172 protein-coding genes, 8 tRNA genes, 3 pseudogenes and 1 riboswitch (1 of these 184 running past the window's edge) are annotated in these 171,827 nt (G+C 56.2%); of the genes and pseudogenes, 117 read left to right on the plus strand and 66 right to left on the minus strand.

The window, feature by feature from the left end; translation table 11 throughout:
- From rplV to rplQ, 22 genes are all read left to right on the plus strand, one after another.
- Positions 1-255, plus strand: the 3' portion of a protein-coding gene (rplV, locus tag ACFOSS_RS03965) for a 50S ribosomal protein L22 (protein ID WP_377150765.1). It extends 78 nt beyond the left edge of the window; 255 of the gene's 333 nt are visible here — the last part of the coding sequence; the start codon falls outside the window, past its left edge; it ends in the stop codon at positions 253-255.
- Positions 256-273: 18 nt separating this feature from the next.
- Positions 274-987, plus strand: a complete 714-nt coding sequence (gene rpsC / locus ACFOSS_RS03970) for a 30S ribosomal protein S3 (protein ID WP_377150766.1) — start codon at positions 274-276, stop codon at positions 985-987.
- 13 nt (positions 988-1,000) lie between these two features.
- A complete protein-coding gene (gene rplP / locus ACFOSS_RS03975) occupies positions 1,001-1,414 on the plus strand; it encodes a 50S ribosomal protein L16 (protein ID WP_377150767.1) in 414 nt (137 codons plus the stop codon).
- Positions 1,414-1,605, plus strand: coding sequence for a 50S ribosomal protein L29 (gene rpmC / locus ACFOSS_RS03980; RefSeq protein ID WP_377150768.1), 192 nt, complete (start codon positions 1,414-1,416; stop codon positions 1,603-1,605). Before rplP ends, rpmC begins: the two co-directional genes overlap by 1 nt.
- The gene (rpsQ, locus tag ACFOSS_RS03985; protein WP_377150769.1) at positions 1,605-1,853 is read left to right on the plus strand and encodes a 30S ribosomal protein S17; all 249 of its coding nucleotides are present in this window, start codon (positions 1,605-1,607) and stop codon (positions 1,851-1,853) included. Before rpmC ends, rpsQ begins: the two co-directional genes overlap by 1 nt.
- A gap of 151 nt (positions 1,854-2,004) precedes the next feature.
- Positions 2,005-2,373, plus strand: coding sequence for a 50S ribosomal protein L14 (gene rplN / locus ACFOSS_RS03990; protein WP_345014162.1), 369 nt, complete (start codon positions 2,005-2,007; stop codon positions 2,371-2,373).
- A gap of 11 nt (positions 2,374-2,384) precedes the next feature.
- A complete protein-coding gene (rplX, locus tag ACFOSS_RS03995) occupies positions 2,385-2,702 on the plus strand; it encodes a 50S ribosomal protein L24 (protein WP_377150770.1) in 318 nt (105 codons plus the stop codon).
- A 13-nt stretch (positions 2,703-2,715) separates the two neighbouring features.
- Positions 2,716-3,255, plus strand: a complete 540-nt coding sequence (gene rplE / locus ACFOSS_RS04000; protein WP_377150771.1) for a 50S ribosomal protein L5 — start codon at positions 2,716-2,718, stop codon at positions 3,253-3,255.
- 11 nt (positions 3,256-3,266) lie between these two features.
- The gene (gene rpsN / locus ACFOSS_RS04005) at positions 3,267-3,572 is read left to right on the plus strand and encodes a 30S ribosomal protein S14 (RefSeq protein ID WP_377150772.1); all 306 of its coding nucleotides are present in this window, start codon (positions 3,267-3,269) and stop codon (positions 3,570-3,572) included.
- 21 nt (positions 3,573-3,593) lie between these two features.
- On the plus strand, positions 3,594-3,986 hold the full coding sequence (rpsH, locus tag ACFOSS_RS04010; protein WP_377150773.1) for a 30S ribosomal protein S8: 393 nt from the start codon (positions 3,594-3,596) through the stop codon (positions 3,984-3,986).
- Between the two features lie 12 nt (positions 3,987-3,998).
- The gene (gene rplF / locus ACFOSS_RS04015) at positions 3,999-4,532 is read left to right on the plus strand and encodes a 50S ribosomal protein L6 (RefSeq protein WP_377150774.1); all 534 of its coding nucleotides are present in this window, start codon (positions 3,999-4,001) and stop codon (positions 4,530-4,532) included.
- Between the two features lie 9 nt (positions 4,533-4,541).
- Positions 4,542-4,895, plus strand: a complete 354-nt coding sequence (rplR, locus tag ACFOSS_RS04020) for a 50S ribosomal protein L18 (RefSeq protein ID WP_377150775.1) — start codon at positions 4,542-4,544, stop codon at positions 4,893-4,895.
- Positions 4,896-4,910: 15 nt separating this feature from the next.
- On the plus strand, positions 4,911-5,411 hold the full coding sequence (rpsE, locus tag ACFOSS_RS04025) for a 30S ribosomal protein S5 (protein ID WP_377150776.1): 501 nt from the start codon (positions 4,911-4,913) through the stop codon (positions 5,409-5,411).
- Between the two features lie 6 nt (positions 5,412-5,417).
- Positions 5,418-5,600, plus strand: a complete 183-nt coding sequence (gene rpmD, locus ACFOSS_RS04030; RefSeq protein ID WP_377150777.1) for a 50S ribosomal protein L30 — start codon at positions 5,418-5,420, stop codon at positions 5,598-5,600.
- 3 nt (positions 5,601-5,603) lie between these two features.
- Positions 5,604-6,038 (plus strand): 50S ribosomal protein L15, encoded by a 435-nt coding sequence (rplO, locus tag ACFOSS_RS04035; RefSeq protein WP_377150778.1) that lies wholly within the window; start codon positions 5,604-5,606, stop codon positions 6,036-6,038.
- Between the two features lie 7 nt (positions 6,039-6,045).
- Entirely contained in the window at positions 6,046-7,377 is a 1,332-nt protein-coding gene (gene secY / locus ACFOSS_RS04040; RefSeq protein ID WP_377150779.1) for a preprotein translocase subunit SecY, read from the plus strand.
- A 31-nt stretch (positions 7,378-7,408) separates the two neighbouring features.
- Positions 7,409-7,522, plus strand: coding sequence for a 50S ribosomal protein L36 (rpmJ, locus tag ACFOSS_RS04045; RefSeq protein WP_005319705.1), 114 nt, complete (start codon positions 7,409-7,411; stop codon positions 7,520-7,522).
- A gap of 143 nt (positions 7,523-7,665) precedes the next feature.
- Positions 7,666-8,022, plus strand: a complete 357-nt coding sequence (gene rpsM / locus ACFOSS_RS04050) for a 30S ribosomal protein S13 (protein WP_377150780.1) — start codon at positions 7,666-7,668, stop codon at positions 8,020-8,022.
- 17 nt (positions 8,023-8,039) lie between these two features.
- Entirely contained in the window at positions 8,040-8,429 is a 390-nt protein-coding gene (gene rpsK, locus ACFOSS_RS04055) for a 30S ribosomal protein S11 (RefSeq protein ID WP_012728351.1), read from the plus strand.
- Between the two features lie 36 nt (positions 8,430-8,465).
- Positions 8,466-9,086 (plus strand): 30S ribosomal protein S4, encoded by a 621-nt coding sequence (gene rpsD, locus ACFOSS_RS04060; protein WP_377150781.1) that lies wholly within the window; start codon positions 8,466-8,468, stop codon positions 9,084-9,086.
- Positions 9,087-9,110: 24 nt separating this feature from the next.
- Positions 9,111-10,100: a DNA-directed RNA polymerase subunit alpha gene (locus ACFOSS_RS04065; protein WP_377150782.1), complete on the plus strand. Its 990-nt coding sequence runs from the start codon at positions 9,111-9,113 to the stop codon at positions 10,098-10,100.
- Between the two features lie 43 nt (positions 10,101-10,143).
- A complete protein-coding gene (rplQ, locus tag ACFOSS_RS04070; RefSeq protein WP_377150783.1) occupies positions 10,144-10,533 on the plus strand; it encodes a 50S ribosomal protein L17 in 390 nt (129 codons plus the stop codon).
- Between the two features lie 121 nt (positions 10,534-10,654).
- On the opposite strand, the gene ACFOSS_RS04075 is transcribed toward rplQ, so the two are convergent.
- Positions 10,655-12,739, minus strand: a complete 2,085-nt coding sequence (locus tag ACFOSS_RS04075) for an alpha-amylase (RefSeq protein ID WP_377150988.1) — start codon at positions 12,737-12,739, stop codon at positions 10,655-10,657.
- A gap of 591 nt (positions 12,740-13,330) precedes the next feature.
- Between ACFOSS_RS04075 and ACFOSS_RS04080 the strand changes: the two genes are divergently transcribed.
- From ACFOSS_RS04080 to ACFOSS_RS04095, 4 genes are all read left to right on the plus strand, one after another.
- Entirely contained in the window at positions 13,331-13,747 is a 417-nt protein-coding gene (locus ACFOSS_RS04080; protein WP_377150784.1) for a hypothetical protein, read from the plus strand.
- Positions 13,748-13,976: 229 nt separating this feature from the next.
- Positions 13,977-15,338 (plus strand): molecular chaperone, encoded by a 1,362-nt coding sequence (yegD, locus tag ACFOSS_RS04085; protein ID WP_377150786.1) that lies wholly within the window; start codon positions 13,977-13,979, stop codon positions 15,336-15,338.
- Between the two features lie 81 nt (positions 15,339-15,419).
- Entirely contained in the window at positions 15,420-17,045 is a 1,626-nt protein-coding gene (locus ACFOSS_RS04090; RefSeq protein ID WP_377150787.1) for a DUF4139 domain-containing protein, read from the plus strand.
- A gap of 68 nt (positions 17,046-17,113) precedes the next feature.
- On the plus strand, positions 17,114-17,611 hold the full coding sequence (locus ACFOSS_RS04095) for a hypothetical protein (RefSeq protein ID WP_377150788.1): 498 nt from the start codon (positions 17,114-17,116) through the stop codon (positions 17,609-17,611).
- 190 nt (positions 17,612-17,801) lie between these two features.
- Here the strand turns inward: ACFOSS_RS04095 and ACFOSS_RS04100 are convergent, their stop codons facing one another.
- Positions 17,802-18,755 (minus strand): TerC family protein, encoded by a 954-nt coding sequence (locus tag ACFOSS_RS04100; RefSeq protein WP_377150989.1) that lies wholly within the window; start codon positions 18,753-18,755, stop codon positions 17,802-17,804.
- 373 nt (positions 18,756-19,128) lie between these two features.
- On the opposite strand from ACFOSS_RS04100, the gene ACFOSS_RS04105 reads away from it, so the two are divergent.
- Positions 19,129-20,445, plus strand: coding sequence for an aminotransferase class III-fold pyridoxal phosphate-dependent enzyme (locus tag ACFOSS_RS04105; protein WP_377150789.1), 1,317 nt, complete (start codon positions 19,129-19,131; stop codon positions 20,443-20,445).
- Positions 20,446-20,488: 43 nt separating this feature from the next.
- Here the strand turns inward: ACFOSS_RS04105 and ACFOSS_RS04110 are convergent, their stop codons facing one another.
- Entirely contained in the window at positions 20,489-21,067 is a 579-nt protein-coding gene (locus ACFOSS_RS04110) for a TMEM165/GDT1 family protein (RefSeq protein WP_377150790.1), read from the minus strand.
- Between the two features lies 1 nt (position 21,068).
- Positions 21,069-21,245, minus strand: a riboswitch (yybP-ykoY riboswitch).
- A 155-nt stretch (positions 21,246-21,400) separates the two neighbouring features.
- On the opposite strand from ACFOSS_RS04110, the gene ACFOSS_RS04115 reads away from it, so the two are divergent.
- The 3 genes from ACFOSS_RS04115 to ACFOSS_RS04125 all read left to right on the plus strand — a co-directional run bounded on the left by ACFOSS_RS04115 (position 21,401) and on the right by ACFOSS_RS04125 (position 25,980).
- Positions 21,401-22,714: an MFS transporter gene (locus ACFOSS_RS04115; protein WP_377150791.1), complete on the plus strand. Its 1,314-nt coding sequence runs from the start codon at positions 21,401-21,403 to the stop codon at positions 22,712-22,714.
- A gap of 97 nt (positions 22,715-22,811) precedes the next feature.
- Positions 22,812-24,461, plus strand: coding sequence for a serine hydrolase domain-containing protein (locus ACFOSS_RS04120; RefSeq protein WP_377150792.1), 1,650 nt, complete (start codon positions 22,812-22,814; stop codon positions 24,459-24,461).
- Positions 24,462-24,645: 184 nt separating this feature from the next.
- Positions 24,646-25,980 carry a (Fe-S)-binding protein gene (locus tag ACFOSS_RS04125; RefSeq protein WP_377150793.1) on the plus strand — a complete coding sequence of 445 codons (1,335 nt, stop codon included), beginning with the start codon at positions 24,646-24,648 and terminating at the stop codon, positions 25,978-25,980.
- On the opposite strand, the gene cowN is transcribed toward ACFOSS_RS04125, so the two are convergent.
- Positions 25,981-26,277 carry a N(2)-fixation sustaining protein CowN gene (gene cowN / locus ACFOSS_RS04130; protein ID WP_377150794.1) on the minus strand — a complete coding sequence of 99 codons (297 nt, stop codon included), beginning with the start codon at positions 26,275-26,277 and terminating at the stop codon, positions 25,981-25,983.
- A 219-nt stretch (positions 26,278-26,496) separates the two neighbouring features.
- Between cowN and ACFOSS_RS04135 the strand changes: the two genes are divergently transcribed.
- Positions 26,497-26,916: a hypothetical protein gene (locus tag ACFOSS_RS04135; RefSeq protein ID WP_377150795.1), complete on the plus strand. Its 420-nt coding sequence runs from the start codon at positions 26,497-26,499 to the stop codon at positions 26,914-26,916.
- 5 nt (positions 26,917-26,921) lie between these two features.
- Here the strand turns inward: ACFOSS_RS04135 and ACFOSS_RS04140 are convergent, their stop codons facing one another.
- Entirely contained in the window at positions 26,922-27,122 is a 201-nt protein-coding gene (locus tag ACFOSS_RS04140; RefSeq protein ID WP_377150796.1) for a hypothetical protein, read from the minus strand.
- Between the two features lie 129 nt (positions 27,123-27,251).
- Between ACFOSS_RS04140 and ACFOSS_RS04145 the strand changes: the two genes are divergently transcribed.
- A complete protein-coding gene (locus ACFOSS_RS04145) occupies positions 27,252-28,343 on the plus strand; it encodes a hypothetical protein (RefSeq protein ID WP_377150798.1) in 1,092 nt (363 codons plus the stop codon).
- An 18-nt stretch (positions 28,344-28,361) separates the two neighbouring features.
- Here ACFOSS_RS04145 and ACFOSS_RS04150 read toward each other — a convergent pair whose 3' ends face one another.
- Positions 28,362-29,162: an NAD(+)--dinitrogen-reductase ADP-D-ribosyltransferase gene (locus tag ACFOSS_RS04150; RefSeq protein ID WP_377150799.1), complete on the minus strand. Its 801-nt coding sequence runs from the start codon at positions 29,160-29,162 to the stop codon at positions 28,362-28,364.
- On the minus strand, positions 29,155-30,090 hold the full coding sequence (locus ACFOSS_RS04155) for an ADP-ribosylglycohydrolase family protein (RefSeq protein WP_377150801.1): 936 nt from the start codon (positions 30,088-30,090) through the stop codon (positions 29,155-29,157). The genes ACFOSS_RS04150 and ACFOSS_RS04155 overlap by 8 nt, the downstream gene beginning before the upstream one ends.
- A gap of 174 nt (positions 30,091-30,264) precedes the next feature.
- On the opposite strand from ACFOSS_RS04155, the gene ACFOSS_RS04160 reads away from it, so the two are divergent.
- Positions 30,265-30,867 (plus strand): NAD(P)H-dependent oxidoreductase, encoded by a 603-nt coding sequence (locus ACFOSS_RS04160; protein WP_377150802.1) that lies wholly within the window; start codon positions 30,265-30,267, stop codon positions 30,865-30,867.
- Positions 30,868-31,125: 258 nt separating this feature from the next.
- Here ACFOSS_RS04160 and ACFOSS_RS04165 read toward each other — a convergent pair whose 3' ends face one another.
- The 3 genes from ACFOSS_RS04165 to ACFOSS_RS04175 all read right to left on the minus strand — a co-directional run bounded on the left by ACFOSS_RS04165 (position 31,126) and on the right by ACFOSS_RS04175 (position 32,784).
- Positions 31,126-31,476 carry a DUF2956 domain-containing protein gene (locus ACFOSS_RS04165; protein WP_377150803.1) on the minus strand — a complete coding sequence of 117 codons (351 nt, stop codon included), beginning with the start codon at positions 31,474-31,476 and terminating at the stop codon, positions 31,126-31,128.
- A 68-nt stretch (positions 31,477-31,544) separates the two neighbouring features.
- Positions 31,545-32,057, minus strand: coding sequence for an acyloxyacyl hydrolase (locus ACFOSS_RS04170; RefSeq protein WP_377150804.1), 513 nt, complete (start codon positions 32,055-32,057; stop codon positions 31,545-31,547).
- 55 nt (positions 32,058-32,112) lie between these two features.
- Entirely contained in the window at positions 32,113-32,784 is a 672-nt protein-coding gene (locus ACFOSS_RS04175; RefSeq protein ID WP_377150805.1) for a fumarylacetoacetate hydrolase family protein, read from the minus strand.
- A gap of 120 nt (positions 32,785-32,904) precedes the next feature.
- Here ACFOSS_RS04175 and ACFOSS_RS04180 point away from each other — a divergent pair, with 120 nt between their 5' ends.
- The 5 genes from ACFOSS_RS04180 (at position 32,905) to ACFOSS_RS04200 (ending at position 38,773) form a co-directional block, all read left to right on the plus strand.
- The gene (locus ACFOSS_RS04180; RefSeq protein ID WP_377150806.1) at positions 32,905-34,143 is read left to right on the plus strand and encodes an HD domain-containing phosphohydrolase; all 1,239 of its coding nucleotides are present in this window, start codon (positions 32,905-32,907) and stop codon (positions 34,141-34,143) included.
- Between the two features lie 181 nt (positions 34,144-34,324).
- Entirely contained in the window at positions 34,325-34,774 is a 450-nt protein-coding gene (locus ACFOSS_RS04185) for a L,D-transpeptidase family protein (protein WP_377150990.1), read from the plus strand.
- A 90-nt stretch (positions 34,775-34,864) separates the two neighbouring features.
- Positions 34,865-37,420 (plus strand): bifunctional lysylphosphatidylglycerol flippase/synthetase MprF, encoded by a 2,556-nt coding sequence (gene mprF, locus ACFOSS_RS04190; protein ID WP_377150807.1) that lies wholly within the window; start codon positions 34,865-34,867, stop codon positions 37,418-37,420.
- A gap of 10 nt (positions 37,421-37,430) precedes the next feature.
- Positions 37,431-38,123: an AcvB/VirJ family lysyl-phosphatidylglycerol hydrolase gene (locus ACFOSS_RS04195; protein ID WP_377150808.1), complete on the plus strand. Its 693-nt coding sequence runs from the start codon at positions 37,431-37,433 to the stop codon at positions 38,121-38,123.
- A 95-nt stretch (positions 38,124-38,218) separates the two neighbouring features.
- Entirely contained in the window at positions 38,219-38,773 is a 555-nt protein-coding gene (locus ACFOSS_RS04200; RefSeq protein WP_377150809.1) for an EF-hand domain-containing protein, read from the plus strand.
- A gap of 21 nt (positions 38,774-38,794) precedes the next feature.
- Here ACFOSS_RS04200 and ACFOSS_RS04205 read toward each other — a convergent pair whose 3' ends face one another.
- The 5 genes from ACFOSS_RS04205 to mdtH all read right to left on the minus strand — a co-directional run bounded on the left by ACFOSS_RS04205 (position 38,795) and on the right by mdtH (position 43,115).
- A complete protein-coding gene (locus ACFOSS_RS04205) occupies positions 38,795-39,208 on the minus strand; it encodes a bacteriohemerythrin (RefSeq protein ID WP_377150810.1) in 414 nt (137 codons plus the stop codon).
- Positions 39,209-39,449: 241 nt separating this feature from the next.
- Positions 39,450-39,719, minus strand: a complete 270-nt coding sequence (locus ACFOSS_RS04210; protein WP_377150811.1) for a hypothetical protein — start codon at positions 39,717-39,719, stop codon at positions 39,450-39,452.
- A gap of 65 nt (positions 39,720-39,784) precedes the next feature.
- Complete coding sequence (gene rstB, locus ACFOSS_RS04215; RefSeq protein ID WP_377150812.1) at positions 39,785-41,137, minus strand: two-component system sensor histidine kinase RstB; 1,353 nt, start codon at positions 41,135-41,137, stop codon at positions 39,785-39,787.
- Between the two features lie 10 nt (positions 41,138-41,147).
- Positions 41,148-41,852, minus strand: coding sequence for a two-component system response regulator RstA (gene rstA / locus ACFOSS_RS04220; protein ID WP_377150813.1), 705 nt, complete (start codon positions 41,850-41,852; stop codon positions 41,148-41,150).
- A gap of 51 nt (positions 41,853-41,903) precedes the next feature.
- The gene (gene mdtH / locus ACFOSS_RS04225) at positions 41,904-43,115 is read right to left on the minus strand and encodes a multidrug efflux MFS transporter MdtH (protein WP_377150814.1); all 1,212 of its coding nucleotides are present in this window, start codon (positions 43,113-43,115) and stop codon (positions 41,904-41,906) included.
- A gap of 180 nt (positions 43,116-43,295) precedes the next feature.
- Between mdtH and ACFOSS_RS04230 the strand changes: the two genes are divergently transcribed.
- Positions 43,296-44,192, plus strand: a complete 897-nt coding sequence (locus ACFOSS_RS04230; RefSeq protein WP_377150816.1) for a LysR family transcriptional regulator — start codon at positions 43,296-43,298, stop codon at positions 44,190-44,192.
- 19 nt (positions 44,193-44,211) lie between these two features.
- Here ACFOSS_RS04230 and ACFOSS_RS04235 read toward each other — a convergent pair whose 3' ends face one another.
- Positions 44,212-44,535 carry an HI1450 family dsDNA-mimic protein gene (locus tag ACFOSS_RS04235; protein WP_377150817.1) on the minus strand — a complete coding sequence of 108 codons (324 nt, stop codon included), beginning with the start codon at positions 44,533-44,535 and terminating at the stop codon, positions 44,212-44,214.
- A 165-nt stretch (positions 44,536-44,700) separates the two neighbouring features.
- Here ACFOSS_RS04235 and ACFOSS_RS04240 point away from each other — a divergent pair, with 165 nt between their 5' ends.
- Positions 44,701-45,105, plus strand: a complete 405-nt coding sequence (locus tag ACFOSS_RS04240) for a bacteriohemerythrin (RefSeq protein ID WP_377150819.1) — start codon at positions 44,701-44,703, stop codon at positions 45,103-45,105.
- A 14-nt stretch (positions 45,106-45,119) separates the two neighbouring features.
- Here ACFOSS_RS04240 and ACFOSS_RS04245 read toward each other — a convergent pair whose 3' ends face one another.
- Positions 45,120-45,881 (minus strand): substrate-binding periplasmic protein, encoded by a 762-nt coding sequence (locus ACFOSS_RS04245; protein ID WP_377150821.1) that lies wholly within the window; start codon positions 45,879-45,881, stop codon positions 45,120-45,122.
- Between the two features lie 209 nt (positions 45,882-46,090).
- Here ACFOSS_RS04245 and ACFOSS_RS04250 point away from each other — a divergent pair, with 209 nt between their 5' ends.
- The 6 genes from ACFOSS_RS04250 (at position 46,091) to ACFOSS_RS04275 (ending at position 55,073) form a co-directional block, all read left to right on the plus strand.
- Entirely contained in the window at positions 46,091-46,786 is a 696-nt protein-coding gene (locus ACFOSS_RS04250) for a pirin family protein (RefSeq protein WP_377150822.1), read from the plus strand.
- 310 nt (positions 46,787-47,096) lie between these two features.
- Positions 47,097-47,870, plus strand: a complete 774-nt coding sequence (gene pdhR / locus ACFOSS_RS04255) for a pyruvate dehydrogenase complex transcriptional repressor PdhR (RefSeq protein ID WP_377150823.1) — start codon at positions 47,097-47,099, stop codon at positions 47,868-47,870.
- A gap of 54 nt (positions 47,871-47,924) precedes the next feature.
- Positions 47,925-50,600, plus strand: a complete 2,676-nt coding sequence (gene aceE / locus ACFOSS_RS04260) for a pyruvate dehydrogenase (acetyl-transferring), homodimeric type (RefSeq protein ID WP_377150824.1) — start codon at positions 47,925-47,927, stop codon at positions 50,598-50,600.
- A 10-nt stretch (positions 50,601-50,610) separates the two neighbouring features.
- Positions 50,611-52,488, plus strand: coding sequence for a pyruvate dehydrogenase complex dihydrolipoyllysine-residue acetyltransferase (aceF, locus tag ACFOSS_RS04265; RefSeq protein ID WP_377150826.1), 1,878 nt, complete (start codon positions 50,611-50,613; stop codon positions 52,486-52,488).
- Between the two features lie 112 nt (positions 52,489-52,600).
- A complete protein-coding gene (gene lpdA, locus ACFOSS_RS04270) occupies positions 52,601-54,028 on the plus strand; it encodes a dihydrolipoyl dehydrogenase (protein WP_377150827.1) in 1,428 nt (475 codons plus the stop codon).
- A gap of 265 nt (positions 54,029-54,293) precedes the next feature.
- The gene (locus tag ACFOSS_RS04275; RefSeq protein ID WP_377150828.1) at positions 54,294-55,073 is read left to right on the plus strand and encodes a heparan-alpha-glucosaminide N-acetyltransferase; all 780 of its coding nucleotides are present in this window, start codon (positions 54,294-54,296) and stop codon (positions 55,071-55,073) included.
- Positions 55,074-55,110: 37 nt separating this feature from the next.
- Here the strand turns inward: ACFOSS_RS04275 and ACFOSS_RS04280 are convergent, their stop codons facing one another.
- Complete coding sequence (locus ACFOSS_RS04280) at positions 55,111-57,027, minus strand: methyl-accepting chemotaxis protein (protein WP_377150829.1); 1,917 nt, start codon at positions 57,025-57,027, stop codon at positions 55,111-55,113.
- A 124-nt stretch (positions 57,028-57,151) separates the two neighbouring features.
- On the opposite strand from ACFOSS_RS04280, the gene ACFOSS_RS04285 reads away from it, so the two are divergent.
- The 5 genes from ACFOSS_RS04285 to ACFOSS_RS04305 all read left to right on the plus strand — a co-directional run bounded on the left by ACFOSS_RS04285 (position 57,152) and on the right by ACFOSS_RS04305 (position 64,233).
- The gene (locus tag ACFOSS_RS04285) at positions 57,152-59,368 is read left to right on the plus strand and encodes a patatin-like phospholipase family protein (protein WP_377150830.1); all 2,217 of its coding nucleotides are present in this window, start codon (positions 57,152-57,154) and stop codon (positions 59,366-59,368) included.
- 148 nt (positions 59,369-59,516) lie between these two features.
- Positions 59,517-62,114: a bifunctional aconitate hydratase 2/2-methylisocitrate dehydratase gene (gene acnB, locus ACFOSS_RS04290; protein ID WP_377150831.1), complete on the plus strand. Its 2,598-nt coding sequence runs from the start codon at positions 59,517-59,519 to the stop codon at positions 62,112-62,114.
- Positions 62,115-62,239: 125 nt separating this feature from the next.
- Positions 62,240-62,632: a YacL family protein gene (locus tag ACFOSS_RS04295; RefSeq protein ID WP_377150832.1), complete on the plus strand. Its 393-nt coding sequence runs from the start codon at positions 62,240-62,242 to the stop codon at positions 62,630-62,632.
- A gap of 171 nt (positions 62,633-62,803) precedes the next feature.
- Complete coding sequence (glnK, locus tag ACFOSS_RS04300) at positions 62,804-63,142, plus strand: P-II family nitrogen regulator (protein ID WP_377150834.1); 339 nt, start codon at positions 62,804-62,806, stop codon at positions 63,140-63,142.
- Between the two features lie 176 nt (positions 63,143-63,318).
- Entirely contained in the window at positions 63,319-64,233 is a 915-nt protein-coding gene (locus tag ACFOSS_RS04305; RefSeq protein WP_377150991.1) for a Dyp-type peroxidase, read from the plus strand.
- Between the two features lie 61 nt (positions 64,234-64,294).
- On the opposite strand, the gene ACFOSS_RS04310 is transcribed toward ACFOSS_RS04305, so the two are convergent.
- The 3 genes from ACFOSS_RS04310 to argR form a co-directional block, all read right to left on the minus strand.
- Entirely contained in the window at positions 64,295-65,644 is a 1,350-nt protein-coding gene (locus ACFOSS_RS04310) for an ABC transporter substrate-binding protein (protein ID WP_377150835.1), read from the minus strand.
- A gap of 11 nt (positions 65,645-65,655) precedes the next feature.
- Complete coding sequence (locus ACFOSS_RS04315) at positions 65,656-67,632, minus strand: methyl-accepting chemotaxis protein (RefSeq protein ID WP_377150837.1); 1,977 nt, start codon at positions 67,630-67,632, stop codon at positions 65,656-65,658.
- A gap of 434 nt (positions 67,633-68,066) precedes the next feature.
- Positions 68,067-68,537, minus strand: coding sequence for a transcriptional regulator ArgR (gene argR / locus ACFOSS_RS04320; protein ID WP_377150838.1), 471 nt, complete (start codon positions 68,535-68,537; stop codon positions 68,067-68,069).
- A 163-nt stretch (positions 68,538-68,700) separates the two neighbouring features.
- On the opposite strand from argR, the gene ACFOSS_RS04325 reads away from it, so the two are divergent.
- The 6 genes from ACFOSS_RS04325 to ACFOSS_RS04350 all read left to right on the plus strand — a co-directional run bounded on the left by ACFOSS_RS04325 (position 68,701) and on the right by ACFOSS_RS04350 (position 73,638).
- Positions 68,701-69,441, plus strand: coding sequence for an ATP-binding cassette domain-containing protein (locus ACFOSS_RS04325; protein ID WP_377150839.1), 741 nt, complete (start codon positions 68,701-68,703; stop codon positions 69,439-69,441).
- A gap of 36 nt (positions 69,442-69,477) precedes the next feature.
- Positions 69,478-70,215 carry a transporter substrate-binding domain-containing protein gene (locus ACFOSS_RS04330; protein ID WP_377150840.1) on the plus strand — a complete coding sequence of 246 codons (738 nt, stop codon included), beginning with the start codon at positions 69,478-69,480 and terminating at the stop codon, positions 70,213-70,215.
- Between the two features lie 6 nt (positions 70,216-70,221).
- A complete protein-coding gene (gene artQ / locus ACFOSS_RS04335) occupies positions 70,222-70,941 on the plus strand; it encodes an arginine ABC transporter permease ArtQ (protein ID WP_377150841.1) in 720 nt (239 codons plus the stop codon).
- Positions 70,931-71,608, plus strand: a complete 678-nt coding sequence (gene artM / locus ACFOSS_RS04340; protein ID WP_377150842.1) for an arginine ABC transporter permease ArtM — start codon at positions 70,931-70,933, stop codon at positions 71,606-71,608. Before artQ ends, artM begins: the two co-directional genes overlap by 11 nt.
- Positions 71,609-71,796: 188 nt before the next feature.
- Positions 71,797-72,738: a malate dehydrogenase gene (gene mdh, locus ACFOSS_RS04345; protein WP_377150843.1), complete on the plus strand. Its 942-nt coding sequence runs from the start codon at positions 71,797-71,799 to the stop codon at positions 72,736-72,738.
- Between the two features lie 87 nt (positions 72,739-72,825).
- Positions 72,826-73,638: a tetratricopeptide repeat protein gene (locus ACFOSS_RS04350; RefSeq protein WP_377150844.1), complete on the plus strand. Its 813-nt coding sequence runs from the start codon at positions 72,826-72,828 to the stop codon at positions 73,636-73,638.
- Here the strand turns inward: ACFOSS_RS04350 and ACFOSS_RS04355 are convergent.
- Positions 73,635-74,894 carry an HlyC/CorC family transporter gene (locus ACFOSS_RS04355; RefSeq protein WP_377150845.1) on the minus strand — a complete coding sequence of 420 codons (1,260 nt, stop codon included), beginning with the start codon at positions 74,892-74,894 and terminating at the stop codon, positions 73,635-73,637. The two genes, ACFOSS_RS04350 and ACFOSS_RS04355, sit on opposite strands and share 4 nt — an antisense overlap.
- Before the next feature lie 62 nt (positions 74,895-74,956).
- Entirely contained in the window at positions 74,957-75,748 is a 792-nt protein-coding gene (locus ACFOSS_RS04360) for a cytochrome C assembly family protein (RefSeq protein WP_377150846.1), read from the minus strand.
- Positions 75,749-75,891: 143 nt separating this feature from the next.
- Between ACFOSS_RS04360 and ffh the strand changes: the two genes are divergently transcribed.
- The 5 genes from ffh (at position 75,892) to rplS (ending at position 79,412) form a co-directional block, all read left to right on the plus strand.
- Positions 75,892-77,265, plus strand: coding sequence for a signal recognition particle protein (gene ffh, locus ACFOSS_RS04365; RefSeq protein WP_377150847.1), 1,374 nt, complete (start codon positions 75,892-75,894; stop codon positions 77,263-77,265).
- A 180-nt stretch (positions 77,266-77,445) separates the two neighbouring features.
- Positions 77,446-77,697, plus strand: a complete 252-nt coding sequence (gene rpsP / locus ACFOSS_RS04370) for a 30S ribosomal protein S16 (RefSeq protein ID WP_377150848.1) — start codon at positions 77,446-77,448, stop codon at positions 77,695-77,697.
- A gap of 26 nt (positions 77,698-77,723) precedes the next feature.
- On the plus strand, positions 77,724-78,245 hold the full coding sequence (gene rimM / locus ACFOSS_RS04375) for a ribosome maturation factor RimM (RefSeq protein WP_377150849.1): 522 nt from the start codon (positions 77,724-77,726) through the stop codon (positions 78,243-78,245).
- 37 nt (positions 78,246-78,282) lie between these two features.
- Positions 78,283-79,032 (plus strand): tRNA (guanosine(37)-N1)-methyltransferase TrmD, encoded by a 750-nt coding sequence (trmD, locus tag ACFOSS_RS04380; RefSeq protein WP_377150851.1) that lies wholly within the window; start codon positions 78,283-78,285, stop codon positions 79,030-79,032.
- A 32-nt stretch (positions 79,033-79,064) separates the two neighbouring features.
- Positions 79,065-79,412: a 50S ribosomal protein L19 gene (gene rplS, locus ACFOSS_RS04385; RefSeq protein ID WP_377150852.1), complete on the plus strand. Its 348-nt coding sequence runs from the start codon at positions 79,065-79,067 to the stop codon at positions 79,410-79,412.
- A 75-nt stretch (positions 79,413-79,487) separates the two neighbouring features.
- On the opposite strand, the gene ACFOSS_RS04390 is transcribed toward rplS, so the two are convergent.
- Positions 79,488-79,814, minus strand: coding sequence for an isoamylase early set domain-containing protein (locus tag ACFOSS_RS04390; protein ID WP_377150853.1), 327 nt, complete (start codon positions 79,812-79,814; stop codon positions 79,488-79,490).
- Between the two features lie 134 nt (positions 79,815-79,948).
- Positions 79,949-80,617 (minus strand): DNA mismatch repair endonuclease MutH, encoded by a 669-nt coding sequence (mutH, locus tag ACFOSS_RS04395; protein WP_377150992.1) that lies wholly within the window; start codon positions 80,615-80,617, stop codon positions 79,949-79,951.
- 654 nt (positions 80,618-81,271) lie between these two features.
- On the opposite strand from mutH, the gene rppH reads away from it, so the two are divergent.
- The 6 genes from rppH to ACFOSS_RS04425 all read left to right on the plus strand — a co-directional run bounded on the left by rppH (position 81,272) and on the right by ACFOSS_RS04425 (position 87,684).
- Entirely contained in the window at positions 81,272-81,790 is a 519-nt protein-coding gene (gene rppH, locus ACFOSS_RS04400; RefSeq protein WP_377150854.1) for an RNA pyrophosphohydrolase, read from the plus strand.
- A gap of 12 nt (positions 81,791-81,802) precedes the next feature.
- Positions 81,803-84,061, plus strand: a complete 2,259-nt coding sequence (gene ptsP, locus ACFOSS_RS04405; protein ID WP_377150855.1) for a phosphoenolpyruvate--protein phosphotransferase — start codon at positions 81,803-81,805, stop codon at positions 84,059-84,061.
- Positions 84,062-84,138: 77 nt separating this feature from the next.
- Positions 84,139-84,933: a thymidylate synthase gene (gene thyA / locus ACFOSS_RS04410; protein WP_377150856.1), complete on the plus strand. Its 795-nt coding sequence runs from the start codon at positions 84,139-84,141 to the stop codon at positions 84,931-84,933.
- A gap of 158 nt (positions 84,934-85,091) precedes the next feature.
- Positions 85,092-86,264, plus strand: coding sequence for a Na+/H+ antiporter NhaA (gene nhaA / locus ACFOSS_RS04415; RefSeq protein ID WP_377150857.1), 1,173 nt, complete (start codon positions 85,092-85,094; stop codon positions 86,262-86,264).
- A 136-nt stretch (positions 86,265-86,400) separates the two neighbouring features.
- A complete protein-coding gene (gene nhaR, locus ACFOSS_RS04420) occupies positions 86,401-87,333 on the plus strand; it encodes a transcriptional activator NhaR (protein ID WP_377150859.1) in 933 nt (310 codons plus the stop codon).
- Between the two features lie 45 nt (positions 87,334-87,378).
- A complete protein-coding gene (locus ACFOSS_RS04425) occupies positions 87,379-87,684 on the plus strand; it encodes an ArsR/SmtB family transcription factor (protein WP_377150860.1) in 306 nt (101 codons plus the stop codon).
- Between the two features lie 63 nt (positions 87,685-87,747).
- Here ACFOSS_RS04425 and rpsT read toward each other — a convergent pair whose 3' ends face one another.
- Positions 87,748-88,008: a 30S ribosomal protein S20 gene (gene rpsT / locus ACFOSS_RS04430; RefSeq protein WP_377150861.1), complete on the minus strand. Its 261-nt coding sequence runs from the start codon at positions 88,006-88,008 to the stop codon at positions 87,748-87,750.
- Positions 88,009-88,197: 189 nt separating this feature from the next.
- Here rpsT and murJ point away from each other — a divergent pair, with 189 nt between their 5' ends.
- The 6 genes from murJ (at position 88,198) to ACFOSS_RS04460 (ending at position 95,966) form a co-directional block, all read left to right on the plus strand.
- Positions 88,198-89,763, plus strand: coding sequence for a murein biosynthesis integral membrane protein MurJ (gene murJ, locus ACFOSS_RS04435; protein ID WP_377150862.1), 1,566 nt, complete (start codon positions 88,198-88,200; stop codon positions 89,761-89,763).
- Positions 89,764-89,825: 62 nt separating this feature from the next.
- Complete coding sequence (gene ribF, locus ACFOSS_RS04440) at positions 89,826-90,788, plus strand: bifunctional riboflavin kinase/FAD synthetase (protein ID WP_377150863.1); 963 nt, start codon at positions 89,826-89,828, stop codon at positions 90,786-90,788.
- Positions 90,788-93,616: an isoleucine--tRNA ligase gene (gene ileS, locus ACFOSS_RS04445; protein WP_377150864.1), complete on the plus strand. Its 2,829-nt coding sequence runs from the start codon at positions 90,788-90,790 to the stop codon at positions 93,614-93,616. The genes ribF and ileS overlap by 1 nt, the downstream gene beginning before the upstream one ends.
- Positions 93,616-94,128, plus strand: a complete 513-nt coding sequence (gene lspA, locus ACFOSS_RS04450; RefSeq protein WP_377150865.1) for a signal peptidase II — start codon at positions 93,616-93,618, stop codon at positions 94,126-94,128. The genes ileS and lspA overlap by 1 nt, the downstream gene beginning before the upstream one ends.
- A gap of 2 nt (positions 94,129-94,130) precedes the next feature.
- Positions 94,131-95,066 (plus strand): 4-hydroxy-3-methylbut-2-enyl diphosphate reductase, encoded by a 936-nt coding sequence (gene ispH / locus ACFOSS_RS04455; RefSeq protein WP_377150866.1) that lies wholly within the window; start codon positions 94,131-94,133, stop codon positions 95,064-95,066.
- Positions 95,067-95,168: 102 nt separating this feature from the next.
- Positions 95,169-95,966: a BPSS1780 family membrane protein gene (locus tag ACFOSS_RS04460; protein WP_377150867.1), complete on the plus strand. Its 798-nt coding sequence runs from the start codon at positions 95,169-95,171 to the stop codon at positions 95,964-95,966.
- Between the two features lie 138 nt (positions 95,967-96,104).
- Here ACFOSS_RS04460 and ACFOSS_RS04465 read toward each other — a convergent pair whose 3' ends face one another.
- The 4 genes from ACFOSS_RS04465 to pepA all read right to left on the minus strand — a co-directional run bounded on the left by ACFOSS_RS04465 (position 96,105) and on the right by pepA (position 101,709).
- Positions 96,105-96,755, minus strand: a complete 651-nt coding sequence (locus ACFOSS_RS04465) for an HAD family hydrolase (protein ID WP_377150868.1) — start codon at positions 96,753-96,755, stop codon at positions 96,105-96,107.
- Between the two features lie 112 nt (positions 96,756-96,867).
- Positions 96,868-99,726, minus strand: a complete 2,859-nt coding sequence (locus ACFOSS_RS04470) for a valine--tRNA ligase (protein ID WP_377150869.1) — start codon at positions 99,724-99,726, stop codon at positions 96,868-96,870.
- Between the two features lie 2 nt (positions 99,727-99,728).
- Positions 99,729-100,178 carry a DNA polymerase III subunit chi gene (locus ACFOSS_RS04475; protein WP_377150870.1) on the minus strand — a complete coding sequence of 150 codons (450 nt, stop codon included), beginning with the start codon at positions 100,176-100,178 and terminating at the stop codon, positions 99,729-99,731.
- A 28-nt stretch (positions 100,179-100,206) separates the two neighbouring features.
- On the minus strand, positions 100,207-101,709 hold the full coding sequence (gene pepA, locus ACFOSS_RS04480; RefSeq protein WP_377150871.1) for a leucyl aminopeptidase: 1,503 nt from the start codon (positions 101,707-101,709) through the stop codon (positions 100,207-100,209).
- Positions 101,710-101,886: 177 nt separating this feature from the next.
- On the opposite strand from pepA, the gene lptF reads away from it, so the two are divergent.
- Genes lptF through ACFOSS_RS04495 form a run of 3 tightly spaced genes read left to right on the plus strand, consistent with a single transcriptional unit; the run spans position 101,887 to position 104,569 of the window.
- The gene (gene lptF, locus ACFOSS_RS04485) at positions 101,887-102,993 is read left to right on the plus strand and encodes an LPS export ABC transporter permease LptF (protein WP_377150872.1); all 1,107 of its coding nucleotides are present in this window, start codon (positions 101,887-101,889) and stop codon (positions 102,991-102,993) included.
- Positions 102,993-104,063 (plus strand): LPS export ABC transporter permease LptG, encoded by a 1,071-nt coding sequence (lptG, locus tag ACFOSS_RS04490; RefSeq protein ID WP_377150873.1) that lies wholly within the window; start codon positions 102,993-102,995, stop codon positions 104,061-104,063. The genes lptF and lptG overlap by 1 nt, the downstream gene beginning before the upstream one ends.
- Positions 104,060-104,569 carry a GNAT family N-acetyltransferase gene (locus ACFOSS_RS04495; protein ID WP_377150874.1) on the plus strand — a complete coding sequence of 170 codons (510 nt, stop codon included), beginning with the start codon at positions 104,060-104,062 and terminating at the stop codon, positions 104,567-104,569. Before lptG ends, ACFOSS_RS04495 begins: the two co-directional genes overlap by 4 nt.
- Positions 104,570-104,653: 84 nt before the next feature.
- Here the strand turns inward: ACFOSS_RS04495 and ACFOSS_RS04500 are convergent, their stop codons facing one another.
- Entirely contained in the window at positions 104,654-105,145 is a 492-nt protein-coding gene (locus ACFOSS_RS04500; protein ID WP_377150875.1) for an RDD family protein, read from the minus strand.
- 189 nt (positions 105,146-105,334) lie between these two features.
- Between ACFOSS_RS04500 and ACFOSS_RS04505 the strand changes: the two genes are divergently transcribed.
- Positions 105,335-105,419 (plus strand) — tRNA-Leu (locus ACFOSS_RS04505).
- Positions 105,420-106,052: 633 nt separating this feature from the next.
- On the plus strand, positions 106,053-106,745 hold the full coding sequence (gene aqpZ / locus ACFOSS_RS04510; protein WP_377150877.1) for an aquaporin Z: 693 nt from the start codon (positions 106,053-106,055) through the stop codon (positions 106,743-106,745).
- Positions 106,746-106,933: 188 nt separating this feature from the next.
- Here aqpZ and ACFOSS_RS04515 read toward each other — a convergent pair whose 3' ends face one another.
- Positions 106,934-107,404: a PEP-CTERM sorting domain-containing protein gene (locus tag ACFOSS_RS04515; RefSeq protein ID WP_377150878.1), complete on the minus strand. Its 471-nt coding sequence runs from the start codon at positions 107,402-107,404 to the stop codon at positions 106,934-106,936.
- 642 nt (positions 107,405-108,046) lie between these two features.
- Between ACFOSS_RS04515 and ACFOSS_RS04520 the strand changes: the two genes are divergently transcribed.
- From ACFOSS_RS04520 to ACFOSS_RS04530, 3 genes are all read left to right on the plus strand, one after another.
- Positions 108,047-109,741 (plus strand): LytS/YhcK type 5TM receptor domain-containing protein, encoded by a 1,695-nt coding sequence (locus tag ACFOSS_RS04520; protein WP_377150880.1) that lies wholly within the window; start codon positions 108,047-108,049, stop codon positions 109,739-109,741.
- Positions 109,738-110,457 (plus strand): two-component system response regulator BtsR, encoded by a 720-nt coding sequence (gene btsR, locus ACFOSS_RS04525; RefSeq protein WP_377150882.1) that lies wholly within the window; start codon positions 109,738-109,740, stop codon positions 110,455-110,457. Before ACFOSS_RS04520 ends, btsR begins: the two co-directional genes overlap by 4 nt.
- A 161-nt stretch (positions 110,458-110,618) precedes the next feature.
- Entirely contained in the window at positions 110,619-111,449 is an 831-nt protein-coding gene (locus ACFOSS_RS04530) for a substrate-binding periplasmic protein (protein ID WP_377150884.1), read from the plus strand.
- A 10-nt stretch (positions 111,450-111,459) separates the two neighbouring features.
- On the opposite strand, the gene ACFOSS_RS04535 is transcribed toward ACFOSS_RS04530, so the two are convergent.
- The 10 genes and pseudogenes from ACFOSS_RS04535 to ACFOSS_RS04580 form a co-directional block, all read right to left on the minus strand.
- Complete coding sequence (locus ACFOSS_RS04535; protein WP_377150886.1) at positions 111,460-112,998, minus strand: MltF family protein; 1,539 nt, start codon at positions 112,996-112,998, stop codon at positions 111,460-111,462.
- 213 nt (positions 112,999-113,211) lie between these two features.
- Positions 113,212-113,880: a class I SAM-dependent methyltransferase gene (locus ACFOSS_RS04540; protein WP_377150888.1), complete on the minus strand. Its 669-nt coding sequence runs from the start codon at positions 113,878-113,880 to the stop codon at positions 113,212-113,214.
- A 178-nt stretch (positions 113,881-114,058) separates the two neighbouring features.
- Positions 114,059-114,283, minus strand: a pseudogene (locus tag ACFOSS_RS04545) (DHCW motif cupin fold protein); the annotation flags it as partial.
- A gap of 789 nt (positions 114,284-115,072) precedes the next feature.
- Entirely contained in the window at positions 115,073-116,344 is a 1,272-nt protein-coding gene (locus ACFOSS_RS04550; protein ID WP_377150890.1) for a hypothetical protein, read from the minus strand.
- 237 nt (positions 116,345-116,581) lie between these two features.
- Entirely contained in the window at positions 116,582-116,737 is a 156-nt protein-coding gene (locus ACFOSS_RS04555) for a restriction endonuclease (RefSeq protein ID WP_377150993.1), read from the minus strand.
- Entirely contained in the window at positions 116,706-117,509 is an 804-nt protein-coding gene (locus tag ACFOSS_RS04560; RefSeq protein ID WP_377150892.1) for a restriction endonuclease, read from the minus strand. The genes ACFOSS_RS04555 and ACFOSS_RS04560 overlap by 32 nt, the downstream gene beginning before the upstream one ends.
- A 177-nt stretch (positions 117,510-117,686) precedes the next feature.
- Positions 117,687-117,932, minus strand: a complete 246-nt coding sequence (locus tag ACFOSS_RS04565) for a transposase (RefSeq protein ID WP_377150894.1) — start codon at positions 117,930-117,932, stop codon at positions 117,687-117,689.
- 88 nt (positions 117,933-118,020) lie between these two features.
- Entirely contained in the window at positions 118,021-118,560 is a 540-nt protein-coding gene (locus tag ACFOSS_RS04570) for a lecithin retinol acyltransferase family protein (protein ID WP_377150896.1), read from the minus strand.
- Positions 118,561-118,626: 66 nt separating this feature from the next.
- Complete coding sequence (locus tag ACFOSS_RS04575) at positions 118,627-119,346, minus strand: hypothetical protein (RefSeq protein ID WP_377150897.1); 720 nt, start codon at positions 119,344-119,346, stop codon at positions 118,627-118,629.
- An 846-nt stretch (positions 119,347-120,192) separates the two neighbouring features.
- Positions 120,193-120,651, minus strand: coding sequence for a GNAT family N-acetyltransferase (locus ACFOSS_RS04580; protein WP_377150898.1), 459 nt, complete (start codon positions 120,649-120,651; stop codon positions 120,193-120,195).
- A gap of 263 nt (positions 120,652-120,914) precedes the next feature.
- On the opposite strand from ACFOSS_RS04580, the gene ACFOSS_RS04585 reads away from it, so the two are divergent.
- From ACFOSS_RS04585 to ACFOSS_RS04600, 4 genes are all read left to right on the plus strand, one after another.
- Positions 120,915-122,759 carry a carbon starvation CstA family protein gene (locus tag ACFOSS_RS04585; RefSeq protein WP_377150899.1) on the plus strand — a complete coding sequence of 615 codons (1,845 nt, stop codon included), beginning with the start codon at positions 120,915-120,917 and terminating at the stop codon, positions 122,757-122,759.
- A 228-nt stretch (positions 122,760-122,987) separates the two neighbouring features.
- Entirely contained in the window at positions 122,988-123,878 is an 891-nt protein-coding gene (locus tag ACFOSS_RS04590) for a hypothetical protein (RefSeq protein WP_377150901.1), read from the plus strand.
- Between the two features lie 90 nt (positions 123,879-123,968).
- On the plus strand, positions 123,969-125,312 hold the full coding sequence (gene rlmD, locus ACFOSS_RS04595) for a 23S rRNA (uracil(1939)-C(5))-methyltransferase RlmD (protein WP_377150902.1): 1,344 nt from the start codon (positions 123,969-123,971) through the stop codon (positions 125,310-125,312).
- Positions 125,313-125,492: 180 nt separating this feature from the next.
- Complete coding sequence (locus ACFOSS_RS04600) at positions 125,493-125,753, plus strand: hypothetical protein (RefSeq protein WP_377150904.1); 261 nt, start codon at positions 125,493-125,495, stop codon at positions 125,751-125,753.
- 124 nt (positions 125,754-125,877) lie between these two features.
- On the opposite strand, the gene ACFOSS_RS04605 is transcribed toward ACFOSS_RS04600, so the two are convergent.
- The 8 genes from ACFOSS_RS04605 to rsmC form a co-directional block, all read right to left on the minus strand.
- Entirely contained in the window at positions 125,878-126,162 is a 285-nt protein-coding gene (locus ACFOSS_RS04605) for a late competence development ComFB family protein (protein ID WP_377150906.1), read from the minus strand.
- Positions 126,163-126,246: 84 nt separating this feature from the next.
- Positions 126,247-126,332: transfer RNA gene (locus ACFOSS_RS04610), tRNA-Leu, on the minus strand.
- A gap of 69 nt (positions 126,333-126,401) precedes the next feature.
- Positions 126,402-126,487, minus strand: a tRNA-Leu gene (locus tag ACFOSS_RS04615).
- A gap of 60 nt (positions 126,488-126,547) precedes the next feature.
- A tRNA-Leu gene (locus tag ACFOSS_RS04620) sits at positions 126,548-126,633 on the minus strand.
- Between the two features lie 76 nt (positions 126,634-126,709).
- A tRNA-Leu gene (locus ACFOSS_RS04625) sits at positions 126,710-126,795 on the minus strand.
- A 92-nt stretch (positions 126,796-126,887) separates the two neighbouring features.
- Positions 126,888-128,345 carry a glycogen synthase GlgA gene (gene glgA / locus ACFOSS_RS04630; protein ID WP_377150908.1) on the minus strand — a complete coding sequence of 486 codons (1,458 nt, stop codon included), beginning with the start codon at positions 128,343-128,345 and terminating at the stop codon, positions 126,888-126,890.
- A gap of 3 nt (positions 128,346-128,348) precedes the next feature.
- A complete protein-coding gene (glgC, locus tag ACFOSS_RS04635; RefSeq protein ID WP_377150910.1) occupies positions 128,349-129,566 on the minus strand; it encodes a glucose-1-phosphate adenylyltransferase in 1,218 nt (405 codons plus the stop codon).
- Between the two features lie 132 nt (positions 129,567-129,698).
- Complete coding sequence (gene rsmC, locus ACFOSS_RS04640) at positions 129,699-130,736, minus strand: 16S rRNA (guanine(1207)-N(2))-methyltransferase RsmC (protein ID WP_377150911.1); 1,038 nt, start codon at positions 130,734-130,736, stop codon at positions 129,699-129,701.
- Between the two features lie 281 nt (positions 130,737-131,017).
- On the opposite strand from rsmC, the gene dapA reads away from it, so the two are divergent.
- Together dapA and ACFOSS_RS04650 are read left to right on the plus strand one after the other, a co-directional pair.
- A complete protein-coding gene (gene dapA, locus ACFOSS_RS04645; protein ID WP_377150912.1) occupies positions 131,018-131,890 on the plus strand; it encodes a 4-hydroxy-tetrahydrodipicolinate synthase in 873 nt (290 codons plus the stop codon).
- A gap of 73 nt (positions 131,891-131,963) precedes the next feature.
- Positions 131,964-132,563, plus strand: coding sequence for an HAD family hydrolase (locus tag ACFOSS_RS04650; protein WP_377150994.1), 600 nt, complete (start codon positions 131,964-131,966; stop codon positions 132,561-132,563).
- Between the two features lie 252 nt (positions 132,564-132,815).
- On the opposite strand, the gene hfq is transcribed toward ACFOSS_RS04650, so the two are convergent.
- Positions 132,816-133,175: an RNA chaperone Hfq gene (hfq, locus tag ACFOSS_RS04655; RefSeq protein WP_377150914.1), complete on the minus strand. Its 360-nt coding sequence runs from the start codon at positions 133,173-133,175 to the stop codon at positions 132,816-132,818.
- Positions 133,176-133,489: 314 nt separating this feature from the next.
- On the opposite strand from hfq, the gene ACFOSS_RS04660 reads away from it, so the two are divergent.
- From ACFOSS_RS04660 to ACFOSS_RS04735, 17 genes and pseudogenes are all read left to right on the plus strand, one after another.
- Positions 133,490-134,719 carry a methyl-accepting chemotaxis protein gene (locus tag ACFOSS_RS04660; RefSeq protein ID WP_377150915.1) on the plus strand — a complete coding sequence of 410 codons (1,230 nt, stop codon included), beginning with the start codon at positions 133,490-133,492 and terminating at the stop codon, positions 134,717-134,719.
- Positions 134,720-134,746: 27 nt separating this feature from the next.
- Complete coding sequence (locus tag ACFOSS_RS04665; RefSeq protein WP_377150916.1) at positions 134,747-135,112, plus strand: response regulator; 366 nt, start codon at positions 134,747-134,749, stop codon at positions 135,110-135,112.
- Positions 135,113-135,124: 12 nt separating this feature from the next.
- The gene (locus tag ACFOSS_RS04670; RefSeq protein ID WP_377150918.1) at positions 135,125-135,430 is read left to right on the plus strand and encodes an STAS domain-containing protein; all 306 of its coding nucleotides are present in this window, start codon (positions 135,125-135,127) and stop codon (positions 135,428-135,430) included.
- A gap of 12 nt (positions 135,431-135,442) precedes the next feature.
- Positions 135,443-137,608, plus strand: a complete 2,166-nt coding sequence (locus ACFOSS_RS04675; RefSeq protein WP_377150920.1) for a chemotaxis protein CheA — start codon at positions 135,443-135,445, stop codon at positions 137,606-137,608.
- Between the two features lie 39 nt (positions 137,609-137,647).
- Positions 137,648-138,184: pseudogene (locus tag ACFOSS_RS16760) on the plus strand (MCP four helix bundle domain-containing protein); the annotation flags it as partial.
- A 255-nt stretch (positions 138,185-138,439) separates the two neighbouring features.
- Positions 138,440-139,273: pseudogene (locus ACFOSS_RS16765) on the plus strand (methyl-accepting chemotaxis protein); the annotation flags it as partial.
- An 11-nt stretch (positions 139,274-139,284) separates the two neighbouring features.
- Positions 139,285-139,809 carry a chemotaxis protein CheW gene (locus ACFOSS_RS04685; protein ID WP_377150922.1) on the plus strand — a complete coding sequence of 175 codons (525 nt, stop codon included), beginning with the start codon at positions 139,285-139,287 and terminating at the stop codon, positions 139,807-139,809.
- Positions 139,810-139,813: 4 nt separating this feature from the next.
- Positions 139,814-140,623 carry a CheR family methyltransferase gene (locus tag ACFOSS_RS04690; protein WP_377150924.1) on the plus strand — a complete coding sequence of 270 codons (810 nt, stop codon included), beginning with the start codon at positions 139,814-139,816 and terminating at the stop codon, positions 140,621-140,623.
- Entirely contained in the window at positions 140,623-141,114 is a 492-nt protein-coding gene (locus ACFOSS_RS04695; protein WP_377150926.1) for a chemotaxis protein CheD, read from the plus strand. The genes ACFOSS_RS04690 and ACFOSS_RS04695 overlap by 1 nt, the downstream gene beginning before the upstream one ends.
- Positions 141,105-142,181 carry a protein-glutamate methylesterase/protein-glutamine glutaminase gene (locus ACFOSS_RS04700; protein WP_377150928.1) on the plus strand — a complete coding sequence of 359 codons (1,077 nt, stop codon included), beginning with the start codon at positions 141,105-141,107 and terminating at the stop codon, positions 142,179-142,181. Before ACFOSS_RS04695 ends, ACFOSS_RS04700 begins: the two co-directional genes overlap by 10 nt.
- A gap of 205 nt (positions 142,182-142,386) precedes the next feature.
- The gene (locus tag ACFOSS_RS04705) at positions 142,387-143,202 is read left to right on the plus strand and encodes a substrate-binding periplasmic protein (RefSeq protein WP_377150929.1); all 816 of its coding nucleotides are present in this window, start codon (positions 142,387-142,389) and stop codon (positions 143,200-143,202) included.
- 204 nt (positions 143,203-143,406) lie between these two features.
- Complete coding sequence (cyoA, locus tag ACFOSS_RS04710; protein WP_377150930.1) at positions 143,407-144,351, plus strand: ubiquinol oxidase subunit II; 945 nt, start codon at positions 143,407-143,409, stop codon at positions 144,349-144,351.
- A gap of 5 nt (positions 144,352-144,356) precedes the next feature.
- Positions 144,357-146,348 carry a cytochrome o ubiquinol oxidase subunit I gene (cyoB, locus tag ACFOSS_RS04715; protein ID WP_377150932.1) on the plus strand — a complete coding sequence of 664 codons (1,992 nt, stop codon included), beginning with the start codon at positions 144,357-144,359 and terminating at the stop codon, positions 146,346-146,348.
- Positions 146,338-146,973 carry a cytochrome o ubiquinol oxidase subunit III gene (gene cyoC, locus ACFOSS_RS04720; protein ID WP_377150933.1) on the plus strand — a complete coding sequence of 212 codons (636 nt, stop codon included), beginning with the start codon at positions 146,338-146,340 and terminating at the stop codon, positions 146,971-146,973. Before cyoB ends, cyoC begins: the two co-directional genes overlap by 11 nt.
- Positions 146,970-147,299, plus strand: a complete 330-nt coding sequence (locus ACFOSS_RS04725) for a cytochrome o ubiquinol oxidase subunit IV (protein WP_377150935.1) — start codon at positions 146,970-146,972, stop codon at positions 147,297-147,299. Before cyoC ends, ACFOSS_RS04725 begins: the two co-directional genes overlap by 4 nt.
- A 10-nt stretch (positions 147,300-147,309) precedes the next feature.
- The gene (cyoE, locus tag ACFOSS_RS04730; protein ID WP_377150937.1) at positions 147,310-148,194 is read left to right on the plus strand and encodes a heme o synthase; all 885 of its coding nucleotides are present in this window, start codon (positions 147,310-147,312) and stop codon (positions 148,192-148,194) included.
- Positions 148,195-148,254: 60 nt separating this feature from the next.
- A complete protein-coding gene (locus ACFOSS_RS04735; protein ID WP_377150938.1) occupies positions 148,255-149,634 on the plus strand; it encodes an MFS transporter in 1,380 nt (459 codons plus the stop codon).
- On the opposite strand, the gene ACFOSS_RS04740 is transcribed toward ACFOSS_RS04735, so the two are convergent.
- The 9 genes from ACFOSS_RS04740 to ACFOSS_RS04780 form a co-directional block, all read right to left on the minus strand.
- Complete coding sequence (locus tag ACFOSS_RS04740; protein WP_377150940.1) at positions 149,614-150,558, minus strand: ZIP family metal transporter; 945 nt, start codon at positions 150,556-150,558, stop codon at positions 149,614-149,616. The two genes, ACFOSS_RS04735 and ACFOSS_RS04740, sit on opposite strands and share 21 nt — an antisense overlap.
- A gap of 80 nt (positions 150,559-150,638) precedes the next feature.
- Entirely contained in the window at positions 150,639-152,267 is a 1,629-nt protein-coding gene (locus tag ACFOSS_RS04745) for an MltF family protein (protein WP_377150942.1), read from the minus strand.
- A 155-nt stretch (positions 152,268-152,422) separates the two neighbouring features.
- Positions 152,423-152,632: a transcription antiterminator/RNA stability regulator CspE gene (gene cspE, locus ACFOSS_RS04750; RefSeq protein WP_377150944.1), complete on the minus strand. Its 210-nt coding sequence runs from the start codon at positions 152,630-152,632 to the stop codon at positions 152,423-152,425.
- A 518-nt stretch (positions 152,633-153,150) separates the two neighbouring features.
- A complete protein-coding gene (locus ACFOSS_RS04755; RefSeq protein ID WP_377150947.1) occupies positions 153,151-153,567 on the minus strand; it encodes an ExbD/TolR family protein in 417 nt (138 codons plus the stop codon).
- Positions 153,567-154,295, minus strand: a complete 729-nt coding sequence (locus ACFOSS_RS04760; RefSeq protein ID WP_377150949.1) for a MotA/TolQ/ExbB proton channel family protein — start codon at positions 154,293-154,295, stop codon at positions 153,567-153,569. The genes ACFOSS_RS04755 and ACFOSS_RS04760 overlap by 1 nt, the downstream gene beginning before the upstream one ends.
- Before the next feature lie 156 nt (positions 154,296-154,451).
- The gene (locus ACFOSS_RS04765; RefSeq protein ID WP_377150951.1) at positions 154,452-154,817 is read right to left on the minus strand and encodes a phage protein NinX family protein; all 366 of its coding nucleotides are present in this window, start codon (positions 154,815-154,817) and stop codon (positions 154,452-154,454) included.
- 209 nt (positions 154,818-155,026) lie between these two features.
- Positions 155,027-155,102: transfer RNA gene (locus ACFOSS_RS04770), tRNA-Phe, on the minus strand.
- Positions 155,103-155,108: 6 nt separating this feature from the next.
- Positions 155,109-155,184 (minus strand) — tRNA-Thr (locus ACFOSS_RS04775).
- Between the two features lie 70 nt (positions 155,185-155,254).
- A tRNA-Phe gene (locus ACFOSS_RS04780) sits at positions 155,255-155,330 on the minus strand.
- Positions 155,331-155,553: 223 nt separating this feature from the next.
- Between ACFOSS_RS04780 and ACFOSS_RS04785 the strand changes: the two genes are divergently transcribed.
- The 3 genes from ACFOSS_RS04785 to ACFOSS_RS04795 all read left to right on the plus strand — a co-directional run bounded on the left by ACFOSS_RS04785 (position 155,554) and on the right by ACFOSS_RS04795 (position 158,860).
- A complete protein-coding gene (locus tag ACFOSS_RS04785; RefSeq protein ID WP_377150953.1) occupies positions 155,554-156,054 on the plus strand; it encodes a MarR family transcriptional regulator in 501 nt (166 codons plus the stop codon).
- A 108-nt stretch (positions 156,055-156,162) separates the two neighbouring features.
- The gene (locus ACFOSS_RS04790) at positions 156,163-157,302 is read left to right on the plus strand and encodes an HlyD family efflux transporter periplasmic adaptor subunit (protein WP_377150954.1); all 1,140 of its coding nucleotides are present in this window, start codon (positions 156,163-156,165) and stop codon (positions 157,300-157,302) included.
- Positions 157,303-157,312: 10 nt separating this feature from the next.
- A complete protein-coding gene (locus ACFOSS_RS04795) occupies positions 157,313-158,860 on the plus strand; it encodes a DHA2 family efflux MFS transporter permease subunit (RefSeq protein WP_377150956.1) in 1,548 nt (515 codons plus the stop codon).
- Positions 158,861-158,927: 67 nt separating this feature from the next.
- On the opposite strand, the gene ACFOSS_RS04800 is transcribed toward ACFOSS_RS04795, so the two are convergent.
- Both ACFOSS_RS04800 and mutY read right to left on the minus strand, forming a co-directional pair.
- Positions 158,928-159,203, minus strand: a complete 276-nt coding sequence (locus ACFOSS_RS04800; RefSeq protein WP_377150958.1) for an oxidative damage protection protein — start codon at positions 159,201-159,203, stop codon at positions 158,928-158,930.
- On the minus strand, positions 159,200-160,273 hold the full coding sequence (mutY, locus tag ACFOSS_RS04805) for an A/G-specific adenine glycosylase (protein ID WP_377150960.1): 1,074 nt from the start codon (positions 160,271-160,273) through the stop codon (positions 159,200-159,202). The genes ACFOSS_RS04800 and mutY overlap by 4 nt, the downstream gene beginning before the upstream one ends.
- Before the next feature lie 282 nt (positions 160,274-160,555).
- On the opposite strand from mutY, the gene ACFOSS_RS04810 reads away from it, so the two are divergent.
- The 3 genes from ACFOSS_RS04810 to ACFOSS_RS04820 all read left to right on the plus strand — a co-directional run bounded on the left by ACFOSS_RS04810 (position 160,556) and on the right by ACFOSS_RS04820 (position 162,245).
- The gene (locus tag ACFOSS_RS04810; RefSeq protein WP_377150962.1) at positions 160,556-161,080 is read left to right on the plus strand and encodes a DUF308 domain-containing protein; all 525 of its coding nucleotides are present in this window, start codon (positions 160,556-160,558) and stop codon (positions 161,078-161,080) included.
- Positions 161,081-161,173: 93 nt separating this feature from the next.
- Entirely contained in the window at positions 161,174-161,890 is a 717-nt protein-coding gene (trmB, locus tag ACFOSS_RS04815; protein ID WP_377150964.1) for a tRNA (guanosine(46)-N7)-methyltransferase TrmB, read from the plus strand.
- Positions 161,891-161,912: 22 nt separating this feature from the next.
- Entirely contained in the window at positions 161,913-162,245 is a 333-nt protein-coding gene (locus tag ACFOSS_RS04820; RefSeq protein WP_377150966.1) for a 50S ribosome-binding protein YggL, read from the plus strand.
- 69 nt (positions 162,246-162,314) lie between these two features.
- On the opposite strand, the gene ACFOSS_RS04825 is transcribed toward ACFOSS_RS04820, so the two are convergent.
- The 3 genes from ACFOSS_RS04825 to rdgB all read right to left on the minus strand — a co-directional run bounded on the left by ACFOSS_RS04825 (position 162,315) and on the right by rdgB (position 164,815).
- A complete protein-coding gene (locus ACFOSS_RS04825; RefSeq protein ID WP_377150967.1) occupies positions 162,315-162,971 on the minus strand; it encodes a redoxin domain-containing protein in 657 nt (218 codons plus the stop codon).
- 105 nt (positions 162,972-163,076) lie between these two features.
- Positions 163,077-164,216, minus strand: a complete 1,140-nt coding sequence (gene hemW / locus ACFOSS_RS04830; RefSeq protein ID WP_377150969.1) for a radical SAM family heme chaperone HemW — start codon at positions 164,214-164,216, stop codon at positions 163,077-163,079.
- Between the two features lie 2 nt (positions 164,217-164,218).
- Positions 164,219-164,815: an RdgB/HAM1 family non-canonical purine NTP pyrophosphatase gene (gene rdgB, locus ACFOSS_RS04835; protein WP_377150970.1), complete on the minus strand. Its 597-nt coding sequence runs from the start codon at positions 164,813-164,815 to the stop codon at positions 164,219-164,221.
- A 150-nt stretch (positions 164,816-164,965) separates the two neighbouring features.
- Between rdgB and ACFOSS_RS04840 the strand changes: the two genes are divergently transcribed.
- Positions 164,966-165,400 (plus strand): protease inhibitor I42 family protein, encoded by a 435-nt coding sequence (locus ACFOSS_RS04840; RefSeq protein WP_377150971.1) that lies wholly within the window; start codon positions 164,966-164,968, stop codon positions 165,398-165,400.
- Between the two features lie 283 nt (positions 165,401-165,683).
- On the opposite strand, the gene ACFOSS_RS04845 is transcribed toward ACFOSS_RS04840, so the two are convergent.
- On the minus strand, positions 165,684-166,703 hold the full coding sequence (locus ACFOSS_RS04845) for a GGDEF domain-containing protein (RefSeq protein WP_377150973.1): 1,020 nt from the start codon (positions 166,701-166,703) through the stop codon (positions 165,684-165,686).
- 145 nt (positions 166,704-166,848) lie between these two features.
- Between ACFOSS_RS04845 and rnr the strand changes: the two genes are divergently transcribed.
- From rnr to rplI, 5 genes are all read left to right on the plus strand, one after another.
- Positions 166,849-169,275 (plus strand): ribonuclease R, encoded by a 2,427-nt coding sequence (gene rnr / locus ACFOSS_RS04850; protein ID WP_377150975.1) that lies wholly within the window; start codon positions 166,849-166,851, stop codon positions 169,273-169,275.
- A 71-nt stretch (positions 169,276-169,346) separates the two neighbouring features.
- The gene (rlmB, locus tag ACFOSS_RS04855) at positions 169,347-170,090 is read left to right on the plus strand and encodes a 23S rRNA (guanosine(2251)-2'-O)-methyltransferase RlmB (RefSeq protein ID WP_377150978.1); all 744 of its coding nucleotides are present in this window, start codon (positions 169,347-169,349) and stop codon (positions 170,088-170,090) included.
- 386 nt (positions 170,091-170,476) lie between these two features.
- Positions 170,477-170,857 carry a 30S ribosomal protein S6 gene (gene rpsF / locus ACFOSS_RS04860; RefSeq protein WP_377150980.1) on the plus strand — a complete coding sequence of 127 codons (381 nt, stop codon included), beginning with the start codon at positions 170,477-170,479 and terminating at the stop codon, positions 170,855-170,857.
- A 31-nt stretch (positions 170,858-170,888) separates the two neighbouring features.
- Complete coding sequence (rpsR, locus tag ACFOSS_RS04865) at positions 170,889-171,119, plus strand: 30S ribosomal protein S18 (protein WP_377150982.1); 231 nt, start codon at positions 170,889-170,891, stop codon at positions 171,117-171,119.
- Positions 171,120-171,160: 41 nt separating this feature from the next.
- On the plus strand, positions 171,161-171,613 hold the full coding sequence (gene rplI, locus ACFOSS_RS04870) for a 50S ribosomal protein L9 (protein ID WP_377150983.1): 453 nt from the start codon (positions 171,161-171,163) through the stop codon (positions 171,611-171,613).
- Positions 171,614-171,827: the final 214 nt, after the last annotated feature.

The following is a 171,827-nucleotide window of genomic DNA, read 5'->3' on the forward strand; positions in this document are numbered from 1 at the left end:
CTGCCGGTTGACAAGGCTCTGAACCTGCTGACCTTCAGCCCGCGTAAGGCGGCTGTTCTGGTCAAGAAGGTACTGGAATCTGCCATTGCAAATGCCGAGCACAATGAAGGTGCGGACATCGACACGCTGAAGATTGCCACCATCATGGTAGACGAAGGTCCAACCATGAAGCGCATTCGTCCACGTGCCAAGGGTCGCGCGGACCGTATCCTGAAGCGTACCTCCCACATCACTGTGGTAGTGTCCGACCGCTAAGAGGCTAGGAGATAAGCAATGGGTCAGAAAGTACATCCTAACGGTATTCGCTTAGGAATCACCAAGCCTTTCAACTCTACTTGGTTCGCGAATTCCAAAGATTTCGCTGACAACCTGCACGGCGACTTCCAAGTCCGTCAGTACCTGACCAAGGAACTGAAGGCTGCGTCCGTGTCTCGTATCGTCATCGAGCGTCCGGCCAAGAGCATCCGTGTGACCATTCACACCGCTCGTCCGGGTGTGGTTATCGGTAAGAAAGGCGAAGACGTTGAAAAGCTGCGCAAGCAAATCGCCAACATCGCTGGCGTGCCTGCACAGATCAACATTTCCGAAGTGCGTAAGCCTGAATTGGATGCTCAACTGGTTGCTGACAGCATCAGCTCCCAGCTGGAACGCCGTGTTATGTTCCGTCGCGCCATGAAGCGTGCGGTACAGAACGCTATGCGTCTGGGCGCCAAGGGTATCAAGGTTGAAGTGAGCGGCCGTCTGGGCGGCGCCGAAATCGCGCGTACCGAATGGTACCGTGAAGGTCGTGTACCGCTGCACACTCTGCGTGCAGACATCGACTACTCAACCTCTGAAGCACATACCACCTACGGCGTTATCGGCGTCAAGGTTTGGATCTTCAAGGGCGAGGTTCTGGGTGGCATCGCAGCTGTTAACGCCGCTGCTGCTGCTGCACAACAAGAGCCGGCTCCTGCCAAGCCGAAGCGCAAGCCGCGCGGTAAGTAAGGAGATTCGGTAAATGTTGCAACCAAAGCGTACAAAGTTCCGTAAAATCCACAAGGGCCGTAACCGTGGTCTGGCTAACGCCGGCAACGAGGTCTCCTTCGGTTCATTTGGTCTGAAGGCGATTTCTCGCGGTCAGCTGACTGCTCGTCAGATTGAAGCTGCTCGTCGTGCTATGACGCGTGCTGTTAAGCGTCAAGGTAAGATCTGGATCCGTGTTTTCCCGGACAAGCCGATCACCGAGAAGCCGCTCGAAGTTCGTATGGGTAAGGGTAAGGGTAACGTTGAGTACTGGGTTGCCCTGATCCAGCCTGGTAAGGTCCTGTACGAGATGGACGGTGTGCCTGAAGCGCTGGCACGCGAAGCGTTCGCCCTGGCGGCCGCTAAGCTGTCTGTTAAGACCACTTTCGTAACTCGGACGGTAATGTGATGAAAGCACAAGATCTTCGCCAAAAGAGCGTAGAAGAGCTGAAGGCTGAGCTGCTGGGTCTGCTGCGTGAGCAGTTCAACCTGCGTATCCAGGCCAGCACTGGTCAGCTGTCTCAGACTCATACTCTGAAACAAGTACGTCGCGATATCGCTCGCGTCAAGACTGTTCTGAACGAGAAGGCAGGTGCGTAATGACCGATAAAATCCGTACTCTGCAGGGTCGTGTCGTTAGCGACAAGATGGACAAGTCCATCACTGTAGCTATCGAACGCAAGGTAAAGCACCCGATCTACGGGAAGATTATCGTGCGTACCACTAAGCTGCACGTACATGACGAAAACAACGAGTGCAAGGTAGGCGATGTCGTGGAAATCCGCGAATGTCGTCCGCTGTCCAAGACCAAGTCCTGGACCCTGGTCACTGTTGTTGAGAAGGCTTAAGTTTCGGTCTTCGTGTCATCGAGAAACGGCCCTTGCGGGGGCCGTTTCTTTTTTCAACTACCACTTCGAAAAACGCTGTGGTATTATGTCGCGCCTTTAAAGGGCAGCCAGTCCCGAAAGGGAAAGTAGTAAAGTAAAGCGGAGCACTAACATGATCCAAATGCAAAGTATGCTGGACGTCGCCGACAACTCCGGCGCTCGCAGCGTAATGTGTATTAAGGTTCTGGGTGGCTCGCACCGCCGCTACGCCGGTATCGGTGACATCATCAAGGTTTCCATCAAGGAAGCCATTCCTCGCGGTAAAGTGAAGAAGGGTGATGTAGTTAACGCGGTGGTCGTTCGCACCAAGAAAGGCGTTCGCCGTCAGGATGGTTCTGTCATCCGTTTCGACCGCAACGCGGCTGTGCTGTTGAACAACAACCATCAGCCGATCGGTACCCGTATCTTCGGCCCGGTGACTCGTGAACTGCGTTCTGAAAAGTTCATGAAGATCGTCTCCCTGGCCCCGGAAGTACTGTAAGGAGTCGAACCATGGCAGCAAAAATCCGTCGTGATGACGAAGTAATTGTGTTGACCGGAAAGGACAAGGGCAAGCGTGGCAAAGTCACTCAAGTTCTGGTCCAGCACGGCAAAGTAGTAGTAGAAGGCGTCAACCTGGTGAAGAAGCATCAGAAGCCGGTTCCGGCTCTGGGCACTGCTGGCGGTATCGTTAGCAAAGAATCGCCGATTGACGTATCAAACGTTGCGATCTTTAACCCTGCCACTGGCAAGGCGGATCGTGTCGGTTTCCGGACTGAAGACGGTAAGAAAGTACGTTTCTTCAAGTCCAATGGTGAACTTGTAAAGTAATTGGAGTTTAACGATGGCGAAACTGCATGATGTTTACAAACAGAAGGTAGCCAAGGAACTGATGACTCAGTTCGGCTACAAGACTGTCATGCAAGTCCCTCGGATCGAAAAGATCACCCTGAACATGGGTGTCGGTGAGGCCTTGGCGGATAAGAAGATTCTGGAAAACGCAGTAGCTGATTTGGCTGCAATTTCAGGTCAGAAGCCGCTGGTCACCAAAGCTCGCAAGTCTGTTGCTGGCTTCAAGATCCGTGAAGGCTACCCGATCGGTTGTAAAGTAACCCTGCGCGGCGAGCGTATGTGGGAGTTCCTGGAGCGTCTGATTTGCATCGCGATGCCGCGTATCCGTGACTTCCGTGGTGTTAGCGCCAAGTCCTTCGATGGTCGTGGCAACTACTCCATGGGCGTGCGTGAGCAAATCATCTTCCCCGAAATCGACTACGACAAGGTCGATAAGGTTCGCGGTCTGGATATTACAATCACGACCAGTGCGAAGTCCGACGAGGAAGGCCGTGCTCTGCTGGCTGCCTTTAGCTTCCCATTCCGTAAGTAAGGTGTAGGGTTATGGCAAAACTGTCCATGAAAGCACGCGAAGTGAAGCGTGCCAAACTGGTTGAAAAGTTCTTCGAGAAGCGTGCTGCGCTGAAGGCGATCATCTCTGACGTGAAGTCTACTGACGATGCACGTTGGGAAGCTGTGCTCAAGCTGCAACAAATGCCTCGTGATTCCAGTCCGATTCGTCAACGTAACCGTTGCAATATCACTGGTCGTCCACACGGATACCTGCGCAAGTTTGGTCTGTGTCGCATCAAGGTGCGTGAGCACATGATGAAGGGCGAAATTCCTGGCCTGAAGAAGGCTAGCTGGTAATCGATCACGGGAGTAAGACAAATGAGCATGCAAGATCCGATCGCGGACATGCTGACCCGCATCCGTAACGGCCAAGCGGCTGGTAAGGTTGCAGTGTCAATGCCTTCCTCCAAGCAGAAGGTGGCTATCGCCAAGCTGCTGAAGGAAGAAGGTTACATCGCTGACTACAAGGTGAGCGGCGAAACCAAGGCTGAACTGGAAGTTGAACTGAAGTACTTCCAAGGCAAGCCGGTTGTTGAGCTGATTCAGCGCGTAAGCCGTCCTGGTCTGCGTATTTACAAGAAGCGCGACGAGTTGCCGAAGATCATGAATGGTCTGGGCATCGCTGTCGTATCCACTTCTAAAGGTGTGATGACTGACCGTGCGGCCCGTAAGGCTGGTATGGGCGGTGAGATCATCTGTTACGTAGCGTAAGGGGGTAGGAAAATGTCTCGTGTTGCTAAGGCACCCGTCGCGATTCCTGCCGGCGTTGAAGTGACCCTGAATGGCCAGGAAATCACCGTTAAAGGCAAGAATGGTTCGCTGAGTCGTTCCATTAATGCTGCTGTTGTTGTTACCAAGGAAGAGAACGTCCTGAAGTTTGCCCCGCGCGATGCAAGCGCTGGTGCTGATGCTCAGGCCGGTACCGCTCGTGCTTTGGTTAACAACATGGTTATTGGTGTTACCGCTGGCTTCGAACGTAAGCTGCAGTTGGTAGGCGTAGGTTACCGTGCCCAGGCTAAGGGCAAGGTAGTCGGTCTGTCACTGGGCTTTTCTCACCCGGTTGAGCACGAACTGCCGGAAGGCGTGACTGCTGAGTGCCCTACTCAGACTGAAATCGTTCTGAAGAGTGCCGATAAAGCTCTGTTGGGTCAGGTAGCTGCGGACATCCGCTCTTACCGCCGTCCAGAGCCTTACAAGGGCAAGGGTGTACGCTACTCCGATGAGGTAGTGCGTACTAAAGAAGCTAAGAAGAAGTAAGGTAACACTATGGACAAGAAAGCAGCTCGTCTCCGTCGTGCTACTAAAGCACGCAAGAAGATGCAGGAACTGGGTGCGACTCGTCTGGTGGTACACCGTACTCCGCGTCATATTTACGCGCAGGTTATCGCACCGAACGGTTCTGAAGTGTTGGCCGCTGCCTCTACTGTAGAGAAGGCCATCGCTGAGCAAGTGAAGTACACCGGTAATGCTGCCGCTGCCGCCGCTGTGGGCAAGGCAATCGCTGAACGTGCGCTGGAAAAGGGTGTTACCACCGTTTCCTTCGACCGTTCCGGTTTCCAGTACCACGGCCGTGTTGCCGCGCTGGCATCTGCTGCCCGTGAAGCTGGTCTTCAGTTCTAAGGTTAGGAGTCGAAAATGTCTAAAGTCGAAACTCAAGCCGGTGACCTGCAAGAAAAGCTGGTAGCAGTTAACCGTGTTTCAAAAGTTGTTAAAGGTGGTCGTATTTTCTCCTTCACCGCACTGACTGTTGTTGGTGATGGTAACGGCCGTGTAGGTTTTGGTTACGGTAAGGCTCGTGAAGTTCCGGCTGCCATTCAAAAGGCAATGGAACAGGCTCGTCGTAACCTGACTAAGGTTGAGCTGAATGCCGGTACCCTGCACCACGCGGTGAATGGTACCCACGCTGGTTCCAACGTGTTCATGAAACCGGCCTCTCAAGGTACTGGTATCATCGCCGGTGGTGCAATGCGTGCAGTTCTGGAAGTCGCTGGTGTACACAACGTACTGGCCAAGACTTACGGCTCCACCAACCCGATGAACGTGGTTCGCGCAACCATCGACGCTCTGGCTCACATGAAGTCGCCTGAGCAAGTCGCTGCGAAGCGTGGCCTGAGCGTCGATGAAATTCTGGGGTAATGCGGCATGGCTAACAAAACTGTAAAAGTAACTCAGACTCGCAGTGCTATCGGTCGTCTGCCGAAGCACAAGGCATCTCTGCGTGGCCTGGGCCTGCGTCGCATTGGTCATACCGTCGAGCTGGAGGATACTCCGTGCGTTCGTGGCATGATCAACCAGGTTTACTACATGGTGAAGGTGGAGGAGTAATCCATGCGTTTGAACACTCTTTCTCCGGCCGCTGGTTCCAAGCCTGAAAAGAAGCGTCTGGGCCGTGGTATCGGTTCAGGCCTGGGTAAGACCTCTGGTCGTGGTCACAAGGGTGCTGGCTCTCGTAAGAGCGGTGGCACTCGTGGTGGGTTCGAAGGCGGTCAAATGCCGTTGAAGATCCGTCTGCCGAAGTTCGGTTTCTATTCTCGTAAGGGCGCTGTGACTGCTGAAGTCCGCCTGCACGAAATCGCAGCCGTTGAAGGTGATGTGGTCGATCTGAACACCCTGAAGCAAGCCGGTGTGATTACCAAGAACATCGAGTTTGCCAAGGTTGTTCTGTCAGGCAAAATCGAGCGTCCGGTAACCGTTCGTGGTCTGAGCGTCACCAAGGGTGCACGTGCAGCCATCGAAGCCGCAGGCGGCAAGATCGAGGAATAATAAGTACATGGCTAAGAAACCAGGATTAGATGTTAAAGGCGCACAGGGTGGTCTCAGCGAGCTGAAGAGCAGACTGCTGTTCGTGCTCGGTGCCATCATTGTGTTCCGTGCAGGCTCCTATGTGCCAATTCCTGGGATTGATGCCGCCGTACTTGCTGAATTGTTCCAACAACAGAAGGGTACCATCATTGAACTGTTCAATATGTTCAGTGGTGGCGCCCTGTCCCGTGCCTCCATCCTCGCACTGGGGATCATGCCGTACATCTCGGCGTCGATCATTATCCAGTTGTTGACGGTTATTCATCCGGCGATGGCCGAGTTGAAGAAGGAAGGGGAGTCTGGTCGTCGCAAGATTAGCCAGTACACCCGTTACGGGACCCTGCTGCTAGGGACCGTTCAGGCAATCGGTATCGCTACCGGTCTGCCGAATATGATGACAGGGCTCGTGGTTAATCCCGGGTTCGGATTCTATTTCACAGCCGTGGTGAGTCTGGTCACCGGTACCATGTTCCTGATGTGGTTGGGTGAGCAGATTACCGAGCGTGGTATCGGCAATGGGATCTCGTTGATTATTTTCACCGGGATCATTGCTGGTCTGCCGCATGCAATCGGTGCTACAGCTGAGCAGGCCCGTCAAGGCGAATTGCACATCCTGTTGCTGTTGCTGCTGGCGGTGATTGTGTTTGCAGTCACTTACTTTGTGGTGTTTGTTGAACGTGGCCAACGTCGAATCGTCGTGAACTACGCCAAGCGTCAACAAGGTAACCGTGTGTTTGCTGCACAGAGCACGCATTTGCCACTCAAGCTCAACATGGCCGGTGTTATTCCAGCGATTTTTGCATCCAGCATTATCCTGTTCCCAGGTACCATTGCGTCCTGGTTTGGCCAGGGTAATTCATGGACGGCCAACCTGCTGCAAGAGGTCTCCATGACTCTGCAACCAGGCCAGCCTCTCTATGAGTTGCTGTATGCCGCGGCGATCATTTTCTTCAGTTTCTTCTACACTGCGCTGGTGTTCAACCCGCGCGAGACAGCAGACAACCTGAAGAAGAGTGGCGCTTTTATTCCCGGTATTCGCCCGGGTGAACAGACCGCGAGGTTTATAGATAAAGTAATGACGCGCCTGACTCTGGCTGGTGCGCTGTACATTACCTTTATCTGTCTCGTGCCTCAGTTCTTGATGACGATGTGGAACGTTCAGTTCTATTTCGGTGGGACCTCCCTGCTGATTATTGTCGTGGTCATCATGGACTTCATGGCTCAGGTGCAGACCCATATGATGTCTCATCAGTATGGTGATGTCCTGAGAAAGGCCAATCTTAAAGGCTACGGCCGATAAGAGCGGCTTCACAGTTACGCGGAGTTAAGCAATGAAAGTTCGTGCTTCCGTTAAGGCCATCTGCCGTAACTGCAAGATCATTAAGCGCCACGGTGTTGTGCGCGTGATCTGCAGCGAGCCAAAGCATAAGCAACGCCAAGGCTAATATATTTACGGCTGGTACTTGAAAAATAAAGTTGAGCTGGCTAAATTAGCCAGCCAACTTTTGTTGTGCACTAGATCGGCCACCATGTATCCGGAACGGGCTTTATGGTGGTCAAATTTATATATTGTTTTAGGAGTGGAATAGTGGCCCGTATCGCTGGCATTAACATTCCTGACCATAAACATGCTGTCGTTGCATTGACTGCAATTTATGGTGTTGGTAATACCCGCGCAAAGGTAATTTGCGCTGAAGCCGGTATTGCCGAGGATGTGAAAATCAAAGATCTGGACGAAGCCCAGATCGAAAAGCTGCGTGAGCAAGTTGCCAAGTTTACTGTTGAAGGTGACCTGCGTCGTGAAATCTCCATGAGCATCAAGCGCTTGATGGACCTCGGTTGCTATCGTGGTCTGCGCCACCGTCGTGGCTTGCCTGTTCGTGGTCAACGCACCAAGACTAACGCGCGTACCCGGAAGGGTCCTCGCAAGCCGATTAAGAAGTAAGCGGGAAGGTGTAGAAAATGGCAAAAGCTCCGACTCGTGCTCGTAAGCGCGTTAGAAAGCAAGTAAGCGATGGTATCGCTCACGTACATGCATCTTTCAACAACACGATCGTGACCATCACCGACCGTCAAGGTAATGCCCTGTCTTGGGCTACCGCTGGTGGTTCAGGTTTCCGTGGTTCTCGTAAGTCTACTCCGTTCGCTGCTCAGGTAGCTGCCGAGCGCGCTGGCGAAATCGCCAAAGAGTATGGCGTAAAGAACCTGGAAGTGATGGTAAAGGGTCCAGGCCCTGGCCGTGAGTCTTCAATCCGTGCTCTGAATGCGGCTGGTTTCCGCATTACTAACATCACAGATGTGACTCCGATCCCGCATAACGGTTGTCGTCCTCCCAAGAAGCGTCGCGTGTAACGAAGCCTCTTGGATTAGGATTGTTGGAGAAAGAACATGGCAAGATATATCGGTCCTAAGCTGAAGCTTAGCCGTCGTGAGGGCACTGACCTGTTCCTGAAGTCAGGTGTTCGCGCGATTGACTCAAAGTGCAAAATTGATACTGCACCCGGTCAACACGGTGCGCGCAAGCCGCGCCTGTCTGACTACGGTGTTCAACTGCGTGAAAAGCAGAAAGTTCGTCGTATTTACGGCGTTCTGGAAAAGCAGTTCCGCAAGTACTACCGTGAAGCTGCCCGCCTGAAGGGCAACACTGGTGAAAACCTGCTGCAACTGCTGGAAGGTCGTCTGGACAACGTTGTTTACCGCATGGGTTTCGGTGCTACTCGCGCCGAGTGCCGTCAGCTGGTAAGCCACAAGGCTATCGTTGTTAATGGCCGTGTTGTCAACATTCCTTCTTACCAGGTTTCTCCTGAAGACGTGGTTGCTGTTCGTGAGAAGGCAAAGAAACAGGCTCGTATCAAGGCCGCTCTCGAGCTGTCTACGCAGCGTGAAAAGCCGACTTGGATGGAAGTTGACGCAGACAAGATGGAAGGCGTGTACAAGCGTCTGCCGGAACGTTCTGACCTGTCTGCCGACATTAACGAACAGCTGATCGTCGAGCTTTACTCCAAGTAAAGCTAGCTTCTAAGAGAGGACATAATGCTGGGTTCTGTAACAGATTTTCTTAAGCCACGCCTCGTTGATATTGAGCAACTGAGTCAGACTCACGCGAAAGTGACGCTTGAGCCCCTGGAACGTGGTTTTGGTCACACCCTGGGCAATGCGCTGCGTCGCATTCTCCTTTCCTCTATGCCGGGTTGTGCCGTCACCGAAGTTGAAATCGACGGTGTTCTGCACGAGTACAGCAGCAAGGAAGGTGTACAGGAGGATATCCTTGAGATCCTGCTGAACCTGAAAGGCATCGCTGTGCGTCTGGAAGGTAAGGACGAAGTAACCCTGTCTCTGACCAAGTCTGGTGCGGGCCCTGTTACTGCAGGCGACATCGTCCATGGTGAAGATGTCGTTATTCTCAACCCGAACCACGTCATCTGTCACCTGACTGGTGCCAATGCTGAAATCAGCATGCGCCTGAAAGTGCAGCGCGGTCGTGGTTACGTGCCTGCTTCTGCTCGCGTTCACAGCGAAGACGAAGAGCGTCCGATTGGTCGCCTTCTGCTGGACGCAGCATTCAGCCCGGTGGTTCGCATTGCCTATAATGTTGAAGCCGCCCGTGTTGAGCAGCGTACCGACCTGGACAAGTTGGTTATCGACATGGAAACCAACGGCACCCTGGATCCGGAGGAGGCCATCCGTCGTGCTGCCACTATTCTGGCAGAGCAACTGGAAGCCTTCGTCGATCTGCGTGATGTCAGCGTCCCAGAGAAGAAGGAAGAGAAGCCGGAATTTGATCCGATCCTGCTGCGTCCTGTCGACGATCTGGAACTGACAGTTCGTTCTGCGAACTGTCTGAAGGCAGAAGCCATCCATTACATTGGTGATCTGGTACAGCGTACCGAAGTTGAGTTGTTAAAGACTCCGAACCTCGGTAAGAAGTCCTTGACTGAAATCAAGGACGTGTTGGCATCCCGTGGTCTGTCTCTTGGCATGCGCCTTGAGAACTGGCCGCCAGCCAGCCTGGCTGATGAGTAATCCAGATTACGGGTCTCACAGATTAAGTTAGAAGGATAAGGTCATGCGCCATCGTTTGAGTGGTCGTCAACTGAACCGGAACAGCAGCCACCGTCAGGCTATGTTCCGCAACATGGCCAGCTCCCTGGTTCGTCATGAAATCATCAAGACGACTCTGCCGAAGGCAAAAGAGCTGCGTCGTGTAGTTGAACCTCTGATTACACTCGCCAAGACTGACAGTGTTGCTAACCGTCGTCTGGCATTTGCCCGCACTCGCGATAGCGAAGTGGTAGGCAAGCTGTTCACCGAATTGGGTCCGCGTTATCTGGAGCGCGCTGGTGGTTACACCCGCATCCTGAAGTGCGGCCTGCGTGCCGGTGACAAGGCTCCTATGGCATACATCGAGCTGGTTGGTCGCCCTGCGACTGCCGAAGCTGTTGCCGTAGAAGAGTAATAGCAAATTATAAAAAGACCGGGCTTTGGCCCGGTCTTTTTTTATTTGTTCTTTTTGCTATTTGGCGTCACTGGCGCGGTAAAAAGAACGCCAGCTTGCGCTGGCGTTGCTGAGTTACTGCTTAACCATTCTTTCGGCCGGCAAACACCACCATCACCTTGTCGTTGCCTTTTTGGCGCACGAAGGTGTACGGCTTGTCGCTGAGTTTCACGTGGCTACCTGCGGCAACAGCCGGGTGTGCGGCACGGAATGCCCCCAGTTTCTGCCAATGCTTGACCAACTCGGCCTTCTCCCCGCTGTTCAACTCCTTCCAGTTCATGTCGGAACGTACCGCCTGGTCAAAAACGCCGTCGCTCTTCATCAGGCCACGACCCGACTCATCACCGTAATAAATTTGAACCCCACCCGGCAACATCATGAAGCTGTTTGCAACACGACGTTGCAGGCCAGTGTCTTCGTAGTCGCCGAAGAACAACTTGGTATCGTGCGATGAGATATAACTCAGGACGTTGAAGTTAGGATCTGTGTTGATCGTCTTGGCATACTTTGCATAGGTCGGCTCAGCGGTATTCATGCACTGGGCATTGTTCAGTGCATCTCGCTGGTAGTCGAAGTTAATGATGGAATCAAAGCCATTGTCGAACCACAGATCCTTGTTCATGCCATGGTCCCAGACTTCACCGACCATGAAGAAAGGTAGATCATCGATCTTCTTGTCCGGATTCGCCGCCTTCCACTCCTTCAATGCGGCGGTGCCCTCGGCTTTTAATTTCTTCCAGGCTGCCGGCTCAAGGTGCTTGACGGTATCACCACGGAAGCCATCAATACCGAATTTGCGCACCCAATCCGTGTGCCATTTGACCAGGTAGTCAACCACGGTTGCATTTGGCAGCGTGGTAGCATTGGTATCTTTCTTGGCCTTCAGGAACGGCGGCAAATCGACTGCTTTGGTCGACTCCGTCAAGAAATCCGGCAAACCACCGACAGCCCCTGTGACGTCGTCATTGCCTGGGGTTTGATAACCCGGCATGGTGGCGCGCACCCAGTCGGTACCCCACCAGTTCTTCCAGTCATGGCTCTGATAATTGATGTGTTGGTTGAAGCCATGCCAGTTGCCATACAGGCCCACGGGTTTCCAATCCGACCAACGGGCAGGCAACTTCTCCTTATCGGTTACCAGGCTCTCCAAGCCCAAATCCTGCAGATCGGCAAGTGTGGCGTAACCGGCATGGTTCATTACGACGTCGACAAGCACACGGATCCCCCGTTTGTGCGCCTCATCCACCATTGCCTTCAAGGCCGCCTCATCCCCGAGGTTCGGATCCAGCTTGGTGAAATCCAGTGCCCAATAGCCGTGGTAGGCATAGAACGGGAAGGTGCCATTTTCTCCACCGCCGATAAAGCCGTGTACCTGCTCGACCATCGGTGTGATCCAGATAGCATTGACACCGAGTGACTTGATGTAATCCAGCTTGTCGGTAATGCCTTTAAAGTCACCACCATGCCAGGTTCCGATCTCGTCCTTGCCATCGCGCTTGCGACCAAAAGAGTTGTCGTTGGTCGGATCACCGTTATTGAAACGGTCGGTGAGCATGAAATAGACGGTGGCATTATCCCAACTGAACGCGACCTGCTTTTCACTCTTGACCGGTTCGAGCAGCAGAATGCCCTCACTGTCGACCGCCGGCGTCATGGTCACCTTGCCCGACTTCACGGTGGCGACTTGACCCGAGTAAGCATCACGTAACTGGGTACCGTTAGGCCAGGTTTTGCCTACGCTTACGGTCACTGCTCCACCATCCCAGCTGTTGCATTCCACTGCCGGTGGTTGGCGCTTGAAACTGCCAGCCTTGGTGGCGCGCAGCACCTTCAATGTCGGTGCATCGGGATTGCTATTATCCAGTGTGAAATCATAGTTACCCGGTAACAGGACGCGCAGCTGATACTGTTGATCCTTGGCACAGCTGGAGAGTGGATTGGATTTACCAAATGGTAACGGTCCAGCGGTTGCCGGCCCGAAAGTGGTGCCACAAGTGTGTGCCTTGTCGGCAATTTGGATCTGATATGTCCCTTTTTTCAGGCTGGTTGTCACCTTGTAGGTGCTTTTGCCTTGATCCTGAAGTTGCAGCGCCGCATCCGCCGCCTGGTTGTTAATGGAGAGAAAAAGGGGAGTCGAGATCGGTTCTGCCTGCGCAGCACTGGCCATCAGTGCCGAGAAGGTAAGCAGAGCCAGACGGCTGGGCTTGAACATAGAGGGAATCCCATGGTTGCTGGTAAAGCTCCATTCTATGGAGCTGGCCACCTGAATTGATGCTGGATGTGCCGTTTTGTGATGACAGTACCAATGGTTGCGTTTTCAACCAATGTTGGGAGGTGCCGGCGGCAAGATTCGCAGGGGTGGTTAGGTTTTGTGGCGGGCTCCGTGCATGAGGGATCGCCAATCATCGGCGACATCTTTCTAATTAGATGAATAGTAAGGATAAAGAATCGACCTCCAATGGCGGGCTCTTGAGGCGAATCGGCCGGCTCAGTAACTTGGCATCAATCGCTGCCCGCGCACCGTCAGGAACAGGTATACGGCATAGCGCCAAAAGGAGACATGCTGCCACGCTTTTCAATTAACAGTAGTGTACCCGGGAAGCCGTTCGTAATTCCGGGCCTGACTGCCGTGGTGTTTACCTGCACGGGATGTAACAGTCGGCACCAGTCAGTCGCGTAATAATGAAATAAATGCATAGTAAGCCGTGTTCTCAGCCAACGCATTATTCTCAATATAGGGGCGCGAGAGGAGTTTTCTATGCGACTGCTGCTGTTGGGGTTATGGCTGTGGATCGCAATGCCAGCATTGAGTGCCAGCCGTGCTCTGTGTTGGCTGGATTGCGAAGCCGATTTGACGCTGCTGCTATTGAGTTGGCAGCAACGGACTCCTGCTGGCTCATTTCAGCTGCAGCCCGAATCGCCAGAGCAAAATCGCCTCTGGCCGACTGCGCCACCCTCGCTCGGGGCCTCATTGCCTTTAAGCATGCAGGAGGGGGGCTGGAAGCTGAAGCGGTTGCGCCCCGAGCTGCGTTGGCGCTCAGAATGGGGTGATACCGGAGTGCGTTTCGATGGTAATCGTGTCCGACTGCGCCTTGATTCGGCCGATCGACTGCAGCGCTGGCAATTGACCGTCGACCCCGATGACATCAAGTTCGAGTTCCGTCTCGCCTACTAAATGCAGTTCTAACTAGGTGAACACTCACGGCTGCCACTGGCTGGCCACGAAATGGCTCCTTCACTCCAGGTCAGGGCGTAGAGCCTCATCTCTGGGTTCACGGCGAGTCTGCCTGTACTTGCGGTCTCTGATTCCGAATATGGAGCGGCTATTAGCGGCCAGGTTCGGCTGGGCGTGATGCCCATCATGGTTTAGCATGCCGCTTTGATCGTGAACTGTCGGGGACATCGTGTATATCGGATTTGACTATGGCACATCGAACTGTGCTGCGGCCGTCATGGAGCAGGGGCGGGTACGGCGTTTGCCGCTAGATGGGCAAGATCCCTATCTGACCTCTACCCTGTATGCGCCACATCGTGATGCCATTCCGCTGTTGCTGGCCAATGCCCTGGATGAACCTCAGCGCCAGCGCTATCTGCAACAACACGCCGGAGCTCTGGCCAAGGCACAGCGTGCGCGCAGGGAGCTCGAGGAGGAGGGACTGCCATTTCGTTGCCTGCTGGGCAAGGCGGCCACCGAACAGTACTTGCTGGAGCCCGAAGAGGGCTATTACCTGAAGTCACCGAAGTCGTTTCTCGGGGCGACCGGTCTGTCGACGCCACAGTTGACACTGTTTCGCGATCTGGTCGCCATCATGATGCTGCATATCCGCCGTGCTGCTGAAAATGCGCTGCAACGGGAAGTGAAGCAGGCGGTGATCGGGCAGCCGGTTAACTTCCAGGGGTTGAGGGGGGATGATAGTAATCGACAGGCCCGCGCCTTGCTGGTGCAAGCGGCGGAACTGGCCGGGTTTGCCGAGATTCAGTTCCAGTATGAGCCGATTGCCGCCGGTCTTGAATATGAGTCGACATTGCGCCAGGAGCAGACGGTACTGGTCATTGACATTGGGGGCGGGACGACGGACTGCTCGGTGCTAAGGATGGGGCCGGGGCGGCGGGGGGCGCCCGAACGGGATGCGGATCTGTTAGCACACACGGGCATGCGCCTCGGTGGCAATGATCTGGATATCCGCCTCGCCGTGTTGGGGTTAATGCCGCTCTGTGGCCTTGATGGCATCAACCAGCGCGGGCTGCCGATGCCGCATAGCCTGTTCTGGGATGCCATGTCGATCAACGATTTGCAGGCGCAGAGCCGTTTTTTTGCCGATGCTACCGGCCGTCAGTTGCAAACCCTGCTACGCGAGGTGCGCCAACCAGAACAGCTGTCGCGCCTGGCCTGGATCCGGCAGCATCGTCAGACACATCATATGGTGTGGGAAGCCGAGCAGATGAAGATGCAGCTCTCCGAACAGACTGTCTGTCGGCGAACGCTGCTGTTGCATCAGCAGGCACTCGAGGTCGACGTCAGTCAGTTACAGATGGCCGCAATGCTGGCGCCGTTGTTGGAAAAGATAGGTTCGCTGGCGGATGATGCTATCCACGATGCCGCTACGCAACCCGATGTGATTTTCTTGACCGGGGGCAGTGCCCGCTCGCCGCTGATCCGTGATGTGCTGGCAGCACGCTATCCATCCATTCCGTTGGTCACCGGAGATCATGCCGGCTCGGTGATTGCCGGACTGGCGCGTTGGGCCGAGCACTGCTTTGCTTGAGTCCTGAATGTGCACTGGCTCCGAGCTTGGTGGCTGACAAAAGATTATGGTGAGGTTTCTATGGCAACAGGCGAGAAGGTGATGAAAGCGACGTATTGGATGCTGTATGCCGGGCTATTGGGCTGGCATGGGGGGGCGGCTGCCATGGTCACGGCTCCAAGCCAGATCACGGCGGTTACCGTACACCCGGGGTTGGCCACGGTGACGCGGCACGTGACGGTCACATTACCGGCGGGTGATGAGGTGGTGGCGATAGAGGGATTGCCTGCCAGTCTCGATGTAGCGTCGCTGCAGGTGAGCCGGGTCTCGGGGCAGGCTCAGATTACCAGTGTCGAAATTCAGCGCCAGCTGAAGACCGTTGCCAGCCAGGAAGACGTGGTCAAACTCGAAGCGCGCCAGGATACGTTACAAGACGAGCTCGCCCGCCTGGACGGGCGTGCCCAGGCTTTAGCCACCCAGATGACATTTTTGCAGGCGCTGGCGGCCGCGCCTGGCAAAGTCAGTGACCAGGCGTTGCAGGCCAGTGCCGAGTGGGCTCGTGGTGTCAGTGTGCTCGGCGATAGCATGCAGCGCATCGGAGAACAGAAAGTCCTGCTGGCTCAGGAGCAGCGCCAGCGCGCACGCGAGCTTGAGGTCGTAAAGAGTGAGCTGGCTCGATTGCAGCAGGATCAGCATGAGAGTCGCCAATTACAGATTCATCTGGCGGGGAAGGGGGCGCCGGTTGAGTTGCTGGTGCGCTATCAGGTACCAGGCGCCAATTGGCAGCCGGTCTATGAGGCCGGGCTGGATACCCGGCGTGGAATGTTAAAATTGACGCGCTCCGCGCTGGTTCAGCAGGCGACTGGCGAAACCTGGCCACAGGTGGCGTTAACCCTGGCGACCAGTCGTCCACAGCAGCTATCAGCCCCTCCCGAACTGAACAGTTGGTGGATTGATCTGCGTGATGAAAGCCAGATCCGGGCCAAAAGCACCGCCGTCAGTCAACAAGATAGCGTCGAGGTTCAGGCATTGATGGCGGCACCAGCCCCGGCACCAGCACCAGCCTCTGAAGCCGATGCCGACGGTCATCGCCTGCCGATGCTGGATGCCGGTGACTTTGTCGCTGAATACCGGCTGCCTGGGCGCCTGTCAGTGGCGAGTAACCAGGATCCGCAACGCGTTGTGCTGGGAGAGGAGAGCCAATCTGTCTCCCTGCGTCTGGAATCAGCGCCCCGGCTTGATCCGACGGCCTATTTGCTGGTGGATATGAAGAACAGCCTGCCGGCACCATTGCTGGCGGGGGCTTGGCGTCTGTCCCGCGATGGAGCTTATATCGGGCAGCGCGACTTGCCGTTGGTGGCGGCGGGGGACCAGTTGGCGCTGGCGTTTGGTGCCGATGATGCGGTCAAAATCCAGGCGACCCTGCTGGAAGATCAACAGGGCGAACAGGGTGTGCTGAATAAGGAGCAGACCCTGGTACGGCGCTGGCGCTTTGAGTTCGTCAACGGCCATGACAGCGCACTGCCGCTGACGGTTCGCGATAGCTGGCCCATCAGCCGCAATGAGCAGGTGAAGATTGAGCCGTTGGCCGGCGTACCCGCGCCACAACCGGCCGAGGAGCCCGGGGTAAAACAGTGGCAACTGACGTTGCAACCACAACAAACCACCCGTTTGGAAAGCGGATATCAGGTGCGATACCCGTACCAACGTCATCTGGAGGGGCTCTGAGGTAGTGTCACCGGCCTGACGGCGGAGTAGAATGGCGGCAGGAATATCAGTGATTTCAAGGATACGCAATGAAACGATATCTGGCTATGGGCCTGCTACCGCTGCTGATGACGGCTTGTTCCAGTGACAATGGTTTGTCCGAAGACTACCGCTACACTCCACCGACGGCTGTCGCGACCAATAATACGGCCGAGTTCGATAAACCGTTTGACCTGGTCTGGTCGCGGGCAGAACGCTGGTTCAGCGACAATCAACTGCCGTTGCTGAGTCAGGAGCGCGGGTCGGGCCTGCTCGCGGCTCAACAGCAGGGCTACGCCGAGGGGTTGTCTTTCCTCGATTGCGGGGTGGGGGGCAGCAAGGTTGCCATCGAGAATCCGACACTGCGTGTCAATCTGATCCTGACCGAGAGCCTGGGCAAGACGGTCGCCACGGTCAACGTCAAGGGGTCCACCTCGGTTTCGTTTGTCGAGTCGGATGGCAGCCATATCGCCGCACCGTCGGTGACGCCCACCTGTGTCTCCAATGGCAAGCTGGAAGAGGCATTGATGGCGGCGCTGAACGACTGAGCCAGTTGTTGCATGCTGAATGCGGGGTCCTTGCGGACCCCGTTTTTTTGCGCACCGTAGTGGGCACCACCCAGATTATTAAATCTGGCTTAATAATCGATGTCGTATTACCCGATCTTGTGACGGGTAATCGCGACGCAGAGATAAAAAAACCGACCCGGTTGCGGGTCGGTTCTCATCATTCGTCACATCAGCGCGGCGCGCGTTGCTGGCGTCGACTGTAGACCAGGCTCAGTACCATACTGGTGATCAGAATCAAGGCCACTATGCCGAGCGATAGCAGGATCGGGATCTTGATGACATCCAGCAGCAGCATCTTGGCACCGATGAACAACAGGATCAGGGCCAATCCATACTTCAGCAGCACAAAGCGGTCGGCAAAGTCAGCCAACAGGAAGTACATGGCGCGCAGCCCCATGATGGCAAAGATGTTCGAGGTCAGGACGATAAACGGATCCGTCGTCACCGCGAAGATGGCCGGAATACTGTCGACGGCGAAAATCAGGTCACTGATCTCTACCAATATCAGGACCAGCAGCAGCGGCGTGGCATAACGCACACCTTGCTTGATGACGAAAAACCTCTCTTCGTGCAGTTCCTCGGTGACCTTCATATGCCGGCGTAACCAGCGCAGCAGCGGATTGTTGGCCAGATCCGGCTCCTTGTCCGCAGCCCACAACATCTTGGCTCCGGTCAGCAGCAAGAAGGCGCCAAACAGATAGAGTACCCAGTGGAATTGGGTGATCAACCAACTGCCGGCGAACACCATGCCGGTGCGCATCACGATGGCACCCAGTACGCCATACAACAACACCCGGCGTTGCAGCTCGGCCGGAATGGCGAAGTAGCCGAACAGCATCAGCCAGACGAAGACGTTATCGACGGCCAGGGCTTTCTCGATCAGATAGCCGGTAAAGAACTCCAGTGCTTTCTGGTTAGCGAGCTCGCGGCCGGCATTGGCATCCAGATACCACCAGATAGCGGCGTTGAAGGCGAGGGCGACGGCGACCCAGATTAACGACCAGATCGCGGCCTCTTTGAGGCTGACTTTATGCTGCTTGCCACCACCGACAAAGAGCAGGTCGATCAGTAACAAGGCGATGACAATCCCGGCAAAGCCGGTCCACATCCACCAGGTTCCCAGTAACTCCATGATGCATTCTCCAACAAAAAAAGCCTGTGTCACTCAGGCACAGGCTTTCTGCTGGAGAGTCAGAATAGACCTTGCCTGAAGCGGCAAGGTCTCACTTACAGTTGCGTGGCAACTGCCCGCTGGCCGGGTGCATGCACCGTGATGACGACCAGTCGGCGTGGAAGTTACTCCCCTTGTGAACAGTATGTTAATTCAGCGACGAATTAACTGCAAGCCTGTGCTGGCCTGCTTCTTGCTTTTTAATCTGCTGTATTTCGCCCCTACCACCGACGATGATCATAGCATCGTAGCTATTGTCTTGACGGAAGCGGCGTCAGGTTCAAGTATGGCAGTGATCTCTCCTGCCGATTTCCGGGAGCAAACCATGCGTTACCCTCAACCCCAAAGTCAGGCCATGCTCACCGAGCTGGCGCAATATGTTATTGCCGAACCCAAGCCATTTGTCGTCGATCTGGAGCACAGTCATGGCATCTGGCTGGCGACGGTAGATGGTAATCGCATCATGGATTGGTGCGGCCTGTATGGTGCCAGGCTATTGGGTTATAACCATCCGCGCTTGTACGAGCCGGCTTATGTTCAGCGCCTGGTGCGCGCGGCGAACAACAAGATGGCCAATCCGGATTTTCTCACGGCCGAATGCCTCGATTACTATCGGCTGCTGCACCGCCTGGCCCCTGAGTGTATGCGCGGGCAGCCGGTCGAAGTGTATGTCGTCAACTCCGGAGCGGAAGCCGTCGAGAACATGATGAAGTACTTCATCAACCTGCATCATCAGAAGATGCAGGAGCAGGGCAAGACGCCACTGACCAAGCGCTTTATCTATTTCGATCAGGCATTCCACGGGCGTACCGTGTTTGCGCTGAACATCACCAAGCTGGAGAACGATCCGTTGGCCACCCGTGATTACCACGGCATCATCCAGGGCAACTTGCAGGTGCCGTTTCCGAGTTGGGACAGCGATCGCAGCCAGGAGGAGAACGAGCGTGAGATTGATGCCTGCCTAGCTAACCTGGAGTATCTGATCCGGACCTACCGCGACGAGATCGCCGGCATCATTCTCGAGCCGCTGCAAGGGGCGGGCGGGCATCGCCTCGCTGGCCCGCGCTTCTACCGCGCCCTCTCCGAGCTGTGCCATCGCCACCAGATAAATTGGGGGCTCGACGAAGTGCAGACCTCCGGTGGTCAGTGCGGCAAGGTGTTCTGTATCGACAGCTTCGACATTCCCTATCCGCCACAGGCAGTGGCCTCGGCGAAGAAGTTCGGTAACGGTGTGCTGTTCATGCAGCATTCGATGCAGGATATCGGTGTTCTTGATTCAACCTGGGGCGGCACTCTGGCGGATATGGTGCGCTTCGTGCAAGAGTGGGACATCGTTGAGCAGGAGCGGCTGATCGACGCTGTCAGTGACAAGAGCCGATGTCTGATTGCGGGGTTGCAGGCTCTGGCGGCGCGCTATCCGCAGAAGATTCGCCACGTGCGTGGTCTTGGCTTGTATCAGGGCTTCACGCTGGTCACGCCTGCCGATAAGGGACGTCTGATTGAGCTGGCGTTGGAGCAGGAGGATCTGCTGTTGCTGGGGGCGGGTAAGGAGAGCATTCGCTTCCGGCCACCGCTGGATGTGACCTGTGACGAGATTGAGCTGTTGTTGGCAAAGCTGGAGCGCTTGCTGGCGCAGCTGTAGCGGCGAGACACCGGCTCTGTGCCGAGCCGGTGTCCTGCGAGGCTTACTGCGGGAGCAGGTTGCCGACGTTGAACAGCGTCAGCAGGCCGAGGATCACGAACAGGCCGGCGGCTACGCCGTGTACCAGCTTCAGCGGGATGCGGTTGGCGATCTTGTTGCCGACCAGCACCGCCGGCACGTTGGCCAGCAGCATGCCGACCGTGGTTCCGGCCACGACACTGATGAAGTTGGCATAGTGCGCGGCCAGTGCGACAGTGGCCACCTGCGTCTTGTCGCCCATCTCGGCCAGGAAGAAGGCGATCAGGGTGGCGCCAAAGACGCCGTAGCGACTGGCGACACGGGTGTCGTCATCGTCAATCTTGTCCGGGATCAGGATCCAGCCCGCCATCAGCAGGAACGACAGCCCCAGCACCCAGCGCAGTACATCCGGGCCCAGCAGTTGCGTGACGGCATGGCCAACGGCACCGGCGAAGGCGTGGTTGAAGAGGGTTGCGATCAGGATGCCGAGGATGATCGGCACAGGTTTGCGAAAACGGGCAGCGAGCACCAGTGCCAGCAATTGGGTCTTGTCGCCCATTTCTGCCAGAGCCACTATGCCGCTGGATACGAGGAACGCCTCCATGAAACTCTCCCAGGCCGGCTTTTTTCCAATGACCACGCCGTCACGCCGGCCTATCCGGTGACGAAGTGGTCAAAGGTCTTGCCAAACTCAGGTCGCGGTCGCCATGGCCTGTGGGCCAAGTATGTTGACGACAGCCCCGGCAGCAGGTGCCGGGAGGCTACTCCCCAATGACCGGCGCAGTGTAAGTATTTAGTCGAGCTTTGTCCACGGATGCGGTCAATATGGTGCTGAGGATAGCGCAAGGCAGTATTGCAGATTTGTCGATGTAAGCCTCTCTGGCGCGTTGCATACTGAGTTTTCACTTCTAAATTTTGCACAGGGATGGCAACAAGCATGGCGACACAATCAACGTTGTCGGCGTCTCGGGCGCTGAACCGACAGGATTACCAAACGCTGTCACTCTCGGCGCTGGGAGGCGCTCTCGAGTTCTACGATTTTATTATTTTCGTGTTCTTCGCCGTGATTGTGGGCGATCACTTCTTTCCGGCGGATATTCCGGAGTGGCTGCGTCAGTTTCAAACCTTCGGTATCTTTGCTGCGGGTTATCTGGCACGCCCGCTTGGCGGCATTATCATGGCGCATTTTGGCGATTTGATCGGCCGCAAGCGGATGTTTACCTTGAGCATCTTGCTGATGGCGCTGCCGACCTTGCTGATCGGCCTGTTACCCACGTATGCCCAGATTGGCATGGCTGCGCCGCTGCTGCTATTGCTGTTGCGCATCTTGCAAGGCGCCGCTATCGGTGGCGAGGTACCCGGCGCCTGGGTGTTTGTGGCCGAGCATGTCCCGAGTCACCGTATCGGACTCGGTTGCGGCATTCTGACCGCGGGGCTGACGGCGGGTATCCTGCTGGGCTCACTGGTGGCCACCGCGTTGAAGACCAATTTGTCACCCGAGGCGGTGGCCTCTTGGGGCTGGCGTCTGGCGTTTGTACTCGGTGGCTTGTTTGGCATTCTGGCGATGTATCTGCGCCGCTGGTTGCACGAAACGCCGGTCTTTGCCGAATTGCAGGCCCGCAAGGCGCTGGCAGCGGAGCTGCCATTAAAGTCGGTGCTGCGTGAGCACAAGGCCTCGGTATTGCTGTCGATGCTGCTGACCTGGCTATTATCGGCAGCGATTGTCGTGCTGATCCTGATGGCCCCCACCTACCTGCAGAAGAGTTTCAACGTGGCACCGGCCGAAGCGATGCAAGCCAATTCGCTGGCGATCATCTGTTTGACGCTGGGATGTGTGCTGGTGGGGCGTATTATCGATGCCATGGGTAGCGGTCTGACCTTCTTGCTGGGATCCTGCGGCCTGGCGCTGGCGACCTGGTGGTTTTTTGATGGCCTGCAGCAAGGTGGTGAGCAGTTGTTCATGCAGTATGCGCTGGTGGGGGCCTTTGTCGGCATTGTCGGTGCCGTGCCGTTTGTCATGGTCCAGGCTTTCCCGCCAGTCGTCCGCTTTAGTGGTCTCTCTTTCTCCTACAACGTGGCCTATGCAATTTTTGGTGGTGTGACGCCGATGCTGGTGACCTTGTGGATGAAGGAGGAGGTTATGGCCCCCGCTTATTATGTGATGGGGTTATGCGCGCTCGGTGCCGTGATTGGCCTGTTTTTGCTATTGCAGTCGCGTCGGGCGTTGCGTTTGCAGGCCTCCGCAGTGTGATAGCGCGATAAAAACCACAGGCGACAGCGGGAGAAACCTTGGCGTCGCCTGTCTCGTTTGCCAGAATAGAGCCCTCGTTGTTCAGAGTGTCCTCATCATGTCTCTAGTCTCGTCGTATCGCCGGATCCTGTCAGGGGCCAGTCTGGCGTTTGCGCTTGTTTTGTTGCTGGCCGTTCCGGCTCAGGCTCGTCCACTAAATGAAGTGCTGCCCCAATTTGATCGTGATGTGGAGCGCATCTTTGGGGCCTATCATGTGCCCGGCGCGGCACTGGCCATAGTGCAGAACGGCAAAGTGGTCTATATCAAGACACTCGGCGTCGGCAGTACCAAGACGCGCAACCCGGTAAATCCCCACACTGTGTTCCGACTGGCTTCGGTCTCCAAGACGTTCGCGGCAGTACTGGCAGGTCAGGCGGCCTACGAGGGGCAGATTCGGTATTCTGATCCGCTGAGTCGCTATCTGCCGGGCTTCCGGCTCAAATACGATCCGCAACAGCGTCTGACGTTACGCAATGTCCTGTCGCATACCAGTGGTCTGCCGCATAACGCCAACGATCACCTGCTGGAATCTGGAGAGTCCTATTCCGCCTTGCTACAAAAAACCCAGCGCCTTGGTGCCAGCTGCCAGATTGGTCGTTGCTTCGGTTACCAGAACATACTCTACTCGACCATTGGTGATGTACTCAGCCGGCAACTGGGGCACTCTTATGCCGATTTGCTCAGCAACCGGCTCTTTCGTCCACTCGGCATGAGCGATGCCAGTACCGGCCGCTGGAGCATGCTGAACAACCGTAATGTTGCCGTCCCGCACGTCAAGGGGGGCGGGGGCTGGGTTCCGCGCGCCATTACACAACCTTATTACAACGTGCTACCGGCGGCGGGCGTCAATGCTTCCATCACCGATATGAGCAAGTACCTGGCGGCGGTGATGGGGTATCGACCGGATGTGATTCCACCGGCGGTAATGGCGGAGCTGACGCGCCCAGTGGTGCGTTCGCCCAAGGAGGGCGCTACGTCGAAGTGGCGGCAGACCCGCATCAAACAACCGATGTATGGCATGGGTTGGCGCATTTTCCAGTACAACGGCAACCACAAGATGATCTTCCACGCCGGTGGACTCTCCGGTGTGCGTTCTCGTCTGGGTTTTTTGCCGGAGAAGAATATCGGTCTGGTGATGATGTGGAACGCGAACGAATCACGCCCGGAAGTGTTGATGCCGATGCTGTTCGATCGTTTGCTGGATCTGCCGGCCGTAGACTATCTGGATGGGGCGGCGAGTTCGGGCGCCGGGTTTTACACCAACCGGCAGACGGTGACGACACCGGTCGCGGCGTCCGCCGTAGCGGCCACTGCGGCGGCGACCTCGGCACTGACGGCCCGCAAGGCGGCGGTGCGCAATCCCCCTGCCGCCAGCTATCGCAGCAAGCCGACAGTGCCGCGCAGTGGTGCTGTGACGCAAGCCGTCGTGGAGCCCAAGCCGGTGGCCGCACAGCAATACGGCGTTACGGTCGACAGCGATGGCATCCGCAGTCTGACGGCGCAACGGGTTGGTTACGATCCGGCGACAGGGCCAACTCTGCAGGCGCGTCAGGTGACACAGGTTAAAGCGCCGTCATCCGTCAAAAAGCAGAACTCGAGGTCTGTCTCGGCAAAGAAAACATCGGTTAAGAGCACCCAGGCCAAGAAAAAGAGCGGCAAGAAGAAAAAAACGCCAGCACGCAGTACCAAGCACAAAACCCGGTATTGATGGCCTGGACGCACTGTGTCCTGTTGTTGTGCTTAACCGGTGATCCCGATGGGTTCAAGAGGCCGTCGGGATCGGCTCCCCGCGCTCTGCACGTAAGTGACGTTAACCCCTAATCTGATGTTCACATGAGAGCTTGGCATGCGGCTTGATAGAGATCGTCATTCGCTGACGAGAGGTCAAGGACATGCGTCATCATCTGGACTGGTCCAATTATCATGATCAGGGTATGGGCGATGCCTATGCCGATATTCCCCGCCTGGGTGGCGATTTTGCCAAGGCCGTCGCCGTTTGCATTCGCAGTGGCGTCTGCGAGCAGCTGACATCATCCGGTGTGATGTGCCCCAGCTATCGCCTGACGCCTGGCGAAGATAACTCGCCGGGTGGTCGGGTGCGGCTGCTGAAAGCGGCGCTGAATCATCCTGATCCCCATCACTGGTTACAGGAGCCTCGACTGGCGCAGGCGATGGCCTCCTGCGTTGGGTGCAAAGGGTGTCAGCGAGAGTGCGAGAACAGCCTGGATATGGCTGCTATCCGCGTTGAGTATCTGGCACAGAAAGGAGGGCATTTTCGCAAAGCCTGGCGTCGACGGTTGCTATCACGCTTTCCCCTCTGGCTTTGGCGATGGCCATGGCTCGGGCGACTGATACGCTGGCGCAACCGTCATCCCTTCTTGGCGGTGCTTGGGCAGTGGCTACTGGGCATTGCTGCCGATGTCGTGTTGCCCGAGCCGGTGGCGACGCGCGATTTACCGCAGGCGAGTGAACCGCCTGGCACGGGCGTGCCGGTGTTGCTGTGGGTTGATGCCTTTACCGCCCTGTTCGATCCGCAGCAGGTGGCGCAGGCCCGGCGCTTGCTGCGGCAACTCGGCTATGCGGTGCATGTGCTGGCACCAGCGTCAGGGGGGCGAGGGTTCCTCGATTGTGGCCGGGCCGCTTACGCACAAGGCGAGGTAGCGCTGGCTCGCCGCCAGCTGGGTCAGTTGCTGCAGGCATTGCAACCGGCGCTAGTGGCCGGTTGGCCGATCATTGGCCTGGAGCCGTCGGCGTTGTTGATGCTGCGAGATGAATCCCGGCAATTGTGCCCTGAGCAGGCGCCCGCGTTGCGTAGCCGTGCCCGTTTGCTGGAAGAGTTCCTGGCCCATGAGCTGCAGGCAGGCAACATCGCGCTGCCGTTGTCGGCGCTGGCCCGTCCGCTTCTGGTTCATGGGCACTGTCACCAGAAGGCGGCCGGAGCGATGAAGTCGTTACGGCGCCTGTTGCGACAAATACCGGCGTTGCAGGTGGAGTTCATCGAGGCGGCGTGCTGCGGTATGGCGGGTACCCATGGCATCGAGAGTGAGCATGCGGCGGCAGGTGAGGCCATGGCGCGTCAGGTGCTCATCCCGGTTATCGAGTCGCGTCCTGATGCCGAGCTGCTATGTACCGGCATGGCGTGCCGGCATCAGATCACGCGGCTGACCGGGCGTCAACCGCTGACATTGGTGGGCTTGCTGGCGCGCCTGTATGCCGGCAGCGACTAGCTAGCAGCACTCCACCTCAATACGGTCTAGCAAGGTTAAGGCTTCCAGATCCTCCCACTGTTCGAACAGGTCGCGGATCTGGTTGAGGTGGCAGTGAATCATAAATAGATCATCGGGCTTGGGGCCACTTCCGCCGGTGGCTTTTTGGCGAAAGTAGTCCCAAAACGCATTGTTGCGCTCCGGTTGTTCAATGTGACGGTAAATCATCGCCATCAATAAGCGGGCATTGCCATTACAATCAATGCCTTCAAAGCTGACATAGCGATCGGGTTGTTGCTGACACTTGCACTGACTCATGCTGCTCCTCCTGCAGGCCGATTTCATCGTGGGGCCAACCCAGGCTGCAGCAAGATATGCGCCAGCGCAGGCGTGCCATAACAGCCAGTTTCTGGCGGCAGAGTTGGAACAATTGCGCCGACTTTGTGGCATAGCCGACATTTCTTGGCGGTCAGTATGGGTTCGCATGCATCCGCACTACGCTTATAGTCAGAGCCAGACATCAAGCGGGAGAGCGAAATGACAGTGCGTCACGGCGAATGGGACTTTCATGCCGCACCTCCTTTGTTGCAGGTTGAGTTGCGGGGCGCGGTCAATCTGCAAGGCGCGCAGCAGCATATAGCGGCGTTGCGCGCCGTGTTACTTGAGGCTCCGGAGGAGTATAGGGTGATGCTGGTACACATGGAGCAGTGGTTATTTTCCACCAATGATGCCCCCGACGAGTTCCAGCAGTTTCACTACTGGCTGGCGGACAAAACTGCGGTCCGGGATTGCCTGTATATCATCGGTGGGCAGCGGCTCAAGCGTGACTTTATCGAGCTGGGCTGGCCGGCACATAGCCCCATCAGACGGCACTATTTGTCTTGCGGAGCGCAGAGCCAAGCGGTGCTGCAGGAGCATGGTGTCGTGTTGGCAAGTCGCCTGGCTGCCGAGGATTAGCGTTGTTACTGCTCTCGACTGGTCGCCTGATCCGGCATGTCGGCGGCCTGGCAGTGCATCAGCAAGAACTCCTCATCCAGCGGTGAAAGGTCAAAGCGCAGTGCAGCCTCCTCAATGGCGATTCGATCATGCCGATGCTGATCGCTGAGCCAGCGGACGGCAGCGATCAAATCGTTACCTTTGGGCAAGAGGCGACAGTCACTCATGGCCGACTCTCCACAACCTTCCTCTGCTATTGAGTATAGCCCTGTGTCCCCGTGCTCGTCGGGCGGTACTCCGCAGCAGGCTGTGGTATGGTGGCGGAACTACATACTCAATCCTCTGCGCGCGCTGTAATGAAGTTGCCTTGGCTGCTGTTGCTTATCCTGTTGTCCCCGGTGCTGTGTTACGCACCGGCGCAGGCGGCTTTGCGCGAAGCGTGGCCGGATTCGTTAGCCAGTCATCCTGGATTCAATGCCGCATCGCGGGCGGAGATTCTCAGTTTCGGTGCTGAACTGATGACCAGTGAGCTGCTGCCGCTGGAGGATCTGGCGCGTCAAATCGGGGGCGATAATGCCGACGGCTTGCGTCTGGAGCAGTATCGACAGCTGTTGTGGCGGCGACTCCTGACGGCCTATCGTGCCGCCAGCCAGGAGTGTCCGCGCTGTGCCCATCCGGCAACGGTGGCTGAGATGCGGCAGTTGCTGCTGTCGCCGCCTGTGTTGCCGGAGCGCTATCTGGTCTGGCAGAAGCTGTCGCGCGAATACCATGCCCGCTACCTGCAACATCTGTTGCGACGGGCATTGGCTGTCGATATCGGGGGCGCGAACGAGAGTGTCATGCTGACCCCGGATGAACTGACCGGTTTCGAATTGATGGATGGTGAGTTCCTGCTGACCTTCGACGGCGGGCCCTCTGTGCTGAGCGACAACCGTCGGCTGGTGCAGATGTTGAATCAGTCTGGCCAGAATGCGGTGTTCTTTCTGGTGGGTACGCTATTGCAAGATCGATTGCATGCCGGCTCATTACAGAATGATGCCTATGCCGACAACTGTGTGGCAACGCAAGGCATGTTGCCGCAGCCTCTGCTCGTGCAGGCTGATTGGAGTGTTTCGCTGGCACAGGGGCGCTGGGTGTTGCAGTCTTTGACTGAGACCACGCGGTTGCCCTGGTTTCGCCCTCCAGACGGGTTGCGCGACCTGGAGATCAGTACGCGGGCGCCAGGACGCGTGATCCTGTGGAACATCGAGAGCCATGATGCGGCGGCTGATGCCAGTGCGGAACGCGTCACTGACGAGGTCATGACTCAGATGCTGCTATGGCGTCGCGGCGTGATCCGCTTTCATGAAACCCAACCCTGGGCGGCCACTATCTTGCCTGCCCTATTTGCCCGCTTGCAGACCAGCCCGGTCCGGTGGGTGGATTGTCGCACCTATGCCGATCATTGATGGGCGGCCGTATGATGGTTAGCGTACCCGTTTCACCTGATACCAGCCTCCCAGAACCATGAACTCCGATTCGCCATCCAGTGTCCCTGGTAACAGCGAGTCAAAGCAGACGATTTTGCTCAGCGGTACCCAGACTGCGCAGACATGGGCACCGAAGCGATACGCTTCGTCAATTTGCTGAGTAAAGGAGCTGAGGTTGTTCAAGGCCTGTGTGCTTTCCTCGGTATGCCGGGGCAGGGGCTGGTGGCTACCACGGTAAAGCTGCAGATGACGCTGTCCCGGGTAGCGACACGCCAGCTCGAATTGACAGTAGCTGTACAGCAGATCGAGCTGGCGGGCCAGATCATGGGTGTGGTAGGTGGCACGTACCCAAGCCTGGCGAAACTGCCAGGCCGCTTGGGCTTCGTCGTCACTGATCGCCTCCTTGTGGTATCGGGTACGCAGGCCGAATCGCGACTCGACCCAGCCACGCCACGCGGCCCCGGCATCGGAATCCGAGTCAAAGAGCCAACCGATGAGCAGGCGTCGATAATTCATGTTCGGGCGGGGTATTGGCTCGGCCTCCGGCCAGGGTGTCAAGCCATGATCCGGTAGGCGAAAATGGACGGCCATGTAGTTGGTAAACAATCGTGCACGACTGGCGGCGTCGGGTTGCTGTTGCAGGCGTGCAAACAGGTCGCCGTGATGGATGGCGACCCCATCAATCTCCAGAGGGACCGGATGTTGCTGATAGGTCAGCGAGGCAATGAGCCAGCCGGGAAGATTGCAATGGTTCAGTGGCAAGGCCAGGGCATGACAATCCAGTGTCGGCTCAGCCATGGTTGCGCCTCCCCTCATCGCCGCTGACCATGCCCAGCGCATAGAGCTGGTCGGCCAACATCCGAATCTCGTCACCTTTGTGCAAGGCCGCGAACCAATCCTGGCGAATACCTTGCAATCCGTAACAGGCGCCGGCCAGCTGGCCGGCGACGGCCGCCGTGGTGTCAGCATCGTTGCCGAGGTTGGCGGCGGCGAGTACGCAGTCGGCGAAGTTGTCGGTATGCCAAAAACACCAGAGCGCCGCCTCGAGGCTTTCGATGACAAAGCCGCTACCATGTAGCTGGTCGTAGGTTTTTCTCTGCCAGTCACCCTGTTGCAAGCGCTGCACTTCCGTGGTCGTACAGAGATTGACCTCGGGTAGACACTCCCTGGGCCCGGCACCATGCAGCAGGCGTAGCAGGATCTGGCTCAGCAGGGCGCAACTGTCGAGGCAGAGTGCCGCACCGTGCGTCGTCCGTGAACTGTCGATGGCCATCTGTCGGGCGAGTTCCGGCTGGGAGTGGAACGCGATTGCCACCGGAGCCAAGCGCATGATCGAGCCGTTGCCGGAGGTCCAGCGACCATGGGGACCGGAGAAGGGCTCTCCTGTCCGCTGAAAGCGGCGCAGGGCGCCAGAGACAGTGGTGCCGACATCAAAGCAGTTTCCGATGCTGCTCATGTAGCCATGATCAAGCCAGTTGCAGTAGCGTTGCATCTGATCGGTGGCATTGAAGCCTCTACAGGACACCAGGCTGTGGCCCAGGCACAGCGCCATTGACGTATCATCGGTCCAGTACCCTTTTTTCAGGCAAAAATGACCGCCCCCCACCATGTCGGTCAGTGGCTTGAAGCTTCCTGGGGGCCGAAATTCCAGGGTCGTTCCCAGCGCATCGCCGATAGCCAGGCCGATCAGCGCGCCGCGACAACGATCCTGCAGTTCAATACGCATATTTCCCCCGCATTTCTGTCGCCAAGACGACAGCGATGTCATGACTGTCACATGGACTAAACCTTTCTAATTTATAGAAAGATAGCGCCGTAATTTTGCTATTTTTATCAGTGATGTGGCTGGCTAGAGTAGCGACGTCAAAGGCAAATTCCATTTTCAAATCCCGAGGTGAACATGGCAAAGATATTGGTCATCAAATCCAGCATTCTGGGCAGCTATTCCAGCTCAGGTTTGTTAATCGATGAGCTGTTGGCGGAAAGTGCCAAGCAAGATTCATCCCAGACTGTGCTACTGCGTGATTTGGGCGCACAACCGCTGGCGCAGCTCGACGCCGAAATTCTCGGCGCATTCGGCGGTGCCGCCGAACTGAACGAGCGCCAACAAGCGGCAGTGACCTTGTCTAATGATCTGGTGGCCGAGATTCAGTCTGCCGACCGCATTATCATCGGTGTGCCCATGTATAACTTCGGTATCCCAACCCAGCTCAAGACCTGGCTTGATTATATCTGCCGGGCCGGTGTCACCTTCCGTTACACCGAGCAGGGACCGGAAGGGTTGCTGGCCAACAAGCCAGTATTGCTGGTTACGGCCACAGGCGGCATGCACCGCAATACCGCCACCGATCTGGCGCTGGCGCACGTCAAGACGGTGCTGGGTTTTGTCGGCCTGGCGGATCAGCATGTCGCTTATGCCGAGGGGCTCGGTATGGGGGATGAGGCGCGCCAGAAAGGACTGGATGCGGCACGTGTGGATGCCAGAGAGTTTCTGGCGGCCTGATGATGATAGACGGCACCCAGTGATGGGTGCCGGACGAACACATGGCGCACTTGACTTCAGATCAGGGCAGTCTTACCGGCTGCCCTGCATTTTTTGGCGACCGCCGATGTCTTGCGAACAGACACAAAAGAAACCCCACCGGTCAGGGCGGGGTAGAAATGCGACGACAGCCATCGCGGTCTCACCTCTTCTGGCTGAGTGAAGAAGCGATACCAGAGTCTGGAAGGCGAGACGGCGCTCTGCCCCCTGTCAATATTGTCAGGTCGTCAGCAGGTAGCAGACAAACCCTGTCCAGCTGAGCAGTAACAGGCCCCATGGCAATATGGCCATGCCGCGCCCGGCCCCATGGCAGGCAAGCTCTTCACCCTCATCATGCAGCAACTCTTCAGCAGCAGACGGGCTGTGTTGCCGTTGCCGCAACTCCTGCTTTTTCACCTTGTTAGCGGCACGTTGCCGCGCCTTCTGGTTGCGCTTGAACTCGGCAATACCCTTCTGAATGCCTTGGGCGATCAATTGGGTCTGCTCCTTGCTTTGGCCGGGGACCTGGTTGGCGCGGGCCAACCGCATGGATTCGGCCACCACTTCCGGGGAGACAGATTGGCGTGTCATCGTTAACTCATCAGGATCGGGAGGATGATGGCAATTCTGCCATAGCTGTCGTCTTGCCGACACGGCTATTACCAGTGATAGCCGAGCTCCACACTTAACAGTTGCAGTCCATCATTCGGACTGTCGAGGCCGAGATTGTCATACAGCAGTCCACGCAAGGCACAGGACCAAGCGTGAAAGCGTAGCCCGGTAGCGACTTGTCCTTGCCACTGGAGGTGGTTGCCAAAGGCTCGCGGGCCGAGATCACGCCGGCTGAGATAGGTCAGACCCATGCCCAATTCGATAAACCCCTGCCACTCGGAGTGCCAGTGACTGTTCCATTGCGCAACGGGAGCGATACCGATGGCCAGCAGGTTCTCCTGCTGCCACTGCCAGTCGGCGGCGCTAAACTGCAGCCGCATCGCGGGTAACGGCAACTGTTCCAGCAGCCATGCCGGCTGCAACGGTGTGGTGAAGGTGCCCTGTACGGCCTCAACCCCATCGCTGCCATGCCCCCAGCCGAGGGTCAGGCCATCCAGTGCGAATGCGCCTGGTGACACTGTGGTCAACAGGAAAAATAGTGGCCAGGCTGTACGGCACATTGTTGCCTCCAGATTCGGTAGCTACTTCAAGCATAGCCCTGTTGGCGCGCCGGAGTCAGCTCCTGGTCACCACCTCGACATCCCAGGCGGGGAGATGGCCGAGCTGAAGTCGCAGTCTGTCGCCGGCGTGCAGGGGGCCTACTCCGGCGGGCGTCCCGGTCAGCACCAGATCGCCGGGGCGCAGTGTAAAATGCTGACTGATTTCGGCGACCAGATCGACCATCGGCCATATCATCTGTCGGCTATCCCCGCGCTGCCGTATTTCGTCGTTGACGGTTATCTGGAAACACCAGGGGGCGAGCAGGTCATCACGCTGGAGTGGGACGAATGGCGAGACCGGGCAACTGCCATCAAAGGCTTTGGCTTTTTCCCATGGATATTGTCGCTGTTTCAGTTCGCTTTGCAGATCGCGCAGCGTCAAATCGAGCGCCAGGGCAATACCGGCAACGCCCGCCATGGCCTGCTCGCGGCTGGCGCGGGTCAACGTCTGCCCAATCAAGAGTGTTAGTTCGCCCTCAAAGTGAACGGCGCCTGCGTCACCGGGTATGACGATGGGGCCTGGCAGGTGTCGAAAGGCTGTATCCGGCTTGATGAACAGCAAAGGTGTATCCGGAATGGCATTGCCCAACTCGGCGGCGTGAGCCGCATAGTTTCTGCCGACGCACACCGCCTTGCCGGGATGCCAAGGTACGGTATCGCCTTGAAACCAATAAAATGTCTCTATCATCAGTACCCTCCTGAATGCGGGAATCAGACTCCATCCTGCCTGATTTCGCTGCTACAGGTCTATACTGCACTGGACGGTCCCTTGTGGCGCCCTCTGCGCCACCATGCACAGGAGGCAGGCATGGCGCACTATTCGTTGGCGCTACGAGAAGTTCTGGTGGCACTGGGTGGAGCACTCGACTTCGTCGGCGTCGATGATTTGCAGCATGGCAAGCGGGTAGCCATCATGGCGGTTGCCTGCGCCGCTCATGCCGGTTGGGACGAAGAAGAGCAGGCCCTGTTGATGGCGTTCGGCTTGCTGCATGATTGCGGAGTTTCCAGCACCCAGGTCCATCACCGGCTGGTGGATGAGTGGGATTGGCAAGGCAGTCAGCAGCACGCCATCCGTGGCGCCGAGCTGTTACAGCAATGCCGTTTGTTGTCCCATTTGTCGACGCTGGTTCGCTATCACCATACCCACTGGTGCAATTTACTGGATCTGGACTTGCCCGAGCAGACCAAGCGTTTGGCAAACCTGGTTTTTCTGGTCGACCGTGTCGATGCACTGCGGGCCCATTATGCCAGCAGCCATCAGGATCTGCCGGCCCCTGAATATTGGGGGCAGCAGATAGCCCGCCATGCCGGACAGGAGTTTGCCCCTGAGCTGTACGCTTTGTTCGTCGCGGCTTCGGCCAATGATGTGTTCTGGTTGCAGCAATCACCGGATGTGCTGGATGACGTGCTGATGCGTTGGGCCCAGGCTGACGCTGAGCTGATCGTGAATTTCGAGGACCTGCTCGAGCTGGGGTTCATGTTTGCCAACATTGTGGACAGCAAGAGCCCGTTTACCTTCAGCCACTCTCTAGGCGTCAAGGCTGTCGCCGGCTGGTTGGCCGAGTGTCTGCACCTGCCGGCTGACGAGAGAGAATCCGTGATCCTCGCCGCGCTGCTGCATGACCTTGGCAAACTCAGAGTTGAGGATCGCATGCTGGATAAACCCGGCCCCTATGACGAGCAGGAGCGACGCTTGATGCACCGTCATGTGTTTGATACCTGGCAATTGTTGAAGCGCATTCATGGCTTTGAGCACATCGCCCGTATCGCATCCATGCACCACGAAACGCTGGACGGTCAGGGTTATCCGCAGCGGCTCAGCGCCGGTGACTTGCCGTTGGCCGCCCGGATTGTGGCCGTCGCCGATGTCTTTCAGGCGCTGGTGCAAAACCGCCCCTACCGGGCACCGATGACACTGGATGCGGCACGTGACGTGATGACGCAGATGGTGATCCGCGGCAAACTGGATCCTGAGCTGGTCGGGGTGCTGTTTGCCCATGGCGAGACGGCGTATCAACTGGCGCGAGCTCATGAGCCTGCGAGCTGATTTTCAAAATGAAAAAAAACGTCGTGTGATAGACCATCAGCGGTTGTATGCCACGTCGAAATCCATATGATCGCTGCAGCCCTACTGGGTGTGACTGGATGAAGCGAAAGGAGTGGATGCGGTGTACAAGATGGTGGCCTGTCTGTTGTGGATGATGACAGGAGCGGTGGCTCAGGCCGATATGCTGAGGAATCCGGCGTTGACCGGTGAGATGAGAGCCGATCTGGTCGTTGTCAGAAAGTCGCAGTACAGCATGACGCTACTCAAGGATGGCAAGCCGATACGCCAATACTGGATTGCGTTGGGAGAAAATCCCCGTGGCCCCAAGGTGCGTAAAGGTGACAAACGCACCCCGGAAGGACGTTATCTGCTCGATTACAAGAAAGAGAACTCCAATTTTCACAGGGCAATTCATATCTCCTATCCCAATCTGGATGATCTGAACCGGGCCAAGGCGCTGGGCGTCGAGCCTGGCAACATGGTCATGGTGCACGGCCAACCCAATACAGCCAAGGACAAGTCGGTGCAGCGCTCCAACTGGACGAATGGCTGTATTGCTTTGCTCAATCACGATATGGATGAGTTCTGGCAACTGGTGGAACCTGGTACCCCGATTGAGATTCGCCCCTGACAGGTCGGGGAAACGCACGCCTGTCTGGCTGAAAGACGTCGCGTGACCTGGCTGGAGCTATGGCTTCAAGGCTAAGGTAAGTGTGATCGTATGAAGAGTTGGCGTTACTGGATAGGCGTGTTGGCCAGTCTGGCCGTGCTTACGCTGGCATTTGTGGTCATGTACCACCTTGCTCATGCGTATCACTGGCAGGATGTGCGACGGGAGATCGCACTGCTCTCCTGGTCCCAGATTCTGTGGTCGGGGTTGTTTACGCTGGCCAGCTATCTGCTGTTGACCGGCTACGACTGGCTGGCGGTTCAGGAAGTCGGGGGGCGATTGCCCTATCGACGTATCGCACTGACCTCGTTTATCGCCTACACCTTCTCGAACACGCTGGGCTTTGCGCTGGTGACCGGGACCTCGGTGCGTTACCGCTTCTATTCGGCTCTGGGGCTGTCGCCGGGACAGATCGCCCGGATCGTGTTTTTCTGCTCGGTGACCTTCTTTCTTGGCTTATTGCTCATCGGTGGCGTGGCGCTGAGTTGCGGTTTTCAGACCTTGCCGGACGCCATGTTGCCGACCTGGTTGCGACCATGGTTGCATCTGCTCGGGCTGGGGTGCGTGTTGCTGGCGCTCGGCTATCTGGTGTTGCCGCTGTGGCGTCGTCGGCCGTTGCAGTTTCGTGGCCATACCTTGCCCCATCCGACCGCGGGGCGAGCCTGGGCGCAATTGCTGGTGGCCAGCGGAGACTGGGTCATGGCCGCCGCGGTGTTTTATGCCTTGTTACCCGCCTCACCCGAGGTGGGCTATGGACATGTGCTGTCCATTTTCGTCATAGCCAACCTGCTTGGCGTGCTGGCCCATGTGCCAGGTGGCATCGGGGTCTTTGAGTCCGTGGTCGTGCTGCTGCTCTCAGCCGTGATGCCCGCCTCTCAGGTGCTCGGCGCGCTGGTGCTCTACCGCCTGATCTATTATGTGCTGCCCTTCTCTGCGGCCCTGATGCTGTTCGCCGGCAGTGAAATGCTGACCCGGTGGCCAAACTGGCGGCCGGTTGGTCAGTTGATGGCGGGGATGCGTTCGTTGCTACCGGCGCTTATCAGTTTGGGGACCTTTGCCGGCGGAACCCTGTTGCTGTTGTCGGGGGCCACGCCGGGCATTGCCTCGCGCATCGATCAGTTGTTGGCTGTGCTGCCGCTTCCCCTGCTTGAATTGTCCCACCTGCTGGGTAGCGTGAGCGGCGTCCTGCTGTTGTTGCTGGCGCGCAGTCTCTACCGGCGGTATGACTCTGCCTTTCGGATCACGCTGGTGTTGCTGGGGGCAGGGGTCCTGGCGTCACTGTTGAAGGGGCTGGATTGGGAGGAGGCGGCGATCCTGACGGTCCTGATACTGTTGATGTGGCCTTGCCGTGATCTCTTTTATCGTCGGGGCTCCCTGTGGCACGCTCCGCTGTCGGCTGGCTGGTTGCTGGCCTGTGGCGCTGTCCTGCTCGGGGTAATTTGGGTCTTGTTGTTCTCCTACCGGCATGTTGATTACAGCCATGATTTGTGGTGGTACTTTGCGTCGGATGGCATGGCCTCGCGTGGGCTCAGGGCCATGGGAGCGGTCGTGGCCGTGCTGGCGGTTGCCGGTTTTGCCTATCTGCTGCGCCCGATGCCAATGTTGGCGGGCCAGCCCGATGCCGCAGCACTGGCACAAGCCAGCGCGATTATCCGCACGGCAAGTGGCAGTCATGGCCACCTGGCATTGCTTGGAGATAAAAGCCTGTTATTTGCCACTGAGGGGGATGCATTTTTGATGTATGCCATCAGCGGCCGCAGTTGGGTGGTGATGGGAGAGCCTGTGGGTAATCCCGCACGGTTTGCCGCGCTGCTCTGGCAGTTCCGTGAGTTGTGCGATCAGCATGATGGCTGGCCTGTGTTATATCAAATCTCGCCCGGGTTGTTACCGTTGGCGCTGGAACTGGGCCTGATGCCGCTCAAGCTTGGCGAAGAGGCACTGATTGAGCTGTCCGGTTTTGCGCTGGCCGGGAGCCAGTGGCGCTCGCTACGTCAGTCCCATAGCAAGGCTCAGCGCGAGGGTATGTGTTTTAGCGTTATCGAGGCCGATGAGGTTGCCGCCTGGCTGCCCGAGCTGGAACGCATATCACGGCACTGGCTGGCGGAAAAGCAGGGACAGGAAAAAGGGTTCTCGGTGGGGTGGTTTCAACCTGAGTATTTGTGCCGGGGGCCGATGGCGCTGGTTCATTGCCAACAACAGTTGGTCGGTTTTGCCAATCTCTGGGTCAGCGATAGCAAAGACGAGCTGTCGGTTGATCTGATGCGCTATGACAGCGCAGCGCCTGGCGGCATCATGGATTTCCTGTTTACCGAGTTGCTGCTCTGGGGGCAGGCCGCAGGCTATCGTTATTTCAATATGGGCATGGCGCCGATGTCCGGTTTCGCTGCGCATCCCCTGGCGCCTTTCTGGGGCAAGATGGCGATGCTGGTCTATCACAAGGGCAATCGGCTGTATAACTTCCAGGGGTTGCGGCGCTACAAAGAGAAATTCAATCCCCAGTGGCAACCACGTTACCTGTTGTGCCCAGGGGGTATCCGGCTGCCACGTCTGTTGTCGCAACTGGTGAGCTTGATCAACCGGGGCGCATTCGGGGTCATCAACAAATAGTGGAGGTGGCATGCGTCTGGGTGGAGTCGTCTTGTGGCTGCTGTTGTGGGCTGTGCCGGCCACTGCCGCTGATTTGGCGTCGTCACTGGGGGTGGTTAGCCTGCCTGTCAGCCGTGATAACCAGTGCCCGCTGGTGGTTTTCCTCAGTGGTGATGGCGGCTGGGCCGCGCTGGATCGTGGTGTCAGTACCCGGTTGCAGGCGGCGGGGTGCCCGGTGCTGGGCTGGAGCTCTCTGACCTATTTCTGGCAACGCCGAACCCCTGATGAAGTGACTGCCGATCTGGTCCGGTTACTCGACCGATATCAGTCACGCTCGCCGCAACGGCGCTTGGCTCTGATTGGATTCTCGTTCGGTGCTGAAATTGTGCCGTTCCTGATCAATCGCCTGCCACAACGCTATCGCCAGCAACTGGTGCTGGCCGCCATGCTCTCGCCATCCACCCATTCCGATTTTGAGATTCATGTTGGCGATATGCTGATGAGCGCCGGCGAGCAGGGATACCCTACGCAACCCGAGGTCATGCGCATACTGGATGTGCCTGTGCTGTGCATGTACGGGCGGGATGATGATGATCCGCTCCAGCTCTGTTCTCGCCTGCAGCAGCAGAATGTGACCGGCATTGGTTTGCCGGGGGGGCACCACTTCGAGGACGATTATCCATGGATGGGACAGATGTTACTTTCCCGCTTGCGGCCCCGTTGATTGTCATCATTTGTCACACTCTGGTCTGCTGGTGACAAAGTTCTGTGACAGCGACGCTTTAGGCTTACATCATCCCAACGATGAGGAGTCTGAACATGAAAAAGCAACATTTTATCGTCCTGCCCGTTCTGTTCCTGGCCGCGTCTGCCGCATGGGCGGCTGGCGGTGATGACAAGGTTGGCCGCCCCCAGCCCGGAGCCCTGTTCGCCCAGGCTGATGCCAACAAAGACGGCAAACTTGATAATCAGGAGTTTGCCGAGCTGCAGCGCCTGCACGAGGCCGAGATGGCCAAGCGTCGTCCGGACTTTACGGCTCTGGATAGCAACGGCGATGGCTTCGTAACCCAGGATGAGCTGCGCGCCGCGATGCAAAAACATCGTGCTGGCTCAGGTCGGCACAAGGGGCCGGCAGGGAACGCGCTGTTTGCTGCCGCAGACAGTGACAAGAACGGTACCCTGAGCGCAGAGGAGTACAAGCAACTGATTGAACTGCGTCAGCAGCGGCAGGCGGCCATGCAAGCGGCTACCCCCGACTTTGCCACGCTGGACAGCAACCAGGACGGCCAGCTCAGCCATGAGGAGCTCAGAGCGGGCATGCGGAGCCTGCATCGGATGCCGCTGACGGCGAATGGCTCCGCATCGCAAGAGTAAGTCTCTCTGACGGCAGACCGGTCACTCAGACCGGTCTTGTCGTTGCAGGAACAATCCCAGCTCCCGATCTTCACCGAGAAAATGGTCCAGCATCCACTCCCTGAGCTGCTCGGTGACATCACTGCACAGCAGTTGCTGGCCACATTGGCAGCGGTGATTCAACTCCTGCGCCTGGGCTGCCAGCCGATCATGCTGGATACGATGCCGCTCCAGATGGGGATAATTCAGGTGCGCCATCAACCGTTCCTCGGTCGCGAAATGTTCCATGGTGAAGTCACATAGCGCCTCCAGCTGACGGGGCAGCTCATCCGAGCGACCGGTATGTGTCAGTGTGCTATGCAGATCATTGAGCAGCGTAATCATCTGCTGATGTTGTTCATCGATGAGGTGGTGTTCGGTCGCCAGTGCGGCGCTCCATTCCATCAGCGGATCCATGGCAAGCCCCTGCTGAAAATGCCCTATGAAGAGTATGGCGTTGTGAGCTGACATTTTGCCAGTCAGCCGTAGACCGAGGAGGGAGGAATCAACCGGGGTGGTATGGAACGAAAAGCGCTGCGTGAACCCCAGTACTGTGCTCCCGATGAGAAGAGACGGGGCTGGGAACACATTACCGCCAGAAGAGGGCCACGCAGCGATAAAAATCAATCACGGAACATAAGATGGTCAGTCAGCCGTATCAGGCGGTGGTCTTTACCACTACCGGCTTCTTGTGTTGTACGGTCTTCTTGTGAGCTTTCTTGGTCGTGTGCGCCGTTTTTTGCGCACTGTTCTTTTTCACGCTGGCAGTGACATGCTTGGTCTGTTTCTTGACCGGTGGCTTGACGCTTTGCTGGGTGGCGGTGGCTGGCGCGCTAGCTGCCGTCGTGGCCGCTGTCGTTTCAGCCATGGCCAGGGAAGAGGAGAGTGCAAAAATGGCGGCCGAGGCCAGAGCGATAATCTTGTTCATCAACGTACTCCAACAGTGACAGGGAGAGGCGGGCAGATGCCCTTGTTCATGCCTCAAGCGTCATCCTAGGGGCTGGGTTGATCGGCGTCAGTGGGAGTTAGGTGACGGTTTGTAACCGTATGTACAGTCGGCATGGGCGTGAGTGGCCAGCGCAGGATAAAGCGGGCGCCACCCAGCGGACTCTCATCCAGAGTGATCGTCCCGTGGTGCGCTCGAACAATGCCGTCGACAATCGCCAGCCCCAAACCACAGCCGCCGGTATGCCGGTCCCGGCTGGGATCGAGCCGCGTGAAGGGTTCGAACACTTGCTCGCGCGCATCTGGTGGAATACCGGGCCCATCTTCTTCGATGCAGAGTCCGGCCACTCCTGGCTGGTCAAGCAGTGAGACGCGGAGTTGTCGTTGGGCATAACGCAGGCCATTGGTCACCAGATTATCCAGCGCGCGGGTGATCAGGCGCCGGTCACCCTGCCACCTGCGCTCGCCGTCAGGCAACGCCAGCTGAATGCGGATGGTCGCGGATAACGGCTGCCATTGTTGATTCACCAACTGCGGCAGCCAGTTCATCACGTCCCATTCCTCCCATTCCAGCTGCGGTGTCGGTTGTTCCAATCTGGCATACACCAGCATCTCGTCGATCAGGCGATCGACTGCATCCAGCTCGGCCACCATTTTCTGTTTGTCACTCTCGGCGAAGGCCGCTTGCAGCTCCAGGCGGTAACGTAGTCGTACCAATGGCGTGCGCAGCTCATGGGCAATGCCACTGGTTAACCGTTGTCGGCTGGCGATCAGCCCCTGCAGATTGCTCGCCATGTGATCGAAGGCAGAAGCCAACCGATGCAGACTGGAGTTGGCTGCCAACTGGCTGCGGGCTTGCAGATCGCCGGTGCCCAGTGCTTGTGTGACTTGCTCCAGACGAATCAGATCGCGCCAATGAGGACGTAGCCACAAAAACACCGGCAACGCCAATGACAGCCCCAACAGAGCAAGCACCAAAAAATCCAGCCAGTGCAGTTCGCGCAGGAATGAGAGGTAGGAGATGGGGCCAACCTGCATCACATAGCCGCTTTCCGGGATCCGTTGCAGGAACTGGTCTTGTTCTTCAAGGACTATGATGTCCCCCTCCTGCAGTGCATGTTGAGCCGTCGGCTCCAGTTGTGCGTTCAGCGTCGACAGCGGCTGGATGCTGATATCAAACGACAGTGGCGAGTCCAGTTGCGAGAGCCGCTCGGCCCAGTGCTCAGGGGGCGTATGCCGCAGCTCGTTGCGCAGCAAAGACAAGGCGCCCTGCATCAGGTCGTCGAGGGAACGGTCCATGGTGCGTTCAAACGTAAAGCGATAGACGCCACCGATAAGCAGCGCCATCAACAAGAAGATGGTGATCAACAGCAGGTAGAACTGGATGAATAATTTGCGCATCGTCGCTCCGTTACCAGGCGTTGGGCGCCAGTAAATAACCGCGTTGACGCACTGTCTTGATGCGTCTGGGGTTCTCGCTATCGTCCTGCAGCTTGCGTCGCAGACGTGAGATGGCGACATCGATACTTCGATCCTGACCATCGTAGTCAAGGCCGCGCAGTGCCTTGAACAGTTGCTCGCGGCTGAGGATCTGTCCGGCGTGACAGGCCAGCTCCCACAGCAGGTCAAAATCGGCGGTCGATAGCGCTATGCTGTCGCCCGCCAGGCGAACATCCCGGCTCTGGGCATCAATGCAGAGACTGCCAAACGCCAGTTGTTGTGGTGGCTGGCGTGGTGCGGGTAATACCTTGTGTGGTTCGACGTTGCGCAGCTGGACGCGCAATCTGGCGAGCAGCACCGGGGGAGGGGTGGTTTTTAGGATGTAGTCGCTGGCGCCCAGTTCGAGCCCCAATATCTGGTTCATGTCGCTGTCCAGCGCGGTCAGCATGACGATCGGGCCGTTGTAGCGAGGGCGCAGGTCACGGCACAACGACAGTCCATCCAGACCGGGCAGCATGATGTCCAGCAACACCAGGTCAGGCTGTTGTGCCAGGATGATGGCCAGGGCGGTATCTCCTCGCGGAATGATCTGCACCTGCATGTCCTGACGGCCAAGAAACTCGGCAATCAACTGACCCAGCTCGGGGTCATCCTCGACAAAAATAATCCGGTACATCAGTAATTGTCTGCCAACTGCGGGTGGCGTCCAGCATACGCCTGCCGGTACTCAGTGCAAGCCGGGGAGCGGGCGCAGCACCAGCGGCTGGCGTGACGGCTGTTGCCACCACAGCGCCAGCATGGTCAGCAGACCGATCAGCCCAAGCACCAGCCAGGGAAATGCCGAGTGTCCGGTCTGATGACCCAGATCGTATAACCAGCCACCACCGAGGTAGCCGGCCAGCCCGCCAAAAGCCAGACCGATCCGGCTGAACCCCATGTAACTGCCCCGGGCAGCGGGGTTCGCCAGTGACGTGAGCAGGGTTTCCCGTGCTGGTTCTGCCAGGCTGGAGCCCAGATAGAACAGGCCGATCAATACGAACAGTGGCACCAGGTGCTGCACCAGCGATACCAGCACCATGGCCAGTGTCATGATCCCGAGCCCGGCGATGAGACGGCTATGCAGCGAGAAGCGCTTTTCACTCCAGCGTGCCAGCGGATAGAGCAGTGTCAGTGCAATCAGGCTATCGAGCATGTACATCCAGCCTACGGCCTGAGCGTGGCCTGCCAACGTCTTGACCAGAATCGGCAGCATCAGCATCACCTGCACGCCGAGGATGAAATAGCCGCTGAGGGTCAACACCAGACGGACAAAAGCTTTGTCGCTCAGAACCTGATGCATACCTGCCTTGAGTGGCTGTCGGGCAATCGACAGCCGGTAGGCCGGTAGCAAGGTGGCGTTACACAAGGCGGCCAGACAGAACAGACCGGCAGCGGTCCAGCAGACATAGTGAAAATCGTAGGCCAGCAACCAGCTTCCGAGCAGGGCGCCAAGGACAGAGCCGGCGCTGTCTTGCACCATCATCAGGGAAATGAAGCGTCCGCGTTCACGAGGGCGGGTAAATTTGATGATCAGTGCCGAGCGAGGGGGATCAAACAACATGCCGCCGAGGCCGGATACTACGCAGGAGGCGATCAGGATCCAGGGCTGATCTGCCAGTGCGAGGCTGGCAAACCCCGCAGCGCGCAGCAGCATGCCTGTAACGATCAGGGGGCGGGCGCCGAAGCGGTCAGCCAGTGAGCCACCAAAGATTCCGAGCCCCTGTTGGGTCAGTTGGCGCAAGCCCAGTGCCAGCCCGACCAGACTGGCTGCCCAGCCGAGACCATCGACAAACCGGATGCTGATTAATGGCATGACGACGAAGAAGCCAAGAATAACCAACATGTTATCCAGCAACAGGAAGTACTTGCCCAACTGGCGGGCGCGGCTAACGGAAACCATGGTGACCTCGGGACCACAAATCGCTGCACAGTTGCGCCAGAAGAAGGCAAGCCCTGTCTGTATAGCGGGATTGATAAAACGTAACACCACGAACGGGCATTATCTGGTATCGATCATTCTGCGAGCGGTTGAGCTATATTGGAAGCCATCAACTACCTATAGTTTTTATTTGGATTTCTTATGTCTATAGCACTAGAGGATCTGCGTTTGTTGCTGGAGGTGGCGGCCACCGGCAGCTTTAGTCAGGCTGCCGCCCGACTTGGCAGTTCGCAACCCCAGGTTAGCCAGCGGATTGCCATGCTGGAAAGCGAACTCGGGGTGGCGTTATTTGCCAGGCACCGTCGGGGGGCCATTCCGACACCGGCTTGTGAGCATTATCTGCCGTTGGCACGACATGCCTTGCAGTTGCTGGATGAAGGGCGCGTTGCGGTGCAGGGCGCGCCGGCGTTACCGCGGGTCACCATGGCGAGTCTCCCCTCGCTGTCTGCGGTGGTGATGGGCTCGTTGCTGGTCATGCTGGCCGAGGCGCCGATGGAGATCCGCTGCGAAACCGACCACTCGAGCGTCATCATGCAATGGTTGCTGGCCGGGACCGTGGATGTCGGCTTTGTGTTGAAATGTCCGGCAGTGGCTGGCATCCAGATGGAGCATCTGTGTCGTTCTCCCATCATCGCCGTCGCCGCGCGCGATCACCCGATGGCGGATGGCCGTGAATTGACCTTGGCGGCTATCGCCGATCAGCGCATCGCGCCGCAATACTGGGGAGATGCCTGTGACCAGTTGATGCTGCAGATCCGCCGCCTGCGCCAGACGGTACAGCCGCTGCACGCTATTCAGCCGGGCAGTGCGGCAAGGGAGCTGGCGCTGGAGCATGGTTTCATCACCATCATGCCGGAGCTGGTGGTGCGACGGGATCTGCTGGCTGGGCGTCTGGTGCGCCTGCCGGTGCACGATTTGCCGGAGGCGAGCTGGGAGGTGATGATGGCCTACCGCAGCGGCAAGCGCTGGCATGAGGCCAAGGATCGGGTGTTGTTGGCGGCGCGCGCGTTAGCCGAGGAGTGGCAACACGCCCCATGATGAGGGCGTGATGATGAGATCAGCGCTCTTGCCACTGAATTTGGCAGCGCCGGTCGTCCGGATCCCGGGACAGCAGCATGCGAGCAAACAGGCGGTCGAACTCCTCATCCTCCCCGACCAGGCCAACGCAAATCTCAACGTGCAGGGCGGGATCGAGTTCAAAATCGAGGTATTCCTGCCAGTCTTCCTCGGGAGTGCTGTCGCCGAGGGCGCCGCGTTCTTCAAATTCGGCATTGAAGCAGGCAATCTGCTCCTGACTCAAGTTGTCGCTGGCAAGCTCGAGAAAAATCTCATAGGCGTTGTCCAGCAGTTCATCGACGCTCAACAGGTGTTCGGCTTGCATAATTGGTTATCCACATCCATCTACATCAGCTTGGGAGGGTATTAAAACATGGAATGGTCTGCGGATCATGTCTGCTGCGTATGTCAAAGCGTGGTCAATATCGCTCCCGTGTCTCTGGCTTTAGGCTAACTTTGGTGTCAATTGACGCATTTTTAGGAGCGCGCCGTGGAGAGGCATGAGCTGGGCGAAGAGTTATTGACCGGACACCCTTTAATCGACCACCAGCATCAGACCCTGTTGTCGTTGATTGACAGCATGGCAGAGGCGGTTGCAAATGGCGCGTCCTGGCCTCTGATGCTGCCGCGGTTGCAGCTGTTTGTCCGCCTGCTTGAGGAGCACTTTCGCAGTGAGGAGCAGGTGATGCGCGAACAATATTATCCCGATTACGCCGAGCACAGAGCGGTACATCAGCATCTGTTGCAACAAGTGCGACACTGGCTGCACCCCAGTAGCGAACCCACACCGGATCCGCAAACGCTATTGGAGACGCTGTACGCTGTCGTGTTGCGCCACGTCGAGGAGGAGGACTTACCGCTGGCGTTTTTCATGCGCCGTCAGGCGCGCTGTTAGGCCAGAGCTGCTGGCTATAGGTAAGGCACCAGCAACGCATCGATTTCACCTTGTTCCCCCATCTCTTGCATGCGCTGAGTCAATGCCGCGGACCAACTGAGGCAAGGCGAGGAACGACTAAAGGCAAAAAAGATCTCCTCGTTACTGACTGGAGGAGACAAGGCGACGATTTCATGCTGATAGCCGGTGACATTGAGATAGAAGTTCCCGGCGTGCAGGCTGGTGATAAAGTAGTCAATGCGCCCGCGGCGCAGTTTCTGGAAGTTTTCAGTCATGGTACTGGCTTCTTCCACCGTCAGGTTGTCGCGCAGGAAGTCATCAAACTCCCCGCCGAAGGTATCCCCTCGGCTGATTCCCCCCCGCAGCGGAATCAGCGCTTGCCAGTTGCGCAAGTCTCCGAGTTTCTCCGACAGTGATGTTTGAACAAACACGGCAATCGGGTTGCTGAAGGATGGGGCCGACAGGAAGCTGAGAAACTGTTCCCGTTCCGGTGTGCGCCGCAGACTTAGAATCAGATCTATCTTGCCCTGCCGGGCTAGTTCCAGTGTGCGTTTCCATGGGTATACCACAGGTATGGCTTCGACGCCGGGGGGCAGTATCTTGCGCAGCAGTGCCTCGCTGGCGCCCGTGTAATGCTGGTTATCCGGGCTCCAGTGATAGGGGGGGTAAGCAGGATTGGCGGCATAGTGGATCTGTTGGCAAGCGGGCTCGGCCCGGCTGCCCCATAAAAATAAGCTGATAAGCACTAAACAAGCGTTTTGGCCAGCGCGCTTCATGTCGCGGTCTCCCGAACAAGATCCCCATGCTGTACATAGGTTTCTATTGAGTATAGAAGCGTATTCCATCGCGACCTAAAAAGGGCTCGTAAAGAAATGGCCTATGCACTCCTTTCTTTATAATCGAAAGGAATCCCGGATTTTTTGCGATTTATATCTATTCCCGCTGCCGCTAGGCTGAATCATTGCTTTTCAGCGGAGTGAGCAGAATGCGCCATCATCGCCCGGCCGCGGAGCGCGGCCACGCCAATCACGGTTGGCTGGATACCTTCCACAGCTTCTCGTTTGCCGATTATTACGATCCAAACTACATGGGTTTTTCAGCCCTCAGGGTAATTAATGAGGATCGGATCGATGCCGGCGCCGGCTTCCCGACCCACCCCCATCGCGAGATGGAAATTCTGACCTATGTACTGTCCGGCGCAGTGGCCCATCGCGACAGCATGGGTAATGTGACCGAAGTTCCGGCGGGGGAGTTCCAGATCATGAGTGCCGGTACCGGCATTACGCACTCTGAATTTAACCCGCGCTCCTCGGAGCCATTGCACCTTTATCAAATCTGGATCCTGCCGTCGCAACGGGCTGTCACGCCGCGCTATGATCAGCGTCGCTTCGACGCGGAGGCGGGGCGTCAGTTGATTCTGTCACCGCAGGGCGAGGAGGGCAGCATGACGGTGTATCAGGATATGCGCCTGTGGCGCTGGACACTGGGGAGCGAGGCGGGCGAGCAGTTCTACCCCATAGCGCAGAATCGCCGTGTCTGGCTGCAAGTCGTGCGTGGACAGGTCGCGGTGCAGGGCTTGCTGTTACAGGCTGGAGATGGGTTGGCGGTCTGGGATGAAACTCAGTTAAGTGTGCTGGGCGTGGATCCGGATAGCGAGTGTCTGTTGTTTGATTTGCCGTGATGTGTGTGGCCTTGTCGGGCAGACGAGACAGAGTTAGCGCCAGGCTGTTGCCTGGCGTTTTTCTATCCGCCATGGCACGGCTAACCCCAAATTCCTCCTGAATCGACGGCGTATCTGACCAATTGGTGCGCAGCGGCGGTTATAAAATTGTTACTCATCCGTCTCTTGGTCAGACCAAAAGAGGCAACTCGTCGTGGCTGACAGGCGTTTTCTTTTGACCGCGATCATATTTGCGATGGACTTCTGTTAATAACATTGATAATTTGTGCAACATTACAGGAATTGGTAATACCAATTTAACAAGTTGATAATGCCTGCACGAAAGAATCAAGCCCCCAAATTGGCCGATGCGATTGTCGCTGAACTTGAGCAGATGATCGCCGATGGCAGCCTGCAACCGGGACAGAAACTGTTACCCGAGCGTGAGCTCGCGGTGCAGTTCCAGGTTTCGCGGCCGTCATTGCGTGAAGCCATACAGCGTCTTGAGGCGCGCGGTTTGCTCTATCGACGTCAGGGCGGCGGTACCTATGTGAAACAGGAGTTGAGCCACGGTCTGGCGGATCCGCTCTTTGACCTGCTGCTGAACAACCCCGACTCACAATTTGATCTCTTGGAGTTCCGTCATGTACTGGAAGGTGTAGCCGCCTACTATGCTGCATTGAGGGGCACCGAGATCGATTTCGAACGCATCCGTCATTCCCAGCTGCAGATCGAAGCAGCACAGCAGCAGGGAGATCTGGCCGGTGAGGCGAATGCCGTCACCGACTTTTATCTGGTGATGATGGAAGCGTCGCACAACGCCGTATTGCTACACCTGGTCCGGGCGCTGCGCAGCCTGCTGGAGCGCAATATTTTGCGCAACATCGAGGTGCTGAATCAGCGACCGGGCGTGGTCAACCGGATACGTCGCCATCGGGCAGAACTGATAGCGGCTATCCTGGCCGGGCAACCGGAACAGGCCAGGGATGCCTGTCATGAGCATCTCGCCTTTATCGAGGACACCTTGCTGGATATCCAGCGGGAAGATCAGCGCAACCGGCGTCTGACACGCCAGATACGCACTGCTCCCGCCGAGCCGCAATAGTGCCCATATCGTCATTCAAAACAGCAAATGCCGTTAACGAGATAGGAAACAGCCATGTCTGAACTCCTCAGAAACGATGTGGATCCGGTAGAGACCCGTGAGTGGCTTGAAGCCCTTGAGTCCCTGCTGCGTGAAGAAGGCCCGGAGCGTGCGCGCTTCATCATCGATCAACTGGCCGACCAGGCCCGCAAATCAGGCGTCGAGCTGGCGGCTGGCGGCAAGGGTGGCAGCATCCTGACCGATTATATCAACAGCATCTCGACCCAGGATGAGCCCGCTTATCCCGGCGACAAGGAGCTGGAAAAGCGCATTCGCTCCATCATTCGCTGGAATGCGGTGATGATCGTGTTGCGGGCGTCGAAGAAGGGGCTGGACCTGGGTGGTCACATGTCTTCGTTTGCCTCTTCTGCCACCGTCTATGATGTGGCGTTCAACCACTTCTTCCGTGCCCGTAACGAGCAGGATGGCGGCGATCTGGTTTACTTCCAGGGCCACATTTCACCTGGTGTCTACGCGCGCGCCTTCGTTGAAGGTCGCTTGAGCGAGGCACAGCTCGACAGCTTCCGTCAGGAAGTGGATGGCAAGGGTCTCTCCTCCTATCCGCACCCGAAACTGATGCCAGACTTCTGGCAGTTCCCGACGGTCTCCATGGGTCTGGGTCCGATTGGTTCTATTTACCAGGCACGTTTCCTCAAGTACCTGACCGATCGCGGTCTGAAAGACTGCTCGGCACAGAAGGTCTATGCCTTCCTTGGTGACGGTGAAATGGACGAGCCGGAGTCCAAGGGCGCCATCACGGTCGCCGTGCGCGAGAAGCTGGATAACCTGATTTTCGTCATCAACTGCAACCTGCAGCGTCTGGATGGTCCGGTCGTCGGTAACGGCAAGGTGATCAACGAGCTGGAAGGGTTGTTCCGCGGCGCAGGTTGGGAAGTGATCAAGGTGATCTGGGGCAGCAAGTGGGACGAGCTGCTGCAGAAGGATACCTCGGGTAAGCTGCTGCAACTGATGAACGAGACGCTGGATGGCGATTATCAAACGTTCAAATCGAAGAACGGTGCCTATGTGCGTGAACACTTCTTCGGCAAGTACCCGGAAACGGCCGCGCTGGTCAAGGACTGGACTGACGAGCAGATCTTCAGTCTGAACCGGGGTGGCCATGATCCACGCAAGGTTTACGCGGCGTTCAAGAAGGCTAACGAGACCAAGGGCAAGCCGGTGGTGATCCTCGCCAAGACCATCAAGGGTTATGGCATGGGCGATGCGGCCGAAGGCAAGAACATCGCGCACCAGGTCAAGAAGATGGAGCTGGACTCAGTGCGTCACCTGCGTGACCGCTTCCAGGTGCCGGTATCTGACGATCAGCTGGCCGAGCTGCCTTACCTCTCCTTCGAGCAGGGCTCTGCGGAGTGGAACTACCTGCATGATCGCCGCAAGGCGCTGAAGGGGTACCTGCCGAGCCGTCTGGAGCAGACCACGGTACAGCTGGAGATCCCGGAACTGTCGGCGTTTGATGCGCTGCTGGGTGAGCAGAACCGTGAGATTTCGACCACGATGGCGTTCGTGCGGTCACTGAACGTGTTGCTGAAAGACAAGTCTGTCGGTCAGCGTATCGTGCCGATCCTCGCCGACGAAGCGCGTACCTTTGGTATGGAAGGGCTGTTCCGTCAGATCGGTATCTATAGCCCGCATGGTCAGCAATACACCCCGCAGGACCGTGATATCGTCTCCTACTACAAGGAAGACAAGAAGGGTCAGATCCTGCAGGACGGCATCAACGAGCTGGGCGCCATGTCCTCCTGGCTGGCCGCGGCGACCTCGTACAGCACCAACGACTGCCCGATGATTCCGTTCTACATCTACTACTCGATGTTCGGCTTCCAGCGTGTCGGTGACATGTGCTGGGCGGCGGGCGACCAACAGGCGCGCGGCTTCCTGCTCGGCGCGACTTCTGGCCGTACCACGCTCAACGGCGAAGGCCTGCAGCACGAAGATGGTCACAGCCACATTCTGGCCGGCACCATCCCGAACTGCGTCAGCTACGACCCGTCATTTGCCTACGAAGTGGCGGTCATCATCCAGGATGGTCTGCGTCGCATGTACGGTGACCAGCCGGAGAACATCTACTATTACATCACCACACTGAACGAGAACTACCTGCACCCGGCGATGCCGGCTGGTGCCGAAGAAGGCATCCGCAAGGGGATCTACAAGTTGGAAAGCGTGGCTGGTGAGAAGGCGAAAGTCCAATTGCTGGGCTGTGGCTCCATCCTGAACTATGTCCGCCGTGCTGCCGTCATCCTGAGCGATGACTACGGTATCGGTTCCGACGTCTACAGCGTCACCAGCTTCAACGAGCTGACCCGCGATGGTCAGGACGCCGACCGCTGGAACATGTTGCATCCGGACAGCACGCCGCGGGTACCTTACATCGCCCAGGTGATGAACCAGGCACCGGCGATTGCCGCCACCGATTACATGAAACTGTACGGTGAGCAGGTGCGGGCCTTTATTCCGGCGCAAAGCTACCGCGTGCTGGGGACCGACGGTTTCGGTCGCTCCGACAGCCGTGAGAACCTGCGTCGCCACTTTGAAGTTAACGAAGGCTATATCGTGGTTGCCGCGCTGACGGAACTGGCCAAGCTCGGCCAGATCGACAAGGCGCTGGTGGCGCAAGCCATCGCCAAGTTCGGCATCGATGCCGACAAGATCAACCCGCTGTACGCGTAAGGGGATGGGAATGTCTATCGAAATTTATGTGCCGGATATCGGCGGTGATGAGGTCGCGGTGACCGAGATCCTGGTCAAGGTCGGTGATACGGTCGAAGCGGATCAATCTCTGCTGACCGTCGAAGGTGACAAGGCGTCGATGGAAGTGCCGTCGCCGCAGGCGGGTGTCGTCAAGGCGATCAAGGTTGCGCTTGGCGACAAGGTGAATACCGGCTCGCTGATCATGGAGTTCGAGGCGGCCGCAGCGGCTGCTTCTGCTCCAGCGCCGGTGGCAGCCGCCGCACCGGCTGTTGCGGCGCCGAGTGTTGCTGCGCAGCAGGATGTACATGTTCCGGACATCGGCGGTGACGAAGTCGCCGTGACCGAAATTCTGGTCAAGGTCGGTGACACTGTCAGCGCGGATCAGTCGCTGCTGACGGTCGAGGGTGACAAGGCATCGATGGAAGTCCCGGCACCGTTTGCCGGCGTCGTTCGCGAGATCAAGGTTGCGACCGGTGACAAGGTCAGCACCGGTTCCTTGATCATGGTGTTTGAGGTCGCCGGTGCGGCACCTGCGGTGGCGGTTGCCGCTGCGCCAGCCCCGGCTGTGGCCGTTGCGGCCAGTGCCGAGCAGCAGGTGAATGTTCCGGACATCGGCGGTGACGAAGTCGCGGTGACCGAGATCCTGGTCAAGGTCGGTGACACTGTCAGCGCGGATCAGTCGCTGCTGACGGTGGAAGGCGACAAGGCGTCGATGGAAGTCCCGGCGCCGTTTGCCGGTGTCGTGAAGGCGATCCAGGTGCAGGTCGGCGACAAGGTTGCCACCGGCTCGGCGATCATGCTGTTTGAAGTGGCCGGCGCCGCGCCGGCTCCGGTTGCTGTCGCCCCGGCTGCGGTTGCTGCCGTGGCCGCCCCGGCAGCGGTGGCCACACCGGCGCCCGCGGCCAAGGTCGAAGAGAAGGGCGATTTTGTCGCCAACGAAGCCTATGTCCATGCCTCACCGGCCGTCCGTCGTCTGGCGCGCGAGTTCGGGGTCAACCTGGCCAAGGTCAAGGGCTCCGGTCGTAAGGGCCGTATCCAGAAGGAAGACGTGCAGGCGTACGTCAAGGATGCCATCAAGCGCGCCGAATCGGCTCCGGCAGCCGGTGCGGCAGGTGGCGCCGGCCTGGGCGTATTGCCATGGCCCAAGATCGATTTTGCCAAGTTCGGCGCCGTGGAAGAGGTTGAGCTGACCCGGATCCAGAAGATCTCCGGTCCGAACCTGCATCGCAACTGGGTGATGATTCCCCATGTCACGCAATTCGACGAGACCGACATCACCGATCTGGAAGCATTCCGCAAGGAGCAGAATGTCATCGCCGACAAGCAACAGCTCGGCTTCAAGATCACACCGCTGGTGTTCATTCTGAAGGCGGCCGCCAAGGCGCTGGAAGCCCATCCGCGCTTCTGCAGCTCGCTGTCCGAAGATGGCAGCAAGCTGATCATGAAGAAGTACATCCACATCGGGGTGGCAGTGGATACACCGAATGGTCTGGTGGTACCTGTGGTCCGTGATGTCAACAAGAAGGGCATCTACGAGCTGTCACAGGATCTGGCCGAGATTTCGAAGAAGGCGCGCGCCGGCAAACTGACCGCATCGGATATGCAGGGCGGCTGCTTCACCATCTCCAGCCTGGGTGGCATTGGCGGAACCAGTTTCACGCCAATCGTCAACGCGCCGGAAGTGGCGATCCTCGGTGTCTCCAAGTCTGACTTCAAGCCGCAGTGGAATGGCAAGGAGTTCGTGCCGCGACTGATGTTGCCGCTGGCGCTCTCCTACGACCACCGGGTGATTGATGGTGCCGATGGCGCGCGCTTCATCACGACGCTGAGCGGTGCGCTGGCCGATATTCGTCGACTGGTGTTGTAACTGTGACCGGGCAGGCGTTGCCTGCCCCCTCGCTTCGCAAAGCGCGAAGGCTGACTGTATGCTTGCCGCAGGGAAAGGATCCCTACGGCAGCCCAAGTAAAAAGAGGTCATGATGAGCAATCAAATCAAAACTCAGGTAGTGGTTATCGGTGCCGGTCCGGCCGGTTATTCCGCCGCATTTCGCTGTGCCGACCTGGGATTGGACACAGTGCTGATCGAGCGTTACGGCACCCTGGGCGGCGTCTGCCTGAATGTGGGCTGTATTCCGTCCAAAGCTCTGTTGCACGTTGCCAAGGTTATCGAAGAAGCCAAGGCCCTGGCGGCCCACGGTATCGTCTTTGGTGAGCCGCAGACCGATATCGACAAGATTCGTCTGTGGAAGGAAAAAGTGGTCGGCAAGCTGACCGGCGGCCTGGCCGGTATGGCCAAGCAGCGCAAGGTGCAGGTGGTGAACGGCGTCGCCCGTTTCCTCACTTCCCACAGCATTGTGGTCACCGCCGTTGACGGCAGTCAGACCACCGTCAATTTTGACAACGCCATCATTGCCGCCGGTTCACGTCCGGTGAAGCTGCCGTTTATTCCGCACGACGATCCGCGGGTATGGGATTCTACCGATGCGTTGGAACTTAAAACCGTACCGGGCAAGTTGCTGGTGCTGGGCGGCGGTATCATCGGTCTGGAGATGGGCACTGTCTATTCCGCGCTGGGCGCAGAAATTGACGTGGTCGAGTTTGCCGATCAGTTGGTACCGGCGGCGGACAAGGACGTGGTCAAGGTCTATACCAAGCGGGTCGAAAACAAGTTCAACCTGATGCTCGAGACCAAGGTCACTGCCGTCGAAGCGCGGGCCGATGGCCTGTATGTCTCGTTTGAAGGCAAACACGCGCCGGCAGAAGCGGTACGTTATGACAGCGTGCTGGTAGCCGTCGGTCGGGTGCCGAACGGCAAGCAGCTGGATGCCGAGAAGGCGGGCGTGACCGTTACCGAGCGCGGTTTCATCGAGGTCGACAAGCAACTGCGTACCAATGTGCCGCACATCTTTGCCATCGGTGACATCGTTGGCCAGCCGATGCTGGCTCACAAGGGTGTCCACGAAGGGCATGTGGCGGCCGAGGTCATCGCCGGCAAGAAGCACTACTTCGATCCCAAGGTCATTCCGTCTATCGCGTACACCGAGCCGGAAATCGCCTGGGTGGGCCTGACCGAGAAAGAAGCCAAGCAACAGGGCATCAATTTCGAGACCGCGGTGTTCCCATGGGCCGCATCGGGCCGCGCCATTGCCTCGGATTGTGCCGATGGCATGACCAAGCTGATCTTCGACAAGGGGACTGGCCGTGTAATTGGCGGTGCGATTGTCGGCACCAACGGGGGTGAGCTGCTGGGTGAAATCGGTCTGGCGATCGAAATGGGCGCCGATGCCGAAGATATCGCGCTGACTATTCATGCCCACCCGACGCTGCATGAGTCGGTCGGTCTGGCGGCGGAAGTGTTCGAAGGTTCCATCACCGACCTGCCCAATGCCAAGGCGAAGAAGCGCTAAGCGGCGCGTAAATCAGCCGTGTTATGCTCAGGCCACTCCGCAGGGAGTGGCCTTTTGCTTTCTGGCGCGCGATCATGTGCCGCTTGACGCAACAAGGGGTGGCGTCGCACCCGGCGTGGCCAATGGCACTGTGCACACACCGCAGTGCGGGACTTGGGGCGTTCAGCTGCGGCAGCCGGTATCCGCCGCTATGCTGCCGTCAGATGCCGGCGTCGCGGCCGCAGGCGTCCCGAAATACGCGAGCATGCCTGCACAAGGAGGTGACATGACCGGACGTGAACAGACAGGGGCCGACTCCGCGCGGCGATTGCCGATACTGGATGCATTACGCGGCGTGGCCATCCTCATGATGGTCAGTTTTCATTTCTGTTTTGACCTGACCTACTGGCAGCTGGCCGATTGGGATTTGCTCGCTGATCCGCGCTGGATCGCCTGGCGCAATGTCATCGTTGCGCTCTTTCTGTGGCTGGTTGGCGCGGGGCTGGTGCTTGGGCAGGACACCACTGCGGCCCGCTTCTGGCGACGCTGGGGGCAGGTGGCTGGCAGTGCTGTGCTGATCTCGCTGGTCTCCTGGTTCATGTTTGCTGAGCGCTTCATCTATTTCGGCGTGCTGCATTTTATCGCCGTTGCGCAGTGTCTCGGGCGTTGGGGGCTTGGTGTCGGCGCTGGACGCCGTCCGGGCGGCATCCTGGTGTTGGCATGCATCTGTTTGCTGGCCGGCAATCTGGAGCTTGCGGCGATGAACCCGCGCTGGCTGAACTGGTTGGGTCTGGCAGCGAGCAAACCCTTGACCGAAGACTATGTGCCTCTGTTGCCATGGCTGGGGGTGGTGCTGCTGGGCATGGCTGCTGTGCTGTTCTGGCAATCTGCACGGCGGCAGGTGCCACCCATCACCTTAACTGATGGATGTGGGCAGCTCTCTATCAAAAAAAATGATGGTTTGCATGGCCTGGCCTGGCTGGGTCGGCACTCATTAGCCATCTATCTGCTGCATCAACCGCTGTTGATGGGCGTGCTGGCGTTCTGGGTGAGCCTGCGCGGATGACCAGAGCCGGATCTCCGGCTCTGGTGGCCAATCACGGCTATGACAGACGAAATTCGCTGATTAACTGATCCAGACGATGTGATAACGCGTGCAACGCCTGGCTGGTATCGGTCAACGCTTCTGCGATGGCGGCATTTTCCAAGGTCCGGTTGTTGATATCGTCAACATTGCGGTTGATCTCGGCAACAACACTGGATTGCTCCTCGGTCGCAGTCGCCACATGGATATTCATGTCGTTGATGCGGGCAATGTGCTCGGCGATACGGCTCAAGGCTTGTTCCGCCGCCTCGGCTTCAGTCACCACCTGCTCGGCACGGACCTGGCCGTTTTCCATCGCCGAAACGGCTTTGCCGGATTCGTTTTGCAAGCGATTGATCTTCTTCTGAATCTCCTCCGTCGCTTCGGCGGAGCGTCTGGCCAGGTGACGGACTTCGTCGGCGACGACCGCAAATCCACGACCTTGCTCACCGGCGCGGGCCGCCTCGATGGCGGCATTCAGCGCCAGCAGGTTGGTCTGCTCGGAGATGCTGCGGATCACCTCCAGAATGGAGCTGATGCTCTGGGTGTGCTCGTCCAGCGTGGTAATGACGGTGGCCGCCTCGGCAATTTCATCGGCCAGCAGTGTCATCGCCTGACGTGTAGAGGAGACCACCCGGATGCCGGCGCTGGATTCGTGATTCGCCTCGTTGGCGACATCGGCGGCCAGGGCCGCATTGCTGGCGATTTCGGCGACGGTGGCCCCCATCTCGTTGATGGCAGTGGCCACCTGCAGCGTGCTGTCTTTTTGCGTCTGCGTATTGTGGTAGGTGTCGGCAGCCTGACCCGCGACCAGTTGTGCCGAGTGGGCCAGCGAAGACGAGTTATCGGCGACCTGACGCAGCGAGGTGTGGATTTTGGCAATGAAATTATTGAAACCACGGGCCAGACGACCCAGCTCATCCTCACTCTCCACGGTCACGCGCTGCGTCAGATCACCATGGCCTGAACCGAGCTGCTCAAATACCAGTGCCAGGCGGGCAATGGGGCGGCTGATGCCCGCGGCCAGCCAGAGTGCGAACATCGCCATCACCAACAGGGTGCCGGCGACCAGCAGCAGGGTATACCATTTGGCCTGATTCAGGCCGGCATAGATCTCCTGTTCCGGTACCTGCATGACCAGATACCAGTTCAGGGACGGTATGTAGCTGCTGGCCAGCAGCAGGGACTCCCCCTGCTGATCCCGGGCCTGGAGCAGATGAAACGGTGCCTTGTCCAGCAGGCTGCTGGCGGTGTTGCCATACAGATCCTGCAGGCGTTGCTGATCGATCAGGCGGGTGTCTGGATGCAACTTCAGCATGCCTTGGTCGTCCACCAAAAACACAAAACCGCTCTGCTCAAGACGAAACGCGGCCAGCTCTTTGATCATGCTATCCAGCGATTTCGATAGCCCTGATGCCACGCGACCGTCGAGTTGCTTGAAATTGACGAACAGTTTCACCTCACCATTCTGTTCGCGGAAGATGCTGAGCATGTAGGCATCCGGGCTCTTGTTGTAGTCGTAGAACCAGCCATCCTGCTGCGGCGTCAGCAGACGTAAAAAGCCGTTCTGGTTGTAATAGGCGGCGCTTTGCCGATCGACCACAGAGGCATCGACCAGATCATACTGCTTGCGCACCATCTCGAGTTTTTCGATGACGGTGGCCTCGGTGGCCTGGTCCCGGCCATGGCTAAACCAGTCGCGAATTTGCGGATCGGAAGCCAGTTGTTGCGCTGCCTGGGCCATGGAATCGAGATCTTTCTCAATGTCCTTGCGTATATTCTGTAGCTGGGTCGGCAGCTCCTGCTCGATCAGGCGTTGTTCCATGATTTGACTGATCAACGTCAGATTCAGTGTGCCGACGACAGTGGCCGTCAGCAGCACCGCAAATCCAATGCCGACCAGAATCTTTTGTTTGATGGTCAATATGGTTAGCATGTTTCTCTTATCCATTGGGTGTCCGCTCGCAAGTGTAACGACAGGGAAAAACATGGTGCAAAGATTCTTTGGTATTCATTGGTACGCATACGTTTTCCTGTCGATTTTTTGGATCTCTGTGGGTATGACGAGCACTGCCGTGGCAGCGGAACGGCCAAAAATTGCACTGGTACTCAGTGGCGGTGGCGCCAAAGGCGCGGCGCATATCGGGGTATTACAGGTGCTCGAAGAGATGCGCATCCCGGTGGATATGGTGCTTGGTACCAGCATGGGCTCCTATGTGGCCGGCATGTATGCCATGGGCTATTCGGCCACGGAGGTGAAGGAAAAAACGCTGCATCTGGACTGGAACAAAGGCTATCAGGATGGTGTAACCCGTCAGGATCTGGCACTGCGGCAAAAGCAGCAGGCCGATGACTTCCAATTCCAGACCAACATTGGCATCAGCGATGGCAAGGTAAAACTGCCGGAAGGGGTCTATCTGGGACATGGTATGGCAGCCCTGCTGCGCGATGCGACCTCGAACCTGCCGGCATTACGCAGCTTTAACGAGTTACCGATCCCCTATCGCGCCATCGCGACCGATATCGAAACGGTACAACCGGTCATCCTCAGTCAAGGTAATCTGGCCTTGGCAATGCAAGCGTCGATGTCGATTCCCGGTGCGCTCAAGCCGGTCGAGCTGGAGGGCAAATTGTTGGCGGATGGCGGCATCGTCAACAATCTGCCCATCGACATTGCCAAGAAGATGGGGGCTCAGGTGGTGATTGCGGTGGATATCTCCGACAAGCTGAAGTCGCGTGAAGAGCTGGATTCGGCGCTCGGTATCATCGATCAACTGACAACCTATATGACGCGCTCGGGCACCGAGCGCCAGCTGGCGTTGATGGGCGCGCAAGATATTTTGCTGACGCCGGATGTGGCCGGATTTGCGGTGGCCGACTTCGATCGCATGCCGCAGATTGTCGAGCGTGGCAAATCGGCGGCGTACCTGGCCATGAGTCAATTGCGTCATTTGTCGTTAGCACCGCAGCAGTATGCCGCTTACCAGCAGGCGAAGCTGGATCGCCGTTCCCAACTGAATGTGCAACCGGCTTACTACCTGGATCGCATCGAGATCCATAACAACTCGCGTCTCAGTGACAAGGTGCTGCGCAGCATGTTGCAGGTCGAGACCGGCAAGGTGCAGACCACAGAAAATCTGGAGGCGGGGATCGAGCGCATCAATGCCCTCGGCACCTTCGAGCGCGTGACCTACGAGATCGATGAGGAGCAGGGGCAAAATGTGCTGGTGGTGAACGTGACCGAGAAGCGATGGGGGCCGAACTACCTCGATTTCACCCTGGGTTTCGAGGATGACTTCCAGTCGCGCTCGAACTACATGTACGGTGCGGCCTACACGCTGACCAATCTCACGGACTATGGGGCCGAGTGGCGCAATGAGGCGATTCTTGGCAGCTGGAAGAAGATCAGCTCGGAGTTTTATGCCCCGCTGGATGCCAGCCAGACCTTTTACGGCCAGTTTGGCGGCGCCTATCGCAATGAAGTGCGGGCCATCTTCTTCGAAGATGGTCAGAACGCCTGGGGAAAAGCGCTCACCGCCGCTGAAGGGTATGTCAATCTGGAGAACGGGACTTGGAGCCTGTATGGCGATATCGGCTGGAACGTGCGCCCGTGGAGCCGGGTCGGGGTTGGACTGGAGGGCTCGACCTCGTCGTTGACGCTGCAGGGCTACAGTGGCAAGGAGCGGGTGAATACCTGGGGTCCTTATTTATTTTATCTGCATGATACCCTGGATAGCCGCTATTTCCCGGCGAGTGGTACTTATGGTTCGCTACGTCTGGCCTCAATTCATGCCCAGGGCGACTACGCCATCAGCCCGGTGGGCGAATGGGGAACCGTGTCGGATGTCGAGTTGCGTCAACCCTGGCAGCTCAGCTCGCGCCAGGTACTGGATCTGCGTTTGACCGGCGGCGGCTCATCGGTGGATGAACTGTTGCCGCTCTACTTGCAGGATCTGGGCGGTCTGTTCAACCTGTCCGGTTATCAGCGTTATCAACTCAATGGCCGCTACAAGTTGTTTGGGGCCATCATTTACCGCTATCAGCTGCTGGAGAACAACTTCGGGGCGTTGAAGGCTCCGGTCTATGCTGGCTGGTCGCTGGAGCGCGGGAATGTCTGGAATCACAAGGCCGAGATCAACTGGGATGACATGCACAGCGCGGGCAGTGTCTATGTCGGTTCAGATAGCTTTTTGGGGCCCATTTATCTGGCGTATGGCCGCAGTGATAGTGGCGAAAGCTCCTTCTACCTGTTTTTCGGCAACGCATTTGGTCAGTGATATGACCATTATTCATGAAATCTATGCCCCATATATTTTTCATTATTAAGGCAAAACTATATAGTGAAACGCGTCAGGGCCCATCGGCCCGGTTCATGGAAGATTGTCGGCCAACGACAACTGATTGATTGAGAGAGAGGATTCCGTCGTGCTTGATAGCTATCGCCAACATGTTGCCGAGCGAGCTGCCCAAGGGGTGGCGCCAAAGCCGCTTTCCGCCGAGCAGGTGGCTGCTCTGGTCGAGCTGCTGAAAAATCCCCCAGCAGGGGAAGAAGCCTTCCTGCTGTCGTTGCTGGCGGATCGTGTTCCGCCGGGTGTCGATGAAGCCGCCTATGTGAAAGCCGGTTTCCTGGCAGCACTTGCCAAGGGGCAGATCACCTCACCTGTGCTCGACGCCGAGCAGGCGGTCGTGCTGTTGGGTACCATGCAGGGTGGATATAACATTCAGCCGCTGATCGATCTGCTGGATGATGCCGCGCTGGCGCCGATTGCCGCCAAAGCCTTGTCCCATACCCTGCTGTTGTTTGATTCGTTCCATGATGTGCAGGAAAAAGTGGCCGCAGGCAATGTGTATGCACGTCAGGTCATGGCTTCTTGGGCCGAGGCCGAGTGGTTCCTCTCCCGTCCCAAGCTGGCGGACAAGATCTCGCTGACGGTCTTCAAGGTGAGCGGTGAAACCAATACCGATGATCTCTCTCCCGCCCAGGATGCTTGGTCGCGCCCGGATATTCCGTTGCATGCCCTGGCGATGCTGAAAAACGCCCGTCCCGGGATAGTGCCGGATCAGGATGGTGCCGTGGGCCCCATTAAGGCGTTGCAGGCGTTGAAAGCCAAGGGCTTCCCGCTGGTGTATGTCGGCGACGTGGTTGGCACCGGTTCGTCACGCAAGTCGGCCACCAACTCCGTGCTCTGGTTCATGGGCGATGATATTCCACATGTGCCCAACAAGCGCGCCGGCGGCTTTGTGCTCGGTGGCAAGATAGCCCCGATCTTCTTCAATACCATGGAAGATGCCGGTGCCTTGCCGATCGAGCTGGATGTCAGCCAGATGAACACTGGCGACGTCATTGATATTCACGTCTATGCCGGCAAGGTCACGCGTCACAACAGCGATGAGGTGATCGCCACCTTCGAGCTGAAGACGGATGTCTTGCTGGACGAGGTGCGTGCCGGTGGCCGCATCCCGCTGATCGTCGGCCGTGGCCTGACTGACAAGGCTCGCGAGGCATTGGGGCTGCCCCATTCGGATGTCTTCACGCGTCCCAAGCCGGTAGCAGATAGCGGCAAGGGCTTCACGCTGGCCCAGAAAATGGTCGGCAAGGCCTGCGGTGTCAACGGCATTCGTCCCGGCACCTATTGTGAGCCGAAAATGACGACCGTCGGCTCCCAGGACACCACGGGCCCGATGACCCGCGATGAACTCAAGGACCTGGCGTGTCTGGGATTCTCTGCTGACCTGGTCATGCAGTCGTTCTGCCATACGGCCGCCTATCCCAAGCCGGTGGATGTGCAGACCCACCATACGTTGCCGGACTTCATCATGAATCGTGGCGGCGTTTCGCTGCGCCCGGGTGACGGTGTGATTCACAGTTGGTTGAACCGCATGTTGCTGCCGGATACCGTCGGCACCGGCGGGGATTCTCACACCCGTTTCCCAATCGGGGTCTCGTTCCCGGCCGGCTCCGGTCTGGTGGCGTTTGCCGCTGCGACCGGTGTGATGCCGCTGGATATGCCGGAGTCGGTATTGGTGCGCTTCAAAGGCACGATGCAGCCGGGAATCACGCTGCGGGATCTGGTGCATGCCATTCCATACCAGGCCATCCAGATGGGGCTGTTGACCGTCGAAAAGGCCGGCAAAAAGAACATCTTCTCCGGCCGCATTCTCGAGATTGAAGGTTTGCCGCAGTTGAAGGTCGAACAGGCCTTTGAACTGGCGGATGCCAGTGCAGAGCGCTCTGCCGCTGGTTGTACCATCAAGCTCGACAAGGAACCCATCACCGAGTATCTGCAGTCCAATATCGTTATGCTGAAGTGGATGCTGGCGGAAGGCTATGGTGACGTCCGGACCATCAGTCGCCGTATTCAGGCGATGGAGGCCTGGCTGGCTGATCCGCAATTGATGAGTGCCGATGCCGATGCCGAGTATGCTGCAGTAATCGAAATTGATCTGGATGCGATCAAAGAGCCGATTCTCTGTGCGCCGAACGATCCGGATGATGCCCGTCTGCTGAGTACCGTGGCAGGCGATCGGATTGAAGAGGTCTTCATCGGATCCTGCATGACAAACATTGGTCACTTCCGCGCGGCCGGCAAGCTGCTGGATCGCTTTAAGGGGCAGCTGGCAACCCGGCTGTGGATTGCCCCGCCGACCAAGATGGATCGTGATCAACTGACCGAAGAGGGATATTACGGCATCTTCGGCCGTGTTGGGGCCCGCATCGAGATTCCGGGTTGCTCGCTGTGCATGGGGAACCAGGCGCGAGTTGCGGACGGTGCGACTGTGGTTTCGACGTCGACGCGCAACTTCCCGAACCGTCTTGGTCAGGGGGCCAATGTCTATCTGGCTTCCGCCGAGTTGGCTGCGGTCGCCGCGATTCTGGGCCGGATCCCGTCAGTCGACGAGTATCAATCCTATGCTCGCGAGCTGGATACGCTGGCCGCGGATGTCTATCGCTATCTGAATTTCCATCAGATTGCCAGTTACACCGAGAAGGCCAATAAGGTCATCATGCAAGTACCCGCCTAAGCGGTCGAAAGGTAAAGCCATAAGCGGAGGCCGATGCCTCCGCTTTTTTTATCTCGGCTTTTATCTCGGCGTCTGACAGGTGGCTGGCTAGAATAAATAGAGTAGAAAATCGGAGGAGCAAGACGATGGATTATGAGTTCATTGCCGAACCGGATGGCAGTCTCAAAGCCTATCTGGAAATGGGGCACGAGGCATTGGGGCACTGGATCAATGATGAGCTCGGTGAGGATTTGCTGCTTGGCCAGCAGGTCATGACGATGTTACTGCAAAGCGAGAACCAGCCCGATCAGACATGGACTCTGCCAGGAAAGGTATACACACTGACGCTGGCCGATGGTGAAATCGAGGTGATGGCCAATGTTGTGCACTTTGATTTTCCGGATGAGCTGGAGGCGGATATGTCCTACTACGATGACGAACAGATATCCGGTTGTGGGGTCCAGGATTTCATGGTGTTGCTGCAGAATTGGCTGTCCTTTGTCCGCGAGGAGCGGGGGATGGCTTCTGCACCAAATTGATGCCCCCGGATCGGGCGCTCTTCAGTGGCCTGCACCATTTGGTTCACATAGTGCCATGACAAAATGAGCATTTGTTTTTATCTTTATGATTTTAAAGGCTATTTATATTATGGCACAGACATTGAATTGATCTGTTAAACCCAATACGAACCAGGGAGTGGGAGACAAGGTATGAAGCTTATCAGTGCAATTATCAAACCCTTCAAGTTAGATGACGTCCGCGAAGCGGTCGCCGCTTTGGGCGTCGACGGTATGACGGTCTCCGAGGTCAAGGGCTTTGGCCGTCAGAAGGGCCATACTGAGCTCTATCGCGGTGCCGAGTATCAGGTAGATTTTCTGCCGAAGGTCAAACTGGAAATCGCGTCGTCTGACGAAAATGTCGAGAGCATCATTGAGGCCATCTGCAAGGCCGCCTATACCGGCAAGATCGGTGACGGCAAAATTTTCGTCTATGACCTGGCTCACGTAGTTCGTATCCGTACCGGTGAAACCGACGACGAAGCGATCTGATTGCCCTGCCGGAGACCATGAAGGACTTCGGAAACTGGACAGCCCTGTTTTTGAGACCCGGATAGGGTCTCTTTTTTTGTGCTTTTCTGGCCTCTGTCGTGTTCAGTTGACCCTCCAGATACGCTCTTCACGTATAGTGGTCGCCAGAACGATGACTCATGAGGAGGAACCCGATGTTGCAAGCGCAAACCGGTATATGCGCCGAGCCTAATCTGCATGCCAGTTATTTGATGTTTGATATTACCGCAGGTCAGGAGGACGAGGTGCGCCAGGCATTGGCTCATTTTCCTGAGCTGTGTCGGGAATTCGAGAACAGTTATCCGGATGCGGCCTTCAGTGGTCTGGTGGCCATTGGTGCCATGGTGTGGGACCGATTGTATCGCCACCGGCCCGAGTCACTGCTGCCGTTTCCGTCTTGCTCTTCGGAACACTATCAAGCTGCAGTGACACCGTTTGATCTGTTTGTGCAATTCCGGGCGGATCGCTTCGACGTGTTACATCTGGCCGGGCAGCGTTTGATGGCCCGTCTGGGGGGACGCGTCAGATTGCGTGAGGAGTGTCGTGGTTTCCGCTTTATGGATTATCGTGATCTGACGGGCTTTGTTGACGGCACCGAGAATCCGCAGGGGGAACACAGGGGCGAAGTGGCGTTGATTGCCGAGGGCCCCTTTGCCGGCGGCAGTTATCTGCATGTCCAGCGTTTTGTTCATAACATGACACATTGGCAACGCCTGGCGCTCAAAGAACAGGAAGATACCATAGGCCGGACCAAGCAAGACAACATCGAATATGCCTCTGCCGACAAGCCGCTGAGCAGTCATATCAAACGCGTCAATCTCAAACATGCCGATGGCCGCAGTAAAGAGATACTGCGTCAGTCGATGCCCTGGGGGACGTTGGAGGAGCAGGGGCTGTACTTTATCAGTTGCTGTCATACCCCTGCCCATTTCAACGACATGTTGGCCAGCATGTATTGTGGCGATGGCAATGGACACTTTGACCACCTGCTGCGCTATACCCGGCCCGTAACCGGGGCGGCCTTTTTTGCCCCTTCCGAGACGTTCTTGCAGCAAGGTGGTGAACTCGGTTAACCCATCGCGGCTCAACCGCGGAGGGTACAAAGCAACAGGGCCCATAACGGGCCCTGTTGCTTTAGGGGGTTGCGGTGGCGCTGGCCGCCGAGGCCGGCGGTGCGGTCTCGGTCGCGGCAGAGGTGCCCCCACCGAGTGGTGCGGCTATGCAATTATTGCTGTTGCCTACCAGTGCCGCCTGTTGCTGCGGCCCGAACCAGGTCTCCAGTGTGCCTTGCAACAGCGCCGTGGCGGTCGCCGGTGGCGTGGTCCCAAGCACCACCTGTTGCGCTGTCTCGTTCAACTGGCTACTGAATGACGGGGTGCCACGCGACAGAATCTGCGCGGCAATGCGGATGGTGGAGTCGCAGCGGTCGCGCCATGACATCATGGTGCTGGCCACCGGATCCTTCAGCTCAAAGAAGTGACTGGAGAGCGAGAAGAAGCCGGGCAGGGCGTTGGAGTAGAGCTCGGCAAACTCGGCTGACGCCATCCAATCCAGCAGGACTTTTGCAGCCTCTTTGTTTTGGCTATGACTGTTGATGCCAATCCCCATGTCGGTATGGTCGGTGAAGTAGCAGTTGTCTGCGGCGGTAGCCACCGGAGGTGGAAACGCCGCATAGTCGACGGTGCCATTGAGTTGGCCGATGGCCCAGGAGCCTGCTGGCAGTATGGCCGCCTTGCCACTGGTAAACATGGCAACCGCTTGTTGCTCCGTTACGTCGGCCGGGTTAGGGCCGCTGTAGTCACGCCAGCGAGCCAGTTCCTCATACACGGCTTGATAAGGCGCATCGGTGAAACGAGCCTTGCCTTCAATCAGCGCCAGGCGGCCGTCTTCGCCTTTCCAGTAGTTAGGCCCAATATTCTGGAATCCCAGCTCCGACATCACCCAGTTATCGTGGGCGGCAAGAGCGAGGGGCTGAAAGCGACCATCAGCCTTGACCTTGTCCAGCGCCGCAAAAAAATCGGCGCGAGTTTTCGGTTCGTCCAGCCCTAACTCTTTGAAAATGGTCTTGTTGTAGTAAAACCCCTGGATCACTGAAGCCACTGGCAGGCAGTAGGTCTGAGCTCCGGTATCGGTTTGCCAGGCGGCACGGGCAAAACTCGGGAAATTCTCCATCCCGGAAAAATCCGTCAGATCCTCAAGGTAGCCTTTTTGGAACAGCTGCAATGACGCATCGTATGGGCGGCAGGTGATCACGTCTCCCGCTTTATTTTCGGCCAGGCGCTGCAGCAGCGTCTGGTCATACTCGCCAGAGGGTGTGGTCTGCAGACGAACCTGAATGTCTGGATGCTTGGCCGTGAAGGCGGGCAGAATTTTCTCTTTCCATAACGCTGCATCCTCGACTCGCCAGGTTTCCAGAACCAGTTCCGTACTCAGTGCCGGAAGTGAGATAAGGCCCAGCAACAGGGCTATGCATGGTTTGTGCATCGTGAACTCCTTTACACCTTGAACCGGGCGATCAGTGCTTGTTGCTTGTTGGCCAGCTCGAGCAGGACATCGCTGCTGTTGGCTGACGCTCGCGATGCCTGTTCGGTTTCATGCGCTACATCGGCAATACTGGCAATGTGCTGGGCCACGCCCTGGCTGACCGAGATCTGCTCGCCGGCCGCATGCGCGACCTGATCACTCATGTCCTTGATGGCGGCCATGCGCTCGGCAATGGCCTGCAATGCCAACTCTGTATCACGGGTCAGCGCCACACACTCACGGGTCTGATCATGGCTGCGTCCCATCACGTTGACGACATCCTGGCTGGAGTTTTGCAGGTTGTGGATCATCGATTGAATTTCTTCGGTGGACTGCTGGGTTCGGTTCGCCAGGGCCCGGACTTCATCGGCGACGACGGCAAAGCCGCGGCCGGCATCTCCAGCGCGAGCGGCTTCAATCGCGGCATTCAGCGCCAGCAGGTTGGTCTGTTCGGCAATGCCGCGAATGACGTCCAGAATACTGCCGATATTGGCACTGAAACCATCGAGCTGGCGGGTGATTTCCACGGCATTTTCTATCTGGTTCGCCAGCATCTCAATCTTGCGGCGGCTGTCGACCACCAGATTGCGACCTTGCGCGGCATCATGATGCGCCTGATCCACTTCGTTGCGAGACAAGTCAGTGGAGCGGGCGACCTCGGTGGCACTGACCTCCAGCTCAGCAATGGCGGCTGCGACCTGATCGGTCTGACTCTTCTGCGCCTGCACCCGTGACATGGCCTGCTCACTGATGGCAGCCGTGTTGCGGGTCTCGCTGACCAGATGATCGGCCCCTGATCGAATTTCCTTGAGCAGGTGGTCACTGTTCTCGGCTAATTGATCGATGGAGCGTGACAAGGCGCCAAACTCGTCCTGGCGGCGATAGCCGATGCGCCTGGTCATATCCCCACTGGCCATCATGGCGAGTTCGCGGTTGATCAGGAGCAGCGGCCGGTGGATACCGCGGGCGGATGTCCAGGCGATAATCACTGCTGCAGCGGTGGAGAGGGCGGCAACCAACAGGATCCAGAAGATGGCACCCTGTACGGCATGACTGGCTTCCAGTTTATCGCGACTGACGACCTGTTCGATCTGATTTTGCAGCGTCTGTAGATGCGTGATCAGCTGTTCCGAGAGGCTGGCCAGTTGTTGTTCGCTCTGTGTCAGCTGTTGTTGCAACGTCTGGTGCTGTTGCAACAGGCTGATGAGGCCGTCATTGCTCAATGCCATCTGCTGGACGCGGTTGATGTTTCGACTCAGCCGCTCTTTCACATCGTCAGGCACCTGAATCAATTCGAGGCGCTTATTGGCGATCTCGATGTCTTTGGACAGAAATTGGGCCAGTGCCTGTAAATCGGTGTTCAGATCGGTGCGCTGAATTTGCCGAATGTCTCTGGCCAGACCACTGGTCACCAGTTCGGCCTTGTTGCGCAAGGAACGGCGGTTGGCCGTAAACTGCAACAGCAGATCGGCGGCCGCCCGATAGGCATCGCCCTGATGCAAAAATTCCTTGCGCATCGCATCGAGGCGGTTTTCCAGCAGCACTTGGCGCTCATGCAGATCCATCATCTGGTTGGCGGTGCTGAACAGTTGCTCGGATTGTTGCTGCAGTTGGACCAAGCGATTGCTGTCGCTGCCAAGATTGAAACGGGCTAGCCGTTCCTGTGAGGCCGCATACGCTTGCCGACTCTTCTGGAATGCCTGTTTTGCCGAAGCCAGCGCCTGGGGTTCACGACTGCTGGCGTGTTGCCAGACGCTGCGGTTGGCTTGCTGCAGTGCATCTTGTAACGCCGAGGCCGCAAAGGCCATCGGGGTTGCTTGTTCGGTTACCTGAAGCAATTTCTGGTGAATACTTGCCGTTTGCAAGTAACTGATGCCGGCGAGGGCCAGCAGCAACAGCAGCAACAGGGCAAAGCCAGCTGATATGCGCTGAACAATAGATAGCGTCATCAGAGGATCCTTGTGGTAGGTGAATAATCAAACCGGGCAGGCTGACGCTCGGCCCGGTATCAAGGCGAGTTTAGTTCATCCTGCGTCTGGTACCGTTACCAATGGGGTGCAAAAAGGTTACAAAATGGTTCTACGTGATGAGGGCGACACTTTTGACTATAAAATTGAGTCGGCAAGAATGAAAACGACAGCTTAACGATGGGCTGAAGCGGCTAGTAATCGTGGGGAGGTAAAAATAAAAAGGCAGAATAAATAATTGGCTGAAAAAAATTATTTTAAATCAGTTAGCTAGATGTGGTGTTCGATCTGGTGGGTAAAAATAAGCGCTTGGGCGTGGATATGATAACAAGGCAGCAAAATTGCACTTTTCTGCGATTAAGGACATGGCGTTGCCCGGCTTTCTGAATCCAATGCTTCAGAAAGCCAAGCGGTTATCAGCCTGCGTGCTCGAACAGTTCCAGCACTGAGTCGTAGAGCTCGTCAATGTCGGTTTCGGCTGTCGGCGTGATGAAAATCGTATCATCGCCTGCAATGGTGCCGAGGATCCCTTCTGCCTTGCCGAGCGAATCCAGCATGCGGGCGATCAACTGGGCCGCGCCCGGGCTGGTATGAATCACCAGCAAGTAACCGTTGTGATCGACATCCAGCACCAGGTTTTTCAGTGGGCTGTTGATGGTTGGTACGCCGAGTTCCACTGGCAGGCAGTAGACCATTTCCATCTTGGCGTTCCGTGTACGGACGGCGCCAAAGCGGCTCAGCATCCGCGAGACCTTGGATTGATTGATGTTTTCAAAGCCCATCTCGTGCAGGGCTGTGACAATTTCTGCTTGGGAACCGAAACGCTCCTCGCGCAGCAAGGCTTTGAAGGCCTTGATTAGCTGTTCCTGTTTTTCACCGGGCTTCATAGCCAACTAATATGTTGTTGATACGAGGCTTAATTTTGCATCCATATGCCTTTTTTTTCAAGAATTAGCCGATAATTCTGCATAAGGATGCACAAAATTCTTGCATTGACTGCCTTGGTGGCTAGAATCGGCGCAAACTGTGGATAAAAGGCCCGCAACAACGATGGGAATCGAACTCAAAGGAATCTCTAAGTCCTGGCATGGCACCCCTATTCTGCGCGAGATCAGCTTTCGCTGCGGAGCCGGTGAAACCCTGGTGCTGCTGGGCCCCAGTGGCGCCGGTAAGAGTTCGCTACTGCGTCTGATGAATCTGCTGGATACCCCGGATCAGGGCGAGCTGGCGATTGCGGGGGAGACCTTTGCCTTTCCTGAGGCGCAAGCGGGGCGTCACTATGCGCAGCGGACCCAAGCATTGCGCCGCAAAGTTGGCATGGTATTCCAGCAGTATCACTTGTGGCCCCACCTCTCGGTGATGGAGAACTTGCTGGAAGCGCCGATGAAAGTGCTGGGGCTCAGCCGTAGCGAGGCAAGAGACAAGGCCGGTTACCTGCTTGCGCAATTGAAACTGGCGGAAAAATGCGATGCCTGGCCGTTGAGCCTGTCCGGTGGACAACAACAGCGGGTGGCCATTGCCCGTGCCTTGATGATGGATCCCGCCGTGTTGCTGTTTGATGAACCGACCGCCGCGCTGGATCCCGAGATAACCAAGGAAGTGGCCGATATTATCCGTAAGCTGGGTGATACCGGAATCACCCAGGTTGTGGTGACCCACGAGGTTGAGTTTGCTCGACGCGTGGCAACCCAACTCATTTATCTGGAGCAGGGCGAGATCGTCGAGATGGGCCCCGCGAGTCATTTTGCGCAACCCCAGACCCGGCGGTTTGCCGAGTTTTTACAACACTGAAACCCACAGCTCAATCACATTCCAGGAAGGTAGATTATGAAACTGTTCCATGCGGCCGCACTGGCCATGTCTCTGTTCTCTGTCCAGGCCTTGGCCACCGAAGTCAAGTTTGCAACTGAGGCCACCTATCCCCCGTTCGAGTACATGACAGATAAGAATGAGTTTGCCGGTTTCGACATCGAATTGGCGCAAGCGGTATGTGCTGCAGCCAAGCTCACCTGTACTTTCAGCAATCAGGCGTTTGACAGTCTGATTCCGAGTTTGAAATTCCGCCGTTTCGATGTTGCCATTGCGGCGATGGATGTCACCGAAGAGCGGGCAAAGCAGGTTGATTTTAGCGATATCTACTACGCAAATTCAGCGGTATTCGTGGCGGCAGAGAGCAAGTTCACGACCAGCGAGCAACTGGCCGGTAAGAGTATTGGTGTGCAGAATGGCACCTCTCACCAGTCATATCTGCTTGAACAGCTGAAGGACAAGGATGTGAAGGCCGTGCCTTATGCCAGCTATCAAAATGCGCTGATGGATTTGACCAGCGGTCGCGTGGATGCCGTTTTTGCCGATACCGCTGTCGCCGCCGAGTGGCTGAAGAGCCATCCTGGCTATCAGATGGTCGGCAAGCCGGTTACCGATGCCAAGTACTTCGGTGCCGGTTTTGCCATGGCGGTCAACAAGGGCAACAAGGCCTTGCTGGACAGCCTGAATCAAGGTCTGGCGGCCATCAAGGCCGATGGTTCCTATCAAAAGCTGTACGACAAGTACTTTGCCAAGTAAGCGATCATGATGTCACTCCTGCTTGATGCTGCCCTGATGACCCTCGGACTTGCGCTCGTATCGCTGGTTGCCGGGCTGGGGCTGGCGTTGTTGTTCAGTGCCGCAGAGATGTCGCGTTGGCGCATGCTGCGCTGGCCTGTGGTCACACTGACGACCCTGATACGTGGATTGCCGGAAATACTGGTCGTGCTGTTCATTTATTTCGGGTCCTCACAGTTGCTGTTTTTGTTAGCAGACAGCATCAACATGGGGTGCGCGGCGCTGTTGCCCGGACAGGCATGGTGTCAGGCAGGGTGGGGCTATGTGGAAATGAGCCCGTTCTGGTGCGGGGTGATGGCGCTGGCGTTGCTGTTTGCTTCCTATGCGACGCAGACACTGCGTGCGGCACTCAAGGCTGTTCCCAAGGGGCAACGTCATGCGGCGCTGGCGCTGGGGCTGCCCTCAGCACATAGTTTTCGCCGCATTGTGCTGCCGCAGGCATGGCGGCATGCCTTGCCCGGGTTGGGTAATCAATGGCTGGTCTTGCTGAAGGATACAGCGCTGGTATCGCTAATCGGTGTGAATGACCTGATGCGACAATCGCAACTGGCTGTTGCCAGTCCGACCAGCGAGCATGGCCCCTTCACCTGGTATGCGCTCGCCGGCGGGATTTACTTGCTGATTACCCTTGTTACCGGGTGGGCATTAGCGCGTTTGCGTGCTCGTTCGTTCCGCTATGGAGGCTGAGGTGGAGTATCTGGCTGAATTGTTGTCCGGTCTCGCCGTCACGCTCGAATTGACGCTAATGAGCCTGCTGCTCGGTGGCATGCTGGCGTTGGGCTTGACCTGGCTGCTCGATCGTCGCATTCCTGTTGCCCGTCAACTGGTCGAGGTTTTTTTGGTCTGTTTTACCGGCACGCCTCTGCTGGTCCAGATTTTCCTGATTTACTATGGCCCGGCCCAGTTCGACTGGGTTAAGGCCAGCCCATTGTGGAGTGTACTGCGCGAGCCATGGTTCTGTGCCGTGCTGGCCTTGGGCTTCAACACGGCGGCCTATTCCACCCGCTTGTTCAAGGGCGCTCTGGATGCGGTCCCCAAAGGCGAGATTCTGGCCTGCAAGGCGCTCGGCATGAGCCAGTGGCAAACCCTCAGCATCAAGTTGCGTCATGCGATGCGCAGAGTGGTTCCCGGTTACTCAAATGAGGTCATTCTGGTGCTCAAAGGCAGTTCGTTGGCCAGTACCATTACCATCATGGATATCATGGGAATAGCGCAACGCTTGAACGCTCAAACGTATGACACTCTGGGCGTGTTTGGCGTGGCGGGTGCGATTTATCTGACGATGAACGCCTCATTGACGTTGCTGTTCCGCTGGGTCGAGCGTCGGGCGTTAGCGTTCGCTCCTCACGATTAATCCCCTATGTCAGTGCCGAACGTCCTGCTCGGCATCTGTTGCCAGGATGTTGCTATCAGGTTTGCTTCCTGTTGTGTCTGACGCTTCACAGTTCGGCAAGTTCAGGCTGGCATCTCGCCAGCCTTATTCTATGTTCAAGCTAAACCGCAGTTTTTTGTCCTTTCTCGACCCAGACTACGGAGCACGCTATGAGACTTGTCGTATTAGGTGCTGCTGGTGGCATCGGCCAGCCACTCTCCTTGCTGTTAAAAACTCGCCTGCCGCCAGGTTTTGAACTGGCACTCTATGACCTGGCGCCCGTGACTCCGGGTGTGGCTGTCGATTTGAGCCATATCCCGACCGATGTGCTGGTCGAAGGGTATGCCGGGGAGGATCCGACTCCTGCGCTGCGCGGCGCAGATGTGGTAATCATTCCAGCCGGTGTCGCTCGCAAGCCAGGAATGGATCGTTCAGATCTGTTTAAATTCAATGCCGGTGTGATTAAGAACCTGGTCCGGCACTGTGCCCAGGTTTGCCCGGATGCCATGCTGGCGATCATTACCAATCCGGTGAATAGCATCATTCCAATTGCAGCCGAGGTGTTGCAGCAGGCCGGTGTCTATAATCCGCGCAAATTGTTCGGTATCACCACGCTGGATGTCTTGCGTGCCGAGACGTTTGTTGCCCGGGCAATGAAGTGCCGGGCTGGTTCGCTGACTGTCCCGGTGATCGGTGGTCACAGTGGTACTACGATACTGCCGCTGTTCTCTCAGGTCGTCGGGCAGCACTTCAGCCACGATGAGTTGCTGGAAATGACGCGTCATGTGCAAAACGCCGGTACAGATGTGGTGAATGCCAAGGCTGGCGGTGGCTCGGCAACCTTGGCCATGGCGCAGGCCGGATTGCGTTTTTGTATGTCCTTGGTACATGCCAGACAAGGTGAACCAGGCATAGTGGAATACGCCTATGTTGAGGGTGGCAGCCCTCATGCCCGTTTCTTTGCACAGGCGGTGCGTCTTGGGGTCAACGGCATTGAAGAGGTGATGGACTACGGCACCTTAAGCGCGTTGGAACAGGATGAATTAACCAGCATGTTGCCGACGCTGCGGGAAGAGATCGAGCTGGGAGTCAAATTTGTTCAGCAGGGATAACTCTGTGTGCTAGCGATCGGGGCCTGAGGGCCCTGTTTTTTTCTCAAGAAGAGGAGATGCATGCCGATATCCAGTTCGGAGGCGCCTATGAACCGATTGATTGCTGTATTGCTGAGTCTCATCCCGTTGTGGTTAGCAACGGCGCATGCTGAAGACAAGATCTTCGAACCTTCCGGGAATATCTTTGCCCCTGCGACCAGCAGCGCCAATCCGGAGCGAGCTGCTGGCACCAAGAAAGTAGCGACGTTGACCGAGGAGCAAAAAGCGGAATTGGCCAGGCAGCAGGCTGCGGCCAGTGCTGCCAGTGCGGCAGTCAGTGTGCTGTCGACCAGCGGGGGTGGAACCTTGGCCACCCTGCAACTCTATGGCCAGGACGAATTACTGAACTGGATTGCGCAACATAAACATCTGAAACGCGTGATCGCCGATCAGTGCCAACTGGTCCCGGATATCGAAGCCAGAGCCAAGGTGATGATGTTACCGTCCTACCAGTATCTGTGGGGCGACATGCTGTTGACGGCCACCTGTGTCGAGAAGGATGCGGCGTTGGGGGTTGAGTATATGTGGTCTGCCGCCGAACATGGTTTGCCGGCTGCCCTGTTGCGGCTGGCTCAATATTACGATCAGGGGAAATATGTGCAGCGTGATCGGCGCCAGGCTGTCCAGTTAATGCATGAAGCAGCGGCGTTGGGCTACACAGAAGCGCGCATGGAATGGGTTGCGATGCTGAATCGCGGACTGGGCAGTCCGCTTGACTATGAGGAGGCCTACAGCTGGTTGCATCACACTGTGATTGCCGACCCGGGTCAGCATGCCCGGGCGAGCAAGCTTTTGCGCCAGCTGGCTGCACGCATGCCTGCGAACATTGTCAGTCGAGCCAAGGCATACCCGCTGGATTAATGCCGTGGCGGTGTCACTCTGGCCAGCTTGACCATGTTGTTCTCGACCGCGACGATGGCAATCCGGTAACCGGCAATCATCATTTCACGATTGACCTCCGGCAGGTCTTCGAAGTGTTCGAGTATCAGCCCATTCAGCGTACGTGGACCATCGGTATTGAAGCTCCAGTCCAACTCCTTGTTGATCTCCCGCAGGTTGGCACTGCCTTCGATCAGATAGCTACCATCCTCTTGCGGATGAATTTCATCGTGGGGGCTGGGGGCCAGGCTGGTGGTGAAGTCGCCGACGATCTCTTCGAGGATATCGTCCAGCGTTGTTAATCCCTTGATGTCGCCATACTCATCAACCACCAGTCCGATGCGTTCCTTGTTGCGGCGGAACTTGATCAGCTGAACCAGTAGCGGTGTGCCCTCCGGGATGAAGTACACCTCATGCACGGTGCGTAGCAGTGACTCTTTCTGGAATTGCTCCCGTGTCAGCAATCGCAAGGCATCACGAACATGAATGAAGCCGACGGCATCATCCAGCGTGTCCCGATACAACAACACTTTGGTATGGGGCGTATTCGTCAGTTGGCGCTGGATCGTTTTCCAGTCGTCGTTGATGTTGATGGCGTAAATATCGGCCCGGGGAACCATGATCTCTTCGACCGAGACATGTTCGAGCTCAAGCACCCCCATCAACATTTCCTGGTGGCTGGATGGGATCAGCTTGGCGGACTCGTTGAGTACAGTCCGCAGTTCGTCACTGTTGAGGGCTTCATCCGGCTTTTTCACTTTGACACCAGTCATTTCCAGCAAGCCGTTGGCAATGGCATTGATCAACCAAACGACAGGATAGAAAGGCCACATCAACAGCTGCAACAGTATGGATGCCGGGTAGGCGACCCGTTCAGGCTTCATGGCGGCGAGTGTTTTGGGGGTCACTTCAGAGAAAATCAGGATGGCAAAGGTCAAAATGGTAGTTGCAACCAGAATCCCGTAATCGCCAAACACCCGGACGGCCAACACCGTAGCAATCGAGGATGCCAGGATATTGACCAGATTATTGCCAAACAGTATCAGTCCCAGTAAGCGGTCCGGGCGCTGTAATAGTCGATCGACTCGCATTGCTGCGCGGTGCCGGCTTTTCACCAGATGGCGCAGTTTGTAGCGGTTCAGCGACATCATGCCGGTCTCTGAGGCGGAAAAAAACGCAGAAACCAGCAGAAGTATCAGCAGTGTCAGCAACAAAGCCTGGGTGGAGAAAGTATCCAAACAGTGAGGTCCTCATTCTTCGGGCTATTCGGGCTAATGTCGTCGTGTTTTGCCGGGCGTCGTTAACCAAGCCAGAACTCATTGAGAAAACGGCTGCCAAAATAGGCCAGTACCAATAGCAGACTGCCCGATAGGCTGAGCAGTATCAGCAGGCGGCCTCGCCAGCCATGGCGATAATGCCCCCATAACAGCACGGCATACAGAGCCCAGGCGACGAAGGTCAGCACAGCCTTTAGTCTCTGTTCAGGGGCAAACATCTCATCAATAAAAAACCAGCCGCAGAGAATAGAGAGCGTCAGCAGCAAAAAGCCAAGCTGAATCAGCTGATAGATCCGCTGTTCGACTGTGAGCAACGGCGGCAAGTGGGGTAACAGGCCCAGGCGCTTGCGAATCTTCAGATAGTGATTCAGATAAGCGAGCAGCAGACTGAACAGGCTGGCCATCATCAGCAGCGAAAACGCCAGCAGAGCCAATGCTATATGCACCATCAACTCGGGGCGTTGTTCAAGGTGAATCAAATAGCGAGTGGGCATCACAGAGCTGGCGATTTGCAACAGGGCCGCGAAACCATAGGCGACGGGCAGAAGAATCCAGCCATTGAATCGACGTACGCTCAGACTCATCAGGGCGGCAATGAGTAACGATACCGCAGAGGCAACGTTCAGCAGGCTCAGATTCTGCGCGCGCTCCAGCGCCATGGTTTCCTGTGCGAGGCCGGCCGCATGGAGTGCGATCGCGCTCCATGCCAGGCTGAACAGCACCCAGCTGGCGCTTTGTGCTCCCAGCAGATGGCGCAACGCCGCCAGGCTGGCCAGCAGATAAAATGTCATACAGAGCAAAGATGGGATGACCATAGCGTAATCTGTTGAATTGGCGGCCATTATATGATGAGCCTCCAAGTATATCCGTCAGAGTGCTCTGCTGCCAGCAAGGCTTAAGTTTGGATGTCTTTTTGCGCTATACTGCGGGCCAATAACGCCAAGGGTTGGAATGGGTCATGTTTGAGAATCTTACCGAGCGTCTGTCGAAGACACTGCGCAATGTCAGTGGCCGTGGCCGCCTGACCGAAGACAATATCAAGGAAACGCTGCGTGAAGTACGCATGGCGCTGTTGGAGGCTGACGTAGCCTTGCCAGTGGTCAAGGAGTTTGTCTCGCGGGTCAAGGAGCGTGCCGTCGGGCAGGAGGTCAACAAGAGCCTGAGCCCTGGACAGGCATTCATCAAGATTGTACAGGGCGAGTTGATCGCCGTGATGGGCGAGGCGAACGAGTCGCTGAACCTGGCGACGCAACCTCCGGCCGTAATCTTGATGGCGGGCCTGCAAGGTGCGGGTAAGACCACATCGGTGGCCAAATTGGCCAAGTACCTCAAGGAGCGCCAAAAAAAGAAGGTACTGGTGGTCAGCGCTGACGTGTACCGCCCGGCGGCGATCAAACAGTTGCAGACCCTGGCGGTCGACATCGGTGTCGAGTTCTTCCCCAGTTCGGCTGATCAGAAGCCGGTGGCGATTGCCGAGGCCGCTATCGATCATGCTCGCAAACAGTTTTTCGATATTCTGATTGTCGACACGGCGGGACGTCTGCACGTCGATGCCGAGATGATGGCTGAGATCCAGCATCTGCACCAGAGCGTCAAGCCGATTGAAACCCTGTTTGTTGTTGATGCAATGACGGGTCAGGATGCGGCCAATACAGCGCGAGCCTTTAGTGAGGCCCTGCCCTTGACCGGCGTGGTACTGACCAAGGCTGACGGTGACGCGCGGGGCGGGGCTGCGCTGTCGGTACGTCATATCACGGGCAAGCCAATCAAGTTCATCGGTATCGGTGAAAAAACGGACGCGCTCGAGCCTTTCCATCCGGATCGGATCGCGTCACGCATTCTCGGTATGGGCGACATGTTGTCGCTGATCGAGGAGATGGAGCGCAAGGTCGATAAGGAAAAAGCGGCCAAGTTGGCGCAAAAGGTACAAAAGGGCAAAGGATTCGACCTGGAGGATTTCCGCGAGCAATTGTCCCAGATGCGTGGCATGGGTGGCATGATGGGCATGTTGGATAAGCTGCCGGGTGTCGCGAACCTGCCGGATGACGTCAAAGACAAGATGGATGATAAGCTCGTGCACCGGATGGAGGCGATCATCAGCTCCATGACGCCCGCTGAACGGCGCAATCCTGACATCATCAAAGGCGCACGCAAGCGCCGTATCGCCGCTGGTTCAGGTACCCAAATCCAGGATGTAAACCGCCTGCTCAAACAGTTTGATCAGATGCAACGGATGATGAAAAAGATCTCCGGAAAAGGTGGCCTGCGCAAGCTGATGAGTGGCATGAAGGGCATGATGCCGCCCGGCGGCTTCGGACGAGGACCGTTTTGATTGCCGGTTGACAGCCTGCAGGCTGTGGTTAACTTTTAATCTGTTTGTGCTTGGCCGGTGCGCTAAAAAGCGCCGGTTCAGGTTGCAATTGCCGGCGATGTGAGTAAAATTGCGCGGCTTATTTTAAGCTGGGGTTCGTGTTTCTGCGAACCTTGTTCATTTCAAGTTAATGAGGACGATATGGTAACCATTCGTTTGCAACGTGGTGGCGCTAAGAAGCGTCCGTTTTACCAAGTAGTTGTGGCTGATGGCCGTTTCGCTCGTGATGGTCGTTTCATCGAGCGCGTAGGCTTCTTCAACCCGATGGCCTCTGGCCAAGCTGAGAAGCTGAACCTGGACCTGGCTCGTATCCAACATTGGATCGGTCAAGGCGCCGGCGTATCTGATCGCGTTGCCAAGCTGATCAAAGACGCCTCCAAGGCTGCTGCTTAATATTCGAGTTCCGCGAAGGAGTCATGGTGGATAAGCCTGTAGTTGTTGGTCGCCTCGGCGCTGTTTACGGCATCAAAGGCTGGCTGAAGGTGCAATCCTTCACTGATGATGCGGAAAGCCTGTTCGAATATACTCCCTGGCTGATCGCTCAGCAGGGGACGTGGCGCGAGGTCCGGGTGACCGGATGGCGACGTCACAATAACGGGTTAGTCTGCAAGCTGGAGAATATTGACCAGCGTGAAGACGCCCAGGCATTGACCGGTGCTGATATTGCCATCAATCCGCAAGCATTGCCCGATCTGCCGGAAGGTGAGTATTACTGGAGCGACCTGGTGGGTTGCCAGGTAGCGAACCTGACGGGATATCAGATGGGTGAGGTGACCGAACTGATGGAGACTGGCTCCAACGATGTGTTGGTGGTCAAAGCCAAACTGAATGATGCCTATGGGATGAAGGAACGATTGATTCCTTTTCTGGAGGGACAGGTCATCAAAAAGATTGATCTGGACAACAGAACCATAGAAGTCGATTGGGATCCGGATTTTTAAGTTCCATTCCTGACGTCGGCGTTTACCGGAGGTTCCTATGTGGATTGGGGTGATTAGCCTCTTCCCGGAGATGTTCCGCGCCATTACCGACTACGGAGTGACAGGCCGGGCCACAAAGCAAGGCTTACTGCAACTGCAATGCTGGAATCCACGTGATTTCACCCACGATAAACACCGGACGGTCGATGATAGACCCTATGGTGGTGGGCCAGGCATGCTGATGATGGTGCAGCCACTACGCGATGCGATTGCCGCAGCGCGTGAGGCGGCCGGAGCCGGAGCGAAAGTGATTTATCTTTCGCCTCAAGGACGCAAGCTGACCCAGACCGGGGTCGCTGAGCTTGCTTGTTACCCGAAGTTAATTCTGGTAGCTGGCAGGTATGAAGGTATTGATGAACGTGTGATCCAGACAGATGTCGACGAAGAGTGGTCTGTTGGTGATTATGTGTTAAGTGGTGGCGAATTGCCGGCCATGATCCTGATCGATGCGGTTTCGCGTCTGGTGCCAGGGGTCCTGGGTGACATCGCGAGTGCCGAGCAGGACTCCTTTACGGATGGACTGCTGGATCATCCACATTTCACCCGTCCGGAAATTTTGGACGGCATGGCAGTACCCGAGGTGTTGTTGAGCGGCAAGCATGAAGAAGTACGGCAATGGCGGCTTAAGCAAGCTTTGGGCAGAACCTGGTCCAGAAGACCGGAACTATTGCATAACCTAGCTCTGACTGACGAGCAAGAACATCTTCTTGCCCAGTATGTTCGCGAACAACATGGCGAACAGCAGTAGAGTTTTCAGTTTACCCTAGGTAGGACGAGACAATGAGCAAGATCATCAAGCAACTCGAGCAAGAACAACTGCGTACTGATATCCCGGCATTTGCTCCGGGTGACACCGTTCGTGTACAAGTACGTGTCAAGGAAGGTGGCAAGGAGCGTCTGCAGGCGTTCGAAGGCGTTGTCATCGCCAAGCGTAACCGTGGTCTGCACTCTGCATTCACCGTGCGCAAGATCTCCAACGGCGAAGGCGTTGAGCGTGTATTCCAGACCCACAGCCCGCTGATCGCCAGCGTTGAGCTGAAGCGTCGTGGTGACGTTCGTCGCGCCAAGCTGTACTACCTGCGCAACCTGACTGGTAAGGCTGCTCGCATCCGCGAAAAGCTCAACTGATTCGCTCGGTTGTGAAAAAGGCTCGCATTGGCGAGCCTTTTTTATTGCAGCATCGGATGGCCGGCTGCAGCTCGCTTACTGGGGGCTGACGGATACCAGCGAGTTTTCGCCACCGAACGGATTGCTCACATAGGCTTCAGCATCCCAGTCGTTATCAAACTTCTCGCTGCCATCATCCATCACCAGACGGAACCGGTACTGATAACTGTCCTGCTCCAGCGTGGAAAGGTTGACAGTGGTTTTGAAAACGCCAGTTTTCATTTTCTTCAGTTCTACCGGCTCCCAGTCGGAAAACTCACCGAGCAGGTAAACCTGATCTGCCGATTGCGCTGCTTCTTTGCTGACTTCGAACGTGACTTGGACTTCTGGTTTGCTCTTCAGAAATTTCTTCGTTACAGGCATGTATGCTCCTTGACGTGACGGTATCAACAAGGCGGGCTGGCATGGCCCCCCATGAGTATCTTAAAACAAATAATAGCCAGTTTGCCTAGTTGATAACCGGAAAATGCCGCTGGTTTGACCAATAACAAACTAGGCTAGATTCCGAAAAACGCTTTCAGCAGCGAATGAGTGAAATGACTGCGCAGATAGAAGCCGCGTGGCCGCGTCTGAATGATCTGACCATTGCGTCCAATCGCTGGGGTGAGGGCGCTCCCGTTGGCCGCTTTCGGGCGCAGTTGGAGAACCTCGCCATGGTGTGCGGTAACGGATTCGATCTCTCCTAGGGCGATCATCTCCATTAGCTCTTCCCAATCCTGGCGCAGGAGTTTGGCTTGCTCATTGGAAGGTGACCACAGGAATGGGGTTGCGATTCTCCGCTTCGCCAAGGGGATGGTCGGGCTGGCTTCGACAGGGACCCATAACACACACGAGAGCTTATTACAGACATTACTTGCGGCCCATTGCATACCCGCAATGCCGGTAAGGGGGGCAATGCAGACGAATGTACTTTCCAATGGTTTGCCAGCGGCTGTAATTGGCAGGGTTTTTAGTTCAACACCCAGCTCCGGAAAGTCCTGCTCTGGTTTGCTACCCGCGCTGGCGCCCAGATGCCACTCCAACAGCTGTCCGACCCACCCCTTGGAACGGTTAAGGCTGGTTGGGGTTGGAACACCCGCGGCGGTGGCTAGCTCCTCCAATGTGCGACCGGAGAGTTTTTGCGCTCGCGTTACAAGCTCATCTACTGATGCGGGTCTGACTGGAATGACGGCCAACAATGAACCCTCTGACAAAAATAGAACAGATTGCCTGAAAAATAGACGGTTACTCATCCCAGGCTCCAACCCGCGGAATCATAACGTTTTTACGTATTGTTTGTCGTTATACAGTCCTGGTTCATAGGTCACACACAAAATTATCCACAACTTTATTGGATAACTCGATTATCATGCTCAAAACAGGGTCGGAATTCGCCATCGTTGTGAAGTAATACAGAAATGTCGCGTGGTTAATGCTGAGACTTTGCGCAGGTTTTGTGGATAAAGTTCGATTGGTTGAAAAGCAATCACTGGGTGTTCTGCACAGTGTCTGGATCGAGTTCTGGATCCCTCACTAGGAGCCAAGATCCCATGATCCTCACATTAAATTATTGATATGTATGCTTTATTTTTTGTGAATTGAATTTGTGCAGATGAGTGGTGACACAAAGTATTAGCCAGTTATTTCTTGCTATACAGACTTATCAAAGGATCTATCCACAGAATCAGTGAGCAAAGCAACCACATTGTTGGTCAGGTTTGTTTATAACTGAATGTTAAATGTCAAGTTATCCAGTAAAAGGGTTGGTGACGTGGTTTGCTGCAATGAGAGGAATATGAAAAAATCGTTGCAGGATAAAGATTGATATCACAGGTGATTGCGTGATTGATGGTGACGGATTTCGTCCCAATGTAGGTATCGTAATCTGCAATCGCAATGGACAGGTTTTGTGGGCTCGTCGCTTCGGACAGCATTCATGGCAATTTCCGCAAGGCGGAGTTGATGATGGTGAAACACCGGAACAGGCCATGTTCCGGGAGTTGTACGAAGAGATTGGGCTGCGTCCTGAAGACGTAACGATTTTGGCGACCAGCCGCAACTGGCTGAAGTACCGTTTGCCAAAACGTCTTATCCGTTGGGACAGTTCGCCCGTGTGTATCGGGCAGAAGCAGAAATGGTTCCTGCTCCGTTTGGATGAGAGCAAAGAATCTGCAATACAGTTCGGCTGTCATGGACAGCCCGAGTTTGATGATTGGCGCTGGGTCAGTTATTGGTATCCGGTGCGCCAGGTTGTGTCGTTCAAACGGGAGGTCTACCGGCGGGTAATGAAGGAATTCTCTTCTATTGCCATGCCTTTTCAGCCTCGCAAGGAAGGTCGACGCCACCAAAGGAGTCGTTAGGAGACTAATCCCGTGCTGACCACGTTGCGGCAAATTGTTGAGAGTGTCACCCAGGCGCCTTCCCTGCTGGAGGCGATGACGGTACTGGTAAGGCAGACACGCTCGGCGATGCAGGTAGATTGTTGTTCTGTCTATCTGGCCGAACCCCAACGGCGGCGTTTTCGTCTGGTAGCCACCGATGGCCTGGCGCAAGAGGCTGTCGGCAAGGTGGTGTTGCCGTACGACGAGGGGCTGGTAGGTCTGGTGGGGCGTCGTGAAGAGCTGATTAATCTCGCAGACGCGCCACAGCATCCCAATTTCAAATATGTACCCGAGGTTGCCGAGGACGAGTTTAACTCGTTCCTTGGCGTGCCCATTATGCAACAGCGTCAGGTGCTGGGTGTGTTGGTCGTCCAGCAGGTGGATGCGCGCCAATTCGACGAAGGTGACGAATCATTTCTGGTGACGCTGGCTGCGCAGCTGGCGGCACGGATTCTGCACGCAGAAATGAAGGGCATGCTGCATGCCGATCAACATTGGCGTCGAAGCCTCAAAGGGGTGGCGGCCTCATCTGGAGTGGCGATTGCCAGGGCCTGGGTCTGGCGGCCCAAGATGGAGTTGGAGCAGGTCGCCCTCAAATACAGCGATGATCCTGAGTTGCAGTTAGAGTTATTGCAACAGGCGGTACTGCAAGTCCAGCTAGATCTGGATGCGATGGCTTTGCGCTTCCGCGAGTCTGTCAGCAACGACTCGATGGCCATCTTTGAGATTTACCAGCATTTGCTGGCAGACCCCGCCTACCAGCAACAGATTGAGCTGGAAATTCGCCGTGAGGGCTGGAGTGCGGCCGCGGCCGTCCGTCTGGTCAGTGAGCGATTCATTCAGCAGTTTAGTGGCATGAGCGATAACTACCTGCGTGAACGGGCCGTCGATGTTCGTGATGTCGCGCAGCGCCTACTCAGCCGGTTGGTCCATAGCCAGATCGATGTCTTCGACTTTGATGAACCCGTGGTGCTGATTGCCGAGGAAGTGACTGCCTCGCTGCTGGCGGAAGTGCCTCGTGAACGCCTGGCTGCGATGATTTCGTTGCGGGGGGCTGTCAACTCCCACGCCGCGATTCTGGCACGAGCCATGGGTATCCCGGCCGTCATGGGGATGGAGTTGCCGCTTGGCGGACTGGAGCAACGCTTGATGGTTGTCGACGGCAATCGCGGCGAATTGCTGGTTGAACCGCCACAATCAGTCCTCGATGAATATCAGCAGATCATTCATCAGGCGCGGGAGATGAATAACCTCATCGGTGCCGAAAGTCACCTGCCCTCAGAGACGCTGGATGGTGTTCGGATCTCGGTGCTGTTGAATGCGGGTCTGAATCTGGAGTCCGAGAGTGCGATGCGAGATATGGCCGATGGCATCGGTTTATATCGCACAGAAATCCCCTTCATGCTGCATGACAGTTTTCCATCCGAGCAAGAGCAGGCGAGTCGCTATCGAGATGTTTTGAACAATTTTAGCGGCCGTCCGGTCTGTATGCGGACGCTGGATATTGGCGGCGATAAACCATTGCCATATTTCCCGATTGTTGAGGACAACCCCTTCCTTGGCTGGCGCGGCATCCGCCTGACGCTGGATCACCCCGAACTGTTTCTGGCCCAGCTCAAGGCGATGCTAAGAGCGAGTGAAGGCCTGGATAACCTGGCCATCATGTTACCGATGATCAGTTCGCTGGCCGAGGTGCAGGCGGCTCGGCGTCTGCTTGACCAGGCCTGGCTTGAGGTGTCCGAGGAACTGGGACGACGTGGTAGCAGTGTGCGTTATCCGATGTTAGGAGCCATGATCGAGGTCCCATCCATCCTGTACATCCTGCCAGAGATGTCTCCGTATGTGGATTTTTGGTCTGTCGGCAGCAATGACCTAACGCAATACCTGCTGGCTGTCGATCGTAACAACAGTCGGGTCGCAGGTCTTTATGATCCGTTCCATCCGGCCGTGATCCGCGTGCTGCAACAGGTCGTGCAGAGCGCAGAGCAGCATGGCAAGAGTGTTTCTATCTGTGGTGAGCTGGCGGGGGATCCGCTGGGGGTACTGATTTTGATGGCAATGGGCTACCGCAACTTCAGCATGAACCTGAACAACATTGCCCGCATCAAGTATGTTGTCCGTCGTATCCGGGTCGAGGATCTGCCTCCATTACTGGAGATGGGCTTGCAGCAGAGTGATTCAGCGGCCATGAAGGAACTGTTTGCCGGTTATTTGGTACGACAAGGCCTGGCGAATATGTTACCGCACTGAGGCTTTTGGGCTAGAATGCGGCTCCTGGCCGGAGAGTGGCCTGTCGCGCTGTGCGCTGTTTGTCTGGAGAGAGGCTGATGCAGAACTATTTGAATCTGATGACCAAGATCCTGGAAGAGGGGACACCGAAGAGCGATCGCACCGGTACCGGCACGCTATCGTTATTTGGTCATCAGATGCGTTTCGATTTGCAGCAGGGTTTTCCTCTGGTCACAACCAAAAAATGCCATCTTAAGTCGATCATTCACGAACTGCTTTGGTTTCTGCAGGGCCAGACCAACATCGCTTATCTGAAAGAAAATGGCGTTTCAATTTGGGATGAATGGGCGGATGCGGAGGGCAACCTCGGCCCCGTGTATGGCCACCAGTGGCGTTCCTGGCCCAAGGCCGATGGCGGGCATATCGATCAGATCCAGCGCGTCGTCGATGATTTGAAAAACAATCCCGACTCGCGGCGGATCATCGTTTCTGCTTGGAACGTTGCCGATCTGGACCAGATGGCCTTGGCCCCATGCCATGCTTTCTTCCAGTTCTATGTGGCCGACGGTAAATTGTCATGCCAGTTGTATCAACGCAGTTGTGATGTCTTCCTGGGGTTGCCATTCAATATTGCCAGCTATGCGCTGCTGACCCACATGATGGCGCAACAGTGCGATCTCGAGGTGGGGGATTTTGTATGGACCGGCGGCGATGTCCATCTTTACTCCAACCATCTGGAACAGGCGCGTCTGCAGCTCTCGCGTGAGCCCAGAGCCCTGCCTCAACTGGTGATCAAACGCCGGCCAGAGACCATTTTTGACTATCGGTTCGATGATTTTGAGATCGAGGGCTATGATCCGCACCCTGGGATCAAGGCTCCGGTCGCCATTTGAAAAAAAGCTGCCTCGGCAGCTTTTTTTTCCACTATAAAGCGCTGTTTTGTTGGTTTGATTTCGGAAAAACCGAGTTATTTTCGCTAAATAAGTGATTTATTTTTCGGCAATGGCTTGCGTACACTAACGGCTCTCATCAAATTTGTGATCAGGTCGACATGAAATACTTGTTTAAGAAGTTTCTGGCCCTGGAGTCAGCCAGTGGCATTCTGTTGATTCTGGCGGCGGCTTTGGCGATGGTCTTTGCCAACTCACCGTTGAGTCATCTCTACCATCAGTTTCTCGAGACCGATGTGCAGATCCGTATAGCCGCTCTGGACTTGCACAAACCGTTGTTGCTGTGGATTAACGACGGTCTGATGGCGATTTTCTTCCTGTTGATCGGTCTGGAAGTCAAACGCGAGATGCTGGAAGGTGCGCTCTCATCCCGGGAACAGGCGTTATTCCCCGCGATTGCTGCGTTGGGCGGTATGCTGGCCCCTGCATTGATGTACTTGCTGTTTAATTTCGGTGATCCGCTAACTCAGGCTGGCTGGGCAATTCCCGCGGCGACCGATATTGCATTTGCATTAGGGGTCATGGCGTTGCTGGGCAACCGGGTACCGCTGAGTCTGAAGGTCTTCCTGCTGGCGCTGGCCATCATGGATGATCTCGGCGTGATCGTGATCATCGCCTTGTTCTATACCTCGGAGCTGAGTCTGGCATCGCTCGCGATTGCGTCACTGGCGCTCGTCGGTCTGTTCTGGCTGAATCGAAAGGGGGTAGATCGCCTGACACCCTACGTTCTGCTGGGCATCATACTGTGGGTGGCTGTGCTCAAGTCCGGGGTACATGCCACGCTGGCCGGCGTCATCCTCGGTTTCATGATACCCAATCGGGGGCAGCGCTATGAGTCACCGCTACAACATCTGGAGCACAAGCTGCATCCCTGGAGTGCTTATCTGATATTGCCGCTGTTTGCGTTTGCCAATGCCGGCGTTTCACTCAGTGGTATTACTCCGGATATGCTGGTGTCACAGGTGCCGTTGGGCATCATGCTGGGCCTGTTCATCGGCAAGCCGATCGGGATCTCGCTGATCAGTTGGTTGGCGCTGAAACTCGGCATTGTACGCCTACCGGATGGCATACACTTTGGTCACATTCTGGCGGTCAGTGTGCTCTGCGGGATCGGCTTTACGATGTCGATGTTTATATCCGGCCTGGCGTTTGGCGATGGGGCGGCCGAACTGATGACCCTGTCCCGCTTGGGGATACTCTCCGGCTCCATACTGGCGGCAGTGACCGGTTATATCGTGCTGTTCCTGACGTTGAAGCGTCAGCCAACGCGCTGATATCGGCAACTATTGATGACTGGTTTACGCAAGGTTCAGTCAACTGGTGGCTAAATAGCCGGTAATTCCGAAGAATACGGCCTGGCGGCGATGTGCCTGTCAGGCTGTATTTTCAGGCAACAAGCGAGAACCAGCCATGTCACATCTCAACTATAACCACCTTTATTACTTCTGGATGACCCAAAAGAAGGGGTCTGTTACTGCTGCTGCAGATGCGCTGTTTTTGACTCCGCAGACCGTTACCGGGCAGATTCGCCTGTTAGAACAACGGCTTGGTGGCAAACTCTTCAAGCGCAAAGGGCGTCGCCTCGAGGCCAGCGAGCTGGGGCAACTGGTTTACCAGTATGCCGATCGGATGTTTTCCCTCTCGTATGAGATGCTGGACATCGTCAACTATCGCAAAGAGAACCAGATGCTGTTTGATGTCGGTGTCGCGGATGCGCTGTCTAAACGCTTAGCCAGCCGAGTGCTCCTGTCGGCCATTCCAACTGACGGCTCTATCCATTTGCGCTGTTTCGAATCCACCCACGAGTTGTTGCTGGAGCAACTGAGCGAACACAAACTGGATATGATTCTATCGGATTGTCCGGTCGACTCTGCCCAGCATGCGGGCCTGCTGTCGAAAAAGCTTGGCGAGTGTGGTACCTCGTTCTTTTGCAAGGCGCCGTTGCCCAGTAGTGGGTTTCCAATGTGTCTGAATGAGCGCAAGCTGCTGATTCCTGGCCGGCGCACGGCCATGGGGCGGCAGTTGACTCGCTGGTTTGAAGAAAAAGGACTGTCGCCGCAGATCCTGGGTGAATTCGACGATGCCGCCTTGATGAAGGCATTTGGTTTCTTCAATCAGGGAATCTTTGTGGCGCCATCTATCTATCAGCATGAAATCCTGGAAGAAGAGGGTGTCGAGCTGGTCGGTGAGACTAATGAGTTGCGTGAGGAGTACTACATCATCTTTGCCGAGCGGATGATTCAGCATCCCGCGGTTAAGATGATTTGTGACAGTGACTTTTCCGCCCTGTTTTCCGGAAGTGAAGATATTGCCAGCATAGGCGCTGACGTTCCGAAGTGCTAACTGTTATCATGAAGCAAGAGTCCCCAGCACCATGATAAGTGAGCGATGGAAATAGAAGAGATGCAGACGCAGGCAGGCAAAGCTGTCTCCCTGCTTAAGGCGTTAGCGAACGAGCATCGTCTGCTCATTCTGTGTCATTTACAGGAAGGCGAGCTCTCGGTGGGTGAGTTAAATGAACGCCTGCCGTTGAGTCAGTCTGCACTGTCACAGCATTTGGCTGTGTTACGTCGGGATGGTCTGGTAGCAACCCGCAAGGAGGCCCAAACGGTCTTCTATGTGCTGAAGAGCGATGAGGTGCGCGCCGTTATTGGCGTATTGCATGGGCTCTACTGCCCAAATGATCCCAGATAATATTGCAGACAAAAAAAAACCGGCGTATGCCGGTTTCTTTTTTCGTCGTTAGACGTCGTCTGATTACAGTGCCTTGATTTGGGCAGCCAGACGGGCCTTGTGACGAGCAGCCTTGTTCTTGTGGATCAGGCCCTTGGTGGCCATGCGGTCCAGAATAGGCTGAGCGGCGTCGAAAGCGGCTTGGGCAGCAGCCTTATCACCAGCGGCAATGGCCGCAACTACCTTTTTAACGTAGGTACGGGTCATGGAACGGCGGCTGGCGTTGTGCTTACGAGCCTTTTCTGCCTGAATCGCGCGCTTCTTAGCAGATTTGATGTTAGCCAAGGTAAAACTCCTAAAACGGTCTTAGCGTGTGCTGAAAAGGCCCAGAAATATGCCTTCTCAACCCGAGAAAGTCAAATGATTTGTGCAAATAACCACCGCACTCCAGTAGCACACCGGGCTGCAGCTAGTTAAACTGTCGGCCGATTTTAGCAGCTTTCATCGCGCTGTCACCGTTTTTAAGGAGTTGTAGTGAGCAAGAAGCTGATTCGGTCCGGGATCCTGGTCTCGGCTGCGACCCTGGTCTCGCGTATTCTGGGCCTGGTTCGCGATATTGTCATCGCACATCTGCTCGGGGCCGGCGTGGCCTCGGACGTCTTTTTCTTCGCCAACCGCATCCCGAACTACCTGCGACGCCTGTTTGCCGATGGCGCCTTCAACCAGGCGTTTGTCCCTGTGATGACCGAATACAAGGCCAAGGGTGAACATCAGGCTGTCCGCGAACTGCTGGCAGTGACGATGGGGACGCTGGGGGTCATCATCTCCGTAGTCACGGTATTGGGGGTGCTGGGCTCTACGGTGTTGTCCGCCCTGTTTGGCTGGGGCTGGTTCATGGACTGGTGGCAGGGTGGTCCGGATGCCGGCAAGTTTGAACTGGCATCACTGTTATTGAAAATCACCTTTCCCTATCTGTGGTTTGTAACCTTTACGGCCATGTCCGGTGCAGTTCTCAACACCTTTGGTTACTTTGGCGTTTCCTCCTTTACGCCAACCTTTCTCAACATAGTGCTGATTATTGTGGCCTGGTGGGTGGCTCCGCTCATGGACCAACCGGCGGTGGGGTTGGCGATGGGGATTTTCGTCGGCGGTCTGGTGCAATTGTTGTATCAACTGCCCTACATGTGGAAGTTGGGCATGCTGGTGGCGCCGAAATGGGGTTGGCATCATCCCGGTGTGGTCAAAATCCGTACCCTGATGATCCCTGCGCTGTTTGGTGTATCCGTCAGTCAATTGAACCTGATGATCAACACCATGCTGGCTTCGTTTCTGGCCACTGGGGCCATCAGCTATCTCTACTATTCCGACCGACTGCTGGAATTCCCGCTCGGCATGTTTGCGGTTGCCATCAGCACAGTGATTTTACCTGCTTTGGCGAAGGGACACGTCGATCAGGAGCCAGAGCGCTTCTCGCAGACGATGGATTGGGGTGTGCGCATGGTGCTGTTGCTCGGACTGCCGGCGATGGCCGGGATTATGGTGTTGCGTGAACCCATTTTGCGCGTTCTGTTTATGCGCGGCGAGTTTGGCCCCCATGAGGTGATGATGTCGAGTGCCAGCCTGCTCGCCTCAACCTCTGGACTCTTGTCACTGATGCTGGCGCGGGTGCTGGCTCCGGGGTTCCATGCCAGGCAGGACACCAAGACGCCGGTGCGTTACGGCATTCACTCCATGGTGGCCAACATGGGCTTCAATCTGATACTGATTTGGCCGCTGGGCTATGTTGGGCTGGCACTGTCGACCGCGTTGTCTGGCACCGTGAATGCGATCGCGCTGTTCCAGGGGCTTTATCGGCGCCACATCTACCGTCCCGGCCGCGAAACCTTGTGGTTTGCCTTGCGGTTATTGGCCGCGGCGTTGGTGATGTATGGATTGCTGGCCTGGCTAAGCCCTGCGCTGGATGTCTGGGTGCAGTGGCCGTTGTGGCGTGCAGGTCTGGAGTTGGGCAAGCTGATTCTGCTTGGCGGCGGCGTCTATCTGGTGACGGCACTGTTGCTGGGCGTGCGCCCAGGACAACTGAAAACGGTGAGCGAGAGCTGAATGTCAGCTGGCTTCGTTATATAATCCGGCGATTTCTCCGGCAGCAAGGACTTCCGATTCTCATGCAGTTGATCCGCGGCATCCATAATCTGCGTCCCGAGCACCATGGATGCGTGCTGACGATAGGCAACTTCGATGGTATTCACCTTGGCCATCGCGCCGTGCTGCAGCGGTTGCAGCACAAGGCTAGTGCGTTGGGGCTACCTGCCTGCGTGATGTTGTTCGAGCCGCAGCCCCTGGAGCTTTTCGGCGGCGATGCGGCTCCTGCCCGTCTGACCCGGCTGCGCGACAAGTTTCTGGCGTTGCGTGACATGGGGCTGGATCGTCTGTTGTGCATCCGCTTTGGCCATGCGTTCGCCAATCTGGATGCCGATCTCTTCATAGAGGATATATTGGTTCGCCGTCTAGGCGTGCGCTATTTGGTCGTGGGTGATGACTTCTGCTTCGGCAAAGGGCGGCGTGGTGACTTTGCCTTGCTGCAGGCCGCCGGGGCGCGTTACGGCTTCGAGGTGGTGAGTACCCGCAGCTATCAAGTGGGTGAGGAGCGCGTCAGCAGCACCCGGCTGCGCGAAGCATTGCGTGACAACCGCCTGGCTGAAGTCGAAGCCTTGCTCGGCGAGCCCTATACCGTCAGCGGGCGTGTGGCGCACGGCGACAAGCTCGGGCGCACCATCGGCTTCCCGACGGCCAATGTCCATCTCAAGCGCCTTGTGGCGCCGGTCAGTGGCGTGTATGCCGTAGAAGTGTTATGTTCCGGCCATATCCGCCATGGCGTAGCCAATATCGGCACCCGGCCGACTGTCAACGGTCGGCGTCCCCAGTTGGAAGTACACATCTTCGACTTTACCGGAGATCTGTATGGCAAGCACATCCGCGTGCGTTTGTGCCACAAGCTCAGAGATGAGCAAAAATTTGATTCCTTTGCCGCACTGCAGGCACAAATCCATCAGGATGCCTGTGCAGCACGCCGATTTTTTGGCCTCGCGGTAAACCCTATTGATTCGTGTAATGGAACCCAGGACTGATGAGCGATTACAAACATACCCTTAATCTGCCGGAAACCGAGTTTCCGATGCGTGGCGATCTGGCCAAACGTGAGCCGGATATGCTGAAGGCGTGGTATGAGCAGGATCTTTACGGGGTCATTCGTCAGGCAAAGAAGGGCAAAAAGTCCTTCGTCCTGCACGACGGACCGCCGTATGCGAATGGCAACATTCACATTGGCCACGCGGTCAACAAGATCCTCAAGGACATCATCATCAAGTCCAAGGGGCTGTCCGGTTTTGATTCGCCGTATGTTCCGGGCTGGGATTGCCATGGTCTGCCTATCGAGCTGAAGGTCGAAGGGCTGGTCGGCAAGCCGGGGGAGAAGGTCTCCGCCGCCGAGTTCCGCGCCGAGTGCCGCAAGTATGCCCATACCCAGATCGCCGCCCAGAAGACCGATTTCGTGCGTCTGGGGGTGCTGGGTGATTGGGACAAGCCTTACTTGACCATGAACTTCGATACCGAAGCCAACATCATCCGTTCGCTGGGCAAGATCATCGCCAATGGCCATCTGCACAAGGGCTCCAAGCCGGTGCACTGGTGTACCGATTGTGGGTCGGCACTGGCAGAGGCCGAAGTCGAGTATTACGACAAGACGTCGCCCTCTATCGATGTGCGTTTCCGTGCCGTGAATGCCGAACAGGTGGCGGCGGCATTTGATTGTGCCGATGGCCATGTCGGCCAGGGGCCCTTGTCGGTTGTCATCTGGACCACTACACCGTGGACATTGCCGGCCAACCGTGCGGTTGCACTGCATGCCGAGCTGGATTATGCGCTGGTGCAGATCGAAGGCGAGCAGCCGGAGCGGCTGATCCTCGCCGAGGCGCTGGTCAAGGATGTGATGGATCGTGCCGGTATCGAACGCTATCACAACCTGGGTTACTGCAAGGGGGCGGCGCTGGAGCTGCTGCGTTTCCGTCACCCCTTCTATGATTTTGACGTGCCGGCAATTCTCGGTGACCACGTGACGCTGGATGCGGGTACCGGGGCGGTTCATACCGCACCCGGCCATGGTCAGGAAGACTTTGCGGTCGGCCAGAAATATGGTCTTGAGGTGGCGAACCCGGTCGGAGGCAATGGTGTCTATCTGCCGGATACCGAACGTTTTGCCGGCCAGCACGTGTTCAAAGCCAACGATGCCGTGATCGAGGTGCTAAAAGAGACCGGCTCTCTGCTGCACCATCAGGCGTTGCGCCACTCTTATCCGCATTGCTGGCGTCACAAGACTCCAATCATCTTCCGTGCCACGCCCCAGTGGTTCATCAGCATGGAACAGGCTGGCCTGCGCCAGAAGGCGCTGTCCGAGATCAAGCGCGTGAAGTGGATCCCGAGCTGGGGCCAGAACCGCATTGAAGCCATGGTTGAGAACCGTCCGGACTGGTGTATCTCCCGTCAGCGCACCTGGGGTGTACCGATCGCACTGTTCGTGCATAAGGAAACCCAACAACTGCATCCGCGTTCCGTCGAACTGATGGAAGAGGTGGCCAAGCGCGTTGAGCAGTCCGGGATCCAGGCCTGGTGGGATCTGGATGCCACTGAGCTGTTGGGCGACGAAGCGGCGCACTATGACAAGGTCAAGGACACACTGGACGTCTGGTTTGACTCCGGTTCCACCCATGCCTCGGTCGTGGATGTGCGTCCGGAGTTCAATGGCCAGGGCGCCGACATGTACCTCGAAGGTTCAGACCAGCACCGTGGCTGGTTCATGTCCTCGCTGATGATCGGCGTGGCGATGAAGCACCAGGCGCCGTATAACCAGGTGCTGACCCACGGCTTCACGGTCGATGGTCAGGGTCGCAAGATGTCCAAATCGCTGGGCAACGTCGTCAGCCCGCAGGATGTGATGAACAAGCTGGGTGCCGACATTCTGCGTCTGTGGGTTGCTTCAACCGATTACAGCGGTGAGATGACGGTCTCCGACGAGATCCTCAAGCGCTCCGCCGATGCCTATCGCCGGATCCGCAATACCGCCCGCTTCCTGCTGGCCAACCTCAATGGCTTTGACCCGGCGCAGCATATGGTGCCGGCGCAGCAGATGGTGGTGCTGGATCGCTGGGCGGTCGGCTGCGCACTGAAGGCGCAGCAGGAGATCATCGAGGCCTACGAGGCCTGTGATTTCCACCTGGTGACGCAAAAGCTGATGCAGTTCTGCTCGATCGAGATGGGCTCCTTCTATCTGGACATCATCAAGGATCGGCAATACACCGCCAAGGCCGACAGCCTGGCGCGTCGTTCTTGCCAGAGCGCTCTGTTCCTGATCGCCGAGGCGATGGTGCGCTGGATGGCGCCGATCATGAGCTTCACTGCCGATGAGATCTGGAAGCTGCTGCCGGGCGAGCGTGCCAAGTTCGTCTTCACCGAGGAGTGGTTCGACGGCCTGTTCGGTCTGCAAGCCGGCGAAGCGCTGGATGAAGCCTACTGGGCGCAACTGCTGGCGGTGCGTGCCGAGGTGAACAAGGCGCTGGAAGCGGCCCGTGCCGATAAACGGATTGGTAGTTCACTGCAAGCTGAAGTCACGCTCTATGCGGTGCCGGAGCTGGCCGAGAAGCTGCAACGTATCGGCAGCGAGCTGCGTTTCGTGCTGATTACCTCCAAGGCCGACGTGCAGCTGAGCGCGGCACAACCGGCCGGGGCTCAGGCCACCGACATCAATGGTCTGTGGCTGACGGTGAGCGCGACGGAAGCGGCCAAATGCGAGCGCTGCTGGCACCATGTCGCCGATGTCGGCACCATCGCCGGTCACGAGACCATCTGCGGCCGTTGCGTCAGCAACGTCGAGGGTGATGGCGAACAACGCGAGTTTGCATAATGAAACTGACAGTGATGCAGAGCGGCGTGCGCTGGCTGTGGCTGGCGGTGGTGGTGATTGTGGTCGACCAGCTGGCCAAGCTGGCGATCCTTGACGGCCTGCCCTATGGCGGGCCCGGCATCAATGTGCTGCCGTTTTTCAACATAGTGCACGTTTATAACAAGGGGGCGGCGTTTAGCTTCCTCGCCGATCAGGCCGGTTGGCAGCGCTGGTTCTTCGCGCTGTTCGCCATCGGCGTATCGGCGGCGATGACGGTCGCGCTGCGCCGTCAGGCGGCCCGCTGCTGGTGGTTGAATATTGCCTTTGTGCTGGTGATCGGCGGGGCGATTGGCAATCTGATCGATCGGCTGGTTTACGGCCATGTGGTCGATTTTCTGCTGTTTTACTGGCAGAGCTACTTCTTCCCGGCCTTCAACCTGGCGGATTGTGCGATTACCGTGGGTGCCGTGATGATAGTGCTTGATGGCCTGCGCAAAAAGCCGCACGCCGTCAGTGGTGAGAAGGAAGCCTGAGCATGAAGATACTGCTGGCCAATCCGCGTGGCTTCTGTGCCGGGGTCGATCGAGCCATCAGCATAGTGGAAAATGCCCTCACCAAGTTTGGCGCGCCCATCTATGTGCGTCACGAGGTGGTGCATAACCGCTATGTGGTCGATGGGCTGCGTGCGGCAGGCGCGATCTTTGTCGAGGAGCTCGCCGAAGTGCCGGACGAGCAAATCGTCATCTTCTCGGCGCATGGTGTCTCCAAGGCGGTGCGTGAAGAGGCCAGGCAGCGCGGACTGCGGGTGTTCGATGCCACCTGTCCTCTGGTCACCAAGGTGCACATGGAGGTCCATCGTGCCAGCCGCAAGGCCCAGGAAGTGATCATGATCGGTCACGCCGGCCACCCCGAAGTCGAGGGGACGCTGGGTCAGTATGACAACAGGGGCGCGGGCATGTATCTGGTCGAAGACGCCGCTGATGTCCAGCAGTTGCAGGTCAAGGACGCCAGCCAGCTGCACTTCGTCACTCAGACCACGCTGAGTGTCGATGAAACCAAAGAGGTGATCGCGGCCCTGCAAGGTCAGTTCCCGGCGATCCAGGGACCCCGCAAGGACGACATCTGCTATGCCACCCAGAACCGGCAGGATGCGGTGCGCGAGCTGGCGCCGCAGGTGCAGGTATTCGTCGTGGTGGGCTCGCGCAACTCGTCGAACTCCAATCGGTTGCGTGAGCTGGCCGAACGACTCGGTACCCGCGCCTATCTGGTCGACGATGCGGCGCAGATCGAAGCTGACTGGTTTACCGGTGTCGATGCGGTCGGCGTTACTGCCGGAGCCTCGGCCCCCGAAGTGCTGGTGCAGCAGGTCGTGGCCCGGATCCGCGACATTGGCGGCGGTGAGGTCAACGAATACAGCGGCAAGGAAGAAGAAGTCGTCTTCGAAGTACCGCAGGAGTTAAGGCTCGATTGAGCTATCTCATGAAATTCGCAGGCCCCACTGGTTGGGGCCTGTTTGCATCTGTATGCTGCCGGTATTTTCCGCATTGTGCGGTTCGCCTTCAGGAGTAATGGCATGAGTGATTTCATCATGGACGATCCCGAATCCAGCCCGGAGATGCCGGACGTTGATCTGGGGCCTTATATCGACTTACCACTACAAGCGCCGCGCCGGGTGCGCATCGGCCGTGGCTGGAACTGGATCTATGACGGTTTTGGCTTGTTTAACCGCGGCATGGGGGTCAGTGTCGGTATCTGTCTGTTTAGCATGGTGATATCGATTGCCTCAAATCTCATCCCCGGAGCCAATCTGCTGTACGTGCTGTTCAGTCTGGTGTTTGGCGCCGGCTACATGATGGTGGCCCATAATGCCTTTCGTTATGGTTCGATCCGTTTCAATGACTTCTTCGAGGGTTTCCGTCACCAGATGGGGCAGCTGGTGCTGGCCGAGGTGATCTATTTTGCCTTCACGCTGGGGGTGATTCTGCTGGTCGTGATAGGTGGTGTCCTGATGATCGGGGTCAGTGCCTTTACGTCCGGGGGACTTGAGGGGCTAGATGATCTGACCGTAGCGCTAGCCATCCTGCTCGGGTGTGCAGTGATGATGCTGTTGCTGATCCCTCTGGTGATGCTGGTTTTGTTTGCGGCCCCGTTGGTGTTCTTTCATCGGGTTCCGGCCTGGGAGGCCTTGAAGCTCAGCCTGCGAGCGTGCTGGCTTAATATCTGGTCGTTGAGTTGGTGGGGGCTGATTGCACTGCTGCTGTTGCTGCTGGGCACCCTGATGCTACTGGTGGGGCTGCTGGTGATCCTGCCGGTGTTGCAGTACTCGCTGTATATGGCCTACCGCGATATCTTCCTGCACGATGGTGCCTAACCCTGTCTGGCCGCTGATGACCAAGGCGCCATGACGGCGCCTTTTTTGCAGCAGATAGACGACGATTCTCTGTTAAAACATTGGGAATGCGACGTTTATTATTAAATGGTACTTAATAATCCGCGCACCGGCACCGACTCAGGCTAACAGCGCCTGCAGCCTGGCTTCGAGCTCGGCGACCGAGTCGACCACCGCCTCGGCACCGGCGAAGTCGTGGCTGGCCATCAGCGGGTGGCGCAAGACGATACAGCGCAGGCCGGCGGCGCGGGCGGCGCTGAGCCCGCGCGGTGAATCCTCGATCACCAGACACTGTTCCGCCGCCAGCCCCAGGCGCTGCAGCGCGCACAGATAGGGCTCCGGCGACGGTTTGCTGTGCTGGTAATCTTCGGCTGCCAGGATGAACTCGAAATGGTGACGCAGCGGCAGATCGCGGTGGATCAGGTCGAAATGGTCACGATAGGCGCTGGTGACGATCGCCATGCGCACCTGCCGGGCGAGCTGGGCCACCAGCCGATCGATGCCGGGCATCATCAGATCGCGGGCCTCATGCAGCAGCGCCGTGTAGCGGCGGTTGCGCTCGCTGCGCCAGTGTTCGATCTGCTCGGCGCTCGGCGAACCGGTCAGGTGCCAGCCGCCACAGTTATCCAGCAGGTACCAGTCGAAGAAGCCCTGCGGCGTCAGCTCGACCCCCAGGTCGGCCAACAGCTCGCGGTTGGCCGCGTAGAACAGCCGTTCGGTGTCCACCAGCACGCCGTCGTTGTCCCACAAAATCGCCTGCACTCGGTTCATGACTACTCCTCAGATGTCTGCGGCTATTTTGCCTGCCGGCCGAGCCGTGGTCGATGCCAAAAAAACACCCCGGCACTGGGCCGGGGTGGTCGGGGGCGAAGCAGACGCGGCGTTACAGCGCCCGAATCGTCTCCTGCTGCTCCTTGAGCTTGGTCAGTTGCAGCTGGTAGTCGCCGAGCTTCTCGCGCTCCTTGGCGATCACCGCTTCCGGTGCCTTGGCCACAAAGGCGTCGTTGCCGAGTTTACCTTCGATGCGGCCGCACTCCTGAGTCAGCTTGGCGATCTCCTTGTCCAGACGCGCCAGCTCGGCGGCCTTGTCGATGAGACCCGCCATCGGGATCAGCAGCTCGGTGGCACCAATCAGCTTGGTGACGGCCACCGGTGCCGCTTCGCCGTCGGCCAGCACGGTGATCGACTCCAGCTTGGCCAGCGACTTCAGGGTCGCGGCGTTGGCGGCAGCACGGGCGGCATCGACGGCATCGGCCTTCAGCAGCACGCTCAGCGGCACGCTCGGTGCCACGTTCATCTCGGCACGAATGTTGCGGATGCTGACGATGAACTGCTTGACCCACTCCTGGTCGGCCAGCACGGCCTCGTCGACCCGCGCCGCATCGAACGCCGGGTAGGCTTGCAGCATCAGGGTATCGCCGGACTGGAAACCGACGTCCGCCAGCGGTGCGACGTTTTGCCAGATCTCCTCACTGATGAACGGCATCAGCGGGTGGACCAGACGCAGCAGGGTTTCCAGCACCGTCACCAAGGTGTGGCGCGTGGCCTGTTGCTGGGCCGGGGTGCCGTTCCACAGTACCGGCTTGGTCAGCTCCAGATACCAGTCACAGAACTGGTTCCAGATAAACTCGTACAGCGCCGCGGCCACCTGGTCGAAGCGGTAGCTGTCCATCGCCTGACGCACGTCGCGGATCGTCAGCTGCAGCTGGGACTGGATCCAGCGGTCGGCCAGACTGTAGTCAGCGGCGGCGGCCGGGCTGCAGTCGTGCTCCTGGGTGTTCATCAGCACGTAGCGGCTGGCGTTCCACAGCTTGTTGCAGAAGTTGCGGTAACCGTCGAGGCGCTTCATGTCCCAGTTGATGTCGCGGCCTGTGCTGGCCAGCGCGGCCAGCGTGAAGCGCAACGCATCGGTGCCGTGGGCTTCGATGCCGTCCGGGAACTGCTTTTCGGTGCGCTTGGCGATTTTCTCGGCCAGCTGCGGCTGCATCATGTTGCCGGTGCGCTTCTCCAGCAGATCGCTCAGGCTGATGCCATCGATCATATCCAGCGGATCCAGGACGTTGCCCTTGGATTTCGACATCTTCTGACCCTCTTCGTCGCGGATCAGGCCGGTAACGTAGACGGTCTTGAACGGAACTTGCGGCGTGCCGTCCGGGTGCTTCATGAAGTGCATCGTCATCATGATCATCCGGGCGACCCAGAAGAAGATGATGTCGAAGCCGGTGACCAGCACATCGGTCGGGTGGAAGGTGCTCAGATCCGGGGTCTGTTCCGGCCAGCCCAGTGTCGAGAAGGTCCACAGTGCCGAGCTGAACCAGGTGTCGAGCACGTCGTCGTCCTGACGCAGCGCCAGATCGGCGCTCAGGCCGTACTTGGCACGCACCTCGGCTTCATCACGGCCGACGTAGACCTTGCCGCTTTCGTCGTACCAGGCCGGAATGCGGTGGCCCCACCACAGCTGACGCGAGACACACCAATCCTGGATGTCGCGCATCCACGAGAAGTACATGTTCTCGTACTGCTTCGGCACAAACTGGATGCGGCCATCCTCGACGGCCTCGATGGCCGGTTTGGCCAGCACGCCGGCGCGTACATACCACTGGTCGGTCAGCATCGGCTCGATCGGCACACCGCCACGGTCGCCGTACGGCTGTTGCAGCACGTGCTCCTTGATCTCGGCCAGCAGTCCCAGTTCGTCGAGCTTGGCAACGATGGCCTTGCGCGCGGCGTAACGCTCAAGGCCGGCAAACTCCGCCGGCAGGGCGGCGTCATAGGCCTGGCTCGGGTGGCCGCTGGAGTCCAGCACCTCGGCCTCGGCGCGAACATGGGCGTCGAGGGTGAAGATGTTGATCATCGGCAATGCGTGGCGCTTGCCGACTTCATGGTCATTGAAGTCGTGGGCCGGCGTGATCTTCACGCAGCCGGTACCCTTTTCCATGTCGGCATGCTCATCACCGACGATCGGGATGCGACGGCCGGTCAGCGGCAGGGCGATGAACTTGCCAATCAGATTCTTGTAGCGTGGATCTTCAGGATTGACCGCGACGGCGGTGTCGCCGAGCATGGTTTCCGGACGCGTGGTGGCGACGACGAGGAAGTGCTCACCATCGCGGGTCTGCTCACCGTCGGCCAGCGGATAGCGCAGATACCACATGTGGCTCTTCACCTCCTTGTTCTCGACCTCGAGGTCGGAGATGGCGGTGCGCAACTTCGGATCCCAGTTCACCAGACGCTTGCCGCGGTAAAGCAGATCTTCGTCATACAGGCGGACGAACACCTCTTGCACCGCGGCGGAGAGGCCCGGATCCATCGTGAAACGCTCGCGATCCCAGTCCACCGAGGTGCCGAGACGGCGCATCTGACGGGTGATGGTGCCGCCGGACTCTTCCTTCCACTGCCAAATCTTGTCGATGAAGGCATCGCGGCCATAGTCATGGCGGCTCTTGCCCTCTTCGGCGGCAATCTTGCGCTCCACCACCATCTGGGTGGCGATACCGGCGTGGTCGGTACCGGCCTGCCACAGCGTATTCTTGCCGAGCATGCGCTGATAACGGGTCAGGGCATCCATGATGGTCTGCTGGAAGGCATGGCCCATGTGCAGGCTGCCGGTCACGTTCGGTGGCGGCAGCATGATGCAATAGGCGTCCTGAGTGGTATCGCCGTGGGGCTTGAAATAGCCCTGGGCTTCCCAGTGCTGGTACAACGCCTGTTCGATGGCATTCGGGTTAAAGGTCTTTTCCATGTTCAGTCAGTCTCGTTGGACGACGGCTGCGCCGCCGGGGCGGGCAGGGTCTGCAGCGTGAAGCCGGCGGCGCGATAGTGCTTGTAGCGCTCGCGGGCCAGCTGTTTGCGGGTTTCGTCAGTGGGGACAAAATCTATCACTTCGGCGAAGCGTCCGGCAAATGCCGGTGCATGTGGCGCCAGGTTGATCAGCAGCTGGCGACTGCGGCGCGGCCCCTGGACACCGATCTCGACCGGCGCCATGCCGACTGTCGGTTCATCCGAGAGGCCATGGGGGACGAAACTGGCGGCATCCTGCTGCCATAACTGCTCGTCGAGCTGCTCGGCCGTACTGACATCGGCGGCCAGCACGAACAGCGTCTCGCCACGCTGATAGCGTTCGGTGACCAGGCGGCAGACCAGCTCGAGCCAGCTCGCATCGTCATCCAGCAGATAAAAGGTCGCCTGTTTCATCCGTTATCTGGCGGTCACCCGCCGCTCCTTATTCGCCGAGGTCGACGCCCGCCCGGCTCAGCAGGAACTGGGTCAGCAGTGGCACCGGGCGACCGGTCGAGCCTTTGTCCTTGCCGGACTTCCAGGCGGTACCGGCGATATCCAGGTGTGCCCAGTTGTACTTTTTGGCGAAGCGTGACAGGAAGGCGGCAGCGGTGATGGCACCGCCGGGACGGCCACCGATGTTGGCCATATCGGCAAACGGGCTGTCGAGCTGTTCCTGATACTCATCCCACAGCGGCAGGCGCCAGGTCTTGTCCCCGGAGAGCTCGGCTGCGCCCAGCAGTTCGTGCGCCAGCGGGTTGTGATTGGCCAGCAGCCCCGTGGTATGGTGGCCGAGCGCCACGACACAGGCCCCGGTCAGGGTGGCGACATCGATGACACAATCGGGATCGAAACGTTCGACATAGGTCAGCGCATCGCACAGCACCAGGCGTCCTTCGGCATCGGTGTTCAACACTTCGATGGTCTGACCGGACATCGAGGTCAGGATGTCACCCGGACGATAGGCCTTGCCATCGGGCATGTTTTCGGCCCCGGCCAGTACGCCGATGACGTTCAGCGGCAGCTTCAGTTCGGCAATGGCGTGCAGGGTACCGAGCACGGAGGCGGCACCGCCCATGTCATATTTCATCTCGTCCATGCCATCGGCCGGCTTGATCGACAAACCGCCGGAGTCGAACGTCAGCCCCTTGCCGATCAGTACGATCGGTTTGGCATCCGGATGCCCCTTGTACTCAATGACCGACATCATGGCTTCGTTTTCGGAACCGCGGGCGACGGCCAGGTAAGAGTGCATGCCGAGCTCGGCCATCTGCTGTTCGCCGATGACACGGGTGCTCAGGTTCGGGTAGGCATCCGCCAGACGGCGCGCCTGGGACGCCAGATAAGCCGGCGTGCAGATGTTCGGCGGCATGTTGGCCACATCGCGGCACACCTTGACGCCGTGAGCCACGGCCAGGCCGTGGGCGATGGCGCGTTCACCGGTCGGCAGCTCGCGACGGGTTGGCACATTGAACACCAGCTTGCGCAGCGGGCGACGTAGCTCGGCCTTGTTGGTCTTGAATTGATCGAAGCTATACAGGCCTGCCTGGGTGGTCTCAACGGCCTGACGCACCTTCCAGTAGGTGTCGCGCCCCTTAACGTGCAATTCGGTCAGGAAGCAGACGGCTTCCATGGAGCCGGTTTCGTTCAGCGTACTGATGGTCTTTTGCATGATCTGGCGGAACTGGCGCTCGTCGAGTTCACGCTCCTTACCACAACCAACCAGTAATACGCGCTCGGAGAGCACGCCGGGTACCTGATGCAACAGCAGCATCTGGCCAGGCTTGCCTTCCAGATCGCCACGGCGCAGCAGCGAGCTCAGGTAACCATCACTGATGCGGTCGAGCTGCTCGGCTACGCTGGAGAGGCGGCGAGGTTCAAAGACGCCGACCACGATACAGGCACTGCGCTGTTTTTCGGGGCTGCCGCTTTTTACGCTGAACTCCATGAAGACTCCTTGGTCCATAAAGACAAAGTGCGAGGATTATTCGATAATGGGGCGAAACGGTAATGGCCACTTGGCCAAAAAACGACCCGCTTGCCTTGGCAAAATATGTCAAAATGCAATTTTGGGGTCTATTTTTTAGCGATTTGCTCGAAATTACAAGTTTTCCCAGAGGCCGGCGTGATTCTTTCCCGTTATATCTTCCGCGAGACAATGAAAACCCAGGTGGCGGTGCTCGGAATATTGCTGATGATCTTTCTCAGCCAGAGCTTTATCCGCTTCCTCTCCCGGGCCGCGCGCGGTTCCGTCCCTACGCAGCTGGTCAGCGAGTTGCTGGCGCTGAATGTGCCGAGCATGGCCATGCTGATCCTGCCGTTGAGTCTGTTCATCGCCATTCTGTTTGCCCATGGTCGTCTGTATGCCGAGAGCGAGATGACGGTGATGCGGGCGGTCGGCATCGGCCCGGGCTGGATCATGCGCTCCTCTCTGGGGTTGGCGCTGTTGACCATGCTGATTGCGGCGGGTAATACCTTCTGGTTGACGCCGTGGGCGGAGCGGCAACAGGCCGAGTTGCTGGATGAGGCCAAGGCTGATCCTGGCCTGTTCGCTCTCGATAGCGGTCGTTTCATCAATCTGGATGATGGCAAGGTGGTCGCGTACATCGAGGGGCTCGAGGGCAAGGAGAGCAAACAGCTCAGCCGTCTCTATGTGCTGCAGCAAGGGAAGGGTAACGAAGGGCCGAGCGTGGTGATTTCCGATGCCGGCCACATTGGCCATGATGAGTCGGGAGAGCAGTGGCTGACCCTCAGTGACGGGCGCCGCTACGAGGGGCCGAATGCCAAGGGCGAGTTCAAGATTTCTGAGTTCAAGCGCTACCAGGCGCGGATTTCAGGGCGCGAAGTGGTGTCCTCGCGGCGCAAGGTCACGGCCTGGGACAACAGCGAATTGCTCGGCAGTGACGATCCCAAGGCGCGAGCTGAATGGCAATGGCGGCTGGCGTTACCGTTGTCGATTCCGGTGTTGACGCTGATTGTGGTACCGATGGCGATGGTCAATCCGCGACAGGGGCGCTATGCCAAGCTGTTGCCGGCCGTCCTGCTCTATCTGAGCTATTTCCTGTTGCTATCTGCGGCCAAATCGGCGCTGGAACGAGGCAGTCTGCCTGTGTGGCCGGGAGTGCATCTGGTGCCACTGCTATTCCTGCTGCTGATTGCCCTGCCGTTGAACCTGAACGGAACGCACTGGGCCAATCGTCTGCGTCTGCGCATCAAGGGGGGCAAGGCCTGATGTTCGGCATTCTCGATCGTTATGTTGGCCGCAGCGTGCTGATGGCCATCCTGTTGTGCACCCTGCTGCTGGTCGGGCTGTCGGCGTTGATTAAATACGTCGAGCAGCTCAAGCAGGTGGGGGAAGGCAACTACGACGCTATTGCAGCGGGCTGGTACGTATTGTTATCCATGCCGCGCGAGCTGGTGCTGTTTTTTCCGATCGGTGCCTTGCTTGGCGGTGTCATCGGACTGGGACAACTGGCCTCCAGTTCCGAGCTGGTGGTACTGCAGTCGGTGGGACGGTCGCGTTTCAATATCGTCATCGCGGTGTTGAAGACGGCGTTACCCGTGATGGTGCTGGTGATGTTGATGGGCGAGTATCTGGCGCCGATTACCGAGCGCCAGGCCGATGACATGAAGACCATGGCTCGCTCCGGTGGCCAGATGACAGTCTCTTCACAAGGGGTCTGGCTGCGGGAACAGCGAGATTTCATCCACATCGGTGCGGTACTGCGTGACGGTACGCTGCGCGATGTTACCCGCTACCGCTTCGGTGACCAGCCGGTGCTGGAGGAGACAGCCCAGGCGGCTACCGGGGTGTATCGCCGGGGGCAATGGGTCATGAACAAGGTGCAACGGACCTTCTTCAATGAGCATGAGCAGGTGCGCACCGAGCAAAAAGATGAGGAGTTCTGGTCGCTGGCGTTGACGCCGGACAAGCTGGATGTGGTGTCGGTTGCTCCGGACGAGCTGTCGGCCAGTGGTCTGTATGATTATATCCGCTATCTGCATGACAACGGTCAGAAAGCCGAACGCTACGAACTGGAGTTGTGGCGGAAGCTGGTGGCGCCGATTGCGGTAATTGCCATGATGCTGCTGGCCGCCAGTACCGTGTTTGGTCCGTTGCGCTCGGTGCCGATGGGGGCGCGCATTGTCGCTGGGGTGATCCTCGGTTTTGGCTTCTATGTTGCCAATCAGGTATTCGGCCCCATGAGCCTGGTCTATTCGGTGCCGCCGTTGCTGGGCGCGCTGCTGCCGAGCCTGCTGTTTATGGCCTTTGCCATCTGGCAGCTGAGCCGTCGGCGATGAGCTCGGCATACCGACTCGAGGTCGCCGCTGCCGACAGTCTGCCGTTGCTGGTGGACTGGATCCCTGACGCGGCCGCCGCGGTGCGCTGGGGCGGCCCGGCGATGGCATTTCCACTATTGCCGCACCTGGCTCGCCATCTGGATTTTGTGGCGCCACAGCTGGCGGTGCCTGGTCATCTGGCGCTTCCAGGTAACAGCTGGTGGCTGACCCAAGAGGGGCACCAGCTGGCATTCGGGCAACTGTTTTTTCCTGAAGCGGGCCGCGTGCATCTGGCCCGGCTGATCGTGCACCCAGAACGACGTGGCGCACGGCTCGGCGAGGCTCTGGTTCGGGCGCTGGTGCTGGAGGCTCAGCGGCAGCACCCGGTGACGCAGGCAACGCTGCGCGTCTATCGTGATAACACGCGGGCGGTCAACCTGTATCAGCGTTTGGGGTTTGTGGATCTTGACACGGGCGACACCCGCATGGCGATGTTAAGCGCCCGTTTGCCGCTGATTAGCGGATAGCCTCTCTACCCGGGGCCTGGGACGACGCTGTGGTTAAAGAACAAAGGGAGCCGAGCTCCCTTTGTTATTGGGTCGTCAGTGGCGTTATCGGCGCTGACGCAGCGATCCGAGTTCGATGACGGCGCTGTCGGCCCACATATCTTGAAACGCACGATGACGCAGGTCCATCACTACCAGCAGATTACCCAGTCCGAATGCACTGGTCAGCATCCGAATCATGGCGCCAGAAACGGTCAGCAAGGCACCATCCTCACGTTGTACCTTGAGTTTCAGCAATAACAACCCAGGTGTCTGGCCGGTGCGGCACCAGTGCCAGAGGAAATAGCCGATCAGCTCAGCGGCCAGAAGCAGCGTCAGCAGCGGCTGTTCCACCAACCAGCGCTGGATATCCGTCTCCGCTGGTAACAACCCGTGCGCCAGACCGAGGGCGAGCAACAGTGTCACGCTGAGCAGGGCACCAACCAGCAGGGCATCGACCGCCCAGGCTCCGAGTCGTCGCAACAGGCCGGCCTGTTGCAGGGTTTGTGGGGGAGTCGGGGTGGCAGTGGGTTGAGCTTTTTTTGAGTGGCGAGCCATGAAATACCTGTCAAACAGAAAAACAGGGCGCCAGTGTAACGCAAAAGCGAACTGATGCAGGAGTGACCCAGTCGACGATTTCTTCATCAACCGATTGAAGAAACGGAAAAAACCATTTGCGTGTGGGTGGCGGATTTGTATAATCGCCTCCGCTTGCAGCAATGTAACCTCAGGGTGACAGCAGGCTGTGCCCAGGTGGCGAAATCGGTAGACGCAGCGGATTCAAAATCCGCCGGGTAAAACCGTGTCGGTTCGAGTCCGACCCTGGGCACCACTCCAAATTCAATGACAAAGGGCCACTCAGCGAGTGGCCATTTGGCTTTTCTGATGCTGCGTCGGTGTCATGGATACTCTCATTTGCCAATGTAACAACACCTGAAGCGTGCCGCGCCATGCGTTGCCGGCCCATCACTCAGGCCTCTTGTCGTGGCGGGCCCTGCAAAGCGTGATGCGATTGGCCAGGTTGGTGTGTCAGTCGCGGGCGACAGGCAGCCTGCGCTTTGCCGCGTCCTCAAAACCTCTGCCCTCCTGTGCGGCGTGCCGTCTGCCTGTTTATCCTGGTGTCATGGTGCTAGTGCCTGTCGGTGATCCGCCAGTTGACGTCATCTCCGTCGCCGCCTTAGGCCGTTTTAGCCATACCTGCAGGTCAGTTAGTGCGTATCCGTTGAGCTCTGGTTGATACCGCGAGATGTGAAATAGATCACGTTGCAAGGCGCGGCATCATGACAGGGTAGCTATGGCGTTGTCCTGTCATGAGGTCGAATGACGTGGTGCCGCAAGCAACCCAGTGGACTGGGGCGAGACAGGTCGCGAGCTCCTATTGTGCTGTCCGGCATGCCGGCAGTGGAGTCTCGAGTCCCGGTGTGTCTGCTGCAACGCTCCAATAAAAAATCGACGAGGAATCATGATGAACAAGTATCTTGCTGAATTGATAGGCACCTTCTGGCTGGTTCTCGGTGGGTGCGGCAGTGCCGTGCTCGCCGCAGCGTATCCGGAACTGGGTATTGGCTTTGTTGGCGTATCGCTGGCGTTTGGTCTGACGGTGCTGACCATGGCGTTTGCGATTGGCCATATCTCCGGTTGTCACCTCAATCCCGCCGTATCGGTTGGCCTGTGGGCCGGTGGGCGTTTCCCCGCGTCACAACTGCTGCCTTACATAGTGGCGCAAGTGGTTGGCGGCCTGATCGCCGGCGGCGTGCTCTATGTTATTGCTAGTGGCAAACCCGGCTTTGATCTGGTGGCCAGCGGCTTTGCCAGCAATGGCTTTGGTGAGCACTCTCCAGGCGGATACAGCCTGCTGGCGGCAGTGGTGTGTGAAGTGGTGATGACCATGATGTTCGTGGTGGTGATCCTCGGTGCCACCGACAAGCGTGCACCGGCAGGGCTGGCACCGATCGCCATCGGTCTGTGCCTGACGCTGATCCACCTGATCAGCATTCCCGTGACCAACACCTCGGTCAACCCTGCGCGCAGCACCGCGGTCGCACTGTATGTCGGTGGTTGGGCGGTCGAACAGTTGTGGGTGTTCTGGCTGGCGCCGATTGCGGGTGCCCTGCTTGGTGCCGCTGTCTATCGTGTGATTGGCAGTGACAAGGCCTGATGTACAGGTAAGGTAAGCAGAAAGGGGCCTGAAGGCCCCTTTGTTGTATGCCGGTGATTTGATGCTGGCTTGGCGAAATAAACGCGTTGCATTCATTTTGCCAAGCGAAGGAATAACAGTCGGTGATTTTCATCCAACACACTGTTACCCCTGCAAAACACACCGTCTCGTTCAGCTAGCCGCTGACGTTAGATGGCCAGCGTTGGCTGGTTCTTCTGGCGACGACGAGCAAGCAGTAGGCCGGCAGCACCGATACCCAGCAGGGCCAGTACTTCGGGTTCTGGCACGGGGGTGACACTGATATCGCCACCTGTCCAGCTGAATGCCATCTGTTGACCGGCAACTGGTGTGAATTTGAGCCAGCCGTAGCTGCCGTCACTCAGCGCACCATTACCGTAACCAATCGTGGCCTGCGACCAGGCAAACTTGGTGTTGTTCAGATCCACATTCCCAGAATCGGTTGTGGTGTAGTCGCCACCGCCACCCATCAGCACGATAAAGTTCAGCCAGGAACTCTCGCTCAGGAATTTGACCAGAACGCTGCTGCTGGTCAGCGTCGTTTCCAGATAGCTCGAGGAAACCACGGTGGCATTGGCCATGTTGCTGGTCAATGACGCGGCGCCCAGTACCAGTGCGACAAGCCATTTGCTTCTCTTCATTTCATTTACTCCATCTATAAGCCCATAAGGGCCTGATATGGGGCACATCGATCTTCATGACCTCTCCTTGCGCCCCGGTATGCCGGCATCCATCTGATACCAGCTTTCCCTTCCAGAGGTTGAGCCTCCGAAATCAGGTGACTCTCACACATGGCGAGAGTCTATGATGCGTGCTTTCATCGCCATTCCAGCATCCACATATCGCTGGCATCGTTGCACGCAAATTACGTGCCGTCCTGTTGAAAATGACAGTGCCTACACCGAACGCGTCGCGGCAGAAACCTCAAGGCTGACTCGCCGGAACGAATGATGGCGTTCGGGCACTTTGCTGAAATAATGCACTATCAATTTCCCTGCTCACCGAAGATCAGATGATCTCCCCGCGAGCCCTGAGCCCGTTTTACGTGTCACATATGTCAGTCCTGTGGCGGAACGAAGAATTTTTGTAGATCCAGGTCCATCTGGCACACAAATGGTGCTCGTTTTTTGATCTGGCGCACCATTTTAGACGACGCGGCGTGCTGCTCCCTGCCATTCATGCCCGCAGGACTGCGGTTTCCGCGAGTCAGCCGACAGAAACCGGGCGTCAGCTCTGATAAAACGTCCGCGCACAGCAAGCACTGACAGTATGGAGAGGGCGATATGGGCGTTGAGCAACTGGCATTGGTGGTGTCGCTCTTCCAGCAGTTGTGTGTCTATCTGGTCATCGCCTGGCTGCTGTCAAAGACGCCGCTGTTCATGCCGCTGACCCAGGTGACGCTGAGCCTGCCGCACAAGCTGGTCTGTTATCTGATCTTCTCGACCTTCTGCATCCTCGGCACCTATTTTGGCCTGCGTATCGACAACTCGATCGCCAACACCCGCGCCATCGGCGCCGTGCTCGGTGGCATCGTCGGCGGGCCTGTGGTCGGTCTGCTGGTTGGCCTGACCGGCGGGTTGCACCGCTATTCACTCGGCGGTTTCACCGCGCTGGCCTGCATGTTCTCGACGGTGGCCGAAGGGCTGCTCGGTGGCCTGGTGCATCGCCACTTCGTGCGTCGTCATCGCCTCGATCAGCTGTTCAGTCCGCTGGTGGTCGGCTCGGTGGCGTTACTGGCCGAGGTGATGCAGATGGCGCTGATCCTGCTGATTGCCCGCCCGCTGGACGATGCGCTGCACCTGGTGCAGAACATAGCGGCGCCGATGCTGGTGGCCAATACCATCGGCGCCGCTATGTTCATGCGCATGATCCTCGACCGCCGCGCCATGCTGGAGAAGTACTCGGTGGCCTTTTCGGCCCGGGCGTTGAAGATTGCCGAACGCGCCATGGGGGTGCTGGATCGCGGCTTCACACCGCACAATTGCAGCCAGATGGCGCGCATCCTGTACGAAGAGACCGGCGTCGGCGCCGTGGCGATCACCGACCGCCAGCAGCTGCTGGCCTTCATCGGCATCGGTGCAGACCATCATCTGCCCGGTACGCCGATCACCTCGCCGCACACCTTCCGTGCCATCGAGCGCAATGAGGTGGTCTATGCCGATGGCAACCTGATCCCCTACAGCTGCCGGCTGCATCCGAACTGCAAGCTCGGGTCGTCGCTGGTGATCCCGCTGCGCGGCGAGGAGGCGCAGGTGATCGGCACCATCAAGCTGTATGAACCCAAGCGCAAGCTCTTCTCGTCGATGAACCGCACGCTGGGCGAGGGCATAGCGCGGCTGCTGGAGGGGCAGATCCTCTCCGGCAAATACAACGAACAGAAACGGCTGCTGGCGCAATCCGAGATCAAGCTGCTGCAGGCGCAGATCAACCCGCACTTCCTGTTCAATGCGCTCAACACGCTGTCGGCGGTGATTCGGCGCGATCCGGAACAGGCGCGCACCCTGGTGCAGCACCTGTCGACCTTCTTTCGCAAGAACCTCAAGCGCCAGAGCGACGAGGTGACGCTCGCCGACGAGCTGGAGCATGTGCAGGCCTATCTGTATATCGAGCAGGCGCGTTTCGCCGATCGCCTGAGCGTGACGCTGGATATTCCCGGCGCGCTGCTGGCGTGCCGGCTGCCGGCGTTTGCGTTGCAACCGCTGGTAGAGAACGCCATCAAGCACGGCATCGCCCAGCTGCTGGGGCCGGGCGAGTTGCGCCTCGGCGCGCAGGCCGATGCCACGACGCTGACACTGCAGGTCTGCGACAACGCCGGCCTCTACCGGCCACCACAGGCCGGTGATGGATTGGGGCTGTCGATTGTCGATCGCCGCATCAAGGCACGGTTTGGCGAAGCCTATGGCCTGAGTGTCACCTGCGAGCCCGAGTGCCAGACCGTGGTGACGCTGACACTGCCCCGCCAGGAGATGACCGTATGACGCCGTTGCGAGCCCTGATTGTCGATGATGAACCGCTGGCGCGCGAGGAGCTGCGCCTGCTGCTGGAGGCGGCCGGTGGCATCGAGGTGCTGGCCGAGTGCGGCAATGCGCTCGAGGCGCTGCCAGCGGTGCACCGTCTGCAGCCGGATGTGCTGTTTCTGGATATTCAGATGCCGCGCATCAGCGGGCTGGAGCTGGTGGGCATGCTGGATCCGGCCCGGTTGCCGCAGATCGTCTTCATTACTGCCTATGACGAATATGCGCTGCGCGCGTTCGACGAACAGGCGCTGGATTACCTGCTCAAGCCGGTGGATCCGGCGCGGCTGCAACGCACGCTGCTGCGCCTGCAGCAGCCGGCGGCAGCCAGCGCCGTGCCGGACAGCCTGCTGATGCCGCTGCAGAGCATTCCGTGTTGCGGCCATCACCGTATCCTGCTGCTGCCGCTGGCCGAGGTGGAGTATGTGTTCAGCGATCTGGCTGGCAACCATGTCGTCACCGCCAGTCGCGAGGGCACCACTGAGCTGACGCTACGTACCCTGGAGGCGCGCAGCGGCCTGTTGCGCTGTCACCGCCAGTACCTGCTCAACCCGGCGCAGATCGCCGAGATCCTGCTGCTGGACGGCGGTCTCGCCGAAGTGGTGACCCGCAGCGGCCGCAAGGTGCCGGTCAGCCGTCGCTTTCTGCGCCTGCTCAAGGAGCAGCTCGCCATCCCGTAATGGTCAGTGTTACGCCGAGACTATCTGGATCAATCCTCCCCGGTGGTCGGCATGATAAAACGGTATCTATTGAGACTTGTTGCTGAGGCTTGCTGCGGTGATGCGGCGGATGGCAGCTAGACTGAAGATCAGCGGCGTGGGGCGCGGGAGTAGGGGTAAGGATGGCGGTGCAGGGGAGCATGGTGGGGGCTGTTTCCGGCGGGAGCGGGGATCGCGGGTATCCAGCGCGGGCTGCGGCGTGGCTCTGCGCGCTGCTGCTCTGGGGCGGGGTGGCGACCAGTGCCCCTTCGCTGAGTACGCCGCTCACCAGCTCGCCAGTCGCCGGGGAGCCAGAAGTGGTGTGCTCGGGTATAGCGCCGTTTGCGTTTCTCGAGCAGGGGCAGTACCGCGGCTATGCCTATGAACTGGGGCAGGCGGTGATGCGCATACTGGGTTACCAGAGGGCGATCCAGGTCCAGCCACTGGCACGCGCCAACCGCACCGTGCAGCACACGCCGAATGTCATCGCGCTCTGGGTCGGGCGCATTCCCGAACGCGAGCCTACGCTGCACTGGCTGTTTCCCATCGTGGTGGATGATTTCAGCGTCTATACCGTCAAGGGGCGGCCGACGGCGCCGACGCTGGCACAGGCCAGGTCCATCGGCCTGCTGGGCGCCAACATCGGTGCTGCCAATGCCATTGCAGCGCAGCGGCAGGGGGTGATGAATGTCGAGATGATCACCTCGGACGATGCCAATGGCCGCAAGCTGATGACCGGGCGTCTCGCCGGCTGGATCGCCTCGCGCTCGGCGGTACGCTTCTTTATCCGCCTGCATGGCCTGCCGGATGACACCTTCGTCAAAGGCGTCAAGCTCAGCGACTATCAGGCCTGGGTCGTCGCCTCGAAGGGCACGGATCCTTCGGTGATCGCAGCCTGGCAACAGGCGCTGCAGGTGCTGGAGCGCGACGGCACCCTGCGCCGGCTGGCCGAGGCCTATCACATGGCGCGCTGAGCGGCTGGCATCACGGTTTCAGCTCCAGCGCCGTCGCGACTTTCTGCTTCTCGGCCAGGTGCTCGGTTAATAAGCGGTAGGCGATGTAATATTTGTAGATATTGTTGACGTAGGTCACCGTCTCGGCGCCAATCTTCTCGGCGGCAATATATTCGACATTGCCAAACCAGACATTTTCACGATAGCCGCGCTGTTTGGCTAATTTCCGCATTTCGGCAATGCGTCCGGGGCCGGCATTATAAGAGGCGAATGAAAATAACGCCTTGTCCAGCTCGGTCATCGGTGCATCTTTATAAAAATGGTCAATCATCCAGCGAATATATTTAATGCCGGCATGAATATTCGGCTCCAGCTGGCGAATATCGCCCACATTCATTTCGCGCCCGGTTTTCGGCATGACCTGCATCACGCCGATGGCACCGGCTTTGCTGCGCAACGCCTGATTAAGCCGGGATTCCTGATAGCCCTGGGCCGTCATGATCAGCCAGTCAATATGATATTGCGCGCTGTATTTCTTAAAGAAGTCCATCATGCTGACAAAACGGGCGCGCTCCTGTTGGCTGACGGAGTCGGTCACATAGCGGGTATTGGCTAAATAGCGTTGCAGAATAATATTGGCCACCTTGCTGCCTTTGGCATGTTGCGCAATATAACGATTCAACGCCTGCTGCAATTGCGGGCTGTTTTTACGTACCGCCCAGCCGATGCGCATATTTTTATTCAGTACCGCCTGGCTATTAATATGAATATTAGGAAATATCTTCTGCCAGAAATAAGCCTTGTGGTTGTCGACGACGATATAGTCGATCAGCTTGGCGTGCAGCATCTCAATCAGGTCATCATCCTCCAGCACCTCGGGCGCCAGACGCAGGATCACCTCGGGACGCTGTTGCTGGCGCAGCCTGGCATTCAGCGCCACCAGGCTTTCGTAATAGCTCGATGAACGGCGCACGAACACCGTTTTGCCGGCCAGATCGTCGAGCTGCTGTAGCGGCGCGGCGCCCGGCGCCGACAGCACCAGTTCGTCGACATCGCTGGAGAGCGGCGCGGTGAAATCCACCTGCTGCAGCCGATCCGGGGTGATGGTCAGGTTCGCGGCGGCAATGTCGCCGCGCCCGGCCAGCAGCGCCGGGATCAGCTCATCGCGCGCCACCGGAATAAACACGATGCGCACCTTGAGGTGGCGCTGCGCCAGCCGCTTCTGCTTGGCCAGCTGCTGATTGAACTCGGTTTCGAAGTTATGGAAGGTGTCGTAGGTGATGCCGCGCGGGTTGGAGCGGTTGTCGAAGAAGTAGAACGACTTGTTGTAGGTGGTCAGCACGCGGATATAGCGGCGCGCTATCATGCCATCCAGATCGCCCTGCCAGGGGCTGAGCCAGCCGTCGAGCGGCAGCGAGAAGGGCGCCGAATCGCCCGTGGCGGGCGCCGGCTGTGGGCGCGGCGCTGCGCTGGCGCGCGCACCGACTGCCTGGTCCGGCGCCTCGAGCCCGCGTGGCCAGGCCGCCAGGCCCAACAGCGCGAGCGTCAACCACAAAATCCGGTAATGCATGCTGTTTTCCCCGTCAGCACTGAGCTGCTCGTTGCGCCGCGTGCTCGCAGCCTGGTCAATGTCGCTGGGCTGGCGCAATCACATCACGCCGCCCCATGATGCTACTTTACCCCGAACGCGTGGCATCGGTGTGATAACGCGCTGGCAACTCCGTTTGGCCGTGGGGGCCACAGGCCAGTTGCATGCCGGGTGATGAAGGCTGACAGCATGGCGTCATTGCGATGGCGCATCGCGGCTCGGGGCTGTTTTTTTTAAGATTAAGGTATATTCGCGACCCGCAGAGTGATAGCTATCAGCCTGGATCTCAAAACCTATCGCGCTGACTTCGGCTATTAATTCGGCATGGGAAAACATCGAAAACGTGAGTCGCTTTTTATGCGTCAATAACGTGTTGTCACCGGCTTCGATAAAAATTATATCCACGGCCGATGTGTTATTGTCGGCGTTGAAATTCCAGATGTAGATCGGGATGAAGGTTCGGCCTGCATATTCTCTTGGTGGATAGAGGTTGTAGGATTCGTTTTGAATATTTTCCCAATTGCGGGTATCTAATACCAGCCGGCCATTATCAGCAAGTGCATCGCGTAATGCGCTCAGGTTTTTAATTCTGTGCTCTTTGGATAATGAATGGCTGATTGAATTGCCATAACACAGAATGACGTCATATTTTTCCGCTCTGCGCGGCAGCTCAAGCCAACTGGCGGTGAATGCCGCCAGCGAGACGCCCGCTTTTTTCGCGCGCTCTTGAGTCAGCCGAACCATGTTGGCACTGATATCGGAGGCGGAGACCAGGAACCCCTGTTTGGCTAACGCGACGGCCTGTATACCATTGCCACACGAGGCATCATGAATGCGCTGATTTAAATTCAATATGGGCTTCATCTGTTCAAGAAATTCAGTTTCATAAAACGCATCACTGTGGAATGCGTATAAAACCTCATAGAGCCAATCTAAATCATCATATTCAGTTATGTGTGTTCCTTATTCACCGCAGGTGACAGCAGTGAATTGGCTGACCATAAGGTGCAATCGCCGCGCGTATTACGCCCTACGGCTATTTTTAATCAACGATAAACAATTTAGCCCCATTTTCCGTTGATGAACGATGTGGTTCCGCATTATCAGCAACTTGATAGCTCATGCCTGGAGTAAGAATAAATACACGGCCATCTTGCAATTCGGTTTTTAATTCACCTTCAACGCAAAATAGAACATGGCCTTTACTGCACCAGTGATCTGCGAGATAACCAACAGAGTATTCAACTAATCGGACACGGATGTTGCCGAAAGTTTGCGTATGTCAAAGAGCAAAACCTGTTTCTCCGATATGCTTGGTCGGTTTGATTTTATCCCAATCAGTTGTGCAGAAGGGCAAGTTATTTATTTCCATTTCGACTCCATTTTTTGATGTTTACATTAGGTGTTACGAAATAATTAGGGGCTGATGCAATGAGGATGAATCGTATGGAAACACATAACTTCTAATTAAACGGCGGCACGTAGTGCCGTCCAGTGAACGGAGTGAATGATGTTGCCCCGATAAAATAGACACGCGTTATTGTTAAGCAGCTTTTTCATACTCTATCGGAGTATGTAGGTTGGGCTGAATAAAATGAAGCCCAACGTTTACCGCGTTTAAGTTAAATGCCATGTTCGAGTCGTAATATTGGTTTAACTAGCAACGTCGTTAATTTATAAAAGACGTTAGTCGCTCGGTAAACGTTGGGCTTCGCATGCTCAGCCCAACCTACGTGCTGATTCGGTTTGCTCAGTTTTAATGACTACACCGAAGCTTGTAATGTTTGGTAGCACGTAGGTTGGGCTGGATAAAATGAAGCCCAACGTTTACCGCGTTTAAGTTAAATGCCATGGTCGAGCCATAATATTGGTTTAACCAGCGGTGCCGTTAATTTATAAAAAACGTTTACCGCGTTTAAGTTAAATGCCATGGCCGAGCCGTAATATTGTTTTAACCAGCTGCGTCGTTAATTTATAAAAGACGTTAGCCGCTCGGTAAACGTTGGGCTTCGCATGCTCAGCCCAACCTACGTGCTGTGCAATGCACATTCGATTGCTAGATAATTGCGGCAGAGTTAACTTCACCTTGACCGTTAAATGCAATTGCAACATGTATGTTTCCGTTTGGATCAATTAGCCGTGCCATGCTAGCGTCAAGCGAATTTTGTAAAGATAGATAGTTCGACTGTTGATCATTTGCGTATCTTTGAGATTCCAATGTTAATGATCTCAATTTATCTTTCCTTAGTTGCAATGTTTCATTAGAGTTCCAAAATGCAGTGCTCATTAGTTTTGACTCTCTGTCCATGATTGCATTTCTAAAATTTTCTATTAGCTTTGTCCATCGGATATTATTGATGTCGATTTTTGAAAACTCACGTTGTGTCGGGTCTAAATATGTAGTCACGAAGTTTATTGCTGAAGCTAGATTAAGAAAAAGCTCACGTCTTTTTAATAAAGGATTGATTCTCTCTATTAAATATTTAAGTCTCTCAAACGTGTCACCAGTTCCAAAAGTATCTAAATCTTTGATGCTTGAAATTTGATTAGTTAGCGACACCATGTCCTCTTCAAGCTTGTTGCGCCAAGAATATGAGTCTTTAATGATGCCTTCAATAACATTTCTCTTTTGTTGAGTTAGCTCATCTGGGCATCTAAGTTCTCTCATATAGATTGCTATCTCGTGCAAATAATCAAAAGCACCTGTAATTCTTGCTTTATCTTCGTTCTCCTGGCGTTCAATTACTTCAGATATTGAATCCTTGATAGCACTTAAACTTCGTTCAATATCAGCTAAGTGGGACTGAGCAACAGCTATGCTAACTAATTGAAATGCACCGCTTGCAAGTTGTCGAGCCTTTCCTCCCTGAATCAAACGTCCTTTACCAACAATTGTACCGTTAGAATTAATAGCATCAGCAAGAACCTCGCCTGATTTTGTCTTCATCAATGTATAGGTGCCATCAGCTAAGCCTTGCTGTATTTCTGGCTTGAAGATAATTTCTACTGATTTATTTGGAATGCTTGTTGCGCCTTTAAATAAATCGGCTGCTATGTGTTTGACTCGATTGATTGCACTACCGGAAGACTCGACGTTATACCCTCGAGTCGGCATAGACTCTATTGATCTTGATTCAAGTATCTTGAAACCATTTTCGTCAAAAATTGCTAGGTTACATCCAATTTCATCCTCTTCTGGAGTTGAAATGGCGGGAGCAGTTGATTCAACTATGGGAATGGCGTTGTTTCCTTTTTTCTTCATAAAGATAATAACTAATAAGCAAATGCAGATGATTGATAAGATAAAAATAGGAAGAAGTGTATTCATGATGTTCTCTTTTTTTAGTACGTAGGTTGGGCTGAATAAAATGAAGCCCAACGTTTACCGCGTTTAAGTTAAATGCCATGCTCGAGTCTTAATATTGGTTTAACCAGCAGTGTCGTTAATTTATAAAAGACGTTAGCCGCTCGGTAAACGTTGGGCTTCGCATGCTCAGTCCAACCTACGTGCTAATCAATTAACTATAGATTAGTGTTCTATGAATTTGAATAACGCATGACTTTGCTATATCTTTTTTAGTTCTTCATGGTGAATTAATTGTACACCAACTGATGCAGCCAATTGCTTTGCCGAAGAGGTATACGTGTGATTTGAAACAACATAAGCTTCATCTGCATTATAAAACTCCTTAGCTGAAAAAAATTTCTTGCACTGCTTTATTCCCTACAGGTTGATTGTACATTTTACATTGCAAAACAATTCTCTTTCCATTTTTTTCAGCTATAACATCAGCTCCCTGATCACCTGACTTGGGAGTATTAAATGACTTCCAGTTGTTTTCTTTGAGAATTCTAGAGCATAGCGTTTCGTATTCATACGGAGATACAATTGAGTTGAAATCTATATCTTCAGGCTCATCGCTTGCTAACTCAGCAATATAACTCGTCAGGATTCTTGAGCAAAACTCCAATTTGGAATCTGAATAACCAAGCTTTTTAAGAATGAATTTTTTAGCTTCCGTTATGAATTGTGAGTCATCTATTTCATCGTATTCATCCGTGAAAGAAAGCTGTTGATATTTTCTAATTAATACATCTCTATATGTGTCAGCTTCATTAAACAGGGGGGTAACTAACTCTTCAATCAGTCCGTTCTTATCAAGAATCATGCTCTGTAGTGTTTTCGACTCATTTATATCAGTTGAGATGAATGCTTGAAATACAGTTTCATTTGTTTCTTCAATGTATGTTTTACATCTATTAAAATCGTAAGGCTTATTCATTCTCAACAAAATGCCAACATGCGAGTTATCTTCACATGAATTTACTATTTTCCGATCAATCTCTATACCTGAGAGTTCAACTGGCATAATTGTTTCATGCGTTACTAAATATGTGGTATCCGTTAACGATAGGCATCCAACTGAAAGACCAGTTACAACCACATCTTTTGAGTTTGATGTAAAAAAATCGTTTAATTCAATATAAGCCATATATCAATCCTGATTTTATTTTGGCATTAAACTCGTAGGTTGGACTGAATAAAATGAAGCCAGCGTTTACCGCGTTTAAGTTAAATGCCATGGTCGAGCCGTAATATTGTTTTAACCAGCTGCGTTGTTAATTTATAAAAGACGTTAGCCGCTCGGTAAACGTTGGGCTTCGCATGCTCAGCCCAACCTACGTGCTTGCTCGAGTAACTTGCCTTCAGGTTTCGGCTCTTTCTTGGCGGTAGGCATACCAAATTTTCCTTCACGATATTCTTTGCGCCAACGAGACAACATGAAGGGGTGAATGTCCAGAGCTTGCGCGACTTCTTTCACGGAGCGAGCCGGATCATGGCTCCACCGCACGGCCTTAACCTTGAACTCGATAGTGTATTTGTGAGTCCGTTTCCCAGTGATGTAAGCAGGCATCATTGACCTCGATTTCGGTTAGTGATGCGTGTCCACTAAAGCGGGGCAAGTCCACGTCCTACTTGAGCAATTTGTTAGCTTACGGGCATCAAATATCCCAAACCCGCCACTCAATAGAATTACCGTTGTTCATATTTTTTTTGATGGAGTATTCAACCGAAGCAAAAAAATTTGACGAGTTTTCAAATTCACCAGTTATACACCCTGTTGTAAATTGATGGCAATTGTCTTTAAGTAGATGATAATTTCTTCTGGATCTAGTCATCATTTCTGCACGATTTGCTATATGTTCACCACCCAAAGGTTCAACTCCGTTACAAGCTACATATATTGACATTGCATTTGTGCCATCAATAAACATTTCAGGTGTGGCAACCCGTATTTCACCTGTACCTAATAATTCAACAATTCGATTATTGCCAATATAAACACCCGTATGCTCAGCACCAAATAGTGAGCAATGTAAGATAGAACCTTTTATGGGGTTAACTTTATCCCGAAGCACATTATCGACAAAACTCTTTTTCAAGCTTCCCATTGGTGTGTGTTCGTTTACATATGAATTTACTTTATTGGTTACAAGGTAAGTGCTAAGAATTTTTAATGCTGGCATTATAAATGGGAACATTCAAACTCCTTTTGTAAGCTAACTTCTAATTGTGGGGCAGCGTAGCTGTCCCACACTAATTATTTGTTAGGCGTATATTTTAATGCAGTAAAAAATTGTTAGAACAGTTCCGAACACTGTCAAAGATGAACCTAAATGGCTTATATATCTGAATAATCTAAATTTTAATATAGCAGCCCAAGAAGAGTACAAATTTTCGTATGCCATCAATTCATCTGTAGGGTTCAAACCTGTTGCTGTAACAACAGATGCTTGTTCGTCTTTACCTTTTAATAAAGTAGTGCTTGCTGCTGCTCTATAACGGTAAAGCGTATAAGCATTTTTTCTTAACGGCAGATCAAAAAAATCGTCTAATACAGTTGGTACATCAACTTTAATATGATGTGTACCAACATTAATTGGTACTGTAGCATTGCTCAGGTTCGCAACTATTTTAGATCCATCTAGCTGCTTGCTTACTCTTGTTCTTGATAAGAATGGCCAACGTCTCCATCTCTCTTGCTTTAAAATGTCTGTAAATAAAATGTCAGTATTCTCAAGGACTCGTTCAAGCAAATCCCTTTCCCAAATGCCACCAATTGAAGAAAGAGCAGAGCCAAAAGTTGCAATTATTGCCCCAGTTGAGATCAATAAAACTAATGTCGAATTTTTCTCAATGCTAGCCCAATATAGAATTTTATATGATATGACCAACGAAATTGCGTAAAGGGAAAAAACAATAATTTTGTGTTTAATGAGTTCATTGTTTTTCTCCTCTTGCTTTTCCTTAGAATTTTCCAATTTCATTCCTTACTGGTTTATACGCCTAACAATCGTTTTTAAGTGGTGAAATGCCACCTATCGTGAACATTCTTATCATCTATCACGCACACGCTCGTCGAGATGGCACTTCTATCCCGTTATCCCCGCACAGTTTTTCCAACGGAGCAAACTGGCGTAGGGATAGGCGGCAAAACCGCCGCCGAGCGCGCATCTGGACTCACTAGGGCCGTTCACGAGCAACGCCAGCAAACAGGCTGGCTACCGCCCCTGACTTGCGGCTGTCACAGTGCCGATGGGGGCGGGCGCACCCTGTCAGCGATGACAGACGGCTTGCGCTTATTGAGTCCCTAGGCTAGCGCAATCGTTTTTCTGTGGGAATGGCTTCGTGGGCGCAAGATCATGGTTTCTTACGTTTTTATTCAATCGTGGGGCAACTCACCCTCCGCGCGGTCAACGTCAGGCTCTTGCTGTTGGCGCCGTGTGCCGGGCCGAGCAGAGCAGCGCTCGATGCCTGAGCTCTTGCTGTTGGCCCCGTCTGGCTGGCCGAGGAGCGAACGCAGGGCGCGGTGGCGAGACAGGATGTCGAGCCAGTTATCGCCGCGTCAGGAACGCGTCGATAACGGACCGCAAGCCCGCAGCGAGTGACGAGGGAACCCGCAGGGCCAGGCTGCCGGGGATGCCCGGGATCGCCAAGGGGGCGGCAAGGCCCCCTTGGCACGCCCCCGCCGAGCGGCAGGTGGGCAATCCATCGTTGCCGACACAGGGCGGAACGGACCCGCCCGATCCAACCAACCATTTCGGAAAGCCACCACGTGGTTAACGTTGGGCGGCGCTCAACGCTCAGCGCCAAGCGACCCGAGCCGCCGTGCGCTATGGCGCCGCACTGTCGGTCAGATCGCGCATAAAGTGCTTCTGATCCTTTTCATGCGCAAAACCGACGCGGCGGTAGAAGTGGTGCGCAGCCTCGCGGCTGGCGCCGGAGTTGGCGCGCAGAAACGCCAGCTGGTGCTGGCGGGCATAGTCGGCGGCGTGGTCCAGCAGGCGGCGGCCGATGCCCTGCTGCTGGTGCGCACTGGCCACCACCAGCGCCGTGATGTTCAGGCCGGGGGCCAGATAGAGGGTGACGTAGCGCTGGCAGGCGAGGTAGCCGGCGATGGCGCCGTCGACGCAGGCCAGCCACACCGGTTCGCCGTGCTGCTGCAGCCAGGCCAGCCGCTGGCGCAGCTGCTCCGGCGTGGTGGCATAGCCCAGTTGGGCCGATAGCGCCGCCAGCGCCGTGGCGTCATTGAGGGTGGCAGCGCGGATCTGCAGCGGGGTGAGGGTCGTCATGGCGTGGCTCCGGTCGTCGGTAATCAGGCGGCGGCCAGCATGCGCCGGCCAGGGTCAGATGGCAACCCTGGCACTCGCGGCGGTATGTGAGGTGGCGACCTGCGGCCCCGCGGCCCGCGATGTCCGTCGCCGCTGAGGGACGGGTTACGACCGCTGGCACTGGCTATCGACCGCTGACCTTGCCGGCGCTTGGCTCTGGCCGGCGGCGGCCTAGAGTGGTCAGCTGACGGCCCGGGTCGGGCCACTGGACATGGAGATTCCGTATGCAACACGCCATCACGTTTGTCATCGCGGCCCTGTGCATCCTTGCCATCGCGTATCGCCTGTACGGCGTATTCTTTGTGCGCAAGGTGCTGATGGCCGACGATGCCCAGGTTACCCCTTCACACCAGCTGGAGGACGGCAAGAACTATGTGCCGACCAACCGCTGGGTCAACTTTGGTCAGCACTTTGCGGCGATTGCGGCGGCGGGGCCGCTGGTCGGCCCGGTGCTGGCGGCGCAGTTCGGCTATCTGCCGAGCTTCTTGTGGCTGCTGATCGGCTGTGTGGTCGGCGGTGCGGTGCACGATACCGTGGTGCTGTTCGCGTCGATGCAGCATCAGGGCAAGTCGCTCTCCGAGGTGGCCAAGGCCGAACTCGGGCCGATGGCCGGCTGGTGCACCGGGCTCGCCATGCTGTTCATCATCACCATCACCATGGCGGGTTTGTCGATGGTGGTGGTGCACGCGCTGGAGCGCAACGCCTGGGGCGTGTTTGCGGTGTTTATGACGATCCCGATCTCCATGGTGGTCGGGCTGTGGCACAAACTGACCGGCAACCTGAGCGCGGCCTCGTGGGTCGGTTTCATTGCGGTGCTGGCGTGCGTGTTTATCGGCCCGTATGTGCAGCAGAGTGCGTTCGGTGAGTGGCTGACGCTGCGTGCCGACACCATCAGCCTGGCGCTGCCGATCTATGCGTTCTTCGCAACCGCGCTGCCGGTGTGGCTGCTGCTGACGCCGCGCGGCTATATCTCCAGCTTCATGAAGATCGGCGTGTTCGGCGCCCTGGTCATCGGCGTCATCTGCATCAATCCGCAGATCCAGTTCCCGGCGCTGACGCAGTTCATCCACGGTGGCGGCCCGGTGCTGGGTGGTCCGGTGTGGCCGTTTATCTCCATCACCATCGCCTGTGGCGCCATCTCCGGTTTCCATGCGTTCATCGGCTCCGGCACCACGCCGAAGCTGGTCGACAAGTGGAGTGACATCCTGCCGGTGGCGTTCGGTGCCATGCTGGCCGAGTGCGTGGTCGGGGTGATGGCGTTGATTGCCGCCACCGCGCTGCATCCGGCGGACTACTTCGCGATCAATGCCACGCCGGAGGCGTTCGCCAAGCTCGGCATGACGGTGGTGGATCTGCCCATGCTCTCCCAGGAGATCGGCATGGATCTGCATGGCCGCACCGGTGGCGCCGTGACGCTGGCGGTGGGCATGTCCTACATCTTCACCAAGGTGCCCTGGTTCAGCCACCTGGCTTCCTACTTCTTCCAGTTCGTCGTGATGTTCGAGGCGGTGTTCATCCTGACGGCGGTGGACTCCGGCACCCGGGTGTCGCGCTACCTGATCCAGGACTTCTTCGGTGAGTTCTATGCGCCGCTCAAGCGCATCGACTGGATGCCGGGCGCCATCGGTGCCAGCGTGCTGGCCTGCGTGATGTGGGGCTACCTGCTGATGTCCGGCGATATCGGCTCGGTGTGGGCGCTGTTCGGGGTGTCGAACCAGCTGATGGCCTCGGTGGGCCTCATCATCGGCGCCACCATCATCTTGCGCATGGCGCAGAAGCGCCGCTACGTGCTGACCTGCCTGATCCCGCTGGCCTACCTGTTCGTCACCGTCAACTACGCCGGTTACTGGATGATGAGCCATGTCTACTTCAACAGCGCGGCCAAGGGTTACAACCCGCTGAACGGCATCATCTCGCTGGTGATGCTGGTGCTGGGAGTGCTGATCCTGCTGTCGGCGCTGCGCAAGTGGCGTGAGCTGTGGCTGGCGCGCGCCGAGCGTCCACTCGGCCGGGCGGCTACCCGCAGTCAGGTGGCCACGCCGCTGGCGGTGAAATCTGCCGCCCAGTAGGTCGCTGAAGGTGCGTCCGAACGGCCGCATGGAGTGATGTCCCTTGAGCTTGCCCCGCCTGTGCGGGGCTTTTTTGTTGCTACTCGCAACGAGTCGTGGAGAGCGAGACCCCTCCTTGGGGGAGAGGCATGCTCGATTTTTGTGCGTTACTGCGTTGCGACGGCAAGGTGAAAGGAGGATCCTTGGCAAACTATACTCAGAGCGAGCCAATTACAGTCAGGAGCTATGATGCACAGGGGGATCGGCTGGGCGGTAGGGCTATGTGCATTCTGTGTCATGCCGCTGTGGGCAGCACCCACTATCTACACCTACCGTGGCGCCGAGAGTGCCAGCGATAGCCGCAATCAGTATACGGCAGCACTGCTGCGACTGGCGCTGGAGAAGACCCGGGATCTCGGGGGCGAGGCCGAGCTACAGGCCAGTCCGCCGATGAACACCACCCGCGCCGCGCAGGAGCTGGAAAAAGGCACCTATCCCAATTTTATTCTCAAGCTGAGCTACAGTCCCGTGCATGAAGAACACGGCCTGATCCGTGGTGCCTATGATATCGACCTGGGCGTCATCGGGTACCGCGTTTGCTTTACCCGCCAGGGGCGGCTACCGCAACTGGCGGGTGTGGCGACGCCGCAACAGCTCTCGCCCTATCTGTTCGGCGTTGGTACCGGCTGGCAGGATAGCCAAATCCTTCAGCACAACGGTTTTAAGGTGCTAGAGGTCGGAAGCTACAAGAGCTTGTTTCCGATGCTGGCCCGAGGGCGCTTCGATCTGTTCTGCCGTGGTATCAACGAGGTGGCCGATGAGCGGGCTGAGGCCGAGCGCCACCCGGCGCTGGTACTGGAGCCGACACTGATGCTCTATTACGATCTGCCGCGCTTCTTCTATGCCAACGCTCGCGACAAGGCGGCGCTGGCGCGGGTGGACATTGGGGTACGCCGTGCCGCTGCCGATGGTTCGTTGCAGGCATTGTGGCAGCAGTTCTACCTGCCCAGTATCCAGCTGGTTCAGCCGCAACAGCGTCATGTGCTTCGGCTGGATAATCCGGATGTGGCCGGATTGGGGTGGGATCCGCAGCAGTGGGTGTATGAACCGCTGAGCAACAGTTTCCAGCTTCGCCGCTGAGGGGGGCCTGCGTTTTTCGTCTCGTCCCTGCGGCATGCTAGAATCCCCAACCTTGCGCCTGCGTGGCGCCTTGCCGATGTGAGAAGAGCCATGTCCTTGAACGATGCCGTGACCGTGACGATAACTGACCTGACCGACAAGGGAGACGGCATCGGCCAGCTCGACGGACGTACCCTGTATGTCAGTGGTGCGCTGCCCGGGGAGCAGGTTCAGGTGCGTTTGCACGGCGTCAAACCGAAATATGCTCAAGGCGAACTGTTGGCGGTGCTGCAACCCAGCCCGGACCGCGTCGCCAATTTCTGCTCCCATGATGAGTGCGGTGGCTGCCAGATCGGTATCCTCGACTATGCGGCCCAGCTGCGTCTCAAACGCCAGCGTGTGCAGCAGGCGCTCGCCGCCAAGGGGCTGAGTGCCGAGGTCGCGGCCTGCCTGGGGATGGAGGAACCGTACGCCTATCGCAACAAGGCGTTGTATGCGGTGCAGGCGACGGCCAACGGCGCCGAGCTGGGCTTCTTTCGCAAGCAGAGCCATGCCCTGGTGCGCTGCGATGACTGCGGCATCCAGCCGGCGTTGACCGCCGAGCTGGTGGCGACGGTGCGCGACTGGCTGCAGACCCATGACATCGCCGGCTACGACGAGGCGGCGCACAGCGGTACGCTGCGTTATCTGATGCTGCGCGATGGCCGCCTCAGCGGCCAGTGGCAACTGGTTCTGGTGACGCTCGGCGAGACATTGCCCGAGGTGGCCGATCTGCTGGCGCGGCTGGCGCGCTTCCCGCAACTGCACAGCGTGGTGCAGAACATCAATCCGCAGCGCGGCAATCGCATCCTGGGCTTTAGCAACCGGGTGTTGCTGGGCGAGGAGGGGATCCACGATACGTTGTGCGGGCTCGACTTCTATCTGACACCGCTGGCGTTTTACCAGATCAACCCGCCCCAGACCTCGGTGCTGTATCAGCAGGCGCTGGCGGCCTGTGGCCTGGGCGGAGACGAGACGGTGTTCGACATCTACTGCGGCATAGGTACCATCTCGTTGTGTCTGGCGCGCCAGGCTCGGCGCGTGGTGGGGATTGAACTGGTGCCGGAGGCCATCGATGCCGCCCGTGCCAACGCCGAGCGCAATGGCCTGGACAATACCGAGTTTCATGCCGGCGCGGCCGAGGCGGTGGTGCCGGCGCTGTACGCCGCCGGCTATCGCGCCGATGTGGTGGTGGTGGATCCGCCGCGCAAGGGGTGCGAGCGCATAGTGCTGGAGACCATGCTGCAGATGGCACCACGCACCCTGGTCTATGTCTCGTGCGATCCGGATTCGCTGGCGCGGGATCTGGCCTACCTGACGGCCCATGGTTATGGCTTGCAGTCGGTACAGCCGGTGGACATGTTCCCGCACACGCTGCACGTCGAGAGCGTAGCATGCCTGCATCGATGGGAATAACAGCTTCGATTTGTAAACGATATCACTACTGAGTGTTGGAGTCAGGCGCCGTCATGGCGCTTTATTTTTGCAGTTGACTTGGTTTGTTTCGGCGATTTGCGTATGCTGGCAGGTAGATAAGTGTAATCGATTACACAAGCAACTGTAGCGCTCTGCTCGCCTGACTCAAGGAGTGACCCTATGCAATCCGTGCTGATTAACCGTCTTGGCTGGTTCGCCTCGCTGATGGCGATGGTGATGTATGCCTCTTACCTCGATCAGATCCGTCTTAATATCAGCGGGGCTTCTGGCTCGCTGCTGCTACCGATCGCCGCCACCATCAATTGTCTAGCCTGGGTCGGTTACTCCTGGCTCAAGCCACAGAAGGATTGGCCCATGCTCTGTTGCAATGCCCTCGGCGTGGTGGTTTGTGGTGCCACTGTCATTACGGCACTGCTGTGACGGTATCGTCATTGGGTAATACGCCAGGCGGTGGCCAGTGCATCCGTGAGCCGGGTGGCTGGCAACCGAGGCCAAGCGTGAGGAATATCGCCGTCAGCAGAGGCTACTGACGGCGTGGCCGCGATCACTGTTCTTCGCGGTGATCGCGTCTGTGTTCTTCGTTGTCGAGCCAGCTGATGGCGCTGGTCACCGCGTAAATGACCCGTTCTTCCATCTCATGGCGCTTCTCGTCACTGGTGAAGTAGGCCATGTCGACGGTGTAGCGGATATAGTGGGCCGGTAACTGGTTCAGCACTAGGCAGCAGAGGTCGGCAAGGTAATCGGCATCACGGGTGCGATCCAGCTCCAGCGCGCGAATGTAGTGCTGGACCAGATCTTCGTAATAGTTGTGAATGTCTTCGAGAGCCATGGGGCGGGTTTCCTGATCGGGAAAATGACTCAGATACATATAACAAAAAACCCGAGATGATGCTCATCTCGGGTTCACAATTCGTGGTGCGAGAGGAGGGACTTGAACCCTCACGCCCGGGGGGCACTAACACCTGAAGCTAGCGCGTCTACCAATTCCGCCACCCTCGCACATAGTGTTTGTCGGCTGTTTTTACATGCTGCCAACCGCATGGTCTGGGTCTGCTTCACCACAGTAAGTGGTGCGAGAGGAGGGACTTGAACCCTCACGCCCGGGGGGCACTAACACCTGAAGCTAGCGCGTCTACCAATTCCGCCACCCTCGCGCAGACATTTCTGACGGTTTTCAATGTTGTCAGCCCATCGACAAGTGCACTCGTAAGAGTTGGTGCGAGAGGAGGGACTTGAACCCTCACGCCCGGGGGGCACTAACACCTGAAGCTAGCGCGTCTACCAATTCCGCCACCCTCGCCTCACTTGTCCGCTGCTTTTTTCGTTGTCAGCACAACGTCTGATTTTTGGGTTGTCAGCCAACCTTGAATCCAGTTTGGTGCGAGAGGAGGGACTTGAACCCTCACGTCCGGGGGACACTAACACCTGAAGCTAGCGCGTCTACCAATTCCGCCACCCTCGCATCTGGAGCCCGCATTCTAGCGATTTCAGATATGGCGTCAACAACTGTTTTGCATTCCATGATGCGATGGCGCGCTTTTTGTACGGCTGCGGTTAGCGTCGATTGCTGACACCCAACGCCTCTTGATACATCAGCTCGTATTCGCGCACCGAATCGCTCCACAGGTAACGGGTGCGCATCGCTTGTTCCTGCACACGGCGGTACTCACAAGGCTCTTGCAGGAAGAACAGCAGGGCGCGACGTAGTGTCGACAGCAGCGCCAGGGGTTCCGGCTCCTGGAAGCTGAACCCCGTTGCGCGCCGGGGTTGGGTATCGTAATCGACGACGGTATCACGCAAGCCACCTACGGCGCGGATGATCGGCAGCGTGCCATAGGCCAGACTGTACATCTGGTTCAGGCCGCAGGGTTCAAACAGCGATGGCATCAGGAAGAAGTCGCTGCCGGCTTCAACCAGATGCGCCAGGGCATTGTCGTGGGCATTCAGGTAGGCAAGCCGATCCGGATACGCTTTCATCAGTTCGGTCAGGCGATCCTGCAACGCCGGTTCACCGGTGCCGACGATGACCACCTGCAGCTGATGTACCAGGAATTTGTCGAGGATTGGCAGCAGCAGGTTCAGCCCTTTTTGCTCGGTCAGCCGGCAGACCATGCCGAACATCGGCAGATCGCTGATCGGCAGGCCGGCACGTTTTTGCAACGCATGTTTGCACAGCACCTTGTCGTCTAGGTGTTGGACGTCATAGTTGACTGGAATCAGGGGATCGGTTTTGGGGTCCCAGTCTGCATAGTCACAGCCATTGATGATGCCGCGCACATCGCTGGAGCGTTCCTGAAAATTCTTCGCCATGCCATGGCCGCCCAGATAGGTCATCAATTCAGAGGCATAACTGGGGCTGACGGCGTTGATTTTGTCGGCGTAAAGCACACCACACTTCAGGAAGTTGATGTAGGCATGCCCTTGCATGATGGCTTCATTGTACGTGTCGGTGATCTCCGGCAAGGCCCACAGCTGGTTACGCTCGAACACACCTTGAAACGCACCGTTGTGGATGGTTAGCACCGAGCGTGTGCTCTGGAAGAAGCTGTGATTGGCATAGCGGGTCTTCAGCAGCATAGGCACCAGGGCGGTATGCCAGTCATTGCAGTGCACTATGTCCGGACGGAAGCCGATCTTCTCTGCCACCTGCAGACAGGCGCCGGAGAAGAAGGCAAAACGCTCACCGTTATCTGGGTAGGCGTTATTGTTTTCGGCATACAGGCTGGCGCGATCGAAGTAATTAGGAAATTCGATCAGGACGACCGGGACGTCGTCCAGGGTCATCTCGCGCACTTGATACGGAATGTCGGTATGGCCAGGACGGGTCGGCAGGGTAAAGCCACCGATATGGCCGGCTTTTTCCCGGTTCGGGATGGCCGCGTAGTAGGGCATCACGATGCGCACATCGTGACCGCGACGCTTGAGGGCCAGGGGTAACGACTTGGCTACGTCGGCCAGACCACCGGTCTTGGCAAAGCTCTCAACTTCGGAGGCGATAAACAGAATATTCATCTATCAAAAACCAATCCTGGCGCCTTTGGGCACGACAACAATTCCCTGCTCGGATACGGTAAACCGTTCACGATCAAGGGCCAGATTCTCCCCGATAACGACACCGGGGGCAATTTCAACATGTTTATCAATAATGGTGCGAAACAAGCGGCACCCCTCTCCAATTTTAACGTCACCCAGCAGGACGGAGTCCTGGATATGGGAACCGCAGGCGATATTGCAGCGGAACCCTAACACGCTGCGCTCTATCGTGCTGCCCTGAATGTAACAACCGGCAGAGATCAACGAGTGAGAGATATTGGCCCTGTGCTCCGGCGTGTCGATAAAGGTCGCCGGCGGAACGGGCGGGTAATAGGTATGCAGTGGCCACTTGCGGTTGTAGAGCGAAAATGGCGGATTGTCACTAACCAGATCCATATGGGCTTGCCAGTAGGTATCGATATTGCCGACATCGCGCCAATAGACCCCGGTTTTTTCGCCTTCTACTTTGTTGGTGCCGTAGTCATAGACATAGACAGGGGCGCGCGGGTAGAGATCCGGGATGATATCGCGGCCAAAGTCATGGCTTGAGGCTTCGTTTTCGGCATCGGCGGTCAGTTCGGAAAACAGCGTGTGGGTATCGAAGACATAGTTACCCATCGATGCCAGGGCGTGATCTGGATCGCCGGGAATCGGTTTGGGGTGTACCGGCTTCTCCTCGAAACCGATCATCCGGCCGCTGGCATCAACTTCAATGATGCCAAACTTGCGGCCTTCGGCAATCGGTACCCGAATGGCCGCCACGGTCAGCACTGCGTGCTTTTCTTTGTGGAAATCGAGCATCTGGCGGATATCCATCTTGTAGATGTGGTCGCTGCCAAAGATGCAGACATGATCTGGTGCCGTCAGCTCTATAAAGCCGAGATTTTGGTAGATGGCATCGGCGGTGCCGTCATACCAGCGTTTCCCCATCCGCATCTGTGCCGGAATCGGATCGATAAAGCGGCCGCTGATCCCACTCACATTCCAGCCTTTTTTCATGTGCAGATAGAGTGATTGTGACTTGAACTGAGTCAGGACGTAGATGCGCAGGAAGTCCGAGTTGACGAAGTTGTTGAGAACAAAATCAATCAACCGATAGCTGCCGCCGAAAGGCACGGACGGTTTGCTGCGCGTCACCGTCAGCGGCTGGAGTCGGGTACCTTCGCCCCCGGCCAGAATCATTGCCAATACACCTGCCATATCACGCTGTCCTTAAAAAAAGAAAACGGTTTCATTGCGATTATAAAAAAATTACCCCGCGCAGGTGGAGGTAATTTGTACATTTTCGCAATCTAGCAGATCCGATGAGATCTTGTTAAGCCTCAGCCGTGGTTACTGTGCGAGATATAGCCGGAATTTACGATTTTCGGCGATGATCTGCTGTTGTTTGAATGCGCGATCCAGATAAGGCGGGTAGCGCAGGAAGGCATTGGCAACCAACAGCATCTTCCCGCCACGTGCCAGGAGGCTCGGGGCGGCCGTGATCATCTGTTCTGTGGGGGCGTACAGGGTGTTGAGTCCGGCATGAAACGGTGGGTTGGTGATTAGATAATCTAGACCGGCGGCCACGTCGGACAACATGTCGGAGGCCAGCACATCGCCCTGCAAGCCGTTGCAAGCCAGCGTTCTACGACTGGATTCCAGAGCCAACGCATTGATGTCGCAAAGTTGTAGACGGATGGCGGGATAACGGCGAGCGAGCACGGCGCCGATGACGCCGGCACCACAGCCCAGATCCAGCACTCGGCCATGCAGCGCAGGCACGTGCTCGAGCAGCAGCGCCGACCCCTCATCCAGCCCGTCAGCGCTGAATACCCCCGGCAGGGCGCATACGGTGAGCGGTTGCCCGTCGATCTGTAGTTGGTAGTGCTGCACCCAAGCATCGATGTTAAAGGGGGCTACGGCATGACTCAACTGGCCATGCACCAGACTGCAGCGCCGTGCGCTGTCGAGTTTATTGAACTGTTGGCAGTAAGGCGCAAGCAGTTTGTCGGCGCCGTTGATGCCGCCCCTGTTCTCTCCGGCGAGAAAAAGTTCTGCTTCGGGGGTAAGCCAGGGCGCCAGGCAGGCAAGCAGGTACTGGCTTTCCCGCTTGGCCTTCGGCAGTAGTAACAGCAAGGCATCATAGTCTGCCGACAGTCCTTGCGGCTGATGCCCAAATTGCAGGGTGACTCCAGCTCCCGGAGCCGCCGCCTGCAGTGCCAGATACCTGTGGTAGTCGTTACAGAACAGGGTGATGCTCCGAGCTTCATGACGCAGTGACAGGACGAAGTTGTCCTCAAGATAGCCGGCAATCAGCAGGCGTTTCCCGGCAAACAGGGACAGATTGCGCTCCAGCAACTGGGCTACCGGACTCTCGGCGTAAGGCATGCGTTCACTCCTCATTGATCTGGGCGGCGATTATACATCAAGCCGAGCCGTGCTTGACATTTCGCCGTCGATGCAGAACTATGCTGTTTCATTGCACACTTATACGGCTATAGATGACACTTTGCGCCTTGAAACGAAAATTCAAAAAACCTCTCAAAGCAGGGGCTATTTTCGTTTACGCGTAATCCGTTGTTGGCCTGTGCCAAATTGCTAAACCCCGGTTACGCAGCCCGTAACCGGGGTTTTTTTTCAGGATATCAAGCATCAGACAAGGAGTTGGTATGATTCAGGGTTCCATAGTGGCATTGATTACCCCGTTTCGGGATGGTCGCCTGGATGAGGCGGCATTGTGCCGCATGGTGGAATGGCATATTGAGCAGGGCACCCACGGCATAGTGCCTGTCGGAACAACGGGTGAAAGTCCGACGCTGTCTCATGACGAACATTGCCGGGTCATTGAGCTGGTGGTTCAACAAGCGGCAGGTCGGGTGCCCGTCATTGCCGGTGCTGGTTCCAATAACCCTATCGAGGCCATTGAATATACCCGTGTGGCTGAGCGGGCAGGCGCGGATGCTACCCTGCATGTCGCCGGCTATTACAACCGTCCGAACCAGGATGGTTTGTTCCATCACTTCAAGATGCTGCACGACGAAACCAATATTCCGATCATTCTGTACAATATCCCGCCACGTGCCATTGTGGATATTCAACCTGCGACCATGGCGCGCCTGGCCGAGTTGCCACGGATCATCGGTGTCAAGGATGCCACCGGTGATTTGTCCCGCCCGTGGAGCGAAAGGCAACTGATCAAGAAGCCGTTCACTTGGCTCTCAGGTGAAGATGCCACTGCAGTGGCTTATAACGTCTCCGGTGGTACGGGCTGTATCTCTGTCACGGCTAACGTGGCTCCTAAACTGGTCGCACAGGTTCAGGAACTGACGCTGGCGGGTAAGTGGGACGAGGCCAAGGCATTGCAGGATCGCCTGATCCCGCTGCATCAGGCCATGTTTGCCGAACCTAGCCCGGCAGGGGCCAAATATGCGGCTTCATTGCTGGGACTGTGCACCGAAACATGTCGAATTCCGGTCATGCCGCTCAGCGAGGCAACCAAGGCGCGGATCCGCAGTGTTATGGAGCAGTTGGAGCTGATCTGATATTGTCATTGGCGCTAAGCAATTGACACGAGGGGGAGTGCATCACTCCCCCTTGTTATTGGTAGAGGTCTCCATGATTTTGGAACGGTTCAAGGCACTGATTTTTGATATGGACGGCACGCTGGTGGATTCCATGCCCTTGCATCTGGCCGCGTGGATGGCGACGGCGCAGGAGTATGGCTTTCAGTGTGATGCTCAGTGGTTGTATGCTCATGGTGGCGTACCCAGCCGCAAGATTGCCGCCAAGTTGGCCTCGCAACAGAATTTGACTCTGGATCCGCAGCAAGTTGCGGCGACGAAAACGGCGCATTATGTTGCGCGTATCGCATCGGCGACACCATTTCCAGAGATGATGAGCTTAGTTGAACGGGCGCATGGCCACTGGCCGATGGCTATCGGAACCGGCTCGTTACACGCCAATGCCGAACGTATCCTGGAACAGAGTGGTCTCGGGCGTTTCATTCATACCGTGGTTGCTGCCGACGATGTCTTGGAGCACAAGCCCGCTCCTGATACCTTCTTGCAAGCGGCTCGCCTGCTGCAGGTCAAGGCAGAGGACTGTCTGGTGTTTGAGGATACCGAAATCGGCTGTCAAGCCGCGCTGGCTGCCGGCATGGCCTGTGTAATGGTGGTTGATGGCGTTCCAGATTGGAGCGGGGTCCGCTATCCCTAAACAGGGGCTCCTTTTTATTTATGCTAGCTCGATAAGGTCGAACTCGCTGACACGCCATGCACCCATCCTGGGCGCTTTGCCGCGACATCCCCGACGCGGCAGCTTTGTGCTATCCCGCGCCTAATAGTGAGCGCTCTGTTGTTTCGAAACAGCAACCTGGTCTTGCATGGCCGTCACGTGCTCTTTGCAGGTCAGTTGCTGCAACCATGAATGAAAAAGGGGCTAATGCCCCTTTTTCAGCTATTTAACGCGTCATTCCTGTTCATCAGCCGAGGGCTGGGCGCTGCGGCGCTCCTCATAACCACCGGACCGCTCCATGCCCGGGCGGGGCGGGCGTCGCGGACGCTGAAAGCTGCCACCTGGTCGTGAACCAAGCATGGCGATGGTGGAAATTTTGGCTTTATAAATCATTTGCTGATTGCCATGGGCATCGGTCAGCAAGACGCTGTATTGGTCGAAACCACTGATGCTGCCTTCGAGCTTGATACCGCTGACTAGAAAGATGGCGACCTGACTACGGTTCTTTCTCAACCAGTTGAGGGCAGAGTCCTGGCCATTCCCAAGGGAAAAGGCCTGTTCGAGGGTTGAGAAATTCTGTTGTTCGGTTGTCATTCTTATGCGTCCCGCTGGGTAGGTAATTCTTTCGATTTTGCGCGATTAATATTCGGCTTGTCAAAGCGATAGCGTGTTTTTAATGGGACCTTACGCGCAATCTTAACGGATGTGACTCATTTGGGTTTTTTGACTCTCGTTACGTGGCGTGATGCGCTTCTTTTGGATCTATTTGGGTGGCGTTCCAATTGGCCTGTCAAAAGTAACAGGGTGTGGAGAGATGGTCGCCAATAATATTCGCCCATAGCTAGGAACGATCATTGTGATAACAAAGGGTTAAGTATGGAGCCGTAGCGAGGCGCCTGATCGAACTCATGAGACTCCCATCACAAATGGTGGTCGCACCCTCTTGGGGTGGCGGATTTCTTCCTAAGATTTCGAAGGAATGTCTCGTTGTTTCGTTGCCAAGAGACATGGATGGGAGGGGTGTCATGCGTTGGTTATCGGTCTCTTTCGTATTCGGAATGCTCGCCTTGGTTGTGGGTTGGTGGTATTGGCCGATGGCATCGGTATTTGTTCTGCTGGCAATGTTGTCGCTGGTCCCCGTTGCAGGAGAGCTAAGGCGCTTAAGTGATTCACCCGTCGTCGCCGAGACTATCGATGCTCCTCAGACTCCAGCACCAGATGAGTTGATGACGCAACTGCCGGCCGTATTGGATGCCTGGCAGCGACAGTTAAATGTCGTTTCTGAGCTAGTTCAGCAGAACATTGAACAGCTTGTGCATGCATTCACTCAACTGATGGGGCGTTTACAAGAAGAGAACCAGACTAACTCCGGGTTGTTTGGACAAGCAGGGCTGCGGGATGAGAAGAGTTCCATCACGGCGGTCTTGCACGATACCAATCAGGCTCTGGCAGGTGTCATTGCCGCATTCAATGGCGCAAAAAGTTACAAGCTAGAACTGCAACAGACCATAGCCGAACTCAGCAGCTATATGCAGGAGCTCAAAAGTATGGCGACAGCCGTGCAAAAAATTGCCAGCCAGACCAACCTGCTGGCGCTCAATGCTGCGATTGAAGCGGCTAGGGCCGGAGAAGCAGGGCGCGGTTTTGCGGTGGTTGCCGATGAGGTTAGAACTCTGTCATCTCAGTCTGGTGAGACCGGACGCGATATCGCTCGTAAGGTTGAACTGATCACTCAGGCCATCAGCGCCACCATTGATGCAGCAGATAGCCTCGTGAAGACCGATGATCAAAATTTAACCATGCTGGATCAAACGGTCGATCAGGTCGTGCGTCATCTTGGTGAAGAGATAGTCTTGCTGCAACAAGCCGGAGAGCGTCTGCACGGGCTCTCTCAGGAAAGCGAACACAGCATCAGCCAAATTATGGTGAAACTGCAATTTCAGGATCGCGTTTGTCAGATTCTGGCGCACCTGCAAACGGATTTGGCGGAAATTCATCACATCATGCTGCAAGACCTGGACGGTGACTTTGATCTGAGTGTCTGGGAGCGGCAGTTCAGACAGCGATTCACCACGGATGAAGAGCATCTTGGACGGGTAGCCAACCTGACTAACAAAAATGAAGTGACGTTTTTTTAACGTCGCTGGCTGGATGAGGGCAGTCCTATGAGCAAGACCATATTGATAGTCGATGACTCACTTTCAATACGCCAACTGGTCAAGGCCGCGCTGACATCACAAGGATATGGCGTGATTGATGCCTGTGATGGCGTGGATGCGTTGAACAAACTTACCGGTCAGAGAGTCAACCTGATCATCAGTGATGTGAACATGCCAAATATGGATGGCATTACTTTTTTGAAGACACTTAAAACCAAACCTGAGCATAAGTTCACGCCTGTGGTCATGCTGACGACGGAAAGTCAGGACAGCAAGAAGAAGGAAGGCCAGGCTGCAGGTGCCCGAGCCTGGATCGTTAAGCCATTTCAGCCTCCTCAGTTATTGGCTGCAGTTGAAAAGCTGCTCATGTAGGCGGAGGTCGCGATGTTGCAGATCGGAATGGACGGCGAAGCCATACTGGCCAGCTTCTCTGGCGCACTGACAATCTATGAAGTGGCGGAGTATCAACAACAGTTGCAGCAATATCCGCTGGAGCAGGAGCAATTGGTGATTGACCTGTCAGCGGTAGATGACATCGACACCGCAGGCCTGCAGTTGTTGATGGTCTTGCGCAAAAGCTTGGGTTCACGACTCACAATGCGTAACCACTCGCCATCGGTGATCGAACTTTTGGATGTATACCACCTGGTTCCCTTTTTCGGCGACCACATCATTTTGTCCGAGCATTGAGCGAGGTGCTGCATGTTCAGTCAGGAACAATGGGGACAACTGCTTGCCAATTTTATCGAGGAAGGCCGGGAATTAACCCGCCAAGCTGAGTCTGCGCTGCTGGCGATGGATGAAGGCGACACGGATCCGGATTTAATTAATGGCTTGTTTCGTGCCGTGCATACGCTCAAGGGCTCGGCAGGCCTATTTTCGCTGGAGGAGTTTGTCGCCTTTGCTCATCACCAGGAAAATTTGATCATGCGGGTCAGGGATGCTGAACAGCGCCTAACCAGAGAACAGATATCCGTGCTGCTGCAAGGGCTAGACGTGTTGTCCGGTGAGCTTGAGCGGCTTGCCGCAGGAGAAGAACCTTCTCCTTTGACCCGTATTTTTGCCGAACAGTTTCAACAAATTCAGGCCTTAGCGCCTGATTCATTGGATAACCATCCAGCCATGGTCGACGAGTCTTTGGTCAATATCGCCAGAGAAGAGCACGTCCGGGCTGCGGAGAGTTGGCATATCTCGCTACGATGCGATCCGACACTGTTTGAATTCGGATTTGATCCCGCATCTTTCATTCGCTATCTCGGCAAGTTAGGACAGGTTGTACATCTGCAGGTGATTCATCAGCATTTGCCTGCCTGGAGTGACTATCAGGCAGAGCTATGTTATCTCGGCCTTGAGCTGGATTTGGTCTCAGAGGCTAGCAAAGAAGAGATTGAAGGCGTTTTCGATTTCATTCGTGAGTTATCCACATTGCGGATCTTACCGCCAGACAGTCGCTTGCAAGACTATCTGCAACTGATGATGTCATTGCCTGATGAACAGCAGTTATTAGGTGAGATTCTGATTGCCAGTGGCTTGTTGACTGCTAATGAATTGGCAGAAGGATTGGCACATCAGATTAACGACCCAGAGGCTGGAAAACTGGGCGAGGTGCTGGTTCAGGATGGTGTTGTCCCAGCGGTAGCCGTGGAGCAGGCGCTCATTAAACAGCAGGCCAGTCGAGATAAGAAGCATACCGATAGCGCTTTTATCAAGGTCTCGGCCGGCAAACTGGACGAATTGATCAATTTGGTCGGTGAGCTTGTCATTGCAGCAGCCGGTGGCGAAATGTTGGCGCGAGGACGGGCCGATAGCGAGTTGCTGGCGTCAGTTTCTGCCATTAATCGCCATGTGGAACAGATTCGGGAGTCCGCATTGCGTCTGCGGATGGTCGAGATCGGTGAGACGTTCTTGCGTTTCCAACGGCTTGTGCGAGATGCGAGTCAGGAGCTTGGAAAACAAATAGTACTCAAAATTGAGGGGGCGGAGACGGAACTCGACAAGTCTGTCGTTGATCGCATAAGTGAACCCCTTACACATTTGGTCAGAAATGCCTTGGATCATGGCTTGGAGACCCCTCAAGAGCGTCTGACTCGCGGTAAAAGTGAGCACGGCACACTACGACTTAATGCGTTTCATGAGTCAGGGAGCATTGTCATTGAGGTGCAGGATGACGGTCGCGGATTGGATGCAGAGCGCATTCGACAGAAGGCGATTCAAAAAGGTTTGTTATCCGATGAGGCCATACTCGACGAATCAGCAACATATCAGCTTATTTTCGAACCGGGTTTTTCCACTGCTGAAACTGTGAGCAATTTGTCGGGTCGCGGCGTGGGAATGGATGTGGTGCGACGGAATGTTGAGGCCCTGCGTGGCACCATCGAACTGGATTCGCAGCCGGGGAAAGGTTGCTGCGTTCGCATCCGTTTGCCTCTGACTCTTGCCATTATCGATGGCTTCCTGGTCAATGTCGGCCATACCCCTCTGGTGATACCTCTGGATATGGTGACCGAGTGTCTTGACGCGGCCGGTATCAATAGCCAGCAAAAATACAGTTACCGTGAGCTTAGAGGGCACCCGTTACCGATCATCAACCTGCGTCATCATTTTGCCATTGATGGTCCAACGGCCAAACGAGAGAACATTGTGGTCGTCAGTCATGGCAAACAGCAATTGGGGCTGATTGTGGATCAACTGCTAGGTGAGCAGCAGATCGTCATCAAACCACTGGGACAGGTGTTTACTCGACTGCGTGATATCAGTGGTTCCAGCATCCTGGGATCCGGGCAGGTGGCGTTGATTCTGGACATCCCTGGCATGTTGCAGCATGTCCACGAGATGCTGGCCGCTGCGCAGACAGTCCAGAACACATAATCAAAGAGACGGGAGAGAAGCATGAGCATGTTGACAAAAATGAAGCTGAGGACCCGGCTGTTGCTGGCATTTATCCTGATGTCATTGATTGCCGGGAGTGTCGGACTGGTGGGCTATTTGAATATGCGTTCCATCAACGATATGGCGGTCAGAATGTACGAGAAAGAGTTTCTCGGAATGTCGTCGGCGATGGATGCACGCAGTGACATGCTAGCCACCGGGCGTTATCTCCGGGCGGCTATGCTGGCTGAAACACAGCAGCGGCGAGATCAATACCTGCAGATCACCATGAAGAATTTGGAAGGTATTCAGGGCGCGATTGCCAAAGCCAGACCCAAGTTTGTCTCGGCAGAAGGAAAAGCTCTGTTTGTCGAGTTCGATCGCATTTGGCCAGAGTATAAATCGGGTATCGAAAAGACGATCCAACTGATCCAGTCCGAGCCCTTGAGAGCGGCTTCACCTTCCAATCAGTATCTGGAGGAAGGGTTTGCCAAGTCGATTCAAGAAATGATGGCTCAGGTAAATCGAATTAGTGATCAGAAGGTCAAACGAGCTCAAGAACAGGCTGAAGCGTCACAAGCGTTGTATGACAAAAGCTCATGGATTATGGGGTTGGCTATTTTGAGTGGTGTTGTCGTCGGGATCGGGCTGGGGTTCTTTATCGCCTACCGGATTGTCAATCAATTGGGTGGTGAACCCGATTATGCTGTTGAGATAACAAGAAAGGTCTCTGCCGGCGATCTGGAGTTGAATATTCAGGTAGATGAGCGCAATCGAAACTCCCTGTTGTATGCCATCAAGGAGATGGTTGATCGTCTTGGTCACATGATGCGAGAAGTTCGTACGTCAGCCGACGCACTATCGAGCGCGTCTGAACAAGTGAGTGCAACGTCGCAAGCACTGAGTCAGGGGGCCAGTGAGCAAGCTGCGAGTGTTGAGGAAACCTCGGCATCGATGGAGCAGATGTCGGCCTCGATTGCACAGAACACAGAAAGTGCAAAGATCACCAATGGCATTTCCGCAAAAGCCGCTAACGATGCGCTCAAGGGTGGGGACGCCGTCAAGGATACTGTCGCCGCCATGAAGCAAATAGCCAACAAAATAAGCATTATAGACGACATTGCCTATCAAACTAATCTGTTGGCCCTCAATGCAGCCATCGAAGCAGCCAGAGCAGGCGATCATGGTAAAGGCTTTGCTGTGGTCGCAGCTGAAGTCAGAAAATTAGCCGAACGCAGCCAGGTGGCCGCGCAAGAGATTGGCGAGGTTGCCAGCAACAGTGTGGCCTTGGCTGAGCAAGCGGGCTCGCTGTTTGACCAGCTGGTGCCGGATATTCAAAAAACCTCCGATTTGGTGCAGGAGATTACGGCTGCCTCCCAAGAGCAGAGCTCCGGCGTCGGTCAAATCAACATAGCGATGAATCAACTAAACCAGATTACCCAACAAAGCGCTTCGTCTTCGGAGGAGTTAGCTGCGACGGCGGAGGAGATGAACGCCCAGGCAACGCAATTGATGCAGCTCATTGGTTACTTCAGAGTTGGGGGCGAACAGCAAAGAGGAAAACCCGTCGAAAAGAAGGTTTCAAACACCGTCAATAGTGGCAGAGCGGCGGTAGGGATATCGGGTGGCAATGATCTGCCGGACGGGCGTTTTGTCCAGTTTTAGGAGGCATTGTGATGGAAGAGTTGATCGCATTGTCAAACAAGATGGATGAGGGGAATGTTTCGGGTCAACACCTCTCATTCCGCTGTATGAATACAGCTCTCGCCCTTCCGATTAGTAGTGTTCGGGAGATCATTGAATACGGTCACCTGACCGCAGTACCCATGATGCCAAGTTACGTGCTAGGAGTGATCAATCTGCGTGGCAACGTTGTGCCCGTGGTTGATTTGGCTGCGCGTTTTGGGGCTGGTGCAACTGTGCTGGGGCGCCGTACCTGCATCATCATCCTCGAATTGGGTGGTGAGGGGACACAGCATTTGGTGGGGCTGGTAGTGGATGCCGTGGATGAAGTGCTGGATATTGAGCAGGGACAAATTGAGCCAGCGCCGACATTTGGAACTGCCATTCGCAGTGACTTTATTCATGGAATGGCCCGGAGAGAACAGGGTTTCTTGATCTTGCTAAAAGCAGGTCGATTGCTGGATATGGAGGCATTGACCCCCGATCTCGAATTGCAGACTCCCGTAATGACAGGTTAGCACCATGGATCTTCCGCAAATGACAGATACTGATTTTGGTCAGGTGCGGGATCTTATGCGCCATGTCTCGGGCATTACGATGGCTCACCACAAGAAGCAATTGGTGGCGGGCCGGTTAATCAAACGTCTCAGAGCACTGGGCCTTGAGACGTTTCGTGACTATGTCCTGTTACTGCAGAGGCCAGAACAGCATGAAGAGCGTCGATTGGCAGTAGACTTGCTGACCACCAACGAAACGTTCTTTTTCCGCGAGGAGGGCCACTTTCATTTTTTGCGTGCTTACTTGCTCGACCGAGAATCTTCACCGCTGCGTATCTGGAGCGCCGCATGTTCCTCGGGGGAAGAGGTTTACTCGTTAGCAATGCTGTTGGACTCCCTATTGCCGTGTTCGAATAGCTGGAGTTTGGTCGGTTCGGATCTGTGTCGCCATGTATTGGAGACAGCACAGTCCGGTATTTATCCGCTCTCCAGAGCCAAAGCCATACCAGAGGAAATGCTGCGAAAATACTGTCTCAAAGGTGTTGGCAGCATGGACGGTTATTTGCAAATCCAAGCGCTGCTTCGACAAAGAGTGAGTTTTCGCTGTATCAATCTGAATGATGCGCTTCCTCCCGACATGCCAATGTTTGATGTGATTTTTTTACGCAATATCCTGATTTACTTCGACCAGACGGGGAAGCGGGAGCTGGTATCCAGGGTGATATCGCGTTTGCAACCGGGAGGTTATTTGTTCATCGGGCATTCGGAAAGTTTGTATGGTTTGAACTTACCTCTGACCTCCTGTGGCTCGGCGGTTTATTACAAGGAAGGCTGATGGTCATGGTATTTCTCGGACCAGGTGATTATCTGTTTGCACGTATTGATGAGCCTGTATCAATAGTACTTGGCTCCTGCGTTGCCCTTATGGCCTGGCAGCCGGAGCTCCGATTGACGCTGGCTACGCATATCATGCTCCCTGGTCGTGATCCCGAGGATGAGCAGGATCTGCGCTATGCCTGTGCTGTGTTAAAACGCTGGACCGCAGACTCGATTGACAAGGGGCTCTCAATGCATGCATTTCGTCTGGGGTTGTTTGGCGGTAGCTCGCAATTTTTCCACTGTCAGCAACGGGAGCTTAGCGTTGGCTACAAGAATATTACCTGCATGCATAATGAGTTGCGGCGGATCGGCCTCACCCTGAATGCCGAGGATACAGGCGGAGGCATACATCGAAAATTGTTGTTCAATGGGCAGAATGGGCAGTACCAGATTCAATATCTGGACCGAGAGGCGGATGGTAAAAGCGGGGTAGAATCATGTCTGTAAAAACCCGTGTGTTCGTGGTGGATGACTCGGCGTTGGTTAGGCAGTTTATGACCGAGGTCATTCAAAGCCAGCCCGATATGACGTTAATCGGCATTGCTGCAGACCCGATTTCGGCGTTGCCTAAGATGCAGCAACAGTGGCCAGATGTGATTTTGCTGGATGTCGAAATGCCAAGGATGGATGGCCTGACGTTTTTACGACAGCTCATGGCTACGCACCCAACGCCGGTTGTGATCTGTTCTTCTTTGACTGAGGCCGGTGCCAGTTTGACGCTGGAGGCCCTGTCCGCAGGTGCAGTTGCCGTGTTTGCAAAGGCCAAACTGGGGGTGCGCCAGCACTTGGAGAGTATTGCCGCAGATCTATTGCGAGCAGTTCGGGAGGCTGCAGGTGCAAAGGCGCTGAATGTCGCATCACCGAATACGCGTCAAGCACCGGTGAATATCAAACTGCATGACAGTCCAATGGCTGTCACTCATACCACTGACAGAGTGATTGCGATCGGTACGTCGACGGGTGGAACACAAGCACTGGAAAACGTCTTGAGCGTTTTACCTGCTGATGCACCAGGTATTGTGGTGGTTCAACATATGCCGGAAAAATTTACTGCCGCCTTTGCGGAACGACTCAATCAGTTATGTGCCATTGAGGTCAGAGAAGCGAAGAATGCCGATCGTGTAATTGATGGTCTGGCCCTGATTGCTCCGGGTGGCCGCCACCTACAATTACATCGTAGTGGTGCCCATTACATCGTTGAAGTTCTGGATGGCCCACCGGTGAATCGTCATAAACCGTCGGTTGATGTACTGTTTCGTTCTGCGGCGAAGGCCGGAGGCCCTAACGTGTTGGGGATTATCATGACCGGAATGGGAGACGATGGTGCCCGGGGCTTGCTGGCCATGCGTGAGGCCGGCGCTATGACACTGGCGCAGGATGAAGCCAGCTGTGTAGTGTTTGGCATGCCAAAGGAGGCGATTCGCATGGGGGCTGCCGTAGCGGTGCATCCACTCTCAAGTTTTCCCGTAGATATCATGAATTTCGCCCGACAGGGAATAGGCCGCCAGCGCTAGTCGCTTTGCGGGATTGCAACACAGAAACACGACATGTCGCTCTCTGGAAGGACTCTCCACTCATATGTGTGAGGTGAGCATCCTCTGATTTAACTGCCGAGTCGGATAAGACAAGCTCGCAACAGCCGGTTATGCTCAATGCTAGAGCTTTGCTTGAAGCAGAACTAATGTATACCTGATGTAAGAGCCGGAATCCGAGGTCGGTATGGTCGATAAAGCGCATGACGAAAGGTTGATGCGGCGACGTGTTGTGCATCTCCTCATGACGTGGATTATCCTGCATGCACTTTTCTTTGAGCAGGCTGTTGCCAAGGCTAAGTTATTTGCCGCAATGGATGACTGGCCCCCCTTCATCATCGATACTGGGTCGGTGAGTTCTGATTCGGGTTTTGATGGTATTGATAAAGAGTTGTTACAGGAGTTGGCCGCCCGCAGTGGCGTTGAGATTTATTTGCTGCGTTATCCGTTTGCCAGGGCATTGCAGGATCTTAAGACCGGGAGAATCGATTTGATTACCGGGATTGCGAAAACACCGGAGCGAGAGCGGTTCATAGGCTACCTGAGTCAACCTTACTATCATTGTTCAGTGGCGTTCTATGCGTTGCCGGCATTGGCTGAAAGGATCCGCCGTTATCAGGATCTCGAGGGAGTGGAGATCGGTTATGTCAGAGGTTCCGTTTATTTTGAACCCTTCGACAGTGATCGACGCTTGCGCAAGGATCCTGTCCTCAATGAAAGCCAGTTGCCAGGCAAGCTGCTAAAGGGGCGTGATCAGGTCTTTATCGGTTCGGATTGCCAAGTTGATTATGCGCTTACCCAGTCAGGCTTAGTGGGGCGGATCATCAAAACTGATTATCAACCTAATCAGGGTGTTGCATTATACATTGGCTACAGCAAGGCTGCCGGGATCGAAAACGAGATAGCTAGACTCGACTCAGCATTGACGACTCTGGTCGCCGAAGGCTGGATTAAGCGTATGGCTGATAGTTATTTTCACCCTTGGGCGCTGGGTGCAAAGTAGCGTTATTTTTGAACTGCTCACTACCGCGCAGGCGATCAGTAAATTCCTGCAGCGTTGATTTTTTTGAACCGGCATCAAAATTACAAAAAAAATAAAACAAAATGTTAACAAATTAAAAAAACAGGTTACCCTCTCCCGCCTAGTATCTTAAGTAGTCCTGCTTAGATAACTGAAACGACATTGAGACCTCATGGGAGTCGTTAAATGAGAGGAAAACAAAGCAAGCTCAGAGCATGGATGCTGGCGCTGGCCCCCCTGCTGCTGACTGGTTGCGATATGGCCTTGCTGGATCCGAAAGGAGAGGTTGGGTTGGAGCAGCGGTCACTGATTCTAACGGCGCTAGGATTGATGCTGATTGTGGTCATCCCAGTCTTCATCATGACGATCTGGTTTGCATGGCGTTACCGTGCATCCAACAAAGAGGCAACTTATAAGCCTGAATGGTCGCACTCGAATCTGATTGAGGCGGTTGTATGGGGTGTTCCCTGTATCATCATCATCATATTAGGTATCTTGACCTGGCGTACGACCCATTCTCTTGACCCACGCCATCCGCTGACTTCGGATGCCAAGCCTATGGTAATTCAAGCTGTCTCTCTGGATTGGAAATGGCTATTCATCTATCCGGAACAAGGCATTGCTACCGTCAATCACATTACTTTCCCGGCGAATGTCCCCATCCATTTTGAGGTCACATCCGGCTCGGTGATGAACTCATTTTTTATCCCCCAGTTGGGAAGCCAGATTTATGCGATGGCGGGGATGCGCAATCATCTGAATCTTATTGCCAATCATGAAGGGGTCTATAAAGGTATTTCTGCCAATTACAGCGGTCATGGTTTTTCTGGCATGAAGTTCAGTGCTGAAGCCGTTTCGCCCGAGGCATTTGATGCCTGGATCAATCAAGCCAGGCAATCGCCTTTGACGCTGAAGATGGCTGATTACCAAACGCTGGCCAAACCGACACAGAATCATGCTGTGACTTACTACGGCACGGTTGAGGGCAAGCTGTATGACAGCATAGTCGCACAGTTTATGTCTCACGGAACGCCAGCCAGTGGTGCTGAACCGATGCATGACGGGCATGACATGATGCATCACGACAGCGGCATGAATGACATGCACGCACAACATGCGAGCGGGGAATAGAGACGATGTTAGGCAGATTAACTCTGGATGCGATTCCATTTCATGAACCCATCATCATGGTGGCTGTCGGCAGCATGATCCTCGGGGGATTAGGCATTGCGGCGGCATTGACCTATTTTCGCAAGTGGACCTGGTTATGGAGTGAATGGTTAACGTCGGTTGACCATAAAAAAATCGGGATCATGTACATCCTGGTAGCCATGCTCATGCTGCTACGCGGCTTTGCGGATGCCATCATGATGCGCATGCAAATGGCGGCCGCCTCGGCTGGCAGTGAGGGCTTTTTACCGCCACACCATTACGATCAAATCTTTACCGCGCATGGTGTGATCATGATTTTCTTCATGGCGATGCCGTTCATGGTAGGCCTGATGAATATCGTCGTTCCACTGCAGATCGGTGCGCGTGACGTGGCGTTCCCGTTTCTGAATTCATTGAGCTTCTGGCTCTTTGTGGTTGGTGTTGCACTCATCAATATCTCGTTGGGTGTAGGTGAGTTCGCTCAGACCGGTTGGTTGGCATATCCGCCACTTTCTGGCATCGAGTTCAGTCCGGGCGTCGGGGTCGACTATTGGATCTGGAGCTTGCAGATATCGGGTATTGGTACCTTGCTCACCGGGGTCAACTTCTTCGTCACGATTTTGAAGATGCGTGCTCCAGGTATGAGCCTGATGAAGATGCCAGTGTTTACCTGGACGGCATTCTGTACCAACGTGCTGATTATCATCTCTTTCCCGATTCTGACGGCGACGATCGCCTTGCTGACGCTGGATCGCTATCTGGGGACCCATTTCTTCACCAATGACATGGGTGGAAACCAGATGATGTATGTGAATCTCATCTGGGCTTGGGGGCATCCTGAGGTCTATATCCTGATTCTGCCAGCGTTCGGAATCTTCTCCGAGGTTGTGGCTACCTTCTGTAAGAAGAAGCTGTTTGGTTACACCTCACTGGTGTGGGCGACGGCCGTCATCACCATATTGTCGTTCATCGTCTGGCTGCACCACTTCTTTACCATGGGGGCGGGGGCGAACGTGAACTCGTTCTTCGGTATAGCCACCATGATTATATCGATACCCACCGGAGTTAAGATATTCAACTGGCTCTTCACTATGTACCGAGGGCGAGTCGAGTTTTCCGTTCCCATGCTCTGGACGATAGGGTTTCTTTTTACCTTCACGCTGGGAGGCATGACCGGGGTGCTGCTAGCAGTACCTGGAGCAGACTTCGTGTTGCACAACAGCCTGTTTCTGATTGCTCACTTCCATAATGTCATTATCGGTGGTGTGGTATTTGGTTACCTGGCTGGGTTCAATTATTGGTTCCCCAAGGCGTTAGGATTCAAATTGAATGAGTTCTGGGGTAAATGGGCATTTGGTCTGTGGATCAGCGGTTTCTTTGTTGCCTTCATCCCGCTCTATGCCCTCGGCTTCATGGGTATGACTCGTCGAGTCAGCAATCAGATTGATCCTGAGTATCACCTGCTGCTGGCCATTGCCGCGGTCGGTGCTGTGATCATTTTATTTGGCATCATCTGTCAGCTGATCCAGCTGGCGGTCAGTGTGCGAGACCGTCATCTGTTGCGGGATGAAACCGGCGATCCTTGGGGCGGGCGCACGCTGGAGTGGTCGACCTCATCTCCTCCGCCATTTTATAACTTTGCCCATTTGCCTCAGGTCAAGGAGCGTGATGCATTCTGGGATATGAAACAACGCGGCGAGGCTTATCAGCAACCATCTGGCTATGCTCCGATTCATATGCCGCGCAATACCGGTGCAGGTTTGATCATCAGCGCATTCAGTCTGGTGATGGGTTTCGCGCTGGTTTGGCATATTTGGTGGCTAGCTATCGTTGGGTTTGTTGGCATGGTGGCCACCTATATCCTGCACACCTTCAACGATGACGTTGATTACTACGTTCCTGTGGAGGTGGTCGCCGCAACTGAAAAGCAACATCTGGATAATCTTCGCAAGGCAGGGGTAAGTCATGTCAGCTGAAATCTTGCATCATCCGGCGGCCACTGTGGCCGCCCATGACGGATCAGGGGATGAGCATCACCATGATGCAGGTGGCAATGCCATCTTCGGATTCTGGATCTACCTGATGAACGACTGCATTTTGTTTGCCACCCTGTTCGCAACCTATGTTGTGCTGTCAGCTAGCGTGGCCGGCGGACCGAGTGGCAAGGAGATATTCGAGCTGCCCTATGTGCTGGTAGAGACCTTCTGCCTGCTTATTAGTTCAGTTACCTATGGTTTTGCCATGCTTGCTTACTACCGGAAAAATCAATCGCAGGTAATGGGCTGGCTGGCGGTGACATTTGTATTTGGCGCTGTGTTCATCGGCATGGAGATCAATGAATTCCTACATTTGATTCATCAGGGGTGGGGGCCCGACCGCAGTGGTTTCCTGTCCGGCTTCTTCACCTTGGTCGGTACTCATGGCCTGCATGTGTTGTCAGGGCTCGTATGGATGCTGGTGCTGATGTTGCAAATCCATAACAAAGGGTTGACGGCCAAGAGCGGTACTCGTCTGATGTGTTTAGGCCTGTTCTGGCACTTCTTGGACATCATCTGGATTTGTGTCTTTACCGTTGTCTATTTGATGGGAGCACTGGCATGAGCATCCACGATCATAAACTGGCGGGAGCCAGCCACGGCTCCGTGAAGTCATACAGTATCGGCTTCGTGTTGTCGGTAGTGCTGACGGTTATACCCTTTTTACTGGTCATGTATCCCAGCATGTCGCCTATGACAACGGTCTATGTGATTGCAGCTTTTGCTGTTGTTCAAGTGTTGGTCCAGCTGGGATTCTTCCTGCACATGAATACGCGGTCCGATGAAGGGTGGAATATGATGGCGTTCATCTTCACTGCCATCATCATTGCCATTGTCGTGGTCGGATCGCTGTGGATTATGTTCCATTTGAATCACAATATGTCGCATTGAGAATGGAATAATGAAGCTGAAGCAGTATTGGCTGGTCACCAAGCCCGGGATCATTGCCGGGAATCTGATCTCCGTAGCCGGAGGCTTTTTCCTGGCCTCCCGCGGTGCTTTTGATGCCCCCTTGTTTTTATTGACCCTGCTGGGGGTGTCGCTGGTTATCGCATCCGGATGCGTATTCAACAACCTGATTGATCGGGATATTGATGCGCTGATGGAACGGACGCGCAATCGAGGGTTGGTTCAGGGTTTGATTTCGCCTCGAAGCACCTTGCTGTATGGCGTGGTCTTGGGGGGCTCAGGCTTGATGCTGCTTTGGTTCACGACACCATTAGCCATGTGGCTTGGCCTGGCTGGCTTTGTCATCTATGTTGGCTTATATACGTTGTGGCTGAAGCGACGTTCGGTTTACGGGACACTGGTAGGTAGCTTATCGGGTGCGATGCCACCTGTTATTGGTTATTGCGCGGTATCCCATCAATTCGATATTGCCGCTGCGTTGTTGCTGCTGATCTTCAGTCTGTGGCAGATGCCGCACTCATATGCCATTGCGATTTTCAGACTGCAGGATTATCAGCGCGCGGGCATCCCTGTGTTGCCGGTTCGATCTGGCATTGAGGTCACCAGGCTGCATATGGTGCGTTATATTGCTGCCTTTGCCGTCGCGGCGTTGATGTTGACGCCGTCAGGTTATGCCGGTAATGGCTACCTGGCGGTTGCTACTCTGGTTGGCGTGAGCTGGTTATGGCTGGCAATACGTGGCTATCGCCTTGAAGACTGCCGACTCTGGGCGAGGCAGCTCTTTCTTTTCTCTATCATTGCCATTACCGTCTTGAGTGTGATGATGTCGGTCGACTTTGTCGCCGCCCATGAGCTCGGCCTGACGGTACTGCGTTAAGCTGCGTGTAGCGGCCATAGCGGCCGCCCTTTCTATTCGTTTCAAAAAGCAGGAGTTCCCATGAGCGCACTGACGTCTCGTGAGTGCCAATCTATTGCCGGTATTGGATTACTGTTTGCACTCAGAATGCTTGGTATGTTCATGGTGGTACCGGTGCTGGCTATTTATGGTGCCCGATTGCAGGGGGCTACGCCGTTGTTGATCGGAATGGCAATCGGTATCTATGGATTGGCGCAGGCATTATTCCAGATACCGTTTGGTTTATGGTCTGACAGAGTGGGGCGCCGGCCTTTAATCCTGTTAGGCCTATTTCTGATGCTGATTGGCAGTCTGCTTCCAGCATGCAGTGACCACATTGCCTGGCTGATCTTGGGGCGTTTTTTACAGGGAGCGGGAGCCATTTCTGCTGTGCTAATGGCTCTGCTATCCGACCTGACCAGCGAGCGTTATCGTAGTCTTGGTATGGCCGTGATTGGCATGAGTTTTGGGGGCACCTTTGCGTTGGCTACCTGCATTGGCCCCTGGCTTGCCAGCCATGCTGGAATCTCTGCTGTATTCTGGTTAGTGGCGGGATTGGCTGCAACAGCGATTGCCTGTCTGCTATGGTTCATCCCTAAGGAGTCCGCTACGCTGCGCAATCGTGAGGCTGAGCTGATTCCAGCGGCGCTAGGCTCGATCTGGCAGGACAAACGCCTGATGCAGCTGAACCTGGGTATCTTCATGCTGCATTTATTGTTGATGCTGTCATTTCAGGCCTTACCTTCGGTGCTATCCGCAGTAGGGTATTTGGCGGACCAGCAGTGGTCGCCGATGCTGGGAGCCATGGTCATTGCTATGGTGCTGGTGATTCCGTGTGTGGTAGTCGCTGAGCGTTACCAACGAGTGCGATATCTTTATCTTGTGGCCATAGGTCTGTTGCTGTTCGCCGAAGGGCTGTGGTGGCGAGGCTATGGTGATAACCAAGGACAGATAACCGTGCTTTTGGCCCTGGGGTTGTTTTTCCTTGGCTTTAACCTGTTAGAGGCATTGTTGCCGACGTTGGTGAGTAAACTGGCGCCGGCAGGGCTCAAAGGAACGGCGATGGGGGTATATTCAACAGCGCAATTTTTCGGCATTGCCTGTGGCGGTGGGCTGGGTGGCTTGCTGGCACAGCAGTATGGCGCATCCGGATTACTTACCGCGGCCACTGTGATTGCACTGCTCTGGTGGGGGCTTAGCTGGCAAATTCAGGAGCCAGGCAACGTCCGGGGGGTACGCCTGGAACTCGAAGCCGACGATTTGTTAAATGTGGCACAACTCCAAAGCGGATTGCAGGCTCTACCAGGCGTCCTTGAGGTGATGGTTGTGCCGGAAGAGGCCAGTGCCTATCTAAAAATTGATAAGCAACTGACCGCGCGCGAACCATTGATGAGATGGATCTCATCCCAACGCGGTATCTAGGGTCATCATCAGCGCGAAACCCAGCATCAAACCTAGTGTGGCAAAGGTCTGATGGCCGTTGCGGTGTGTTTCCGGAATCACTTCATGGGAAACAACGAACAACATGGCTCCTGCGGCTAAGCCTAGCCCAATCGGATAGGCCATCGCCAAGCCACTGGCCAGCCCGATGCCGATCAGGGCCCCAATGGGCTCAAGCAGGCCAGTAAGGATGGCCACACCAACGGCAACCAGGCTGCGGAAACCTGCCGCATACAGGGTCAAGGCGACGGCGAGCCCTTCAGGAATATCTTGTAGTGCTATGGCCGTGGTGAGTGGTAATCCAACGCTCATGTCGCCGCGAGCAAAACTCACGCCGATGGCCATGCCTTCGGGAAGATTATGCAATGCGATAGCGAACACAAAGAGCCAGACGCGAGGGCAGGCCTGATAGCCAGGACCACAAGGACCCGTCTTGTCGTGCTCGTGAGGCGTGAACTGATCCAGTCCCAGCATTAACAGCACGCCAAGCGCCATGCCGAAGACGACGATCACCGCTGCAAGGCCGCCACTCTGGGTCAGATCGCGGGCAGCGGCTAATCCGGGCAACAACAACGAAAAGGCACTCGCAGCCAGCATCATGCCGGCTGCGAACCCCAGCATGGCGTCCTCAAATTTTTGTGGTACGCGCCGTAAGACAAGTGCGGGCAGAGCTCCCAGCGCTGTCGCTGCAAATCCGGCCAGTCCACCGTAGGCGCCATAGCGCGTAGCCAACGTCGCATCTCCCATCATCAGGCTGACCAGACTCTGCGCGAGTAATAGAAGCACGGCCAACAGGGCCAGCAATAGGCTGATTGCCGTAATAGGGTGAGCGCGCACGTCACGCTGTAATTGATGTCGCCAAGAAGCTGTCGGTGAAGAAAGCGGGATTTGCGATTCGGCATCCATGGTTACGACCTAGAACTTGATAATTGTTCTCAAAATTAAACCCTGTTATTGCAGTCTTGTCACCCCGTTCCTATGGCAACTTAACTCTGTCGAGCTCGCTCGGGCAGCAGAGGTGTCTGTGCTGGCCTGGTTCCTGGTTGGGAGAGTAACTGTTTATTAAGCATCTGATCATACACCACATAATATTTTAGAATGTTGCGCAGATAGCGAACAGTTTCGTTGCCTAGTTCACGCGCAACAACCAGCTCTACCTCTCCGAACCAGCGATCCGGATCCTTACCCTGAGCCGCAGCTAAGTCACGCATTCTGGCTATGGTAACCGGGCCGGCTTGGTAAGCGGCAATCGCGAACAGCATCTTGTCTTGCGCTGGAATTTCCGGCGCACTGAAGTGTTTTTCCCTTATCTCGGCCAGATATTTGATGGCGGCATGCAGATTGGGTTCTAATTGATGAATGTCACCAACTTGCATCGCTTGTCCTGTGGTTGGCATCACCTGCATGATGCCAACTGGTCCATCAGGGGAGATAACCGACTGATCTAAACAAGATAGTTGGTAGCCTTGAGCGAGCAGCAACAGGGGGTCAAAGTGGTAGTCACTGCCGAGTTGCTGAATCAGGTCATCGATAGCTTGCACCTTTGCCAGCTCAGACTTGGCTCTAGCTGCCGCAAGAGGTGGAACCTTGCTTTGATATTTGGCAAAACGAATGGCCGCTTGCTGTTCCTTGCCAGCCAGATCACCAAATCCCATCAGAACCTTGGCTAACAGTGGCGAATGTTTGCGTATTGCCCAGCCAACCCGTTTGCCGCTGCTTAGACGAATCGCTTGGTAGGGTCGTATATCCGGATAAACCGGACGCCAGAGCCTTGCCTTGCGATCATCAATCACGGCAAAGTCCAGCAGTCCTGCATTCAGCATTTCCAGTAAATCTTCATCTTCCAGCTCATCCGGCACGCTTCTATTGTCTGTCGGGGCTTTACCTGCAGATTTTAATCGCTGATTGAGACGATCCAGGCTCTTCTGGTAACGACTGTCACGTCGGATGGCCAGCGGTTTGCCACTGAGATCGCTCTCTTCGCGGATCACCGGACTGTAGGGGCCGGCAACTAGAATGTCGAACTGTTCTAACCCTTTAAAACCGATAAAGTCTACAAGTCGCAAGCTCTCAGCGCTGATGGTGATGTCGCCGATGGCTACGTCGGCAATCCCATCCGTCACCGCGCTTAATAATTGCGTCTGATCGACTGGTACAGCAAGAATGGCGATGGGGTCGTTACCGGTTTTCAGTGTGACGTTCAGGTAATGTTCCAGTTCAGCGAGGATTTCGGTGCTTATTCCACGCGTAAGCGAGTTGTCATTGTAGAAATAAGTGCGGGTATACGGGACGGCAACACGCAACACCCGACGTTTGCGGATGGCTTGCCAGTCACCGCCTTCTGGCATGATCTGCTGAGGTAGCAACGATGGAAGGTGAGCTGCGCGCTCCACAATCTGTTCTGGCTTACTTAATGCGCTCAATGCCTGCTCACGGCTTTGCTCCAGTTGTTGCAGGTAAAGCTGGCGGTGCTGCTCTGCTTGGTCAGGCTCAGGCCAGAATAGCAGTGTTAACGTGATCAGGCTGGCAGCAGAGAGTAAAGTCCAGAATTTCCAGCCCATGATCGATCTGTCTCCATCAGAAGGGGCAAGCAAAAGGTGCCAATAGCGGCTCATCGAGAAAGAGTACGAATTTAAGGGGGACAGGAACTAATAGCTAGTGTTGGGGTGCAGGGCTGTGGTGTAGCGCAATGTTTGTTTGCAGTAAGGGGGGATGATGAAACTGAATGTCTCAATAAACGAAGGGAGGCGGCTGCCTCCCTTGCAAAACATTAGCCAGCTACTACGTTAGCAGCTTGCGGGCCCTTTTGGCCTTGTTCAATGGTGAAGCTCACAGCTTGGCCTTCACGCAGGGTCTTGAAACCATCACCCTGGATAGCACGGAAGTGAACGAATACGTCCGGACCGCCATTGCTCTGGGTGATAAAACCATAACCTTTCTCTTCATTGAACCACTTTACGGTACCAGTCACGCTAGACATGATGTTTCCTTTTGAATCTGAAATGACGATAGTTGCCGAGCTACGGACCGACGATAAAAACATAACAAGACAGGTCTACTCGTGAATGACGGCAACTAGCCGTAAAGCGAGAAAGGACAACTTTGTTACTTTTTATGCCACGTTGACGGCATCTAAGCACTCTACGTGCTCACACCTCGAATTGCAAACGGTTTGTTATCGCGTCGTCGTCCCTCGGCACACTTTGGTGGTTCCAACAGAAATTCAAGCACTTGGTTATGTTTGTGACTCCGCAGACCATAGCCTTAGCTTCCTTGGGGTAGTTGGCTAGAATGCAGAGGCCCCATTTGCACGCAACTGCTTTTCAGCTCACGTTCTTCTCTTGCTACAGAGTGTTTTTGACGGCGGTGTATATCAGTAGGCGTCTAGCTACCTGGGGCTTATCTGGTGGATGCAGCTTTGTCGCAAAGGTGCAAAGCTGCACCTGGCTGAAGGCGGTGCAACATCCTTATTACTGCCGCTCTGTTTGAGCGGTGGCGTTACTGCGCGGGATCGCTGACAAAAGCCAGCTTGTGAACTCCAAGACGTGAAGCTTCGGAAATAATCTCGACTAAACGTCCGTAATTCAGATGTTTATCCGCCTGAATCTGCAGTTGGGGCTGGTTGGCTATCTGGGCGGTCTGCTGCAATTTTTCAGACAGTTGCGCATTGGATATTTTTTGCCCGTTCCAGTAGACATGACCCTCGGCATCGATAGCCAAACTGATGTCTTTTTCGTCCGTTTTATTGATCGTGCTACTGGCTTGCGGCAATTCCAGCTGAACAGAATGGGTCATCAGTGGTGCAGTGATCATGAAGACAATCAATAACACCAACATCACATCGATCATCGGGATCATGTTGATTTCTGCGCTGGGTTGAAAATTGTCTTCTGCAGAAAACTTGCCGAATGCCATTATGCCACCCCTCTTGTGGCACTGTTGGTCATTGCGTTGGCGTAGCCGGTAGTCAACAGAGCATGAATGTCATGAGCAAAACCATCCAGGTCGGCGATGCGTACGCGGTTGGCTCGTGCAAAGACGTTATAAGCAATGACGGCCGGTAGGGCGACCCCCAAGCCAAACGCCGTCATGATCAACGCTTCGCCGACCGGGCCTGCTACTTTGTCGAGTGTGGCCTGACCGGTTTGGCCTATGGCCAGCAACGCGTGATAGATACCGAGCACGGTTCCCAGCAGGCCGACGAATGGCGCCGCTGTACTTATTGTCGCCAAAATGGTCAATCCTGCTTCCAGCCGCAGCGTTTCATGAGTGATGGCTCGACGCAACGAGCGCGTGAGAAACTCGTCGCTTGATGATGAATCAAGGGAGGCTTGAGTCGGCCCATGCTGCAACTGCTCCGATGCCTTGAGTCCGGCTCGTGTTATACGACTGAACGGATCATTACACTCCTGGCTGGATACGTGCTCTGCGACTTGATGGAGATTGCGGCTAGACCAAAATTGGGCCAGAAAACGGCGTGCTTGGCGTTTTTCACTGACCATGGCCAGCCCTTTTATGACCATTACGGCCCATGAGCCAACAGACATCAGCAGCATCAGGATGGCGATTACTCGACCAGCGGTGTTGTCATGATGCATCAGGTGGGCTAACCAACTGCTGTCTGTGCCGAAAAACTCTGTCATGGATCCTTTACCTGTCTCTACGATGTGGGTCACAAATATACAAATGATATTTGTTATCATCAACGTTTCTTGTCACTGCGCCACGTTTTTCTTTTTTGGCCAGTGTGGCGAGCTTCGTTGTAAAGACGGGTTTTGAGACTCTTCTGCTGGCGTGCTTTAGACGTCGAGCTGCAGCACTGTCTGTGCCCGGAGCAGAGCGATCATGGCGGCTCGAAGTGGGTTGGACTCTATGACCTGGCTGCCAGCCAATTCAATCGTTTGTTTGGTTTTGCTGAGAATGCCGGGAAAGGCGATCGCTATCCAGCCTTGATTTTCATGTCCGGGGATCAACGCCAGATTGTACTTTTCAATAATGGGCCACGCATCGTTGATGTTGTTGCAGGGGGAAAAATGAGGGTGGGTGATCCCCAGGGCATCGGCAATCAGGGAATCGATCTGTTGGTCGTTCAGAGCGTTGTGATTCATATGATGTCTTTGGCTGCGTAGTGAAGAGGCGGTTAAAAATTCGCCGTCATTATCCATGAAACGTGATGCCTGTCACGTTAAACATGTTCGAGAGGCCATTTTTTTGTTCTTTATGAATCCCTGGCAGAATAAGTGCAGGCATGCCGTCGTTGCAGGCTGACGTGAGGTTGACGCCATAATTGGCCGTTGCGTCTGGCTAGGCCAGAGATAACGACAGTGCAGAGGAAAACAAAAAGCCCTGCATTGCTGCAGGGCCTTGTGCTATATGGTGCCCAGACGCGGAATCGAACCACGGACACGCGGATTTTCAATCCGCTGCTCTACCGACTGAGCTATCTGGGCGAAGAGTGGTGCCGGCTACCGGAATCGAACTGGTGACCTACTGATTACAAGTCAGTTGCTCTACCTACTGAGCTAAGCCGGCACACTTTATCTTGTTGTACTCTCGTACCTTAAACCTGTTGCTAATTCGCTACTGCGAACTTGCCTGATAATGGTGCCCAGACGCGGAATCGAACCACGGACACGCGGATTTTCAATCCGCTGCTCTACCGACTGAGCTATCTGGGCGACGGGGCGCTATTAAACCGATTCGCCCAGGGCAAGTCAACTCTCTTTTCTGCCTGTTTCGGGGAACAGATGACTGTTTGCCGAATAGTTGAGCAAAAATCGCGAATTAGCTCACGCCTGTGATTATTTCGTCAGCAGGGATAGTGCATGGCAAGGTCCGGGATTCCCTAGATAGTTTCATATGTTATTATTCCACCCGTTATTGATGGCAGAGGAATCCAGCATGAACCCCTGTAAGTTGCCGATCGAAAAAATGATTGCCCGCTGCGAAGAGCTCAGACCCGGAACGCCGGTCGAGGAGTTGTTGATGGGCCGTCTGTTATCGGCCGCCCAGCACCGCTTGGCTGAAGCAAAGGCGCGCTTACTGGCTGAAGAGGGGCTGACCGAGCCGCTCTTTCTAGCGCTGGTGATTCTGCTGACGGCGGATGATGGTATTCAACCTTCTGAACTAAGCCTGATGCTCGGTGCTTCGCGTACAAGCGGTACTCGCATCTCTGACGAGCTTGTGGCTCGCGGTTGGGTCGATCGCCATGAAGTGGCAGGAGATAGACGTTGCCAGTTGCTGCGACTGACGCCGGCCGGTGAACAGTTTTTGGCTGACATGCTGCCACGCCAGCGCGCGCGCCTGCGCGCCATGTGGGCACCGTTTGCGCCAGAAGAGCGCGCCGAGTTTACTCGTCTGATGCGGCGCGTGCTGGAAGTGATCCCCGAATCGTCAGAGTAATCGTGGCTGTGGTAACAGCCGCTGTTTTTTCGTCTTAATAATAACATCTGTGATTATCACAATTGAAATTGCTGGTCGGCGAGCACTGACCAGGCTGTGGAGAGAATAATGAGTGCCCAATCTGCAACGCGTAAAAAGGCCCTGTTGGGGTTATTGGTAACTGGCTTACTGGTCGGCGGTGCCGCCGCGGGTTGGTGTTATCTGGCTCGCAATAGTGAAACGACTGATGATGCCTATGTGGCCGGTAATGTGGTGCCGGTCAGTGCGCGGATTGCTGGCAATGTTGTTAGTATCCATGCCGATGACACCCAACTGGTCGCCGCCGGCAGCCCTCTGCTGGAGCTGGATCAAACGGATGCCAATCTGGCTTTGCTGCAGGCTGAAACCCAACTGGCTCAGGCGGTGCGGGCCATTGCTCAGCAACAGGCGCAACTGCAACAGTACGACGCCATGATTGCCTTGCGCCGTGCCGAGCTGGCCCGCTTGCAGGGGGACCAGTCGCGGCGTGAAGTGCTGGGCTTGAGCAATGCGGTTGGTCGAGAAGAGGTGCTGCATGCCCGCAACAGCGTCGAAGAGGGCAAGGCCGCGCTGGATGTGGCCATCGCCGAGCGCAATGCGTTGCAGGCCAAGTTGCAGGGAACCCGCCTGCAGGCACAACCGGAAGTTCTGCATGCAGCCGAGCAGGTGCGCGAAGCCTGGTTGGCATTACAACGCACCCGGATTGTCAGTCCGGTGACCGGTGTTGTCGCCAAACGTTCAGTGCAGGTCGGTGCGCATGTCACACAAGGCGCACCGCTGCTGGCGGTGGTGCCGCTGGATCAACTGTGGGTGGATGCCAACTTCAAGGAGATCCAGCTCGAGCACATCCGCATTGGTCAAGCGGTCGAGTTGACGGCAGATGTCTATGGTGACAAGCAGGTTTACCACGGCAAGGTTCTGGGATTGGCGGCCGGTACCGGCTCTGTGTTCTCGTTGCTGCCGGCACAAAATGCCACCGGAAACTGGCTGAAGGTGGTACAGCGTTTGCCGGTGCGCATTAGCCTGGATCCGGCCGAGCTCAGTCAGCATCCATTGCGTTTGGGTCTGTCGATGCTGGCGAAAGTCGATATCAGCGATCGTCATGGTGACAGCGTCCTGGCAGCCAAGGCGGACCAGCCTGTGGCCACCACATCGGTACTGGATGTCGACATGCAGGAGATTGATGGCCGCATTGCCCGCATCATCGCCGACAACAGCCACGCCGGTTGAGGAGCGCGCCATGCAGGCAAAATCCACTCCCTTGGTACCACTGGACGGTGGTGCCCTGGCCCTGTTGACGCTGGCGCTGTCGCTGGCCACCTTCATGCAGGTGCTGGATACCACCATCGCCAACGTGGCGATCCCGACCATTGCCGGTAATCTCGGAGCCTCCAGTTCGCAGGGGACCTGGGTGATCACCTCGTTTGGTGTGGCCAATGCGATCTCGGTCCCGCTGACCGGCTGGTTGGCCAAGCGGCTGGGCGAGGTACGGCTGTTCCTCTGGTCGACGACGCTGTTTGTGATCGCATCCTGGCTGTGTGGCATGGCGCCGAGCCTGGAGCTGCTGATCCTGTTCCGGGTGCTGCAAGGCGCGGTAGCCGGCCCGATGATTCCGCTCTCCCAGAGCCTGTTGCTGGCCAACTATCCGCCCAGCAAGCGCAGCATGGCGCTGTCGCTGTGGTCGATGACGGTGATCGTCGCGCCGATCTTCGGGCCGATCCTCGGTGGCTGGATCAGTGACAACTATCACTGGGGCTGGATCTTCTTCATCAATGTGCCGTTGGGCATAGTGGTGCTGTTGTTGTGTGCCCGTCTGTTGCGTGGTCGGGAGACCCAGACCGAACGCCGGCCCATCGATGGCGTCGGCCTGACGCTGTTGGTCTTGGGGATCGGTGCCTTGCAGCTGATGCTGGATCGGGGCAAGGAGCTGGACTGGTTCTCGTCAACCGAGGTGATTGTGCTGGCGGTGGTGGCCGTGGTCGGCATCATAGCGCTGATCATCTGGGAGCTGACGGATGACAACCCGATTGTCGATCTGTCGCTGTTTGCGCATCGTAACTTCGCCATCGGGGTTGGCTGTATCAGCCTGGCGTACCTGCTCTACTTCGGCACCATAGTGCTGTTGCCGCAGTTGTTGCAGACCCAGCTGGGCTATACCGCGACCTGGGCCGGATTGGCCGCGGCCTCGGTCGGGATCCTGCCGGTATTTCTGTCGCCGATCATCGGCAAGAATGCCCACCGCCTCGACATGCGGGTGCTGGTGACGATCAGCTTCCTGGTCTATGCCATCTGCTTTTATGCGCGCACCTGGTTTACGCCGCAGATGAGCATGGCGTCGGTAGTGTGGCCGCAATTCTGGCAGGGGCTGGCGGTGGCCTGTTTCTTCATGCCATTGACCACCATTTCGTTCTCCGGGCTCAAGCCGCATCAGCTGGCCAGCGCCTCCAGCCTGTCGAACTTCCTGCGCACCCTGTCGGGCTCTATCGGGGCATCGATCATCAACACCCTGTGGGAGCGACGTGAGGCGGTGCATCACGAATGGCTGACCGAAGCGATCAATCCCTATAACCCGACCAGCCAGCAGGCGTTGGCGGCGCTGCAGTCCGCCGGCTTCTCCAGCGACCAGGGCAGTGCCTATCTGGCGCGCGAGATCACCCGACAGGGGTTCTTGCTCGGCAGTAACGAGATCTTTGGTCTTTCGGCGCTGCTGTTTCTCGGGCTGACGCTGGTGGTCTGGCTCGCCAAACCGCCGTTCCATCCGGCGGGCGCTGGTGGGGGTGATCACTAGGCGTTAGCTTGCGTGACGCGTCAAAAAAACGAGCGCCCCAGTGGGCGCTCACTTTTTTCGGTGCGGCTTATTTCTGCTCTGGCGGCACGTAGCCGTCGATCTGCACCTCTTCACCGGCAAACAGATAGCGCTCCATCTCGGCCTGCAGCAGGGCCCGGTGTTCGGCATTCATCATGTTCAGCTTTTTTTCGTTGATCAGCATGGTCTGCTTCTTCTGCCATTCACTCCAGGCTTCCTGGCTGATGTGGTCGAAGATGCGTTTGCCCAGCTCGCCGGGGATCAGCTGGAATGGCATGCCGGGGGCGTCCTTCTTCAGGCGTTGGCAAAAAACGGTACGGCTCATGAGGACCTCGCAGAAACAAGTTCGGGATAAGCCAGCAGTCTGACGGTGGCCGCCGACAGACCGACATTGGCCGGTTGATTCAGGTTATACCAGAGTTGGCGTACGCCCTCCATGCAGGCTGGGGGCGGGCGCCGGGACAGCTGGACCAGCAGCGGGCTGATCTGCAGATGAAAATGGCTGAAGGTGTGACGGAATCCGCTCAGCGCCGTGAGTGTGTGCTCACCGGGGAACTGCTGTTGCAACCAGGCCTCGGCGGCGGAGTGATCGGCAAACTCCGGCAGGCTGTAGAGCCCGCCCCAGAGGCCGCTGGCGGGGCGCTGCTCCAGCCAGAGCGCCTGGTCGGCGACAACCAGCAGCAGGGTGCAGTGGCGGGTCGGCAGCGCGGTTCGCTTCGGTTTGGGCTGCGGATAGGCGGTCGGTGTGCCGGCGGCCCAGGCGCGGCAGTCGGCCTGCAGCGGACACAGCGTGCACTGGGGGCGGCTACGGCTGCACAGGCTGGCACCCAGATCCATCATCGCCTGGTTATAGTCGGCCACCCCCTGTTGTGGCGTCAGCCGCTCGGCCCATTGCCAGAGGCTCTGTTCCACCCGTTTCTCCCCCGGCCAGCCCGCTTGGGCCAGCCAGCGCGTCAGCACGCGTTTGACGTTGCCGTCGAGGATGGCATGGTGTTGTGACAGTGCCAGCGACAGGATGGCGCCGGCGGTCGAGCGGCCTATGCCCGGCAGTGCCTCCACGGCGGCAAACTCCTCGGGAAACACGCCGCCGTGTTGATCGCGGATCTGTTGTGCCGCCTTGTGCAGATTACGCGCCCGTGCGTAGTAACCCAGCCCGGTCCACAGGTGCAGCACCTCGTCCAGCGGCGCATCCGCCAGCGCATTGACTTCGGGAAACCGCGCCATGAAGCGTTGGTAGTAGGGAATGACGGTCTGCACCTGGGTTTGCTGCAGCATGATTTCCGATACCCAGACCCGGTATGGCGTCTTGTCCTGCTGCCACGGCAGATGCTTGCGGCCATGCTGGTGGTACCAGCTCAGCAGGCGTTGGCTAAACGAAGGTAAGGCATCACTCACCGGGCATCTCCTCTGGGTGGCAGGTGCGCGATTGCAGCATGGGCACGGCGGCTTGTAAACCGCGGAAAAGATGTGGCATTACCTGTGGCGGCGCAACAAGTAGGTAGATTATTAAGTTTGATTTAATAATCTATGGTGAATAGGGTCTCATTTGACGGGTAATCGTCTCGATGCCACCTGAACCGGAGCACAATGAGCGAACGAATAGCACACCTCCGGTCTTGATTGTGACCGGGCTCAACCACATTAAAGGGTGGAGACGCTGTACAGAGGAGCCGCAACATGAAAATAGCTAGAGCACTGACCCTGGACTCACGACGCCAGGCGCGTTGGCTGGCCATCGGTATGATGGTGATGGGGGCACTGGCCATCATTTTGCCGTTTTACATCGGCATGGCGGCGGCCATGTTGTTGGGGGCCAGCATCGCCATTAGCGGCCTCACTGGCCTGTGGACTTGCCGCCGTTTACAGCAGTCGGGGTACCCGTCGTTTGCCTTGCCATTCTGGGGTTACTTGCTGATTGGTGTGCTGCTATTACTGTGGCCACAGTTGACGTTGGGGCTAGCCGCGTTATTGCTGGGGGTGGGGTTGGTACTGGCGGCGCTGGTCAGCTGGCGGCGGGGTGCCGGCTGGCGCACGAATATTCCGGCGCTGCTGACGCTGCTGTTCGGGGTGTTGGTCTTGGGTTCGGGAGCCAGCGGCGTGGCCTGGATGGTTGGTATGGCCTTCGGCTTGAGTCTGCTGCAACAGGGCTGGCTGTTATGGCGTACGGTGGCAACAGCACCGACCTTGTACGAGCATGAATAAGGCTATTGATGTGCCATTTGCGACGGTTGCGCTTGCGTCAACCGTCTATCTTTGGATAATTCGCACTCCTTTTGTTGAAGCAGAGACAGATCGATGACAGATCAACCGCAGCCGGAACTGGATGATGATGGCAAATTCATGCGCCGCATTCGCAGCTTTGTGCGTCGCGAGGGGCGTCTGACCAAGGGGCAGGAGCGTGCGCTGAACGAACTGTGGCCGCAGATGGGGGTCGAGTTCACCGGCGAGCGTCTGGATCTGACCGCGCTGTTTGGCCGTGCGGCACCTGTGGTGCTGGAGATTGGCTTCGGCATGGGCGCGTCGCTGGTGGCGATGGCCAAGGCCGCTCCCGAGAAAAATTTTATCGGCATCGAGGTGCACAGACCCGGTGTCGGCGCCTGCTTGTCGGCAGCCGAAGAGGCCGGGGTGACCAATCTGCGTCTGTTCTGTCACGATGCGGTCGAGGTGCTGGAGCAGATGATCCCGGAACAGAGCATCGACACGCTGCAGTTATTCTTCCCCGATCCATGGCACAAGTCTCGCCACCACAAGCGCCGTATCGTGCAACCAGCCTTTGTACAGATGTTGCGTCCACGTCTGAAGATCGGTGGTCTATTCCACATGGCAACCGACTGGCAGAACTATGCCGAGCATATGCTGGAGGTGATGCAGGTGGCCGAAGGCTTTAGCAATACCTCTGCGTTCGGTGATTATGTGCCGCGTCCGGAGAGTCGTCCGTTAACCAAATTTGAGCAGCGTGGCCATCGTCTCGGTCACGGCGTTTGGGATCTTGTATTCCAGCGCAACGCCTAACCCTGAAGCAAAGGAGTTACCCATGGCACAACGTAGTCGCCGTCTGCGCAAGAAACTGCGTATCGACGAATTTCAGGAACTGGGCTTCGAGCTGGCCTGGCATTTCCCGGCAGAAACCAGTGGTGAAGCCATTGATGCTCTGGTCGATAGCTTTATCGAAGAGGTTATCGAGCCGCGTCAACTGGCGTTTGCAGGTAATGGCCACCTTGGCTGGGAGGGGTTGGTCTGCACCCAGAAGATTGGCAAGTGCACCGAAGACGATATCCAGGCTTGCTGCGAGTGGCTCAAACAGAAGGGCATGGAGGGGATCCACCATTCGCCATTGTTTGATGTCTGGTACGGCAATCTGATCTAGGCCGCATTGCAATGACAAAAAACCCGCCAACGGCGGGTTTTTTTTCTGGTTGCAGGCATCGCGCCTGGATCAGTAAACCCGCTGGGCATGCAATTGGCGTAACGCCTGCAGCATGGCTTCAGGCTCGGGACGATGACGTAAATCTTCATCGATGTGAGCGGTAATGATGCGGCCATCCAGATCGACTAAGTAGTTGGCCGGCATGGGCAATACGGCATTGCCCTGATAGACAGGAATATCGATGCCAAGCTGTTCGAGGGCATCGATCATCATGTCTGGTAGGGTCATCAACAGACCGCAGGTCGCGGCGGCTTCCAAGGTAGCATCTGAGAACAGAGGGTAATTCAATCGGTTGCAGCGTAGCGTTGAGATATTCAGCTCGACGGATTGGGTGATGACGGGAATAAAACGGGCGCCGAAATCCTGAATTTGTGGCACTAATGCATCAAAGGCCCGGAGTTCGATGTTGCAATACAACGACCAGTGACCACAGAAGAAAGAGACGATCATCGGTTGCCTGCCAACCAGGCGGCGAGGATCAAATTGAGCGCCATTGATATCTTTGAGTTGCATGCTCGGAAGCGCGGCACCCACCTGCAAGGCGCGTTTTGACCAGGCCTCATCCTTGAGTTGCTGGAGCGCGAGATCCATCAATTTATGGAGGTCGGGGGGGAAATGGGCCTGCCGCCAACGTTGTTGGGCTTCGATTTCACCTTTTAATGCCATGAATGCCTCCAATCGGATTTCGAGTGTAAGTGAACACGCCTGTTGAGTATTGTGTCTATAGTGCGATTGGGCAAGGCGAGGCGACACTTTGAATGCAGATGTACTTCACGCTTCCAGAAACAGTGTCAGCAACTGGTTCAAATAGCGGTGTCCCAACGGTGTGACATGCCAGTAGGTATCATCACTCTGCAATAGTCCTTTGGCGCAGGCTTGCTGCAGTGGAAGGTGCAACACCTGGGGAGACAATCCTGTCAGGCGACTGAAGTCGGCGATGGGGACGGCTTCAAATAACCGCAGGCGGTTCATGAAAAACTCGAATGGCAACTCTTCGGCACTGACGTCCCATAACTGGTCCAGATAGGTTCGCGCCGGATCCAGATAACCTTTGGTGTGTTTCAGTTTGACGGTACGACGTATGTGGCCATCATGTGTGGTCACCTTGCCGTGCGCACCGCAGCCGATGCCCAGATAATCACCGAAGCGCCAATAGTTGAGGTTATGCTGGCATTGATAGCCGGGTTTGGCATACGCCGAAATTTCATATTGCTGATATCCGGCGGCCAGCAGCAGTTGGTGCCCCTGTTCCTGGATCTCCCACAATAGATCGTCTTCAGGCAGAACCGGCGGTCGCGCACCGAAGGCGGTATTGGGTTCGATCGTCAGCTGATACCAGGATAAATGCGGCGGATTGAGGGCTATGGCTTGCCGCAGGTCATCCAGAGCCTGCTCCAGCGTTTGATCTGGCAAGCCATGCATTAAATCGAGGTTAAAACTACGCAAGCTGGCTTGCGCGGCCTGGTGGGCGGCGGCAATGGCTTGGGCGGGGTCGTGAATGCGCCCCAGCTTTTGCAGTTGATGCGGAGCGAAGCTCTGCACGCCAATGCTGATGCGGTTGACGCCAGCCGCGGCAAAACCACGAAAACGGCCCGCCTCTACGGTGCCAGGGTTCGCCTCCATGGTGATCTCGATGTCATCGGCAAATGAGAGGCGCTGCGCTACTCCGGTCAGCAGTTCGGCAATGGCCTCAGGGCTGAATAGGCTTGGCGTGCCGCCACCAATAAAGATCGATTGCAGCGGACGCCCCGCTGCCAGTGGTAGATCGCAGGTCAGGTCGTCCAGCAGTGCATGGACGTAGGCTTGCTCGGCAAGAGGCTGCTTCAACGCATGGGAGTTGAAGTCGCAATACGGACACTTCTGCACACACCAGGGAATGTGGATATACAGTGACAGCGGCGGCAGTTTCACGCTCAGTAGATCTCCTGCAGCAGACCGATCAACTGTTGCAGAGCTTTGGCACGATGGCTGAGACGGTTTTTTTCCTCCGGAGCCAGTTCTGCGGCGGTGCAGGCGGTTTCTGGAACAAAAAATACCGGATCGTAACCGAAGCCGTTCTCACCTTTGCGCTCGGTGATGATGTGCCCTTCCCAGCTGGCTTGGCAGATAATGGGCGTCGGATCATCGGCATGGCGCATGAAGACCAATACACACCAGTAGCGAGCTGTGCGTAGTACCGGCGGCAGGAAGGATAACTCCTCCAGCAACTTGGTGACATTATCTTCGTCGCTGGCGTCCTCGCCGGCGAAGCGTGCCGAGTAGACGCCCGGAGCGCCACGCAGAGCATCTACCTCCAGACCTGAATCATCGGCAATGGCCGGCAATCCGGTCACCTTGGCGGCATGACGCGCCTTGATGATGGCATTCTCGACGAAGGTGGTGCCGGTTTCCGCAACGCTTTCGACCAAAAAGTCGCTTTGCGGCATGACCTTGAAGTTCATTCCTTCGAGCATGGCATTGAGTTCAGCCACCTTCTTCTTGTTGCCGGTGGCCAACACCAGTCTGTTCATTGCTTGCTACTCCATCATTGTGCTGCGCGACATGATAAAGACATCCTTCCGGCAACGCCAAAAAAACCGCTGTCGGTCGTGCGGACATGACAAGTAGCCGACAGCGCAGTAGCATGTTGCCGCACAGAATGGGTACAGGGATGGTGAGGCATGGCGGCAGCAATAGGTCATCGGTGGCGATTGGGTATGGCATTCGGCCTGATGCTGGGTTTGAATGCCTGCCAGCAGGCGGCTCCGCCCCAGGTATCCGTTCCGCTGAAGACGGCGGGGCCGGAACTGACCATGGCTCAAAATGGCTCCAGCGTTACGCTGGCTGTAGGTGACGCGTTGGCAATCGCCCTGCCCGGCGCATTGCAGACCGGATATCAATGGCAGGTGGTCCAAACTCCAGCGTTGGTGAACAAACAAGGTAGTGAGTATCAACCCCTGAGCGGCTCCGGTGAGTGTGGTATGCAACGCCTGTGGTTTGCGGCCCGACAACCCGGGGATGGCTTATTGACGTTGGTCTACCGCTCCGAGGGAGCAGGTCACCAGGACGATGCCAACTTCTATACTCTGCGTCTGCATATACGTCAGGGACGCTAACTAACGGTGTGCAACAGGCCAGCACACCGGGAGCCCATCCAAGGGGGCTCGACCGCGTCACCCGGGCCCGCGGGTCAGCTTGGCGCTACCCTGCCGCTGTGAGTGGTGATCTGCTATGCAGAACCACGATTTAGGATTTCTACTCTACTTTTCGGCGCTGCCATTCAGATCGTCACCGCAGGACGCCCATGAGTGTTTCGCTCGAAGTTCGACATGGAAGAAGGGCGCCGGAGCGCCCTGCTTACGGCTAGTGTTGGAGCTGGCGTAGCGGCTGCTATCGGTATTACAGCGACATGGGCATGACCCGATTGCGGCCCAGCTCTTTGGCTTTGTAGAGTTGTTCGTCGGCGCGGCGCATCAGCATTTCGTAACTGTCACCAGGCGCAAACTCGGCGACACCAAACGATGCCGTGATGGTATTCAAACGTCGACCATTCTTGCGATCCATGACGGTGACTTTCTCAATCGCCCGCCGCAGTGCCTCGGCAACCTGACGGGCGACGGCCAGATTCCGTCCCGGCAGCAGCAAGGCAATCTCTTCACCACCGATGCGAAATGATTTTTCGCCATTTTTACAACCATCCCTAACCCGGCGGGCGATGGCTTTAAGGACCTGGTCGCCGAAGATATGGCCGAATTCGTCATTGATGCTTTTGAAACGATCGATATCGAGAATGATCAGACTGAATGAACCAAGCTGCAGAAGATGGTGCAACTCCTGATCAAATGCGCGGCGGTTCATCAGGCCAGTCAACGCATCGTGATAGGCTTCGCTACGGCTTTTTTCCAGTTGGCCCCGGAGATCGGATATTTCCTTTTCGGCATCGGTCAGCCGGGTATGAAATTGACGGGTACTCTGGCTGATGTTGCTGGCCCCTTGCACTAGCTCGCGGACCAGGCTGATGGTCTCCTCAATGGACATGCCCTCGTCGTCAAACTTTTGCAGGCGGCCGAAACTCTTGTCGAGCATGGTCTGGAAATCGCCGGTATCGCTCAAGGTGTCATGCATGCTGGCACCGAGTTCGGAGACCATGGCCTCGAGACTCTGTTTCATATTTTCGACATTACGTTCTGTCTGCGCAGCAACATGTTGCTGATATAGAAGCTCGCTGGAGAGGGGAGAACAGGTCCCCTCGGTTTGCAGCGTCTGGTCGACCGCTGCATTCAACTGCGGATCAGTCTGTGCAACATAGGTGTACCACAAGGCGTAGTTGGTGGGTGTGGTCGGAATCTGGTACTTGATCATCAGCGGCACCGCCTGTTTCAGGTAAGCGGTGGCTTGTGTAAAGGTCTCTTTTGACATCGATATGACTCGCACAACACAGGGGTCAAAGTTGATTCCATCATAGTCCGCTGAAGGCTAGCAGTGAAAGAGGTCGTGCTATTTGCTGAGCCCTTTCGTTATACTTTCCTCGACATTTCATTAAAACCTTGATCAAGGCCCGCCTATGTCCATTTCGGATCCCTTTCGTCAGCGCGAAGCTGAAAAGTATGAGAACCCCATTCCGAGTCGCGAAGCTATTTTGGCGTTGATAGAAAAACGCAATACGCCAGTGTCGCGCGAGGAGTTGACCCAGTTGTTGAAAATTGCCGGCGAGGAGCAGGAAGAGGCGCTAAGACGTCGCTTGCGCGCCATGGAGCGGGATGGCCAATTGGTGTTTACCCGAGGGCGCGCTTATGCATTGCCGGACAAAATGAATCTTATCAAGGGTACCGTGCTCGGCCATAAAGATGGCTTCGGCTTTCTGCGCCCGGAAGAGGGGGGAGAGGATCTTTTCCTGGCTCCACGTGAAATGGATCGTTTGATGCACGGCGACTATGTGCTGGTACAACCGACCGGGCTGGATGCGCGCGGACGTCGTGAGGCACGGCTGGTAAGACTGCTTAAGTCGCGGGACATGGAACTCGTCGGTCGCTATTTCGTCGAGAATGACGTTAGCTTTGTGGTGCCGGATGATACCCGAATTGGTCAGGACATCTTGATCCCGCCGGGGATGAGTCTGGGGGCACGTCAAAGCCAGATGGTGGTAGTTCGCATCACACAGCGTCCCAGTGCCCGTATCAATGCCGTTGGCGAGATCATTGAAGTGTTGGGTGATCACATGGATCCCGGCATGGAGATCGAAGTGGCCATCCGTAATTACGGCATTCCCCATGTCTGGCCTGCCGAGGTCGAAGACGAGATCAAGGGGCTGAGCGAAGAGGTGCCGGAACAGGCCAAGAAGGGGCGCATCGATCTGCGCGACTTACCCCTGGTGACTATCGATGGTGAGGATGCGCGCGACTTTGACGATGCGGTCTTCTGTGAGCGCAAGCGTTCCGGCGGCTGGCGTTTGTGGGTGGCCATTGCCGACGTCTCCTATTACGTGCGCCATGGTAAACCGCTGGATACCGAAGCGCAGAATCGCGGAAACTCGGTTTATTTCCCTGAGAACGTCATTCCGATGTTGCCAGAGGTGTTGTCGAATGGCCTCTGTTCGTTAAATCCGCAAGTGGATCGTCTCTGCATGGTCTGTGAAATGACGATCAGTGAGACAGGCCGGCTGTCTGGTTACAAATTCTATGAAGCGGTGATGAACTCCCATGCCCGTTTGACCTATACCAAGGTGGCGGCGATGTTGGACGGGGATCCGAAACTGCGTCAGCAGTACGAACCCCTGGTTGGGCACATCGAGGAGTTGTATCGTCTCTATCATGCGTTGAAGCAGGCACGTCACCAACGTGGGGCCGTTGAATTCGAAAGCGAGGAGACGCGCTTTATTTTCAACGCGCAGCGCAAGATCGAACGTATTGTGCCGCTGGTGCGCAATGATGCGCACAAACTGATCGAAGAATGCATGATCATGGCCAATGTGGCCGCAGCTCGTTATATCGAGAAGTGTGAGGCTGACACGCTGTTCCGGGTACATGAGCGTCCGGGTGAGCTGAAGTTGGATACATTCCGTCAATTCCTCGGTGAGTTGGGCCTTGAACTCAAGGGCGGCGACGAGCCGGAGCCCAAGGATTTTGCCGAGTTAGCCGAGTTGGTGAGGGAACGTCCAGACGTGGAGCTGATTAATACCATGTTGCTGCGTTCGATGTCTCAGGCCCAATACAGCGCCGATAATGTCGGACACTTTGGCTTGGCATTGAAGCAGTATGCTCACTTCACGTCGCCCATTCGCCGCTATCCAGACTTGTTGTTGCATCGTGCCATCAAGTTCCAGCTGGCCAAGGAGCATGGTAATCCGAAGAACAAATGGACACCGTCCGGTGGCTATCACTATCCCTATGACGAGATAGCGCCGCTGGGCGAGCATTGCTCCATGACCGAACGGCGAGCAGACGATGCAACTCGCGACGTGGCCGACTGGCTCAAATGCGAGTACATGCAGGATCATGTTGGTGATGAGATGGATGGTGTCATTTCTGGGGTAACCGGCTTTGGCATGTTTGTTCGTCTGGCGGATTTACATATTGATGGCTTGGTGCATATCAGCACGCTGGGCAATGATTACTACCAGTTTGATCCGGCGCGTCAGACGCTCATTGGCGAGAACTTCCGACGAGTATACCGACTGGGAGACAAAGTACGGGTCAAGGTCATGGGAGTTAACCTGGATGACCGGAAGATTGACTTCATGTTGCTAGAAGTGCCGTTTGAGTTCAAAGGCAAAGAGGCAAAAAAACAGCAGAAGAAATTGGTCGAAATTAAAGGCCAAAAAGAGAAGGCTGCTCGGCGACGTGAGCATCAGGCCGAGCGAAAGGCTGGCACTACTGGTACCAAGAACGAGAGCCGTGATGCCAAGGGGAGTAAAGGCGGAAAACGGTCCGATTCTGCGGGTAAACGCAAGGGCGGAAAATCATCTGGCCGCAAACGCAATAAAAAAACCTGATGCCTGGCTGTTTGTTAGAACAATGCAAGAAAAACAGGATGAGATGAGTCATCCGTGAGGAATCTACTAACGTGAGTAATGAACTGATCTACGGCATTCATGCTGTGTCCGCCCTCCTTGAAAAGCAACCCGAGCGCATATTGGAAGCTTGGGTTCTCAAAGGGCGCGAGGATGACCGTCTGCTGCCGCTGCTGAACCAGTTGCAACGATTTGGTATCAGCATTCAGCTGGTGACACGCAAGACCCTGGATGACAAGAGCGAAGGCGCGAGCCACCAGGGGATCATGGTGCGTGTGCGTGAGGGTCGCAAATACGATGAGCAGGATCTCTGGAGTTTGCTGGAGAATCAGCCACAACCCTTTTTACTCGTATTGGATGGTGTAACGGATCCCCATAACTTGGGCGCCTGTTTGCGGAATGCCGATGCCGCAGGTGTTCATGCCTTGATTGTGCCGCGCGATAAGTCTGTTAGTTTGAATGCGACGGCTCGCAAGGTGGCATGTGGCGCTGCCGAATTTGTGCCATTTATCCAGGTGACCAATCTTGCAAGAACGTTACGTGAGCTGCAGGAAAAGGGGGTTTGGGTAGTTGGGGCGGCCGGTGAAGCGGATCATGATCTTTATCGCAGCAAACTTACCGGCCCCCTCGCGCTCGTGATGGGGGCTGAGGGTAGCGGTATGCGTCGTTTAACGCGTGAGCACTGTGATGAGTTGGTGAGTATTCCGATGGCCGGAAGCGTGTCCAGCCTCAACGTATCGGTGGCTACGGGGATCTTCCTATTCGAGGCAGTGCGTCAGCGTTTGGCTGTCCAATAGGCTATTAGCACGTTGAAGACCAAGGGCGCCGTGGCACCCTTGGTTTTGTTGTGACAAAAAGGTAAAAAAAAGCCGACTGTAACAGTCGGCGGGGTCAATTGGGATAACGGAGGCTGTGTTATCCCGTTGGAGATGTACCCAATGATTGAGAGTCTATTGCGGCTATCCAACCCGACAGGTCGAAAGCAACACAATCATATTTATACAAATGATAATTATTATCAACAATTATTTGTTAACAGTGCTGCTCAAATTTTGATTGCATCCATTATTCCCCCCCCGTAATATTACGCGCCTTAAAAGTCAGTCACACAAATATCAAGTTCCTTGCCTTCGACGGTCTGACTGAGCCAACACGAAGGCTAATAAACCGTAAGGAGCAATCCATGCGTCACTACGAAATCGTCTTCATGGTTCATCCGGACCAGAGCGAACAAGTTGCTGGCATGATCGAGCGCTACACTGGCGCCATCGAGAAGTCTGGCGGCAAGATCCACCGCCTCGAAGATTGGGGCCGTCGTCAACTGGCTTACCCGATCGACAAGCTGCACAAGGCTCACTATGTTCTGATGAACGTAGAAGCTGAACAGGCAGTTATCGACGAGCTGGAGTCTAACTTCCGCTACAACGATGCTGTTATCCGTAATCTGATTATGCGTACCAAGCATGCCGTGACCGAAGCCTCTCCGATGGCTAAGGCCCGCGAAGAACGTCAAGGCCGTCGTGATGACCGTGCCGAAGATGTTGCTGAAGCTGCTGCAGAGTAATTCCAGAGACTATCAAAGAGGATAACCGCAAATGGCACGTTATTTCCGTCGTCGCAAGTTCTGCCGTTTCACCGCTGAAGGCGTAACCGAGATCGATTACAAAGATACCGCTACCCTGAAGAACTACATCACTGAATCTGGCAAGATTGTACCGAGCCGTATCACCGGTACTCGCGCCAAGTATCAGCGTCAACTGGCACGCGCCATCAAGCGTGCTCGTTACCTGGCTCTGCTGCCGTACACTGACCTGCACAATAAGTGATCTGGCGTCTGGCCTAACTCAACGAAAACCGAGGAAAGGTAATGCAAGTAATTCTGCTCGATAAAATCGCTCGTCTGGGCGGCCTGGGTGACACTGTAGAAGTTAAGAGTGGTTTCGCTCGTAACTATCTGATCCCGCAAGGCAAGGCTGTTATGGCCACCAAGGCGAACGTTGAAATGTTTGAAGCACGTCGTGCTGAACTCGAAGCCAAGTTGGCTGATGTTCTGGCTGCTGCCAAGGCGCGTGCTGCTCAAGTTGAAGCACTGGAAGGCGTAGTCATCGAATCCAAGTCTGGTGACGAAGGCAAGCTGTTCGGTTCCATCGGCACCCGTGATGTGGCTGATGCCATCACTGCTGCTGGTGTAGCTGTTGCCAAGAGCGAAGTTCGGATGCCTGAAGGTGCTCTGCGCTACACAGGTGAATACGAAATCGCTGTTCAACTGCACGCTGATGTTAAGACTGCCGTTAAGATCCAGGTTGTTGCTGCCAAGTAATAACAGTTCTGTTCGGCTGAAAACCCGCGCTTGTCGCGGGTTTTCTTTTTTAATTTTTCCAGAACGACTAATTTTGTTCGAAGTGTAGACGGTTTGTTTGTTTAGTGCGCAAGCGCACGGCTGTGAGTGATTTTTCTGGAAAAAGCGCTTGCCAGCGATGCTGATATCCCTATAATGCCGCCTCGCTGACACGGCAAGGCCCGCACTCCTCGGA

It is taken from the genome of Pseudaeromonas sharmana, from assembly GCF_042649925.1.
Lineage (GTDB): Bacteria > Pseudomonadota > Gammaproteobacteria > Enterobacterales > Aeromonadaceae > Pseudaeromonas > Pseudaeromonas sharmana.

What these genes read in the sequence shown, in the direction of transcription:
- rpsC (WP_377150766.1), top strand. Translation starts at nt 274, where the DNA reads ATGGGTCAGAAAGTACATCCTAACGGTATTCGCTTAGGAATCACCAAG.
- rplP (WP_377150767.1), top strand. Translation starts at nt 1,001, where the DNA reads ATGTTGCAACCAAAGCGTACAAAGTTCCGTAAAATCCACAAGGGCCGT.
- rpmC (WP_377150768.1), top strand. Translation starts at nt 1,414, where the DNA reads ATGAAAGCACAAGATCTTCGCCAAAAGAGCGTAGAAGAGCTGAAGGCT.
- rpsQ (WP_377150769.1), top strand. Translation starts at nt 1,605, where the DNA reads ATGACCGATAAAATCCGTACTCTGCAGGGTCGTGTCGTTAGCGACAAG.
- rplN (WP_345014162.1), top strand. Translation starts at nt 2,005, where the DNA reads ATGATCCAAATGCAAAGTATGCTGGACGTCGCCGACAACTCCGGCGCT.
- rplX (WP_377150770.1), top strand. Translation starts at nt 2,385, where the DNA reads ATGGCAGCAAAAATCCGTCGTGATGACGAAGTAATTGTGTTGACCGGA.
- rplE (WP_377150771.1), top strand. Translation starts at nt 2,716, where the DNA reads ATGGCGAAACTGCATGATGTTTACAAACAGAAGGTAGCCAAGGAACTG.
- rpsN (WP_377150772.1), top strand. Translation starts at nt 3,267, where the DNA reads ATGGCAAAACTGTCCATGAAAGCACGCGAAGTGAAGCGTGCCAAACTG.
- rpsH (WP_377150773.1), top strand. Translation starts at nt 3,594, where the DNA reads ATGAGCATGCAAGATCCGATCGCGGACATGCTGACCCGCATCCGTAAC.
- rplF (WP_377150774.1), top strand. Translation starts at nt 3,999, where the DNA reads ATGTCTCGTGTTGCTAAGGCACCCGTCGCGATTCCTGCCGGCGTTGAA.
- rplR (WP_377150775.1), top strand. Translation starts at nt 4,542, where the DNA reads ATGGACAAGAAAGCAGCTCGTCTCCGTCGTGCTACTAAAGCACGCAAG.
- rpsE (WP_377150776.1), top strand. Translation starts at nt 4,911, where the DNA reads ATGTCTAAAGTCGAAACTCAAGCCGGTGACCTGCAAGAAAAGCTGGTA.
- rpmD (WP_377150777.1), top strand. Translation starts at nt 5,418, where the DNA reads ATGGCTAACAAAACTGTAAAAGTAACTCAGACTCGCAGTGCTATCGGT.
- rplO (WP_377150778.1), top strand. Translation starts at nt 5,604, where the DNA reads ATGCGTTTGAACACTCTTTCTCCGGCCGCTGGTTCCAAGCCTGAAAAG.
- secY (WP_377150779.1), top strand. Translation starts at nt 6,046, where the DNA reads ATGGCTAAGAAACCAGGATTAGATGTTAAAGGCGCACAGGGTGGTCTC.
- rpmJ (WP_005319705.1), top strand. Translation starts at nt 7,409, where the DNA reads ATGAAAGTTCGTGCTTCCGTTAAGGCCATCTGCCGTAACTGCAAGATC.
- rpsK (WP_012728351.1), top strand. Translation starts at nt 8,040, where the DNA reads ATGGCAAAAGCTCCGACTCGTGCTCGTAAGCGCGTTAGAAAGCAAGTA.
- rpsD (WP_377150781.1), top strand. Translation starts at nt 8,466, where the DNA reads ATGGCAAGATATATCGGTCCTAAGCTGAAGCTTAGCCGTCGTGAGGGC.
- ACFOSS_RS04065 (WP_377150782.1), top strand. Translation starts at nt 9,111, where the DNA reads ATGCTGGGTTCTGTAACAGATTTTCTTAAGCCACGCCTCGTTGATATT.
- rplQ (WP_377150783.1), top strand. Translation starts at nt 10,144, where the DNA reads ATGCGCCATCGTTTGAGTGGTCGTCAACTGAACCGGAACAGCAGCCAC.
- ACFOSS_RS04075 (WP_377150988.1), bottom strand. Translation starts at nt 12,739, where the DNA reads ATGGCCAGTGCTGCGCAGGCAGAACCGATCTCGACTCCCCTTTTTCTC.
- ACFOSS_RS04080 (WP_377150784.1), top strand. Translation starts at nt 13,331, where the DNA reads ATGCGACTGCTGCTGTTGGGGTTATGGCTGTGGATCGCAATGCCAGCA.
- ACFOSS_RS04090 (WP_377150787.1), top strand. Translation starts at nt 15,420, where the DNA reads ATGAAAGCGACGTATTGGATGCTGTATGCCGGGCTATTGGGCTGGCAT.
- ACFOSS_RS04095 (WP_377150788.1), top strand. Translation starts at nt 17,114, where the DNA reads ATGAAACGATATCTGGCTATGGGCCTGCTACCGCTGCTGATGACGGCT.
- ACFOSS_RS04105 (WP_377150789.1), top strand. Translation starts at nt 19,129, where the DNA reads ATGCGTTACCCTCAACCCCAAAGTCAGGCCATGCTCACCGAGCTGGCG.
- ACFOSS_RS04110 (WP_377150790.1), bottom strand. Translation starts at nt 21,067, where the DNA reads ATGGAGGCGTTCCTCGTATCCAGCGGCATAGTGGCTCTGGCAGAAATG.
- ACFOSS_RS04115 (WP_377150791.1), top strand. Translation starts at nt 21,401, where the DNA reads ATGGCGACACAATCAACGTTGTCGGCGTCTCGGGCGCTGAACCGACAG.
- ACFOSS_RS04120 (WP_377150792.1), top strand. Translation starts at nt 22,812, where the DNA reads ATGTCTCTAGTCTCGTCGTATCGCCGGATCCTGTCAGGGGCCAGTCTG.
- ACFOSS_RS04125 (WP_377150793.1), top strand. Translation starts at nt 24,646, where the DNA reads ATGCGTCATCATCTGGACTGGTCCAATTATCATGATCAGGGTATGGGC.
- cowN (WP_377150794.1), bottom strand. Translation starts at nt 26,277, where the DNA reads ATGAGTCAGTGCAAGTGTCAGCAACAACCCGATCGCTATGTCAGCTTT.
- ACFOSS_RS04135 (WP_377150795.1), top strand. Translation starts at nt 26,497, where the DNA reads ATGACAGTGCGTCACGGCGAATGGGACTTTCATGCCGCACCTCCTTTG.
- ACFOSS_RS04140 (WP_377150796.1), bottom strand. Translation starts at nt 27,122, where the DNA reads ATGAGTGACTGTCGCCTCTTGCCCAAAGGTAACGATTTGATCGCTGCC.
- ACFOSS_RS04145 (WP_377150798.1), top strand. Translation starts at nt 27,252, where the DNA reads ATGAAGTTGCCTTGGCTGCTGTTGCTTATCCTGTTGTCCCCGGTGCTG.
- ACFOSS_RS04150 (WP_377150799.1), bottom strand. Translation starts at nt 29,162, where the DNA reads ATGGCTGAGCCGACACTGGATTGTCATGCCCTGGCCTTGCCACTGAAC.
- ACFOSS_RS04155 (WP_377150801.1), bottom strand. Translation starts at nt 30,090, where the DNA reads ATGCGTATTGAACTGCAGGATCGTTGTCGCGGCGCGCTGATCGGCCTG.
- ACFOSS_RS04160 (WP_377150802.1), top strand. Translation starts at nt 30,265, where the DNA reads ATGGCAAAGATATTGGTCATCAAATCCAGCATTCTGGGCAGCTATTCC.
- ACFOSS_RS04165 (WP_377150803.1), bottom strand. Translation starts at nt 31,476, where the DNA reads ATGACACGCCAATCTGTCTCCCCGGAAGTGGTGGCCGAATCCATGCGG.
- ACFOSS_RS04170 (WP_377150804.1), bottom strand. Translation starts at nt 32,057, where the DNA reads ATGTGCCGTACAGCCTGGCCACTATTTTTCCTGTTGACCACAGTGTCA.
- ACFOSS_RS04175 (WP_377150805.1), bottom strand. Translation starts at nt 32,784, where the DNA reads ATGATAGAGACATTTTATTGGTTTCAAGGCGATACCGTACCTTGGCAT.
- ACFOSS_RS04180 (WP_377150806.1), top strand. Translation starts at nt 32,905, where the DNA reads ATGGCGCACTATTCGTTGGCGCTACGAGAAGTTCTGGTGGCACTGGGT.
- ACFOSS_RS04185 (WP_377150990.1), top strand. Translation starts at nt 34,325, where the DNA reads ATGCTGAGGAATCCGGCGTTGACCGGTGAGATGAGAGCCGATCTGGTC.
- mprF (WP_377150807.1), top strand. Translation starts at nt 34,865, where the DNA reads ATGAAGAGTTGGCGTTACTGGATAGGCGTGTTGGCCAGTCTGGCCGTG.
- ACFOSS_RS04195 (WP_377150808.1), top strand. Translation starts at nt 37,431, where the DNA reads ATGCGTCTGGGTGGAGTCGTCTTGTGGCTGCTGTTGTGGGCTGTGCCG.
- ACFOSS_RS04200 (WP_377150809.1), top strand. Translation starts at nt 38,219, where the DNA reads ATGAAAAAGCAACATTTTATCGTCCTGCCCGTTCTGTTCCTGGCCGCG.
- ACFOSS_RS04205 (WP_377150810.1), bottom strand. Translation starts at nt 39,208, where the DNA reads ATGGATCCGCTGATGGAATGGAGCGCCGCACTGGCGACCGAACACCAC.
- ACFOSS_RS04210 (WP_377150811.1), bottom strand. Translation starts at nt 39,719, where the DNA reads ATGAACAAGATTATCGCTCTGGCCTCGGCCGCCATTTTTGCACTCTCC.
- rstB (WP_377150812.1), bottom strand. Translation starts at nt 41,137, where the DNA reads ATGCGCAAATTATTCATCCAGTTCTACCTGCTGTTGATCACCATCTTC.
- rstA (WP_377150813.1), bottom strand. Translation starts at nt 41,852, where the DNA reads ATGTACCGGATTATTTTTGTCGAGGATGACCCCGAGCTGGGTCAGTTG.
- mdtH (WP_377150814.1), bottom strand. Translation starts at nt 43,115, where the DNA reads ATGGTTTCCGTTAGCCGCGCCCGCCAGTTGGGCAAGTACTTCCTGTTG.
- ACFOSS_RS04230 (WP_377150816.1), top strand. Translation starts at nt 43,296, where the DNA reads ATGTCTATAGCACTAGAGGATCTGCGTTTGTTGCTGGAGGTGGCGGCC.
- ACFOSS_RS04235 (WP_377150817.1), bottom strand. Translation starts at nt 44,535, where the DNA reads ATGCAAGCCGAACACCTGTTGAGCGTCGATGAACTGCTGGACAACGCC.
- ACFOSS_RS04245 (WP_377150821.1), bottom strand. Translation starts at nt 45,881, where the DNA reads ATGAAGCGCGCTGGCCAAAACGCTTGTTTAGTGCTTATCAGCTTATTT.
- ACFOSS_RS04250 (WP_377150822.1), top strand. Translation starts at nt 46,091, where the DNA reads ATGCGCCATCATCGCCCGGCCGCGGAGCGCGGCCACGCCAATCACGGT.
- pdhR (WP_377150823.1), top strand. Translation starts at nt 47,097, where the DNA reads ATGCCTGCACGAAAGAATCAAGCCCCCAAATTGGCCGATGCGATTGTC.
- aceE (WP_377150824.1), top strand. Translation starts at nt 47,925, where the DNA reads ATGTCTGAACTCCTCAGAAACGATGTGGATCCGGTAGAGACCCGTGAG.
- aceF (WP_377150826.1), top strand. Translation starts at nt 50,611, where the DNA reads ATGTCTATCGAAATTTATGTGCCGGATATCGGCGGTGATGAGGTCGCG.
- lpdA (WP_377150827.1), top strand. Translation starts at nt 52,601, where the DNA reads ATGAGCAATCAAATCAAAACTCAGGTAGTGGTTATCGGTGCCGGTCCG.
- ACFOSS_RS04275 (WP_377150828.1), top strand. Translation starts at nt 54,294, where the DNA reads ATGACCGGACGTGAACAGACAGGGGCCGACTCCGCGCGGCGATTGCCG.
- ACFOSS_RS04280 (WP_377150829.1), bottom strand. Translation starts at nt 57,027, where the DNA reads ATGCTAACCATATTGACCATCAAACAAAAGATTCTGGTCGGCATTGGA.
- ACFOSS_RS04285 (WP_377150830.1), top strand. Translation starts at nt 57,152, where the DNA reads ATGACGAGCACTGCCGTGGCAGCGGAACGGCCAAAAATTGCACTGGTA.
- ACFOSS_RS04295 (WP_377150832.1), top strand. Translation starts at nt 62,240, where the DNA reads ATGGATTATGAGTTCATTGCCGAACCGGATGGCAGTCTCAAAGCCTAT.
- glnK (WP_377150834.1), top strand. Translation starts at nt 62,804, where the DNA reads ATGAAGCTTATCAGTGCAATTATCAAACCCTTCAAGTTAGATGACGTC.
- ACFOSS_RS04310 (WP_377150835.1), bottom strand. Translation starts at nt 65,644, where the DNA reads ATGCACAAACCATGCATAGCCCTGTTGCTGGGCCTTATCTCACTTCCG.
- ACFOSS_RS04315 (WP_377150837.1), bottom strand. Translation starts at nt 67,632, where the DNA reads ATGACGCTATCTATTGTTCAGCGCATATCAGCTGGCTTTGCCCTGTTG.
- argR (WP_377150838.1), bottom strand. Translation starts at nt 68,537, where the DNA reads ATGAAGCCCGGTGAAAAACAGGAACAGCTAATCAAGGCCTTCAAAGCC.
- ACFOSS_RS04325 (WP_377150839.1), top strand. Translation starts at nt 68,701, where the DNA reads ATGGGAATCGAACTCAAAGGAATCTCTAAGTCCTGGCATGGCACCCCT.
- ACFOSS_RS04330 (WP_377150840.1), top strand. Translation starts at nt 69,478, where the DNA reads ATGAAACTGTTCCATGCGGCCGCACTGGCCATGTCTCTGTTCTCTGTC.
- artQ (WP_377150841.1), top strand. Translation starts at nt 70,222, where the DNA reads ATGATGTCACTCCTGCTTGATGCTGCCCTGATGACCCTCGGACTTGCG.
- artM (WP_377150842.1), top strand. Translation starts at nt 70,931, where the DNA reads ATGGAGGCTGAGGTGGAGTATCTGGCTGAATTGTTGTCCGGTCTCGCC.
- mdh (WP_377150843.1), top strand. Translation starts at nt 71,797, where the DNA reads ATGAGACTTGTCGTATTAGGTGCTGCTGGTGGCATCGGCCAGCCACTC.
- ACFOSS_RS04350 (WP_377150844.1), top strand. Translation starts at nt 72,826, where the DNA reads ATGAACCGATTGATTGCTGTATTGCTGAGTCTCATCCCGTTGTGGTTA.
- ACFOSS_RS04360 (WP_377150846.1), bottom strand. Translation starts at nt 75,748, where the DNA reads ATGGTCATCCCATCTTTGCTCTGTATGACATTTTATCTGCTGGCCAGC.
- ffh (WP_377150847.1), top strand. Translation starts at nt 75,892, where the DNA reads ATGTTTGAGAATCTTACCGAGCGTCTGTCGAAGACACTGCGCAATGTC.
- rpsP (WP_377150848.1), top strand. Translation starts at nt 77,446, where the DNA reads ATGGTAACCATTCGTTTGCAACGTGGTGGCGCTAAGAAGCGTCCGTTT.
- trmD (WP_377150851.1), top strand. Translation starts at nt 78,283, where the DNA reads ATGTGGATTGGGGTGATTAGCCTCTTCCCGGAGATGTTCCGCGCCATT.
- rplS (WP_377150852.1), top strand. Translation starts at nt 79,065, where the DNA reads ATGAGCAAGATCATCAAGCAACTCGAGCAAGAACAACTGCGTACTGAT.
- ACFOSS_RS04390 (WP_377150853.1), bottom strand. Translation starts at nt 79,814, where the DNA reads ATGCCTGTAACGAAGAAATTTCTGAAGAGCAAACCAGAAGTCCAAGTC.
- thyA (WP_377150856.1), top strand. Translation starts at nt 84,139, where the DNA reads ATGCAGAACTATTTGAATCTGATGACCAAGATCCTGGAAGAGGGGACA.
- nhaA (WP_377150857.1), top strand. Translation starts at nt 85,092, where the DNA reads ATGAAATACTTGTTTAAGAAGTTTCTGGCCCTGGAGTCAGCCAGTGGC.
- nhaR (WP_377150859.1), top strand. Translation starts at nt 86,401, where the DNA reads ATGTCACATCTCAACTATAACCACCTTTATTACTTCTGGATGACCCAA.
- ACFOSS_RS04425 (WP_377150860.1), top strand. Translation starts at nt 87,379, where the DNA reads ATGGAAATAGAAGAGATGCAGACGCAGGCAGGCAAAGCTGTCTCCCTG.
- ribF (WP_377150863.1), top strand. Translation starts at nt 89,826, where the DNA reads ATGCAGTTGATCCGCGGCATCCATAATCTGCGTCCCGAGCACCATGGA.
- ileS (WP_377150864.1), top strand. Translation starts at nt 90,788, where the DNA reads ATGAGCGATTACAAACATACCCTTAATCTGCCGGAAACCGAGTTTCCG.
- lspA (WP_377150865.1), top strand. Translation starts at nt 93,616, where the DNA reads ATGAAACTGACAGTGATGCAGAGCGGCGTGCGCTGGCTGTGGCTGGCG.
- ispH (WP_377150866.1), top strand. Translation starts at nt 94,131, where the DNA reads ATGAAGATACTGCTGGCCAATCCGCGTGGCTTCTGTGCCGGGGTCGAT.
- ACFOSS_RS04460 (WP_377150867.1), top strand. Translation starts at nt 95,169, where the DNA reads ATGAGTGATTTCATCATGGACGATCCCGAATCCAGCCCGGAGATGCCG.
- ACFOSS_RS04465 (WP_377150868.1), bottom strand. Translation starts at nt 96,755, where the DNA reads ATGAACCGAGTGCAGGCGATTTTGTGGGACAACGACGGCGTGCTGGTG.
- ACFOSS_RS04470 (WP_377150869.1), bottom strand. Translation starts at nt 99,726, where the DNA reads ATGGAAAAGACCTTTAACCCGAATGCCATCGAACAGGCGTTGTACCAG.
- ACFOSS_RS04475 (WP_377150870.1), bottom strand. Translation starts at nt 100,178, where the DNA reads ATGAAACAGGCGACCTTTTATCTGCTGGATGACGATGCGAGCTGGCTC.
- pepA (WP_377150871.1), bottom strand. Translation starts at nt 101,709, where the DNA reads ATGGAGTTCAGCGTAAAAAGCGGCAGCCCCGAAAAACAGCGCAGTGCC.
- lptG (WP_377150873.1), top strand. Translation starts at nt 102,993, where the DNA reads ATGTTCGGCATTCTCGATCGTTATGTTGGCCGCAGCGTGCTGATGGCC.
- ACFOSS_RS04495 (WP_377150874.1), top strand. Translation starts at nt 104,060, where the DNA reads ATGAGCTCGGCATACCGACTCGAGGTCGCCGCTGCCGACAGTCTGCCG.
- ACFOSS_RS04500 (WP_377150875.1), bottom strand. Translation starts at nt 105,145, where the DNA reads ATGGCTCGCCACTCAAAAAAAGCTCAACCCACTGCCACCCCGACTCCC.
- aqpZ (WP_377150877.1), top strand. Translation starts at nt 106,053, where the DNA reads ATGAACAAGTATCTTGCTGAATTGATAGGCACCTTCTGGCTGGTTCTC.
- ACFOSS_RS04515 (WP_377150878.1), bottom strand. Translation starts at nt 107,404, where the DNA reads ATGAAGAGAAGCAAATGGCTTGTCGCACTGGTACTGGGCGCCGCGTCA.
- ACFOSS_RS04520 (WP_377150880.1), top strand. Translation starts at nt 108,047, where the DNA reads ATGGGCGTTGAGCAACTGGCATTGGTGGTGTCGCTCTTCCAGCAGTTG.
- btsR (WP_377150882.1), top strand. Translation starts at nt 109,738, where the DNA reads ATGACGCCGTTGCGAGCCCTGATTGTCGATGATGAACCGCTGGCGCGC.
- ACFOSS_RS04530 (WP_377150884.1), top strand. Translation starts at nt 110,619, where the DNA reads ATGGCGGTGCAGGGGAGCATGGTGGGGGCTGTTTCCGGCGGGAGCGGG.
- ACFOSS_RS04535 (WP_377150886.1), bottom strand. Translation starts at nt 112,998, where the DNA reads ATGCATTACCGGATTTTGTGGTTGACGCTCGCGCTGTTGGGCCTGGCG.
- ACFOSS_RS04540 (WP_377150888.1), bottom strand. Translation starts at nt 113,880, where the DNA reads ATGAAGCCCATATTGAATTTAAATCAGCGCATTCATGATGCCTCGTGT.
- ACFOSS_RS04550 (WP_377150890.1), bottom strand. Translation starts at nt 116,344, where the DNA reads ATGAATACACTTCTTCCTATTTTTATCTTATCAATCATCTGCATTTGC.
- ACFOSS_RS04560 (WP_377150892.1), bottom strand. Translation starts at nt 117,509, where the DNA reads ATGGCTTATATTGAATTAAACGATTTTTTTACATCAAACTCAAAAGAT.
- ACFOSS_RS04565 (WP_377150894.1), bottom strand. Translation starts at nt 117,932, where the DNA reads ATGCCTGCTTACATCACTGGGAAACGGACTCACAAATACACTATCGAG.
- ACFOSS_RS04570 (WP_377150896.1), bottom strand. Translation starts at nt 118,560, where the DNA reads ATGTTCCCATTTATAATGCCAGCATTAAAAATTCTTAGCACTTACCTT.
- ACFOSS_RS04575 (WP_377150897.1), bottom strand. Translation starts at nt 119,346, where the DNA reads ATGAAATTGGAAAATTCTAAGGAAAAGCAAGAGGAGAAAAACAATGAA.
- ACFOSS_RS04580 (WP_377150898.1), bottom strand. Translation starts at nt 120,651, where the DNA reads ATGACGACCCTCACCCCGCTGCAGATCCGCGCTGCCACCCTCAATGAC.
- ACFOSS_RS04585 (WP_377150899.1), top strand. Translation starts at nt 120,915, where the DNA reads ATGCAACACGCCATCACGTTTGTCATCGCGGCCCTGTGCATCCTTGCC.
- ACFOSS_RS04590 (WP_377150901.1), top strand. Translation starts at nt 122,988, where the DNA reads ATGCACAGGGGGATCGGCTGGGCGGTAGGGCTATGTGCATTCTGTGTC.
- rlmD (WP_377150902.1), top strand. Translation starts at nt 123,969, where the DNA reads ATGTCCTTGAACGATGCCGTGACCGTGACGATAACTGACCTGACCGAC.
- ACFOSS_RS04600 (WP_377150904.1), top strand. Translation starts at nt 125,493, where the DNA reads ATGCAATCCGTGCTGATTAACCGTCTTGGCTGGTTCGCCTCGCTGATG.
- ACFOSS_RS04605 (WP_377150906.1), bottom strand. Translation starts at nt 126,162, where the DNA reads ATGGCTCTCGAAGACATTCACAACTATTACGAAGATCTGGTCCAGCAC.
- glgA (WP_377150908.1), bottom strand. Translation starts at nt 128,345, where the DNA reads ATGAATATTCTGTTTATCGCCTCCGAAGTTGAGAGCTTTGCCAAGACC.
- glgC (WP_377150910.1), bottom strand. Translation starts at nt 129,566, where the DNA reads ATGGCAGGTGTATTGGCAATGATTCTGGCCGGGGGCGAAGGTACCCGA.
- rsmC (WP_377150911.1), bottom strand. Translation starts at nt 130,736, where the DNA reads ATGCCTTACGCCGAGAGTCCGGTAGCCCAGTTGCTGGAGCGCAATCTG.
- dapA (WP_377150912.1), top strand. Translation starts at nt 131,018, where the DNA reads ATGATTCAGGGTTCCATAGTGGCATTGATTACCCCGTTTCGGGATGGT.
- ACFOSS_RS04650 (WP_377150994.1), top strand. Translation starts at nt 131,964, where the DNA reads ATGATTTTGGAACGGTTCAAGGCACTGATTTTTGATATGGACGGCACG.
- hfq (WP_377150914.1), bottom strand. Translation starts at nt 133,175, where the DNA reads ATGACAACCGAACAACAGAATTTCTCAACCCTCGAACAGGCCTTTTCC.
- ACFOSS_RS04660 (WP_377150915.1), top strand. Translation starts at nt 133,490, where the DNA reads ATGAGACTCCCATCACAAATGGTGGTCGCACCCTCTTGGGGTGGCGGA.
- ACFOSS_RS04665 (WP_377150916.1), top strand. Translation starts at nt 134,747, where the DNA reads ATGAGCAAGACCATATTGATAGTCGATGACTCACTTTCAATACGCCAA.
- ACFOSS_RS04670 (WP_377150918.1), top strand. Translation starts at nt 135,125, where the DNA reads ATGTTGCAGATCGGAATGGACGGCGAAGCCATACTGGCCAGCTTCTCT.
- ACFOSS_RS04675 (WP_377150920.1), top strand. Translation starts at nt 135,443, where the DNA reads ATGTTCAGTCAGGAACAATGGGGACAACTGCTTGCCAATTTTATCGAG.
- ACFOSS_RS04685 (WP_377150922.1), top strand. Translation starts at nt 139,285, where the DNA reads ATGGAAGAGTTGATCGCATTGTCAAACAAGATGGATGAGGGGAATGTT.
- ACFOSS_RS04690 (WP_377150924.1), top strand. Translation starts at nt 139,814, where the DNA reads ATGGATCTTCCGCAAATGACAGATACTGATTTTGGTCAGGTGCGGGAT.
- ACFOSS_RS04695 (WP_377150926.1), top strand. Translation starts at nt 140,623, where the DNA reads ATGGTCATGGTATTTCTCGGACCAGGTGATTATCTGTTTGCACGTATT.
- ACFOSS_RS04700 (WP_377150928.1), top strand. Translation starts at nt 141,105, where the DNA reads ATGTCTGTAAAAACCCGTGTGTTCGTGGTGGATGACTCGGCGTTGGTT.
- ACFOSS_RS04705 (WP_377150929.1), top strand. Translation starts at nt 142,387, where the DNA reads ATGGTCGATAAAGCGCATGACGAAAGGTTGATGCGGCGACGTGTTGTG.
- cyoA (WP_377150930.1), top strand. Translation starts at nt 143,407, where the DNA reads ATGAGAGGAAAACAAAGCAAGCTCAGAGCATGGATGCTGGCGCTGGCC.
- cyoB (WP_377150932.1), top strand. Translation starts at nt 144,357, where the DNA reads ATGTTAGGCAGATTAACTCTGGATGCGATTCCATTTCATGAACCCATC.
- cyoC (WP_377150933.1), top strand. Translation starts at nt 146,338, where the DNA reads ATGTCAGCTGAAATCTTGCATCATCCGGCGGCCACTGTGGCCGCCCAT.
- ACFOSS_RS04725 (WP_377150935.1), top strand. Translation starts at nt 146,970, where the DNA reads ATGAGCATCCACGATCATAAACTGGCGGGAGCCAGCCACGGCTCCGTG.
- cyoE (WP_377150937.1), top strand. Translation starts at nt 147,310, where the DNA reads ATGAAGCTGAAGCAGTATTGGCTGGTCACCAAGCCCGGGATCATTGCC.
- ACFOSS_RS04735 (WP_377150938.1), top strand. Translation starts at nt 148,255, where the DNA reads ATGAGCGCACTGACGTCTCGTGAGTGCCAATCTATTGCCGGTATTGGA.
- ACFOSS_RS04740 (WP_377150940.1), bottom strand. Translation starts at nt 150,558, where the DNA reads ATGGATGCCGAATCGCAAATCCCGCTTTCTTCACCGACAGCTTCTTGG.
- ACFOSS_RS04745 (WP_377150942.1), bottom strand. Translation starts at nt 152,267, where the DNA reads ATGAGCCGCTATTGGCACCTTTTGCTTGCCCCTTCTGATGGAGACAGA.
- cspE (WP_377150944.1), bottom strand. Translation starts at nt 152,632, where the DNA reads ATGTCTAGCGTGACTGGTACCGTAAAGTGGTTCAATGAAGAGAAAGGT.
- ACFOSS_RS04755 (WP_377150947.1), bottom strand. Translation starts at nt 153,567, where the DNA reads ATGGCATTCGGCAAGTTTTCTGCAGAAGACAATTTTCAACCCAGCGCA.
- ACFOSS_RS04760 (WP_377150949.1), bottom strand. Translation starts at nt 154,295, where the DNA reads ATGACAGAGTTTTTCGGCACAGACAGCAGTTGGTTAGCCCACCTGATG.
- ACFOSS_RS04765 (WP_377150951.1), bottom strand. Translation starts at nt 154,817, where the DNA reads ATGGATAATGACGGCGAATTTTTAACCGCCTCTTCACTACGCAGCCAA.
- ACFOSS_RS04785 (WP_377150953.1), top strand. Translation starts at nt 155,554, where the DNA reads ATGAACCCCTGTAAGTTGCCGATCGAAAAAATGATTGCCCGCTGCGAA.
- ACFOSS_RS04790 (WP_377150954.1), top strand. Translation starts at nt 156,163, where the DNA reads ATGAGTGCCCAATCTGCAACGCGTAAAAAGGCCCTGTTGGGGTTATTG.
- ACFOSS_RS04795 (WP_377150956.1), top strand. Translation starts at nt 157,313, where the DNA reads ATGCAGGCAAAATCCACTCCCTTGGTACCACTGGACGGTGGTGCCCTG.
- ACFOSS_RS04800 (WP_377150958.1), bottom strand. Translation starts at nt 159,203, where the DNA reads ATGAGCCGTACCGTTTTTTGCCAACGCCTGAAGAAGGACGCCCCCGGC.
- ACFOSS_RS04810 (WP_377150962.1), top strand. Translation starts at nt 160,556, where the DNA reads ATGAAAATAGCTAGAGCACTGACCCTGGACTCACGACGCCAGGCGCGT.
- trmB (WP_377150964.1), top strand. Translation starts at nt 161,174, where the DNA reads ATGACAGATCAACCGCAGCCGGAACTGGATGATGATGGCAAATTCATG.
- ACFOSS_RS04820 (WP_377150966.1), top strand. Translation starts at nt 161,913, where the DNA reads ATGGCACAACGTAGTCGCCGTCTGCGCAAGAAACTGCGTATCGACGAA.
- ACFOSS_RS04825 (WP_377150967.1), bottom strand. Translation starts at nt 162,971, where the DNA reads ATGGCATTAAAAGGTGAAATCGAAGCCCAACAACGTTGGCGGCAGGCC.
- rdgB (WP_377150970.1), bottom strand. Translation starts at nt 164,815, where the DNA reads ATGAACAGACTGGTGTTGGCCACCGGCAACAAGAAGAAGGTGGCTGAA.
- ACFOSS_RS04840 (WP_377150971.1), top strand. Translation starts at nt 164,966, where the DNA reads ATGGCGGCAGCAATAGGTCATCGGTGGCGATTGGGTATGGCATTCGGC.
- ACFOSS_RS04845 (WP_377150973.1), bottom strand. Translation starts at nt 166,703, where the DNA reads ATGTCAAAAGAGACCTTTACACAAGCCACCGCTTACCTGAAACAGGCG.
- rnr (WP_377150975.1), top strand. Translation starts at nt 166,849, where the DNA reads ATGTCCATTTCGGATCCCTTTCGTCAGCGCGAAGCTGAAAAGTATGAG.
- rpsF (WP_377150980.1), top strand. Translation starts at nt 170,477, where the DNA reads ATGCGTCACTACGAAATCGTCTTCATGGTTCATCCGGACCAGAGCGAA.
- rpsR (WP_377150982.1), top strand. Translation starts at nt 170,889, where the DNA reads ATGGCACGTTATTTCCGTCGTCGCAAGTTCTGCCGTTTCACCGCTGAA.
- rplI (WP_377150983.1), top strand. Translation starts at nt 171,161, where the DNA reads ATGCAAGTAATTCTGCTCGATAAAATCGCTCGTCTGGGCGGCCTGGGT.